The sequence below is a fragment of the Ensifer sp. ENS07 genome (genome assembly GCF_014852185.1).
Taxonomy (GTDB): domain Bacteria; phylum Pseudomonadota; class Alphaproteobacteria; order Rhizobiales; family Rhizobiaceae; genus Ensifer; species Ensifer adhaerens.
In genome coordinates this window covers 1-183,912 of record NZ_JACVBE010000016.1, presented here as the reverse complement: position 1 = coordinate 183,912, position 183,912 = coordinate 1, and the positions used below count along the sequence as shown (strand labels likewise).

The window sequence follows — 183,912 nt, the reverse complement described above, 5'->3', positions numbered from 1 at the left end:
CTGACATGGCAATCCACCTCGACCTTGCGGTCAACCTCCAGGCAAGCGATTTCATCGTTTAAAGCTGGCACTCGTTCTAACGAAAGCCCCGCTTCGGCGGGGTTTTCGTCGCGAACACACTTCCCGGGATGCGGCCCAAAGGTAATCCTCCCGGGCATTAACGGGGTTCAAAGTAGAATTTTCTCGGGCTTTATGATCGAGGAGATTTTGATGAAGACGAGCAGATTTAGCGAACCCCAAATCCTTGCAATCCTGCGCCAGGCGGAAGGCGGTGTACCGGTACCGGAGCTGTGCCGGGAACACGGCATGAGCACGGCGTCCTTTTACAAGTGGCGGGCCAAATATGGCGGTATGGATGCCTCGATGATTAGCCAAATGAAGGCTTTGGAAGAGGAGAACCGACGGCTCAAGAAGATGTATGCGGAAATGAGCATGCAGGCGGAACTGCTCAAAGAGGCTCTTGGAAAAAAGTGACGCGGCCATCTCAACGCCGGGAGATGGTCGGGAAAGCGGTGGCGTTGCGCGGGGTGAGCATTGCACTCGCCTGCCGCACCTTTGGTGTCAGCGAGACCTGCTATCGTCACAGCGCCAAGCTGAACGACGAGAACGAGCAGATCGCCGACCTGTTGATCGGGCTGACGCGGGCGAAGAAGACCTGGGGCTTCGGCTTGTGTTTCCTTTACCTGCGCAACGTTCAGGGACACCGCTGGAACCACAAGCGCGTCTACCGCATCTACCGCGAGCTGGAACTGAACCTCAGGATCAAGCCACGAAAGCGGTTGAAGCGGGACAAGCCGGATGCACTGGCCGTGCCTGAAACGCCGAACATGGTTTGGTCCATGGACTTTATGGCAGACCGTTTGGAGGATGGCAGGCAATTCCGGCTGTTGAACGTCTTGGACGACTTCAACCGCGAAGGGCTTGGCATCGAAGTCGACTTTTCGCTGCCGGCCGAACGCGTCATCCGAAGCCTAAGCCAGATCATCGAATGGCGCGGCAAACCCTTTGCCATTCGAGTCGACAACGGCCCGGAATATGTCAGCGGCAAACTGATGGAATGGGCCGAGAAGCAGGGCATTGCCCTGAGCTATATCCAGCCCGGAAAGCCGCGGCAGAATGCCTACGTCGAGCGCTACAACCGCACCGTTCGCCATGAATGGCTAGATCAATACATCATCGAAAGCATCGAGGAGGCACAGGAATTCGCCACGCAATGGTTATGGACCTATAACAACGAACGGCCCAATAGGGTATCGGCGGCATCACACCCGCACAGAAACTGAAAATGGCCGCGTGAATTCTACAATAGCGCCCCGTTAAAAACGGGAGGATTACCGTAACAACTGATCGGGGTCGCGAAATTTCGCTTGCATTTACGTATTCGGCGCCATTATATTAGGATTACCTAATTATTAAAGATTGAGCACTGGAGGGGTGCATGTTCCTCAAGATCGATCCGCGAAAATCTCTCATAAATTTTGACTTATTGAACTACGGCTTCTTAAAGGCCGACATCGTTGTGGTGGAATTGAGAGGGGATTTCCGAGCGTCAAATAATTCAAGCGACGTGTCTCAGAATACAGATTTTAATACAGGCTCTGGCTATTTTTCTGCGAATACGCCCGTGACTGCGCGCCTAGGAACGGGAACTTTGGTGGCCAGGAACAATGATTCGAGCCTTGCCGATAATTCTGACCCAGATAACGACTATGGCGTCGACGTAAAGCTGAGAGGCTTTACGGACGGGGCGGATGTCTTTGACTTCAGGGGGCGGGCCACGCTTCCTGAAGTATACGGTGGAAATACCATCTACAATGCTAAATCTGGAAATGATACTGTGCATTTCTCTGACGTAGATGTGAAGAATTTTGATGAGACAAAACTTTTCTTTGGGGGATACGGGAACGATACATTCGTTGCGTCGAAAATTGGGATGAATTTTGATTTGGGGCCAGGGAATGATACCCTGGTATTCAAGACAGATGTAACAGTTCCATTCTCGCTTTTAGAAAACAGAGACAATGATAGCGCGCTTACAATAAAGTATGCGTCGCAGTTTTACTCTGTTGATCATCTCGAGAGAATTCAACTTTCTAACGGGGACATCGTTCCAGCGGCAAAGTGCTTTGTCGAAGTCTTGCGCCGAGATGATGGCGAATGTTCGCTTAACTTTTTCATTAACGGCCAAAAGAAAATGAGCGTCGACGGCTTCTACGATGAGGCGACGCCAATAGAAGCGAAAAATTACGCAGCCTGCTTTCGGAACAATGGCTCGAAGGGGGAGCGGATAGAACTACTTAATGTTCCGGGAAGAGACAACATTCAAATACATATCGGTCAGGACGGGGGAAAGTCAGAGGGGTGTTTTGTGACGCTGGAACGAGCGGATTTCCTTGGCCCGCTGTTTGACCTCGTGAAACAGACATATGTTAAGGCCGGCGTCACCATGGACTGGGCAGTCGGAGAGACTTTCACTCCATTCGTTCCTTTCTCCGTCCATGTAAAAGATGTGGAGCCGGTAAGGCAGCCTTATATCAAGCCTGTCGATGTGGTCACTACAACTGCTGCACGCGCTGTCGACGTCAAATTCATGCTTGAGGATGATGGAGCAACGACAGGGCTTGACCATAAGGGGGTGCAGATATTCTTCACATTCGATGATCCTGATTTGGATCCCTGGGATTGGGGCACAACTGTCGTTGGTCGCAATGTCACAGACGCTCCCGTGGCGGGCGAAATTGCGCAATACAACAAACAGATTAACGGCAAGGATGTATACAGTATTTTTCTAGATCAGGATACCGACGTCGCGATCCTCCCTATCAAGCTTTTTGGGAACCCAGGGAGGATTGATTTCGAGATAATCGATGCGAGCCTCTGGAGGTGGGTCGGAACCAAGTGGGATCGCTTCGCGATATCGGAGCTCCCAAAAAGCCAGTTTCAGTTCTACGGGGCTGAAGAGCTCCTCATTCCTGACAAGCACGTTTCCGTAACGGTTGATGCTGTCAGCCCACTACAGGCCAATCAATCTAGCGATTTTTTTATGTGAAGCGATCTCGCCTCTCGTCCCTTACGAAGTGGGTGGCAGTGGAGTTGCTCTGGATCGGAAAGACGCCGTCTTATAACGTGGCGATAGCCAAACGTGGCTCTCACACAATAAAGAAGTCCGACAATGTCACGGCAAGGTTTACACCGATAGTTGCGAAATGAACCGAGCCGCCAGCGGCGCTGCCGTCGCTGTCGTAGAAGAGCTTGCCGGTATCCGTCTCGTATATGATCCGATCGCTCGTGTCGGCTGCCAGACCTGCTGTGTTTTTGACGAACTGGTCCGCGGTCAATTTCCCAGTCCCCGTGATCGCGGTGAAGATCGCATTCTCAAGCCGGATCGTGTCGGCGGCCACATCGAAGTCCGTGACCGTGTCAACGTTCGTGGTCGCGCTGAGCGCTGAGTTGAAGAAGAAGGTGTCGTTGCCGAGCCCGCCGGCTAGCTTATCTTTCCCCGCGGAACCATTCAGAATGTTGTTTCCGCTATTGCCGACCAAAATGTTTGCGAGACTGTTGCCGGTGGCGTTCGTATTTCCCGCCCCAAGCAGCGTCAGGTTCTCGACCGCTCCCGTAAGCTTGGCGCTGGCGACGAGGCTAAAGGAAATCGACGACTTGACCGTGTCAGTGCCGCTGCCGCTTTGTGAGACTTCATCAATGATGTCACCGATTTCATTGACAATGTAAGTGTCGTTTCCGCCGCCGCCATTCATCGTATCCGCCCCGAGACCACCGTCGATGTAATCGTTACCGGACTCGGCTCGGAGGAGGTTCTTTTCGCTGTTTCCGTAGAGAAGATCGTTGTAACGCGATCCGATAAGGTTTTCGACGGAAAGGTAGGTATCGCCCTTAGCGTCGTTGGTGTTCCTCGATGGCGTCAGGAGGCTCGCTGTTATCCCTACCGAGGCGCTGGAGTATGACGCGGTGTCGATCCCAACGCCTCCGTCGATACGATCGCCCCCCGCTTCTCCCAGGAGCGTGTCGCTGCCGTCTCCGCCAATAAGCGCATCATTGCCGGCGCCGCCGATGAGGACGTCATTGCCGGCCCTGCCGTCGAGAATGTTAGCGCCTGCGTTCCCCTTTATCTTCTGGGAAAAGCCATTGCCGGTCAGGTTAAGCGCTATCGCTCCTGCGGCGTTTGCCGTCTCAAAAAGCTCGATGCGCGCGGCGCTGGAGAGGGCGTATGAGGTGCTTGTGCGTACAATATCGGTGGGATTGACGATATTGTCATAGGGCGGAAACCAGTCTTCGATGATCTGATCCAGTGTATTATCAACCATATAGACGTCGGCGCCCGCGCCGCCGTCCATAACATCGACGCCAGTGCCCCCATCAAAAAAAACACCGCCATCGCCGCCGGTCAGATTGTCGTTTCCGGCGCCACCATAAATCTGGCTATCGGTATCGCTCCAACTGACCGTGATGGTGTCGTCGCCTTCTTCGCCGTGTAGCCGGTTTATCCTCGTACCGCCATCAATGATGTCGTTGCCACTGCCACCCCAAATGTAGTTGTCCGCGTGAAAGCCGCCGGTTAGGACGTCGTTGCCGCCGTAGCCATAAATGTAGTTCGTGACACCGAAGACATCACTATCGCCGATCAACTTATTGTTGCTGTTATTCCCTTTAATAGTTGGCAATTTAATCCCCCAACCCCGCCTTGTCCCGCTTACGTTGTATCCGAGACTCTTAGCCGGAATACGTCGGACTCGCAATGTACCAGCGCTTTCAACGTGGTCTTGATGTAGACACGTACACATCGTCGCAGCGTATGCGGCGTCTCCACCCATTGATTTTGCGTTGCAACGGTCAGGACTATCGCTTGCGGATGTCCCGTGAGCTCATCGAAGAGTCCCTGACGAGCTCACTATGAGGCGCTGGTCCGTTGCGCGTAGGCCCATGGCATGAGGGCGTCGATATCATTCGCGAGATGACCATTGGCCAGGCTGATGTGGAGATCTCGCAGGTAGGCGTAGGGTTCGACGCCATTCATTTTGCAGCTGCCGATCAGGCTGGCAAAGGGGGCTCGATTTCGGCCACCCTCGTCATGGCCTGCAAATAGCGCGTTGCGACGGTTCATGGCCGGGCTGCTATGGCGTTTTCGACCAGGTTTGAATCGATGTCGACGCAGCCGTCATGGAGGAACAGCCGGAAGCCCGTCTTGTCGTCTCAGCATATAGGCCATGGCCACGCCGAGGTCGGATTTGCGCGAGACGCGCGCGGCCTGCGCGGACAACCAGGTGAAGAACTCATCGACTAGCGGACGGGACAGGTTCTGGCGCACAGCCTGGCGGTGTCCGGGATAACGGCCTCGGATGCTGTCCTCGATTTTGTAGAGAGCGGCGGTACGCAGCAACGCCTCGTCGACGAGGGGCGACCCCTTCTTCGGCTTGACCTTGATCAGTTTTCTGCGGCCATGCGCCCAGCAGAAGGCCAGCTTCAACGATCGCCGCCCGTGCGGTCCGGTGTGGCGAGGCGCGAGTAGCCAGCATAGGCATCGACTGGGATCGTGCCGTTGAAGCCGTCGAGGATTTCTGCGGAATATTCGCCTTTACTCCCAGGCCGGTAGTGGAAGACCACACCAGTCGGCGCAGAGCCGTTCCAGCCGCGATCGTCGCGCAGAACCGCCCAGAGATAGCCAGTTTTGGTCTTGCCGCCTCCCGGATCCAACACCGGAGCCGTGGTCTCGTCGACATAGAGTCTTGAGCTGCCCTGTTTCAGGATCATGGCCATGTGGTCTACCACCGGCGCGATCGCAGCACCCGTCCTGCCCATCCAATCTGCCAGGACGGTGCGGTCGCTCGGCACTCCGTGCCGAGCCACGACTGTCGCCTGACGGTTGAGCGGCATATGTTCGGAATGCTTCGACACGGCGACCTGGGCCGACCGGGCTTCGGTCGGCCAGCTACCTTCCAGCAAATGCGCCGGCGCTCTGGCCTGAACCGCGCCCGTGCGGCCCTTGGGACAAGCGTATTTCGGGCGGGTCGTGACGATCACCTGGTAGCACGCCGGAATTTGATCGAGCCGTTCCGTCCGATCTTCGCCGATCCGAACCATTTTGCCGCAACCATAGGGGCAATGCTGTCGGGCTCGATCACCCGCTCGACCGACGGCAGCGCGCGCGTCTTATGCTGTTTGCGAGGGACGTCCTTGCCGATATCGGGTCCGCTCGCCGCGATCTTTTCCTCGACGACGGCGATCTTTGCCTGTGTTTCGGCAATGGCCGTCTCCAGGTCCTCCAGCGCCAGTTCCATCTGCGTCGGATCCAGCTTTTCCGATTTCGGCCCGAACTTCGTGCGGCGGTAGTCCTGAACCTGGCCCTCAAGCTTCTCGATCAGTTCCTTCAGCTCGGTGATGAAGGCGTCCTTTTCGGCCACCACCGCCTGCTGACGTGCCGCACGCTCCACCGACAGCTCGAACTGCACCGCCGCAAAGGCGTTCAATACCTCGGCGGGAAGGTCCGGGAACTGGCTGAGATCGATGGGCCGCGACATGCAGCTTCATAGCAAATCGAAGCAGAAAAGCCCAATAAAACAATGCCAAAACCGAACAGGTAAGCCATCCTGCCGCAGTCGGCGCTATCATCCGCTGCGCCATAACCCGTCGCCAATCGAGCCCTTCGAACAACGCTTCGTATTGAGCCCGCGAAAGGCGCATCGTTCCATCCTGCGCCTTCGGCCATGCAAAGCTTCCCTGTTCCAAGATTTTGTAGGTCAGCACCATTCCGCTGCCATCCCATGCCAGGATTTTCAAACGATCCCCGCGCTTCGACCGGAAGACCACGGTGACCCCGGAATGCGGATCAAGCTTCAATTCGGTCTGCACCATCAATGCCAGGGCCTGATGGCCACAGCGGAAGTCCACCGGCCGCGTCGCGATCAGGATCGGTAAGCGTTGGCCCGCGACGATCGTGCTGTCCCTCGCATCGCTCGCACCAAGGCCGCAACCCGATCAACCGGCACATCGCCGGGAACCCTCACCACCAGGTCGTCGCCTATTTCTACTATCATAATCCCTGAAGTGATCTCGACCAGCTCCGGAACCGGCGATGCACCGGCAGCCTCCTTCAGTTCCGTTGCGATCGCCAGCGGCACAAGGCAGCTTCGATAGACCCGTCCTCAATGGCTGGCATCAGTTCGGCAGGCAGCGCCAGAAGACCCTGACGTGCTTGTCGTCCCAGCAAGAAAGCTGATGCGCAACGAGAGCATGACGACGCGCAACGTCAGCGACCCGAACTCCAGGCTGAAGGCTCTCCGCAACAATCCGCGCTTTCACAGCATTGGGCCATCGCCGGTTTCCACGACGAGGCTCGAGAATTTCACAGCGCCCAACAAATCCCTCACCATCTGCCATGCCAAATCTCCAGCTCTTGCCAAAAACCTTGTGGCAGATGCCTCAATGCTCAGAAACACACACGGAATCAATGGGATGTAGGTGGCGCATACGTCGCAGTTGCGTATGCCGCGCCTGGCATTGGCCGGCTGCTGCTGGCCGCGCGACGGTCTAATCTACGTCGGCGGATGCGGTACCGTATGGAGCAACAAGGAATCATCCGGCAATCCCCCGCCGATTAACGGACTTCAAAAGTAGAATTTTCTCCGGCTTTATGATCGAGGAGATTTTGATGAAGACGAGCCGATTCAGCGAACAGAAAACGTTAAAGTTGGCGCAGCGAACCCTCAAATCGATCAGTTACCGCCTCAATTCAATGGAGCATTTTGAGCGAGTTGTGCGGCAAAACATAAAGACCGACCAAGGAACCGGAAGTCCAAAGCTCAAAGAAGACCATCGAGTCAGGCAAATCAGTTCGGTAGGCCCAGTTTGCTGAAGTCCACTCACGGGAATAGGCCGATCGTCACACGGACGACTGCGGTATTGGTACACCTTGCAGTTTTGCCGAAATTCTCCCGCAACCTAGCTCCTCAATTTTCTGCCGCGGAACCTGCTATATCGCTGACGGCAGCAGTTGAGGTCTTCCTGAAGCTTATCGCCGGTGCCTCGCCCTCAAAAGCCTCAACCCGCCGATCATAGTTCGGCGCGACCGTGCCCATCACGCGGTCCCAGAACGAGAAGTAGTTCGCGTAGTTGTACTTGAATTCGGCGTGGTGCTGGTCGTGATAGGTCGTGCAAAGCATTGGCGAAGGATACCGCGCTGTGCGTGAGGCGAAGTATTCGAAGCCGGCGTGGCCGAAGGTGCCGTTGATCTGATCGAACAGGCGGTGGGCCAGAAGGATGATCGGCGGGAACGGCACGAGAAACGTGATGACGGCGTAGTAGCCTTGGCTCATAGCGGTATCGACTAGGCCAATCGAGTCGTTGCTCCAGACCGTCGGCGCGACACTGCGGTGATGCAGGAGATGGTACTTATAGAAGAGCTTGGTGTGCAGCAGCCGGTGGGCGAAATAGAACCAAGCGTCGAAGAGCACCATGCAGAGCACAAAGAGCGGGACGGCCGTCCACCAGCTGAACGCCCAGGGCGAGAACAGGGTCCATCCCTTGTACTGGACGAAGAGGCCTATCGCGACCGACGTGCAGGTGACGAGGATCGAGGCCATGCTCTGGCGGATCTCGATGGCCTTGCGCTTCTCGCCGCGCCGTCCCTTCTGAATGCGGCGCTCGGGATTGCGGTCGTTGAGCCGGGTGATGCCGTAGCCCAGGATGAAGTACAGGGCCACCGTCGCTGCATAAATCGCTGCCAGCAAGCCGACAAAGGTGAGACTGTCCTGAAGAAGGGCGCTCAAATCGTGATCCGTCGCGGAAAGAAAAGTTGAATTGGCGCGTGGAATATACCAAGCCCCCTCTTCCGCGCAAGCCATCCGGGCTCTCTTATGTTCGTTTGCAAGCTCTTTAGTCATGACTCATCCTTTTCGGTTTTGACGACGAAAGCACATGCGTGAAGCTGTTGAATAAAGGAGGAGACAGGGCATTTAGACGACGGCTGGCATACTCTTATGCGCGGGTTTGGTACCGCATTTCCGTGTGTTCGTCTGGGGCTGCCTCTGTCTAGTCTCGGGCTTGGAATTTATCCGCCACATAGAGCCCGCGAGGGTTCCCCACCGGGAGCCCTGCCTCCATCTTTATCCAACAGCAGATGATTTCAATTTTTGGATTAGGGGGTCTCTGTCCAAGCTGGCCGTCGGCATTTAGCCTCTTGCCGTGGGAGCGACCTCCTGTCCAATCGCCCACAGGAATGCTGACATTTCTCGGGCAATGGCGGTGACAGCGACGACTTTCGGCTTGCCTGCCGCCATCAGTTTTCGATAGCGCGCGCAAAGTAGCACCTGGGCTTTCCAAGCAATCTCTCGAACTGTACCCGTTCGCCCGTTGAGCTTTCCGACGGCACGAGACCGAGATACGCCATCAACTGACGGGGATTATCAAAGCGCCTGATGTCGCCGATTTCGACGACAAAAGTGACCGCAGTCATGAATGCAACGCCGCGCATCGCTTGGTAGGCGGCCACAACCGGGGCCATCGACCAGGATGCCGCGGTTTCGTCTACCAGCTTGGTCAGCCGATCTAGGCGCACGCAGGCATCCTCGATGGCCTGGCAATATTCCGCCAGCAGGATTTGGTGGGCGGGATGATCGAAGGCCTGGCACGTCAGCCATCTTGTATGGGCACGCGTCCAGGGTTCGCGGCCGGTATAGATCCGGCCATGACGCAACAAGAAGGACTGAAGTTGCTGACGCGCCTGTTTCAGTGCATCGCTGGCAGCCTCGCGGGCCCGCACCAGGTCACGGATCGCCTCATGGCCTTCATCCGGAACCCAGACCGGGGTCAGTTCGCCCGCCCGGTGCAGGCGCGCCAGACTTAGGGCATCCCGGCGGTTTGTCTTCACCCGGTCGCCGGCACGCTTGGGTACCAGCGATGGCGCCACCACCACGCAGTCATGCCCCAGTTCGACAATCTGCCGGTAAAGACCGTACCCTGTGGGGCCGGCCTCATAGCAAAAGTGAAGCTTGGCTCCGCGCTTTGAAAGCTTATTGACCATCGATGCCACTGCTGCCGGCTCCGAGGAGATGTCGCCAAAAAACCGTACCTCGCCGTTGCGGCTTCCATCGGCAATGGCCACTGAAATCTTCAACTTCGACGTATCCATGCCGATGAAAATTACGCTATCGTCTTTCATGGTTCGCCCTCGCTAAGCATGGGGCAAGGCTCCGGACTATCCAGAGCAACCCCCGAATTCAGCTTACCGCGGGGGCGGGCCACCTTCACCCGACGAACATACGGTCTAGCCGCGCTCGAGTTCGGCCAGAAATGCGCGCAATTCCGCGCCGTCAATGCCGACGAGGTGTCTCTCTTGCGGGTAGCTGCCGGAGTGCACATCCGCGGCAAACTCCGAGAACGCGGCGATCCGTTCCCGCTGAAGCCGGTCGTATTCGGCGGCAAAGGTGCGATAGGTCTTGGCGTGGCGCGGTACGTGGCCGCGATTGCTGCCGAGCACGTCGGCGGCGAAAAGATATTGGGCGTCGCAGCCGGAACCCGCTCCCATCGAAAGCATCAGCATCGAGGTTCTGGCACTGATCGCCCCAGCGACATCTCCCGGAACGACCTCGATTTCTGCCGCGAAGGCGCCGGCTTCCTCAAGCGCCTTGACCTGTCGCCAGATCTCGAGCGCACTCGCCGCGCTCTTGCCGACGGCGCGAAAACCGCCGGTCCAGGTGGCCTTGGAGGGGATGAGACCCACATGGCCGCAGACGGGAATGCCCTCCTCGCGCATCCGCCGGACGGTGGAAAGTCCTGCAGCACAATAGACCGCGTCACCGCCGGCCTTCAACGCATTGAAGGCGGCACGCATGTACTCTTCCGCCGTGACGTAGTCGCCATATTCGAGGCCCGGAAAGGCAAAGCAGGTCGGCGCAACCTCGCGAAACTCCGGTCCCAAGAGCGTCGGGGGAACGGAAACGAGATCGATGCCGGCGGTTTCGGCCGCTTCGGCTTCATCCAGCGTTTCAACGCGCAGCATGGTGAGCTGGCGCTTGCCTTTCATCGACAAGAGATCGGCAACGGTCGGACGGTGGCTTTTCATGAGAAGGCTCCGGAGATCATGAAAGAAGGATGATTTGCCGCTCACTCTAGGCGGCGAGGAGTGCTTTGAGCTTGGTTTCGGGCGAGATGAGCGCCTGCGGATCCGGTCGTTTTCGGGCTGCAATCAGCATTTCTGCAAGCCGAATGTCGCGCGCGACCGCATTGCCCGGTCCGATGCCGGAAGCCGCAAGCAGCCGACCGGTATTGTCGAGATGAAAAAGAATGAAGGCGTCGTCGGTAAGTTCGCGCCGCACGGTCGTTGCAGCACCCTCGGCAAGCCCCGCGATCTGCAGTGTCAGATCATACTGGTCGGACCAGAACCACGGCACGCTGGTGATCGCCTCGCCCCCGCCGAGTAGATTGCCGGCAACGAGCGTCCCCTGATCCTGCGCATTGCGCCACGCCTCAAGACGTATCCGACGATCACCATAGTGACAGAGCGGGAACGAGCAGCAATCACCAGCGGCGTAGATATCCGGGTCGCTGGTTTGAAGCGTTGCGTCGACCGCAATGCCGTTCTCGATCGAAAGGCCGGCGACGGCTGCAAGCTCCGTGTTCGGGACCGCGCCGATGCCAACGACGACGAGATCGGCCTCAATTGTCTCGCGGCCGGCGAGAACGACGCGCGCACGGCCTTCGTCCGCGTCGATACGTTCGATCTTCGCGTTGCATCGTATGTCGACGCCTTCTGCACGATGCCGCGCGGCAACAATTGCGGCGATCTCCTCCGGCACGCCGCGCGAAAGGATGCGCGGCAACCCTTCGATAAGCGATACGGCAGCACCGAGCCGGCGCGCCGTAGCGGCGAGCTCCAGACCGATGAAGCCACCGCCGATGATCGCAAGCTTGCGACCGGGCGAAAGTGCGCGGCGGACCTCTTCAGAATCGGCATGGGTTCTAAGCGTGCGGATGCGGCGTGACACCTCATCTATACCGGCGATGGTTCGCGCCCGCGCACCGGTCGTCAACAACAGCCGGTCATAGGCGATGCTGCTTCCGTCTGCGAGCGTCACGCGCTTTTCGGCGCGATCGATGGCCATGACCGGGATATCCGTCAGCACTTCGATCCCTGCTGCCGCGTAGCGCTCGGCATCAGCGACATATTTCGGCGCTACCTCTGCCTTGAGCCCTTCCTTCGAAAGAGGCGGCCGCTCATAGGGAAGATGCGGTTCTGCGCCGATCAGTGTGATCTTGCCGTCGTATTGCTTTTCCCTGAGGGCAAAGGCGGCCCTTGCCCCGCATTCGCCGGCGCCCACGATGACGATAGAACCCATCTCAACCTCCCTGCCCACCGCGGCGAGCCCAATCCTATCGAGAGCGGCTTCAGCCGAGCGCGATGAACACGCTTCCGGCCTCGACCTTCACCGGATAGGTCTTCAGGTTGACGCAAACGGGCGCGCCCTTGGCCTGGCCGGTCTTGTAGTTGAAGCGGCCGTTGTGCTTCGGACATTCGATGATGTCGTCCATCACGAGGCCATCGGCGAGATGAATATGCTCGTGGGTGCAGAGCCCGTCGGTGGCAAAATACTCGTCGTCCGGGCTGCGGTAGACAGCAAAGGTGCGTCCGTCGTGATCGAAACGGATAACATCTTCTTCGTCGATTTCGTCCGCTGCGCAGACTTCAACCCAGTTTCCGTTCATGATTTCCTCCCATTTCCTGGCATCGGTTGGTTATTCGGCTGCGTGCACGATCGCATCGCTGTGAAATTCCTCCCGGTAGGGCCTTGCCGTCGCCGGCAGCTCGCGCTTCAGGAAGTAATCTTCGTTCCGCAACTGCCGCAGAAAGGCCGGGATCATTTCTCGGTAGCCTTGCAGCATCGACGGGTTCGGCTCCGGCAGATCATGCTTGATCATGGCGTGCAGCTTCGGCAGCGCGTGATAAGGCACCATCGGGAACATGTGGTGTTCCACATGGTAGTTCATGTTCCAATAGACGAAGCGGCTCACCGGATTCATGTAGACGGTGCGGCTGTTCAGCCGATGGTCGGTCACGTTGTCGGCAAGGCCGCCGTGCTGCAGCAGCCCGGTCAGCACGTGGTGCCAGGCGCCATAGAACCTGGGCAGACCGATCAGCATCAGCGGCAGGATCGAGCCGAGATAGAAACAGGCGGCGATGGTGGCCGCATAGATCGCAAACCAGATGCGTGCGACCAAGATCGCCTTCGGCTGCTCCATTTCAGGGATGAAAGTCGCTTCCTCGGCGCTGATGATGCCGAACGTGTTGCGCACCATGTCGATCATCGCGTGCCAAACGTCGAGCACACCGAAGAAATTGAGGACGAGGCGCAGGAGATCCGGCGGCCGCATGACCGCGATTTCGGGATCCCGGCCGACGATCACCGTATCCGTATGGTGACGCGTGTGGCTCCAGCGCCAAGTGACCGGATTGCGCATGATCATGAAGCAGGCGATCTGGTAGACGGCATCGTTCATCCACATCGTCTTGAACGCCGTGCCATGGCCGCATTCATGCCAGCGGCTATCGGAGGCGGAACCGTAGAGAACGCCATAGGCAAGGAAGAACGGAACGGCCCACCACGTGCCCCAGAGGGTGATGCCGAGTGCACCGAACAGAACGAGACAACCGAGCCAGATCGCAGTGTCGCGGATGGCCGGCCCATCCTCGCGCTTCATCAGTTCCTTCATCTGCTTGCGCGGAATGTCGGTGTGATACCACTCTGCGGCCGAGAGACCGTTGGCGACCGCCGCCTGGGCATCCCGGCCAAGCAGGCTGTAGTCTCGCTTCGTCGGCATCATCGTCATTTGCGCTCCTCCCCGCGGTCCGACCCGATCTGGCCGGAGACGTCTTATGTCGTGCAATGACGATAGGTTGACTTTTGCCAGGTCTCAATGCAGCAATGAAATATTCTTTCAAATGTTGTCATAACCCGCATTTCACGCGTGATACAAACCTATCAGGAGCCACGATGAGCAACCGTCCGACCATTGCCGACCTTGCGCGCACTGCCGGCGTCAGCGTCGCCACCGTCGACCGCGTACTCAACGGGCGCCATCCCGTGCGTGAGGAGACCGCGCGCCGGGTCTATGAGGCTGCTAAATCAATCGGCTATCACGCCGTGGGCTTGATCCGGCAGCGCGTCTTTGAGGACCTGCCGCAATACAGGCTTGGCTTTGTGCTGCAAAAGCCGGAGCAGGCCTTCTATCAAACGGTTGCGAAGGAAATCGAAAACGCGGCACTGTCGCTGTCGCATGCCCGCGTCTTCGCCCAGGTCGATTTCGTGGCAAATTCCACCCCATCGGCCATAACGGAAAAGCTTCGGGCCGCTGCGACGCGGAACCAAGCCATTGCGCTCGTCGCTCCCGACTACCCGGCCGTGACCACCGCGATAGAAGAACTCAAGGAACGCGGCATTCCGGTCTTCTCCCTGCTTTCGGATTTTGCCGCCGGCGTTCGCGAGGGCTATGTCGGCCTCAACAATCACAAGGTCGGCCGCACGGCCGCGTGGATGATCACCAAGGCGGCCAAACGCCCCGGCAAGGTCGCTGCCTTCGTCGGCAGCCATCGCTTTCTCGGCCACGAGCTTCGGGAAATTGGCTTTCGCTCCTATTTCCGTGAGCACGCGCCGGATTTCGAAGTGCTGGATACGATGGTTAACCTCGACACGGCCGAGATCACCCATGAAGCTACGCTCAATCTGCTGCAGCGCCACCCGGACCTGATCGGCTTTTATGTCTGCGGCGGCGGCATGGAAGGGGCGATCTCGGCGATCCGCGAGGAAAAGCTTGAGGGAAAACTGATCGCGGTCGTCAACGAGCTGACACCGGATTCCCGTGCGGCCCTTGGCGACGATGTCGTGACCCTGGCGATATCGACCCCGACGGCCGCCCTCGCGCGCGAAACGATCAACCTGATGATCCAGGCGATAGACAAGGGCCCGACCGGAGCGCCGGGGCAAACCTTCTTGCCGTTCGACCTCTTCACACCGGAAAATATCTAGGCAGATGGTGGTTCGTGAGAATGACGGCGCTACGCCTCGCGCCGCGTCTGTGCAATTTCTTTCACAAGGTAATCAATGGCCGCCAGTGTATCCAACTGCACCCATGTCTCAGGATGGCGATACACTGGATAGAGACTTAAAGCCGCAAAGGTGAGTTGATCGAGCGTTGGGCGCGCCGCCGACCTTCGACGCAAGGTGCTTTGCGAAGCCTTGCCCGATCGGTCGTCGGTAAGACCCCAGCCCGCATAAAAAGGCGTTGCATAGCAACGGACAGGCAATCCCCGCAAAAGCGCATCGAAGCCCATTTGGCTGGACACCGTCCAGACCTCATCTACGATTTCGAGGATTGAGGCGGCAGAGACCTTGTCCGCCATCAAGATGATCCCGGGCGTTTTGGCAGCCCGCTCTGTCGTGTAGCCGCGCCTATGGCCGGCGATCACATCTGGATGTGTCCGAACAACGCACTGAGCGCCGCTAGCGAGGGCATCATCCAACATCCGATGAAAGGACGCCGGCGATCCGAGCGCCTTTGCAACGGAAACATCCCCGTACACTTGATCCACGAGCAGCACCCTGCGCCGGTTAGTGCGTTCAATGCGCGGACTATGGTGGGGCAAGCTGTTGTATTTAGAAAGCTTGTTCGCCACCAGGGCCTCCCGGATGGCGGCACCCGTGTTTGTGAACTCCGTACGACCCGCTTCGGCGATCAACAACTCTAGACGCGAGGCACGACCCGCTTCGACCGGAAGCGCTTTGTCGTCGATAACAATCGAAATCGGCACACTGCCTTCCTTGCCCAGACCCACGGAGCGTAGAAAGCCATCTTCGAGGTGCCAATGCGGCAGACCTCTGAGGCGTGCAATACGGATAGCTGCCTTTGCCGGCAACCGACCGCCCCAAGAGACGATCCCGTCGAGTGAAGATGACAGCGTCGAATGAAGCGGCGCATCCCCGAAGTAGTTCCGCAGCCAGGGGAATGCCTGCTGCACGAAAAAGGATGCCCCTATTCTGGAACCCCATCTCGGGTGCCAGGGGCGCGTTGTTTCTGGCGATACTTCGTCCAGCTCGTTCATCCCTTTGTCTCAAGCCGCTAAAATTCTCAACTTCGTCCGGCCAAAAACCATCTCCCCTTCAGAAATGCAATTGCCAACTTGAACCAGGAGCGATCGGAGATCTCTTAACCACTGGGAAGCATGTCAGAGAGAATTTGGTACCCACGCAGGAATGAGAGAATTCCATCACTGACGAAAGACAATCTTGCAGCAATGCAAGGCCTTTTCGCGCTGTGCTCTTTGACTGCGCTCCGACAGTTGGCGAATTGTCCGCAAGGTTATAAATGGAATGAACGTTCCATTTATAACCCATAGCCACCCCACTGGAGGAGACATTCCCGTGACCGCCCTGCCCTTCGCCCTCAATCACATGACGACGCCGAATCTACCGCTTGGCGACTTTTTCCAACTCGCCAAATCGCTCGGCATGACCTCTGTCGAAATCCGCAACGATCTCACCGGTAACGCCATCCTGGACGGCACGCCGGCGAAGGATGTCGCCGCCCTCGCCGGCCGTCACGGCATCACGATCATCTCGATCAATGCCCTTCAACGTTTCAACGAATGGAACGAGACCCGTCAGGCCGAAGCCGAAGAACTGATCGCCTATGCGCGCGACTGCGGCGCCAAGGCCCTTGTCCTAGTTCCCGTCAACGATGGCACGGGCCAGGCCGATGGCGAGCGTCAGGCAAATCTTCGCAAAGCTCTTTCCGCACTGAAGCCGATGCTCGAAAAGGCCGAAATCATCGGCCTCGTCGAACCGCTCGGCTTCGAGATCTGCTCGTTGCGCTCGAAGACGGAGGCTGTTGAGGCCATCAAGGCCGTCGACGGTGAGAAGACCTTCCGCCTGGTGCACGACACGTTCCACCACCACCTCGCCGGCGAGCCTGCAATCTATCCTGAGATGACCGGCCTCATCCACATTTCCGGGGTCGCGGATGAACGTGTCGCGGTGGCGAACCTGCGTGATTCGCACCGCGTCCTCGTCGATCGGAGCGACCTGCTCGACAACGTCGGACAGATTCGGCGCCTGCGCGCGGCGGGCTATGCAGGGCCACTCTCCTTTGAGCCATTTGCCGCCGAAGTCCACGGATTGGCGGATCCCGCCGCCGCGGTGGGACAGAGCGTGGATTACATCCGAAGCCATATCTAAGCTCCCCCGGCGCGAGGCCGGCAAATCAACAGTGGGCGCCGCATCAGGCCTTGACGGCGCCCGTATAAAATGGAATACATATTCCGTAATCGCAATTTGCTGGTTCGTTTATTCCGTTTTATTCAAAAGCGCAGCGGGAGTGCCGCTTTTGAAATGAATGAGCGCAATCCGGCATTGCGTCCCCGGCAGGAGAAGGTGGCGCCGGGCACCATTGTGGAGGAGAAAGACGATGAAGAAATTCGTGCTCAGCACAGCGCTGGCTGTGATGATGTCGACGGCAGCCCATGCCGAGACCATCGGCGTATCCATGGCCCTTTTCGACGACAACTTCCTGACGGTCTTGCGCAACGGCATGTCCGACTACGCCAAGACGCTCGATGGCGTCGAACTGCAGATCGAAGACGCGCAGAACGACGTCTCCAAACAGCAGAGTCAGATCCAGAACTTCATCGCCGCCGGCGTGACCGCGATCATCGTCAACCCGGTCGATACGGATGCGACGGCTGCCATGTCGAAGATCGCTGCGGATGCCGGCATCCCGCTCGTCTACGTCAACCGCGAACCGGTCAATGTCGACACGCTGCCGGAAAAGCAGGCTTTCGTCGCGTCGAACGAACAGGAATCCGGCACGCTGCAGACGCAGGAAATCTGCAAGATGCTCGGCGGCAAGGGCAAGGCCGTCGTGATGATGGGCGAACTGTCAAACCAGGCGGCCCGCATGCGCACCAAGGACATCCACGACGTGCTTGCCACCGACCAGTGCAAGGGCATTGAGATCGTCGAGGAGCAGACCGCCAACTGGTCGCGCACGCAAGGCTCGGACCTCTTGACGAACTGGCTTTCGGCCGGGCTTGAGTTCGACGCCGTCATCTCCAACAACGACGAAATGGCGATCGGCGCGATCCAGGCGCTAAAGGCCGCCGGTCGTTCGATGGATAGCGTCGTCATCGGCGGTATCGACGCGACGCAGGACGCTCTGGCAGCCATGGCTGCAGGCGACCTCGACGTCACGGTGTTCCAGAATGCCGCCGGCCAGGGCAAGGGCTCTGTCGATGCCGCGCTGAAGCTTGCCAAGGGCGAAGCAGTCGACAAGAAGGTCTACATTCCCTTCGAGCTTGTGACGAAGGAAAACCTCGACAAGTACCAGGCGAAGAACTGATCGCCGCAATAGAGAGCGCGGGAAACCCCGCGCTCTCATTCGAAAAATGCAGGTCCGACCGCAAATCTCTGCGTCCAATGGATGCCGTACGCGGTAAAATGGGCTGGTCACCCGCCAGCGATGAGGACTTTCCGCGACAGCCGGAAACGACGGGGAGGCAAGGAACATGACGCTTAGTCCGACAACGATGGCAGCCGTGCGCGCCAGCGGCGCGGTACCGAAGGCCGAATATCTTCTTTCTGCGGAAGGGATCCGCAAGGAATTCCCCGGTGTCGTTGCGCTTGACGATGTCGAGTTCAAGCTGAAGCGCGGCACGGTCCACGCATTGATGGGCGAAAACGGCGCCGGCAAGTCTACCCTGATGAAGATCCTCGCCGGCATCTACACGCCCGATAAGGGCGACGTGAAGCTGAAGGGTGCCGAGATCCGGCTGAAGTCGCCGCTCGACGCCCTCGAAAACGGCATCGCCATGATCCATCAGGAACTGAACCTGATGCCGTTCATGACCGTGGCGGAGAATATCTGGATCCGCCGCGAACCGAAGAACCGCTTTGGCTTCGTCGATCACGGCGAGATGAAGCGCATCACCGCCCTCCTGTTCGATCGCCTGAAAATCAAGATCGATCCTGAAATCGAAGTGCGTCACCTGTCGGTGGCCAACCGGCAGATGGTCGAGATCGCCAAGGCGGTCTCCTACGAATCCGACGTGTTGATCATGGACGAGCCGACGTCTGCGCTGACCGAGCGCGAGGTCGCGCACCTTTTCGAAATTATCCGGGATCTGCGCGAACAGGGCATCGGCATCGTCTACATCACCCACAAGATGAACGAGCTGTTCGAGATCGCCGACGAATTCTCGGTTTTCCGCGACGGCAAGTTTATCGGCACCCACGCCTCAAGCGACGTTACCCGCGACGACATCATCCGCATGATGGTTGGTCGCGAGATCACCCAGATGTTTCCGAAGGAGGAGGTTCCGATCGGCGACGTCGTGCTGTCGGTGAAGAACCTGGCGCTTGACGGCGTCTTCCGCGACGTCTCCTTCGACGTCCGCGCCGGCGAAATCCTCGGCATTGCCGGTCTCGTCGGCTCCGGCCGCTCGAATGTCGCCGAAACACTCTTCGGTGTGACGCCGGCAAGCTCGGGCACGATTTCAATCGACGGCAAGACCCTTTCGATCGACAGTCCGAACACGGCGATCAGGAACCGCATGGCGTTTCTCACTGAAGATCGCAAGGACACCGGCTGTCTCCTGATCCTCGATATTCTCGAAAACATGCAGATTGCCGTGCTCCAGGATCGTTTCGTCAAGGGCGGCTTCGTCACCGAAAAACAGGTCACAGCGGCCTGCGAAGAAATGAGCCGCAAGCTGCGTGTCAAGACGCCGAACCTGCAGGAGCGCATCGAGAATCTCTCGGGCGGCAATCAGCAGAAGGTGTTGATCGGCCGCTGGCTGCTCACCAATCCGCGCATCCTGATCCTCGACGAGCCGACACGCGGCATCGATGTCGGCGCCAAGGCGGAAATTCACCGTCTCGTCACCGAACTCGCGCGCAACGGCGTCGCCGTCATCATGATCTCTTCGGAGATGCCCGAGGTGCTCGGTATGAGCGACCGCATCATGGTCATGCACGAGGGCCGCGTCACCGGCTTCCTCGACAGGGCCGAAGCAACCCAGATCAAGGTCATGGAGCTCGCCGCGAGCTGAGCGGGAAACGACCCCAAAGGGAGGAATGAAAATGGATACCAATGTCGCCGCACAGGGCGCGAGCGCACCGCTCTCAGCGACAAGGCGCCGCTTACCGCCTGAATTCAACATCTTCCTGGTCTTGATCGGCATCGCGCTGGTCTATGAGATCCTCGGCTGGATTTTCGTCGGCCAGAGCTTCCTCATGAACCCGCAGCGCCTGACGATCATGATCCTGCAGGTTTCGGTCATCGGCATCATCGCCGTCGGCGTCACCCAGGTCATCATAACGGGCGGCATCGACCTTTCCTCCGGCTCCGTCGTCGGCATGACGGCGATGATCTCGGCAAGCGTCGCCCAGGCCTCCACCTGGCCGCGCGCGCTCTATCCGTCGCTCACCGATATGCCGGCGATCGTCCCGATCGGGCTTGGCATCGGCATCGGGCTACTCGCCGGCTTTATCAACGGCCAGCTGATTGCCCGCACGAAGATCCCGCCCTTCATCGCCACACTCGGCATGATGGTTTCGGCACGCGGCATTTCCAAGTGGTACACCAAGGGCCAGCCGGTCTCGGGTCTCACCGATCAGTTCAACTTCATCGGAACTGGCATCTGGCCCGTCATCGTCTTCCTGGTCGTCGCGCTCATCTTCCACATCGCGCTGCGCTACACCCGCTACGGCAAGTTCACCTATGCGATCGGCGCCAATGTCCAGGCAGCCCGTGTCTCCGGCATCAATGTCGAGGCGCATTTGATCAAGGTTTATGCCATTGCCGGCATGCTGGCAGGCCTCGCCGGTGTCGTCACGGCTGCCCGTGCCCAGACAGCACAGGCCGGCATGGGCGTCATGTACGAACTCGACGCGATCGCCGCGACCGTTATCGGCGGAACCTCGCTGACGGGTGGTGTCGGCCGGGTCACCGGCACGGTCATCGGCACCATCATCCTTGGCGTCATGACCTCAGGCTTCACCTTCCTTCGGGTCGACGCCTACTACCAGGAAATCGTCAAGGGCCTGATCATCGTCGCGGCTGTCGTCATCGACGTCTATCGACAGAAGAACCGCAAGAAGGCCTGAGTCCCAAAAGCAATACTCTCCTCCCAGTGAAGCCAACTGGCCGGGACGACGAAAGTCATCCCGGCATTTTATTTTGTTCAGAAGGCTATATCGCCAGGCTCAAGCCGTTTTCCACATATGCTTGGCGCGCAGGGCTGCCCCGGCGCACGCGCTCTGGCAAAATCCTTGGCGATGCACTATAAGACAGGCGTTCAAAACTATTGGAGACTTCCCATGTTGTCGCAGCGCAAGCTTGCGAGCCAGTTTCAGCCGCGTTTCGTTCTTCAGCTTTGGAACGCTATGCTGCGGGTACAAACCCGCGAGACAGCTTCACTCTTCGGCCAGCGTGATCGCTAGACAGAACCTACGCTGGTCTGACGGCAGTCAGACAACCGATTGGGCGTAGCTAGAGCAGATCCTGCGATCGATGAATCGAATGTGAAGTGACGGCGCAGGCCGAAGCTGATTCAACATCCACTCTGGAGAGGTGGATGTTGGGACGAGCACTGAGCCATGATCTTCGATTGCGGGAATTGAAAATGTCGGCGAAAAGCGTTTCCGCGACAGGCCGGAGCCCGGTTCGAGATTGGAGTTTGGACAGCAATCCGCTGGATTGCGAGGGCCAGAGATGGCGAGCAGACTGCACGGCTACGAGGTTCAAGAAGATCATCGCGTTTGGTTGCACACTAGTGGTTTGATTCCAACACTTGGTGCCCACGTCTGACGGCTGCGATTATGTCGTCAGGGTCTGCTTTCCAGATGAACGGCTTCGGCTGTTCGTTGTGCTCTTTGATAAAGCGGTTGATGGCTGCCTGAAGATCAACGACGGAATGAAAGACACCATTCTTCAGTCTTCGTCGAGTGAGCTTTGCGAAGAAACCCTCGACGGCATTCAACCAGGAACAGGATGTCGGAACGAAGTGGAAGGTCCAGCGGAAGATGCAACCCACAAAGTGGATACTCTCGATTGCGCTGAGCTCAATACTCGGGGGCTGCCAAAGTGATCTCGCGCTCGTGGCCGACGCCGCTTTACGTGCAACCCCGCAATTTTCCGGAAGCGACAATGTGGATAAAAACGAGTCCAATGTTCCTTCCACTCAGCCCCCCGTTCCCGAAACGACACCAGTTGAGAATGTCGATCAGGCGCCTGCCTGTGCTTCGGACGTCCGAGGAAAGCTATTGGCTCCCGGTACGAACCCGATTTCGATTGGCTGCAGTGTTCAGCTATCTTCGGCCGACGTCGTCAACCACCCGCTAATTCTGGAAGGAAGCGGCGCATCCGGAACGGTACTCGACTGTGGCGGAGCAACAATAGACGCAAGTGCTGGCGCGGATAGAAAACAGAAAACGGCGATAGCCGTTCGCTCCAAAAAGACAACCTCGGGGCAATGGGAAGCCCCATCCAACATCACAATCCGAAACTGCAAGATCAACGGTTTCGTGCGAATATCCGGTCTTGGCGAGAACGCCGACGGCGCGTTGATGAAGGCCTCCTCGCGCAACCCCGACCATACCGCGTTTGCCCAGGCATCGGCTCCCAAGAACGTGCGCCTCGATAGCGTCACCCTCACTGCCCCGGATGGCATTCCGCTCTACGTTGGCCCAGGGGTGACCAATGCTGCACTGGTCAACTCGCGGATAAACGGCAAATCTACTTCCGTCGCCATCTACCTGGACGCAGAGTCTGCAAACAACACTATTAGCAACAATGTCTTCGGGATCACTACCGAAAAGCGGGAAATGATCGCTATCGACGGATCGGCCAACAACAGGATTACCGGCAACACCTTCCAGAACTCCGAGAACGGCGGCGTATTCCTGTACCGGAACTGTGGCGAGGCCGGCGTGATCCGCCATCAGAAGCCGCAATATAATCAGGTCACTGGCAACACGTTCCGCTACGCGTCCTCATTCCTCGCGCAGCCGGCAATCTGGCTGAATTCGCGCAACGGCAACCGCAGCTATTGCTTCAAGGATCCGGCTTACCCATTCGGTAGCAGCGCCAGCAACCTCGATTTCGCCCAGAACAACGTTGTGCGCAATAACCGGCTCGTGGGCGGCTCCGAAAGCCTGATCCGCAACGACGATCCTAGCAACAAGATTGACGGGAACATTGCGACTGGCGGCTAGTGCACAGCGCCGCCGCAGTAATCGGATGCGACAGCCCTCCGAAGATACCCGTCGGCATCGACTGGTCGATCTGGAATTGGCGCCTGAAAAACCAATCCTGGGAAGCGGAGCGCGCCTTGGATTTAGCGCTTTGTTAGGGAAAAGAAGGCACCATGCCAGCAGGGTGTGGCACGACCGATAGATCTTGAGCAGCTGCTGCTAGAGGTGAGAGTGCAAAGAGCTGCAATACCGAAGTACGATCGGGAACTGTTTTTTATCGTTCTTGCGACGCTGATAGCGCTTCTTGTCGTCGCAAGCTCGCTGCTCATTGCAGTCATCTAGACTAGCGCCCTAGAAATCTGAATCTGACGCTAAGACAACTCGTCCAGTCGCGACCTTGCCCGTCTGCGGGAAGCGTCGTGGTTCTGCATTGGACGCCCCTAACGTCCGTTCGAACTTCACCGTCAGCTTTCCGACAATTTTTGCGAAGCGATTGCAAAGGGATCGTCGATGTTGCTTTGTTGAATTGGTCCGCCCCTTTCGGCAAGGTACCGATTCATAATTGAAGGATTGTTGCCGGTGAAGACGAGCCTCGACCACTTGCCCGCGATCAAACGAGAACAGCCTCGTCGCGTGGTCGAGATCATCCATGAGGAATTCGATGACGCGTTGAAGGGCGCCTCGGCCGACTTCAAGAAACGGGGCCGCATCCTGAAAATAGTTCACTTCAGCTCAAACGGTCGCGGCACTTTTGTCGACGAGCCCTACACCAAGAAGGGATATCGCTCGGATTTCGACATTCTGGTCATCGTCAACAATAAGAAGCTTACCGATCCAACCTACTGGAACCGGGCAAATGATCGGTTGATGCGCGACCGGTCAGCGTGATCGTGCATGCCCTCCGGGAGGTGAAACTCCGCGAGGGCCGATATTTCTTCGTTGATATCGCTCGCGAGTGGATCGTGCTGTACGATCTCGACAATGAGCCTTTGGCACCTCCCGGACGTTTGAGCACCAAAGAAGCAGCGCGATTGCATCCGGAATTTCACGGACAGGCTTCCACGCTTTTGTGTAGACGAGGGAAACCTGAAAGCGGCGGCCTTGCTGCTTCATCAATCCATCGAGCAGGTGTACGCAACGGTCCTTCGCGTCCTGACAAACTACAGTCCGTCACCGCACCATCTTCGCTTCCTTCGAGGGCTTGCGGAGGACCGTGCTGAAGACTTGTTCGAGGTCTGGCCCGAGCAACCGCAGCGCTACGCAGTGTGGTTCAACGTTCTCAATGAGGCCTGCGTCAAAGCGCGTTATTCACTGCATTATGACATCTCCAGCCAAGCCCTGGACTGGCTAGCTCGCGCAACGCACGGAGATACTCTTCTCCAAGGTTGAGGACGCCTGCCTCACCCATCTCGAGCGGATCCCTCCGGCTTCAATATGATGCCCGACTACGTGGTCGCCGGGAACAGGATCGTGACCTTGAGGCCCCGTCCGTCGGCCCCCTCGCTGAGACGGGTCGTCGCACCGTAGAGTTCGGCAATCTCCTCGACGATGGGCAGTCCTAGCCCAGAGCCCGGCGCCTCACTTCCTCCGCGCTCGAAGCGGCGCAACACCTGCTCGCGCAACTCTGCTCGAATGCCGGGGCCATTGTCCTCGACGACAAGCGACACGGATCCAGTGTCTACAAGAACACGCGTCGTCACTTCGGCACCAGGGCCGGCATAAAGCAAAGCGTTGCCGATCAGATTCTTCAGCATCTCGGCCACGAGCAATGGCTCTGCGCGAATGAAGGCTTCGCCCGCACCATCGAAGCCAAGATCGATATCGGCCTCTCCCGCCGCCGGCACGTGTTCCGCGGTGACTCCCCGCACGAGTTCGACTAGTTCGACACGCTCGAGCATACGGGCCTCGTTCTTGCCGGCAGCATCGATCTTCGCCATCAAAAGCAGTTGCCGCAGAATGCGTTCGGCACTGGCAACCGCTTCGTCGGCCTTTTTCACCGCGCCATGCGTCTCCTCTATAGAACCGGCGCGCTGCGCCAAGGCGAGCTGTGTCCGGATGATGGCGAGTGGCGTGCGAAGCTGGTGACTGGCATTGCCGGTAAAATTGCGAAGCGCATCAAGCGCCGACTGCAAGCGCCCCATGAAGGAATTGACGGTATCGACGAGGCCCTGAACCTCGTTCGGCACCCTCTCGCCGATCGGATGCAGATCGTCGGGACTGCGCTCCGAAATCGCATCGCCCAATCGGTAGAGCGGCCGCAAGGAAAACGTAACCGCGATCCAGACGATCACCGCCGCACCGGCTATCATCATGCCGAGGCGGAGCGCCGACCGCACCAGGATCGTCTGCGCCAGATGTCGGCGCGCAATTGTCGTTTCGGCAACCGTGACCACGAAGGGCACGGAATTGATGCCGGTTGACGCGGAGCGGCGAAGGGCGGCAATGCGGATCGGTTCGCCGCGGAAGATCGAATCCGCAAATGTGGTCGATGCGCCGGGCTCCTCCGCCAGCGACGGCAGCGTCTGGTAGCCGGTGATGAACTGGCCGGGCGGGCCGTCGACCCGGTAGAACACCCGGTCCTGCGCGGCCGACGTCAGCATTTCCAGCGCGACATAGGGGATGTCGACTTCGAGCGACCCGTCTTCCGCCACGACCACGCGCTCGGCGATTGCCAGCGCCGAGCCGGCAAGCACCCGATCGGAAACGACGTTGGCGGTCGTCACGGCCTCCCGATAGGTATCCGTCAGCGCGATGACCCCGATCACTACCGTCGAGATCAACAGCCAGCCAAGCAGCCGCCGGCGGAGGGAATAGACCGTCGTCCTCATTCCGGCCCGGCCGCTTTGTCGAGATAGTAGCCGATGCCGCGGGCGGTGCGCACGGTCAGCCCATGCGGTGCGAGCCGCTTGCGCAGCCGGCTGACATATTGCTCGATCGCGTTGGAGCTCAAGTCGTCGTCGAACCCTGTCAGCGACTGCATGATCGCATCCTTGGCGACCACCTTGCCGGCACGCATGAACAGAAGCTCAAGAAGTCCGAGCTCGCGCGCCGGGATCTCGATCGGCGCGCCGCCGGACGAGAAGCTGCGGGTGTTGAGATCGAGTGACACATTGCCGTAACTGACGGTCGAGGCCCTGAGGCCCGCCTGACGGCGCAAGAGCACGCGCACGCGCGCTTCGAGCTCGCCGACGTCGAAAGGTTTGATCATGTAGTCGTCGGCGCCGAGGTCGAGCCCCTTGATCCGCTCTTCGGGCGCGCCCCTTGCCGTCAGGATCAAGACCGCGGCGCGGTTCTGGCGAGCACGCATCGCCCTCAGCACATCGAGGCCATCCATTTCCGGCAGATTGAGATCGAGAATGACAAGATCGAACGTTTCGGTGGCGGCCACCGCATGCGCCGACGCACCGTCACTGACGACGTCAACGGCATAGCCACTGCCGCGCAAGATCGCCGACAGGCCCTCGGCCAGGTCCTGGTTGTCCTCAACAAGCAAGATACGCAATTATCACCACTCCCCCGACCACCTTATCCGCCGACGCCTTGCTTGTGAACGGTACGACACTGAGGCATTGTGGATTCATGCGGTTCTTGATTTCTTTTCTTTTTTTTGCTCTTTGTCCTCAGCTGCTCCTTGCGGCCCCTATCATATTCCCGGCCCTTTCCGGCAAAGCGGACGTGCGCACGCTGGTCGTCTATTCATCACTCGACGAGCCGCTCGCAAAGCCGATGATCATCGGTTTCCAGCGGGCCAATCCGGACGTTGCCGTGCGCTATGAGGACATGCTAACCGGAGAAATCTACGACCGCATCATCAAGGAGACCGACGCCGGAATGAATACGGCGGACTTCGCCTTTTCTTCCGCCATGGACCTGCAAGTCAAGCTCAGCAACGACGGTTACGCCCAGCGCAGCGACCTGCCGATGAGCGACCGCTGGCCCGCCTGGGCCAACTGGCGCAACACGGCTTATGCGCTGACCTTCGAGCCTGCCGTCTTCGTCTATCACAAGCCGAGCTTCACCAAGGAGAAACCGCCGTCGACGCGCGCGGAATTCGTCGATTACCTGAAGCGCCAGGGCGCGGCCGTCTTCGGCAGGATCGGAACCTATGACATCGAGCGGTCCGGCGTCGGCTTCCTCTTCATGTCGCGCGACCAGGAACAGTTCGGCGATATCTGGGATGTCATCCAGGCGATGGGGGCGGCCGGCGTCAAACTCTACTCGACGAGCGAAGCAATCCTCGAGCGTGTCGCCGACGGCCGCTTCGTGCTCGGCTACAACATCCTCGGATCCTATGCGGCGGACTGGGCGGCACGGCATCCGGATGTCGGCATCGTTCTGCCGAAGGATTATACCGTGGTGATGTCGCGCATCGGCCTCGTCCCGCAAGCTGCCGCCTCCCCCGACCTCGGCCGGCGCTACCTTGAATTCTTCATGTCGAAGGAAGGCCAGACGATTATGGCCCGGGAGTTGCAAATCCCGGCCGTCAGCCCAGAGGTCGCGGGTGAAAATACCGCCAACACCATGCAGGAGATGCTTGGCGGCCAGTTGCGCCCCGTCCCGGTAAGCCCGGGACTGATGGTCTATCTCGATCAGGTAAAGCGCTCACGGCTGATTGCCAAATGGAACGAGGTTCTGAGGCTCCATTGAAGACGACGGACCGGAAGCGCGGCGCTCCCGGTCCGATCGCAAATCCCGCCAGCTTCAGGCTTAAGCCTTGTTCCGCGTACGCCCGGACCGTAGGGCCTGCGCGGAAAGGTTCAGTTCGACCGCAGCAAGCACCAACGCCTTCAACGCCTCTTCGTCGATCGCCTCGCCCTCGTGGATATCGATGGCGCGCCGGACATTGCCGTCAAGGCTGGAATTGAAAAGACCTGCCGGATCGTCGAGTGCTGCCCCCTTGGCGAAAGTCATTTTCACAACCGCTTTATAGGTCTCGCCGGTACAGATGATGCCGGCATGCTCCCAGACCGGGACGCCTCGCCATTTCCATTCCTCGACGACGTCAGGATCCGCTTCCTTGATCAGCTTGCGTATCTTCGCAAGCGTCGCACCGCGCCAGTCGCCAAGTTCCGCGATCCTCGCGTCAATCTGCCCGGAGGCAGAAGCGGCGGCTTCTGCCGCATCGTCGTTTTTCGCCTTGGTCGTCGCTTTTGCCATCGTATTTACTCTCCCATCATCCTTGCCGGAGCTCGCCTTCAGGCGGGGCCGGTGCAAACCGTCTTCGCCTTTGTCGGCGTTGCTCCTCATACCTAGGCTCGGGCCGACTGGCGGCAATATCCGAGCAACGATTCGTGGTCCCGTCGCGAAATCCGGTCGGGACCTGGCTCAATTTGAACGCCGGGAACCGGCAACATCGCCTGTCAGCGCATGCGAGAACCTAAAATTCCGTAAACCGTGCGACAGGATTTTCGCATTCGGGGCTTGATGTCAGCTAAATGTCAGCTTTCTATGGTGCCTTGAGGTCACTGGCACCCGTGGAGGCGGGCCGCCGGTTGCGTACTGGGAGGAAGCCACCAATCCGGTCAAGCGATAAGGGTCGAAAGAGCCCGTCGCCGTCTTCCCGTTCGCACACAGCAACAACGTGCGCGGTGAAAACGCGCCTCACGGAGGACTGACCTTGAAACATATTTTCCTCGCAACGATTCTCGCCGGTGCCATGTCGCTCCCGGCAGTTGCCGCTGATTACACGATCATTGCACCGGCAAACCCGGGCGGCGGCTGGGACCAGACGGCGCGTTCGCTGCAGACGGTCATGCAGCAGGAAGGCATCTCCGGCAACGTTCAGGTTCAAAACGTACCGGGCGCCGGCGGCACCATCGGTCTCGCCCAGTTCGCAAGCCAACAGAAGGGCAACCCGAACGCCCTGATCGTCGGCGGCTACGTCATGGTCGGTGCAATCCTCACCAACAAGTCCCCGGTCACCCTTAAGGACGTCACGCCGATCGCGCGTCTCACCGGCGAATACGAAGCGATAGTCGTTCCGGCCTCGTCCGAGATCAAGACCATGGGCGACCTCGTCGAAGCCCTGAAGAAGGATCCGGGTGCCGTGTCCTGGGCTGGCGGCTCGGCCGGCGGTACCGACCACATCGCTGTCGGCCTGATCGCCAAGGCCGCCGGCGTCGACCCGACCAAGATCAACTACATCGCCTATTCCGGCGGCGGTGAGGCGCTTGCCGCTATCCTCGGCAGCCAGGTTACCGCAGGCATCTCGGGCTACGGCGAGTTCGAATCGCAGGTCAAGGCCGGCACGCTCCGCCTGCTCGCCGTCTCCAGCGCCGAGCGCATTGCCGGCGTTGATGCTCCAACGCTGAAGGAATCGGGCGTTGACGTCGTCGTCGAGAACTGGCGCATGGTCGCAGCCGCTCCTGGCCTCTCGGACGAACAGAAGGCCGCCGTTTCGGCCGACATCGAGAAGCTTGCGAAGTCCGCGGGTTGGCAGGAGGTCCTGAAGGCCAAGGGCTGGCAGGACAGCTATCTCGCCGGTGATGCCTTCAACGCCCAGCTCGACAAGGACGTTGCGGCGACCGAAGGCGTTCTCAAGGACATTGGACTGGTGAAATGACCAAGGGGCATCACCCTTCAACTGCAACGCGTCGCCCGGATCGGGCGGCGCTCTTCATCGCGGTGGTTCTCGCCGCTATCGCTGGACTGATTTTCTGGGATGTGTCGCGCCTGACCGGCGCTGCCGGCTACTCCCAGGTCGGGCCGACCACGGTTCCCTATGCGATCGCCTGCTGTCTTTTTGGCCTTGCGATCTGGACCGCGATCGAAGCGTTTCGCGGCGATTTTCCGGAGCGCGAGCGCCAGGAAGTCGCTCCGGTTGTCTGGATCGTCGGTGGTCTTGCCGCCCAGATGCTGCTGTTGAACATAGCAGGCTTCTCGATCGCCACCGGCATTCTGTTCGCGTTGACCGCACGTGGTTTCGGCAAGCGCAAGCTTTGGTTCTCGCTCCCCGTCGGCATTGCGATCTGCTTTGTGGTGTGGGTAATCTTCGCCAAGCTCCTGCTCCTGTCGCTGCCCGCGGGGCCGCTTGAACACCTGTTCTTCTAAGAGGGCCGACGACCATGGCTACTTTTGAATTCCTGATGCAGGGATTGCTGGTTGCTGCGCAGCCGATGAACCTGCTCTACGCTCTGATCGGCGTGACACTCGGCACGGCGGTTGGCGTCCTACCCGGCATCGGCCCGGCCCTGACGGTGGCGCTCCTGCTACCGGTCACCTACCGTCTCGATCCCGGCGGCTCGCTGATCATGTTTGCCGGCATCTATTACGGCGGCATGTATGGCGGCTCGACCACGTCGATCCTGCTCAACACCCCCGGTGAAAGCGCCTCGATCGTGACTGCGCTCGAAGGCAACAAGATGGCGAGAGCGGGACGCGGCGGGCCAGCGCTAGCAACGGCGGCGATCGGCTCCTTCGTCGCCGGCCTGATTGCCACGCTCGGTCTTGCCTTCATCGCGCCTTACATCGTCAAGCTGGCCCTGGTTTTCGGTCCGCGCGAATATTTCGCGCTGATGGTTCTCGCCTTTGTCACCGTTTCCTCGGCCTTCGGCGACAGCACCCTTCGCGGTCTGACGTCGCTGTTTGTCGGCCTGGCGCTTTCCGTCATCGGCATCGACCAACTGACCGGCCAGGCGCGCCTTTCCTTCGGCGTTCCCGAACTGCTTGACGGCATTGAGGTGACGACGCTTGCCGTTGCCATGTTCGCCATCGGCGAGACGCTCTACATCGCCGCACAGGGCGACAAGGGGCCGGATAAGGTCGAGGCCGTCCGTGGCTCGGTGTGGATGAATGCGGCCGACTGGGCACGTTCCTGGAAGGCGTGGCTGCGCGGTACGCTCATCGGCTTCCCGATCGGCGCCATGCCGGCTGGCGGCGCCGAGATCGGCACGTTCCTGTCCTATGCCACAGAGAAGCGCCTGACGAAGCATCCGGAAGAATTCGGCAATGGCGCGATAGAAGGCGTCGCCGGCCCGGAAGCGGCCAACAACGCCTCGGCCGCTGGCACGCTCGTGCCGCTCCTGACGCTTGGCCTGCCGACCACGGCAACCGCGGCGATCATGCTTGCCGGCTTCCAGCAGTATGGCCTCCAGCCCGGACCGCTGCTGTTTGCGACCAATCCGCAGCTCGTCTGGGGCCTGATCGCCAGCCTTCTGATCGCCAACTTCATGTTGCTGGTTCTGAACCTGCCGCTCATCGGTCTTTGGGTGAAGCTGCTGACAGTTCCGAAGCCTTGGCTCTATGCCGGCATCCTGCTGTTTGCCACGCTCGGCACGATCGGGGCCAACCCTTCGGTCTACGAGCTCGGCATGTTGCTCGCCTTCGGCCTGCTCGGTTACGCGATGCGCATCTTTGGATATCCGATCGCGCCTGTCGTCGTCGGCCTGATCTTGGGCCCGCTCGCCGAACAGCAGCTGCGCCGCGCGCTCGCGATCAGCCAGGGGGACTACTCAGTCCTGTTCACCTCGCCGATTGCCGCAGGCCTCCTGATCATCGCAGCTGCAGCGCTGATCGTACCGCTCATCCTTCGGGCCCGTGGCCGCGGCGAAGTCCTTGCGCAGCTCGCCGCCAACGAAGACTAAGCCCCAAAACAATCGGGTCCGGAACCCCTTTCGGACCCGATCGACATAGCGCCTCCTCCCAAGGCCTATCCGCAGGTCCGTCCGGTTTGAAAACCGACCGGGCCTGCTCCCTTTGCATGGCTGGCCTGTCCGATTGTGCATTGCAATAAGACTGGCCAGACCCCATCTTTTGCTCATCAAAGAGAAAACGAAAGCGAGCAAGAAGATGGCTACCACAACTTATCACAAGGGTTTCATCGGTCGTGCATTCGCAGTTCTCGGCGCTGCTAGCGCTGCCGCCGCCGCTGTCGAAGGTCACCGCCGCCCGAAGGCAAGCGACCTGCGTACGCTGGGCATCGATCCGGCGAACTTCCCGGACACGCGCCGCGGCTAACATATTCCAGCGCCCCGAGGGGCGCCTTATCCTCCCAAGGATAGAACGGCTCGGGGTTGAGAGACCACCGAGCCGTTGTATTTTCCGGCAGCCGGCATCTTCAGCCCCCGCCACTTCATAGACCCGGCTCAAGAGGGCAGACGGTCCGACGCCCACTCGTCCCAAGTTGAAGCAGCGTGCTTCCGTTGCATGGCTGGGGTGCTTCATTGTGCATTGCAAAAAGACCGACCAGACCTCATCTTTATTTCATCGAAGAGAAAACGAAAGCGAGCAAGAAGATGACTACCACAACCTATCACAAGGGTTTCATCGGTCGTGCATTCGCAGTTCTCGGCGCTGCTAGCGCTGCCGCCGCCGCTGTCGAAGGTCACCGCCGCCCGAAGGCAAGCGACCTGCACACGCTGGGCATTGATCCGGCGAACTTCCCCGACACGCGCCGCGGCTAACAAATTCCAGCGCCCACGAGGGCGCCTTATCCTTCCAAGGATGATGAAGAACGGCTCGGGGTCGAGAGACCACCGGGCCGTTGCTATTATGGAAAAGCGCGTCCCTCCTCGTCGGGGTTCGTCGAACGCCGTCAACGCGTTGGCGGCGTATGTAGGACATCAACGAGGCGTCGCGCGACGTCGCCTCACTTCTTCGCGCGATAGATCAATACCGGTATCGTGGAGTGAGCCAGCACCTTGGCAGCGACGCTGCCGAGCATCAGGCTTCCGACGCCACTGCGACCATGGGACGCCATGATGATGAGATCGGCATCTTTGTATATCGCCTGGTCGCAGATTGCGCGGTAGACCTCGTGGCTGCGGACCTGCTCCGTCTGGCACTCCACGCCTTCCGCCGCAGCCTTGCGCGCTAAAGCCGCGAGCATTTCAGCGGCATGCTTGCTGGCCAGTGCCTCGTATTCGGTGCGCGTGCTCGACAACTGCTCGGGATCGACCGAATAGAGGTGGAATGGTTCGGTAACGGCAAGGATGTTCACTCGTGCGCGGACGTCCTTTGCAAAGGTTATGCCTGCATCGACAGCGATTGTTGCTAAGGGCGAGCCGTCGGTGGGTATGAGAATATTGCGAAACATGGGATCCTCCTCTTCCAAGCTCCAGAGGAAGCTTAGTGCGTGGAGCGGCCTATTCCTTTGATCCCGATCAACGTTCCGGATTTCAGCAGGGAGGCGAATACTTAGCGACCTTTGTCGAAGCGGAAAAAATGTCGCAGTCGCCGCCACAGGATGACGGACCAAGGCACCTCGGCATTGATCGCCTGGCAGCCAGCTTGTGTCAGCGAGAATTCAACGCGACCGTCATCTACCTCTCTTCGCGTGATGTATTGCATGTTCAGGGCGCGAAAGACCGGCGGGTGCAGTTCCGGTGGCCAGTAGATTTCATCTCCCGGCACCCGATAGGCGCCCGCGTTATAGAGCTCCTCAAGCACGTTCCTTAAATCACTGGCCAGCATTAGATGTTTATCCCGCACAGCGTGTGGTGTGGTAATGTGCGACACGACGACCTAACGAAATAGGTCGTCGCTCCAGCACCGTTCCTAAACATCTATTCGTCAATAGGCCCTGAAATAGACTTCCGTTACGCGAAACTGCCCATCGATGCGCTTGCATTGTACGATGACGTCAATGGCGATTTTCAAGAGTTCGCGAATGTCGGTGCGCTGCAGGTATTGTCCGCCCTCCGATTCCTTTACCAGAAGGGTCAACTGTTCAAACGCCAGTTTCGCGGAGTCAGCGTGCACCGTTGTGATTGAGCCGGGATGCCCAGAGTTCACGTTGCGGATGTAATAGAAAGCCGTCCCATCGCGCAGTTCCTGCAGTAGGATTCGATCGGGCCGCATGCGCAGACAGGATTCCAGGAGCTCCTTCACGCCGACTTTGGCGAGCCCCTGACCTCCCTTGGAATAGAATAACCGCGCGTGGTTCGGCTGATGAATCACGAGTTCCGGCGTGTCTTCGATAGAGATGACCCGCTCATCATCCGGAATATGACGAATGAGTGCCTTGGAGAGCGTTGTCTTCCCCGACCCCGTCGCTCCTGAGATGACGATATTCTTCCGGGCCAGCACCGCCTGGCGAAGGAACTCGGCCCACGCGCCCGTCTGATGCAGATCGATGAGTTTCCGGTCCGTCGCACCGGCCATGTGACTGCCGGACGCCATGTCAGTGAACAAGCCACCCTTCTCAAGGTCGCCAAGACTTAATGCGGCCGACGAGGGCTTTCGGATGGTGATGCTGACCGTGTTCCGAGTGGTCGCAGGCGGGATGACGATCTGGATTCGCTCATTCCCCGGCAGTGTTGCCGACAGGATCGGCCGCGTTTCATCGATGGATTGATGGGAAAGACTAGCCACGGCCCTGGCAAGGCGCATCAGCTTTTCAAAGGATAGTTCCGGCAGATTATGGGTCCGCCATCCACCAGAGCCTTCTGTCAGCACCTGCCCTGGCCTATTGACGATCACTTCGTAGAGCGAGGGGTCGTCAAGGTACGGCATGAACGGAGACAGCAGTTCACGAACGACCGTCGCATCAGGACCTTCGGTCATCGCCCGCACCCTACTTCGTCACGCGCGTCGACCGCGGGCGGACATCTCCCAGCACCGCGCGGTCAAGGAGTTTGTTTTTCGGCCCGATCACGCGCAATCCGTAAACACCGGAAAAGTCGAGATCACGTGCGACGAAGATCGAGACAAGCTCGCCTTGGTTCTTATTGAGCGTTGGCGGAATGTTGATCGATTGCTCGACAGCGATGGCTGCCGCCTGCTGGCCTGCGTTTGTGGTGTTCTCAGCGTCGACGTCGCTGTTACGCAGGCGACTGTTGGCGTAGCTCGTGGCATCGCCGACGATGGACAGGAGAAGCGCACTCCCGAACCGCTCCCACCAGTGAGTGTCGACGTAGCCGTTCACGCCCGCCCGGCCGAGCGCATCCGTTGCCGGCGAGGCCAAGGTGACGATGACGCCGTTCGGGGTTTTCGCGCGGTTCCAGAGCACGAAGAGACGCTTCTGTCCTCGCTGGAGGCCGCCCCGATATTCGCCAACAACTTGCGTGCCTTTCTCCATTAGCACAACCCGGCCATTGTCCGATAGAACATCCCGGTTGATTACGCAGCTGGTGAAGCCGGGCTGATCGGATGACATGGCAGTTTCCAATACGCACGGAATTGACGATCCCATTGCAACTACGAAGTTACGATTGCCGAGCGTGCCGGCGCGCGAGCCTTCAAGCCTGGTCGGCCGTAGCAGCCCGTTGAACCGCTGTTCGTCGGCGTTGGCGGAGTTCTGACCCACCATGCTTCCATCAAGCGGCACGAAATGGCTGTCCGCGGACACCGCCGGATCCGCGATCTCGCGGTGCGATGTTGTGTTCTTCTGTCCACCGCTGAAGGCGATGACCGGCGACCGGCGCGCCGAGTCAAGCAGCGGATCTTCGTCCTCCACTTCCTCTGCGGCGAGCGGGGTCGGCAGCTTCACTTCCGGCACGGCTTGGACCGGCTCCATCTTCTCCTTGACCGGCTCGAAATTCGCCGTTTGCCGGATGACAACCCGCTCGGGTCTGGTTCTGTCCGTCGGAGTGTGCTCGCCGCTCATCGACCACAGGGCGAAAGCGACAAAGGTAACAACAGCCAGCGCAACCGCGCCGCGCTTCAAGACAGGATTGCTGTCGATCCTCCCCCCGGGAACCGTTTCGCCGCGCTCCCCCGGTATCCGGTTTTCATCTTCCTCAAGCATGACTGTCTCCTATTGCGCCGCGCCGGCTTCAGTCCGAACGACCCGCTCGACCGACGGCGAGGTCGTGTTGGTGTCCGGGTTGATACCGACGCGGTCATAGGCCTCGTTGAAGACGCAGAGCACGTCCCGTCCCCTCCGCAGGATGAACTTCCGGCCAATCGCGTGGGCCAGGACAAGATTGCCGTCTACGGATTTCGGCACCAGGCTTTCACTACCGTCTGAGTTCTCGATGTAGATCGCGGGTATTTCCTGATTGCCGTCGAAGGCAAATGTCGTAACCTTGCCATTGTCGTAGACCGAGTGCGGCTCCAGCGCCTGGGAGCCCTGCGCCGAATAACGCCAATTCCGAGCACCATAGCCCTCATGAATGGCCAGGACATTGTCGGCCTCCTTCGACTGAGCAGCGATCTCTCGCGCCGCCGCAGCTTGGCGGCGCCGCTGCGCTTCATCGGCCGGGTAGCGGTACTTGACGTAGAAGTAGGTGTTATGTCCCACCTCCACTTTTCCGTCCCGCACCATCAGTTCCATTTGGTAGCTTCGGGTCGAGCCGTCGCGCCGAGTGGAGACGACAGAGAGATTGGTGACCGGCTGATTTTCCCGCGGTTTGAGAAACAGGATGTTTCCTGCCGGCGCCACCTCCCAAGCTACACTGTTGCCCAGCGCAACATGGGCGATCTCCTCGTCGGCCGCGAACTCCACCTGCACCGAAGAACGCAAGGAGCCTATGATGCGAGTGATGTTGTAGGGCTGGTAATCGACAAAGCGGACACGACTGTCCTGCGCCGCGCCGCGCGGAATATCGAGTGCAGATGCCGTGCTGGCGGACGTCGTAAGGAGGAGAGTAGCAATGAAAATAGTCCGCATCAGTTGATGGCCTCCGGATCGGCTCGGTATTCGCTGACGGCAAAACCGAGAGGATTCACCAGCCGATCCGTCGACGACATCGGCGCGTTTGCATAGGAGAACGTCAGCGTTGCAACCCAATGGGTTGTCCGGACTTCTTCCCCGCGGGTGATGGTGCGCATGTAACGGACGGATACGACATGCGAATTTATCAGCGAGATCGAGGCGATGCTGATGCGTGCGGTGGCGCCGCGCCCATAGGTGTTCTGCGGCGACTCCGGATTGCTGCCGCGATAGAGGGCCGAAAACCGAGCCTGCTCCCGCTGCGTCGAGAGAAGCGCGACTGAGCGGAAGTTCTCCTCTGCCTCGCTCCAGACGTAGCCTTCGCGAGCGCGGACGTATTTCGCGGCGAAGTATTTCGTCACGGCCTCGTCATAGGTGCCGGGCGTCGACGTCAGCGCCGAGACGACATCAACGATACCTGTCGAATTGTCGACCCGCACGACAAACGGCTCGACCGATTTCAACGGCGTGAGGCCGGAAATGGCAAGGATCGAAGCGCCGGCGAGAATGCTTGCCGCGACGGCAATGGACCAGGCAACGCGTGAATTGCGCTCGACCTGGAGCATGCGTTCCTGGTCGAAGCGCCGCGCCTTCTCAAAGTATGTCTTGAGTTCGTCGCCGGAGACCATCGCGTCAGCCCCCGCATGTACGATAGGAGGCGTCAACGTCGGACTGAGCAAAGGCGGAAGGTCCCCTGCCCTCTTCGACATAAGCGGTGGCGACGGACTGAGAGGTCGCCGGTCCCGCATAGGACTGTTTCTGTTTGACGTTGCTATTGTCTTCCCACTGCCACATCGAGCGATTGAGGGCGCGGCGCGAATAGCCATCGCAATTCGGGACCGGATAGGTCAGCGATGCGCAGCCGCTTAAGGCAGCCGCCATGCAGAGCAGCGGAAATGTTCTGATCATTCCTGAAGAGCCTTTTTCTTGTTCGTGCGAAAAGCGTCACAATCCCGAGCCCTTCGGGCTCAGGGTTCGACCAATGGCCCGGACACCGCGTCCGGCCGCACGGGCGGTATGGGACGCCGCCCAAGCGAGCGTGCTTTCGTGGGCGTCGCGTGCAGCGCCGTAGCCGTAGGTCAACGACGCGCCGCCGGCGGCAAGCGCCGAAGCAATGTTCGGAAGCTGATAGAAGACATAGAGGGCAGCGAGGCAGATGGCGCAGAGCGCGGTTGGACGCATCAGCACGTCGGTATATCCTTGAATTGCCGTGAAGGTCGTATCGATGCAGGTGATCAGCAGTGAGCCGACGGCGACGACGAGCACCTGGAGGATCACGAAGTTCGCAAGCTGTCCCAGCCACGCCTCGGTGAAGCGCCGCGTCGCCTGAAACATCGCCAGGGCCACGAAGATCGGACCGATGGCGAGCACGATGGCGAGCGCCAGCCGGGCATAGAGCGATACGATATAGCCAATCGCCGCGACGATGAAGCTCGCGCCAATGGCCATCATGCCGCCGATGCCTGTCACGAAATCGACCGGCCAAGAGGAGCGGGCCCAGATCTCCTTGGCACACGCGTGCCCCTTATCGAGCAGGCTGTCGAAGGTTGAGGCACTTGGTGCTGCGCCGGTGTTCAACGCCTGCGAAATCTCACGCGGCAATCCCTCGAAGAAGATGTCGGTGACGTAGGTCTGGTATTCGTCGGCGTCCCTCACCAGCATCACGATGATGGCGAGCTTGATCGTCCGAAATGCGAAGTCGAGGATCGGTTCCTGGACCGAGCCGCGGAGCACGAGATAGCCGTAAAGCACGACATAGAGCGTGACCGCTGCCGTCAGGGGGCCCGAAATCCACTCTGAGATGTTCGAGGTCCCGTCGGAGACGAAGGTCTCCAGCGGAGCCTTGAACTGCTCGTCGACGAAGGCAAAGACCTGATACATGCCCTCAACCTCCAGGTCCCTTTCACATCCGCTTAAGACGGGCCTTGAAGTCTGCGGCCGCGGCGTTTTGGCAATTCGGGGTATTGCCTAATTCACCAGGGTTGTTGCCACACGTCGCGATGATTTCGGACAGCAGGGCCTCGTCGGCGATGAGTTCGTCGACAGTGTAGGTGCGCTCGGCCTGCTCGGAGCAGCTAACCAATAGGACAGCGAGAAGAACGACATGCCTCTTCATTGCAGTGCCGCCCCCATCGCGTCGAGGCGCCGGCGCCAGTCTTCCGCCTTGCGCTGCTCGTCAATTTGGGCCTGTGCCTGCTGGACCATTCGGAGGGCCTCCATGCGCAGTACATCGGTCTGGAGGAAAGCTGTTTCCGCCTGAAGTCGCGCCTGAAGGTCGGCTATGTCCTTGGCGTCAGCCGCGGTCGAAATCTTCTCGCGGAGTTGGTCAATGCCATCGACGCGCTTGGCCGCGGCATCGAAGATATGCTGCGCTAGGCTCATCTGCCCGGCATTCTTGTTCTGAATGCGGGAAAGCTCCTGCGCGTAGAAGTCCTCTGCGCTGGTCCGATAGGTCGAATTACCCTCAAGGAATTTCGTGGCCGTATCGCCGAACACGCCCGTTCCGCTTCCCTTGAACAGTCCATCGATGACGTTAAAGTCCCCAGGCAGCGCCTTGCGGACGGCAGGATCGTTCAAGACGCCGGCAACATCCGCCATGTCGGTGATCTTGTTGAGCGAGCCGTAAAGCTGCTGCGCCTGCTCTATCTGCTGATTGAGCGCATCAAGCTGGGCTTTCAGTTGAGCGATACTCTCGAGGTGCTTGGCGATCGCGGTTCGGTCGATCACCGGGATCCCCTGCCCGGCTGCCGTGCCGGCGCAGAGAATGAGCGCCGCGGCTATTGCCGCGCCGTGAATTCGATTAGAAGCCATTAGCTCAAACTCCTTCTTTGCTGAAAAATCGGAAGCCAATCCGCGAGCCGGTCGCCGACTTCTGTGCGGATTGCATCGGCGAGTTCGACATTCGCGGTGCGGCCGGAGAGGATGGCAAGTTCGTCGTCAAAACCGCCTAGGTTCAGTTCGGCGACAACGCTATTGTGTCCTTGCTTCAATATGAATCGGCGGCTCTCGACGGAGAGCTCGCGTGCAATGAGTTCATACTCCCGCTCGGTGAGCTTGAAGCCGTCGACATAGTCGGCGTAGTTACTGCGGGAATTCGGTAGGAAGATCTGCGTCGGGCATTGCTCGATGATCGTATGAGCGATCGGCGATACGATCGCATCGCGCGGGCTCTGCGTAGCAAAGAGCATAAGCCCGTTCTGCTTGCGGATCGTCTTGAGCTTGTTCTGTGCGAGATCGCGAAACCCTTCATCCTGGAGCGCCTTCCAGAACTCATCGATAACGATGATGATGCGCCTGCCATCGATCAGTTGCTCGACGCGATGAAAGAGGTAGGCCATCAGCGGCGTGCGGATTTCCTCGTTGTCGAGGAAATCGGTCATGTCATAGCCGACGAATTTGCCGTCGAAGCCGATGTCCTCAATGATGTTATCGAACACCCAACCGAGCGGCCCCCCTCTCTCCCACCGCCGCAGACGCGCGGCAATGCCTTCGGGATCGGCGTTGTTGAGGAAGGTCCTGAGCGCGCCGATCGTCCGGCGCTCCACCGGCAAGTCGGCAAGGCCGTCGATGGCGACGGCGATATCGCGGAGTTCGGTCACCGTCAGTTCCCGTGTTGCCGAGCCGACAAGCCTGCCGACCCAGCGCGTGAGAAACACCTTGTTGTCCGGCGTCGGTTCCAGTGCCTTCAGGGGAGCGCACCCGGTCGGGGCACCATTCTTCAGCGGCAGATAGGTGCCGCCGGCGGCGCGCACGTAGAGATCAGATCCCCTGTCCTTATCGAAAAACACAACATGCGGGTCATGTTTCTCCAGCTGCGACAGCATGAAGTTCAAAAGCACGGTCTTGCCGGCACCGGACGGTCCGCATACGAAAGTGTTGCCGAGATCGCCATAATGGAAATTGAAGTAGTACGGTGACCCCGACGCCGTCTTGAGAAGAGCGACGGCAGGTCCCCATTCATTGCCGTGCTTCCGACCGATCGGGTAGGAGTGGAAAGGTGCGAGCGCCGCGAAGTTGCGCGACGTGATCGCGCCGGACCGGGCGCGATAGCGGAAGTTTCCTGGTAGTTGCGCCCACCAGGCCGCCTCGAGGCCGAGATCCTCGCGCGCGACGACGGCGGCTCCACCGGTCAGGCTGGCGCGCGCCTTGGCGAGATTGTCGGTCAATTCCTTCACCGATGGGGCAAAGACGGAAAGCGTCAGATGGTGCTCGCCTAGCACGAACCGATTGGACTCCAGATCGTCCATCGCCCCATCAAGTTCCTCGATCTGTGAGGCCGCCTTGTCCCCACTGCTGACCATCTGGTTTTGCTTGCGGCCCATGATCACGCGGGCGTCCGCCTTCGAGACGAAGGAGAAGGATTGCGTCAGGATCAGTTCGAAGGGACTAGTGAGCACACCGTCGAGCATGCCGGTCCGAGTTCTGGCCGGATATTCCTTAAAACTCAGCATGCCGGCAAAGCGGCTTTCGGCCTCGTGCCGGATCTCGACTGTCTCGCGGCCGACAATGACACGATCCGAGTAGATCGCCGAGGCGATACGCCCCTCCGTCAGCGGGACCGGCTCCCGACGGCCGCCGACGAACTGATGCAGCACTTCGCTCGGCTCCGAGAACAACAGGCCGTCACGTTCGTAGAGGCACAGCACGCGCGGTTCGAAGCGTTTCAACGCCGCTGTGACATCGATGACCTTGTCGCGGAGCTGCTTGAGGGCTTCCTCGTCGAGTTCGGCCCCGGCCTGACGTGCCCGACGCAAGCGCGCCAGCAGCCTTGCCGCCTTGTCGGACGGATCGCGGGCCGGAGACCACAGGATCGTCAGATAGAGGTCGTTGCGAAACAGGTCCTCCCCAACCATGCGCGCGCGATACTTGTCATTGAGCGCCGCCGAGAAAGGTGTAGTGAACGTGCCTTCCGGACAGCTGTTGTCGCGACGGCGGATGAGATGAGTCCACAAGGCAAGCCGCTCGTCGGCGATGTTCCGATAGAGCGTGTTGAGGTCCCTATGGAGAGCATTCAGGTCGAGAACATCCGCGGTCTCGAAAGAGACGCCTTCAAGCGCGATCATTACCATCAGCGCCCGGGAATCGAGCGCGATCGTCGACACGTCGACATGGCGGACATAGGGGATGAAGGTCTCCGGACCGAGTTCGCGAGATCTGAGTGTGGTCAGGCTAGGCAAATCCGAGGTCCCTTTCATCGTATTTCCGGGCGAGCTTCAGGGGACTAAGCGTCGCTCCGCCCCAAAAGGCGCTGTTGCGCGACCGGCCGCGTGTGTCCACCCAAGCCAGCAAGATGCGGAACATGTTGTGGTCGTGTTTGACGAGCGCGCGGAAAATGAGGTGAAAGACGACGCCAACAGCCAAGTAGGCGATCGAGCCGGCGACGATGTAAAGAATGGTCGTCAGCATGATGTTCATGCCCATGGCTTCCATCGTCACGCCAGCGATCATCGCCGGCCGGGTGCAAGCGATGAACAGCGTGTCTTCCTCAAGGATTGGCCGAAAACTCGCCATGGCGTCAGCTTCCGACGATGGTGTTCACGAGTTCGGTAGCGCCGAAGATGCCGCCAATGCCGATGATCCAGAACCCTGCGCGCCTCAGATCCATGTAGCCGAACATCCAGGCTATGCAGATCACGATGATCGCGATGACGGCCAGAAGCTTGGCGATGTTGCCTGTCAGCATTTCGACGATGTTCTGCAGCACGGTCTCGATGCCGGCCGCCTGCGCGAAGGCAGGTTCGACCATGGATGCCAGGATGGCCATTGCCATTACGGCGGATGCGGCGATCGGGCGGATACGGGCGCTGAAAGTCATTCACTCTCCTCCATATGACTGTTCTGAAACACGAGGACGGAGGACCTCCGTCTCGATCTGAAAACGTCCCAGGACGGCACCGACGCCGTTTGATCGGCAAGGGCCTCGTCCTTGCGTGCATCGCCGATCGCCTCGACAAGAGGCGCTTCGTTGAGCTCCCTCTCCCGTCCATCATCTTCGATCATGAGCGTCGTGATGGTGCTGGCGAGCCGGCTTTCTTCCTGGCGGACCTGCTCATCGTACCTGACCATCGCGCCGACGGATGGATCGTTCCGTCCGTAGTAGGAGTGCAGCATCACCTGTTCGGCCCGGCTCGGGTCCGCTCCCGCTTTCACGGCCAGCCGGTAGTATCCGTCGAGAATGGTCGCCGTGGCCCGAAGGTTGCGGCATGGGTCGAAGGCATCTGAAATCGAAAGGTTGAGCTTGCGGAGTTCTTCCATGCCGATGCCGCCGAGACCGAGCTGTATGTCGTGCCGCTCGGCTGCCAATGACGTGGCGATTGCGATCGCCTTCACCTTGGTCGTGGGCTGCACCGAGAGTGTTGCGCCGCTGTTGACCCGGATGGCGAAGGGTTCGAACCGGCTTTCAAGGCTGACGATGGCGGCGAGCGTCTCGGTTGCAATTGTGGGTGCGCAGGTTTGCGCCAAATCGAGGAAAGTAACAGGCATGCTCAGTACCACACTCGTTGCTTGCCAACCCCGTCGATGATCACGTCGACGTAATGGGGTTGCGGGCGGATGTTCGGTCGCGTCGTCAAATAGCGCTGACACTGCGTACGGCCGTCTCTCCGCCGCCATGCTGCCGATGAGTTCATCCGATCATCGTTGGAGTAGCATTCAGCGTTCGAGACGGTCTGTGGCGTAGTCGAGATACAACTCGCTTCGAGCCCATGGTCTCCATACCGCGTTGTCAGGCGATAACCGTCATTGCAATAATAGGGGTCGTATCGAGGACGCGAGGCCTGAAACCCAACGCTGCCGCAAGTGGGAAAGGAGCGCCCTCTTGCAAGCGCACGCCAGAGCCTGTGGATTGGCGCCCGGCACTCCGCGTATTGCGTAGGACCGCTCGGATTGGAAAGGCACAGGATAACCTGGCACCCCCATTCAGCCGCTCGCGCTTTACTCTCGAAAACAAGACAGAATGGCGCTAGACTGGCTGCAGCGACAAATGCCCGTGCAAGAGACTTATTCATGACCACCACCTTCACTGAAGCGATTGTGCGCAATCCTAACAGCGGCGCGATTTGGCGACGCGTTTTACCATCATATATATGACAGTATAAAAAATGACAAGCGCACTCAATGCCCATTGGCAGAGCCAGCTGTTTTCGGCTTACGCTCTGCAGGAAGTTTTCGACAAACCGGTTGAGGGAGAGACGCCGCAATCGCGTTTGAAGCAGGTCGGAATGATGACGGTGCTCTACATGATGCACCAAAACCATGAAAAGCTAACACTCTCGAATATAAGCCAAATTACCGGTTTGACGCGCAATGCTGTGGCGGAATCGATCGATCCTCTGATCGCGCGGGGGATATTGACCGAAACGATTGTGAAGAACTCGATGGGACGAGGAACTGCGAGGCAGTTTGAGTTCTGCCCGGACGTTTTCGATCGCCTAAGGTTAAGTCCAGAGCAGCAGAAATCTGGAGCTTAGTGATTTTTATACGACACTAACAGCATCACGCGACGGCGGCGTTGAACCAGCGCGCGCAGCATCGTGACCTTTCAGAAGGCGTAGGTTTGGGGCCGAAAAATTCAACTCGGCCATCCAGGTCTGCTTTTCGGCGGCCGTCAGGCGAATGCCTGCATCGCGATATCCCAAGAGGTACTTTATTCACTTGGCCGTGCGCCGCAGCTCTTCCAGTAGCGGTCGCAGCTTGCGCTTGCACCGTTGCTGCTCGATAAGCCCATCAAGGTGCGCAAGCCACTGGGCGGACCGCCCGCAAGCCTTATGCGCGCGGGCGGCAATCCCGAGCCACAATGCGGCCGTCTCATAGCGGCTTGATCTTCCTTCAGACATAATCGTATCGGCCATGCGGCATGCAAGGACAATCACCCAATCGGGGTGATCCGCCAATGCCCGTTCAGCAAGTCGACCCAGCGTAGGGTCACGTGGACTGAAGAAACGCGTTTCCTGCAGGTCGATGGAAGCAACGGCGTCCGCGACCAAATCCTCGTCGAGCAGGATTTCGATCCGCTCATAGGCGTAAGGTGCCGCCGTCAGCGCCGCAAGCAGCAATTCGCGCAACTTCGGCCAATCCGACGGAGCAACGAGTTTCTTGGCCACGCGGAAATCTTCCCGTGTAAAGCTTTCTTCGAAGGCTACTTGCGTTGCCTTGAACATCATATCCCGATTGCCTACCGCATGCGCCTTTTCGCGCAGCCAGCGTGCCAGCATTGCCCTGCCTGTTCTGTGATGCCAGTTTTCTTCGCCTTCGCCGCACCCGTCTCGCGACAGTCCCCAGGCCGCAACGTCGATCGCGGCTTCCACCCGACCGACAGCCGCGACGGCCTCCGCAAGCCGCAGGAGATCACCATGTGTGGTCAGGCGCAGATGGGCGAGCGCGACCGCCTCATCGACACGCCCCGTCTGCGCCAGCTTCACCGCATGGTCGCAATGAAACCCCGCCGCACGGGAAAGGTTGAGGAAATCCTCACCGCGCCCCATGGCTTCGAGCGCGGCAAGTCGGACCCGTGTCAGATCGTCATCGAGCGGATCGCTACTTCCCCCAGGCGGCCAGCTCTGCCCAAGCCCTGCGAGCGTCGCCTGAAGGCCTGGCTCGTCCCAGCCTTGCATGCAAGCTGCAATGGCAGTAGCAAAGGCATCGTCGGCGCCAAATTTTGCGAGTTCTCCCTGCCAGTCGGCCAGTTCGCCGGCGAGGTCATCGCGCGCCTCCTGCGAGACACCATTCATGAGGGCGGCTTGCGCGATCAATTGATCAAGCCGCGGAAAGAACTCATTCAGGGTTTCATCCCAATCGGCGTTTTCCGGCCAACATGCGGCCAGCCCCGCGGCCACGGATTTCAAGATCGTCAATGCATGGTCGCCGCGCCCTACGGCAAGAAAAGGTTCAGCCTCGTCAATCAGTTGTTCGAGCGCCGCTTGATCGATACCCCCAGCCCGCTCGCCCCAGCTGTGCCGATGCCGCCCCGAACCGGTCGAAGCGAAAAGCGCTTCGGCGCGACGACGAAACGGCACAGGATCGAGCAGCGCGCTTGCCTCGTCAGCCACCAAAACCGCAAATCTGGCATCGAGCCAAAGGGCAAAACCCTCGTCTCTCTCGGTGCGTTCGAGCACAAGTGCCTCAAGCCGTTCACGCGAAAGCGTCCGTAGAAGATCCGGAAGCTTGTTCACCACTTGTTCCATCTGTACTCCTCAAAACTTCGACTTCAGATGCTTGGCAGCGATGCGCCTGGCTTCAAATCAGCTTTAGCTTCGTCGCAAGAGCCGTCGCCTGCGGAAGCGAGTAGGCATTTAGCTTCCTGCGCGCATTATTCATGTGGAAGTTGACGTTCCAGTAGCTCATGTTCTCGATGTCGGCGATTGCTCTCATGGATTTGCCCTCGGACGCCCACTTGAGCATAAGCGCCTGTCTAGTGGTCAAAGCGATGCTCGGTTTTGCGGTAGGCTCAATGTTCGTTTGCTCGATCCGCACATGAAGCTGGGCGACCGCCATGGCGGCCGCTACCGGATCGACATCACCTTTCAGCGAGAGGGAAGGCTTGTGTGAGGCCATGGTCAGCATTGCTATACGTCTGAACGCAGTCGCGACTGGAATGGTGATCCCCGACCGAATACCGAAACCGGCGGCATCCAGATAAAACTGCCGAACGCGCCTCGATCTAACAGTCCTTGAATTTTCGGAAGACCAAGTGAACGCCTTCATCGTCGCCCTTGCAATCTGGATCACAGGATCGATCTCGTTGAAGCTTCTGGCGAAGTACCAATCCTGCCATTCGGGATGATAATTCGAAACGGCGAATGTTCCGATTGGTTGAAGATTAAGGTAGGCGTAATACTCGAAGCCGAGCTCTTGCGCGAGCTCGGTGAGCGCTTCATTGAACATCTCCTTGGTGCGCGCCACGGTGGAAACATCGGTTAGCTTCTGAAACCAGCCCTTCACCTTCTCCTCCTTTTTGCCCTCTCGTCTTACTCAATCAATACTCGGCCCAGCGACATTCTGGACCTTTTGGAGTGCCGCCGGCAAGTTGTGCTCCTGCCAAGGACCGCCATCGCCAACCTCTGACGGCTTACGTTGCCACTTTCCTACCTACTCGCCATGGGCCGGAAGACCGCGCTTGGTGTTGTTTCTTCCGGTATCGTCACCCACAGCTTTGAGCGATCTCGATGCCGCGGCCAGCGTGCGGGCAACTTCTACGATCTCTTCACGGTTCGCGGTCGGGTCCTCTTTGTTCCACGCAAGCCCCATGCCGATCGTAAAATCCACCCCCTCCACTTCCCGAAGCCGGAACGACTGGTGGGGCAAATCTCTGGTCCATTCCGGCACGAAACCTACGCCCATCCCGGCCGCGACCAGCGAAACCAAGGAGAGCGTGTCGTCGCAACTACAGGCAACCTGATCAAGAAGGCCAAATTTTTTGAACTGCTCGAAGAAGTACTTTTCCGTGTAAGATAGATTTGAGCGGGAAAAGGAGATGATCCGCTCCCGTTTCAGATCGCTCATTGTGACGGTCTCCGCCGTCTCAAGCCGGCTGCCAAGTGGCACCGCCAGAAGATATCGTTCGTTGGCGATGCTCTGCCAACGGAGCGATCCAATGTTTTCGACCGGTCGGATGAAGCCAAGGTTGATACGCCCCTTCTCCAGGTCGCGGATGATTGCATCCGTGGAACCGCTGCTCACGTGTATCTGAATATCGGGAAATCGCTTGCCGAGCTTGTTCAGAAAAAGCGGCAAGACACCGAAGGTCGCGGGATATATGGTTCCGATGGTGATCCGATCGACATTCTTGCCGGCAACAGCCCGGACGATAGCGGAACTGTTTTCGATCTCCCGCAGAACATTGATGCACCGCTCGTAAAAAACTTCGCCGGCTTTTGTCAGTTGAACACGACGCGTAGAGCGGATGAGAAGCTGAACGCCGAGCTCCTTTTCCAGCGTTTGTATCTGCACGCTAAGGGCTGGCTGCGCCATGGAGAGCGTCGCCGCAGCGCGGCCGAAATGCAATTCCTCCGCCAGGGTTGCAAAACATCTCATTTGACGGAATTCCATTCGCCTGCCCTCTGCATCCGTGCAAGTCATTCTACAAGGAGATAGATCATCTATTAATCGTCCATATAGATCAATCTGATATTTTTTAATAATGCGAAACCCATTAATTCCTGCAGTAGACGACGAATCGTCTTTATCCTATCGGTTGAGTATGAAAACGAGCCTGGAACATCTTCCCGAGAAGAAGCAGCGCGAACTTGCGCGCGTCGTGGAGATCATCCACGAGGAGTTTGCCGATGCGCTCCAAGGCGGCTCGGCCGATTTCAAGAAGCGCGGTCGGATCCTGAAGATCATCCTCTTCGGTTCCTACGCCCGCGGCACCTTTGTCGACGAGCCGCATACGATGAAGGGCTATCGCTCCGATTACGATATCCTTGTCATCGTCAATTCGAAGAAGCTCGCAGAACCGGAATACTGGGACAAGGCGACCGACCGGTTGATGTGGGACAAGAGAGTCTCGACGCCGGTTGGGCTGATCGTCCATGGCGCCCGGGAGGTGAACAACTTCCTTGCGGACGGACAGTATTTCTTCGTCGATATTCTGCGCGAAGGCATCGTGCTCTACGAACTCGACGACCGGGCTCTGGCGGAGCCGAAACGACTCTCGCCTGCCGATGCGCTCAGGGTCACGAAGGACCACTTTGCGAATCGATTTACGGAAGCCCAGTTGATGCTTCGGACGGGACAGTGGCAAGCTGGCCAGGTTGGTGATGCCCCCGAGTGGAACCGTCTTGCTGCGTTTAGCTTACACCAGGCCAATGAGCAGGCTTACGCCTGTCTGCTCCTCACCCTCACCAACTACAGCCCACCTTCGCACAACCTCAAGTTTCTCCGCGGTCTCGCCGAGGATCGGGATCAGCGGCTGATCGACGCCTGGCCGCGCGACCAGCATCGTTTTACCGCCTGGTACAACATTCTCAACGAAGCCTATGTGAAGGCCCGCTACTCGAAGCACTTTGAGATTACCGAAGAAGGGCTCGGTTGGCTTCTAGAGCGGACGGAGCATCTTCTTCGACTCGTTGAGCTGGTATGTCAGGAGCGACTGGCGGAATTGGGCTCAGCCTAGCTTCCACATTCCTACAACTCCGTACGGCCTGCGTTGAAACGAATTCAGGGCGCGATCAAGCTCGGGATCCTACCACCCCAAAGGTGCCCCAGACCATGCCCGAGCCACCTTCGACATCGCCGATGAAATCGGATGCGCGCCGTCTCCGCAGCGTCCTTAGCGCCGCGCTTCAGGGGTCAGTGAGCGACGAGTTCGTGAAGACGTACTATTTGCGGGATGCATCAATTAGCCACTCGTCTGGTGCACTGGTTGTCCCGCTTGATGCAGGCGATCTCGGCCGTCGAGCATTCGGCAACACGGTTGACGACAACGCAGTGCGAGCACTGATCGGTGAATTCCAGGCAATCCGGATTGGCCTTGATGAAGTCTTGCAGGCTGGCATTCTCGGTCTGCTGCGGCTCAGGAACGGGATCGGCGCCGGGCGTGTCCGCCGCGCGAGCTGTCACTATGCCTGCAATGGCAAGCGCCAGGCAAAGCGCGACACGAAAGCTGCACTGCCTCATCCCCTGCTCCTTCCAGACTAACCCCGAAACGACGCGAAACAGGCCATCGGCCGGAGCTGTACAATTTCAAAGAGTGCCGTCACAACGGCCGCCGTGCAAGCGACCGTCCGGCGCCCTCACCCCAGTTCGTTACGGATCGCCCGCATGAACACCTTGGCGCCGATACCGATCAGGCCATCGGGAAAATCATAATCAGGATTGTGCAGCCGCGCGTGGTTTTCGCCAGCGCCGAGAAAGAACATCGCCGAAGGCGCCACGCGCCCGAAAAGGCCGAAATCCTCCGAACCCTTCATCGGCAGCACGCCCTCGCCGCGATCGTGGCTGACGCCCTCCTCGTCCATAGCGCGCTCCAGCGCGCTTACGGCGGCGTCCGCGTTGCTGCACTGGTGGAACACGTCCTCGTAGCTGATCGCCACCTTCAAGCCGGCAGCACCGGCCTCTTTCGCAACCAGCGCCTCGGCACGGGCCACAAGATCGGCCATGCGCTCGTCGGTCAGTGTGCGCAGCGTCGCCCAAATCTCGGCATAGCCGGGGCTGATGCCGAAGGCCGCCTCGCCAAGCCGCGCATGTGTCACGGTGACAAGCGTATAGTCCTCGTCGAGCGGCCCGTTGTTGCCAAGCGCCGTCAGCCCGGAAAGCAACGCGGCCATCGCAAAGGTCGGCGCAATGCCGTCCTCCGGCGTCGAGGCATGCGCGGTCTTGCCGGAAAGCGAAATCGCATGCCGCGCGAGGCGCAATTGACCGGTCCTGAGCGCAGCGCCGCATGGCCAAAGCGTAATCCCGGAAAATTGTGCAGCGAGAAGGCCAGATCCGGCTTGATGTCAGCAAATTTCGGATCGGCAAGCGCGGCCGCGGCACCGGCGCCGTTCTCCTCCGCCGGCTGGAACATCAGGATCGCGCGGCCTCTCGCCGGGCGCTCGCGTCCAAGCCCTTTGGCCAGCGCCATCAGGATTGTCATATGTCCGTCATGGCCGCAGAGATGCCCCTTGCCCTTAATCTCCGAGCGATGGCCGATTTCCGAAATCTCCTCGATCGGCAGCCCGTCGAGCTCGGCCCGCACCATGACGGTCGGACCCGGCTCGCGTCCTTCATAGATTGCCGCCACCCCGTGCCCGCCAAGGCCGGTCATCACCGCGTCCGGCTTCGTCTCAGCCAACGACGCCACGATCGTTTCCGCCGTTTCCCGCTCCTCGCCCGAGACTTCCGGCCGCCGGTGCAGGTCGCGCCGAAAAACGGTGAGCGCCTCAAGTTCACGGTCGATCAGAAACATTCACGCGCCTCCGCTTCTTTATCAGGATAGAAGCTCCAGTTTCCGGCTCCACTGCTCATGCCCCTGGACAACGCATGATCCTGGTGACCTGGCCCCTTCAAAAGTCTCCCAGCCACGACCTTAGACCATCTTCGCTATTGAAAGAGAAGCGCGAAAGACGTCGTTGGACACAGCTGCAGTGGATCGACTTCAGCCCGATCTCACACTTGCTTTGCCGGTCGCACTGGAACTTGTTCGCCCAGGTCGCAACCAAGAAACCGGTTTCTCGAAACTGCGCCCAAAGTACGCACGGCTCTCGGTCTTCAAGTGAGGCCTCCAACTTGAATGATCGGTTAGCGGCTTCAGACGCGACACGTCTTTGTTCAGACTGCACAGAGCTTGTCGCGCAAGCTGCGTCATATCCGGTTGAATGGCGTATCACACCCCAATTGCTGCAAACTCCAACTTCCCCTACATTGACCAAGTGGTAAAAAAGACGCGCGCCAAACGCGCAATCAATCAGAGGGGAACTTAATGCAAAGCGATTCCTTCAATTTTGCCATTTCCAGAAGAACCCTGATCAAAGCTGCTGGCGCTTCCGCCGTGGTGGCGGCGACGGGTCTGCCGGGCCGTCTGCTCGCTGCGGATCCGATAAAGGTGGCGGCCATCTACACCGTTCCGGTCGAGCAGCAGTGGGTCAGTCGTATCCACAAGGCAGCGAATGCAGCCAAGGAGCGCGGCGACATCGAATATGTCTATTCGGAAAACACCGCGAACAACGATTACGAGCGCGTCATGCGTGAGTATTGCGAGGCGGGTCACAAGTTGATCCTTGGCGAGGTCTTCGGCGTCGAGGATGCGGCCCGCACGGTTGCCAAAGACTACCCGGATGTCGCCTTTCTGATGGGCTCGAGCTTCAAGCCCGACGCCGCTATTCCGAACTTCTCAGTTTTCGACAACTATATCCAGGACGCATCCTATCTGTCCGGCCTTGTCGCCGGCGCAATGACGAAGTCCAAGAACATCGGCATGGTGGGAGGCTATCCGATCCCAGAGGTTAACCGGCTGATGAATGCATTCATGGCCGGCGTGAAGGAAGTGGCCCCGGACACCAAATTCCAAGTCGCCTTCATCGGCTCATGGTTCGATCCGCCAAAGGCCAAAGAGACCGCTTTCGCCCAGATCGATGGGGGTGCGGACTTGCTATATGCCGAACGTTTTGGTGTGTCCGACGCCGCCAAGGAGAAGAAGGTCTTGGCCATCGGCAATGTCATCGATACCCAGGCGGACTATCCGGACACCGTTGTCGCATCCGCACTGTGGCATTTCGAACCGACGCTAGACAAGGCGATCAGCGAAGTGAAGGCCGGCGCGTTCAAGGCTGACGACTATGGCATCTATTCCTTCATGAAAAACGGCGGCTGTTCACTGGCGCCTTTCGGCACCTTTGAGAGCAAGGTTCCGGACGCCATCAAGGGCAAGGTCGCGGAAAAGGAAAAGATGATCAAGGACGGTTCGTTCGCCGTCGAGATCAACGACGCCGAGCCGAAGTCGACCTAGTCTTCCTTCCTCGCGTTCATGGGAGAAGTGGTCGGCTGTGGCGGACCAGGAATTACACTTCGCCAACAGCGACCATTCTCTCCTTGGACGGGAAAGGAAGTCCCCACAACTCCTCTTCCGGTCGCCGACGTGTCTAGCAAAACCGCCCTTCGTCTTTCCCGCATCAGCAAGCGCTTCGGCCCACTCAGGGCTAACGACGCCATTTCGTTTGAACTCAAGCAGGGCGAAGTCATAGCACTTCTCGGGGAGAACGGCGCCGGCAAGACGACTCTGATGAACATTCTGTTCGGCCACTACGTCGCCGACGAAGGAACCGTCGAGGCTTTTGGCAAGCCGCTGCCGCCGGGAGATCCGCGCGCTGCCATAGATGCCGGCGTCGGCATGGTTCACCAGCACTTCACCCTCGCTGACAACATGACGGTGCAGGAAAACATTGCGCTTGGCACGCAGAGCATTTGGCGCCTGCGGCTCGACCGGGCCGCCGCGCGACGGCGCATCGAGCGATTGTCCGCCGATTTCGGCCTCGCCGTCGACCCCACAGCTACCGTCTCCAGCCTTTCAGTCGGCGAGCGACAGCGCGTCGAGATTCTAAAGGCTCTTTATCGCGAAGCCCGAATCCTAATCATGGACGAGCCGACGGCTGTCTTAACCCCCGCCGAGACTGAGGCACTGTTCCGGACGCTGAAGCTGCTCGTCGCCAAAGGCCTGTCGATCATCTTTATCTCTCATAAATTACACGAAGTGATGGCTGTGAGCGATCGTGTGCTGGTTCTGCGTTCCGGCCAGCTCGTAGGTGAGCGCGAAACAGGTTCGACCGATCGCAAAGAACTGGCAGCGCTCATGGTTGGAAAAGAGGTCAAGCCAGCCAACGTCAGTCCGCTGAAGCTCGGAGCACCGCTGCTGGCACTCGAACAGGTCTCCGCAACGGCCTACAACGGGGCGGGCCTCGACAAAGTATCGCTCACCCTCACAGCCGGTGAAATCACCGGAATTGCCGGCGTCGCCGGTAATGGTCAGGCTGTCCTTGCTGCCCTTATCGCCGGCATCCGGCGTCCCACCAGCGGCAGCATTTCCATCGCTGGACGGGACGTCGCCGACTGGTCGCCGCGCGCCGCGCTCGCACATGGCGTGGCCCGCATTCCGGAAGACCGCCACGCTATCGGCAGCATCGGCGACATGAGCGTGACGGAAAATGTCATCGCCGAACGCTACCGAAGCCCTCGGTTCAGCCGCATGGGCTTCCTGAATTGGAAAGCCGCCGGGCGTTTCGCAGAGAAACTCATTGCCGACTACGACGTCAAATGCCCTTCGCCCGAAGCACGCATACGCCTACTCTCAGGCGGCAACATGCAGAAGCTCATTCTCGGCCGGGCCCTTGATGCCGACCCCGCGGTCATTCTGGCAAGTCAGCCGACACGCGGCCTCGATGTCGGCGCCGTCGCCTATGTTCATCGCATGCTGCTCTTAGCGCGAGATCGGGGCGCCGCGATATTGCTCATTTCGGAAGATCTCGAAGAAGTCCTGGCATTGTCCGACCGCATCTTCGTTATGTTCAAGGGGCGCCTTTCCACACCCTCTGCAAGGGGCGAACGCAGCATTCGGGAACTGGGGGAACTGATGGCGGGCCACAGCGGGGAGCGCGGCGATCATGCGGCTTGAACCGAAACCCGCGCTGTCCCTGGCGATCACCTTGCTGTTTCCGCTGGCTGCCATAGGCACCACACTGGTGCTGACGTCGGTACTGGTTCTCGCCGCCGGCGCTTCCCCACTGTCCGTCTTCTATCTTGTGGCGAAGGGGGCGGCCGGCTCACAGTTCGCATTCCTAGAGACCTTGACCCGGGCGACGCCACTGATCTTCACGGGTTTGGCGATCGCCGTCGCCTTTCGGGCAAAGCTCTGGAACATCGGCGCAGAAGCCCAACTCTACATCGGTGGCGTCGTCACCGTGGCGCTGGGAACGGGCGCACTGCCCCTGCCTTCGGTTGTTCTAATCCCGGTAATTATGGTCGCCGTCATGGCCGCAGGCGCGTTGCTTCTGTTCGGCCCAGCCGTGCTGAAGACGCGTTTCGGCGTCGACGAGGTGGTCACAACGTTGCTGCTTAACTTCATCGTCCTGCTGTTCGTGTCGATGCTGCTCGAAGGTGTGCTCAAGGATCCGATGGGGCTCGGCTGGCCGCAATCGCAGAAGGTCATTGCCGAAGCACAACTGCCGCGCCTTATCCAGGGCAAGCGCCTGCACTATGGCTTCATCATCGCCCTTGCTTCGGCCGTCCTCATCTGGATCGTCATGAAAAAGACGGTTCTCGGTTACGAAATGCGCGCCGTCGGCATCAATCCCGAGGGCGCACGTTTTGTCGGAATTCTGGTCGACCGCACTCTGATGAAGACGGCGTTGCTTTCGGGAGGACTGGCCGCTCTCGCGGGTTTTTCCGAAGTCTCCGGGCTCAAAGGCAACCTGACGCTCGACCTGTCGCCAGGCTACGGCTACGCGGGCATCGTCGTCGCTATGCTGGCCATGCTGAATCCGCTCGGCGTCATCGCCTCTGCCATCTTCGTCGCCGGCATCTTCGTCGGCGCAGATGCCATGAGCCGAGTGGCCAAGGTACCGAGTTACATAGCCGACGTCATGGTCGCCACCTCGTTACTGACGATGGTTGTCGCGATCCTTCTGACGCGATTCCGAATCAGGTGGAGGTGACATGGACGCGCTCGAAATCCTCTTCACCGCTTCTTTCTGGGTTGCCGCAATCCGCATAGCATCTCCGCTGATTTTCGCGACGATGGGCGAGTTGATCTGCGAGCGCGCGGGCGTTCTTAACCTCGGCATCGAGGGGATCATGACGGTAGGCGCTTTCGCCGGCTGGTTTACCGTATACTCCGGCGGCGATCTTTGGGCCGGCTTGCTGGTCGCTGCCCTTTTCGGTGCTATGTTCGGCCTGCTGCATGCGACGCTTACGGTACCACTCGGACTGTCGCAGCACGTCGTCGGCATCGGTGTTACGCTACTTGCCACAAGCCTTACCTATTTCATCTATCGCCTTGCGCTGCCCGAAGTGACGTCGCCGCCCAAAATCGAGCCGTTCCAGCCCCTGCCGATCCCGGGCTTATCCAGCATCCCGGTCGTTGGCGAGGCGCTGTTTACCCAGACGCCATTGACCTATCTCGCATTCATCTCGGTTGCAGCCGTTGCCTGGATCCTCTATCGCACGCCCATCGGTCTCGCCGTTCGTGCTGCCGGCGAAAATCCGTCAGCGGTCGAAGCGCAGGGCATTTCGGTCACGGGTATCCGCATGGGCGCCGTTGTCGTCGGTAGCGCGTTGATGGCGGTCGGCGGCGCCTTTCTCACCACCTCGGCTTTCAACTCGTTCTTCTTCCAGATGATCAATGGACGCGGGTGGATTTGCATCGCACTCATCGTCTTTGGCTCATGGCGGCCAGGAAAGGCGCTGATCGGCGCCGTCCTCTTCGCCGCCTTCGATGCCTATCAGGTTCGTCTGCAGCAAATTTCGGGCGGCATCGTGCCCTATCAGGTTTTCCTGATGATGCCCTATGCGCTGTCGATCCTGGCGCTGATCCTGGTCGCACGTCGTGCCGCATACCCTAAAGCTTTGATGATCCCGTACCAGAAAGGCGAAAGATGAGTTTTGACCTGATCGTAAAAGGTGGCACGCTACCCGATGGCAACGTCGCCGACATCGGCATCAAGGGCGATAGGATCGCCGCGATCGAGCCACGCATCGATGCCGAGGCTGGTCGTGTCGTCGATGCCTCGGGCGACCTCGTCAGTCAGCCCTTTGTCGATCCGCATTTCCATATGGACGCAACGTTGTCCTACGGCCTGCCACGTATCAATGCCTCAGGTACGCTGCTCGAAGGCATCGCGCTGTGGGGCGAACTCAAGCCGCTCCTGACCCACGAGGCCGTCAAGCAGCGGGCGCTAGCTTATTGCGACTGGGCTGTCTCGATGGGTCTCCTCGCCATCCGCACCCATGTCGATACATGCGACGACCGCCTTCTTGTGGTGGAAGCACTGCTAGAGGTTAAGAAGGAGATCGCCCCCTATATCGACCTCCAGCTTGTCGCCTTCCCGCAGGACGGGTTCTATCGCTCCCCGAATGCTCGCGAAAACACCATCCGCGCCCTCGACATGGGCGTCGACATCGTCGGTGGCATTCCGCATTTTGAGCGGACCATGTCCGACGGCACGCGTTCCGTTACCGAACTATGCGAGATCGCGGTAAAGCGCGGCGTGATGGTCGACCTGCATTGTGACGAGACGGACGACCCGTTATCACGCCATATCGAGCAGCTTGCCTATGAGACCCAGAGGCTCGGCCTGCAAGGCAGGGTAGCTGCCTCGCACCTTACATCGATGCATTCGATGGATAACTACTACGTCTCGAAGCTACTGCCGCTGATTGCGGAAGCCGACATCTCAGTGATCCCCAATCCACTCATAAACATCATGCTTCAGGGGCGCCACGACACCTACCCTAAGCGCCGTGGCCTGACGCGAGTGCCCGAGATGCTGAAGGCCGGCATCCGCACCGGCTGGGGTCAGGATTGCGTGCTCGATCCCTGGTATTCCCTCGGTACAGCCGATATGCTCGACGTCGCCTTCATGGGAATGCACGTCGCCCAGATGTCCTCGCCCACAGACATGCGCACCTGCTTCGACATGGTCACCAAGATCAATGCCGAGATTATGGGCCTCGATCATCTCGGTCTAGCCGTGGGCAAATCCGCAAGCCTCGTCGTACTCCATGCGGGCAACCCCATCGAGGCGGTGCGCCTGCGTGCCGAGCGGCTCTGTGTCGTCGCAAAGGGCAAGGTCGTGGCAGAACGCGAAAAGCGCGATACGACTCTGTCCATTAAGGGCCGTCCCGCGACCATCAACCGCCGTCACATTGTGCCACTGCAAGCGTTTTAATATGCGCACGCACCCGCGCACCGAAGCGCTAACATCTTTGACTTCCCCTAAACATTGGAGGCCTGCGCCTCCAGATAGGGCAGATCACCATGCCAACACCACGACGTTCGGCCTGGTTGGCAATGTCGCCGAGCGTGGCTTTGCGCTGCAGCAGTGCTTTCCGAAATCCCTCGATCGCGACCGGAAGACCGATCTGTTCCCGCACCAGAACGCAACAACACTTTGCCACCTTGCCCCGGTCGCATGAGATCGAGTTTGGCTGCTATCACGGCCTCGATCCTGTTTGGAGGAAACCTTCCTTTCACCGAGCAAGTCAAGCTCTCACTTGAAATCTCGCTTGTCAGTGTGTATATGCAAATGTATATGCAGAGGAGAGTTTTATGCCGCAGATTAGACACAACGAACCTCCTGCGAGGGAAGCTAAGCTCTTCCGGAATAACAAGAGCCAGGCTGTTCGCATCCCGGCTGACTTTGAGCTTCCCGGCGATCGAGTGATGATCCATCGCGACGGGGATCGGCTTATAATAGAGCCGCTGCGTCGCAAGAACCTGCTGGAAGTCTTGGCAGGTCTGGATCCTCTTGGGCTTGAAGATCAGTTCCCAGATATTGACGAGACTTTGTTGCCCGCCAAGGAAATCGACCTGTGAGCAACCTTTTCATGCTGGACACAAATATCGTGTCCGAATTGGCTCGGAACCCGAGAGGGCAGGTCGCTGAACGTATTGCGGCGGTCGGGTCGGAGGCAATCTGCGTCAGCATCATAACGGCGGCAGAATTGCGTTATGGATGCGCCAAGAAGGGTTCCCCAAAGCTGCTGGCCCAAATCGAAGCCCTTCTAGAAAGCATTCTGGTGCTCGCGCTCGACGTGCCCGCCGACGCCAAGTACGGCAACATCCGCACTGAGTTGGAAGCTGCAGGCAAACCAATCGGCCCAAATGACCTATTGATCGCTGCTCATGCCTGTGCCGCAGGCGCAGTCCTCGTCACAGCCAATGCCCGTGAGTTCACGCGCATTCCCAACCTTCGGGTTGAAAACTGGCTGGACGCGACCTCAAAGCAACTTAGGGGTGCATCCAACTGAGAAATGATCAAGTTAGGCAAGGCTCCAGCATCCGCAATGCCGGCGCCGCTTAACAGCTTGCACAGGAGCCAGATCATCTCGGGCGTCAGCCCGAAAACTTCAAAGAAGCTCGACCAAAGATTTCAGCGCAGAGTTTTGGACTTCTCCCAGGGCGGGAAGTAAGCTAAGATTCAACCTGTTCGATATGAGCGGCACCGTGTGCTTCCGGACGACGCGATCTTCGCTGTGAGACCGTCCGGCCACATTTCCTCGCCGGACTCTCACAGGAGAGTCGCCATGTCGAAGCCTTTGAAGAATGTACTGGAACCGTCAAACGAGGCGGGTGCGCAACATGACGTCGCGGTGGCGGCGGCTGTGGAACTTGCGATGGAGTTTTACGGCTGCGACGCCGTGACCGCTGCGGCCAAGCGCGCATTCGAGGCCAGGGATCTCAATCGCGAAAGCCATTACCGGTTCTGGCTTCATATCTTCAAATCCCTGAAAGCCAATCCACGCCTAATCAACGAAATCTGCCAGCCGGGGTGACAGAGCGGCTGCCTGTGGCAACGCGCATAAACCCAAGCGCGGATTCATAGAGCTTGAGGCCCTCAAGACCGAATCCGCTTTGAGCCGTCGGCCAGTTCAGCGAATGCAACACGATTGATATGATTTCAGTATCAATACCGGGAAATCGATATTGGAGATCGCAAGACTGGCTGGCGCAATGTCACCGTACCGACAACACCAACAAAGGGGATCGTCATGAAGTACACTGCGCTGTGCGCGCCCGCGATCGTATCAATGGTTTTGGCTGCGAACGGCCACGCCGAAACGCTCATCGTCAACAGCTATGGCGGGCCGTACGAAACTATCATTCGGGAGCGGATCATTGAGCCTTTCGAGGCCAGGTTCGGGATAAAGGTAATCTACGACGCCGTCGGTTCGGCCTCCCAGGATTACGCCAAGATCAAGGCGACGAATGGCCGCCCTGGCTTCGACGTCGTCGTAATGACCGCTTCCCAATCGCTCGAAGGGTGTAAGGAGGGCCTGCTTGAGGAGTTTTCACCAGAGGAGGTTCCTAATCTTGAGCGTCTGTCGTCGGTGATTGCCGGCGTTGCTGGTCCCTGCGGCGCGGTTCACGAAGTACAGTATCTCTCGCTTCTTTACCGGACGGACAAGCTGGCAGAGCGTCCAAATTCCTGGGACGCGCTCTTGGATGATGGCCTCAAGGGCAAAATCATCCTGCCGACATTCCAAAACGTGATGGCCGCCTACCTGATGGAGATCTTCTCGGTCGCCCATGGTGGAGATCTGCTCGAGAACGTCGATCCCGGCTTTGCCGCCATGGCCAAGCTCGCCGGACAGTCGATCGGCTTTGAGCAGTCATCCTCAGTCATGGAAACGTACCTCAAAGGGGGCGACGTCTGGGCGATGCCATTCTGGAACGGGCGCGCGCAGCTGCTCGTCGATAGCGGTTTGCCGGTCGACTATGTTCTGCCGAAGGAAGGCTCTATCCCCTTGGTCGCAACCCTGAACGTGCCGAAGCACGCGGCGAACCGAGACGCAGCTCTCAAGTTCGTGAACTTCTTTCTCGAAAAGACCAGCCAGGAGGCATGGGTCACCGGCTACAAGGTCGGCAGCGGCAGGATCGACATCGAGGTGCCCGCCGATATCCGCGCCAAGCAGATCACCACCGAGGCCGATCTAAAGGCCCTTCTGTTGCCCGATCTCGCGGCGGTCGCAACACGGCTTTCCGCCTGGGGCGAACGATGGGAACGTGATGTCGTCGCGGCGGCCAAGTGAGGTAGATCATGGCCGTCATTGTTTGCTCCACTCCGACAAAGCCCCCGCCCGCCGGAGCCCCTGTCAAGGGACTTCTGCCGCTGATCGCGCCGTCACTCGTCCTGGTGCTCTTCTTCGCGATACCGATGGGGATGATGATCGGGATCAGCTTTCAAAGTCAAACGGAGGGCGGCCCGACACTTGCGAGCTACAGCCGCTTCTTCAGCAACGACCTTGTCCTTGCTGGCCTGGCCCGCACCGTCGTGATGTCCAGCCTCGTTGCGGTCTGCGTGACCGTCTTAGCCTATCCCCTCGCCTACTATCTGGCTCGCGCCACGTCGCGCTGGCGAACGGTCATCTTCGCGCTTGCCATTGCGCCCGAATTGGCGGGGGTCGTGCTTCGCACCTATGGCTGGCTCATCATTCTTGAAGATCGCGGGTTTATCAATTCCGCGCTGATGTGGACCGGATTGATCACGGAACCCTTGCCTTTGTCGAAAAACCTTTTCGGCGTCGTGGTTGGGCTTACTCACGTCATCCTGCCATTTGGCGTGCTGTCGCTTCTGACGAGCCTCCAGGGTATCAACCCCAGTCTGGAAAAATCTGCGCAAATTCTTGGCGCGTCACGTCTTGCTGTAATCCGGCACATCATCCTGCCGCTCTCCGTGCCAGGAATCGTAAGCTCCTTCTTGATTGGCTTCACCATGGCCGCAAGCGCCTATGCGACCCCTGCCCTCCTTGGCGGCGCTGGTTTCAAAGTCATGGCCACAATGGTCTACGAGCAGGTGCTGTTCTATCTCGATTGGCCCTTCGCGGCGGTCATGGCGAACGTTCTTCTCATCCTGATGCTGGCCGCCGGCTTCGTCGGATCCAAGCTGGAGTCGCGCCTCCACCAAAAACTTCACCTTTAATTTCGGGAGGCTCCGATGAACCGACTGCTCACATATCTGTTCAGGATGGCGCTTGTCGCCATCCTTGCCTTTATCACTCTTCCGCTGGTGGTCGTCGTTGCGGCCTCTTTCAGTCCAACTTCGGCTGTGACGTTCATCCCAAGCGAATGGACCTTTCAATGGTACGCGGCACTATGGACTAGCCGCTGGCTCGATCCGTTTCTACTCAGCGTCGAACTTGCCGTCATCGTATCGCTCGCTAGCGCACTGCTCGGCGTCCTTGGAGCTTACAGCGTCGCCTACGCAAAATGTCCGGGGCATACCGCCATCATGGCGTTCCTCTTGTCACCCATGTCGGTCCCGCAAATCGTCAAGGGCGTGGCCGTCGTCCTGTTCCTGTCCTCGGTTGGACTTTACGACCTGCTAGGGACACCCGGCCTTGTCATGGCTCACGTCATTCTGACGTTGCCCTACGTCGTGCGCATGGCGGCCACCGCGATGTTTGGTTTCGACAAGCGGCTGGACCGCGCGGCACGCGTATTGGGCGCTAGCGTCACGCAGAGGATCCGATACGTGCTGTTACCGCTGATCCGCTCCGGCCTCTTTTCGGGGATGACCTTCGCCTTCATCATTTCCTTCAACAACATCCCGCTCTCCGTCTTCCTGGTCAGACCCGGTCAGACGACACTTCCGATTACCGTCATCAATCATCTCGAATACAGCCTGGATCCGGTGCTTGCGGCCGTGAATGTCGCATCACTCTTCTTCATCCTTGGCGTAATCATCCTTTTCGAAAAGATCGGCGGCTTCTCCGCCCAATTCCACGGGGGTAGCAAATGACCACCATCGATATTGAACTCCTTTCCGTCAGCAAGCAGTTCGGTGCAAACCGCATCGTCGACGATATCAGCCTTGCCATCCCTAAGGGAAAATTCGTCAGCATTCTTGGTCCGTCCGGATGTGGTAAGACGACGACCCTCAATATGATCGCCGGATTTGAAGCGCCCTCGAGCGGACAAATCCGAATTCGCGGCCGCGATCAGCAAGGCGTCCCGCCGGAAGCCCGGAAAATCGGACTGGTCTTCCAGAACTACGCACTCTTCCCGCATATGACGGTCGCCCAGAATGTCGGCTTTGGCCTAAGGATGCAGGGCCGGCCCCGCGAGCAAATCGCCGACGGTGTCTCACGAGCCTTGAAAAGTGTCCATCTTGAGGGCTTTGAGGATCGCTATCCGAAGGAACTTTCAGGGGGGCAACAGCAACGGGTCGCAGTCGCCCGGGCGATTGCGCCCTCGCCGTCGGTGCTGCTTCTCGATGAGCCGCTCTCAAACCTTGACCTTAAACTCCGGGAAGCGATGCGCGTCGAGCTGAAAGAGATCCAGGAAGATCTCGGCATGACCTTCATCTATGTCACACACGACCAGGAAGAGGCGATGGCCATGTCCGATCGGATCATAGTCATGCATGGCGGAGTGGTCGCGCAGGAAGGAGCGCCCGCGGATATCTACGGCCGCCCGAGAACCTCCTTCGTGGCAGATTTCATAGGCAAGTCCAATATCCTCCCGGCATCCGCAGAGACCGGGGCCGATCGGAAGCTGAAGGTTTCCCTCGGCGCGGGAAAGGCGGTGCTCACCGCCGAGCCGGCAGAGGACGTTGATCCTGACGATGTGCGCTTCTGCTGTATCAGACCGGAGGCCGTTAGGCTCGCAGATGCGGCAGGGGCCCTCGACGAACCGGCAAACCGCCTGACGGGAACCGTCCAAAAGGTCGTCAATTTGGGCGCCTATCTCGAGGCCTGGATGCTCGTCGATGGCGGGATCACCTTGAAGTCCATGATCCGCTCGACCCGTCTCGAGAAGCTCTCGGCCGGCTGCCGCGTAGACCTCGCCATCGCCCATTCCGCTGTCCAACTGCTGCAGCAATAGTGACATTCATTGTATTCCAATATTAATGCAAACGAATTGATATTGGAATTCCGACTTATCACTCCGCTAAGCTCTATGTGATCCCGAGCCCGGGATCTTCCCACACAGAGGCGAAGACACACATGAAAACAAGAGTTTCGGCAATCCAGAATGACAGCAACGTCTGCGCAGATATCGTCGGGTTCGATTTCTCCGACTACAACGACGCGGACATTGCGGCAGTTCGATCCTACTGGCTGCAATACGGCGTCATTCGCTTTCGGGCGACCGATATCACAGACCAGCAGCAGGTCGACTTCTCCCGTCACTTCGGAGATTTCGTCATCCATCCCAAGCAATTGCAGGAAGGCGGACACCCGATCCATCGCGAAATCCTGGTGATCAGCAATGTGATGAAGGACGGCAAGCCGAGCGGCGCGCTCGGCAACAGCGAGGCGACGTGGCACACGGACACATGGTTCTACGAACGCCCGCCCGCCGGCGCCATCCTCAGGGCTATCGAGGTTCCCGCTGCCGGGGGAGACACGTATTTCCTGTCGACCTACCAGGCTTTTGAAACGCTCCCCGAGGAGCTACGCAGTGCTGTTGAGGGGCGGCAGATCTTCTTCCAGAACGTCTACGACAAAACGGGGAAATTGCGCCTCGGGAAAGGCGAACCGACGAGCGCGGATTTTCGCGAGTGGAGCGGCGTCGTTCATCCGCTGGTCAGAAGTCACGGCGAGACGGGCCGCAAAGCGCTTTATCTTGGCGGGACGTCGGAAGGGGCGTGGATCGTCGGCTTGCCGCTCGATGAAAGCAACGACCTGATCTCAAGGCTTTGGGAGCACACCACCAACACGCCGGAAGTCTTCGTCCAAAAATGGAGCGTCGGCGACATCGTGATGTGGGACAACCGTTGCACGATGCACCGTCGCGATTCATTCGACCCGAACACGATTCGGATTATGCATCGGACGACGACATCCGGCGAGCGCCCGATCTGATTTGTGAACAACAGGGCAGATCGGAGATCATCGATGTCCCAGCCTTACAAGATTGAAAAACAGCCGGAAGCAATACCGGACGCACTGCGAACCCTGCTTGAGGGAGTCGAAACCGCAACCATCGGCCACTTCGAATATCTTGGATTTGTTGGGGCAGGAATTGCGCCGGTCTTTCCGGCCAAGGCAATTGGAACGGCAGTCACGGTCGCCGCGCCCGGCCGCGATGGAGCCGTCATCTATACGGCAATCGATCTGCTCCGCCCGGGGGATGTTCTCGTCATCTCCCGGGTCGACCGGGACGACGTTGCCTGCGTCGGCGGCGGTGTCGTTGCTGCTGCCCGAGCGCGTGGCGCCGTCGCCATTATCGTCGATGGTCCTTGCACCGACATCGAGGAGATCGGCGCCAGCCGGTTCCCAATCTGGTGTCGCGGAGTCTCGTCCAAGACGACCAGCCGCCGGCACCAGATCGGTGGCGCGATCAATGTCCCGATCGCCTGCGGCGGGGCGGCCGTGCTGCCCGGGTATGCGGTCTTAGCAGATACGGAGGGTGTCTTCGTTGCCGATCCCTCCGAAATGCGCTGCATCGCGGACGTCGCCCTCGAGCGCCAACAGCGTTCCCTTAAGCTCCGGCCCTACCTTGAGGCCGGCCATTCCATCTTCGAACTGGATCGGATCGTATAATGAAGATTTCCCTCGTCCAGATGAACTCCCAACCCGACCGCGACATTAATTTACGCGCGGCCGAGAGCCTGATGCTGCAGGCAATCGCACGCGATACACCAGATCTCATCGTTCTCCCGGAACATTTCGACTGGTCCGGCGGCACGATGGCGGAGAAACTGGCGGCGGCTGATCATATGCCGGGCGGCGACGCCTATCGCATGTTGCAGACGTTCGCCGCCCGGCAAAAGGTCTGGATCCACGGCGGCAGCTTGCTCGAAAGGGTCGATGGAAGTTCGAAGATCTACAACACAACGGTCGTCTTTGACCCAGAAGGTAACGAGGTCGGCCGCTACCGCAAAGTTCACCTGTTCGACATCGAGGCGCCAGATGGCAAGATGTATCGAGAATCCGCCACCGTTGCGCCTGGAGAAAGCCTGTTCGTTTACGAATCCGGCGGTTTCAGGATCGGCTGTGCGATCTGCTACGACCTTCGCTTCCCCCGGCTCTTTGATGCGCTTGCAGACGCCGGCGTCGATGTGGTCATTCTGCCCGCGGCCTTCACGTTACAGACGGGAAAGGACCACTGGGAAGTGCTCTGCCGTGCACGCGCGATCGAGCACCAGGTCTATTTCGTCGCCTGTGGTCAGTGGGGAGGCTACACTGCAGCGGACGGAGATCGCCGTTTCACCTACGGCAACTCTCTCGTCTGCGACCCCTGGGGACAGGTTGTAGCCCGCGCCGTCGATCAGGTCGGTGTGGTTTCCGCACACCTCGATCTCGAGCGTGTGGCGGTAGTCCGCAAGCTCATTCCCGCCGCGTCGCACAAGGTTTCGTTTGTCGATCAAGCACGCGTCGACCGAGGTTGCAGGCGCAGTGATCGTTGCAATTCCTCTTGCAGCTCGTCTGCGCAGACCTTCGGGGCACCAATTTCTTATAGTAGCACGTAGACAACGCGCACCTGAAAATGGACCGCCAATCGCCATCGTCGGGTAATCGGACACCGATATGACCGCTTTCATCACGCAAACGCTCGGCAGCTATATCGCCGAGGAAGCACTCACTCGTGTTCCGAGCGACGTTTTCGACAAGAGCAAGCTTTGCCTTCTGGACTCCCTTGGCTGCTTGTTCGGTGGGCGCCAGCTGCCCACGGCTGGAATGCTGAGAAACCTACGGGTGGACAGCCAGGTCGCACCCTCCTCCGGCGGACCTGTCAGTGGCTGTGCCGAACCGGCGGCTGCCGCCTTCGTCAAGGCAACTTTGATCAATGCGCTCGACTTCGACGACATCTACGAGAAGGGCCATCCCGGAGCCACCGTGATTGCGGCAGCCTTATCGGTCGCTGAGCACACGAAGTCTTCAGGCACAGAATTCCTCGAGGCCGTGATCATCGGCTATGAGGTGAGTTGCCGCGTTGGCATCTCACTGGCTCACGTTCAGCCCAGAAAGGCGATTCACGGCCATGGGACTTGGCAGATATTCGGTGCAGCAGCAGCGGCCGCGAGACTCATGCGTCTCGACGCCGGACGAGCGGCGCATGCCATCGCGATCGCTGCTGCGAATGCGCCAGTAGCGTCCGTCATGAAGACCGTCTACGGAGACGCGCCTTCGATGGCGAAGAACAACTTCGGCATGGCCGCGCAAATGGGAGTCTTGGCCGCACGCCTTGCCGCTGCCGGCTACGAGGGGCCTTTGGATGTCTTCGAGGGTGAGACAGGTTTCTGGCGGATGGCGGGCGCCGACGAGTGCCGTTTCGATAAACTGACCAAAGGTTTGGGGGCCGCCTACGAAATTCTTCGGGTTGGCTTCAAGCCATTCAGTTGCTGCCGACTTATCCTAAGCAGTGTCCAGGCCAGCCGCGACGTCATCCGTATGGCCGGCATTGATCCTGCCGACGGATTGCATGCCAAGCTGATCGTGACCGCGCCTCCGATCGTGTGCGAACCGCCATTTAGCAAAGTGCGTCCACGGGACATGTGGGCAGCACAGTTCAGCGCACCGCACGCCATAGCCATGGCCGTATTCGGCGTCGAGCCCGGCCCCGACTGGTTCGTGGAGGATTGGCTTCATGACGAGATCGCCGGGCGGTTTCAAGACAGTATCGAGCTCAGGCCACATACCAGCCACGCCTCGCCTCGAGGCGCTCACGCCGCAAGCGCTTGGTTACAGTTGCGCGACGGGCAAAGCTTCGAAAGGCACGTGGACGTTGCGGAGGGAGAGGCAAGTAACCCCATGCCGAAATCAGCTCTCGAGGGTAAGTTCTTGCGACTTGCGAGTCCGGTCGTGGGAGACAGCGGAGCTTGCGAAGCCATTGATAACGTGTACGCGCTGGATAAGGCGGGATCGCTCCGGACGCTCCTTCGCGTATTGGTCAGCTGATACCGGCATATACCGACATGACACATTTTGTTCGCAAGCTAAGTCTGCAACCGCAGATCAACACCTTGGGGACGGGCGTCCCCACGGTCCTTCCCCCTGGCCTGCATAGCGACCTCAGCGAAGACGTGCGGGCAGCCAAATTCTCTAGTCATTCGCTGCGCGCCGCTTGCCCTCCACGGCCGACGTCGACGAGCCCCACGTGCAGAACCGCAGCTACCACCTCCGACGCGACCGATTTAGGGTCAATCTGAGGAGGGCCTCGGGGCTGTAAGAATCTTAACCCGCCAGCATACGTGCGAGCATATTTCTGATGTGGTCCTAGGCGCCGTAGAAAATTGCCGCGACAACGATTGCGCAGCTATGTTCCACCGGTAGAAACCGGATCCCGGGATGAATAACGGGGCGCAACCCGTAGGGCTTATCGACGAGACGATCGACCTCGACGTGCACTTTGCGGATCCGTTTAGCAGTGCGCTCCACCGCCTGTCAGGCGCATCCCCAAGTTCGACATAGGCGTCGAACAGATGATCGAAGACCAACTCGAAATCGCGTTCGGCATCCTCAGAATATTCAAGAGTCCACACGAACAACCCGTCGCTTCCGCTCGATCATTGCCGCGACGCCGCTTTCTATTTCCGTCGCAGAAATCATTGGCCCGTTCAATCGCTGCTGGACCAATTCGCGGAGCGCTGCGGTTTCGACGGCCTCAGATTTGGTCTTTTGGCCTAGCAGTTCCAGGCCATGTTGAAGAACAGAACTCATGCTGGAATACCGACCGCTCTCCGCCAGCGAACGGGCAAACGAATCCTGCTGCTCGGTCAACGAGATCGACGATTTCACACTCATCGGCTTATCTTCTTTGAGCCTAAGTTGCTACTCAGTAGCGCCTCAGCGGCGGAAGTCGTTCATTTAAAGACGACAAAAATGTATCCGAACCTTTCCTTTAATCCCTCCGTTCCAGATGTGAAATTGCTCCCGGTCGCATGACGTCGACAATTCCACGGAGAACGGTGATGGAGAGCACACCCAGATACATTTCACTTGCGGAAATGAAGCGCCTCGGCGTCCGTCTCGAGGCCTCCGCGCTCCACGATGCCGCCAGGGCAGCTTGGTCCGACATCCGCTTGGGCCAAGCCCATGGTCTCAAATCTGTTTTGTCCTTTCCCGAAGCCGCCTTATGGAACCAACCCCAGTTTGAAGCTTACCGCGATAGGTTGCAAGGCGAGCGATTGGGCTGGAAGCTCTCGGCGCTTTCCAGCGTCGGGGCCAGATATGCGGCCGTGAAGGTGGTCGGTGCCAATGCGATAAACCGTCGACTGGGTCAGCCGCGTTCGACGTCGACGATCCTGCTGCTAGACAGCTTCACGCTGCGCCCGCTTTGCGTGATGGACGGAACCGATATCTCTGCCGCAAGAACGGCAACCTATGCCTCGATGGCGCTTGAACTTTTCTTCCCCAAAACAGAAGAACTCTCTGTTTTCCTCTTTGGAGCAGGCCCCATTGCCGAGCAGATTATTAGAGTGCTCGATCATTTCGGAGCCGGCATCGTCTCGAAGATATTCGTGCGCAGCCGCTCAGGCGCTTCCGCGCGCCAACTCGTTAAAAGACACAGACAGTCACCTCGAATTCGGCTTGAGGCTGTCGCGGATAATAAAAGGCTGCGTGATTGCCGGTTTGTCATCACCGCTACCAATGCCAGCGCACCGGTGTTTGAGAGCGAAGAGGTTTGCCCAAACGCCGTTGTTCTGCATCTTGGGGGAGACGAGGCTCCATCCGGCCATATCCAAAAAGTTCTTCGGTCGGGACTGACGCTCTGTGATGACGTTTCGATGGTGTCGCGGCGAAACTCGCAAAGCCTGGCGCTCTACTTCTCACGCAAGGGATCGACATTGGAGCAGCTTGGCCCAGCGCTCGGTGTCATGAACTTAAAGGATTTCTGTGACGCGGGCGGCGGATCGGAATTACCGATCCTCATCACGTGCGTCGGGTTACCCATGCTGGATCTGTACGTCGCCGCTCATGTTTACGAAACCTGGTTCTCGCCAGATGGGGGCGCGGCTTCATCCGTCCACTCATCTAGCACGAACTGACGCCAGGCAGCCTAAGCTTTACGGAGAGGGCTGATGTATGTCACCGAGATCCTTGCAGATTATCTGGCGAATTATCCTTCCGACGCTCTGCCGCCCGATCTGAGGCTAAGTGCCACTTGCTGTATTGTGGATGCAGTCACCGCTTACGTCGTCGGCTGCGATGTTCCGAGTGCCCGCGCAATGCGCGCGGTCGCCCGGCAAGACTTTGGAAGCGGCCAGGCTTCAGTCTGGTTTACGGGTGAATGTCTCGGGGTCACTGCTGCGGCAGTCTGTAACGCTGCCTCAGCCTCCGCACTCGATTTCGATGACGGCCATCGCGCCGCGCGCGGTCATCCCGGTGCGGCTGTGATACCCGTAGCACTCTCCGTGGCATCTACGAATGGTTCATCCGCCGATGATCTCCTGACCGCAATCGCTCTCGGATACGAGACCGGAATTCGCATCGCGGTGGCGCAGAACCCGCAAGCTATCAAAAGCCGACAATCGGGACGTTGGACCGGCTATGCTGCCGCGGCCACGGCCGGCCGCCTCTACAGAACCGATCCCCCGGCACTCGCACACGCACTCGCTGTAGCCGGGGTCCTCGCGCCAAACCAGGAGGCAAACGGCAGCTCCGGCTATGCCAATCTCACCGGGAACGACGTCAAGGAGGGTATTCCCTGGAGTGTCCTGACGGGCCTGACCGCCTTGCGTCTTGCGGAGCGGGGATTTACCGGGCCGCAGGATCTGCTCGATCATGCGTCGCACTTCGACCGGCCGAGCATCATAGCGGACTTGGGTGATCCAACTGAGATCTCGAGGGTCTATTTCAAACCCTATTCCTGCTGCCGCTACATCCATCCCGCTCTTGATGCCTTCGCGGCGCTTTCGTCAGGTGCTGACATCAGGACCGAACAAATCGCATCAATCGAAGTGCAGACCTTTCAATGGGCTCTCCGACTTTCAAACACCGTGTCTCCCAATACATTGACGGAGATCCAATACAGTCTGCCTTATTGCATAGCGATTGCTGTTGTCGATGGAACTGCGGCGCTGGCGCCGGTCGGTGGTGCGCAGCTGGGCAGGCCGGACCTCATCGAATTCGCCCGCAAGGTTCGTCTCTCGGTTAATCCTGAGATCGACGCCCGTTTTCCGGGTGAGACCCTTGCGCAGATATGCCTGCGAATGACCGATGGCAAATCGATCACATCCAAGGTGACCTCGCCACGCGGGGACAAGGCGCGTCCCTTAGACTGGGAGGATCTCATCAATAAGTTCTCGGCAGCGACGCGGGGCAAGCTTTCTCCCAGGGCGCAAAATACTGTCCTGGAGGCTTTTGAGACGCTTAAAAATGGAGATGCGGCCCCCCTCCTCCAGCGCCTAAGGATGCGATTGATCGACTGACCTCGACCACTACTGCACTTTGTGTCAATCGGATCGTATCCGGCGCCGAAATCTCGCAACTGCAGCCGCGGTCAGATAAGCCGGCCATTCCTGACGACTATACGGCCTGCGATCACGACATGCCTGACCCGGCTCAGATTAACGTGGTCGACAACGATCAGGTCTGCGCGCTTGCCTTTTTCAATCAGTCCGCGGTCACCGGCCATTTGAGTGAAGACACGCGCGACATTCCCGGTCGCAAGGGCCACCGCTTCGGCCGCAGACAATTGCTTCTTTCTGACCATTCGCTGGATCGCTTCAAGAATTCCATCCCAATGCCCGCCGGCAAAATCGGTCGAAATCGTATCGACACAGCCCGCATCGATCAGTGCGTCAAGGTTGGATGGATCGTTGCGCCAGCGCGTCCCTATACAATCCAGTGTCGAAACATCGATGATGGCCCCTTTCCCTCTCAGGTTCTGGGCGTTCGAGACTGCCTCCTCCGGGAGAAAGCTCGGGTGATTGCTATGACCGGCGACGAGACGTGCTTTCGGGTGCTTCTCGACCGCGGCAATCAGACGCTTCGCAGATGGTGCCGCATTGTGGAAGATCGCGGGATATCCTAACCGCTCGGCTTCGCGTGCGATTTCATCGAATCCGGCCAACGAGAGGGCAACCGAAGGCATCACCGATCGCGTAATGATATCGCGAACGCGATCCGCATCGGCGAGCCCGGAAAGACCGCAACACTCCAACTCGTTAGTCAGTTTTAAATTCGACAGGCCTTCCGCCGGATCGAGATAGCGGCCAAGAACCGCGTTCTTCAAGCGCCTCGCGGCTGCGGGTGTCACTTCGACCCCGAACTCTTGCAGAAAGGCTTGCGGGATGAACCTGTATTCTTGCGCGCCGCCACCCAGTGTCTGCCCACCACCTGCCTCGCCAAGGGCGACCGCGCCGCAGGCCAACAGGTCATCTGTCGTCGCGCTCAGGTGTCGTGCTGAAAGTCCCTTGCCGTCGACCACAAGCGCCGCCTCGATGTTTTTCGGAGTGTGAGCCGTGGAAACGCGGATATCCATGGCATGACGTTCTACGTTGTCGACATCTATTTCGTCGGCCATGGCCAGACCGCAGACGTTCAAAAGGGTGGTTGTTCCCTGAAGAAGATGACGGTTCCGGAAATAGGCAACATCATCGCCTGCAAATGGCTTCGAGCCGCTCGGCATGGAAGGCCCCCGAATACAGCCGTGCGCATGTGCATTGATGAGACCTGGCATAACGATGCCGCCGGCCGCATCGATGGTTTCTCGCGCCGCGATTTCAGCGCCTGCGGCGGCGTCGACACCTATGATCCGTCCCTTCCGGACATATACGGCAGCCCGCTTGTGAAACGTCTTGCCGTCGCCAGTGATGAGACCTCCATTTCGGATTACCAGATCCATGACAGCTGTTCCTTTCGTCAACCGGGGGGCTGTCCTAGTCGCCAGTCCCTTCGCCCGGCCGAGCCGGGTTGTACTGCGATCGTTCCTGACTGGAACCATCGAGCATGTAGCCGGACGATCGAACCGTGCGGATGAGATCAGGGCCGCAGGTCACGCTCAGCGCCTTGCGCAGTCGACCGATATGAACATTCACCGTCTTGACGTCGACGAAACGGCGCTCCGGCCAACCAGCTTCAATGAGTTGTGCGCGACTGCACGCCTGCTCGTGGTTCTCCATCAGAAACTGCAGCAGCCGGAATTCGATCGGTCCCAAGTGGACGTTGATGCCGAGACGCCTGACGCTGTGCCTGTTGGTATTCAGTTCAATCCCTGCATAGACGAGGATATGACCGTCGTTCGCCATCGGATCCGACACTTGCGGAAGGAGGATACGGTCGCGCAGGAAGCTGAGCAGCTTAGAGGGAGTGATCGGTCTTACGAAATTCTCGTCAATCCCGGCTTTCAGCAGATCGATAAACCGACTTTCCGCACCGGGGCCAATCAACCCGACCGTCGTAATCCCGAATGTCCGCGGCTCCTGCTTCAGCTTTACACAGGCTGCGGGAGCCCAATTTTCTCCCGATCGACAATCAAGAAGAATGGCTGCGACATCGTACTCGCCTGCAAAATGGACGATCTCCTCGACCCCGGAACCAAGAATGACCTGATATCCCTCGGATTCCAGGATGTGGACGAGTAGCAGATAGTAATCCGCATCGGTCGAACCGATCAGGATCTGCGGTCGCGCGGAATTCAAAGACCTCTCCTCTATTGCGCAGCGTCAGTTGTGATCTGATCCCTCGTGAGGACCTGCATCGTCCTCTGTGGGTGTGGCCGCTTGCGCTAAATCGGCAGAAGGCGCCGTTCCACGCCGTGCCACCTCAAGCAGCGAAGTTGTGGTGCACATGTGTTCCTGGCGACAGGCAGCAGCGCGAATCCGATTAAGGCTCGCGGCGTCGGCAGGAAGCACGCCTGCTACGGCCATCGTGCTGCCGATGGGACACGGCTGACCAAGACGTTGCATCGGCCAGCCGGCGCGTTTCAAAATGCGCTCGAACCGCAGGTCCGTTGCCGTGACGATTTCATAATAGCCGTTCGCCATCGACCACTCGATGATGCCGGCGAACATCTCAAGCGTCATCCCATGGAGAACTCCCCCTGTCCTGCCCTCGTCGAGCACCGTGTCAACGCAAAAGCGCGAGCTTTCGACCATGCCTGCATGGGCGTCGAGCCGTCGCGATGAGAGGAGCTGCGGAAACGTATTGGCGAGCATCGTCGGCCCGGTAGCGGGGAGAAGCCTCGCGCAGCCCGCCACTGCACCTGTGGTAGAAACGGCCAAGATATAGGTGGGATTGAGTTGATCGTAAGCATCGGCCTCACGATCGTCCCTTATGTCTACATCCCAGTCCAGTCTGTCGCCAAAGACTCGCGCACGCAGCCGATGCATCGAGTCGATCAAGTCAGCAAATTCTCCGCGCGCTGCAGCCGGCACAGCTAGTATCTCCATCTCCATTCTCCGAAGAAAACCTGCTTCAGACCACTGGACACGAGTTTCCGCCCTTAGGCGACTAATAGAATTAGTAGTCGAGCGCTCGACCAAAGCGTGCATGAATATCACACGCATGAGTTGTCATACATCAGCGATCTGTATCGAAAACCGTGCCACGAGCGTGCAGGACCGAGGTGGCGAAGCAGCCGAGAGCCGAAATTGATAATTCAATGCACGCGAGGATTTGCAGCAAGGAGTGCCGATGTACAAGCATACCGCAGAAGCGTTCGTAGCAGTCCAGAATGCGGAACAGGGCGTAAGCGAGGTCTTCGCCCGCTACCGCGAATACTGGAGCCCGATCGGCGCCACGGGGGTCGATCGGTCGCTGGACTTTGGTGACGCACGCGTGACGCTGAGGCCGACGGACGAGGGCTTGCATTTTCGGATAGACGCGCAGGACACCCTCGCCTTTTACGGTATCTGGACGCTTTTGCAGGTAGCCTTGGCCGCGCTACCGGAATTTACAGGTAAAGACGTTGGGTGGCACCCGGCCGACCGGTTCCCGTGTCTGTCAAAGGTTTTTTTTCGTAGAATTCTATCACCTGATTGATAAACCGGAGCGTGTACTTGCACCGAATTGATGCCAAAGGAGAAACGTCATCGGATTCCAACCCCGTTCTTCGGTTCGGTCTGCGGAGCAACTCGCTGCCGCGCCGTGCAGCAAGGACCGGCTGCCGAGACACCTGAGTGAATGAAGCTCTTTGAATTGCCTCTACCGCTCGACACCAGGACCCCGATTGACCGCCTGTCGTTGGCGCTCGGAAACGATCTTCTGGCCGCTATCTGCCCGCACGATCTGCTGAAGAAGCTTCAACTTCTCCTGCATTGCCTCGAATGCATTCCGTTGCGCTGTCGACACAAAGTTGAAAACGTCCCTGTTCCCACGCAGGAACGCGTTGCGGCCGAAGCGCTCGTCGAGCGCCCGGCTGACGGCGACGAATTCTTGGGCGACGTTCGGATCGGTCAAACCCGCAGCAACGTCGAGCCCGCCACTCTTCTTCTTCATTCTTGCCGTCAACTGCCGCAGCGTATCCTCAGCCTTCCGCGATAGGCCGGGAATGGCGACCCCCATACGCCGGCGCTCTGCGGCGATAGCCTTGGTCTCGGCCTCAAACGCCGCGGCATAAGACGCTCCGAGAGAACGGACACAGCTTGCTGCTTCCGACACGCCCTGAAGCGCAGCCTTCCGCTCCCGGCCGGGAGCAAGCAACTTGTCCATTAGGCGACCGGAGCCGCGCAGCCCCCCAAAGGCGGCCGGATCGTTGGTGACCGCTGCGGCAATCCGCTCGCCGGCAAAACCCTTTGCGACAAGCTCCTCGATCTTGGCGACCGCGCCGGCCGGATCGCGCCAAATGCGTGTCGCTGCATCCATGACCGCGGCTCGATGATGATTGTAATAGGGAGCGGCAAGCGCCCTTTCCCGTGATTCATCGGCGACGGATGTCTTGAACTCCGTGACGGCGGCAAGCATGGGCAACACGTGCACTGCTTCCTTTCCGAACTCGATACTTGCGCCGGCAACGATTTTCGAGCGATCCTGCTTTTCTACGCGATGCTGCTCGTCGCTAAAACGCCTGATCACCTCGAACAGGCGCACCAGTTTTTCACGGTGCTCAGTGGCGAGATTTTCCGGCATCCGCTCTTCAACATTTCGCTCGGCGATCGGATCGGCCCTGGCGGTGAATGCAGACCAGCCAAAGCGTGAGGTCAACGCCTCGTTGACCGCCTTGACCTCCTGCACCAGAAAACGGTCCTCAGCGGCGTAGGCGAAGGCCGTCTTGTAGGCATCGACCCCGCCCCGCTCCCGGACCGCCTCGACTTCGACGAGACGCGCCATCGCCATTTTCGAAAGCGCGGGAATGGACAATGCCATATGAGCGCGCCGCTGCTGCTCGCGGCTGGCGAAGCGCTCCGCCTGCCTGCGGAACTCGGTTGCATGCGCGCGCGCCAAAGTCAGCAGCTCCGATAAGGTGGCCATGGCTGCGTTGCGCTCGTTTCGAGCGGCGCGGCCATCGGCCATGCGGTCAGAGCCGCGTAATCGGCCAAGGCGTTCGGGTGCAAGGCCAAGATCTTCGGCAATCTTGCGCGGCTCGACGTCTCCGCCCGATACCAGAGCGTTGAGCGCCGACAGCGCGCCACCCGGGTCGCGATAGATTTTCTGCAGCACCGGCCGGAGTATTTCCTCCCGCTCCTTCCACTGTTGCGAGGCGAGCTGCGCGAGACGCGCATCCTCTTCAACGCTGCGGGGGAACTCGGTGGCGGGTGGAAGCAAATAGTTTCCGGCTAACGGGATGCCGGCAACCAAGGATACTCTGCGCTCCTCGTTGTACGAGACGCTCCGTTCCCGGTCGATTGCAAAATCGAGCGCTATGCTCGCTCGCTCCCAGAGCTTCGCCAACCGCGACCGCTTCTCCGTAAGCCACGCCAGCCGCCGCGCCGCACCCTCCTCCAGTTCCGCAGCGGCCCGGGCGAGCGTGTCGATGCCACGCCGCTGGGCAAAATCAAGGACATGCTCCCGATAGCCTTCCTTACTTTCGAAATCGAGCGTCGTCGTCTTGGCGCCGGATCGTCCGAGGCGCTCAGCAAGCTTTCTGAACACAAGCGGCCGACGGCTTTCCCGCTCGATCCTCGCCTTGCGCGCATCGACAGTTTCGATTTGGGTTGCAGTCCAGACGTTGCGCTCGACCTGACGTTCCTCGAGACGCTTCTTGCCGGTCTTTTCATCAGTGACGGGCACCCTTACCGTGACCGTTTCGACGCCATCCTTGCGGAGCATCACAGTATCACCGGTCCTGATTCCGCCCTCCTCGAGTGCCTTCGGCAGGCTCACGCCCCAAAGTCGATGAACGCTTCCGTCGTCCGTCCTCACATCGGCGTAGGGGCTTTCCTTGGCATCTTCATCTTGCGGCCGGAACTTGGCCGACCCGGTATCCATCATTTCACCGGTGACGCCGGCTGCATGGTCGACACGTGCGCTACGCGCCCACTGCGGCTTCGGTTCGAAGTTCTCGCGCGCCACGTAGAGATCGGCGCGGTTACGATGCCTGGTCATCGCCACATAGGTCAGATGCTGGTCCATCATTCCGGTGGCGAGCACGAAGGTCCGGTCGATGGTCGAGCCTTGAGATTTGTGGATGGTCGCGGCGTAGCCGTGATCGACATTGCTGTAGCTATCCTCGCTGATCACGACGTCCCGGCCATTGTCGAGATGTACAGTCAACAGTGCGTCAGCGCGTTCGTCGCCGGATGAAACGACCGTGCCAAGCATGCCGTTCTTGACATATTGGGGACCAAGCCGCTTTGCCCGTGGTTCGAGGACGCGGGCGTTTTCGAGGAAGATCACCCGGTCGCCCGCGGCAAACTCACGAAGCCCACGTGCCGTCCGGAATTGGCGCGCACCTGTCAGCGCGCCCTCGTCGATCATGACCTTGCGCAAGGCCTCATTCAGCTTTCTGACGTCATCGTTGGTGTGAGCAAGCACAAGCAGTTCGTCGCCGCGAAGACGTCCCGGATGCTCGCCCACGGCAGATTTCTGAAGCAGGTCCCGGCGGGCGTCGGCCCAATCGGCAACGAGGCGGTCTATGATCTCGGCCCTGGTTTCGGTCTCGACAATGCAGCCCCTCTGCGCGTAGGCATCAAGGCCCTCTTCGACCTTGCCGCGCGCAAGGAGACGGGAAGCATCGCGCGCCCAGACATCACGCTGCCGCCGCACGCCGGCAAGTTCCGCGAAGCCGATCCGTTCGGTGATTGCCCGGAACGCCGCACCCGCCTGGATCGGCTGCAGTTGCATCGCGTCGCCGACCAGCACGGCTTTTGCGCCTGCGTCCTCCACAGCCCTGAGGATACGCGCCATCTGCTGCGATGACACCATGCCGGCCTCATCGATGACGAGCACATCGCCGCGCTCCATTGTTTCGCGCCCCCCGGCCCAGGCAAGCTCCCAGGACGCCAGCGTGCGCGACCGGATCCCGGAACTGTCCTCCAGCCCTTCCGCAGCCTTGCCGGCTAGGGCCGCGCCGATCACCCGTCGGCCGTCGCTTTCCCATGCGACGCGGGCCGCCGAAAGCAGTGTCGACTTACCGGCGCCGGCAAACCCCACGACCGCCGCAATGGCATTATCGCGCGTGACATGACGTACCGCATCGACCTGTTCCGCATCGAGCCTGAAGGATTTTTTCGGATCGGCCGTTTCGACGCTTCGGACGGCGGCGGCGGCCTTGGCACCGGAGACGCCGAAGCCCTTTCGCATCGACAGAACCTCGGCTGACTGCGCCATGTCATATTCGATGCGCAGGATCCCCCGCGTTGTGAACACCGCCGGCTCTGTCACCTTGCCCGTTTGGGTGTCGATCTGCTGCGCCTTCAGCAGCACGAGGTCGTCCGAAGCCATGAGCCGCGCGCGGATATTGGCGAAGTCCACTGGATCATCGACATAGCGGTGCAGCGTCTTGGCGATTTCGCGCTCGTCAAAGGTGGAACGTTCGTTGCCGAGCTGCTTGAGGAGAAGCGCAGGATCCGCGAGTAGCCGGTCGGCCATCGCCTGCCGCCGCGCTAGATCGGCGGGCGCGAAATACATCTCGACACCCTTGCGCGCGAGCGCCGCCTTCTCCGGGCCGAGGTGTTTCTGCGCGATCCCATTGAGGCCCTGCTCAGCATAGGAGCGGCCGTCGAGACGGAGCTCATGGCCGGCCAGCGCCAGGTGGCGGTTGACCGTTTCCGCCCACGCGACCTTCCATGCCTTCATGGTTTCTTTGTCGCCGGCCCAGAGCTTGTAAACGATTTTGCCGTTCGGCCTGTTCGGCGTAACGACACGCAACGGCTCTCCGTCATCGCCCAGGACTGGGACCTTCTTCGGCCCAAACCCCTCCTCCGTAATAGGCCTGAGCGTCGTCATCAGGTGGATATGCGGATTGCCGTCCTTGTCGTGATAGACCCAGTCAGCGACCATGCCCTTCGACGTCAAATTGTCTCGGACGAACTCGCGCACCAGCGCGATATTCTCCGCCCGCGTCAGCTCCTCGGGCAGCGCGATGATCAACTCCCGCGCAAGCTGCGCGTCCAACCGCGTCTCGAACGCATCTACCGCATTCCAGAACACCTCGCTGGCCTCCGCGACGGTCTTGTCGTCGACTGTTCTCTTCAGCCAGAGAGGTATCTGGTCCGGCAGCGCCAGCTCCTCATGCACCAGCTCCGACGCGCCGCCACGGTAGCTGAAGGACGTCCCGGCCTGCTCGTCCGTCATCCGGGCGCGGTGGCGGTAGGCGGCGGCCGAGACGATGCTGCGCCCCCCTCCCCTGCTGATCACCTGCGCTCTAACGAACATGATCGCCACGAGTGTCTCCGAAGCTTTCAAGCACGTCGCGCCAGCGACGTATATTGCGCCCTCAAACCGATCGGACCGGAGGGCCGATGCCGCTCTTCCGTAAAGACGGCCGATGCCGAAATTCCGGCTGCGGCTTTTTCGGGGTGATGCAACCTATCCTATTTTACTATCACTAAATAGATAGTATAACTATCGCCGTGAGATTGCTCCGACACGAGGGACGCTGGAATGGCCGTAAAATCATCGCTCTCTGATATCGATGCCCAGATCGAGAAGCTGCGCGAGCGCAGACGAACGCTAATCGTAAAATCCGCCGAGCGGTTTGCGCGCGCCGCGACAAAAACGGGATTGGCGGAAATGGAGATCACGGAGGAAGAACTCGACGCGATCTTCGAACAGATTGCCGCGCGATTTCGCAAAGAGGAGAAGAAGGGGACTGCTGGCGCAACAGCTTCGTCGCGGCGACAGCCAGGTGGCGGGTCTGGAACGACGGCGGAGGTTTCTCATGACGAATGATCGCAAACGAGAGGCCCGCGAGAAATTCCTGGTCGGTGGCATCGTCGTCAGAGCGGGTCTCGCGGGGGCCGACCGAGCGTTTCTGCTTGGCGGCCTAACGGAACTGGCAAGCGTCGTGCCCGGCACCGACGAGCATCGGCGGCTGCGCGATATCGGTGAGCAAGCCTTCAAGGCGACTTCGCATGATAGAGGATCATCTCACCTCGAGGAGGCGGCGAAGTGGCACTAAAGGAAAGACTGCATCCCAGCCTGCTGCTCGTTCTGGTGCCAATTGCTGTCACCGCCTTTGCCGTCTACATCGTCGGCTGGCACTGGCCGAAGCTTGCCGGCGAGCTATCTGGAAAAACATCATACTGGTTCCTACGAGCCTCGCCCCTGCCCGCGTTGTTGCTTGGGCCGGTCGTCGGATTATTGACCGTTTGTGCGTTGCCGCTGCACCGGCGAAGGTCGATCGCGATAGTGAACCTTGTCTGCTTTCTGTTCGTGGCCGGCTTCTACGTCCTGCGCGAGTTCGATCGGCTCGCGCCGTACGTGGCGAGCGGTGCGGTCTCGTGGGACCGGGCACTCTCCTATCTCGACATCGTCGCCGTCATTGGCTTGGTGGCCGGCTTCCTGGCGGTGGCGGTGGGCGCGCGCATCTCCACGGTTGTTCCAGAACCGGTGAAGCGAGCCAAGCGCGGGATCTTCGGGGACGCGAACTGGCTGTCGATGGCCGCGGCGGGAAAGCTGTTTCCGCCAGATGGCGAGATCGTCGTTGGCGAGCGTTACCGGGTCGACAAGGAAGTCGTTCATCAATTACCTTTCGATCCGAACGATCCAGCAACATGGGGCCAGGGCGGCAAGGCATCATTGCTGACCTACAAACAGGATTTCGATTCAACGCACGTGCTCTTCTTTGCCGGGTCAGGTGGATACAAGACCACCAGCAACGTCGTGCCCACGGCGCTGCGTTACACCGGGCCGCTGATTTGCCTCGATCCATCGACCGAGGTCGCGCCAATGGTGGTCGAGCATAGAACCCGCGCGCTCGGCCGCGAGGTGATGGTGCTCGATCCGACGAGCCCGATCATGGGCTTCAACGTACTCGACGGCATCGAGAAATCGAAGCACAAGGAAGAGGACATCGTCGGCATTGCTCACATGCTTTTGTCGGAGAGCGTGCGCTTTGAAAGTTCGACTGGCTCCTACTTTCAGAACCAGGCACACAATCTGCTGACCGGTCTGCTCGCCCATGTCATGCTGTCGCCCGAATATGATGGGCGACGGAACTTACGCAGTCTCCGGCAGATCGTATCCGAGCCAGAACCCTCTGTGCTCGCCATGCTGCGCGACATCCAGGACCATTCGGGATCGGCCTTCATCCGCGAAACGCTGGGCGTCTTTACCAACATGACCGAGCAGACCTTCAGCGGCGTCTATTCCACGGCCTCTAAGGACACGCAATGGCTGTCGCTCGACAGCTACGCGGCGCTTGTCTGCGGGAACGCGTTCAGGTCGAGCGACATCGTAGCGGGCAAGAATGACGTGTTCATCAATATTCCGGCATCGATCCTGCGCTCCTATCCGGGTATCGCCCGCGTGATCATCGGCTCGCTGATCAACGCAATGGTGCAGGCCGATGGCACCTTCAAGCGCCGTGCGCTGTTCATGCTCGATGAGGTCGATCTGCTCGGCTACATGCGGGTGCTGGAAGAGGCGCGTGATCGCGGCCGAAAGTACGGAATCTCCATGATGCTTATGTACCAATCGGTCGGACAACTGGAGCGGCATTTCGGGAGGGATGGCGCGACGTCGTGGATCGACGGCTGCGCCTTTGCCAGCTATGCCGCGATTAAAGCGCTCGACACGGCCCGCAGCGTCTCGGCCCAATGCGGCGAGATGACGGTCGAGGTGAAGAGAGGCTCACGCGTCATTGGCTGGAGCCCAAAAAACGCAGGATCGCGCCTATCCGAAAGCGTCAATCCCCAGCGCCGACCGCTGATCATGCCGCACGAGATCACGCAGTCGATGCGCAAAGACGAGCAGATCATTATCGTGCAAGGTCATAGCCCAATCCGCTGCGGGCGCGCGATATATTTTCGGCGGAAGGACATGGATCAGGCAGCCAAGGCAAACCGCTTTGTCCGGATTTAACCTTCCACGCCAAGCCAACCATTACCCGTGCTTATTGCCCCGTCCGACATCCGGCTTGAGTGACGTCAGCACCGCCGATACGAGCCGAAGTTGTCTTCCTGACGCGAGCGGTAGTGTCCTTGCCGACCCCGCGCCCTTGGCAAGGATCTTAAGGTCGACGCACAAGTTCCCCATCTGGCAATGGTCCAAATCGGGTTCGAGCGCGGTCGAAAAATCGAGCGGGATCTAGCTTAAAGCAATCGCAGTGAGGTGTGTGCTGCGCTTGAACGCGCTTGCTCTACCCGATGCTCTCGAAGCCGTTCACCAACCCGGAACGTCCGATCTTTCGGCAACTGGTGTTGCGGACCTGTTTGGCCTTCAACTTCAGGATCTCGCAGCGATCGCGGCGGAGCATCGTAACACGGTACACGGTCAGGATCCATCCGAGTTCCACCAAGCTACAGGCCGCGCTGCGCGACTTGATGCGCGTTCTGTTCGCGGCATCCGTAGTGCAGCCGACAAGGAGCGCGCACTGTTATCGAGAATGCTCCAGTCCCGGCGTTTCGCTACAAGACGCAACTCGTTACAGAAGGCAGGACAAAGGATGCGATCGACTACCTGGAATTCCATCAGTTCGGGATATCTTGGGTGATCCTCGAACACCTTCCCGCGGGCGCGTTGCTCTATCGGGCGCATATGCCAGAATGGGCGAGCTTGCCAAGGAGCAGGGCGGGCACGGCGCTCAAGGGCGGCCGGTTCAATCGAGAGGGCGTCGAAGCTCTACCTGGCGTTGGACGAGGTCCGCCCTCCGGGAGTACCAGCAGACCTCGCCGTTTCTGCCGCCCTGCACCGTTTGCTCGTATACCGCGACATTGATGAACCTCGTCGACCTTGCGCAACTGAGCTGCGGCGACCCGTGGGACGACCCTTGGCATAGCTGGCGAGAGGACTGGCGCCACCTCAAATTCGACCGAGCCGCCGACATGGGTACTGGGCGGCCTCCCGTGCTCGGCGCCGGCCTTACGGGCAATTTTTTCCCAGCATAGCGAATACAAGTGGCATCTATGTTGCTATCTTCAGCGAACGGCTCGAAGGCGAGAACCGGATCGAAGTCAATGATCCCGAGGCTAGACTCCCGCGTAATCAATCGAGTTGGGAGAATACGTGGAAATCCGTGGTCCCCTTATGCCACTGAGTCAGCGGAACACTTTGTCTTCAATACACGCCACGTGGCACGATGTTTGTTCTGTCAATGAGAACTGTCGCCGAAACCGGCATTTGGTGCATGCGGTTTGATAACAGACGGACCGTCGGGATAGTAACGTGTGGCACTTCCTTGCACCAGCGAAGCTCGCTAATGGCAAACTAAGCCGAATCTCAGCGCGTAACCCACGTCCTGCCGCTTCCTGAAGAGCGAACCATCGGCAAGGTTGCGTTATTTGCCTGCGTCGAATTATTCAGGCAAGCGCTCGTCCTCGACCATAAAGACGTCGACGGCACTTACGAAGTCCGCAAAGAGGCTGTTGGAAATGGTTTCGATGGTTCCGACCAAGCGCGCTTCGGACGCGCATCAGGGCTCATATTCGTTAATGTTGAGGAGGACCAAGCGCGGCTTGTCGCCCTGGGTTGATCGTTACTGACCGGCACAGGGGGCGATGATGTCCCCGGATTTCCGGGAAAGATTGCTCGTCGCATAGGAACCCGAGTGGGGGTTGGCGATCTCCTATATTCTTGGATTTGCCGTAAATGCGAGCCTGGCGAAAGCCTCCCTAGAAGGGAGGCTCGCTGCTGACGCGGCCCTCGAGCTCGGCTACGATGACCTCAAGCTCCGCATAGGCCTGTTCCAGTTCGGTCTGGATCTGGGCGCGTTCGGCCGGGTCGCAGCAGTTCAGCTCGCGGCGCAATTCCTCGATGTGGGCTTCCAGTGCAACCGTCATTTTCGTCATCTCCTTGGCTGTTGGGAAAGATGACGCCGCCGGCCGCGAGAATTGGGCCGGGTCAAGGATCGCGAATGCGACCGGCCGAGCCGGCGAGTGGGGGAGCCGGAATGCGGAGCATTTCGGGGGGACCGCTCGTCCTTTAGGCGGCACGATTCCTCGCGGCAGACTTGGCGATCTGAGCAGATAGTTTTTCATCTCGTGTGGCAGGGTAAAAGAACAGGTGCGGGCTCGATGCCCGTCCTGTTTCTGGGTACAAACGTGGGCATCCCGCTCGGGATCGGTCGCATTCAGAACGAGCGGGTGCCGGTCCCGATTGATCGGGACCGGCGCTGGTGGCTCAGTTTGGGTTATTCCAGATGATCACCTTGCGGTTCGGATCGCCGCCGGGAGCCTGTGCGAGGTTGCCGAAGATCACGCCGATCTCTGGAGCCTCCAGTTTCACGGAGAGGTACTCTTCTCCGGTCTGGCGGGCGATACGGTTCCACGCCGCGCCGATTTCGAACCCGGTCTTTCGGTGGATGACGCGATAGTCAGGGGCCTCTTCGCTCGTTTTGTTGGCGTTGGGGACGATAGCGATCGGCGCGTTCACTCGGATGGTGGCGAAAACGCCTTCGAGAGTGCCATCGGTCTTCTGCGTGAGAGCTGCGATCGTGGTGGCCATGGTATTGTCTCCTTCGGTTGCTCGGGACCATTCCCGATAGCGCGCGAGGAGACGGCCGATCTGCTGCGGTCATCTCGCACAAATATTCTTCTAAATTCCATGTTCTGCTCAAAAAAACGCGTGCGCGTTTGTCATGCTTGCTGGAGGAAAGCATCCGGTGCCCAGCAGTGATCCAAAAATGGAATTTTGCAGAATATTTGGGTGAGACGTACCCCTTCAGGGGTTGACCGGAAAGGCAGGCGGTCGGCTAAAGGGCGATGTAGAAGAGGGAATGATCTAGTGCAACCGACGCCGGCGACAGACCGTTCCGGCCACCCGCCGGCACCTCATAAGACCGCGGCACATTTCAACTGGGCACGCCGCCCTACGATACGCGCGTCCCGGTCTCTGCCATTGCAAGCAGCGAGCAGCATGGACTGCCGCCAGATCTCTCGGATGCACATTGCGCGGTCGCGGTGACCACAACGCCCGCAAACTGGATTGCAAGTCCCCGCCCCGGCCATCGCCGAGATCGACAAACGAACTTCAACGATGCTGCCCCTAGCTGCGTTGCCGCGTCAGACGCGCGCCAATTGCCATCCATCGTCCTGAGCGACCGACGTCGTACCGCGCGGCCAGGAGTTACGGCTCGAGGTCACGCCCCTCGCGTTCGCCAGGCAGCCGATCGCTCCGGCGAAAAATTTCTCCTTGTTCTTTTGACACGTGAGGAAACCATCTTTGCGTCGAGGTTGCTCATCGACCCATGTTCGCTCGCAACCTCGAAATCAGCACGAAGCGGGATAGCCCACATCGACTGAGCCAGATGGATTCGCTGCCGGCCGCGGTGACATCGCCGATTGCCCATTTCTGTGGTTGCTTCCCCGATTATGTCCCGGAGCTGGAGCGACTTCGGCCCGGCCCAATCTCATCGATTCGCAAAGGTCGCTATGCGCTCCGGTTGCAGCGCGTTTGAAGAGCGTTACCGCGATCTAGCAAGCACGGGCCCTCGGCGACCCGGCAAGTCGCCGAACCTCCGATAGCGCTAGAAACCGTTGTGTTTTCAGTAGCGACGAAAGCTTTCCTTACAATTATCATGCTCCAGGGAATGGGATGAAAGCCAACGCCACGTGAAGGTGGATCGACGTCGCATCCATGAAGACGCTTGCCAATGCTGCGGCGAGAAATTTACTTTTGGCACCGCCTTCATCTCCGTGGCGACAGCATGTGGCGCCATCCCATCCATTGTATACTATCGTTTTTAATATAGTATAACCGAAAAATCCATGCTACATCGTCATTGACCCTTAGGGCCCATTGAATGGGAAGCGGAGGCTCAATGTGCGGCGGTTTCTGATCGGCGACAGGCTATTCGAGGAGGAATCGAGCGAATTCCGGGCAATTCTTGCACCTGCTTATGAACAGGGGCTTCGGCCATATTGCCAGTGCAACGAACCGCCGGTTGCGATGTACATCGCGCGGCTCGATGAGCAACACCTCGTCAAACGCATGCCGCTTACCGGGCGCAATCATGACCCGGCTTGCCCATCCTTTGAACCTCCCTATGATTTATCCGGCCTCGGGCCTTTGATCGGCAATGCAATCCAGGTCGATGCGAACGGGCGAGCAAGCTTGAAGATCGATTTTTCGCTGACGAAGAAAGGTCCACGAGCGGCCGCATCTCGATCGGCGGGTCCGCAAGAGTCCGCCATTCGCAATGAGCCAGAGAAGCTCTCGTTGCGCGCAACGCTGCACTATCTGTGGGAAGTGGGAGAATTGACCGAATGGCATACCTCCTGGGCTGGAAAGCGCGGCTGGGGTCGGGTTCGCACGAGCCTCATGAATGCCGCGTCGCAGATGACGACCCGCGGCGGACAGCTCAGCGATGTGCTGTTTGTGCCGGAGACGTTCCATCAGGAGGACAAGGAAGCAATTGCCGCACGCCGAGCAACCGCGCTTCGCGGTGCGCAAGCGTCCGGGACAGGACCGCGCAAACTGATGATCGCTGTTGCGGAAGTAAAGGAGTTCATCCCCGCACGCGTCGGACACCGGATCGCGGTTCGGCATCTGCCCTTTCCCTTCATGCTTGAAGACCAAGCATGGAAGCGGTTGAACGCCAGATACGACACGGAACTTGAATTGTGGCGTTCGAACGATGAATTGCACCTCGTCATGATCGCGACGTTTGGGATTTCGGCATCCGGGGTTGCAGCCGTCGAAGAAGTCGCGATGATGGTGGTGAACGAGAACTGGATTCCACTCGAAAACGTCCATGAGCGCCATCTTCTGAACAGACTGGCAGGGCTGCGACGCAAGTTCGTCAAAGGCTTACGCTTCAACCTCTCACACGAGCAACCAATCGTGTCGGTCACCCTGCCGGAACAGCGACCCTGCCCGGTTGCGATGTTTATCGTGTTGGCCGGTGCAGGTGGGAACTACCAGCGGGCATTGACGGAAATGATCGAGGCACGACCGGAGATGACGCCTTGGATTTGGTACATTGCCGAGGGAGACATGCCGCAGTTGCCGTGATCGTCAGAATGCCGGCTGCGTTGCCTTTGCTCGGACAAAGGTGGCAAGCTTTTAGATGATGAAGGAAGGCGCAAAGGGAAACGGACGGTTCGCAGAGTTCACGAACAAATCCAGATTCTGCGGACAGCGTAAGCGCACTTCGCCATGGGCCACAGCTCCCTCTGTTGTCGGCAACTTTTTATTCGGTAGAGCGTGCTAAGCGACAGAGATGCCGTCATGCGGCGAGCCAGCATAACTTCATTTGCCGACGCCCTTTCTTCAGAAAATTCAAGGGACCGATTGCCGCGGCGTCGGCAACCGGCCATTCCAAACATCGCGCCCTGCCACCGCCTTCGGCGCACCCATTCATCACCTCGCATTTTCACTTGCGAGGTGATGATCCATGGCATTTTCTCTTGAAAGGGACGCCTAGTCGGCGCCCCTTGCCTCAATTTGCTTGGCCTGTTGTGCATGCATCCAGTCGGCAATCTCCTGCGCTTTGCTGGCAGCAGTGAAGATGGCGCGCTTGTCGGAATGCATCACGTCGACCCAGGACCGAATGTAGCGAGCATGGTCCGGACGCGGCTCGACACTGAGGCCTAGGTCGGCGCAAATCATAGCACTCAGAAGCTCGACCGTGCATTCCTCCATCGCATAGGCGGCCGAGCCGAAGCGTCCAGAGAGATCGCGGCCGAGACGGTGGCTGGCGCCAGAAGCGTGGCCGCATTCGTGGAGCAGCACCGCATAGTAGGCGACCGCATCGCGGAAACACGCGAACCTTGGGATCTGCACCTGGTCCATAGCCGGGCGGTAATAGGCTTGCGAGCCGCCGTGGCAGATGTCAATCCCTAGAGCTGCGCAAAACCGTTCGGCCCGATCGATCCGCTTCGCCTCCGGCAACACCGGGCTCTCGGGCGGTGTGTAGCCGTCAACCTGGGCGCAGTTAAAAACCGAGTAGCCACGAGCAAACATGGACCGGGCGGGTTCGTCACGATTTGCGTCGTCGGCTTGGTCCTCCGTTTTGTCGCGATCGTGGGTCTTCCAGAACACGACAAGGTGACCGTGCTCGCCCTTACGAACCTGAGCGCCGAGCGCTTGCCATTGGTGGTAAGTGCCCCAGATCCCGGTGGGATAGCCGGCCGCGTGGGCCGCAGCCCAGAGTGAGAGGATGTTGACGCCGCGATAAGTCCTGCTTGAGGCGATGTTGACGGGCGTGGTGATGGCCGATCCGTCGTGATGCCAGGGCATCCGGTAATCACCGGCGCCGGCCTCGATGGCGGCGATAATCTGGTTAGTGACGCGCTCGTAGATATCGACTTGTGTTTGGCGTCTGCGATCTTTGGTCATTGGTGCCTCCTTTAGCTCGCCCCCTCCGTCGAGGGCGAGGCGGCAGGGGCAGGCGCGGGAGGCCGGCCCGTCACACCCTGTTCTCGGTGCTTGTGCGGAACAGGGTTGATGGGCTGGCAGCGTCTGCCACAACCGAGCCATGTCTCGACGGGCGTGCTGAAGGAGAGGCCGATCATGATTGACGCCCGAAAAGTCCGGGCTCTTGCGCCACATCAACTGGCCTCGTCTGGCGGAGAGTGCTTGAGGAGACACCCCTGGCGACAAGATCGGGTCGGGCCTGTCGAAAGTCCTCGATGACGATAGTCCCCTACGCGACCTCCAACGTCAGCACATGGATGTGTTTACAAGCGTGCGGTGATGCCGCATTTTCGAACGCCTTGGCACCGTGCAGGGGCGGCTTTGGTTCGGCTTCTAAGGCACGGATTCACTCTCTACGGGTTCTCCGAAAGGACCGTCGCTGACGAGCTAAGACAGCCTGGAAACGTGGCATTCCCCCTCACCGGACCGTTCGACGTCACCCGGTGGGCACCGACCTCGCTGCATGAGCGCCGGTTCGTTTTGAGGGTACTCGAGGGGCGCGACGGCCACGCGCAACGCCGTGTCGCTCTCCGGCTAGAGCGCGCTCATCACGCCGTCAGCGGTACTGATGAACCGGTGTACGCGCCGCTTGTCGCGCACAATGGCTTCGCCCATTCAAGGGCGTGGGTCGATCGAACACGGGCCTTCATCCTCGGCGACTGGGATACACCTCAGTTCGCAGGGCGGTTTTTCTGGCTATCGGTGGGCGGTTAGGACTTGTGATCTCGGAAGCGGGAATGAGCACACTTGATGATCCCGCCTCTGGGTTTTAGACGGCGCTTACCGTTGCCGGCGCCCTCGCCAACGGAAGAGACATCGGCGGCAGCCAAAGGTAGTCGGCGTGGGAAATAAGCCGCCGCAAGGCTGACCTTGGAAGGACACAGCACGCTTTGTACGGGCTCGATCCGGCAGATTGATCTACGGTGCTTTTATTTAACCTTGGGCCGGCCAGGCGTAGAACCCGCGCACCGCTTCAGATGGCCTTCGTGGGGAGACGGCAGGATTAGGCGGCATCACTGGGACGGCGATCAGGATTTCCGATTTGCTTAAATTGCGATCGACGGCTGAATTGAGAGCACAGGTACCCTTTGCCGTTGACCACGGATGTACTGGCATCGGCATGGTGCGATCACGAAAGGTCGGGTTTAACCCGGCCTTTTTGTTGGATGACGCTTTTCTTGGTCCTGTGCCAGCCGTCATTTTGCCATTTCAAAGCAAAACCACCGATCCCCCTCGAGAAGTTGCTCTCGATAAAGAAGGCCCGGCGGACATGCCCGCCGGGCTCATTATCAAGTCAAGAGATCCGATCAGGCTCGCAGTTGCTCCTGCGAATCCCGCGTTTGCACCTCTTCCATTTCGCGTTCGCGCCTATTGTGGCGAATGGACGACCAGAGCGAGATACCGATGAGCGCGGCACCTCCAAGGCCGGTGATGACTTCCGGAATGTGGACCAGCGTCTGAAAGTACATGACCACCGAGAGGACCAGGATCGCGTAGAACGCGCCGTGCTCCAGGTAGCGATACTCGTTGAGCGTTCCCTTCTCAACCAGCATGATCGTCATCGAGCGCACATACATGGCGCCGATGCCGAGGCCAATCGCAATGACGAAGAGGTTCTGCGTCAACGCAAAGGCGCCGATGACGCCGTCAAACGAGAAGCTGGCATCGAGAACTTCGAGGTAGAGGAAGGCGCCGAAACCGCCCTTTGCCGCCGCATTCATGGTCTGCTGCGAGGCATCAAGCAGACCGCCGACCACCTCAACCACGAGGAACGTCAAGAGGCCGTAGATCGCCGAATACACGAATGTGTGGACCTCTGCCGGTTCGAGCAGCGTCGAAAAGCTGAGAATGAGGGCGAGAACGAACGCAATCTCGATACCCTTGATGGTCGCAAAGCGCGCCATCTTGGTTTCGATCCACTTGATCCAGTGCACGTCCTTTTCATGGTCGAAGAAGTAGGTCAGGCCCACCATCATCAGGAAGGTGCCGCCGAAGGCCGCTATCGGCAGATGCGCGTCGTTCATGATGCGCGCATATTCCTCAGGCTTGCTTGCCGCCAGAACGATCGCTTCGATCGGGCCGATCTTCGCCGCGATGACGACGATCAGGAGCGGAAAGACAATACGCATGCCGAAGACGGCGATGATGATGCCCCAGGTCAAAAAGCGATGCTGCCACTCGGGCGTCATGTCCTTGAGCTTGTTGGCATTGACGATGGCGTTATCGAACGACAGCGAGATTTCAAGCACCGCAAGCACGGTGCAGATGAAGAAGACGGAGGCCATGCCACCGATGGTGCCGGTCGACTGCCAGCCCAGCCAGGCGCCGAGCACAAGGCCGACCACCGTGACGATGAAGGCCCAGGTGAAATAGCCGAGCGCGCTCGAATGCGATTGAGGCTGGTTCATCGACGTGCCTCCTTCGCGCGGACGACGCCGGATTCGGTGAAAAGATGGGGTTTCAAAACAGAAATGCGCACGGCCAAAGGGGCACATGCGTGAGGCATGAGATCAGTTTTCATGAGAGCTAATCCGCCGGCTAATTTGCTGGCGGTACCGACATCACGAGAGCGCCGTAAAAACTCTCGCCAGAGGGGCCCGGCACCAGTGTTCGACCCGCGATCCGATGTCTGGACGGCGGGCACGCTTGACTAATTAGCAGTGTCGGGCGGAACGTCAAGGGGGCCGCCAATCGCTTTGCTGGTGGATCGCCAAACGGTTGTTACCAAGCCCTGTCTTGGTTCGGCTGCCGCACCAAGCGTCGCCACCGATTCATTCGCAAAACTTATGGTTCCATATGCACTCGGCAATGGATCGGCCGCGCTGAATGTGGCATGGCGTGCGCAACTTATTAAAGGCCCTGACATGACCGTGATCTCCGCCCCCATAACCGCCCCGAACGCCGCCCGTACCGGCGTGCTCATCATGCTCTTGGGGATGCTGATGTTTTCGCTGAACGACGTCATGGGCAAATGGCTGGTCGCGACCTACTCCGTCAGCCAGCTGATGGTGATCCGAAGCGTTGCGGCACTTCTGTTCCTGTCGCCCTTCATTTTCAGGCGCGGCCTGCGCTCTATGTTCCAGGTCGAGCGCCCTGGCCTCCAGGCCCTTCGCTCGCTGCTCTTTGCCATCGACGCTTCCGCCTTTTATTTCGCGGTCGCCTACATGCCGCTCGCCGATACCATGACCTACTGGCTGGCGGCGCCGATCTATGTGGCGGCGGCCTCGCCGTTCCTGCTTGGCGAAAAGGTTGGCTGGCGGCGCTGGACGGCGATCCTCATCGGCTTTGCCGGCGTCTTGATCGCGCTCGAGCCCTCCAAGGAAAGCCTCGGCCTTCCGGCCTTGATTGCGCTTGCCGGCAGCACCGCCTTCGCATTTGCCCTCATGCTCGGTCGCACGCTCCGCTCCACACCTGACACGACGCTGGTCTTCTGGCAGATCGTTGGCGCGCTCATCTTCTCGCTCGTCGGCGTTGCCGCCAATCCCTCCGGCTGGGCGCCGGTCGATGGCGAAGCGCTATTGCAGCTCGGCGCGCTCGGCATCGTCGCGATGCTTGCGCATATCCTCGTCAATCGGTCGCTGAAGCTCGCCGATGCCGCCACCGTCGTCCCGCTGCAATACACGCTGCTCTTCTGGGCCGTCGTCTTCGGCTGGTTCTTCTTCGGCGACACACCGCGCCCGACCGTGCTCGTCGGCGCGGCATTGATCGTCGCCTCGGGCCTCTTCATCTTCTTCCGCGAACAGCAGCTGAAGAAGCGGAGCGCAAAAGCCTAATCTCCACCAACTCGGCGGGGTTCCATCATCGGCGACACTCTGCTACGCCGCCGAGGTCCAAGCTTGAAGGAGATGCCCATGGCCAAAGCGATCCATTCGATGATCCGTGTTCTCGACGAGAAGCGATCGATCGATTTCTATCGTGTGGCCTTTGGGCTAGAAATCGCCGAACGGTTGGAGTTCGAAACCTTCAGTCTGGTCTATCTCAGCAACGAGGAAAGCGAATTCGAGCTTGAGCTGACGGTCAACAAAGATCGGACCGAGCCCTATGCGCTCGGTGACGGCTATGGTCATCTGGCGGTGTCGGTCGACGACCTCAGCGCCGAGCACCAGCGCCTGACGGACGCTGGTCTCAATCCGGGCAAGATCGTCGACTTCACCCGCGATGGCGCGCTGCTTGCCCGGTTTTTCTTCGTGGTTGATCCCGACGGTTACAAGGTCGAAGTGCTCCAGCGCCACGGTCGCTACAAGTAGGACCTGGCTGCCAGGCAGATCAACCAAAACAATACCGATTATCGCGCCTATCTATTTCGCTTATAGACGAGCGCGACTTAGTCTTCCCCGGAAGCATCAAGAATGGTGCACAACAAGGGGAACGCGAATGAAGAAGCGGATTGCAGCAGCAGTGCTCGCCATCATGGCGGCAACGGCCGTTTCGGCCCAGGCCGCCGAAAAGATCAAGATCGGCACGGAGGGCGCCTATCCGCCCTTCAACTTCATCGATCCGGCCGGCAAGATCGGCGGCTTCGACGTCGACATCGGATTAGCACTTTGCGAGCGCATGAAGGTCGAATGCGAAGTCGTCGCCCAGGACTGGGACGGCATCATTCCCGGTTTGGTTGCCAAGAAGTACGACCTGATCATCGCGTCGATGTTCATCACCGAGGAACGCAAGAAGCAGGTCGCCTTCACCAATCCCTACTACCTCGCAGCCATGACGCATGCGGCCCCGAAGGGTGCAGGCTTTACCGAGTTCACCAATGAGGCGCTCAAGGGCAAGGTGATCGGCGCACAGTCAGGCACCACCCAGGCCGAATACATCACCGCCACATACCCCGACGCGGAGATCAAGCTCTATCCGACGCAGGATGAGGCGAACCTCGACATGGTCAACGGTCGCCTCGACCTTCAGGTGGGCGACATGCTGCCGCTGCTCGACTGGGTGACGAAAAACGCCGATGGAAAGGCGTGCTGCGAACTGATCGGCGAGCCGATCACCGACAAGAAATTCGTCGGCGAAGGTGTCGGCATTGCCGTGCGCCAGGAGGACAACGACCTGCGCGAACGGCTGAACAAGGCGCTGGACGAAATCCGCGCCGACGGCACTTACAAGAAGATTAACGACAAGTACTTCACCATCGACGTCTATACGATGAAGTGACGCGTGAAGACGGGCGGAACAACCCAATTTAAGATCCGGCCGCGTCCTACGGGCACGGCCGGATCTTATTTTTATTCCTCTTCTCTTATCGCGCGCGGCCGTGCCACGATCGCCTTGAATTCGGGATCGTCGACGAGCGATTGCACGGCCCAGTAGCCTTCGAGCCACTCGGCCTCGCCATCCCAACCGCCATCGACAAGCTGGCGGAGATTGGCAATCGCCCGAGTGCGGTCGCCGGCAAGCATCCAGGCTCCGGTTGCGTGGAAGCGATACCAGTTGATGTGATCGCTTGCCTGCTCCAGATGAAGGCCCCATTCCCGGCAGGTGTCGAGATCGAGATCGCCGACGTTCTCCGCCGGCAGGTTACCGCTATAGGCAACGTGCCGATCGCGTTCGATGAGGCCGATGCCCTGGCAATCGCGATCGATCCCTTGTTCGAGGCGTGCGTATGCCACTCGATATCGGTGCGTCCGCGCTTGATGCACTCGGTAATCGTCGCAGCCGCTGCCGCTTTGCCAAGCCGATAGGCAGGTTCGGTCCCGACGCCCACTTCGCAACGGGTACCGCTTACGCTGTCGGTTGCGCAATAGCTGACGATGGATCCGTCGTGAAGTACGCAGAAGCCGATGGTGTTTTCCAGGAAGAGTTCGGGATCAGCCCACCCTTCCATGAGATCGGTTACCGTGTCGATATTGCCGGGTTCCAGATCGAGCGGGCGCTGGTCGATCTGCACGAGACGGAAGCCGTCAGGCAACACCGTTGTCGCGAGACCAAAACTTGCTCCCGGCAAACCTATCCTGACGCGTGGATGCGGCCGTGCGAAGCCGTTGGACCAAATATCGCCAAGACGATCGTACCAGCGGTCTTCGATGAAGAAATAGGCCCAGTCAGGGATCAGTTCCTTCAGGTCGGCAAAGCTATCGCCCGCCTCGACGGGCAGGCCCGCGAGATAGTAGGCGTCGCCATTTGCGAGCAGCGCGAGGCGCGGTTCGACCGGACGATCGACCCAGACTTCACCGTCTATGATGCCGTCGAGTACGGCAGCGATGGAGACGTGCGTGGGGGAAAAGTCCTTCAGAAGGGACCGAGCAGCCGGTTAGGGCACTTGCTAGAGTAGAAACATGGAAATGCGATCCTGTTGCGGCGGGATATCCCATCCCTGCCGCCAGAAGAAAGAGCTGAGACGAGAAGGTCGTCCCGTTTCAGACCGGCTTCAGCCGACCGGCGCACGGCGTTAGATACTGTCATCTTGCACCCTCTCTTCCTGTGCGCCTCGGATCGGGCGCCATTTGCATTCGACGGACTAGACAGCCGGGCCGGACTGAACAAGCGCTTCACGGTAACCGCTTCAGGGCGACCTTGCGGCCTGTGCGCTTGCGCCATTGGCGGCCGCAACGACAGGCGCTAATGCTCTTCTGCCGGGATTTGGTAGCGTCAGCCCGGAATCGGCGGAAAGCATCGGAGACCGACATGTTCGACCTCAGCGGAATGACGGCATTGGTAACGGGTGGCGGCCGTGGTCTCGGCTTTGAAATGGCAAAGGCGCTCGCACGGGCAGGAGCAGCCGTCGCGATCAACGGCCGCGGTTCCGCCGCACTCGAAACGGCCCGTACCCAGGCTGCCTCGGAAGGCACCGCACTCGACATCGTTCCCGGCGACGTTTCGACGGACGCGGAAGAGATCGTCGCTGCAGCCGCCGGCAAGACCGGCCAGCTCGACATCCTCATTCACGCCGTTGGCGAGCGCGACCGGCGTGGCACCGACGACATGGAACCTGCCGCCTTTGCCACCCTCGTCAATACGGATCTGACGGCGGCCTATGCGATGGCGCGGGCAGCGCTTCCCTATTTCCGCCGCTCCTCATCCGCTCGGCTGATCTTCGTCACCTCGATCGCCGCCTCTGTGGCGCGGCCCGGCGATCCCGCCTACACCGCGGCAAAGGGCGGCCTTGATGCCCTCACCCGTTCACTGGCGGTGGAACTTGGATCGGCGACGCTGACGGTCAACGCGATTGCGCCCGGCTGGTTTGCAACCGAGACCAATGCCGCACTCGCCTCTGATCCGGCACTGCAGGCCTTCGTCGATATCCGAATTCCCTTGAAACGCTGGGGCCGACCGGAGGAGATCGCGCCGGCCGCCGTGTTCCTGGCCTCGCCTGCCGCCAGCTTCGTCAATGGCATAACCTTGACGGTGGACGGTGGCATGACCGCGCAGATGTGAGCGTCATCGTAGACCTTTTCCCGTGCAGCGGCTGCTTTCGGAATTCGCTGGGCGCTGTGTGCTTGGATCCGGAATGCCCGTAGATCGGCGCGGCAGCGCCGCAGTCTTTCCGGGTGATCGTCTTCACCACCGCTCGATACCGGCCGCCAAGCCTTCGGCAAGCAGTGTAGCGAGGTTCGACGCAGGCTTGTCGGCTTTTGCCTTCAGCCGCAAGCTGAATTCCGCATTCGGCAATGCCGGGAGCGAAAGTGCCTGGGGTGCGACCGCGATCCCTTCTCCGAGGAAGCGTGCCGTGCGCGCGGTAACGGCAATCCCGCTTCGCACCGCCGCCCGCAGGCCGGAAAGGCTGGGGCTTGTCGCCGCGATGCGGTAGCGACGACCGGTCTCATCGAGGGCTGCCGTCGCGGCCGCACGAAAGCCGCAGGGTGGATCCAGCACCGCGATCGGCAACTCGCTGTCAGCCGTGCACGGAGCATCCGATGACGATAGCCACAGCATCGGTTCGCGCAGAATGGCAAGTTCGTCGGGCGTCGGCCCCTCCCGCATGACGATCAGCACTTCGATCAGCCCCTGATCGTAGGCCGACGTCAGTTCGCGGGATCGGCCGACCCTCAAGTCCAGCCGCACGCGGGGGTGGGTGCGCCCGAAGCGGCGCAGGAGATCCGGCAAGTTGCTGTCGGCGAAATCCTGGGTGCAGCCGAGCGCCAGACGGCCATCGGTACTGGCCCCCTTTAGGCTTAGCCATGCATCACGGTGTACCTCGAGAATGCGGCGTGCATGAACAACCAATTCCTCTCCGGCCGGCGTCAAAACCCGCCCTCGACCTGAGGGCGCGAGCAGCGGCTCGCCGATCATCATTTCCAGGCGCTGCATCTGGGCAGTCACCGCCGACGGAGTCCGCCCAACGGTCGTGGCCGCATTCGCAAGGGAGCCACTCTCGGCGAAAGAAAGAAAGGTACGGAGGAGATCGGGATCAAAAGCCTGCATAACTTCAACATAATCGAAGTTATCATGCGAAACAATTCGATTTTCTAGAACATATTGAAGTGGCAAATTGGGCTCACAAAGAAACAGGAAACCCGAAAGGAACCACCCAATGCCCATCATCAACGTCACCGTCAGCGGCAAGCCGGACACCGCACTCTCGTCACGGATCGCCGCTTCTGTCAGCGAATTGACGGCAGCGCACCTGCGCAAGGATCCGACGATCACAGCAATCGTCGTCACTTATGCGGATCCGGAACACTGGTTCGCTGGCGGAAAGTCGCTTGCCGAGCAGGATACCAACAGCTTCTGGCTCGACATCAAGGTCGTCGACGGGACCAACACCAAGCAGGAAATGGCTGCTTATCTCGAAGCCATCTTCGGGCGCTTTGAACAATTGCTCGGACGGGTACACCACGAGAGTTACGTTCTCGTCCACGAAGTTTCGGCTGCCGCCTATGGCTATGGCGGAGAGACGCAGGAATTCCGCTACATCAGCGGTAGGCTGAAGTCCGGCGATTGAAACCCTTTGTCACCACAAGGGCAAAGCGCATGATAGCAAGCGCATCTCCCACGCAGTAATCGAAGAAACGGCAGCGGGTGTGGCGAGTGTCCCTGTCGATTGCCAAGTGAAAACGACGCAACTCACCTCCACCGATGCATCTTATAGTGCGACAACCCGTGGCCAGGCAGCCAAACGCCCGGGGGCTCGCCCTCGACCGCTGGCGCCACTTTGACTTCAGGCCTTGCCGCCTCGCCGGGAGGTGAGCGCGACGAGCGCCTCACGCATATCCGGTCAAGTCTTCGGAACCACGTCACATCGAGGTCGAGGCGCTGATCCACTTGGAACTGCAGGACGTTATCGGCGCGCTTGCCTTGAAGGACGAGCGAGATCCGAGCCAACTGATCGAAGCGGTCGGGCAGGCGCCTCTTTCCGCCGGTTAATCTTCTTCGTGAAAGTCTCTGCATCGCCCTCGGCGGCCCACCGGTTGAAACCCGAGCGGTCCGACAGAATGACTCGTCGGCGCCGATGCCAACTTGAGGCACCAGCCAGACGGCATGGACCGCCTGTATGGCGAAGACGACAGGGCCGCCGACCGCAGCGGCAGCGGCCAAAGAAAGACGGCTGGGTATGAAGCTATCCCCTCGACCTGCTTCGCCAAAACTTCAGGTCGGCGTTCTTCCGGCAGAAGAGGAAGCCTTGCGAGGCCCACGGGTCCGATGATGATGATGATTAGCAGGTTCTGCCAAGGGATGCCTCCGATCGCCGTCAGGATCGAAGCACCGCCGCTGATGACCGGGACACTAACCTCTTTCGACTTCCACCACGGTGCATCGAGACTGAAAGGCATCACAGGAACGGGGCATCTCCTCGGCAACCGGTACCACCTTGACCTCTCGTCCTGCAGCCTCGCAGGCGTGAGCGCGACGAGAGCTTTGTGAATGTTGGATCGCGTCTTCGGGCCGAGGTCACCGTCGACGTCCAGTCGTTGGTCAGCCTGGCACTGTCGGATGCTGTCGGCGTTATAGCCGCGAGAACGAGCGAGATCGGCGTCCGGCGTCGAAGCGGTCGGCAGGGCCATTCTTGCCGCCATTGCTCTCCTTCGTGATGGTCTCGCCGTCGACCTCATCGGCCCAGCGGTTCAGCCCGCGGGTGGCCCAATAGAACAACGGAAGAGGCCTTCCCAAAGGTCAGTGTTGACCCCATCCAAATCTGTGACGAAGTCGGGGCAGGCGGCGCGACACCAAACCGCGGAACTGGCGATAGTTGTCCTTGCCCGTCAACTGCGTGCCGGTGCGGCCACGATAGAGGTAGTCGTCGCCGTCCTTCTCCTCGTGTTGCCAAATTCGGTTCGCGTATCGTAGCGCTGCTACGCCGGGGTCCGGCACCAGATCTCGCAATCGTACCTGAAGTCGCCGCTTTCGTGCATCAACCTGCGCACCGAGTTGGCCTGTTCATCTCCGGTTTTGGTTGTCGTGATACAATTCACGAGTCGGATCCATCCAAGAGGAGTGAATCATGAGCCGAAATACCGTCCTCGGAATAATTCTCGCCGTGGTGGTGATCATCCTGGTCGTCGTCCTAATGCCAAAGAAGGAAGCGCCTACGGAAACTGCAACGCCGCCAGCAACGACGACTGAGCCGACGACATCTCAACCGTCGACGACCACGCCATCGACAACTGAGCCGGCAACAACCCAGCCATCAACAACGACCCCGTCGACGACAGCACCGGCAACCGCTGAGCCGTCAACGACCCAACCTTCGACGACCACTCCGTCCACTACGGAGCCGTCAACAACGACACCGTCAACTACTCAGCCGTCTACGACGCAACCTTCAACTACGACGCCGGCTCAATAAGGCCTGGTAGCGACCACCCTACGCTTAGACAGCGGTTAGCGGTGGTCGCGCTTGCCCAACCGGATTCCTGTGTTCGCGTAATCATTCTAACCGCAACCAACAAACGTGTCTGCGAGGACGAAATACCCCGAACGCCGCAATGACGAACCGCTCGAACGCTGAGAAGGTCCATCGTCCCTGGGGCACGATCGCCGTCGACAATGTGGCAAGCACAAAAATGCTCACCTTGAAGAATAAGGCGCGTCGCAGTTCGGGATACGGTACATCCGTCAGCCGAGGCACGCAGTCGGGTTCAAGCCACAGATAAGCATGGAGGCTGTTCGGCCTGACACCACGCCTTTGTTTTTCAGAATGCCGGCCAAGACCGATATGGCTGCCAAGATGCCTAAAAGCATCCAGACAATGCTCTCAATCGTGGCTTTCGCGCTGTTGCGTTCCCTTATCTCGGCTCGGCTTGTCGCCGCCATCGCCGTTTCGCGGTCCTGGGTCACGGGGGGTTTCAGGCCGAGGTCCGGGATCGCTGGGCTTCTCTGGCCGTGGGCCCGGATCGCCAGGCTTTTCTTCCCTTGGTGGCTTTTCCTCACGCGGTTTTTCCTCGCGAGGCTTTTCCTGGACGGCGGGGGCCGATCGCACAGGGTTGGAGCGGTCGGTGTCATCGAACTTGGCCGCCCTTAATCCGCAGCCGCCCCCGGCCCAACCCAGCGCACCAGATAATCTCTGACCTCCGGAGAGGAACGGCAGCGCCTGGGCATTGCCCAGGGATTTCAACGTCGTGCGGCTGACCCGTTTCGGTTCGGTGGCTCGGCGGCCGGGCTTGGCGACGACGCAATCGCAGCGCTGCGTCAGCTGCCGGCAGCCGCCTGGACCGCAGAAATCCGCCGCGCCGCTGAGCAGCACCACCGCGGTGGTGCCATCCGGGCCGACAAAGAAGTCGAAGGCGGTGCCCCGCACCCCGATGGTGCCGGCCGGCGTGACGATTTCATAGGCGGAATTGCCGGATTTGCCGCTGATCCAGCGGAACGTGCCCTTGGCGGCCATGATGGTCAGCTTCTTCACTGACTTCTTGTCGTCATAGACGAACTTGTCGATGACGACGGAAGACCCCCAGCCGACGGCAAGCTTGGTGCCATCCTCGAAGACAAACTGCCCGAGCCCGGACTTCGATGTCGATATCCGTTCGTTCTTGTAGACAGGGTCTCTGACCGCAATCGCACCCCGCGCACCGTTGACCGCTGTCCGGATCTCCACTGCCTTGCCGACCGGTTCGGCGGCAAACAGGGACATCGGACCAAGGACCACGGCACAAAGCCCAAGCGCGGCACCACGCAAGCAGAACATGGTACGCCTCCAACGCGTTATTGTTATCATATTTCAAAGATTTACGTCTTCTAGCGAAATTGAGGTAAGAGACACCATCGCGTAACCCTATGGGGTGTAGCCGACGATCACTCGCAGCAGACGTAACCAACGCCGACAGCGAATTCGGTGCGTCCTTTTCTGACTTTCTAGGTGCTGTAACAGCAGGCACCAGCTTGGAAAATGCGCGCGCCATGGCTGAGGAAGCCTTGGCGCTGCATATCAACGGCCTAGTCGCTGATGAGGAGGCTACTCCCGAACCTTCATCTTTAGATGCCGTGATGGCCGATCCCGGAAATATAGAGGGAGTTGCGATACTAGTTGTGCATAAGGCTGAGGCGAAAAAAATTGGTCCGCGTAAAGGGCATATCGACCCCTTCGCTGAGGCTCACGGACTGACCCGATCTTGGTTCCCGGCAAAAGCCGCCAAACGAAAAATGGAACTGGCGGCGGCGTGAGGTCATAAAACTCGAGGCGCCCCTCGCGTTCTTCTTTGCCAACCTCAAGCCATATCGACCCAATTCGGGTAGAGCCATATCTGCCAAGCGGCTTTGAGGCCACGCGAAAGAATTCCCAAACCATGTGATGATCCTTTTTGTTTAGAATAGAAGACCCCGCTCAATTGCGGGCCAAGATCAATGCAGCGTGAGGCGAGAGGCATCGCTCTGCGACGAGCGGCAGGGCCGTGGCATTTGGCCACAGCCTCTCGAAACCCCCGATGTGATCGCGTATCTCAAACGCCCTGGCCACAACCGCCAGCGAGCGTGAGATTTTTCATGAAGCAGCGCGATACACGGAAATACGACCAGCAACTTGGATTGATCGTTTTGGCAGCCTTCCTGGCCGTCCTCCTCATTCAGGGCGCCATGCTGTTCCTATCGATTTGGCTTGGTGCGTAGCAGCAGCGCGTGCATCCCGCTCAAATTTACCTCTTCGCTAGGAAAAACGAGCCACTACCCCGGCATGGCATGATGCCGGCTAGGGGAACGTGATGGGCTACGTCTGGAGTGGCGGGCGCGGGCGCCGCATGGAGATTGCGCGATATGGAACGCCCCTCGTGCTGGTGATCAATCGAGGTGAATCACGGGTCCCCACGAAATAGCAAGAGAGGCATGTAGCCTTGCAACTCGTCACCTCGCGCGGGGGGAACGCCATCCGACCATGATGATTGGCCAGGCTATTTCCCTGGACCGCCAACGCTGTTCGAAAGTCGAATTTTGTTGCGAAAGCAGCGAAGTAGTTAGTGCGATCCGGGCGCGTAAGAGGAGAAAAGGCCCCGGATTCCCACAAGGTAATCCGCGGCCTTCTGCCCGAGCATTCAATTTCTGCAGACGTCTAAAATCAGCGCCATTCCCTCGCAGAACGCAACCAAATCGATTGCAATTGCGCGCCAGACGAGGGCCGCTTGGACTGTTAGTTGCCGAGATCCGCGGCACGGTGCATGGCGATTGCGCCGGTATTCGCCACTCGCAGCGGCTGACCGACGATACCAAAGAACTTTGAGATGTCCGTCGTCAAGTGGCGCGACACATAGATGATGTCGCGGTTGTTGACCGGGAACGTTTGTCCGACCAACAGGCTGTCTGGACGGCTCATGTCTAAGCGGTAGACAAGCGGCACTCTCCCATGGCTGTCGGGCCGCATTCCCTTCTTAAGCATCGCTTCATATCGAGATCTACCGAGCAAGGATGCTGCTATCTCTGCTTCTTCATATCTGAATACGAAGACCCCTTCGGCGTCTGTCGCGAGATCGTTACCGCCCCTGCTCATGCCGAGCGCCTCAATGAGACTGAGATCTCGAGAGCCAAAGGCCTGCCGCTTGTTGGATTTAACAGCGCCCAGAACCGTAAACTGCCGAGGGTCGCGAACCAGGGTTATCTCGTCACCGGATTGAACCCAGATGTTTTCTGTAGGATTGTCGATGAGCGCGCTCATCAAGACGGTGCCAGATTTGTTCCCTCGGGTTACAGTGACAAATGTGTCATAGGTCTCACCGCGTACACCTCCCGCTTTCGTGATTACGTCAGTGAGCTTCTCGCCTGCCAGGCTGAGCGGAACGACAGAAGCAGCGTTGACCGCGCCGGTGACCGTGACGTTGCGCGATGCGGTGTCCAGCGAAGTGACAATGACGTCAGGCTCGACGGCCTTGCCTTTGAGCGCCTCAACGATCGCTCGTCTCGCTTGTTCAAGGGTCAGTCCCGCAAACCTGACCTCGCCGACGTAGGGGATTGCGGCTTTCCCATCCGGTTGAACGACCACAGGTATCTTAGCGGCCTTCGACTTAGAGGTTGAGAACAGGCCTTCGGCCCCAGCTTCAAATATGGAGACCAAGAGGCGGTCGCCTATCCCGACAGTCGCGCTTTCCGGTCTTCCACCCATACCTAGGCGCCTTGAGAGCGTCGTCTTTGAATAGGCTGAAATTAGGCTGGCCGATCGATTATCGACGTCAACGACCTCATAGACCGTCGCGTCATTGCGGTGGAGCTCTTCAGGTGACTTGCCGGCGTCTGAAAGGATAGCATCAGTTAGCGGCCCCGCTCCAGGAACCACGTCCTGACAGGATGTAAGTGCTGAAACGAGAAACAGGGCAACAAGAATGCACTTCAAGCTAACTTTCCCTTTAGAAGGCGGGGCTTCCCGGTTGAGCGTTCGACTTCGCAGACGCGGCATTGATGCGCCAAAGACCGACGCGGTTTCAAGCATTTTCATTACTGATCTGGCAAATTGAGTGCACGCGGGCGCCGCATGATGACCGCGCGATATGGAACGGCCGTCGCGCTGGCGCCGTTCAGTGCTCGGTTGTTCTAGCTTCCAAGCGATCGAGGCGGCGGCGAACGCACGCCACCTGACGACGCTTCGGTAACGACCTACCGCCGGAACCCTCTGCTCTCCGCCGATCATCGCCTGCAAAGGCCGGGCGCTGAGAAGTGTCTCCCGGTCCATGCCGACTTTGCTGCCATACTTGTCCAGCTGTCGCCAACCTCCTGAGCGGTGACGACGCATCGGGTCTTCCTGGTTCATCCAGTGTTGAAGAAAAATTGAAGTGCAAGGGCCCTTTCGCCGTGCTCTAACCATTGCGATCGCCAATCGCCCGGAAAAACTGAGGACCTGCCGGTGGATTTCGAACGGATCGGACGCGCCCGCCTGATGATGCGGCTCCCTCATCATCGAAAGAAGCTCGCGGAGAGTGAATTCCTCGCCCTTACCAGCCTGATCGAAAACTACGGCGCGGCAGTGATTGAGAATAAAGAACACGATTGCCAGGCAATTGAAGAAAAGGTCGATCGACTTCTCGCGTCGCTTTTCTCCTGACTTTGCTTTGGGTATGCCGCTTTCCCGGTCGGGCAAAATACTTTATTTTAGTTTTATCTTATATTTTGATTGCAGGAGGGCATCCATGGGGCTTGGCGGGACAACGATCAGAGCCGAATTTCTGGGCAACTATTCTGTCGCTTCCCTCGATCCCCTTTTGGGGGTCTTCGAGCTATCAACTTCGACGGATACGACGATCGAGGTGCTGCTGGACCGGTACAACGCGGAGGCATTGCTGTCGGCCCTCGCGCAGCTCCTGGCGCAGGGAGAGGCATCGGAGTTTGATGATGGGATGTGAAGGGTTTGCTCGACAATGTGCGCTACTATCCAGACGAGGCGTGACGCCGGCTGGAGGATGGTGATGGGCTATGATTGGAATGGCGCTCGCGGGCGCCGAATGAAGATCGCGCGGTTTGGAACGGCCGTCGCGCTCGCGGCCCTACTGTTTTCGGTCGTGGCCCAAGTGGTGGGGCGAACGATATAGAGGGGGAAGTAGATGGATGCCCTGGGCGGTCGCGCTGATCGCAAGGCGCGATGGCCGAGTTGCTACGGGATATCAGAGAAAACGTTGCGCGAAGCATGCCGGGTCGGATTGGGTTGTGCCGGGCGTCGCTTCTGCCTGCTTCCCCAAAAGGACAAATCGAGCGCCTGATATTGTTGAAGCGTCAGCAATTCCATGCACGGATTCGCTCGACGAATCCCGTCTGCGGCTGCCATCAGCGCGAGCCCCGTTGCTCGCAGCCGGCCAATAGGACGAAAGCCGCCTCACCGCCAAGATTACTGCAGCAGTCGCGCGAGCCCGGCTCGAAGGTCGGTCACGCAGCGATAGTCGATTTTTGCGTGAAGCGCTTCGACGCACCCCCGCGAGCGCCTGACTTCACCCGAAAGGCCGTCGATATAGGTGATATCCGAGCGGCTGCCGGTTTCCTCGATCATGATCCGCGCAAGGTCGCTGATCGATGTCTCGACGCCGCTGCAAACATTGACGATGCGCGCGCCCGTCTCCCAGCGGCCAAGCGCCTGCAGTACAGCCTCCACAACGTCGTCCACATGGACGAAATCACGGGTCTGACGGCCATCCCCATGGATGGTGATGTTTTCACCGCGCTCCAGCCGTTCGGCGAACTTCGCGATCACGCCGGAATAAGGAGACGATGGATCCTGCCCCGGCCCGTACACGTTGAAGAAACGCAGTCCCAGGTTCGCTATGCCGTAGACCTCATAGGCAGACCGCGCGTGAAGTTCGCAGGAAAGCTTGTCCGCACCATAAGGCGACAACGGAATGCAACGTCCGGCTTCCGAAAGCGGCAATTCCTGGCTTGCCCCGTAAACCGCAGCCGATGAGGCATAGACAAGCGGAAAATGAGCCCCGGAGTGGGCAAGTTCCTCGATGATCGTGAGGAACCCCGTTATGTTGATTGCGTGCGATGACGTCAGTTGCCGCTTGCATCGCTCGACCGAGGAGATCGCCGCCAAATGGATGCAGGCGTCCACATTGGCGAGCGCACGGCGCACGGCGTCGCGGTCGAGCACCGACCCTTCGATGAAGGTGGCAGCCTGCGGGACGTTTTCTCGCTTTCCCGAACTCAGATCATCAAGGACGGTCACGTCATGGCCGGCCTTTACCAGCCGACGGGCGAGGTGCGCGCCAATGAAGCCGGCTCCACCGGTAACCAGTATCCTGTTCAAGCCGTTTTCCCTCGCGACACCTCATCGCGATCGGAGGCGCCTGGATCTTAAGTGTAGGTGGATTCCTGAGCCGCCGAGCCGACCGTGGAGCGCGACCGGCACTCGGCCAGTGCGTCCGTGACCGGACCTTCCGTCTGGGTTGCAATCTTCCTTGTCGCCCAGGCGGCGTCAAGGCTCCCGCAGCCAGGTTTACCGTTTCGCAGAGACTTGAGAAGGAACAAGGCTAAGGCTTGCCCTCGAGAAGACCTATAGGGAGAGCGTCAGGGCGCCGGACAGCCGAGGATCAGGTCTTCGACCTCCGATCCGGAACCGACGCGCATCAGCACCGTGAACGTGCCGTCGGCGCCCACTTCGAAAAGCGTGCCCCCGTTTTCACCCTTCTCGTTCGTCCGGGTCACAATCAGCAGGCTTCCGGCGCCGCTCAGATAGGATCGAATGTTGGACACTGCCGACCGGATCTGCGCGGCAGAGAAGTAACTCCTGTTGAGAATGTTCGCTGCTCTGACGAGATCGAAGCGGCCGGCGAAATCCGGTGAGCGCCGCATGATGTCATCCTCGACAAACGCGATGGAATCGTCACGCGATAACGACCGGGTGATCATCTGGACTGGCTCGCTCCTTCCGCTGCGGATCAGCGCGCGCAGGCGCGGCTGCAGCATGGATTTCGCCAGATGGCGCGGGATGAAGGCAAGGGAGACATAGTCGAGCCGTCGGATCCAGGGCCGGATCGCAAGACCGGCGACATCATATTGCAGCGGCCAGCCTTCCGGATCGGCAAGAACGCGTACCCCCGGCGCCAACTCAACGATGTGCGCGTCGATGAAGAGGTCGGTGGCTGTGATCTTCGGCTTCGCCCCGCAGGCCTCCAAATACCGCAACAGCTCGACCGTCGTCACGCCGGTGGAAACGCCGACATCGAGCACCTCCCGCAATTGTGGCGCCCGCTGCGAAAGCAAGGGCCTGAATGCAGTTTCCAGCTCGCGAAAGCGCGACGGCTGCGTGAGCTTGAAGGTGCCGTTTCGCATCTTCAGTCTTGCGAAGAACTCCGACTCCCGGACCCAGTCCGTCGAGCCGTCGTTTCCAGAATAAAATTGCCGGGCGCTCATCACCATGGTCGAACAACCTGTAAAAATTGCCTGCGGCTCTCGAACCCAGAGGGCATCTGGCAGCGACCGATTACTTTGCCGCCTGCCTTTCCAGACAGGGGCTCAGCGCCCGCTACAGTGATCCCGAGGGTAGATTGGCCGACATCGGCTCCCAAAACATGAAAACGACAACAGTTAATTTCAGTATACTCGAAAGCAATGCAGGGATAATACCAACTCCCCCGGAGATTCCAAGTTACATTTCAGCAGTTGCTTTTAAATGAGCCGCTACGTCATGCCTTGCCCCTGTTCGCCAGATCTTGCCGCCTTCTGTCTTCTCTGCTTCCCTCCGGCCGGACGCCACGACTGCTCAGCGCAGATCCTGTGAAGGGCGCGAGGAACGGCGGAGCCGAGGGGCGCCAGCATCTGCGCCGGCCGCCGTCAATGTCAGCGGACCGGACTTGATCAGATCGTAAAGGTCCTCGTAGCACGAGACGGTCCGGTCGATCGAAAACCCTTGCGCACGGCGGCGCGCATAGGCCGTCGCATTGCGATACTTCTCATCATCGCTGGTAAGTTCGCGAATGCGGTCGGCGAGTTGCCCGTGGTTCTTCGCCGGGAACCGGTAGTCGTCGTTGTCAACGACCACGGCCAGCCCGCCGACATCGCTGACCAGGACCGGCAGGTCCGACGCCATCGCCTCGACCACCGCCACCCCGAAGCCTTCCCAATGGGAGGATTGCACATAGAGATCAATGTGGCTGAGGAACGCCGGGATATCCCGGACCAGCCCGGAAAAGTGGACGCGCTCGCGCAGACCCAGAGCTCCGGCCAGTTCTTCCACGATCGGTCGGCGGTCCCCCACACCGGCAAAGACCGCATGGACCTTGTCCGGAAGCCGCTGCAGGGCCCGCACGATGGTTTCCTGGTCCTTCTTCTCCGTGAAGCTTCCGACCATGCCTATGTAAAAGAGGCCATCCTCTCTCGCCTTGCGGTCGCGCGCCGACGCAAACCGGTCCAGGCTGACACCGTTTTCGACGATGTGGATTTTCGCGGCCATGGGCGCCAGCCATTCGGAGAGGTGGTCACGGACAGGTGCGCTGATTGCCGCAACGCCGTCGTAACGGCCATAGACCCACCTTTCGATACCCCGCAGCCACCGCCTCGCCCTTCGGCGGTTCCAAGTGTTGTGTTCGGTGTAGATTTTCCGAAAAGGCAGGAGAGCGCAAAAATAGAGGGAGGGAAACAGGTGGACGTGCACGACGTCCGCGGCCCGCATCGCGCGCCATGCTCTGGCAATCGAACTGGGGCTCGTCAGCTTGACCGCGATGATCGTCACGGCAGCGAAAGCCTTGTCCTCCAGGAGCTCGTGATTTGCCCCCTTCCACACGATCACCGTTGCCGAAAACCGCGCCTGCCGCTGCGCCAGTTCCACGACCAGGCGCTCGGCGCCGCCGTTTCCGTTAAGGTCGTTGATGATGTGAACGACGCTGCCTGCCATCGTAAGAAAATCGCCTCAAAATATTCCGCAAAGGCGATTATGCATAGCAAAGATCAATTCAACAACAATTAGCAATGTATAGATGAAAAAATATGAATCTGTCATTGGCGTGTTTGAAACGCACGCACCCGGGAAGTTGCTGACAGAGCATCGTCGCGGATCTTTTTTTCTTGTCGAACACTCGCGACTATTTTTGAAATAGGTGAAATATTCCTGTCAGATCAACGCCATGCGCTCGAGAAGCAGCTTGTTCACGGCATGCACATCAAACTTTGATTGGGCCAGTTCACGGGACCTGAGCCCCATGTCTGTGATCAGCGAAGGCGCCCTGAGAAAACGGCACATGGCTTCGGCCAATTGCTTGGCGTTGCGCGGCTCAACCAGGTAACCATTGAGCCCGTCGACCACAGTCTCGTCGCAGCCCGGCAGATCGGTTGTGACGATCGCGCGCCCCGTCGACATCGCCTCAAGAATGCTGCGCGGTATGCCCTCGCGATAGTAGGACGGAAGGACGAAGACGCTGCAATCGCTGAGATGCGGGCGCACATCCGTGGTTTCGCCGAGATAGTTCAGGCTGCCGTCCTTGACCCATCCATCAATGGTTTCCGCGGCAATCGCGGCCGGACTGGGATCGAACTGCCCCAGAAGACGAAATTCGGCGTCCGGGAATTGCTGGCGGACGAGGCGCGCGGCCTCGGCATACTCGCCAATCCCTTTGTCCTTCAGCAGGCGGGCGATGAGCAGAAAAACCGGCCGCCCGCTGGGCGGGCTCGAAAAAGCATAGTGGTCGAGGTCGACGCCAGAGCCCGGCACGAGCGTCAAGTCGCGCTGATCGGAAATCAGCCTACAGCTCTCGATATCAGCCGAATCCGCGCGATTATAGGCAAAGACCCCGCCTGCCCCCTTGAGCGCCAGTCGGTAGAGCAACACGCTCAGTTGCTTGATGCGGCGCCCGACCCACCGCTTTCCTGCGGCTTCCGAATAGACGTGGCCAAGGCCGGTCACGAGAAAATACCGCCGCTTGACGCCGGCCAGGCGAGCGGCAATGCCGCCATAGACAATCGGCTTCATCGTATAAGGGATCACGACATCGATCTGCCGCGAACGAAACAGCCTCCAGTAAGACCAGAGCGTCGCAAGATCCGTCAGAGGATTGAGCCCAGTGCGCGCCATCGGCGAGCGGACGAACTCCACGCCGATTGCGGCAAGCTGCCGGACGACATCCTCGTCCTGCTCCGGCCCAACTGCCAAGACGGAATGGCCCGCCTCCACCAGGCGCCGCAGCAACTCCAGGCGAAAATTGGTGAGAGAGCGACTGTAGCTCGAAAGTACCGCGATCCGTTGTTTCGGAACCACGCCAGCAACCGCCGATCCCGCGGCGGCAGCCGCCCGCCGTGGCGGCAGGCTGGCCGGAGAATAGTCGCTCGCGTCAATCAACATCAGGGCGCTCTCCATACAAACGTTCGAAAGATCGCACAGATCATGTCGGCATCGGCGTCGAAGGCGGGCCCCGCCTAAAGTTCGCCAGCGCTGCTTGCAGGACATCGTCGGTGAGATGCGCGTCATCGGCGTCGGCAGCCATTTCCTCCCCGTCGTCCGACGAGGGCGCGCCAGCCGTGCCTTCAGCCGGATGTTTGTCGAAGCCGGGAATGAGACTGTTCATGATCGCAAAGACCATCGCCTGATCCCCGAGTTCAGCAAAGAGCTTCAGGCGCGCAAACATCTCCTTGAGCGTCGCCAGGGGCACGGCGTTCGGCATCGCGCCGAGCACACCGGGAATAGGTGAACTGATGCGTTGCTCGCCGCTGTCGAACAGCTCCTCATAGAGCTTTTCGCCGGGCCTGAGACCGATGATCTCGATATCGATGTCCTTGCCCGGCGTAAGGCCGGCAAGCCGGATCATCCGCTTGGCGATGTCGATGATCTTGATCGGCTCATTCATGTCCAGAACGAAAATCTCGCCTTTGCCGATTTCGCCTTCCAGACCATAGGCCGAAGCCTGCAGCGTCAGTTCGACGGCTTCGCGAATGGTCATGAAGAAGCGAGTCATGCGCGGATCGGTTACCGTCAGCGGGCCACCCTTGGCGATCTGCCGCTTAAACAGCGGGATCAGCGAGCCGCTCGATCCGAGCACGTTGCCGAAGCGAACCGTCATGAAGCGCGGGCCGGAACCCTTCTTCAGGCAATGAAGGTCAAGCGCCTGGCAATAGAGTTCGGCCAGCCGCTTGGTCCCGCCCATCACGCTGGTCGGGTTGACGACCTTGTCGGTCGACACCTGCACCATCGCCTGCACCTTGAAGCGGCGGGCGGCATTCGCCACGTTCATCGTGCCGATCACATTGGTCAGTACGCCCTCGCAAGGGTTAAGCTCCACCATCGGCACATGCTTGAGTGCGGCAGCATGGAAGACGAGTTCTGGCCGGTACTTGGCAAAGACATCGTTGACGCGATTGGCCCGGCGGACGTTGCAAAGGTTTGCCGTCCGCTTGACGGCCGGATAGCGCTCCCCGAGCTCCATGTCGATCGCATAGAGATTGTATTCGCAGTTCTCAACCAGGATGAGTTCGGCCGGTTCACGCGCCGCCACCTGCAAGGTGAGCTCGCTGCCGATCGAACCACCGGCGCCGGTGATCAGGACGCGCCGACCGCGGACGAGGCGAAGAATTGCCTCGTTGTCGAGGGCTGCCTGCGGGCGCTCCAGAAGATCCGTCAGCTCGATCGAGCGGAGTTCGAAACGGCTTTCCTGCTTGGCGCTCTTGAGTTCGGTGATCTGCGTCAGGCGCGATACGGTCATGCCACGCGCTTCGGCGCGCCGCATCACATCCTCAGCGGCTTCCCCGAATGCCGAAAGCGCTTCGGTAAAGACAACATGGCGCGGCAACTGTCCACTTTCTGCGAGCGCGCAAACCACAGTCTCGAAATCGGTGAGCGCGCCAAGGATCGGAATGCCGCGCAAGGTCATGTCCGTATGCTCCGGCGTCACTTCCAAACAGCCGACCGGCTTGTGGCTGCAATGCGGATCGCGGCGGAGCGCTCTCAGATAGAGATCTGCCGCATGGCCGCTGCCGACGAGCAAGGTCGGGATTTGGTCGGCATTGCCCTCGGCGACCGGCTGCCGTCGCGTTGGGCGCAGCGCCAGTTCGTCGAGCCGGAAGCTCAGCCGCGAAGCCGAAAGGAATGCGGTCAGAAGAAGCGCCTCGAGTGGCACAACGCTTCGCGGCATATCCTGGAGGCGGTTCGCAAAGAACGACATCAACACCAGCGCCGCTGAACTGATCAAGACGGCCTGAAGGATTGAGCGCAGGTCAGAGACGGAGCAGTAGCGCCAGTCGCGAGCGTACAATCCCGCGATCGGAAAGGCGATCGCACAGGCCAGAAGATATTGCGGCCCGGTGGCTAGCAGCGCCCAGATAAGCTCCGGTCGCGTCGACATGGCGTCGAAGCCATAGCGCAGGAAAAAGGCGGCCACGAGCGCCAGGGCTGCAGACGCTATGTCCATCGCGTAGAGCACGCGCGATCGACGAACCTGCTTGACCGACGATACGGCCGTTCTTGCTGCCAGGCGCAAAAGCGCACGGGCGACGGCGGCAAACCAGGTGAACAGATTAAGGAACCTTGCCCAGTATCTCGCCATAGACGGCGGAGACGGGGCGACGGCTTGCGTTGGCTGGGCAGCGGCCTCGTTGCGATGCATGCGACACCCTTCGATCCATAGAACGCCATTCAACCGCCGCGCCGAGAACGGACGGACGAATGATGCGCCTTGAGACGTCATGTCTCGTTGAATTTGTTTGGAATAAACTTCTGATACCGATCAGCTCATACAAATTTGCCTGAAATCTATTTTATCTATGCACTGATACAAACTTTGGTCTTCGCAATAAAATACGCCAACTTCGCCAAAACTCTCGCACGCCAAAACCTGTATGTAAATTATCTTTTCGTTCTATCGGAAGCAATTTACCTAATTATATTAGAACTAAATAGTATTACTACAATTTAATCCATAACCCTTTGGGGTTAGCAAGCGACCGCTACAGTTCCCAAGGGGCGGAATGGACCGCCCAAAAGAAATAAATAAAGATTCACTTCCGGAACATTGCCACACAATTTTATGTATAATTTGGAATATATTTGCATGTCCAAAATACATAACAGAGAAAAATGAAGCATACCTGCAGATACAAATCGACTAAATCTTAGCGCGACTGAAAAATGCGCCCCGATATCACGCATCCCGGAACTGCTCTCGGGTGAAGATCGAGGAACTTCGACAGGACCTCTCCGACCGCCGGAAAACGAACCAGCCGGCCGACCAGGCCAGCCTGCGACATCAGCGTACACCTCGGCCCAGTGCAATTCTGCGCGGGAAGGACCTTGTGGGCTCATTCCCCCGCGAAGGCGCGTCGATAGGAGTCGGAAATCGGCCGGATCAGATACTCAAGGAAGGTGCGGTCGCCGAGTTCGATAAAGGCGTCGATCGGCATCCCCGGATGCAGCTGCTCCATGCGCACGCCGGGCGGCAGCGGCGTATCCAGGCGCAACACGGCCCTGTAATAGGGCTCGCGCGTCGCCGGATCGGTGAGGCGGTCGGCCGAGACATGGGCAACCGTCGCAGAAACCTCTGGCGTCAAGCTGGTATTGAGCGCCGAGAGGCGGACCCTTGCCGGCTGACCGACATGGACGACGTCGATGTCCTGCGGATGAATACGCGCATCGACGACCAAGTCCCCTGTCGGCAGGATCTCCATGATCTTCTCGCCGGGACCGACGACACTGCCGACGGCATTGTAGACCGAGGCGACGACAACGCCGTCTACCGGCGCTTTGACGACGGTGCGCTCGAGTACACGGCGCGCGGCTTCGACTTGTTCTTCCACGTCGGCAAGCCCGGTCTTCACCTCGTTCATCGCGGTCACCGCCTGCTCGACGCGCTGGGTCTTCAGCCGTTCGATCTGCTCACGCGCTTCTGCGACTTGGGTGCGGCTCGATGAGGATTCTGCCTGCAGCATGCCGACCTGGCCGAGCAGGTCCGCTTCGACGCGAAGAAGCTGCGTGTACTCCGTGCGGTTCGTCAGCCCCTTTTCCAGGAGATTGAACTTTCGCTCGGCTTCACTGCGCACGATCTGCGTCTGCTTCTCGACGGCCGCCTTCTGCGCGGCCAAGCCATCGAGCGCATCGTTGATGCTTTCGACCCGTTGCTGCAGAATAACGGTCTCGGAGGTGAAGCGGGCAAGCCGGGTCTGAAACTCCTTCACCTGTTCTTCCGTCAGGTCGCGGCTTGCGGCCGACATCGTGGCCGGTGCGTTGCCGATCGCGATCGTCAGATCCCGCCGCCCGTCCCGTTCGGCGGCAAGGCGCGCCTCCCGCGCTTTTAGAGCCACCCATTGCTTGGCAAGGCGGTTGAGCTGGGTGCGGGCGACGGTGTCGTCGAGGACCACGAGCGTCTGCCCCCGTGCGACCGCATCGCCCTCGCGAACCGCGATTTCGCTGACGATCCCACCTTCCAGATGCTGCACGAGAACATTACGGCCCGTGGCCGTGATCGTGCCGGAAGCGACTGCGGCACCGGAGAGCGGCGCCGTTGCCGCCCAATAGCCGAAACCGGCAAGGATGAGGACAAGCGTTCCATAGCCGAGCCGGGCGACCAACCCGGTATCGGTCACAATCGTCTCCCGCCAGGAGCGCCGAGTACCCGTCGCCGTCATGGCCGATCCCCGGTTCTGCCAGGCAGGAAGGCGGAAATGTTTGTCGGCGGCGGGTTCGCCTGTCGCTTGACAGCCGCCGCTTTTGCCGCCCGGTCAGCCCTTTCGGACCGCGCCCGACGCGCCACCTCGTCCGTTGGACCGAAGTCATCAATCCTGCCATTCTTCATCACCAGGATCCGGTCGCAGGTGGTTGCGATCGAAATGCGGTGCGTGACCATGACGACCGTGACGCCGCGCGCTTTCGCGTCTCTGAGCGCCCGTCCGAGTGCCGCTTCCCCTTCGCTGTCGAGGTTGGCGTTCGGCTCGTCGAGAACAAGAAGACGCGGAGAGCCGTAGAAGGCGCGCGCAAGCCCGATGCGCTGCCGCTCGCCGCCGGAGAGATTGTTGGAACCGGGCCCAATCGGGGTCTGATAGCCTTTCGTCTGCGACAGGATGAGATCGTTGGCATGAGCCGCCCGCGCGGCCGCAACCACCGCCTCGTCGGCTGCATCCGGCTCGAATCGGGAGATATTGGCGGCGATCGTGCCCGGCAGCAGCTGCACGTCCTGTGCGAGATAGCCGATGAGGCTGCCGAGCTGCGTCACGTCCCAGGTTCTCAGGTCCGCACCATCAATGGTGATCGAGCCCGCTGTCGGGGCAACGGCGCCGGTTAGAAGTCGCGCGAGCGTCGACTTGCCCGCCCGGCTCGGGCCGACCACTGCAACGCTTTCGCCGGCAGCGATCGTGAAATTCAGCCGCTTCAGGATCGGCTCAGGGTCGGCTCCAGCGTCGGGCGAAACATAGAGCAAATCACGCACGGCGATATCGCCGGCGGGGTTCGGCAACAGAAGCTTGCGGCTATCGACACTGCCGGCCTCGATCACCTTTTCGAACCGCGACCAGGCGCTGCGCGCATCCATTGCCTGCTTCCAGATCCCCACCAGCTGATCGAGCGGTTGCAGCGCGCGGCCCGATAGGATCGACGACGCGAAAATCATGCCGGCAGTCATCTGCCCCTTTAAGACAAGGGTCGCGCCAACAGCAAGGATCGCCATCTGCAGGATCATTCTGATCGATCGCGATATGCCGCCGAAGATTGCGTTGACGACGAGGCTTCCGTCGGCTGCCGCGGTCGCGGCAGCAAACTGGCGGCCCCAGACCTCACCGACATTGTTCGTCATGCCCATCGCACGCACAGTCTCGGCATTGCGGCTGAACATCTGCGCCGTGAGATTAGCGCTGGTGATACGCTCCTGCGCGAACTGCGACGCCTTCTTGTTCATGTACTGATTGAGGAAAACCATAAGCAGGATCACGATCGCGCCGATCGTCGTCATCAGAAAGAGCAGCGGATGCAGGAGATAAAGGAGTGCGGCGAACACCGGCGAGAACGGCAGGTCAAAGAGGACCGGCGTGCCGCGTGAAGCGACGAAGCCTCTAACGGTCGCAAGATCGCGCAAAGGCTGGATATCGCCCGGTTCCCGGCCCGCTGCCGCGACCACGTTCGCAAAGGCGGCCGCCCCGAGCTCGCTGTCGAGCTTGGCCGCCATGCGCACCGCATAGATCGCCCTGATCACATCAAGCAGGCCGAGGAACGCGAAGGCAAGGAACGCGATAATCGTGAGATAGACGAGCGTTTCGATGCTCGAAGAGGGCAAAACCCGATCATAAACCTGGATCAGGAACAGCGGCGAGGTCAGCGCCAACACGTTGACGACCGTCGAGAACAAGCCGAGATCTATGACGCTGCGCCGGAACGCAGATCGTAAACTGCCGCTTGTGATTCTGTTGTCTACCATGCTGCAACGACACCGTTTCCAGGAATTTGAGTGGGGCCGTATCGATGGAAGTGTTCCCCGATGTCAACGTGCCGGAGGTTGAGTAGGTACTATACATCTGTTGTAGCGGTTGCTTATAGATGCTATTTTAGACCCCCACCATTTAACACGACAGATCACAGTTTTCACACGCTAAGGTCGCTTGCTGTCTTTGCGCGGCGGTCGGTAAAAGCAACGGCGCGTATTCTGCCACACTAATAAAGGATGGAAACATGATCGTTAAGGGAAGACCCGTAGCTGACACGCTTTATGGCACGAACGTAGCTGACACAATTTATGGATATGGCGGCGACGATAGCCTTTGGGGCTATGCCGGAGACGACTATCTCGACGGTGGCGACGGCAACGACCGGATGTACGGTGGCGACGGCAACGACTTCTTCAAGGCCGGTCCAGGCGACGATTATGCTGAAGGCGGCGTCGGCAACGACTCCTTCGATGGCGGCCTTGGCAACGACCACTTCGTCGGTGGCCTGGGCAACGACATCTTCGACGGCGAGGACGGCGACGACATCCTCGACGGCGGCGATGGCCACGACACCATGCTCGGCGGTGCCGGCAACGATACCTTCTACGGCGGCGCCGGCGAGGAATATATCGATGGTGGCGCTGGCAATGACATCATCTATGCCGGCGACGGTAATGACGGTTTCGTCAATCGCATCAATCCGGCGACCGGCAAGGTTACGACGCAGGCCGTCGGTGGCGGTGCCGGCGACGACTACATCTATGGCGAAGGCGGCAACGACGCGCTCAAGGGCCAGTCCGGCAATGACCACGTCTATGGCGGCATCGGCGATGACCGGGTCGATGGCGGCGACGGCGACAACTATCTCGACGGCGGCGACGGCAACGACATTCTCGATTCTGAGAACGGTCGTGATGAGGCCCATGGCGGTGCTGGCGTCGACAAGATCAGCGTCGGCGCAGGCGACGACCTCGTCTATGGTGATGGCGGCAACGACAGCATCAGCGGCGAAGACGGCAACGACACGCTGAATGGCGGCGATGGCGATGACCTGTTCTACGGCGGCTCGGGCAACGACACGATCCGCGGCGACGCTGGCAGGGACACCCTGATCGGCGAGACCGGCTCAGACTTTCTCTGGGGCGGCGCCGACGCCGACCGCTTCGTGCTCAAGGGCGCTGGCGCACTCAACGGCCAGGATACCATCATGGACTATCAGGATGGTCTCGATCGCATCGTCCTCGAAAAGCTCGGCATCACCCGCTATGCCAACACCGGCGGCCCCGGCACGGTTTATGCTTATGACGACCCGAGCGGCGACGTGATCCTGAAGGCGCAGGATTCGGCCGGCCACGCGTTCCAGATCGTCGTCGACGATCCGAACGGTACCCTGTCTGCGGCCAACTTCAGCGCGGCAGACTTCACCTTCGCGTAAAATACCGGCGGCCGCGGGTTTGAATACGCGCTCCGCGGCCGCCACTACCGCCCGTTCCTGCCTGTATTGGCAGTCCAGTTCGCGAAAAGCTCACCGAGAGACCGCTTCACCAGCGGCGAGTGATCGCAATGCCTCGTCCAGTTCGTCTAGATCGCTGATCCGCCTATCGGCTTGGTGTGCATCATCCGGCGCCGCCGTGCGGTGAACCCGCGCTTCGCGCGCGACCATCACCGTTTGCCATCCGCGCCGGCGCGGCGTGACGAAATCCTTCACCGGATTGTCGGCGATGTAGATGAGATTGTCCCGCTTGACGTCCGCCCAGGTCTCGATCGCCTCATAGGCCCGAGCATGCGGCTTCCAGAATTCTCTCCCCCAAAGATCAGTGAAGATCACCCGGTCCACCAAGGCTTCGAGCCCCAGCGCTTTGACCTTGGCCTGTTGCGTGGCCGCAGGCCCGTCGGTAATGATCGCTCTTCGGCCGACGCGCGCACGCTCCAGATAGCGGCGAGCATCGTCGGCGAGAGCTATTTCCGGCTGGTGTCCGCGGTAGACGGCAACCAACTGGCCGACCAACGCTTCGTCGACGGCAATGCCCATCGCTGCCAGCGCCGTATCGAAAACGCGTCCGCTGGGCCCGCTCGCAGCAGCTGCCTCGCAGTGCCCGGCAAAGCCTTCCGCGCCCAGATGGTTCGCCAGCCAGGCATCAACGGCCCTGAATCCGCTTAGGGCGAAATCCCGCTCCAGATAAAGTGTATCGTCGAGATCGAAGACAAGCACCTGCCCGCCCATCCGCTTATCCCCTGAAGACCGCCGCGTCGTATCGCAGCATCAACACACCTTCTCGCCAATCGTCATGCGCCGTTCTCGGCAAGCCCGCCACTTCCTCCAGCAGCCATCGGGCAAAGGTCGCGCCGGCATGATCCACAAGCGGATAGCCGCCGCCGAAACGGGCGTTGATTTCGATCACCCGAGCGCCCGTCAGGCGATCGTCCATGACCTGGAAACAGAACGCACCGCGCAAGTCGGGCAACGCCCGCAAGATACCCTCAGCCATCGCCCGATGCGCCTTATGGCGCTCGGTGACGCCCTTTTCGACTTCGCCTGCCCTTATGCGCAAGCGCCGATGCGAAATGACTGACTGCAATGTGCCACCGTCATCGACGAACGCATTGACCGTATGCTCCGGGCCGTCGAGATATTGCTGCAGGATCATCGGCTCTGCTGTCGTTTCAGGCAGATCGGCCATTGCGCGCACCATGCTGATCGAGCGGCTTGCGCTCCCGGCATTGGGCTTGAGGAACAGCGGCCAGTCCCAGCGGGAGAGTTCGCCGCGAACCTCCTCCAGCATGCCGGTTCGCGGGACCGGCACCCCGGCCGCGTCGAGCACGCGCATGGTTTCGAGCTTGTCGCGCACAACGTCGATGACCGGCGGAGTGCTCACATGCACGCGGCAATCGAAGCGGTCGAAATCCCTCGCCGCTGCCGCAAGCGGCACCAGTTCGGGATCGATCGTTGGTACGAGCAGGCGCACATCATGCGCCCGCGCGATCTCCGCCAGGCGGCCCGTGAACTCCGGGTGATTATAGGCGGGTACCGCGAAAGCCCGGTCGGCGACTGCACAGGCCGCGCTCAGGTCAGGATCAAGATCGCAGGCCAGAATTTGGAGATCGATGTCCAGCGCGCGCGCTGCCCGGCGAAAACACTCGATCAGGCCAACACGCCTTCCCGCGGAAGAGACAAGGATCTTGAACGATCGGTACGCCATACAAGCCTTCTCCTTGACTGTTAGGACGAGGGGCCAAGGCAATCACTGTGGCCCCGCCTGACTGAACCCGATGCAATGCCCGCGCGATTACGCTCCCAACTTGCTGTGCACCGGGGGGCGCCGGCCGTCGGCCGTGCGCCACGCGGTTACCTCGATGCACTGCCGGTCTCCGCACATGACGGTAAAGCCATCCGCCGTATGAGTCTGAACTTGCGCGGCAAGGCCGATGTAACGGAAGGAGTCCGCGAAGGGCCGCGCCGCATCGATATGGACGACCTTTCCGTCCGGGCGCGAAAAGGCGCCGGGATAGGGCTCGCCGACCGCCCTGATCAGTCGCAGCACCTCCGCTGCCGGGCGCTGCCAATCGATCAAGCCATCCTCGGCGACACGCTTTGCACAATAGTTTGCCAGGCTGTGGTCCTGCTCGACCCGCGGCGCCTTGCCGGCTGCGGCCAATTCAACGGCCTCCGGCACCATCTCCGCCAGATTGCGCACATGCTTACCGTAGAGACTACGCGCGGTCTCATCCGGCGCGACGGAAAACAGACGCTGCAGAATGATGGGGCCGGAATCCGTGCCCTCGTCGATCCAGAAGAGCGACGAACCCGTGGTCTTTTCGTCAAGCAGGATGGTCCAGGGGATAACACCCCTGCCTCTCAGACGCGGCAGCGCCGACGGGTGAAACCCGATCACGCCCAGCCGCGGGATGGCACGGAAGGCCTCGCGGCAGATCTGCGACCAGCCGAGGACCAGGACGAGGTCCGGGGCGCTCGCGCGGATGGCTGCGAGCGTGTCTTCGGCGTTCACATTGGTCGTATGGCAGACCGCGCTGCCTGCCGCGCGCGCCGGCGTCGTCAAGTCCGCGAAATCGGAATGGCGATCCGCAGCCTCCGGCGGCAGCGTAACCACCAGGGACGGCAGCATCCCCTTCGCCAACAGGGCATTGAGCGCGATTAAGGATCCTTCGACGGCACCAACCAGAGCAAAACGCATTTTGGTTCTCAAATGCACAATGTGTCAGAGCGCAATATACAACTCGGATCACAACCAAGGGAAGAAATAACCCATCCGGGCGATATTAATGTATTTCAAGTATGATATGACGGGATGCTATTTCAGAGCCGGGCTATACTGCAAGAGAATAATTGCATGACAGTGTCTGCCGTTGTATCTTGAAACCACTGCATTCTAGGGCGCGCCCTGGAAGGTCAATTTAGAGTACGAACCTATTTCAGAAATAATCGCGTCCGAAGTGTCCATAATCGAGGCAATAGGAAGTTGATGTCTTGGCGTGCACTGGGCGCGTCCAGGAATTTAATGCTTGTGCCCCCGCCGGGAAGCACCCAGGTGCGCCCTGTCGTCAGGCTCAGGGAATGCGGACGAAGGCCCAAACGGCGGCGCAAACTTCGGATCCACGGTATGATATTGCATTTGATCACCAATTTCAGCGCAAGCGCCGGAGCTGAGACGATGCTCGCGCGCCTGCTCAAGGCGTCATCTGACGAACGCGTCATGGTCGTATCGCTGCTCGATGTCTCGGCGCGAAACCGTGACCTCGCGGACAATCCGCGCGTCGAGTATGTGGCGCTCGGCGCACACTCGCTCCCGGCCATCCTGCACGGCACGATGCGGCTTGCCAACATCATCCGCCAGGAAAAGCCGAGTGTCATGCTGTGCTGGATGTACCACGCCATGGTGGTCGGCACGGTCGCTGCCAAGCTTGCGCGCCGCGCAACGCCGGTCATCTGGAATGTTCGCCAGTCGCTGGATGATGTCGCCTCGCTGTCGCGAAGCTCGCATATGGCGATCGCCGCCGCCCGCGTGCTCTCCGGCTCGGCCTCCGGCATCATTTACAATTCGTCACGCGCGCGCGAAATGCACCGCGCCTATGGCTACCGCAACCTGAATTCGGTCGTCATCCCGAACGGCTTTGAAATTCCGGCAGTGGCAGCAGGCCATGAAGCGCCGCCCCGGCGGATCGGGATCGTCGCGCGTTTCCACCCGCAGAAGGATCACGCCACCTTCTTTCGCGCCGCCGCCTCGGTGTTGCGCACCCATCCCGACACGCGCTTTCTCGCGGCCGGACGGGGACTAGCCTGGGACAATCCCGAAGTCGTCCAGCTGATTTCCGATGCCGGATTGCCAAGCGAGGCCATCGACCTCAGGGGCGAGGTCGCGGACATGGAGGATTTCTACCGCAGCATCGACATCCTCGCCCTGTCCTCCAGAACAGAAGGCTTTCCGAACGTCGTTGCCGAGGCGATGAGCTACGCAAAAATGGTGGTGGCAACGGACGTGGGAGACGCGGCAGAGGTTGCCGGCAATGCCGGGATCGTCGTGCCCGCCCGCAATCCCGAGGCCTTTGCCGACGCCATGCGCAAGGTGCTCGACCTATCGCCGGAGGAATATGGCCGGTACGCGCATCTCGCCCGCAATCGTATAGAAAGCGAATACACGCTGCACAACATCGAACGGCGTTACTCCAATTTCCTGAGGACTTTCTAGCAGCCACCGCACGGCTCAAGCTGCGGAAAAAATTCGGAGAGGGGGACCGACACATGAACGACAATAACAAAGAGGCGCGACCTAAGCGAATGTCGGGGGACTTGGCGCCGACAGTCAGGCGGGCAGCATGACGAAGCCGATACGCACAGTCATCATCGACGACCATCCGCTCGTCATCGTCGGCGCCCGCGCGACGATCGAGACGACCAACGATATCGTCTGCGTCGGCTCGGCCGGAACGGGTGCGGAGGCGCTGGCGCTGATCAAGGAAACAGAGCCGGACGTTTCGGTCATCGATATTGCCCTTCCCGACATGAGCGGCCTTACGCTCGCGGAGCAAATACTCAAGCAGCAGCTTTCGGCCTATGTGGTGGTGATGACGATTTACCCGGAGCGCTCCTACGCGCAGCAGGCGCTTCAGATCGGCGTCAAGGGCTTCCTCCAGAAATGCTCTGCGCCAGAACACCTGCTACTTGCCGTTCGCTCCGTCACGCATGGTGGGCTCTACCTCGATCCGCCAACTGCCCAGGAACTGACGCGCACGGCACCAAATCCCGGGTCGCGCGCGATGAAGACGGGGGGGGTGCCGGGGCTGACCCGTCGCGAGCAAGACGTTCTACGCCTCGTAGCCCTTGGGTATTCCAACAAGGAAATTGGCGCGCGCGCCAATGTCAGCGTCAAATCGATCGAAACATATAAGGCCCGCGCGACGGAGAAGCTGCAGCTCCACACGCGGGCGCAGATTGTCCATTTCGCCTTGACCCACGGCTGGATGAGCGCCGTATAAGCCGTGGTCGGGTCGGGGCGCAGGCGGGATGTCAGCTTGCCCCTAATCGAGACAGGAGCCGCCATTGCGAATTGTGTTTGTGCTTTCGGGGCTTGGTGCCGGCGGCGCTGAAAAGATCGTCAACATCCTTGCGCGCCATCGCTCGGCCCGCGGTGACCAAGTGCACGTGCTCGCGCTCAACGCAGAAACCCCGGAGACCTACTTTGCCTACGACAGGTCCGTCCGCGTGGAGGCGCTGGGCGGCGGCTCGTCGGTGCCTGTGTTCAGGACAGTCGAGCGTATCGCCCGATTGCGCGCGCGCCTGCGCGCCCTATCGCCGGACCTCGTCATCTCCTTTCTGACGAAGGTCAACATCATAGTCGTGCTTGCCAGCCGCGGCCTCGGCCTGCGGCTCGTCCTTTCCGAGCGAAACAACTTCAATACGCAAGACATGAACCCGCTATGGCGATTGGCGCGGCCGCTGGCGGCTCGCCTGGCGGAGCGGCTGGTGATGCAGACGACGGAAGCTGTGAATTCGCTGCCACCGCCCCTCAAAGCCAAGGCTGTGATCATCCCCAATCCGATCACGCTTCAGCATGTACGTGCCAAACAGTCAGGCACCAACACCCGCGTGCTAGCCGTCGGCCGCCTGGACAGGCAGAAGGGCTTCGATCTACTGATAGACGCCTTTGCCGATATCGCGGGGCGCGCGCCGAACATGACGCTGACCATCTTCGGCGAAGGCCCGGAAAGGCCGGCGCTTGAGGAACAGGTCCGACGCCTAGGCCTTTCGAGCCGCGTTCGTCTGCCGGGCACGACGAAATCACCGGTCGAGTGGATCAACGCCGGCGATATCTTCGTCCTCAGTTCGCGCTTCGAAGGCTTCCCAAATGTGCTGCTGGAGGCGATGTCCGCGGGCCTTGCCAGCATCGCCTTTGATTGTCCTTGGGGGCCGTCGGAAATCATCGACACGCCGGCGGTTGGCATGCTCGTCCCCAAGGAGGACACTCGCCGACTGGCAGACGCGATAGCCCGCCTGGCGGCCGACGCGACACTCCGGCACCAGATCGGCGCCATGGGCGCACGCGCGGTTGCCACGCGCTACGCTATCCAGTCGGTGCTAAAGCAGTGGGATGACGTCATCGCCGCTCCTGAAGAGACCCACGCGCTTTACCCGGCAGCGCGCGTATCGACCTGATACGGCACCGCCTCAGGAGGCGACGCCGCATCACCCGATCACGACCCGGGCGGCGTTGCTGGCTTCAGGTAGAGGGTCGGGATCCCATATCTGTCCTTGAAACCGAGAGACGCGGACTGCACGTAGCCGTGGCTTTCCGCATAGGCACGCATCGGCTTTTCCAGTTCGTCTTCAAAGCCAAGCAGAAACGCCGCCGGCGGGTCTTTCTCGAACAGCGCTTCGATCGTCGATGGTGACGTCATCTTGTAGTACTTCGCCAGCTCGGGGCTCGTCATGTCGGCGGTGCGGTAGGCAAACGGCCCTGTCGCCAGCTCGGCATAGACATCGAGGCCGCCTTCCAGCGGATAGATGGGCGCGAGCGTCGCAACCTTGCCGGTGACGCCGGCGGCCTGCATTCTCTCAGCAATCGTCACGCCTCCCTCATGCACGCGCATCGTCGTCCACTGCTGCGGATGGGTCGCCTTGCCGAGGTATTGACCAAGGCGCGGCGCGTTGACCGCAAGGACGACAAGTACGGCCGACAGCAGGATCGGCCGCACCGTGGGGAGTGCGCGCGGACCAAGTGCCTCGAGCAAAAGGCCAAACGCCAGCGGAAGGCAGACGAGCGGCGGCGCAAAATACTGGGGGAACCCGGGCGTCGGAACGAAGCTCAGCACAAAGCTGCAGACGAGCACGCCCGCAAGCACGAGCACCTCCCCCATGCGCAGCTGTGGTTCGACCGCCACGTTGTCGGTGCGCCGGGCAAGAACGATGAACGCGACGGCGATGATCGCCGCAAGCGCCACGGCCACGGCCGGCGCTAGCCATATATCCTGCGCCATGACCAGTTTCTGGGCGAGCGACATCGCCCCGCCCTCCCCGTCGCCGCTCATCAGCCGCCAGTATTGCGGATGCGGACCGGTATGGTAGCGCACCACATGCGCCAGGAAGAGCTGCGGATCCCTGACGAGATAAAAAAGGATCGGCGCGCCGCCGGCAAGACCGCCGACCAGCAGCGGCGCCGCGACCTTGGCAATACGATCCTTCAGCGCCAGCGATCGCGGCAGAAGGAATGCGGCCACGGCCACGGCCGGGATGAAGGCGATGGCGCTCAGCTTGAAACACACGGCCAAGGCCAGCAGAAACCCGGCCAGCGCCACCAAAAACGAACGGCGCTGTTCATTACGCAGGGCGAGAAGAAAAAGACTGAGGCCGAGAAAGGCGAAGGGCCACGGCAGGAAATTGTTGGTGGCGCCGACACCCGTCTGCGTCAGGAACAACTCGTTCACCAGCGACAGGATGCCGACACAGACAGTTGCCCAAGCCGAACGCGTCAACACATACACCACGCCGCCGACAGCGACTGCCATAAGGATCCAGGCCAGGAAGACACCGAGGCGACCGCTTAAGAGCAGGTCGCTGGACCCGGTCAGCTTGCTGATGCCGTAGAAGTACCACGCAGAGGCCGGCGGATGATTGTAGAAGAAATCGGCGTAGAGCGACTGGTCGTTCAAGAGCCTGGCCGGCGGCACATACAGCTGCTCGTCTCGCCGCATCTCGAAATTCATGATCCGAAGAAACAGAAAATAGAAAACGAACAGGAAGAACAGGGCCGCGGCGACTTGATAGAAAATCCCGACCGATTTTCCTTCAACAGTTTCCTGTCTTTCCGAAGAAACACTTGCTGGATAGGTCATGCAAAAACTCCGAACAAAAATAGACGAAGTATAAAATACAGGCTGGCGACGGGAACGATGCAGTCGCACACGGCTTCAAATAGATCACACAGGATCGTAATGCGCAGCGGCGCATGGCCTAGCGGGACAACCCCGACAAGCGTGCAGGGATAAACCTGACACGTAAAAAGGCTTGCGGCCAAGCAGAATATAAGGTATTTCTTGTATATTAGTTACTTAACATAACGGAAACCCTGGGACTTATCCAGACATATTCCGTAGCGCGCAGGTAACCACCTGCTTTTATTGACGTGCATTTTAATCAGTTATTGAAAACGCTCAAATCGCGCATTGGATCGCGATTGCTCATGAATAAAACCTGAGACGTCAACACTATCCCAAACATATCTTCTTGGAGACCGCTATGAAAGTCGTTCTCTTTGCGGGAGGGCTTGGCTCGCGCCTGGCCGAGGAAACCACGCGTATTCCCAAGCCGATGGTCGAGATTGGTGGCAAGCCCATCATTCTTCACGTCATGGACATTTACAGCCACTGGGGGCACCGCGACTTTGTCGTTGCCGGCGGCTATAAATGCATGTCGATCAAGAGCTTCTTCCATAACTTCCATCTGTCGACCGCAGACTTTACCGTTGCGCTCGGAAGCGGCTCGATGGTGCTGCACCCCAATCATCCGCTCGACTGGAATGTCTCTGTCGTGGACACCGGCCTGTCGACGATGACTGGAGGGCGGCTCCTGCGGCTGCGCGAATGGCTCGACAACGAGCCTTTCATGGTGACCTATTCGGACGGCGTCGGAAACATCGACATAGAGGCGCTGCTGGCGTTTCACCGCTCGCACGGGCGCCTTGCGACAGTTACCGCCGTGCAGCCACCGGCCCGTTTCGGCAACCTCGAGATCGAAGGTGACCAGGTCGTCGAGTTCACCGAGAAGGTGCAGAAGAAGGAAACCTGGATCAACGGCGGCTTCTTCGTCTTTGAACCCGGCGTCCTCGACTACATTCCGAGCCTTTCCGAACCGCTCGAAATGTCGCCGCTGACCAATCTCGCCAGGGCCGGTCAACTGTTTGCCTACAAGCATCACGGCTTCTGGCATCCGATGGATACGATCCGCGATCGCGATTACCTGAACGGGCTGTGCGAAAGCGAAGATCCGCCGTGGCTGCACTTCGAACGCGATCACCTGGCCGCCACGACAGCCGCACCCTCCACCCATCACGTACGGATGTAGGACATGGCTTTGATCACCAGCGAGGCCGACCTTGCCGAGGCGTTCCGTGGTCGCAAGATCCTGATCACGGGACACACCGGCTTCAAGGGAGGCTGGCTTTCGCTCTGGCTAAGACGACTGGGTGCATCGGTGGTCGGCCTCTCGCTGCCACCGTCGATACCGTCCTTCTACCTGGCGACCGGCCTCGGCGACGTTATCGACGGCCATCAAGGCGACATCCGGTCTGCCGCCGACGTGGCGAGGGCAATCGACGGACAGGATTTCGATCTCGTCATTCACATGGCCGCGCAGGCCGTGGTTCGCGCCTCCTTCGAGAACCCGGTCGATACCTATGCGACCAATGTCGTCGGCACCGCCATCGTGCTCGATGCCGCAAGGCGCATGAAGTCCCTGAAGGGCGTGATCGTCGTCACCAGCGACAAGTGCTACGAGAACCGTGAATGGGTCTGGGGCTATCGTGAAAACGACCCGATGGGCGGGCGCGATCCCTATAGCTCGTCGAAAGGCTGCGCCGAACTCGTCGCAGCGGCCTACCGATCCTCGTTCTTCAATGACCCCAACGGTCCGCAACTCGTCAGCGTGCGCGCCGGCAACGTCATCGGCGGCGGCGACTGGGGTGCCGACAGGCTCGTGCCCGATCTGGTCCGGTCGGTGGAAGGCGGCAGCCCCGCGCGGCTGCGCAATCCATCGAGCATCCGGCCATGGCAGCACGTCTTCGAACCGCTTCGCGGTTACATGATGCTGGCGGCGCACCTGCTTCATGGCAGAACGCGCTTTGCCGGCGGCTGGAATTTCGGCCCCGACCAGGAAGCGACCGTCAATGTCGGAACGCTTGCCGACATGGTCGTCGGCCAATGGGGCGACGCACCGCCAAAATACATTGTCGAGCCGCAGGTAAACGCGCCGGCGGAATCGACCATCCTGCGCCTCGATAGCACCAAGGCCCGCACGGAACTCGGCTGGAAGCCGGTGCTGCGCCTGCGCGACACCGTGGCCATGACTGTCGCCTGGTACCGCAAGTACCGGGAGGATCCGAGAAACATCCGGTCGTTCTCGGAGCATCAGATCGAGCAATACGCCGCCGCCTGGAAACAGGAAGTCGAACACGAAGCAAGACCATTGCCATTGCGCGACATCGGAGATTGGAAAGATGCGAGTTAATTACGGACAGTCCGTTTACGGTCAGGAAGAGATCGATGCCGTCGTGGCAGTCCTGCGCTCATCGACACAGATGGGCAAGGCCGTCAGGACGATGCAGGAACGTGTCGCGACCCTCTTTGCGAAACGGCATGGCATCATGGTGAACTCCGGTTCGTCCGCGAACCATCTCGCCATCGAAATCGCCGACCTTCCGAAGGGATCCGAGGTCATCACGCCCGCATTGACCTTTGCGACGACCGTCGCCCCGATCGTGCGCGCCGGTCTTATCCCAGCATTCGTCGACGTCGTCGAAGGCACCTACAATATCGACGTCGATGCGATCGAGCGGATGATTACCAGGAAGACGAAGGCGGTGATGATCCCGTCTCTGATCGGCAACCTGCCCGATTGGGATCGCATTCGCGAAATCGCCGACGCGCACAAGCTGTTGGTTATCGAAGACAGCGCCGACACGCTGGGCGCTACGATCAGGGACAGCAGCACCGGCGCGCGTTCCGATATCAGCACGACCAGCTTCTACGGCTCGCATGTCATTACCGCGGCGGGCAACGGCGGCATGGTCTGCGTCAACGACGACGAGCTTGCGCGCAAGGCGATGCTCTATCGCTCCTGGGGCCGCACATCCTCGCTCTTTGTCGAATCCGAGACCATCGAGAACCGCTTCAACATCGATCTCGACGGCTTCGACTATGACGCGAAGTTCGTGTTCGAAGTGCTGGGCTTCAACATTGAACCGTCCGAGATGGGCGCAGCGTTCGGACTTGTCCAGCTCGATCGGCTGCAGCAGAACATCGATGCGCGCGAGCGCAACTTCGCCAAGCAGCGCGCCTTCTTCGAGACCTACGAGGACTGGTTTGTGCTGCCGGAGCAATTGCCCCTTTCGCGAACCGGGTGGCTGGCCTACCCGATGACCGTGCGCGCCGATGCGCCGTTCACCCGCCGGGAGATGCAGATCTTCCTGGAACAGCGCGACATCCAGACCCGACCGGTGTTTACCGGAAACATCCTGCGCCAACCGGCGATGAGCGGCGTTCATAGCAAGGTCGAGCCGCGCGGCTATCCGGTCGCCGACGATGTGATGCGTGGCGGCATTCTGCTTGCCTGCCACCACGGCCTGACGCAGGCGCACCTGGACCATATCCACCAGTCGTTCAGCGATTTCGCCACGCAATTCGCGAGCTCGGGCGCCAGCAAGCGCCGCCAGCAGCAAACAGCCTCCTTTGAGCAACCTGGAGCTTGAAAATGACACGCCTTTTGAGATGCCGCGCCTGCCTTGCAGCCGACCCACTGACGTTTCTCTGCATGGGCGATCACCCACCGGCAAACAGCTTCGTGCGCCCGGAAGATGTGCCCGCGAACCAGCCCATGTATCCGCTAGACTCGCAGGCCTGCCTGACCTGTGGATTGATCCAGGTCTCCGACCAGGTTCCCGACGGATTCTTTGAGCACTATCTCTACGTCCCATCGAGCGCTACATCCATGCATGACCATTTTGCTGGACTGGCCGGAATTTTGAAGAAGGCCGCCGGCGACGGGCTCATCGTCGACATCGGCTGCAATGACGGCCTCCTGCTTTCGGCGTGCAACAAGGTGGGTGGAAAGACGCTCGGCGTCGACCCGGCGGCGAACCTGGCCGAGATCGCCCGCTCGCGCGGTGTCGACGTCGACGTCGGCTACTTTACCCATAGCGGCTCAGGCCGACTGATCAGTGAGTACGGTTCGGCAAAAGCGATCGTCACCACAAACACGTTCAACCACATCGGCGATCTTCATGACTTCATGGCTGGCGTCAAAGGCTGGCTGGCCGATGATGGTGTCTTCGTCATCGAAGTGCCCTGGGCGAAAAATCTTCTCGAAAACAACGAGTTCGACACGATCTATCACGAGCATGTATCCGAGTTCAGCCTACTATCGCTCGTCAAGCTCGGCGGGTACTTCGACCTTGACGTCGTCGATGTTCATCGTCTCGGCGTGCATGGAGGCTCGATGCGCGTTTTCCTCAAACACGCCGCCACAGCCACGCCCCCGACTGCGATCGTCAGCGAGATGCTTGCGGAAGAGCTCAAGGCAGGGATGCTCGAGGCGGATACCTATCTTGCCTTTGCCGAGCGCATCCGGAAGATCGGCGTCGATCTGATCGCCATGCTGGACCAGCTCAAGAAAGACGGCGTCACCGTCGCAGGTTACGGTGCACCTGCCAAGGGAAACACCTTGCTCAACTATTTTGGGATCGGCCCGGACAGGCTCGATTACCTGGTTGACCGGAATGCCTTGAAGCAGGGCCTATATTCGCCGGGCATGAAAATACCAATTCGCTCCCCGGACGTGTTGCGGGAGGATGCGCCCGGCGTGCTTCTGGTGCTCGCGTGGAATTTCTTCGATGAGATCCGCGCGCAGCAGGCGGACTTCGCCGCGCATGGCGGCCGCTTCCTCTTGCCGTTGCCGTACCCGGCCATGGTCAACTGAAAGCGACGGAGGTGAGGCGTTTCCACCCGTCGCGGTGGAAGCGCACTCGACCGGGGCTTCAATCCGACTGTCCTGCGCAAATAGGAATGGGCGATGTCGAGGGTTCTGATTACGGGCGCTGCTGGCTTCATTGGTTCGCATTTGACGCGAACCTGCCTTGATGTCGGCCACGAAGTCCATGTCGTGGTTCGGCCCGGCTCCGACGACAGCCGACTGGACGCGCTCGATCAGTCGATTGAACGACACAACTTCGACCTCCAGTCGGAAGACGCCATGAAGTGTTGCCTGTCGGAGATCTCACCTGAGTTCGTCTTCCATCTCGCCGCACGCCCGAGGAGACGCGAGGAAGCGGAATTGAGCGACGCCAAGGCAGGCATCAAAGAACACCTCGCCGCTTTGTTGAACCTTCTCGGCGCCGCAAGCAGCGTTCCCCATCCGCCCTTGAAAATCATCCGGACCGGATCGATTGCCGAATACGGCACCGCGCCCAGACCCTATGAGGAAGAGAGCCGGGAAATGCCCGCCACCGCCTATGGTGCCGAACTCGCTGCTGCCACCCACCTCATCGGCGGATTGCAGAGACGCTTGCCCTTCCCCGTGATCACCACCAGGCTGGCTCTGGTCTATGGCCCAACGCAGTCGACCGAATTCATGATCCCTCTGTTCATCGAACGTTGCCTTGCCGGTCAGCCCTGCGTTGTCCACCATTCCGGCGACCGTCGCGATCTGCTTCATGTGAGCGACGTTGTCGACGCACTGCTTCGCATCGCCGACGCGCCGGTCAGCACGCGGCTTGTCAATGTCGCAAGTGGCATCGCACCAACCATGCGGGAGGTCGCTGAACTCATCGTCGAGCGGACGGGCGCCGACCCTGATCTCATCGAATATCGTCTGGGAGGAATGTCGGCGGGCGCAAACGAGCTGCGCGCATCGACGGCGCGCGCCAAGGACCTCTTCGGTTGGAGTGCGCGCATCCCCTTGCGCGAGGGAATAACCCGCACGGTCGAGTGGCACCGGCAGGCCCCCGCGCTGCCCAGTTCGAACGCCGGCCGTTGGTCTCGAGAAACGGCGTGAAGATGGTGGTGGCGATGAAGCAGAGACCCAAAATCTCGATCCTGGTGCCGGCTTTCAACGAAGAGTCCAATGTTCGGCGCGCCCATGAGGCGATCGTTGACGTGTTTCGAAGCCTGCCTGGCTACGACCGCGAGATCATCTTCATGGACAACCATTCCACCGACCGCACATTCCCCATTCTGACCGAGATCTCCCGCGAGGATCCGACCGTCCGGGTGATCCGTTTCAGCCGCAACATCGGCTATCAACGCTCGCTTCTCGTCGCTTACAAGTCTGCCACGGGCGACTGCTCGGTCCAGATCGACTGCGACCTACAGGATCCGCCCCATCTCATTCCGGGGATGCTGGAGCTTTGGCACCACGGACACCAGGTGGTTTACGGCATCCGTCGCACGCTCAAGGACGGATGGCTGACGACGCGCATCCGCCGTGCCTTCTACTGGTGTATCAATGCGCTCAGCGAGGACGACCTGCCGCTCAACGCCGGCGAATTCCGCCTTGTCGACCGACGCATCCTCGACGAACTGCGGAAGGTCGACGACACCTCGCCCTATCTGCGCGGACTCATCAGTGCGATGGGTTTCTCGCAGGTTGGCTTCGAGTATGACCGTGAGGCCCGTGTCGCGGGTGAAAGCAAGTTCCCATTCAAGGCTATGCTGTCGCTTGCGGTCGATGGGATCCTCAACCATTCGTTGACACCCTTGCGACTGGCCTCGATGGCAAGCCTGGTGATGGGCACAGCAACGCTGCTGCTTCTGTTCGGCTACCTCGTCGGCAAGCTTCTGTTCGGCCAGGACTGGCCGGCGGGCTTTGCAACGACAACGATCATGCTTCTGATTTCGATCACCTTGAACGCGATTTTTCTCGGCATCATGGGTGAGTATGTGGGCCGTATCTTCATGCAGTCGAAACGCCGGCCCGCCCCGATTATCGAAGCGTCGCTCAACGACGACGAACACCGGCGGCCGGCTCCGGCGATGCCGGATTGGAGGCACGGCGATGTCGTTGCCGACAACAAAAGACGCTAGCTCCCGGCAGCGTGCCGGCGAAACGCTTGCACGGTTTGCGGCTGTGGGAGCCGTGACGACCCTGCTCGACATGGTGTTGTTTAACACGCTCTATTTCCTGGGGGCTCGGCCAACGCTGTCCAACCTCGTTTCCTATTCCTGCGGCATCGCGGTCAGCTACATGCTCAATCGCACCTGGACCTTCCGCGCTGCCCACAGCCATGTGCAGGCGGTGAAATTTGTCGCTGCCACCCTGACGGGTCTCTTGATATCGACGGGGATCGTCACCGGCCTTGCCCTAACGATCCCGGCACCGGTCGCCAAGGTGATCAGCGTCCCGATCGTCTTTGTCTGGAATTATCTGGCGTCGCGATTGTGGGTCTTTCGCGGCTCAGAGGCGCCAACTACGACCACAAGAACTAACGCCTAGAACAATAAGTATAGTTAAGATCTAAATTTAAAAAATACATACACTTCCAAACGGAACGCAATATATAATTGAGGTTTCAAGTTTTCTTGCAATATTGGAGCATTAGCACCGATGTCCTTAACTCATTTGCAGCGCCTGGAAGCCGAGGCGATCCACATATTCCGAGAGGTCGCCGCGACCTTTGCGAAACCGGTCATGCTCTATTCGGTGGGCAAGGACTCCTCCGTCATGCTGCATCTGGCGATGAAGGCATTTTATCCCGGCAAGCCGCCTTTCCCGTTCCTCCACGTCGACACCACCTGGAAATTCCGAGAAATGATCGAGTTTCGCGACCGGACTGCGGCCGAACTCGGCATCGACCTGCTTGTTCATATTAATCGCGACGGCCTCGAGCAGCAGATTAACCCCTTCACCCACGGCTCCAACGTGCATACGCATGTGATGAAGACGATTGCGCTGCGCCAGGCACTCGACAAATACGGCTTCGATGCGGCCTTCGGGGGGGCGCGGCGGGACGAGGAAAAGAGCAGGGCAAAAGAGCGCATCTTCTCCTTCCGCAACGCTCAGCACGCCTGGGATCCGAAGAACCAGCGGCCCGAGCTCTGGAAGAGCTACAACACGCGCGTCGGCCCATCCGAATCCATTCGTGTCTTTCCCCTGTCCAACTGGACGGAACTCGACATCTGGCAATATATCCTCAAGGAAAACATCCCGATCGTGCCACTTTACTTCGCCGCACGCCGTCCGGTCGTCGAGCGGGACGGCATGCTGATCATGGTGGATGACGAGCGCATGCCGCTCCATGCGGACGAGAAGGTTGAGCAGCGCCTGGTGCGGTTTCGCACGCTTGGCTGCTACCCGCTCACCGCTGCGATCGAATCCAACGCCACGACACTCCAGGACATCGTCCGCGAAATGCTGACCGCCCGCACGTCGGAAAGGCACGGCCGCCTGATCGACGCGGACGAAACCGCGTCGATGGAGAAGAAGAAGCGGGAGGGGTACTTCTGATGACCGCCAGCATTCCCGCAACACCGGGCAGCGTGCTCGAATATCTGGCCAAACAGGAGAAGAAATCGCTTCTGCGTTTCATGACCTGTGGTTCGGTCGACGACGGCAAGTCGACGCTGATTGGCCGCCTGCTGTACGATAGCAAGCTGCTCTTCGACGACCAGCTCGCAGCACTTAAGCGCGAGACCAAACGCACCAGCGCAAACAACGGCGACATCGACTTCGCACTCCTGATCGACGGCCTGGAGGCAGAAAGAGAACAGGGCATCACCATCGACGTTGCCTATCGCTTCTTTGCTACCTCGCGCCGCAAGTTCATCGTGGCCGACGCGCCGGGGCACGAGGAGTATACCCGCAACATGGTCACTGCGGCGTCCACGGCGGCCCTTGCAGTCGTGCTCGTCGACAGCCGCAAGGGTATTCTTCAGCAGACGCGGCGCCATTCCTTCATCGCGTCCTTGCTCGGGGTGCGCCATGTCGTACTTGCCGTCAACAAGATCGACCTCGTCGGTTTTGACCGCAGGGTCTTCGACACGATCGTCGCCGACTACAGGGCCTTTGCCGAGAACCTCGGCTTCTCGACGATCACGCCGATCCCGATTTCGGCGCGCTTTGGCGACAACATGACGAGCCGTTCGCCAAACATGCCCTGGTATGGCGGTCCAACATTGCTGGAGCATCTCGAGACGGTGCCGATCGAGGAAGAGGCAGCCGAAGCGGAATTCCGTTTCCCGGTGCAACTGGTCCTTCGCCCAAATCTCGACTTTCGCGGCTTTGCCGGCCAGGTGGCATCGGGCAGCATAGCTGTCGGCGATCCGCTCGCGGTGGCAAAATCCGGCCAGCTCACCCGGGTCAAGGAAATCGTCACCTATGACGGCAAGCTTGCGCGCGCGGTCGAGGGCCAGTCTGTCACGCTCGTGCTGGAGGACGAACTTGATATCTCACGCGGCAACATGCTCGTGCCGCCGGAAAATCGGCCGCATGTCGCCGATCAGTTTATGGCGCACGTGATCTGGCTTCATCCGGATGCGATGCTTCCCGGACGCAGCTACATCCTGCGCACGGAAGTCGACAGCGTCAGCGCGACGATTACCAGCCTCAAACACCAGATCGACGTCAACACCTTCGCCGAGGAAGCGGCAAAATCGCTGCGCATGAACGAGATCGGCGTTTGCAATCTCTCCACCCAGGCGCCGATCGTCTTCGACAGCTACAAGGACAACCGGACCACCGGCAACTTCGTGCTGATCGACCGCTTCACCAACGCCACGGTCGGCGCCGGCATGATCGACTTTCCGCTGCGTCGCGCGCTCAACGTGCATTGGCAGGCCCTCGACATCAACAAGAAGGCCCGCTCCGCGCTCAATCATCAGACGCCGCGCGTGCTGTGGTTCACCGGTTTCTCCGGCTCGGGCAAATCGACGATCGCCAACACTGTCGAGAAAATGCTGCACGCCCGGGGCAAGCACACGTTCCTGCTTGACGGCGACAATGTCCGTCACGGCCTCAACCGCGATCTCGGCTTCACCGAAGAAGACCGCGTCGAGAACATCAGACGCGTGGCCGAAGTCGCGAAACTCATGACCGAAGCGGGCCTAATCGTGCTCGTTTCGTTCATCTCGCCGTTCCGCTCGGAGCGCCGCATGGCCCGCGAATTGTTCGGCCCGGGCGAATTCATCGAGATTTTTGTCGACACCCCGATCGAGGAATGCGCGCGCCGCGATCCCAAGGGCCTCTACAAGAAGGCGCTCGCCGGCGAGATCAGCAACTTTACGGGCATTAGTTCGCCTTACGAGCGCCCGGAGAGGCCGGAAATCCACCTGCACACCGTGGGCCGCGAAGTCACGGCGCTTGCAGGCGAAATCGAGGCCTACCTGGACAATCAATAACGACCAGTCCGGCGCGGCAGACGACGCTCCCAGCGGCAGTACGGAGAAAGATAATGATCGATACGCTCACGGCCGCAGCGATAGAGGCTGGCAAGGCCATTCTAGACGTCTATGCGCGTGATATCACGGTCGATGAAAAAGCCGACCGTTCGCCGGTCACCGAAGCGGACCGGCGTGCCGAAGAGATCATCCTTGCCATTTTGGCTCGAGCATTCCCCGATATCCCGGTGGTCGCCGAGGAAGCCGTCGCGGCAGGCTCAGTGCCCGAGATCGAGGGCCGGCGCTTCTTCCTCGTCGACCCGCTCGACGGAACGAAGGAATTTATCAACCGGCGAAGTGACTTCACCGTCAACATCGCCTTGATCAGCGACGGCGAGCCGGTGGCTGGCGTCGTCTTTGCGCCCGCTCGGCTCGTTGGCTATGTCGCAGAAGGGGGACGGGCGAAGAAGTTTCAGGTGACCGCCGACTTTGCCATCACCGGGACCACGGAAATACGGTGTCGAGAACGGCCTGAAAATCTGACCGCGGTTGCCAGCCGTTCGCACAGCGATGCCGAGACGGCGGATTTTCTGGAGCAGAACGCAATCCGCGACTGCACGTCGGTGGGCTCCTCGCTCAAATTTTGCCTGCTGGCCGAGGGGCTCGCCGATGTCTATCCCCGTTTCGGTCGCACGATGGAATGGGATACGGCCGCCGGTGATGCCGTGCTGCGCGCTGCCGGCGGGCGCGTCACGACGCTTGACGGGCAACCGTTCCGCTACGGAAAGCGGCGTCAGGCAAATGATTGCGATTTCGCCAATCCAGGGTTCATCGGCTGGGGGCGTGATTGCGGGCCGGAGGCCTGCGAAAAGGAAGCAGACTAAAGGGAGAAAGTCTAGAATGCCTGAAGACGACGTTCGAGCGCACGGCCTTGTGTTGGTTGAAGGTGACGGCATGCCATGAACATGTTCAACCATACCCTTTCGGCCGGATTGGCTGCTCGCCGCGAAGCCGCTCGCCGCGACGCGCCAGGCATCGTGCTCACCAAAAAGATCGAGTTCCTTCTGCTGGTCGGCGCCGTCTTTTTTTGCTCGATGAACTATTTTCGCTACGGCGATACGAACTTTACGGTCGCCGATTTCCTCGCCTTTCTTTGCTTCTGCTTTGCGCTACTCAACCGCAATATCGATCTTCAGCTCTTCGGGCGTGTTAGCAGCGGATTGTGGTGGCTGGGGCTGACAATGCTGGTCTCCGGCCTGCTGGTAAGCAGCATCGCGGGCCCGGATCCGATGCGCGGCATCGTCGTCGTCACCCAATATCTCTACGCTTATCTCTTTGTAGTGCTATTGTTCAGCGGTCGTACGCTCGATCAGCTCGTGCTGCTCGCGAAGACCTATGTGTTCTCGATCCTCGTCCTTTGTTTCCAGGGCATCTATCTCATCCATATTGATGGCCGCACGAACACGAACTTCGTCAGCGGCAACGGCCGCTTCAGCGGCCTTATGGAGCGTGAAAACGAGTGCGCGGCGGTGATAGCGCTCGCGGTCCCGATCCTGCTTGTGTTGATCACGACGAAGCGGCTCAACCGAATCTATGCCGTCTTTGCCCTATTTATCCTGATCTACGGGATCGTGCTGACCGGCTCCAACACTGGCCTCATCGCCCTTGTCTTCGGCATGAGCGTATTTGCTATCATCGGCGTCAACTGGAAGCGGCTGATCATCAACGTCGTCCTTTTGGCCGGCATCGTTCTCGCAGTCTTCACATCCGCCCGCGACTATCTTCCGGCCGCATTCCAGAAACGCGTGCTCGGAGCGCTCGAAAGCGGCGACATCGGCCAGGCCGGCACGTTCGATCATCGCGTCGATCTGATCTATGAAGCGATGAACATGACCGACAGCACCTTGCTGCTCGGCGTCGGCGCGGACCAGTACCGGATCGCGAGCGCCATTCACCAGCCGGTTCATAATCTCTATCTGCTCCTGTGGACGGAAGGCGGGCTGATCTCGGCGGTGGGTCTTCTGGTGATGCTGCTTTCGGCCTTCGGTCCGGCGCTGGCCGTGGCGCGGCTTCCCGGCGGGCGACCGTTTGCAGGCTGCATCGTCGCCAACGTCTCCATGCTGCTGTTGGTCGCGAATGCCGTGCCGCACGCCTATAGCCGCTTCTGGCCCTTCCCGCTCGTCTTGCCCGTGGCCCTTGCCTGCGCCTACATCGCGCTCTCAGCTTCGGCAAAAGTGACGTCGGACGCCTTTGCCCAACCCGAACCGGCGCCACAACCCGAACTGCGGCAGAAGGATCTTATCGCTCAGGCACGCTCTGGCGTGCCGCGCTGAGCCGGCGTTCGCTGATCCGATCCCCGAGGATCATCACCAGAACAGTTTCGGCGATGATCTTGAGATCGACCCAGGCTGATCGGTTGGCAATGTACCAGAGATCAAGATCGAGCTTGTCGTCGTTCGAAAGAATGGCGTTGCCGCTGATCTGAGCCCAGCCGGTGAGCCCCGGCCGAACGCTGCAGCGACGAACCCCGCGCTCGCCCAGCGCGTCGATCGTCTCCGGAAGGATCGGCCGCGGGCCGATGAGGCTCATGTCGCCGATAAGGATGTTCCAGAACTCGGGCAACTCGTCTAGGCGCGTCCGGCGAAGCAGAAGCCCGAACCGTCCCGTGCGCTCGGCGTCGCTGAGGGGGCGGCCTTCGGCGTCTCGCGCATCCGACATCGACCGAAACTTCATCATGCGAAACGGACGCCGGTCGAGCCCCGCCCGGGTCTGGTAAAACAACACGGGCCGCCCAAGCCAGATGGCGACCGCAATCCCGACCACCAGCATGATCGGCAGGCTCAAGAGGCCCGCGACCAACGCAAAGACGATGTCAAAGCACCGCTTCATCTTCAACTCCCATGCACCGGTCGGCACATGGCCGGGCAACCGCGTCGCGGCTGCTCGACCGTTTCCGAAATCGCGGTTCTATGCCCGCGCTTCCATTTCAAGCACCGGCGCGCGTTGACCCAGAGCGGGAAGAGACGCTTCGGTGACGACGGCATGCAGGAAGCGGGCGGCCTTGGTCATCGCCTCTTCGCTCTGCGCCGGATCGACGAGAAGCGCGATACTGGTTTCGCCCAGCCTTCGTGCGACCGGGAGCCGCTCGGACGGCGAAAGCCCAAGATCGCTAAAGCACTTCTCCAGATAGACCTCCGAGCAGCTTCCGGAAAAACACGGCACACCTGCCGCGTTCATCGCCGCGACAATCCAGTCGCGATCGTGCCCGGGCTTCAATGCCTCCGGCCGAACGAAAGCGTAGTAGCGGTAGTACGCGTGGCGATATCCCTTCGGCAACGTCGGTACGCGCAACGCTGCAAGCTCTAGGGCCACCTCGTCGAGGATCGCAGCGTTGCGAGACCTTGTCGCGTGCCATGCCGGAAGGCGCTCCAATTGCCTCGAGCCGAGAACGGCCGACAGCGATGTCATGCGCCAGTTCGTGCCGATCGTTTCATGCAGCCATCGGAAACCCGGCGGATGCTCTCGCAGGAACGCCGCGTCATAGGATTTGCCGTGGTCCTTACGGCTCCAGGCCTTCTTCCACAGTGCCTCGTCGTCAAGAGCGATCAGCCCACCCTCGCCGCCGGTCGTGATGATCTTGTCCTGGCAAAAGGAGAACGCGGCGATATCGCCGAAACTTCCGACCGGCTTGCCGTCAATCTCCGCGCCGTGGGCCTGCGCGCAATCCTCGATCACCCAAAGTCCGGCCTGTCTGGCGAGGGCCATGATTTCCTGCATGTCGCAGGGAAAGCCTGCCAGGTGGACCGCGATGATGCCCTTTGTCCGGTTGGTGATCTTCGGTGCGATCGTTGCGGCGCTGATGTTCTGGCTGTTCTCGTCGACATCGGCAAAGACGGGAACGCCGCCGCAAAACGAAACGCACGACGCCGAGGCGACGAAACTGCGCGGCGTCACGATCACCTCGTCGCCGGGTTCGAGACCGAGCGCGAAAAGCGCCAGCTCCAGCGCAAGCGTACCGTTCGCAAGCGCGATGGCGTGCTTGCGCCCGAGTGCACGGGCATAGGCTTCCTCGAAGGCTGCAACGTGCGGCCCGGTCCAGGCATTCACCTTGCCCGACCTTAACACCGCGGCAACATCCGCAATCTGTTCCTCGTCATATACCGGCCACGTCGCCACAGCTTGCTCCCTCGCTCAACTGAAAACTCCGGAAATATCAGATGACCTGCCGCACCATCACGAAGGCCTCGGCGGCCGATTTCAGCACGGTTGCGCCGCGCAATGTGGCGAGCGCGTTCAAGGTCTCGAGGCTGCGCTCATGCGGCGCCGCCCGAACCTGGGACTTGAACGCCTTCATCGCCGCAAGCTTTCGATCGATATGGTCGCTGATGTCGACAAACACATTCGGTGCGAAGCCCGGCGTCACATAAGGCGCGTTCCAGTTTGTCTCCGACAACGTCTCGTAAGCCAGGATCACCTTGGGATAGCCGGGCTGATGCGGCCTTGCGGCCACCATCGACGACAGGAAGATCAACTGATGATCGACATGCATGTCGCCGACAAAGGGGATGATCAGCGTTTGCGGCGCGATGGAGCGCACCAGCTCGAACAGCGCGGCGTTAAGCGCCGAATGGGAGGTTTCGGAAAGGGCTGCGGCGGGGAAACCCAGCCAGCGCGTTTCCTTGACCCCGAGAATCCGATGCGCCTCATGGGCTTCGGCTTGAACGGCTTCCACCGAGGCGCGATCATAGGCCGGTGGTTTTCCCTCTGTGACAACAGCCACGAAGACGTCGCTTCCTTGCGCCGCCAGCCGCGCCATCGTTCCGCCGGCGCCCAGAACCTCGTCGTCGGGATGCGGTGCGATGACCAGCGTTCGTCCGAGCGTTTCCATCAGGCTCATCCTGCTGCCCTCGCCAACACCCCGATCGCCGCCGATCTCAGAACCGTTTCCCGACAATGACGGTCATCCTCGTCGTCAAAGCCCGACGTCAGCCCACATGCAAACTCGCCCCTCACGCAACTCTCCATCTATGCACGGCCGAAGCCCCTATTATTCCGAAGCTACAGGCCGGCGATCGATACGAAGATGACATCGCCAGGCAGCACAGCCGTAACTTTTGTGGCCTCGATGCTCTGCCGGGTCTTGGCCTCGCCGCGACCGGTCTCCCGATCGATCTTGTAGAGAAACGATACCTGTTCGTTCTTGCTCGAATCGACCTCGGCAGCAGCCATCAGGACCATCTGTTCCTTGGTTGACTGACGCTGCGTTTCGAGCTTCTTGAGCGTGGCCTCGCGCTCCTGGAGCAAGGTCAGGATCTCCTTCTCGCGGTTTGCCTTCAAGGTTTCGAGCTGTAGCTTCAGGTTCGCGAGCTCGCGGTTGGAGCGCCCGATCTCGGAGATAAGCTCCAGCAATCGCGATTTTTCGCTCGAAGTTGCCATTTTCACCCGTGAAAGCTCCGATTCCGTATTCAGCTCCCGCTTCCTGAGCGCGAGAGTCCTCGCCTCAACCTGTTCGTTGAGGGCGACGACCTCCTCCTGCTGCTCCTTGAGCTTGTCGAGGATCGTGAGGCTCGCCTCCGTCTGCATGATGCTCTGGTTGAGGATCTCCATCTGGTTCTTTGTCGACAGCAGGTCCGTCTTCAGGATCTTCTCCTCGATCGCGACCACGGGACCGACCGAAACTTCATCGACATACATCTTGACGCTTTCCGGAATATCCTTGAGGTCGACCTTCTCGGAACCGCGTAATTGCGCGTAAAGCCGGGCGGTGTAGACCGCCTCTCGCACGATCTCAACATCCGTTTCCTCGATCGTGCCGCGCAGCTTCGCCTGGGCGATGATGCGGTCGGCCGGATTGCTCATCGCCGTCTGTGGTCCACCGGCAAGGCCGACGGCCTGCTCGACCGTCAGTCCCGGATAATAGGCGAAGGAGCCAGGTGTGCGCACTTCGCCAAGGATCAGCACAGGGCGAACCGTTACGATAGAAAGCGACAGCTTCGGATCGGTCAGCAGCTGGCGGGACAGATATTCGCTGCGCAAGGCGTCAACCGCCTCAGGAATGGTTCGCCCCTCGATCTTGAACGCGCCGATCAAGGGAAATGCGGCCGCTCCATCGGTCGCAATCGTCAGCGACGTCGGCAACTCGGCATCATCCAATATGTCGAAGGACAGCACGTCCCCGACCGAAACCCGGTAGGCGGCGGGCGCCGCCTGGGTCGTGGGCACGGCGCTCGCTGTTGCAGCGCCCGATGCGGTGGCGCTGGGCGTACTGGCGGTCGATGCGCCGGCAGCGTGAAGGGGACCCGTCAGCAACAACGTCGCCGTCGCGACGAAAGCGATATGACTGACGATGCGAAAGATTGTCTGAGCCGGAAACTTCATGCTTCCCTCTAATGAATAAATCCGAACTTCACGGTGGTTCAACAGCACCAAAAGAAGCGGAAATTAAACTCCAGCAATGGATGAATTTATTTTACGAAACCTCTGTAATTTCTTTCGGTCACTATGATATGCTTCAAAAACAGGTTCCACTGCACAATTTTTAATTGCATATGGATAAGTAATTAAATTTTCCCAGAAACAGGGAAACAAATTTTCCTCGCAGTGCGAGAACACTAAAACACATATTAGCATTCTTCCATGAAACAGACGTAATTGCAACCTCGAAGCAGGATGTAATTTTGTGATATTATTGGAATCACTACTAAAAAAGACAAGAAAGTATCGTTTAGCCTGGCAAGCCGAGGCGGACCTCCACGGACGGCTCAAGAACATAGCGCACCTGCTGACCGGCAACTTCGCCAGCGCCTTCATCGGACTGGCCGGCTTTGCCCTGACGGCGCGTGCGCTCGGCCCTGCCGACTATGGGCTCCTGGCCCTGTCCTTCGCCTACACTCGCGGCATCGAGCGCTTCGTCAGCTTCCGTTCTTGGCAGCCGCTCATCAAATACGGGGCGAAGGCCCTTCAGGTCGGCGAGACCGACGACCTCAAGGCATTGTTCAAATTCGGCCTGCTGATCGATCTCGCCACCGCCCTTGCGGGATGGGGGCTGGCGGTGCTGATCGTGCTATTTGCCGGACCGCTTTTCGGCATTTCCGAAGAGATGAGCCGCTTCGTGCTGATCTACTGCGCGGTCCTGCCATTCCAGGTAACCGGCATGCCGACGGCGGTGATGCGGCTTTATGGCCGCTTCAAGATTGTCGCCTATGGGCAGGTCGCGGCCAGCATCCTCAGGGCCCTCCTGTGCCTTGCCGGCGTCTATCTCGGATGGGGGCTGTTCGAGTTCATGCTGCTGTGGATGGCGTCGCAGATCTGCAGCAGCCTGAACAGGACCGTCTGGGCTTTCCGCGAGTTGCGCAAGCAGGGGCTGACCGGCGTCATGTGGGTTCCGCTCGGCGATATCCGGACCCGCTTCCCCGGTTTCTGGAGCTTCTCGCTGTGGACCAACATGGCGCTTATCATCCAAGCCTGCGCCTTCGAATTCGACACGCTTCTTGTCGGTTACCTCGCTGATCCCGGGTCTGCCGGCCTCTACCATATCGCCAAGCGGGTGGCGAAAATCGCGCAGCAGGCGGGCGAGCAGGTTCAGGCCGTGCTCTATCCGGATCTTTCGCGCGTCTGGGCAACCGAGGGGATAGACGAATTTAGAAAGACCGTCAGCCAGACAGCATGGCTGCTCTTCGCCTTCGGCGTCTGCGCCCTCGTCGGCGCGTATCTGACCATTGAATGGGTGCTGCGCGTGACGGCCGGCCCGGGTTTCGAGGCGGCCGCCACTCTCGTCATGGTGCAGTTCGTCGCCGTCATCATGTTTCTTTGCGGCAGAACCCTTTATTCGGCCCTTCTCGCTATGGGACACGAAAAGATCCTGCTGCAAAGCGCGCTTCTTGGGGGCGTCCTCTTCCTCTTCACGGCAATCGCCCTCATCCCACGTGTCGGTGCCGTGGGCGCGAACGTTGCGCATATCGTGATGTCCGGCGTCTGGTTTGTGCAGATGGCGATCGCCTATCGCCGCAAGCTGGACACTAAGCGGTGACCTTGGGTAATCGGTTTTCCGTTTGCCGGGCTCAGCGTCAGTCAGCCTGACCCGCCCCCTATCGACGCGAGCGAACTCATGTGTCGCACTGACCTTCGACGAGTTTACGCCGACCCTAGGGAACAAGAACTTTGCCAAAGCGGCTGCACCGATCGTTCGGACGCAGACGTTAGCGACGATCACCGCACACCGAAAGCTGCTTCGACACGAAGCCAGGCCAACGCGCGCTCGAACGAGCCGGCAACGGATGCGACTGTCGAACATAATGACTTTCGCAATTTGACGATGGGCCGATTAAATGACCGACTTAGGCGGCTTTGGCCGTCGGCGCTCGCCAGTTGCGAGGGCCCTTCCCACCCGGCCTGACGGCGGCGCCTACTCCGACCGGTCGCAGTAGTTCATGACGCTGCCGAGAATAACCGCATGGTTCAGTGACAACCGTTGCTGAACATTGGCGAGCTGGCGATCCGTCGTGCCGCCCGAGCGGCAGACCAGAATGACCGAATCGACGTGCGACGCGAGCCAGATCACGCCTTCGTTTTCTTCGACGGCCGGCGCGTCGACGATGATGAGATCGTAGCTGTCGCGCAGTTCGGCACAAAGGACATCGAGGTTCATCAGGCCGGGCCGCACCGAAATGAACTCAAGGTGGGGATAGGCCGGCGACGTCGCGATCCGGCTCTTGATATCGACTTTGCCTTCTAGCGGCGCCGTGATGGCGGTATCCTTGGTGTTGGCACCGGCAATGTTCGGCGCGCTCTGCGCCGACATGTCAAGGTCGATGACGATCGGGCGCAGTCCGTCGACCTTTGCCATTGTCGCCATGCCGAGCGCAACCGTAGTCTTGCCGTCTCCAAGCGCCGGCGAGCACAACATCACCACCTTGCCGCCCGCCTCATGGTCGATCGTAAGCCAGGCCATGCATAGCGTGCGCATGGCGGTCGCCGCCGGCGACTCCGGATTGTTCAGCATGTAGTGATAAAAGGCCGACGCATTCCGCAAGCGCTTGCGCATATCGGGCACACTGGCAAGGTTCGGACGGTTGAGCAGTTGCTCGGCGTCGCGCGGCAGGTACAGCCTGCTCTCCAGGGAGTCCGAAATAATCACCCCCACGACCGCGAGCAGAACGGCCCCGATGCTGCCGGCGACGATCACTAGCGTGTTATTCGGGAACGTCGGTTTCGTCGGCACTTCCGCATAGGACGCGATCCGTGCGGTCGGCTTGTACTCGCCTCTTTCGGGGTTGAGCGCGCCCAGCCTGAGCACGATCTGGTCATAGATCGCCTGTTCCGACTGAAGGTCGCGGGCAAGTTCACGCCGACGGATTTCGGCAAGGTTGCGCCCCTGGACCTTGTCCTGCAGCGCGCTCAGTTCCGTCTGGAATTTTTGGGCGCGCACCGTTGCCACCTTGGCATTGTTTGCCAGTTCGTGCACGAGGCGCTGCGCCTCGTTGCCGATCATGGTGCGCACGGACTCAAGCTCGTTTGTGGCGTCGAGGACCAGCGGGTGGTTCTTGCCGAACTTGGCGCCGAGCTGCGCACGCGTGCGCTCGAGCCGCGCCTCTTCAGCACGCAACTGATCAAGCTGCGTCGAAATCAGCGCACCGCCGGCCAATTCCTTGCCGTCCGCAGACACCAACTGCTTGGCCTCGTTGTATTTCGCAACCGCGCCCGCTTCCTCGACGCGCAAGGTCACATATTGCTCGTTCAGCTGTAGCATGCGGGCTCTTAGAACATCATCCTGCGGATCGAAGGTCAGGTCGCTGTCGCGGGCAAAGGCGGCGATATCGCGCTCCATGCCAGCAATTCGGGTGGCGCTGTTGGCCATCTCGCCGCGCAAGTACGCAACCGTGTTGTTCGTGGCCTCTTCGGTCTTTTTCGCCGTCCAGGAGAGATATTGCTCGGCGAGCGCATCGGCGATCGTGGCCGCTTTCAAGGGGTTCGATTGCACCACGCGGATCGTCAGCGCGAGGCTTTCCCCGGTACGGGTGACGACATAGGAGTTCAGCAGCGTCGAGATGGCGCGGTTGCGCTGCACGTTTTCCGAGATCAGCCGCTCCTTCTGGGTACTTTCTTCCGGCGTGCCGAAAATGAGCTCGGAGATGTTGGCGAAGAACGACTGCAGGAACGTCTCATGATCGCTGCGGATTTCAGGCAGGTAAGTGTTGAAATCGGGATCGTTGACCAGGTTGAGCGCATCGACGACGACGCCCACGAAGACGCGCGAGCGGATCACGTCCAGCTCCGTTTCCATCACCGACCGGTCGCGTTCGAGCTTGCGCAATTCGACCTGCGCCTCGTAGGGGCGGACGTCGTTGCGGTCGAAAACGATGGCCGAAGCTGCGGTATAGGAGCGCGGCAGCAATGCGGCCGTTAACAGCGTCGCAAGCAACGCAGATCCCAGCAGCGAGAAGAAGACGACGCGATACCGGCGGAAAAGCTCGAACAGATCGCGGATGCCATATCCGCGCGGCGCAACGCGCGCCTCCCGATACTGAACCGCAGGCATTTGGCCTCGCCCTGGAGGCGCTTCGACTTTGCGATCGATGGTCAGCATGAGAGCCCTAACATATAAATTTGATAGAAATACCTGACGTGAAAGAAGTATAAGCACGCCCGCACATAAACCGCGCGGCAATCGACAACGCCACGCAGGTAAAATACTGACATAGAAATAACATTCAAATTTAGAAAACTATATTATACGACGTCCGGAAGAGCAATAGTTGGTTGCTATCGAACCACGGAACGATTTGACCTGCACGGTTGACAGACATTCTCGGGCACTTCCGGGCCGCCGCAGAAGAGAACCCGTGGGCCACCTCTACTTCGGGTAGCGACCGGCAATCCGCTCCTGCGACAACCATTCCATGAATTGATCGAAGCGCATGCTCCCATCGGCCGAGGCAGGCTCCCAGGCGTCATTCACGCCGACGACGCCGCCAAATTTTTCCTCCACGCTATCGGCCATTCCATCGAAGTCCTCGTCGCCATACGCATGTGCCTCTTTAATCGCGGGGATCTCGCCAGGCGCAACCACCATGCGCCCTGCTCCCCTCTCGCCTTGTGCACCCATATCCTTGATCCAGGCGACATCGAGATCGTCGCGGGGAAACGCACCGGACTGGCCACGAACCTCTTCATATGCCTCACCGGCTGCAAGGAGCGTATCAACCGCCAAGGGGCAAGGCGGACGGTTCACCACGAATTGGTCTGTTCCCGGCGAAAGCAATTGAAGCGACTTGGATGGCGGCGCCCACAACACATTGCCGCTCTCGTAGATCTGAGGCTGGCCGGCGCTTTCGACGTTCTGCCATTTGATTGCGTAGGTTTTCTCGACCGTGCTCGGACCTGCCTTGAAGTAGTTGCCGACATAAGAAATCGGCGTGCCGCCGGGATACTGCGAGAACACCTCTCCCCACTCGGAACGTGCATTGAAAAACACGTTGTTGACGATCTCGATGCAGGATTTTCCGTAGTGGTTGTTGTCGGGGTTCCGGTCATTGTTGGAGATGCAGGCATTTCGCCAGAAGGTAATGTTCTGCGGGACTCTCGGATCGGCGCCGAGAAGGGTGCACTTACTGTGCTTGTTCAGCCCCTCGGCAAAGATGGAATTCGCGATGGTGATGTCGGTCGTGTTGGAATAGGTGCTGACGTTCTCGTCGGTCGCCCAGGACATCGATGTATGGTCGAAATAGACGCGCTGGCTGTTTTCGATCACCGCCGCGTGGACGTTTTTGACGGAGTTCGGCAGCCGCGGCCGAATGCGCAGATGCCGGACGATCACGTCGTGCGTCTGTTTGGCAACAAGCGGGGTATGCCTTAGTTCGTCATTCGTCTGGTCGATGGTCAGCAAAATGCCACCGCCCGGCGCTGTCTGCCCGAGGATCGAGACCGAGTTGCCATCATCACCGATCACGAGCGAGGATTTGAGCCGGATGATGCCGGACACGCGAAACACGCAATTTCGAGCTCCAGTCGCCTCGATGCATTCGCGCAGCGTGCCCGGGCCGGAATCCTCAAGGCTCGTCACCTGGATGATGCGGCCGCCGCGGCCGCCCTGCGCCATCTTGCCGTGCCCTTCGGCACCGGGAAACGCGACCATCTGTGGCTCGCTGGCGGAAGCCGCGACACCCAAGAAGGCGGAAAGCAGGGCAAGCGTGCGCGCACCATGCTGAAAAGCCTTTGCGCGTCGAGTCTGTTGCTGGAAAGACCGAGAACCGAAATGGCCGGCCGGCTGCGGCGCACCTGGTGTGCGCGGCATGAAAATTTCAATCGGCATATAGTTACTCCCAAAGCCTTTTGGCGAGGCCCCGCTCCAGAAGCTTGAAAACGCTCGTGCAGGGCAATTCATTCCGCCCTATATCGTCAATCAAAAGAATATTTTTCGCGCAATTCGGGGCGAAGCTTTCCACTTTTGTTATAGTTCGTCAATTCGATTTATTTGCATCACCCGAATTAGGTATATAACTCGCGCTTTTGACCTCTCGAAGTAGCATTGAGACGGTGCTACAGTCTTGCGATATTTAGTTTACTTTCGGGACCTCGTTTCGTGTCTCAAAAAGCCATTACCGTCGGATTTCCATTTTCGGGTGACGATATCGGGGGGAGCCATATTTCCGCGCTCAACCTCATATCGTCGTTCGACAGGGACCGGATAACCCCCATCGTCTTCGTGCATCATCCGCGCAAGGCGCTTTCCAGATATATGGACGAAAACAAGATCGACTATGTCACGATCGAGGACATCGACATCCTCTCGCCGCAACGGGATCGTCCTTTCGCGACGCGATCCTTCTCGGCGCTGCGTTATCCGATCTCGATGGTGAAGATCATCAATCTCCTGAGACGGCACAACATCGACATCGTGCACACCAACGACGGCGCGATCCATACCACCTGGGCGCTTCCAACCTACTTGGCCGGCGCCAAACTTCTGTGGCACCACCGCGGCGACCCCCGCGCCCGGGCGGTCAACATGCTTGCGCCGCTTCTTGCCAAGCACGTGGTCACGGTTTCGCGATTTGCGCAGCCGGCAAAGCCGTTGCTCCCGCTTGAGGGGCGTATCTCGGTACTGCACAGCCCCTTCCGGCATCCGGATCAGGTCCCCGATCGGGAGGAAAGCAGGCTCGCGCTGGTGCGCGAACTCGGCCTGCCGGAGGAGACGCGGTTCGTCGGCTACTTCGGGCTTCTCAACGAGCGCAAGCGCCCTCTCCGTTTCGTCGAGGCGGTGCACGCCTTTCACCGCAGCAATCCGGATTTCCCGATAGCCGGCCTGCTTTTCGGCGCACCCGAACAGGCAGGGCCGCGGCTCGACCTTGAGACAGCAGAACGCGCGCGCGCTCTCGGGATCGCCGACAAGATCCACCTCATGGGATTTCGCCATCCGGTCGCGCCCTATATGTGCGCCGTCGACATTCTCCTCGTGCCGGCCATGAGCGAGCCGTTCGGCAGAACGCTCATCGAAGCCATGATGTACGGCACCCCGGTCGTCGCCACCAATCACGGAGGAAATCCCGAAGCGATCGAGAACGACGTGACCGGTTTTCTCGTCGAGCCGGAAAACCCAGAGGCTTTCGTCGCCCCGATGGAGCGCCTGCTGAAAGACCGTAACGAGTGGCAGCGCATCAGCGAAACGGCGCGCACCTCGACGCTTGCCGCCTATGGCATCAAGCCCCATGTCGACGGCATCGTCAGCATTTATCAGCGAATTCTCGGAAGACGGCCGTCCGACATCTCGGCACACGCCGCGCACTGAGCCCACCGACAGCGGAAAGAAAGAGAACGACATGCAGCTCTCGGATATCGATTTCCTGATCATCGGCGCCGCCAAGAGCGCGACCACCTGGCTACAGCAGTCGCTGCAGCAGAACCCTTCCGTCTATATGCCGGATCCCGAGCTCCACTTCTTCAGCCGCAACTTCGAAAAGGGCGACGGCTGGTATCTGGGGCAATTCGAGCCCAAACCTGAACAGACCATCGTCGGCGAGAAATCCAATTCCTACCTCGACGAGCCGGAAGCAGCTGCCCGCATCAAGAAGGCGCTGCCGCGCGCACGGCTGATCGCGCAGCTGCGCAATCCCGTCGACCGCGCCTATTCCGACTACTGCATGCTTTATCGCCGCGGGGAAGTCGGCACCGACATCACCCGGTATCTCGATCCACGCCAGGCAAAGGGAGGACGTTTCCTGGTCGGCGGTCTCTATTGCCGCCAGCTCGAAGCCTATCTCGATCTGTTTCCAGCCGAAAACCTGCAGGTTCTCCTCTATGAGCATATGCGCCAGAACCCGCAGGCGCATCTCGACGCGGTCAGAGACTTTCTGCAGCTGTCGTCGCCGCTTTATCCGGTCGTCAACAAAGTCAAGGACAAGACGGTGCCTGTCGTGCCGCCGAAGCTGCGTCGACTTCTTCAGCCGCTGAAGCCGATCGCGGCACCGTTTCGCAGCAACCCCATCGTGAAGGGCCTGCGCTCGATGGTCGCCCGCGAACTCGACTATGTGCCGCTGCCGACGGATCTGCGCAACCGGCTGGTCGAATTCTACGCGCCGGAGACCGAAAGGCTCGGCGCGCTTCTGAAGCAGGACCTTTCAGGCTGGCTGCAGGCGGCCGCCGGTAGCGCGCGACCAGCGGCCTGATGCAGGCGCCTAGCCCTCGGCGCGCCGCCCAAATCGCAGACTGAGAACGAGCGGTACGGCCACCAGATAGACGGCGACGACCGACAGCCAGATGGCGCCTGGCCATTCCTGCCTGAAGACGAAATAGAAGCTCGAGAATGCGAGCGGACTGACAATCGATGCCAGGCTTACCGCCGACGCCAGCACGCCCTGAAACTGGCCTTGCTGGGTCTCAGCGACCTGTCGGGTTGCAAGGGACTGCAAGGCCGGCGCGCCGATGCCGCCAAGAACGAATACCGGCATGATGGCGAAGATCATCCAGCCTTCCGTCGCAAATGCCATGACGACCAAGCCAACGCACGCGCCGGCAACACCTGTCAGGATCGTCGCGCGTTCGCCGAGCCTTCTCACCGCTGGCCCCGGGAGGAAAGCCTGGGCAAGGGCCTGGCAGACCCCAAAGGCACCGAGCGAAAGACCGATCCACAGCCCGTTCCAGTGAAAGGCATCGCTGCCCCACAGCGCCCAGCAGGTGCTGTAGGCCTCGCCGGTCGCACTGAAGGTGATGAACAGAACGACGATTGGCATCAAGCCCTTGGCGGAGAAGGCCCAGCGGAGCGGACGGATCGGATTGAGCGCGGCCAGGTCGATCTTCTGCCGGCCGGGAATGCGTGATTCCGGCAGGACGAAAAGCGCCAGCAGCAAATTGCAGGCGTTGAGAACGGCGGCTGCAATGAAGGGCAGCCGCAAGCCATGGTCGCCGAGGATACCGCCCAGCACCGGGCCGACGATAAAGCCGATGCCAAACATGGCGTTGAACAGGCCGAAACGGCGGGCGCGTTTCTCCTCCGGCGATATGTCGGTGATATAGGCGGTCGCCACCGCCAGGTTGGCGCTTGTGAGGCCGGCGATCGCGCGACCTGCGAAAAGCATCCAGAGGTTGGAGGCGAAAGCCAGAAACAGGTAGTTGATGGCGGCTCCTGCGAGAGAAAGCAGCAAGACGGGCCGCCGGCCGATGCGGTCGCTGAGCGCACCGAGCACCGGTGCAAACACGAACTGCATCACTGCATAGAGGGCCGTCATTGTGCCGATGAGCGGCGCGACGTCGTCCGTCTGCGTGAGCTCCTTAAGCAGCGACGGCAGAATGGGAAAGATCAGCCCGATGCCGACGGCATCGAGGATAATGGCAGCAAAAATGACGATAAGTGGCTTCTTCGTGGTGAGGGGTGTGGTCATGGCACGCTCCGGTAGACGCGAGCGTGCGGCACCGACAGGCGCCAATGGCTCGCGAGCAGGGGCTGACGAAATGTCAGATATCTGGTTTCTGGGAGACGCTGGCCGATCCGCGCCGAAATAGGCGGGGATGGCATGTACTCGACCGCCTGGACGCCAATTCGTCCACCTGTTTACTCCGCCACTGAGCGGATCAAGGGAAGCGGTCGCTTTTCGCGACGGGCAATATTTACGTCAGATAGCCGCACGCCGCAATCCCTACCTCCGCGCACGCCTATAACATGAAATTTACACTCCACTATTGCGCTTGGCTCTGTGGCCCGCTATCCCGGTGCCCAGCGCCGGGCACCGGCCGGCTCATCGCCCGTGGCCCGCCGAACCAAATCATGGAGAATTCGACGCTCGACCGATCGGGTCATCGTCTTCCCATGTTGATGGAAGGGCACCCCGGTCCTTTCGCTGATTTGGAGGCCAGGAGGCCGCACTTTTCCCGGCACGGCCGCCACCTAGGCAACCTGCGCGTCGGGCTCTGCGTCCGTGGCCAGCACGACCGTATTCCTACCCATGCGCTTGGCTTCATAAAGCGCGTCGTCTGCTTTCTGCAGCAGTCGCTCAAGCGTCGTATCCGCGGCGATCGCCGACGCTGTCCCGAGGCTCGCGGTCACGCAGCCATCGGTCAGGCCGCGATGCGGTATGCGCAGCCCTTCGATTGCAGACCTGATCCTCTCTGCCATCGCCAAAGCCTGCAGCGGCTCCCGTCCAGGCGCCAGCACCAGTATCTCCTCGCCGCCGAAACGGAAGACGAAAGCGGCCTCGTCGACGGCGGCGCGGATGCACTGCGAGACTGCGCGGATGCAAGCGTCGCCTTCAATGTGGCCATGAACGTCGTTGAACCGCTTGAAGTGATCGATATCGAGCAGGATCGCCGAAACTGCGGTCTCCCCCGGCGCTTCGTTCCACAGCATGCCGCCGATCCGCGCCAGCGACCGACGGTTCAATAGCCCCGTCAGTTCATCCCGTTCAGCGTTGCGTTCGAGTTGCTGGCAAAGGAGGCTGCCTCTCAACTGATTGAGAAAATTCTGCCGGTCCTTCTGTTCCAGAAAATAGGCACTCACCGCCAGGAATATCGACAGCGTCAGATAGAAGGTGATGATGCCGGAATAGGTTACGTCGTCGAAGGCGCCGGTCAGGTGCGTCGTGGTGAAGTGCGACGCGCACATCAGCGCAAGCCCCGAAAGAACGGCAAAGAAACGCGGCCGGAGCGCGATGACGAAGAACAGGAAGGCAGCGGAATTGCCGTTCTGGTAGACGAAAAGGTAAGGGCTGGCGCTCTGCGTGGCCACGGCCATCGGCAGGGTCACGCCCAGCACCGCGATCGCGACCGCCAGGACATCGTAAAGACGGGCATCCGGCCAGCGCCGCACCGCCAGGATGCAGGCGATAACGAAGGGCGTGAACACCAGGAAGCGAACGGTAAACAACCCGGTGAAGACATCCGGCAACATGGTGTGGTCGCCGAAATAGACGAGATCGTAGATAAAGATACCGATCACGCCCCAGATTGCGGCGAGCCGCACGCGCTCTGCCGCATAGTCCTTGCGGAAGAGCTCTTCTATTTCGGGCGAAAAATGCAGATAGCGAAAGCCTCGCGCGATCTGGCCTTCTACCTGGTCTAGCGTCACAACGCCCATCGCCTATTTCCCGAACTGCGGAAAGACTCGGCACAGACTAGCAGAGAAAGCTGTATATTCGTCTAAAGTTAGAACGGTTCACTGCCCCGGCGCGCGGGCCGGCCTGAAGCGACATCACGCCTCGGGAACCTTGATCAGCAACGTCCCTGCCGCATCGATCGGCCGGCCATCCTGCGTGCGGATATCGAGCTTAACCGGCAGGCCCGTTTCCTTCTCGACTAGCAACGAATGCTCCTCGCCGGGCTGGAACAAGTGCCTTTCGCCGAACTGCCGCAAGGCGACCATGACCGGAAAGAGGTCGCGGCCCTTCGCCGTCAACTGGTACTCGACCCTCGTTTTCGCCTCGCCTGCCGGAACCGTTTCGAGAATGCCGCGCTCGACAAGCGTTCTCAGGCGGTCCGTCAAGATGTTCTTGGCAATGCCAAGGCTCTTCTGAAAATCGCTGAAGCGGCGGACGTCATCGAACGCATCGCGCACGATCAGCAGCGACCACCAGTCACCGATCGCATCCAGTGATCGCGCGCTGGGGCAATAGTCTTCCTTCAGCCGTCTGCGGGCCACCATGCATGATCTCCATTTGGATTTTTGGTTGCATTATGAAACCAAAATGATATCCATTCCTTGGTTTCATTATTAAACCATAACAAGGAATACGTCCAATGGATGGTAAAATTGCTGCGGCGCCGGCCGGCGCTGCGAACGATGTCCCGTGCCCGGTCGCCAGCGCCCGCCCGGCATCGCGGCTGACGCGTCCGATGATGACGCTCTTTGCCTTCGCCGCCGGCCTCGCGGTCGCCAACGCCTATTTCGCCCACCCCTTGCTCGACGTGATGGCCGCCGACCTCGATCTGTCGGAAACACGCGCCGGCCTGATCGTCGGGGCGACCCAGCTCGGCTACGCGCTCGGCCTGATCCTGCTTGTCCCCCTCGGAGACCTTTTCGATCGCCGCAAGATCATCATCTTTCAGTCGCTGCTGTCGGTCGCAGCCCTTGGCTTCGTCGCCCTTTCAGCCACCGTCGAAATGCTCATGGTCTCCATCGCCGCAGTTGGCATGCTTGCGGTCCTCACGCAGGCGCTGGTGGCCTATGCGGCCAGCCTCTCTCATCAGGCGGAACGGGGTCGGGTGGTCGGATTTGTCACCAGCGGCATCGTCATCGGCATTCTTTCGGCTCGCGCCGTCGCCGGATTTCTGACCGATCTGGCCGGCTGGCGGGAGGTCTATATTGTATCCTCTGTGCTCACCTTTTTGATCGCTCTGTTGCTTTACAAGCTGCTGCCGGATCAGCAGCGGGAAACGAGCAAGCTCAGCTATCTCCGCCTCGTCGCCTCCACCTTCACGCTAATCGCCCAGGAGCCGGTTCTGCGCGTCCGTGGCATCATCGCCATGCTGATCTTCGCCAATGTGACGACGCTGCTCACCCCGCTTGTCCTGCCGCTGAGCGTGCCGCCGTTTTCACTATCGCATACCCAGGTCGGTCTCTTTGGGCTGGCAGGGATTGCCGGAGCACTTGCGGCCTCTCGCGCCGGACACTGGGCCGATCTCGGATTTGGTCAGCGCACGACCGGCATCTCGCTGGCGTTGATGCTCGCTGCGTGGTTGCCGATTTCGCTGCTGGACCAATCGCTCCTGTGGCTCGTTGCCGGCGTCCTCGTCCTCGACTTCGGCCTTCAGGCCGTGCACGTGACGAACCAGGCACTTATCTATCGCGTCCGTCCGGAAGCTCAGAACCGGCTCACAGCCGCCTACATGCTCTTTTATTCGCTCGGCAGTGCGCTCGGATCGTCCTTTTCTACCATCGCCTATGCCTATGGCGGATGGCATGGCGTCTGCCTGATGGGCGCGGCACTCAGCCTCATAACCCTACTGTTCTGGTTGATGACGGAACCCGCAGGTCCACAAGGCGGCGCGATGCTGAACGGCTAGTTCGCCACCACCCGCACTGCGCATGGCCGCCCTCGGCGGCAGGCGGTCATGCTCTTGGCCCGCCAGCCCTCCTCCGCTTCGCCAGACGTCTCGACATCACTCTCGCCGACCCTACGGAACCCTTCCCCAAACCGGGCGTTTAGGTTCTTGAGCGTCATCTATCGGGGATCAACGCAATGTCAGACGCCGAAAACACGTCCGACAGCGATGTAGTAGCCAAGGGAAATGTGTGGCCGGCATCTCACGACGAGATGCGGTCGTTGATCGACAACTTTGACTGGTCCCCGACCCCTCTCGGACCGATGGAGAATTGGTCGCCGACGCTGAAGATTATGATCCCCTTCCTCCTGCGCAACCGGTTTCCGCTCCTGCTGTGGTGGGGGCCACAGTATGTCTCGATCTACAACGAGGCCTATCGCCCTGTGCTCGGCGCCAAACACCCCTGGGCACTCGGCAAACCGGTCAGCCAATGCTGGAGCGAGATCTGGCATGTCTTGAAGCCGCTGATCGATACGCCCTTCCATGGCGGCCCTGCCACCTGGAACGATGACATCGAGCTCGAAATCAATAGACACGGCTTTCTGGAAGAAACCCATTTCACCATCGCCTACAGCCCCGTGCCGGACGAGACCGCAGAAAACGGGATCGGCGGCGTGCTCGCCACTGTGACCGAAATTACCCAGAAGGTGATCGGCGAGCGCCGTATCGTGGTCCTTCGGGATCTTGCTTCTCGCTCGGGCGATGCAAGATCGCCCGACGAGGCCTGCGCGATCGCAACGGAAACATTCAAGAAGCACGAACGAGACGTGCCCTTCGCCCTTCTCTACCTCGTGGAGCCTGGCCGCAAACGCGCAAGGCTTTCCGGATTGGCAGGCCTTAAACCGAATCACGCGCTGTGCCCGGAAAGGGTAGAGTTGGCGCAACTGGACAGCTCAGCGGGCTGGCATTTTGGTAACGACCTGAAACCCATTCTTGTCGATGATCTCGGACGCCGTTTCCCGCCCTCCGCGACTAGAAACGATCCGAACCTGCCGCATACGGCGGCCGTACTTCCATTGCCCGCGGCCAATGCCCGCGATGCGGCCGGTTTTCTCGTGGTCGGTATCAATCCTCGCCTGAAGCTCGACGAGCACTACCACGACTTCTTGCATCTTATGCGAGCGCAGGTCGCCAGCGCCATCGCCAATGCCCAGTCCTATGAGGACGAGCGTAAACGATCCGAGGCACTGGCCGAGATAGACCGGGCGAAAACCGTCTTCTTTTCCAATGTCAGCCATGAGTTCCGCACGCCGATCACGCTGATGCTCGGTCACATCGAGGACCTGCTGGCCCGTAGCGGAGAGCGTCCCGACGATCATGATCGTCTGCTCATTGCCCATCGCAACTCTCTTCGCCTGCTCAAGCTGGTGAACACGCTGCTTGAATTCTCGCGCATCGAAGCCGGGCGCCTGCAAGCACGCTTCGAGCCGACGAACCTTGCGACGACGACGGCAGAGCTTGCCAGCGCCTTTCGATCGGCGATGGAAATGGCCGGGCTGAACCTGACCGTCGATACGCCGCCGCGGCTAGAACCGGCCTATGTCGATCGCGAGATGTGGGAAAAAATCGTCCTTAACCTCCTCTCCAACGCCCTCAAATTCACGCTCAGGGGCGATGTCGTCGTCAAACTCGCGGACGATAGCGACAATTTCGTCCTGACGGTCCGCGATACCGGCATCGGCATTCCCGCCAACGAGATGCCCCGCCTTTTCGAGCGCTTCCATCGCGTCGAAGGCGCAAGGGGTCGCAGCCAGGAGGGCTCAGGCATCGGGCTGGCCCTCGTCCAGGAATTGGTGAAGCTTCATGGTGGAACGGTCTCGGCCGAAAGTCGCCTTGACGAAGGCACGACCATACGCGTGACAATCCCCAAAGGCAGCCGCGCTCCTGCGCAGCACCGCAACGGCAATGGCGAGGATCGCTCGTCGACGACCGTCGGCGCCGCGTCATTCGTGGAAGAGGCGCTGCGATGGCTGCCGGATCATACGTCTGCCGAAGGGGGTCTGCCTGAGATAGACCCGGCGCCGCATTCGCCGGAAAAACGAGACGGCGGTCGCCGAACCCTGCTGGTCGTCGATGACAACGCCGATATGCGCGACTATCTGCGCCGTCTTCTCGGCGCGCAATACGATCTCAAGATTGTCGGCAACGGCGAAGACGCGCTCGCCGCCGTCGGGTCGCAAAAGCCGGACCTGATCCTCACCGACATCATGATGCCAGGCTTCGATGGGATCGAACTGCTCAGGCGCCTGCGCACGGACGCGCGCACCAACACCGTGCCGGTCATCTTTCTGTCTGCGCGAGCCGGTGAGGAGAGCCGTATCGAGGGCATGCGGGCGGGCGCCGACGACTACTTGATCAAGCCCTTCAGCGCACGCGAGTTGTTGGCCCGGATCGAGGCGCACCTGAAGATTTCGCAGTATCGCGTGGAAGCCGCGGAGACCCTGCGCGCGAGCGAAGAGCGTTTCCGGGCTTTGGTGACCGCGAGTTCGGATATCGTATACCGGATGGGCCCCGACTGGCGCGAGATGCGGTTTCTGCAAGGCAAGGACTTCGTTGCCGACACGGACGAGCCGAGCGACAGCTGGCTCGAAACCTACATACCGGCCGAAGATCAGCCGCTGATGCTCGCGTGCATCGGCGATGCCATCGACAACAAGGCCACGTTCGAAATGGAACACCGGGTCATCCGCCGCGACGGCAGCCTCGGCTGGAGCCATTCGCGCGCCATACCGATGCTCGACGGCAACGGGGACATCGCAGAGTGGTTCGGTGCGGCGCGTGACATTACCGACCGCAAGCGAGCTGAAGAGACCCGGAAACGTCTGCTCAGCGAGCTCAGCCATCGGGTCAAGAACATGCTCGCGTCCGTCCAGGCGATCGCCCAGCATACCTTGCGTTCGGCCAAGAACCCCGCCGACTTTGCCGCGAGCTTCAGCGGACGCCTGCAGTCAATGTCGCGCATGCACTCGCTTCTGACCCGAACGGCTTGGGAAGGGGCTGACCTCGGCGACATCATTCGCGATCAGCTCTTTTGGGAGACTGCCGACGAGCGGCGAGTCACGACCTCTGGACCACCCGTACGCTTCGATGCGCAGACGGCAACGCATATGGCGATGGTCCTGCACGAACTTGGGACCAACGCAGTAAAACACGGTGCGCTTTCCTTAACCAATGGAACGGTGTCGATCGATTGGAGCGTGAGCGGCGATGCACTTTGTCTCAACTGGACAGAACGGGGCGGACCACCACTCAAGACGCCGATCAGTCCAGGCTTTGGCACGGGGCTGATCGAGAGGGTCGCGACGGGAGGCGGCGGAAGCGCCCACCTGACGACCGAGGCCGATTGTATGCGCTGGGAAGTGCGGCTTCCGCTCGAAGCCGATGTTCCGCCGATCACCGAGCCCCACGTGGAGGAGCCTGTGTCGAGAGGACCGGCAGCCGATACCCGGGCCGCGTCGACGAAGCTCAAGGGAAAGCGAATACTGGTGGTGGAGGATGAAGCGCTGATCGCCTTCGAAATTGCCGCGATTCTCGAGGAAGAGGATGCTGAGGTCGCCGGACCGGCTGCGACACCCGCCGATGCGCTACGTCTGATCGACGAGATGGCGCTCGATGCCGCGCTGCTCGACGCCAATCTGCGCGGCCAGCCGGTTGACGCGATCGCCGCTGCATTGGCCGACAAGAAAGTCCCCTTCGTCTTCGTATCCGGCTACGGTCGCGAGGCTCTGCCCCCGGGCTTTGCCGACACGGCTCTGCTGGCAAAGCCGTTCAACCCTCGACAATTGCTCGAGGCCGCGGCCGTGCTCGTCGCCGAGCCCAAGTCCACACTTCGTTTCCGGCACTGAGGGAGCGCGCTTGATCAAGTTTTCTTCCCTTCGGACACCGTTGCATTTTGGCTCGCTTGCGGTAGCTTTTCAGAGCGCCGCGCAAAGCAGCGGCGTTTCGCAACGTGTGGCCATCACCGATGCGGTTCCACTTCGGGTTCGTGGGAGCGGTCAATATGCTGGTCGACAATTGTAGCGCGAACACCTCCAAACAGCCCTATCGCGAGAGCGAGGCGCGGTTCCGCGAGATCTTCGAAAATGCCGGCGTCGCGGTGTGGGAGCAAGACTTCTCCGGAGTTTGCGATCTGCTGGATCAGCTTCGCTCGGAGGGCGTCGAGGATCTGCGCGCCCACCTGAAGGCTCACCCCAACCGCCTGAACGAAGCGATCGCGCAGGTGCGGATCGTCGACGTCAATCCTTTCACCGTTGAACTGTTCGAGGCCAAAGAGAAGGACGAGTTGCTGCGTTCGCTCTCGAACGTTTTTCTGCCGGAAACGGCGCCGATCTTCCTGGAAGAACTGATGGCGCTCTGGCAGGGCCAGAGGCGCTTCGGCAGTGAAGCCGTCGTACAAACGCTACGCGGGCGGCGGCTGGATGTGGTCTTCACCGTCACGTTTGAAGGCGCACGCTGCGAACGCACCTATGTCAGCATCCTCGATATTTCCCAGCGCAAAGCCGCCGAGCGTCGCTTGCGGGCGGTCGACCGGATAGCCAAGGCAATCGCCAGCAACCTCGATCTCGATCATATCGTTCAGACGGTGACTGATGCCGCCACTGAGCTGACGGGCGCAAAGTTCGGCGCATTCTTCTACAATTTCGCAGACCCGGACGGCGAGCGTTACACGCTTTATACCCTCTCAGGCGTACCGCGCGCGGCCTTCGAAAATTTCCAGTTGCCCCGCAACACCGCGGTATTCGAGCCTACCTTTCGCGGCCTCGGCATCGTACGCTCCGACGACATCCGAACCGACCCGCGCTACGGAAAATCCGCACCACATTTCGGCATGCCGGAGGGGCACTTGCCAGTGGCAAGCTACCTCGCGGTTCCCGTGGTTTCACGGTCCGGTGATGTTCACGGCGGGCTCTTCTTTGGCCATGATCTCCCTGGTGTCTTTACCGCCGAGACCGAGGCGACGGTTACCTCGATCGCCGCACATGCCGCGATCGCCATCGACAACGCCCATCTGCTCAAGGCAGCGGAACATGAGCTGGCGATCCGCCGCGCGACGGAACGCGCGGCCCAGCAACTGGCGGCGATCGTCGAATCCTCGGAAGATGCGATCCTGTCGATAGATCTGGACGGCATCATCACCAGTTGGAACATCGGCGCCGAGCGCCTTTACGGCTACACGGTAGAAGAAGCGGTCGGCAGCCCGGTCACGCTGTTGATCCCGGAGGAACGCCTCGGCGAAGAACTGGAGATCCTGTCAAAGGTTCGTGCCGGCCAGCGCGTCGACCACTTCGAAACCTTCAGGCAGCGCAAGGATGGCGGGCTTATCCCGATATCGCTGCGGATCTCGCCGATCCTCGACAATGCCGGCGAGGTCATCGGCGCGTCGAAGATTGCCCGCGACATCAGCGAGCGCCGGCAGGCCGAGCAGCAGAAGGACCTGCTGATCCAGGAGATGGCGCACCGGGTGAAGAACCTGTTCATGGTTTCGAGTAGCGTCGTGTCGCTGAGTGCCAAGGCCGCCGCATCCGCCGAAGAGCTGGCGTCTGCCGTCGTCGCGCGGTTAGGGTCGCTGGCGCGCGCACACGTGCTCACCTTGCCGACGCCCGATCGTGATGGCGCAAGCGAAGGCCGAGCGAACCTGCAGGCGCTGCTTTCGACATTGCTTTCGCCCTATGACGGCGAAACGCCACAGGGACTTCGCCGGGTCACGGCGCGAGGCTGCGATTTTGGCATCTCGCGCGCTGCGATTACCGGCTTTTCGCTGGTCGTGCACGAGTTCGCCACCAACGCCGCTAAGTACGGCGCCCTCTCGACCGCCACCGGTTCCCTCGACATCGAATGCATCGATCGCGGCGAGACCCTGGAACTCAAATGGACCGAACAGGGCGGGCCTCAGGTAACCCAGACCGAGACCGAGGGCTTCGGCACCAAGCTCGCCAAGCTGACGATCGAAAGGCAGTTCGGTGGCGAAATTCTCCGCCAGTGGCACTCGGAAGGCCTGATCATACGCCTGATCGTCCCCAAGGACCGCCTGCAGCCGCCGGAGTGAGGAGCGCCTTTCAGGCGGCAAGCGCCATCGACGGCCGTGTGCACGTCATGCCGGCTTGCGGCCACTACGTTCCACTGGAGCGGCCGTCGGCGCTGAATGCCATCCTTGCGGGCGTGACCGGCTCTTTTGCCCTTGCCTGATCTGCGTTATCTTTTCCTGGCGGATTAAACGCCAAAAAGCCCGCCGGATTTCTCCAGGCGGGCTTTTTTTGTGATTTGGTTGCGGGGCAGGATCTAATCTTCACTTGCTCCCGAGCAAGTGAAGCCGACGTCGATCATAACTTGCAATCGACGCCAGCAAAGATGGTGGCGGGAGGGCACAACCATCGTTACTGGCGATCGAGTGGTGGCGGACATTTGCGTGTCGACGTGGCACCACACGCGCAGGAAGCGGCACCCGAAGGATGCAGTTTTCTTTCAGGCTTATTCCGAGCAGCTGTGTAGGCCTTTATGATGAGCCTCGTCGTCAAATCCAATCACGCATGGCATGAACTGATTATTGGGTCCCTCACTTCTCACCGCCAAGTGGTCGTCGTTCGACACAAGGTAGGCCAACGGGCGCATCAGCTTGAACGGGAAATGCACGGGTGGCGATTGCAGACTGGCAATTACCAACGGCCGGCCTGCGTTCCGCGTGGCTGCCTCGATTAGCCACACCGTAAGTTCGTCGTTGTCCACACTGTCGGGAGCCAGACGAAGGACACGTTTGCCCTTTTCAATCCGCTCCACGGCCCCCCAGCTTGGATGACCAAATTGGTCATTCGACACGTGCCTTCGCGCTCGCCGTAGATTTCGCTCATGCGCCGGTGGACTTCTGCTGACGTGCAATCGCTTTGAAGGGCAGATAAGCGCCCGTTCCGTTCGGCAACCTTGCCGAAGAAGGGAATAAGTGGCAACGGCCATACCTGTTGGTTTTCACGCGGAACTGAGCCGGTTAGGCGCCTAATTTCCATTGAGGATTGAGCCATGTGAACCTTCCCTCAACGCGGAGAGCGACGAGGGCAACGGAGTCCACCAACCTCAGCTTCAGCGAATGGGCCACGGTCTTCGGTGACGCCAAGATAACCGCTTTGCTCGACCGCCTGACCACCGTCGCCATTGATTGATCCTTCGCGGTGAGATATTCCTCTTCTTGATTCATCGATATTCTATTCTGCTTGGCTCACGCCTCGGCCAGCGACGCCGCGACATCGGCAATCGAGCGGAAGAGGACAAGTGGATCGTCCTTCGACGGCAAGAAGCCACGCCGTTGCCAGAAACCGGCAGCTTCATCATCCACGGCATTGACCATCAGCGCTCGCCCGCCCACCAGACCGGCCGCCTGGACGCAACGCTGCAGCGCGTGTTTGACGAGACCCGTCCCAATCCCCTGCCCCGCCCATCCGGTATCGGTGGCAAGCTGGCCAAGAAGAAGGCACGGAACCGGATTGGGCGGCTGGCCTGTGCGAATCGAGCGCGGCATGACCGACGGCACCACGGCCGTCGGCGCCAGACCATAATAGCCGACGACGCGCCCCGCCTCATGGACGACCAAAATGGCGGTGAAGCCCTTCTGCTGATTGGAAAGCGCGCGCGTCTTCAGCCAGTGATCGAGCGTCGGCTTGCCGCAAGAGAATTCAGACACATCATGCGCGGCGGTAAGCGGTTCGGGAGTGGATAACGCCACGACTTACCGCTTCGGCTCGTAGCCGGCTTCCCATGGTGCGGGCCGTTTCGCCAACTCGACCATTTCGGGAGCAGGCGCTGCCGGGGCGGCGAGAACCTCCATGAACGCATCGAAGCCTTCCGGGCTCATACGGATCAGGCTTTGCTCCATCACGACCTCCTCGGCCGCGCGCACGGCGGCATCGCGCACGAAGTCGGTGCGCGAGCGGCCGCGCAGCGACGCCGCACGATCGATCATCGCGACATCCGCTTCCGGCAGTCGCATCGAGATGGGGTGTTCCTTGCGTTCCGCTGTGGTGGCCATGAGTCGTCTCCTTTGAAGGCAAGATAGGGGATTGTATTGTAATTAGCAATACAATAGTATCATCCCCAAGTAGATCACGAAACAGCGGCGTCGACACGACCGACCATCGGTTCGGGCGCGCGTAGGTTATTTCGCTATGCCCTCGCGCGCGGCTGTGATCAGTGATCATGGCACGGAGTTCACCTCGAACGCCATGCTGGCCTGGAGCGAAGAGAAAGGCGCCGCCTGGCACTTCATCGCTCCCGGCAAGCCCATGCAAACCGGCATCTGTGAAGCCTTTAATTCAAAGATGAGGGACGAACTCCTGAACGAGACACTGTTTTTCGGCCTCGATCACCGCACGGTCATCCGCACCGTCCTTATTGACGTCAATAAAGACAGTCAGTGCCACCGCAAGGGACGGCTATTGCGGCGGCCGCGTAAACAACTTCCGGAACAACGCTTCTGAATGCTCCAAACCTTCATCGGTGAGGATCAAAGACTTCGACTTGTTGACCGGGTCGCCGATCATGCCCTTCTTGTGAAGCCGATCCGTTGCTGCCCAGTCGAATCCCTTCCAGGCGCACCGCTCGTTATGCAGCGTCAGCCATAACAGCGCCAAAACGGCATCGTCGATCTTGTCCTCGTCGATCTCCATGAACCCACATTACCACGCGCGCCGGCCAAAATCCTGCGGCCCTGCTCGGATGGATACGATACGCTGCCCGTCCCGCCCATTGCAGCCGCAAACGGATGAGTGGCTGGGGTCACAGCAGGACAGCAGGTCGCCCCTGTGTGTGCGGATTAGACGCCAAAAGCCCGCTGGATTTCTCCAGGCGGGCTTTTTTTGATTTGGTTGCGGGGGCCTGATTGCACAGAGACTTGTACGACATGGCACCTCTTGAGCACGTAGTCCGCGCGCATTGCGGAAGACGCAACCTCTAGGAAGTACGACCTCCCCGCACACATCACAGCGTCAACGACGTAGTGTCGCTGGAAATCAACGCCTTCAGAATACCCTTTTGCGTATGCTCGCTGTGCTCCACCATGGCGGCTCGCGCAAGATCAGGATCGCGAAGACGTAGGACATCGACGATGTGTCGATGATCGGCGCTGGTTTCCGGATTGACGTCGCGACTGACGGCGCCGAGGTAGAAGAGACGCGTACACTCGTCGAGATGCGCTGCTACCAGCGCCAAGAGTCGGGGATTGTTCGCGCCCTCGGCGATTGCCAGATGGAAATCGCGGTTGGCCTTGACGAAGGACTGCACGCTCTCGCCCTGCTGCGGGTCATAGCGAGCATCCGCCAGAGCTTCGAGCCGGTCGAGGTCTGCGGCTGAAAGATTGAGAGCGGCCATTGCAGCGGCCGTGCCTTCGGTCATCGCACGGATCACAAAGAGATCGTTGATGTCCTTCACCGTCACGGGCGTTACCCGGTAGCCCCGCCTCGGAAAGGCTTCGATCAAACCTTCTGCAACCAATCGACCGAGCGCTTCCCGCACCGGCGTTTTGCTCATGGCAAGCTGTTCCGCAAGTTCGAGCTCCGAAAACTCGGCCCCCGGCCTCAAGGTGCCGGACAGGACCCGCGCACGCAGCGAAAGATAGGCTGTCTCCGTCAGAGATATCTTCTTCTGCCGGGCCGGCGAGGGACCACTTTCGACGCTGAGGCTCTGCAAGACGGAATTTCTCCAAGCTCGATTGGGGGGCTGTCTGCCAGCACCCGCTCGTGGATCACAAGGCTTCACGCGCCTTTATGTCTTCTCCTCCACTTTTTCCGACTCCGCAAGATTGCCAGCCTTTGACATGAGATATTTCGTAGTATACTACGATAAATATCACAGTTTGATGGCTTCGGAGAGCCATCTTGGAGGAACCGTGGCGCATATCTTGGTGATCAATCCGAACAGCTCGAAGGCCGTCACGCACTCGATGGAAGCGTGCCTGAGGCCCTTCACGGGCAACGGTCACGAGATCCTCTGCATTGAACTGGAAGGCGCGCCCGCTGGTATCGAGACAGATGCCCATGTGGCCGAAGTGGTGCCGCTGTTGGTTGAGGCTGTGCAGGCAGCAAAGGCAGACGTCGTGGTGATCGCTTGCTTTTCGGATCCCGGCATTTCGACCATACGCGCCGCCACGAATGTCCCGGTCATCGGCATTGCCGAAGCGGCCTATCTGACTGCACTCGGACTTGGCCGGGGTTTCGGGATCGTATCGATGGGGCCGTCTTCGATCGAGCGCCACAGGCGCTACCTTGAAGACCTTCAACTGGATGGCCGACTTGCAGGCGATCGGTCGATCAACATGACCGTTGCCGAACTCGTTGCCCAGGATGCGGTCGTGCCTGTCACACGTATTGCCTCGACGCTTCGCGATCAGGACGGCGCCGAGGCAGTCATCCTCGGTTGCGCCGGCCTTGGGATCTACCGGGAGGCTTTGCAAGCAGAGCTGGGCTTGCCCGTCATCGACCCGGTTCAGGCCGGTGTCGCCCTTGCCTGCATGCAGGCTGAACTCGGCTACCGCAGGAGGTCACTGTGAGCATCGATCTCGTCATTCGTGGGCGGATCGTTACGCCCCAGATGACCATTGCCAACGGCTGGGTCGCGGTCTCAGGCTCGATCATTCACGCAATCGGAGAAGGCCAGGCACCTGCGGCAGGCACCGTTCACGATGCTGGAGACGCTTTTGTCTTGCCGGGCATCGTCGACGGACAAACGCATGCGGGCAGCTATCTCGGCCTTCCCGGGATCGAGCCGACGACCCGATCCGCCATTGCGGGCGGGGTCACAACCATCGTCGATATGCCCTATGACAACCCGACCCCTCTGAGCACCAGAGAGCACCTGGACGCCAAGGTCGAAGCCGTCCAACGCTTCTCTCATTGCGATGTCGCGCTCTACGGCACGGTGATGCCCGGGCAATCCCTCGGCGACGTGCAATCGCTCGCCGATGGTGGCGTTGTCGCCTTCAAGATCTCCGCCTTCGAGAGCAGCCCCACCCGTTTTCCGAGGATCGATGCGGCACTCGCCCTCGACCTGCTGGAAGCGCTTGCGGTAACCGACCTGCCACTTGGATTGCACAATGAAGACCAGGAGATCGTCCGCTCACGGGTTTCGCGTGCAAGAACCGAAGGGCGAAACGGTATCAACGCGCATTCGCCAAGCCGGCCTGAAGTAGCAGAACTGGCATCGACCGTGCATTTTCTCGAACTTGCCGCCAGTGCGGGCGGCCATGCGCATATCGTGCACATCAGCACGCCGCGTGGGTTCACGCTGGTCGACATTTATGCGCAAGAGAGCTTCAGAGCGACCGGAGAACTGTGCGTCCACTATCTCTGGTTCGATCCCGAGCGCGACGGTGAAGAGCTCGGCGCGCGGATGAAGGTGAACCCACCCATTCGTCCTGGTCAAATCGACCGGCTCTGGCAGGAACTGGTCGAGGGCCGGATTGCCTTTGTCAGCTCCGATCATTCCAGCTGGCCGATCGACAACAAGTTCACCGACAGCATCTTCGATGCCGGTGCGGGCGTCCCCGGAATGGAGACGCTGCTGCCTGCCTTCTTTACCGTCGCAAAGGAGCGTGGCGTCGATGCAGCGCATTATTGTGCCGAATACCTCGCCGAACGCCCTGCCCGCTTCTTCGGCCTTTATCCGCGCAAGGGGGCTCTCGTCGCCGGTGCCGATGCCGACATCACGATCCTCGCCGAGGGCGACGATGTCTGGGACGCGAGCCGTGCCCACGATGGTCTCAACTGGAGCCCCTATGACGGACGGCGTTTCGCTGCACGGGTTGCCGCGACCTATCACGCAGGCAGGCTCGCCTATGACGGCCGCTCGGTCCTCAACACGCCCGGTAGCGGACGCTATCTGCGCCGCGGCGAAAGCACATGGTTTCCAAAGGATCTTATCACATGACTGAGGCACCCACGCGGCCCGACCACGGCATCGTCGAGAAGGCCATCACCTTCTTCTACTACGTCGACCTGCCCAAAGCGTTCGACTTCTACACAGAGGTGATGGGCTTCCCGCTCGAGATCGATCAGGGCTGGTCGAAGATCCTGAAGATTGCCGAGCATGCCTATGTCGGTCTCGTTGACGAGGCGCGTGGAATGCATCGCGCCAATCCCATCAAGCCCGTACAGCTTTGCATCCGCGTGCCGGATGTCGACGCTTGGCATCGCTATCTCTCGAGCCAGAACGCGATCGGGCTGACGGAACCAAAGGACAGCGTCTCTCTCGGAATTCGAGCGTTCGTGCTGGAAGACCCGGAAGGCTACCAGATCGAGGTGCAATCCGTACTTCGGTGAAAACGCGCATGCAAACGTGTCGGCATACCAAAAAAGGGGAACTAAAAATGCTGAATCTTCGCATGAAATCCGGACGTATCGCGGCCCTTGCCGCATTCGTCCTGTTGAGCTCGACGGCCCTCGGCGGCCTGGTCCATGCCAAGGAACTGACCGTCGGCCTGACGTCGGACGCCGTCAATCTCGACCCCCAGGCGGGCGAGGAGCTGTCCAGCAACATCCTCTTCTACCACATCTACGATCCTCTGGTGCGTCGCAATGCCGACCTGTCCTTCGGACCCGGCCTTGCAGAAAGCTGGGAGCTCAAGGACGACACGACCTGGGTGTTCAAGCTGCGCCACGGCGTCAAGTTCCACAACGGCGAAGAGCTCAAGGCGTCGGATGTTGTGTTCACTCTTGACCGTCTGAAGAAGTCGCTGATGGCCAATCTCGGCGCCAATATCGCTTCCTTCACTGCGGTCGATGACTACACGGTCGAGATCAAGACGCCCAAGCCCTACGCAGTCCTGCCAAACGATCTGGCGGCCGTCCTGATCCTCAGCGAGAAGTATGCCAAGGAGGTGGGCGACGAACAGCTGGACTTGAAGCCCGTTGGCACCGGCCCCTACAAGCTGGTCGAATGGATCAAGGAAGATCACATCACTCTTGCCGCCAATGCTGACTACTTCGCCGGCGCACCGAAGATCGAAGAGGTCACGTTCCGCCCGATCACCAACGGCGCCACCCGTACGGCAGCCCTGCTGACCGGCGAAGTCGATGTCATCCAGGATCTCAACGTCCGCGACGTCGACCGCGTCAAGGCGGATGACCGCTACAAGGTCATGACCAAGCCGAGCCTGCTCAACGTCGTGGTCTCGATCGACCATCGTGAGAAAAGTCCGACCATCGCGCTCGACAAGAACCCGATAATGGATCGTCGCGTCCGTGAAGCCATGGTCCGCGCGATCGACGTCAATGCGATCAACAAGATCATCATGAACGGCCTGTCGACACCGTCAGAGCAGTATGTCCCTACTTCCCACACGGGTTACGTCGACGGTGCAAGCTTCCGTGACATGTATCCCTTCGATCTCGAGAAGGCCGCAGCTCTGATGGCCGAGGCCGGCTATGCAGACGGCTTCACGGTGACCCTCGACACCACCAACAACCGCTATGTCAACGATCAGCAGATCGCTCAGGCGCTCGCTTCTATGCTCGGCAAGATCAAGATCGATCTCAAGCTCAACCTGATGCCGAAGTCCAACTTCTTCGGCTACATCCGGGTACCAAGCGACAAGTCCAGCATGATCATGAGTGGCTGGGACGTTCCATCCGGTGACGGCGGCTCGATGTACAGCGTGATGTTCTACTCGCGCGACAAGAAGGAAGGTTATGGCCAGGTCAACCGCGGATCCTATTCCAATCCGAAGGTGGACGAGCTGATCGACAAGGCCGATGCGACCTCCAAGCTCGAAGAGCGCGACGGCTATCTGCAGGAAGTCACCAAGATCCTGATGGAAGACATCCCGATGATTCCGATCCACTACGAGCAGGATCTCTATGCCGCAAAGACCAATGTCGAGATGACACCGCGCGCGGACAAGTTCCTCTGGGCCTACGAGATCGACGTCAAGGAATAAGCCTGCCCCGAACGAACGCGGGACTGTCGACCTTTAGGGAGACAGTCCCGAATTTCTCACTTCTTCATGACGGGACACTGCCTTGCTGGGTTACACGATCAAGCGGCTCCTGCAGATGGTGCTGGTACTCTTTTGCGTATCGGTCATCGTCTTCCTGATGATGAGCTTTACCGGCGATCCCGTCTTCATGGTGATCCCGATCGATTCCACCACCGCCGAGATCGAACAGGCCCGCCGTCTCCTGGGTCTCGATCGATCCCTGCTGAGCCAGTATTTCATCTTCCTCGGCAACATGCTGCAGGGCGATTTCGGGCGCTCCTATGTGTTCCGTCAGCCCGCCATGGACCTCATCCTGGAGCGTCTGCCGGCAACGATCGAGATGGTGCTCGTCGCAATCATGCTGGCGACCGTAATCGCCGTGCCGCTCGGCGTCTATGCCGGGGCAAATCCGAACAAGCCGGTGTCTCGCGGCATCATGGCAGGCTCGCTGCTCGGCATTTCCCTCCCCGGGTTCTGGGTGGGCATGATGCTGATCTTCTTCTTTTCCGTGCGCTACCAGCTTCTACCCTCCTCCGGACGCGGTGATACGGTGGAAATCCTAGGCCTGCGCATATCCATCTTCACGGCGGACGGATGGTCGCACATTATCCTGCCCTCCGTGACGCTGGCCCTTGCCACCCTTGCCATCATGCTGCGCATGACCCGTGCGGGCATGATGGAGGTGATGCGGCAGGACTACATGCGGTTTGCCCGTGCGAAGGGTGCGTCTCGTCAGAACATCCTGTTCAGGCATGGCCTAAAGAACGCTCTCATCCCGGTCGTTACGATCTTCGGCCTCCAGCTCGGCGATCTCATCGCCTTCGCAACGATCACCGAAACGATCTTCGCATGGCCAGGAACCGGCAAGCTGCTGATCGACTCCATTTACCGCGGCGACCGCCCCGTCATCGTCGTCTACCTGATGCTGACGGCGTTCATCTTCGTGGCCATCAATTTCATCGTCGACATCGTCTACACGCTGATCGACCCGCGCATTACCGTGAAGTGAGGATCGCATGACCGGGTTCTTCTCTTCGGAATTCTTCTTTCACTACCGCCGAAATCTACCGGCCGTCTTCGGAAGCGCACTGCTCGCCTTCTTCGCCCTGCTGGCGACATTGGGGCCGCTGCTTGTCGCCCAGGACCCTTACGATGTATCCCAGCTGGAACTGATGGACAGCTTCAAGCCGCCGGCATGGCTGGAGGGTGGTGACAGCAGGTATCTGCTCGGGACCGATGGCCAGGGCCGCGACGTGCTCGCATCCATCGTCTATGGCGCGCGGATTTCCGCCTTCATCGGCCTCGCCGCCATGATCTTCTCCTGCGTGATCGGGACGGCACTCGGGCTGATCTCCGGCTACTACGGCGGTATCGTCGACAGCATCATCATGCGCATCGCAGACATCCAGCTGTCATTTCCCTCGATGCTGATTGCGCTCTTCCTGATGTCGGCATTCGGGACAGGCATCGGCATGGTTCTGATCGCGCTCACCGCCGTCGGCTGGGTGGTTTACGCCCGCACTGTTCGCGGATCGACATTGAGCGAAATCCAGAAGGAATACATCCAGGCGGCCAAGGTGGCGGGGCTAGGAAACGGCGAGATCATCATACGTCACGTGCTGCCGAACGTCATGACGCCGCTCATCGTGGTTGGCACAATCCAGGTTGGCACCTTCATTCTGATCGAAGCTTCGCTGAGTTTCCTTGGTGTCGGCGTCCCCATCACCGAGCCCTCGCTGGGCCTGCTCGTCAAGGAGGGGTTCGATGTCCTGTTCTCGGGCATCTGGTGGACCTCTGCCTTTCCCGGGCTGTTCATCATGTTCCTCGTCTTCGGCATCAACCTGTTCGGTGACTTCCTGCGAGACGAACTCAATCCGCGGCTGAAATGACGAAGGAGACAGTGACCATGGGCGAAGCACTTCTCGAAGTCCGGGATCTGAAAACGCATTTCCATACATTCGGCGGCGTAGTTAGGGCCGTCGACGGCGTCAGCTTCGATGTCTGCCCGGGCGAGGTGGTCGGCCTCGTCGGCGAGTCCGGTGGCGGCAAATCTGTGATCGGCTTTTCCATTCTCGGCCTGATCGATCCCCCCGGTCGTATCGAGGCAGGCAGCATTGTTTTTGCCGGCGAAGACCTGACGCGCAAGAGCGAGGATCAAATGCGCGCGGTGCGCGGCGGCGAGATCGCCATGGTGTTTCAGGACCCCATGACGTCTCTCAATCCGGTCTACACGGTCGGGCGGCAGATGGACGAAATGCTGCGCCTGCATACCGATCTCGATCAGAATGCACGGCGTGCACGCTGCATCGAGATGCTCGAAGATGTCGGCATCTCGGAGGCCGCCAGCCGCCTAGACGCCTACCCGCACCAGTTCTCGGGCGGCATGCGCCAACGCGTCGTGATTGCCATCGCGCTCCTGGCCGGTTCCCGCCTGATCATCGCGGACGAACCGACCACGGCTCTCGATGTCACCGTCCAGGCCCAGATCCTCAAGCTCATGCGGCGCCAGATTGTCGAGCGCGGAGCGGCCATGATCCTCGTCACCCACGATCTCGCGGTTGTCTCCGAGATGGCAGACAGGGTGGTCGTGCTTTATTGCGGAAAGGTCGTAGAAAGGGGAGTCACGAGCGAGATCATCCGCTCCCCGGCCCATCCCTATACGCGCGGTCTCCTGGACAGCATCCCGAAGATCACCGATCGCCGGGAGCGCCTCAGCCAGATACCCGGCACGGTGCCAGACATCCGCACGCTCGGTGAGGGATGCAGTTTCAGGGACCGGTGTTTCAGGGCTCAGGCCATCTGCTCGGCAGAAACGCCGGCGCTCACCCCCGTGCGCGGCTCGCTCGATGCAGCCTGCCACTTCCCGCTGGAGGAGACGGCGCCATGACGACCCCCGTGCTCGATGTTAGAGGCTTGGTCAAAGCCTTCCCCGTGGGAGGTCTTTTCGATCGGCTGCAGTTCGGAAAGGGAGAACTTCTCGCTCCTCAGAAGCAGGTGCGGGCGGTCAACGGTATCGACCTGTCGATTGCACCCGGCGAGGTCATGGCCCTGGTGGGCGAATCCGGCTGCGGCAAGTCGACCGTGGCCAAGACCATCGCCCGGATCTACGAGCCGACCGCAGGCGAAATCCGGATCGACGGGGAAGACATTTCGCGGATGCAATTTCGCGAAATGCGCGCGATCCGCCGCAAACTACAAATGATCTTCCAGGACCCTTATGCCTCCCTCGACCCTCGGCAGCGGGTCAGGGACATCGTGATGGAGCCGAGACGCGCTCAGGCCGGGGGCAAGCTCAGCCGACGCGAACTCCATGACGAGGCGATCGCGCTGCTGGCAAAGGTCGGCCTCAATGCCGAACAGGCGGGACGCTACCCGCATCAGTTTTCCGGAGGTCAGCGGCAGCGGATCGGCATCGCACGCGCGTTGTCGGTCCGGCCAAAGATCATCATTGCCGACGAGCCTGTCTCAGCGCTCGACGTCTCGATCCAGGCGCAGATCCTCAACCTGATGATGGACCTGCGCGACGAGTTTGGCCTCTCCTATCTGTTCGTCTCGCATGACCTTTCGGTGGTTCACCACATCGCCGATCGCATCGGCGTCATGTATCTCGGCTTCATGGTGGAGACGGCCAGCCGCGACCAGTTGTTCAGCCAGCCGAAACATCCGTATACGCAGGTTCTGCTTTCGGCCGCGCCGACCATCGACAAGACGCTGGCGAAACCGAAGATCGAGATCGTCGGCGAAGTGCCAAGCGTACTGCGCCTGCCCTCCGGCTGCTGCTTCAGAACCCGCTGCCCCATTGCTTTCGATCGATGCGCGATCGAGCGTCCGGTTCTGACGCCCCAACCGGATGGCAGCGCCGTTGCATGCCACCTCCATGATCGCAATGATGCCGAAAGGAAAAGCCAGTGAGTTCACCCGTCGTCATTGTTCAACCGCGCCTTGCCCTCGAAGATCCGCATGACTGCACCGATGCGAATGACATGCTGGCCGTCTTCGACGCCCTGTTCGACGGACTAGTGCGCTATGGCAAGGATGATGGCTACGTGCCAGCACTGGCAAGCTCCTGGGATGTCACGCCGGATGCGCGAATTTGGACGTTCAGGCTGAGAAAAGGCTTGAGCTTTCACGATGGCACCCCCTGCGATGCGGCGGCCGTCTGCCAATCCCTGATACGCATGGCCCGTCCTGACAAAGGCTACACGCTCGGTGCGCTCGGGGTCTGGCACCAGTATCTTGGAGATGCGGAGATCGAGGCGGTCGATCCCCAAACAGTCGCCATCCGCCTGTCGAAGCCGATCGCCGATCTCCTCGATATCCTGGTTTATGGCTACGTGGTCGCTCCCTCAGCACTGGACCGCTACGAGGCGGGAGACACGTCGCAGCCGGTCGGTACAGGCCCCTATCGCCTGGTTTCCTGCGAACCCGGCCATGCCCTTCACCTCGAACGTTTCGGTGGCTGGCATGGCGAGCGACCAGCCAATGCCGAACTCATCTTTCGCCTGGAACCGAAAAGGGAGACGCGGCTGGGCATGCTGATCTCCGGCCAGGCGCAGGTGGCAAACAGCCTCGACTACGAAGCCTCCAAAGCGCTCGAAGAAACGGCCGAGCATACGCGGGTCACATCACTCGTGCCCGTCGCCGTCATCTATCTCTTCAATGCCTTTAGGGGACCCCTGACGGACAGCCGCGTTCGCCGCGCTCTCAATCTGGCGATTGACCGCCAGGCCCTGATTGATCGGGTGGTGAGCGGTGCAGCAAAGCCACTGACCGGCTTCGTCAGCCCCGTGCATTTCGGCAGCCTGCCATCAGAGGATCTGCGCCCTGATCTCGATCAGGCAAAAATGCTGCTTGCCGAGGCCGGCTTCAGCGAAGGCCTGACCATCGAGGTCGACTGCCCGACGCGCCTTCCCGATGAAGCCGAGGCACTGACGGCCGCTCTTGCCGAGCAGCTTGCCCCAATTGGTGTGACACTGAACGTACACCTCCACGCGGACCGCGAGGCCTACGCCCATGGTGTCCGCCTGAAGCAGGTGCGCGACATGTGCGTCTTCGATTCCAGCCCCTTGAGCACCTTCCGCATCCTCGCGGAAAAGATCGACCACAGAGCCCAAGGCTCCTGGTGGCTGGGCTTCCATAATGCCAAGGCCGAAGACATGCTCGACAAGGGCCGGGCAACGGTTGATCAGCATGAGCGTGCGGAGATCTTCGAGAATGCCTTCCACACGCTGCAAGTGGATCCTCCATGGCTCTATCTCTACAATCCGCTGAGGGTGACAGGCCTGTCCGGGTCCTGGCCGGACTGGCGCATGCGCCACGACTGCGTGCTCGACGTGACGCGGCTCCCTGACTTCCAGTCTGGGGAGAGAGCACCATGAGGCGCGTCGATCTGATCATTAGCGACGGAACCATCCTCACCATGGACGGCAGTCGCCGCGTCCTCGACAAGGGTGCGGTCGCTGTTCTTGCCGATCGCATCGTCGCGGTGGGGCACACGGACGAGATCGCCAGAGAATATCAGGCCGAGCGCCATATCGACGCCAGCGGCAAGGTGGTGATGCCCGGCATGATCGACGTCCATGCCCATGCCGGCCACGGTCTGATCAAGACCATGGGCATGGAGCAAGGCAATCACTGGGAAGAGATCTGCAACGCTGCCTATACCGTCGGCTCGACACCCGAATTCTGGTTTGCGGAGGCGCGGCTTGCCGCCCTCGAGCGCCTGCGCTTCGGCGTCACCACCGGCGTTTCGCTTCTTGGTGGCGGCGACACGATCATGCGGACGGATGACGTCGCCTATGGGAGCGCCCATTGCGAGGGCGTCGCGGCAGTCGGCACGCGCTCGGTCGTCGCCGTCGGACCGACACGCCCCCCGCATCCGCGAACCTATGCGTCCTGGCACGACGGCAAGGCGTCAGAACGACCGGTGACCTTCGAGGAACAGTTTGGCGTCAGTCGGAAACTGCTTGATCTGTGGCACGGGCGCGGACGCCTGAACATCGCCTTGCTCACCCCCGTCCTGCGTGACGAACACCAACGCGACATGTCAGCCGCAGACTACGAAGCCGCGGTCGCACAAACCAAGGCCGTGCGGGCGCTCTCACGCGAGGCGGGTGTGGTGTTCACGCAGGATGGTCATTGGAGGGGCTCCGTCTCCCGCGCCGAAAAGCTCGGCATCCTCGGACCGAACGCGCTTCTGTCCCACGCCATCGACATCACGCCAGAAGAGATCCGCATCATCGCCGATACCGGCACCCGCATCGCCCATAACCCCAGTGCCATCGCCTCCATCCTCGGCCGGTGCCCGGCGATCGAACTGATTGAGACTGGCGCTGTGGTCGCCATCGGCTCCGACGCAACCGCTCCCGACCGATCGGCGGACATGTTCCGGCACATGCAGCAATGCATGCACTATCACCGCGCCCATTTTCGCGATCCCTCGGTCCTGCCTCCAGGCAAGGCCCTTGAGATGGTGACGATCGATGCGGCGACCGCCCTGGGGCTAGACCGGGACCTCGGCTCCCTCGAAGTCGGCAAGAAGGCCGACATCGTGGTGGTCGATATGCAGCGCCCACACTTAGCGCCTTACCAGATGCCGATCTTCCGCCTGGCCTATTTCGCCAATGGGAACGACGTCGACACTGTCGTGATCGACGGGCAGATCCTGCTCGAAGGTGGCCGGCCTCTTCTGACGGACCTCGGTGAGGTCATCGCAGAAGCCGACAAGCAAGCCCGGTTGCTGATCGAGCGCATGGGCCTCGAAAAGATGATCGGCCAGCCCGAAGGCTTTTTTGGCCATGCAAGATATTCGAAACATCAAGGAGACAGCCAATGATGAGGCTGAATGAAGAGGCAAGAGGCGTCTACGTCATAGCACTCACCCCCTTCACGGAAACGGGTGATCTCGATCTGGAAAGCACGGACCGCATGGTGGATTTCTACCTCGAGCGCGGCGCGACGGGACTGACCGTGCTTGGGATGATGGGCGAAGCGCAAAAGCTGACCATCGAGGAATCGCAGACCTATGTCCGACGTATCCTACGCAGGGTCGATGGCCGCGTGCCGGTTGTGGCGGGCGTCTCTGCTGCAGGCTTTGCCCAGATGCAGGCTCTGACCTCGATGGTCATGGATGATGGCGCGGCTGGCGTGATGATCGCTCCCCCCTCGTCCCTGCGCAACGATCAGCAGATCGTCACCTACTACAAGCAGGCGGCGGAGTTCATCGGCGATACGCCTTTCGTGCTGCAGGATTTCCCTCTCGTCACGAGCGTCACCATCCCCGTCTCCGTGATCCAGACGATCATCGATCAGATCCCGACCTGTGTCTGCCTGAAACACGAGGACTGGCCCGGTCTTTCCAAGATTACCGCACTACGAACCGCTTCGGAGACTTCCGGCAAGAGGCGCATTTCGATCCTGTGCGGCAATGGCGGCATCTTCCTGCCCGAGGAGATGGCGCGCGGGGCAGACGGCGCCATGACAGGCTTTGCCTATCCGGAAATGATGCGCGACGTCGTCCACCATAACGAGCAGGGAAATCCGGAGCGCGCCCAGGACATCTTCGACGCCTATCTCCCGCTCGCCCGCTACGAACAGCAACCGGGCCTTGGCCTTTCCATCCGGAAATACATCATGGCGAAACGAGGTGCCATCGCCACGTCGGCACTGCGCAAACCGGGCGGAGCCCTCTCTCCCGCAGATATCAGCGAGATCGAGCGCCTCATAACGCGCCAGGACAGACGATTGAAGGAGCTCGGCTGATGGAACTCGGCTTGAAAAACAAAACCGCTCTCGTGCTGGGTGCAAGCCGCGGACTGGGTGCGGCGATCGCCCGCGGGCTCGCGGAAGAAGGGGTGACGGTCCATGCCGCCGCCCGCAACACCTCCGCCATCTGGGCTTGGGCTTCCGAACTCGCGCCAACGGCCGGTCCCGTCATCCCGCTGCAGCTTGATCTCTCCGACATCGACAGCGTGAATGGGGCAATTGCGTCTCTTGTTGCGGCAGGTGGTGTCGACATCCTCATCAACAATTCTGGCGGCCCGCCGCCGGCCGCAGCCATCGATGCGAAACGAACGGACTGGCTCAATCATTTCGAGACGATGGCCGCCAACATCTTTCATCTGACCACCAGTCTCCTTCCAAGCATGCGGGAAAAGCGCTGGGGTCGGATCATATCGATTGCCTCCTCAGGCGTAGAACAGCCGATCGCACGGCTGGCACTGTCGAACGGCATCCGCTCGGCCCTGATCGGCTGGTCGAAAACACTCGCTGCGGAAGTGGCAGCAGACGGCGTTACCGTGAACGTCCTTCTTCCGGGGCGCATTCACACACAAAGGGTGGACGAACTCGATGCAGCCGCAGCCAGCCGCTCAAGCAAGAGCGTCGAGGCGATCGCCGCCGAGTCCGCGGCCGGTATTCCGACAGGACGTTACGGTCGGCCGGAGGAATTCGCCGCCGTTGCCGTCTTCCTGGCCTCCGAGCCCGCGTCCTACGTAACGGGAAGCAAGATCCGGGTGGATGGCGGGGCGATAAGATCTGTGTGACGGTTTGCCAGGCAGACCCGGCTTACGGCTCCAGACCCGCGCAGCGCGCCGTATTGCGGATATGCGTTTCCATCTCGAGCTTCGCCCGTGCACCGTCATTGGCCCTGAGTGCCGCAATGATCTTGCGGTGTTCGCCGATCGATTCCCGCATGCGCTCCGGGTCGGTGATCGGGATCGGCTGACGTTGAGTCTCCGCCACCTGATCCCGCACCGTCTGGTACAGCGCCTTGAGCATGGCATTCGAGCAGGCGGAGACGATGGTGCCGTGAAACTCGAGATCCGCCTCGACATTGGCCAGAAGATCCTGGCTCGCCCAGCACTCTTCCATCGTCCGGGTCGCCTGCTCCATCTGGTCGAGCTGCAACTGGGTGAGACGCCCCGCGGCCAGCCGGGCGATCTCGCCTTCCAGCAGGATGCGCGTCTGGAAGACGTCGAACACCGAATGGCTGTCGGAATAGCGCCAGGGTGCCATGTGACCAGCTGCACCCGAGCTGGGCGCAGAAGGGCTCGCAACGAAGGTGCCCCGCCCAGCCTCGGTCTTCAAAAGCCCGAGCGTTTCCAATGTCAGCAACGCTTCCCGCAGAGAGGCCCGGCTGATACCGAATTTCTGGGAAAACTCCCGCTGGGATGGGATCTTCTCGCCCGGCTTCAGCTGTCCGGACTGGATCATACCCTGGATTTCGCGTGCCACGGACTGGGGAACGAGCGTCTTGTTGAACATGCAGTCCCTTTCCTGGCGGCGTGCTTCAACGCGCAATCTATTTTTTCCGCCATCCTCTTGCCAAGCACAAAGCAGCATGCTTGTTTGGCCTGACTGGTCTGACCAGTTAGACCAATGTAGATTGAGACATGTTCAAAAAACAAGGGGAACTCTCATGACACGTTCAACCGGACTTAAAGCATCCATCTTCGCGGGCCTGCTGGCCGCGTTCGGCACCTCCACTTATGCCGCCGACCTGACCGTCGGCGCCAATATCGGCAACGTACCTTGGGAATTCGAAGACGCCAGCGGCAAGGTGTCGGGCTTCGAGGTCGACCTCGTCAACGAGATTGCCAAGCGCCTCGGCAAGACAGTCGAGTTCGTCAACACGCCCTTCAACGGCCTTTTCCCGGCAGTCCAGTCCGGCCGCATCAACATGGCGATCTCCTCGATCACCATCACCGAAAAGCGCCTGGAATCGGTTACCTTCGCCCAGCCTTATTACGACAGCGACCAGTCGCTCACCGTGACGGCCGCCTCCGGCATCACGGGTCTGAAGGACATGGGCGACAAGGTCGTCGGCGTCGACACCGGGTCGACCGGCGACATGTGGGCCGACGCGCACAAGGCAGAATACAAGCTCGGTGAGATCCGCCGCTTCGAAGGCCTGCAGCCGGCCATGCTCGATCTCGTCGCTGGCCGCGTCGACGGCTACATTTCCGACATCCCTGCACTGCTCTACTACGTCAAGGACAAGCCGGAACTGAAGGTCGTCGAGCGCATCCCGACCGGCGAGAAATACTCGATCATGTTCAACAAGAACGATCCGCTCGCAACCGAAGTCAACGCCGTCATCAGCACACTGAAGCAGGAAGGCTTTATCGCCAAGCTGCACGAGACATGGTTCGGCGCCAAGGCCGAAGACACGACCTCGACGGTCGCCGTCCTCGACATGCCCAAGGGCAAGTAACGCTCGAAACGCGACCGGCGGGACAGTCTCGTTCCGCTGGCCTGCCATGGGAGCCGATGCGGCATGACACTCATCAATACCTTCTTCAACCTCGATGTCCTGGCTAACAGTCTTCCAGTCTTGCTGTGGGGGCTGCTGGTCACGCTCCAGATCGGCGTGACGAGCATTCTCGTCGGCCTTGCCGGCGGCCTTTTGCTCGCAGTTGCGCGCCTCTATGCACCGGCCTTCTTCAAGGTTCTGATCCGGATCTACATCGACATCTTCCGCTCGATCCCGCTTCTGGTGCTGCTGATCGTCGTCTACTACGCCCTGCCCTTCGTCGGCATTCGCCTCTCGCCTTTCCTTTCGGCGGTTACTGCCCTGTCTCTGGTGTCTGCTGCCTACACCGCCGAGATCTTCCGCGCCGGCATCGAGGCCATTCCGCACGGCCAGTTCGAGGCCTCCGCAGCGCTCGGTCTGTCGAACCGCCACACCATGATCGACGTGATCCTGCCCCAGGCGATCCGCATCGTCATTCCGCCGCTCACCAACAACTGCATTAACGTCATGAAGGATACGGCGCTCGCCTCCGTCGTCGCCATGCCGGATCTCCTCAAGCAGGCGACCCAGGCCCAGGCGCTCGCCGCCAATCCGACACCGCTGATCGGCGCGGCGCTCATCTATATCGCCCTGCTCTGGCCGATGGTCGCCGTCGTCTCGCGTCTCGAAAAACACTTCAGCCGGGGGAAGCGCTGATGACCGCAACGACCGCTCCTCTCATTTCTATCCGCGGGCTCACCAAGGCCTATGGCGCCTTCACCGTCCTGCACGGTATCGACCTCGACATCGCCGAAGGCGAAGTCGTCTGCGTCATCGGCCCGTCGGGCTCGGGCAAGTCCACGCTGATCCGCTGCATCAACCATCTCGAAGCTTTCGCGCCGGAAAGCCGGATCACCGTCGACGGCATCCGCGTCGAGCCCGGCCCGGCCCTCGCAAAGGTCCGCGCCGAAGTCGGCATGGTCTTCCAGTCCTTCAATCTCTTTCCGCACATGACCGTCTTGAAAAACGTCATGCTTGCTCCGATGCGGGTGCGCGGCACATCCGTGGCGGAAGCGGAACGTAAGGCCCGCGAACTGCTCGCCCGCGTCGGCATCTCCGAGCAAGCGGAGAAGTTCCCAGGTCAGCTCTCCGGCGGCCAGCAGCAGCGCGTGGCGATCGCCAGGGCGCTGGCCATGGAGCCGCGCGTCCTGCTCTTCGACGAGCCGACCTCGGCGCTTGATCCAGAAATGGTCGGCGAAGTGCTTGATGTCATGCGCAAGCTTGCCGGATCAGGCGTCACCATGGTCGTGGTCACCCATGAAATGGGCTTTGCCCGCCAGGTCGCTGACCGGGTGATCTTCATGGATGGCGGAAGGCTGATCGAAAGCGGCACCCCGGCAGACATCTTCGACGCCCCCAAGCATGAGCGGACGCGCGGTTTCCTCCGCGCAGTCCTCAACCATTAAACAAGAAAAAACATCGGAGGACACCCGCAATGGCAACACCTTCCACCAAGTCGCTCGATCTCGACTATGTGCGCAGCCAGTTCCCGGGCCTGGCCCGCGGCTGGACCTTCTTCGACAATGCGGGAGGCTCCCAGATCCTCAAAATTGCCGTCGAGCGGATCAACACCTTCCTCTATGAGAAGAACGTCCAGCTCGGCGGTTCCTACGAAGTCTCGCAGGCCGCGGCGGCAGCCCTCTACGAGGCGCGGACCGCCGCCATGCATCTCGTGCATGCACAGCGTCCGGAAGAGATCGTTTTCGGCAACTCGACCACCGCACTGCTGCAAAACCTCGCCCGCGCCATGCACAGCCAGCTGACGGCCGGCGACGAGATCATCATCACTGTATCGGATCACGAATCCAACATCGGTCCCTGGGACCGGTTGCAGGAACGCGGCGTCATCTTGAAGATCTGGCCGCTGAACAAGGAAACTTTGTCACTCGACCTCGCCGATCTCGCCCCCTTGATGAGCGAGCGCACGAAGCTCGTCTGTGTGACTCATTGCTCGAACATCCTCGGCTCCATCAATCCGATCCGCGAGATCGCCGATTTCGTCCATGCCCGTGGCGCCAAGATCTGCGTTGATGCCGTCGCCTATGCCCCGCACCGGGCGGTCGACGTGCAGGCCTTCGACGTCGACTATTACGTCTTCAGCCTCTACAAGACCTATGGTCCGCATTACGCGCTGATGTACGGCAAATACGACCTGCTGCTCGAGCTCGACACGCTCTACCACTACTTCTACGGCCGGGACAAAGTGCCGGGCAAACTGGAGCCGGGCAATCCCAATTACGAACTCGCCTATTCGACCTGTGGCATCGTCGACTATCTCGTTTCACTCGGCGAACAGGCCGGCGAAACCGGAACTGTCAGGCAGAAGATCGAAGCTGCCTATGGCGCGATCACCGCTCAGGAAGACGCGCTCACCGAGCGGCTTCTGACCTATCTTCGTTCGCGCAACGACTGCCGGATCATCGGGCAGTCGGCGAACCCCGACAGCCAACGTGTGCCCACCATTGCCTTCCGCTTCGATGGACGCGAGGCGGCAGACCTCTGCAAGGCCATGGACGCCGAGAAGATCGCCATGCGCTTTGGAGACTTCCACTCACGTCGGCTTGCTGAATATCTTGGACTGACCGACCATGGCGGCATGCTGCGTGTCTCGATGGTGCATTACAACACGATCGAGGAAGTCGATCGCTTCACCGCGGCCCTCGACACCATCCTCGCCGGTGAGGCGGGACTTGCCAAGGCAAGCTGAAAATCAACGAAAAGGACTGACTGATGCGCTTCGATACGGTGATCCGCAACGGAACGGTGGTAACGGCAAGCGACACATTTGTGAGCGATGTCGGCATCAGGGACGGCCGGATCGTGGCGCTGGCGGCAGAGCTGACGGAAGCCGATGAGGTCATCGACGCTTCCGGCCTCTTCGTGCTGCCCGGCGGCATCGACAGCCATGTGCATCTCGACCAGCCCTCGGGCGACGGGATCGTCATGGCGGATGACTTCGACAGCGGCACGCGGTCCGCGGCGATCGGGGGCAACAGCACGGTGCTCGCCTTCTGCATGCAGGAAAAGGGGCAGTCCCTGCGTGAAGCGTTGAAGATCTACCACGCCAAGGCCGACGGAAAATGCCATGTCGACGTTTCCTTCCACCTCGTGATCACTGATCCGATGGCGGAAGTGCTCGGCCAGGAACTGCCGGCTCTCGTCGAAGACGGCTACACCTCTCTCAAGGTCTTCATGACCTATGAGGGACTTCGCCTGCGGGACGACGAGATCCTGGCAACCCTCGATACCGCGCGTCGCACCGGCGCGCTGGTCATGGTCCATTGCGAAAACGAAGACGCCATCCGCTACCTGATCGGCCGGCATGAAGAAGAGGGGAAACTCGCGCCGAAATATCATGCCACGACCCGGCCGGTCGCGGCAGAACGCGAAGCAACGCATCGCGCCCTCTCGTTCGCCGAAATCGTCGATGTGCCGCTGGTTATCGTCCATGTCTCTAACCGCGAGGCGATGGAGGAAATCCGCCGCGCGCGCCAGCGTGGCCAGAAGATCGCCGGCGAGACCTGCCCGCAATATCTGATGCTGACGGCAGATGATCTCGACCTCGGAGGTCTGGATGGGGCGAAATATGTCTGCTCGCCGCCGCCGCGCGACAAGGCAAGCCAGGATGCGTGCTGGGAGGGGATCGAGCAGGGCGTCTTCGACCTCTTCTCCTCCGACCACTGCCCCTTCCGCTTCGACGATCCGGAAGGCAAGCTGAACGAGAAGGGCAAGCGCCATTTTCGCTGGATCCCGAACGGCATTCCGGGTGTGGCAACCCGCCTGCCGATCCTGTTTTCCGAAGGGGTGATGAAGGGCCGGATCGATATCAATCGCTTCGTCGCGGTTACATCGACCAACCACGCCAAGCTCTACGGGATGTATCCGCAGAAAGGTACAATCGCGATCGGCTCAGACGCCGACATCGCGCTCTGGGATCCGCAGGAGCGCGTGACCCTGACCAACCAGATCCTCCAACACGGCGCCGACTACACGCCCTATGAAGGACAGGAGATTCAGGGATGGCCGGTACGAGTGCTCGTCCGCGGCCAGACGATCATGGAGCGCGGCTCTGTCGTGGAGGCCAGCCAAGGACAGTATCAGAGCCGCAAGCGCTCGAACCTGATCGCGGACACCAAATCGGTCGCGTCAGTGAGGCCCTAGATTGACAGGCGGCGCCGCTCTCATGCCGCCCGCAAGAAAAACCTAAACCACGGCTTCCGCTTCAATCTCGACTTCATACTCGCCGACAAGCGCACCGGCCTCGATCAAGGTGTTCGCCGGCAAGGCCTCGGAGAAGAAGCGGCCATGGGCACGCGAGACAGGCTCCCACTGTGATGCATCCTTGAGATAGATGCGCGTGCGGACGACATCCTCCATCTTTCCGCCTAGCGCGGAGATGGATGCGGCGATCTTGTCGAGAATATAGGTCGCCTGCGCGCCCGGATCGCCGGGTGCCACACAACGGTTACTGCCGTGCGTCGCCGTCGTGCCCGATACCAGGATCCGGTCACCGACGCGCACGGCCCGGCTGTAACCGGCAAGCGGTTCCCAGATGCTGCCGGAGGAAACACGCAGGCGATCCTCGCGCCCCGGCACGGGAACTGCCTTGTAAACGGACGGGATCGCATCGAGGTGATGACTGAGGTCGCCGGATGCTGTCAGGAAGGGCGGCTTGCGATACTCATCGCCGCAATCGCCGGGAATGGGTGTGGCTTCGGCAAAGGCGTTGTCGAGCAGATCTCGATCACCCGCATCCAGTTCGAAGGTAAAGACCTTCAGGTTGTCGTCGCGATGCTCGTTTTCACCGAGCCGTGCCCCGATGATTGTCGCAGCAACGGCCGGATGTTCGAGAACCCAGCGGCTGGCCACGTTGGAGATCGAAACGCCATGCTTGCGGGCGATCGTGGATGCCGCCCGCAGTATACCCTGATAGACTCTCCATCCGCCGGCCGTATCGATGAAGCGTTTGTATTTTGAGCGGCTCCAGTCGGGGATCGATGCGGGCTCCGGCTGACCGAGCCACTTCTCCGACAGGAAGCCGCCGCAAAGCGTGCCATAGGCCAGAAGCTTAACGCCGCGCCCCCCTTACATCTGTCCGCTTAGCTTTGTTTGCGCTTGTTCCCTGCGGTTTAAACGCCAAAAAGCCCGCTGGATTTCTCCATGCGGGCTTTTTTTTTGATTTGGTTGCGGGGGCAGGATTTGAACCTGCGGCCTTCAGGTTATGAGCCTGACGAGCTACCGGGCTGCTCCACCCCGCGTCCAGCGCAAATCCCTGTGGGATTTGGCGCGGTAGCGTAAACCGCTTGGCGGTTTATGCTTTTTCCGGTCCGGGTTTTGCGAAGCAAAATCCCGTTGTGTGTTTCGATTTTACCTACGCAAAAAGGCCGCTTGGTGGCGGCCCTTGCGTTTCGGCTTGGCCGAGTTTTGTGTCGAGAAGATTTCCGGATTTTATCTTGCGCTTTGCAGACCTGGCAGCGACCTACTCTCCCGCGTCTTAAGACGAAGTACCATCGGCGCTGGGGCGTTTCACGGCCGTGTTCGGAATGGGAACGGGTGCAGCCACCCCGCCAGAACCACC

At 60.0% G+C, this 183,912-nt stretch carries 153 protein-coding genes, 1 tRNA gene, 1 rRNA gene and 15 pseudogenes; 91 read left to right on the top strand and 79 right to left on the bottom strand.

What is annotated here, in order from left to right; translation table 11 throughout:
• The first annotated feature begins 210 nt into the window (after window positions 1-210).
• Window positions 211-1,297, top strand: a pseudogene (locus tag IB277_RS32710) (IS3 family transposase).
• Between the two features lie 141 nt (window positions 1,298-1,438).
• Entirely contained in the window at window positions 1,439-3,049 is a 1,611-nt protein-coding gene (locus IB277_RS32705) for a hypothetical protein (RefSeq protein ID WP_192372750.1), read from the top strand.
• Between the two features lie 100 nt (window positions 3,050-3,149).
• On the opposite strand, the gene IB277_RS32700 is transcribed toward IB277_RS32705, so the two are convergent.
• The 10 genes and pseudogenes from IB277_RS32700 to IB277_RS32660 all read right to left on the bottom strand — a co-directional run bounded on the left by IB277_RS32700 (window position 3,150) and on the right by IB277_RS32660 (window position 13,836).
• Window positions 3,150-4,679, bottom strand: a complete 1,530-nt coding sequence (locus IB277_RS32700; RefSeq protein ID WP_192372748.1) for a calcium-binding protein — start codon at window positions 4,677-4,679, stop codon at window positions 3,150-3,152.
• A 227-nt stretch (window positions 4,680-4,906) separates the two neighbouring features.
• A pseudogene (locus IB277_RS38750) lies at window positions 4,907-6,533 on the bottom strand (IS66 family transposase).
• Window positions 6,534-6,696: 163 nt separating this feature from the next.
• Window positions 6,697-6,867, bottom strand: a pseudogene (tnpB, locus tag IB277_RS39025) (IS66 family insertion sequence element accessory protein TnpB); the annotation flags it as partial.
• A gap of 50 nt (window positions 6,868-6,917) precedes the next feature.
• A pseudogene (locus IB277_RS32690) lies at window positions 6,918-7,392 on the bottom strand (transposase).
• A gap of 569 nt (window positions 7,393-7,961) precedes the next feature.
• Entirely contained in the window at window positions 7,962-8,780 is an 819-nt protein-coding gene (locus IB277_RS32685; RefSeq protein ID WP_246812869.1) for a sterol desaturase family protein, read from the bottom strand.
• Between the two features lie 402 nt (window positions 8,781-9,182).
• Window positions 9,183-10,171: pseudogene (locus IB277_RS32680) on the bottom strand (IS110 family transposase).
• A 105-nt stretch (window positions 10,172-10,276) separates the two neighbouring features.
• Window positions 10,277-11,074 carry a 3-methyl-2-oxobutanoate hydroxymethyltransferase gene (locus tag IB277_RS32675; protein ID WP_192372744.1) on the bottom strand — a complete coding sequence of 266 codons (798 nt, stop codon included), beginning with the start codon at window positions 11,072-11,074 and terminating at the stop codon, window positions 10,277-10,279.
• Window positions 11,075-11,120: 46 nt separating this feature from the next.
• A complete protein-coding gene (locus IB277_RS32670) occupies window positions 11,121-12,347 on the bottom strand; it encodes an NAD(P)/FAD-dependent oxidoreductase (RefSeq protein WP_159415895.1) in 1,227 nt (408 codons plus the stop codon).
• A 49-nt stretch (window positions 12,348-12,396) separates the two neighbouring features.
• Entirely contained in the window at window positions 12,397-12,714 is a 318-nt protein-coding gene (locus tag IB277_RS32665) for a MocE family 2Fe-2S type ferredoxin (protein WP_127890676.1), read from the bottom strand.
• A 30-nt stretch (window positions 12,715-12,744) separates the two neighbouring features.
• Window positions 12,745-13,836, bottom strand: a complete 1,092-nt coding sequence (locus IB277_RS32660) for a fatty acid desaturase family protein (protein WP_159415894.1) — start codon at window positions 13,834-13,836, stop codon at window positions 12,745-12,747.
• A 164-nt stretch (window positions 13,837-14,000) separates the two neighbouring features.
• Here IB277_RS32660 and IB277_RS32655 point away from each other — a divergent pair, with 164 nt between their 5' ends.
• The gene (locus IB277_RS32655; protein ID WP_060529654.1) at window positions 14,001-15,032 is read left to right on the top strand and encodes a LacI family DNA-binding transcriptional regulator; all 1,032 of its coding nucleotides are present in this window, start codon (window positions 14,001-14,003) and stop codon (window positions 15,030-15,032) included.
• A gap of 29 nt (window positions 15,033-15,061) precedes the next feature.
• Here the strand turns inward: IB277_RS32655 and IB277_RS32650 are convergent, their stop codons facing one another.
• Window positions 15,062-16,105, bottom strand: coding sequence for a capsular biosynthesis protein (locus tag IB277_RS32650; protein WP_192372742.1), 1,044 nt, complete (start codon window positions 16,103-16,105; stop codon window positions 15,062-15,064).
• Window positions 16,106-16,424: 319 nt separating this feature from the next.
• Here IB277_RS32650 and IB277_RS32645 point away from each other — a divergent pair, with 319 nt between their 5' ends.
• The 5 genes and pseudogenes from IB277_RS32645 to IB277_RS38370 all read left to right on the top strand — a co-directional run.
• Window positions 16,425-17,237: a TIM barrel protein gene (locus tag IB277_RS32645; protein WP_060529656.1), complete on the top strand. Its 813-nt coding sequence runs from the start codon at window positions 16,425-16,427 to the stop codon at window positions 17,235-17,237.
• A gap of 229 nt (window positions 17,238-17,466) precedes the next feature.
• Window positions 17,467-18,396 carry a sugar ABC transporter substrate-binding protein gene (locus IB277_RS32640; protein ID WP_159415892.1) on the top strand — a complete coding sequence of 310 codons (930 nt, stop codon included), beginning with the start codon at window positions 17,467-17,469 and terminating at the stop codon, window positions 18,394-18,396.
• 166 nt (window positions 18,397-18,562) lie between these two features.
• Entirely contained in the window at window positions 18,563-20,104 is a 1,542-nt protein-coding gene (locus tag IB277_RS32635; protein ID WP_159415891.1) for a sugar ABC transporter ATP-binding protein, read from the top strand.
• Window positions 20,105-20,135: 31 nt separating this feature from the next.
• On the top strand, window positions 20,136-21,161 hold the full coding sequence (locus tag IB277_RS32630) for an ABC transporter permease (RefSeq protein WP_112984665.1): 1,026 nt from the start codon (window positions 20,136-20,138) through the stop codon (window positions 21,159-21,161).
• 473 nt (window positions 21,162-21,634) lie between these two features.
• Window positions 21,635-21,827 (top strand): annotated as a pseudogene (locus IB277_RS38370) (IS630 family transposase); the annotation flags it as partial.
• Here the strand turns inward: IB277_RS38370 and IB277_RS32625 are convergent.
• Window positions 21,827-22,075, bottom strand: a pseudogene (locus IB277_RS32625) (IS630 family transposase); the annotation flags it as partial. The pseudogenes IB277_RS38370 and IB277_RS32625 sit on opposite strands and share 1 nt — an antisense overlap.
• A gap of 4 nt (window positions 22,076-22,079) precedes the next feature.
• Here IB277_RS32625 and IB277_RS32620 point away from each other — a divergent pair.
• Window positions 22,080-23,270: a NosD domain-containing protein gene (locus IB277_RS32620; RefSeq protein WP_159415889.1), complete on the top strand. Its 1,191-nt coding sequence runs from the start codon at window positions 22,080-22,082 to the stop codon at window positions 23,268-23,270.
• A 558-nt stretch (window positions 23,271-23,828) separates the two neighbouring features.
• Window positions 23,829-24,687 (top strand): annotated as a pseudogene (locus IB277_RS32615) (nucleotidyltransferase).
• 7 nt (window positions 24,688-24,694) lie between these two features.
• Here IB277_RS32615 and IB277_RS32610 read toward each other — a convergent pair.
• Both IB277_RS32610 and IB277_RS32605 read right to left on the bottom strand, forming a co-directional pair.
• A complete protein-coding gene (locus IB277_RS32610; RefSeq protein ID WP_159415888.1) occupies window positions 24,695-26,077 on the bottom strand; it encodes a sensor histidine kinase in 1,383 nt (460 codons plus the stop codon).
• The gene (locus IB277_RS32605) at window positions 26,074-26,751 is read right to left on the bottom strand and encodes a response regulator transcription factor (RefSeq protein ID WP_034800583.1); all 678 of its coding nucleotides are present in this window, start codon (window positions 26,749-26,751) and stop codon (window positions 26,074-26,076) included. Before IB277_RS32605 ends, IB277_RS32610 begins: the two co-directional genes overlap by 4 nt.
• A gap of 77 nt (window positions 26,752-26,828) precedes the next feature.
• On the opposite strand from IB277_RS32605, the gene IB277_RS32600 reads away from it, so the two are divergent.
• Window positions 26,829-27,896 (top strand): ABC transporter substrate-binding protein, encoded by a 1,068-nt coding sequence (locus IB277_RS32600; protein ID WP_060529660.1) that lies wholly within the window; start codon window positions 26,829-26,831, stop codon window positions 27,894-27,896.
• Between the two features lie 60 nt (window positions 27,897-27,956).
• Here IB277_RS32600 and IB277_RS32595 read toward each other — a convergent pair whose 3' ends face one another.
• The gene (locus tag IB277_RS32595) at window positions 27,957-28,406 is read right to left on the bottom strand and encodes a DUF1801 domain-containing protein (RefSeq protein ID WP_034800579.1); all 450 of its coding nucleotides are present in this window, start codon (window positions 28,404-28,406) and stop codon (window positions 27,957-27,959) included.
• Between the two features lie 460 nt (window positions 28,407-28,866).
• Here IB277_RS32595 and IB277_RS32590 point away from each other — a divergent pair, with 460 nt between their 5' ends.
• The 5 genes from IB277_RS32590 to IB277_RS32570 all read left to right on the top strand — a co-directional run bounded on the left by IB277_RS32590 (window position 28,867) and on the right by IB277_RS32570 (window position 32,650).
• The gene (locus IB277_RS32590) at window positions 28,867-29,811 is read left to right on the top strand and encodes a tripartite tricarboxylate transporter substrate binding protein (RefSeq protein WP_192372740.1); all 945 of its coding nucleotides are present in this window, start codon (window positions 28,867-28,869) and stop codon (window positions 29,809-29,811) included.
• A complete protein-coding gene (locus IB277_RS32585; protein ID WP_192372738.1) occupies window positions 29,808-30,299 on the top strand; it encodes a tripartite tricarboxylate transporter TctB family protein in 492 nt (163 codons plus the stop codon). Before IB277_RS32590 ends, IB277_RS32585 begins: the two co-directional genes overlap by 4 nt.
• Before the next feature lie 14 nt (window positions 30,300-30,313).
• Window positions 30,314-31,831: a tripartite tricarboxylate transporter permease gene (locus tag IB277_RS32580; protein ID WP_090427460.1), complete on the top strand. Its 1,518-nt coding sequence runs from the start codon at window positions 30,314-30,316 to the stop codon at window positions 31,829-31,831.
• 205 nt (window positions 31,832-32,036) lie between these two features.
• Complete coding sequence (locus IB277_RS32575) at window positions 32,037-32,204, top strand: hypothetical protein (protein WP_089045897.1); 168 nt, start codon at window positions 32,037-32,039, stop codon at window positions 32,202-32,204.
• Window positions 32,205-32,482: 278 nt separating this feature from the next.
• Window positions 32,483-32,650 carry a hypothetical protein gene (locus IB277_RS32570; protein ID WP_089045876.1) on the top strand — a complete coding sequence of 56 codons (168 nt, stop codon included), beginning with the start codon at window positions 32,483-32,485 and terminating at the stop codon, window positions 32,648-32,650.
• A gap of 185 nt (window positions 32,651-32,835) precedes the next feature.
• Here IB277_RS32570 and IB277_RS32565 read toward each other — a convergent pair whose 3' ends face one another.
• The 15 genes from IB277_RS32565 to IB277_RS38365 all read right to left on the bottom strand — a co-directional run bounded on the left by IB277_RS32565 (window position 32,836) and on the right by IB277_RS38365 (window position 43,847).
• Window positions 32,836-33,282 carry a universal stress protein gene (locus IB277_RS32565; protein WP_192372736.1) on the bottom strand — a complete coding sequence of 149 codons (447 nt, stop codon included), beginning with the start codon at window positions 33,280-33,282 and terminating at the stop codon, window positions 32,836-32,838.
• 101 nt (window positions 33,283-33,383) lie between these two features.
• Complete coding sequence (locus IB277_RS32560) at window positions 33,384-33,659, bottom strand: hypothetical protein (RefSeq protein ID WP_192372734.1); 276 nt, start codon at window positions 33,657-33,659, stop codon at window positions 33,384-33,386.
• A 99-nt stretch (window positions 33,660-33,758) separates the two neighbouring features.
• Complete coding sequence (gene virB11 / locus IB277_RS32555; protein WP_192372732.1) at window positions 33,759-34,751, bottom strand: P-type DNA transfer ATPase VirB11; 993 nt, start codon at window positions 34,749-34,751, stop codon at window positions 33,759-33,761.
• A 10-nt stretch (window positions 34,752-34,761) separates the two neighbouring features.
• Complete coding sequence (gene virB10 / locus IB277_RS32550; protein ID WP_192372730.1) at window positions 34,762-35,934, bottom strand: type IV secretion system protein VirB10; 1,173 nt, start codon at window positions 35,932-35,934, stop codon at window positions 34,762-34,764.
• 9 nt (window positions 35,935-35,943) lie between these two features.
• The gene (gene virB9, locus IB277_RS32545) at window positions 35,944-36,798 is read right to left on the bottom strand and encodes a P-type conjugative transfer protein VirB9 (protein WP_192372729.1); all 855 of its coding nucleotides are present in this window, start codon (window positions 36,796-36,798) and stop codon (window positions 35,944-35,946) included.
• Window positions 36,798-37,469, bottom strand: a complete 672-nt coding sequence (locus tag IB277_RS32540; RefSeq protein ID WP_192372727.1) for a virB8 family protein — start codon at window positions 37,467-37,469, stop codon at window positions 36,798-36,800. The genes virB9 and IB277_RS32540 overlap by 1 nt, the downstream gene beginning before the upstream one ends.
• A 4-nt stretch (window positions 37,470-37,473) precedes the next feature.
• Window positions 37,474-37,749, bottom strand: coding sequence for a hypothetical protein (locus IB277_RS32535; protein WP_192372725.1), 276 nt, complete (start codon window positions 37,747-37,749; stop codon window positions 37,474-37,476).
• Between the two features lie 36 nt (window positions 37,750-37,785).
• Window positions 37,786-38,721, bottom strand: coding sequence for a type IV secretion system protein (locus IB277_RS32530; protein ID WP_192372723.1), 936 nt, complete (start codon window positions 38,719-38,721; stop codon window positions 37,786-37,788).
• A gap of 22 nt (window positions 38,722-38,743) precedes the next feature.
• Window positions 38,744-38,956 (bottom strand): EexN family lipoprotein, encoded by a 213-nt coding sequence (locus tag IB277_RS32525; protein WP_192372721.1) that lies wholly within the window; start codon window positions 38,954-38,956, stop codon window positions 38,744-38,746.
• Window positions 38,953-39,651 (bottom strand): P-type DNA transfer protein VirB5, encoded by a 699-nt coding sequence (gene virB5 / locus IB277_RS32520; protein WP_192372758.1) that lies wholly within the window; start codon window positions 39,649-39,651, stop codon window positions 38,953-38,955. Before virB5 ends, IB277_RS32525 begins: the two co-directional genes overlap by 4 nt.
• The gene (locus IB277_RS32515) at window positions 39,651-42,035 is read right to left on the bottom strand and encodes a VirB4 family type IV secretion/conjugal transfer ATPase (protein ID WP_192372719.1); all 2,385 of its coding nucleotides are present in this window, start codon (window positions 42,033-42,035) and stop codon (window positions 39,651-39,653) included. Before IB277_RS32515 ends, virB5 begins: the two co-directional genes overlap by 1 nt.
• Window positions 42,010-42,351 (bottom strand): type IV secretion system protein VirB3, encoded by a 342-nt coding sequence (locus IB277_RS32510; RefSeq protein ID WP_060529680.1) that lies wholly within the window; start codon window positions 42,349-42,351, stop codon window positions 42,010-42,012. Before IB277_RS32510 ends, IB277_RS32515 begins: the two co-directional genes overlap by 26 nt.
• Window positions 42,352-42,355: 4 nt before the next feature.
• Complete coding sequence (locus IB277_RS32505; RefSeq protein WP_060643736.1) at window positions 42,356-42,655, bottom strand: TrbC/VirB2 family protein; 300 nt, start codon at window positions 42,653-42,655, stop codon at window positions 42,356-42,358.
• Window positions 42,652-43,323: a lytic transglycosylase domain-containing protein gene (locus IB277_RS32500; RefSeq protein ID WP_112975799.1), complete on the bottom strand. Its 672-nt coding sequence runs from the start codon at window positions 43,321-43,323 to the stop codon at window positions 42,652-42,654. Before IB277_RS32500 ends, IB277_RS32505 begins: the two co-directional genes overlap by 4 nt.
• 2 nt (window positions 43,324-43,325) lie before the next feature.
• Complete coding sequence (locus IB277_RS38365; RefSeq protein WP_112975798.1) at window positions 43,326-43,847, bottom strand: hypothetical protein; 522 nt, start codon at window positions 43,845-43,847, stop codon at window positions 43,326-43,328.
• Window positions 43,848-43,940: 93 nt separating this feature from the next.
• Between IB277_RS38365 and IB277_RS32495 the strand changes: the two genes are divergently transcribed.
• Window positions 43,941-44,309 carry a MarR family transcriptional regulator gene (locus tag IB277_RS32495; RefSeq protein WP_112975797.1) on the top strand — a complete coding sequence of 123 codons (369 nt, stop codon included), beginning with the start codon at window positions 43,941-43,943 and terminating at the stop codon, window positions 44,307-44,309.
• A gap of 180 nt (window positions 44,310-44,489) precedes the next feature.
• Here IB277_RS32495 and IB277_RS32490 read toward each other — a convergent pair whose 3' ends face one another.
• Window positions 44,490-45,053, bottom strand: a complete 564-nt coding sequence (locus IB277_RS32490) for a hypothetical protein (protein WP_210339703.1) — start codon at window positions 45,051-45,053, stop codon at window positions 44,490-44,492.
• Here IB277_RS32490 and IB277_RS32485 point away from each other — a divergent pair.
• Window positions 45,021-45,989, top strand: a complete 969-nt coding sequence (locus IB277_RS32485) for a hypothetical protein (RefSeq protein ID WP_210339702.1) — start codon at window positions 45,021-45,023, stop codon at window positions 45,987-45,989. The two genes, IB277_RS32490 and IB277_RS32485, sit on opposite strands and share 33 nt — an antisense overlap.
• 85 nt (window positions 45,990-46,074) lie before the next feature.
• On the opposite strand, the gene IB277_RS32480 is transcribed toward IB277_RS32485, so the two are convergent.
• Together IB277_RS32480 and IB277_RS32475 are read right to left on the bottom strand one after the other, a co-directional pair.
• Window positions 46,075-46,779 carry an autoinducer binding domain-containing protein gene (locus IB277_RS32480; protein ID WP_371813735.1) on the bottom strand — a complete coding sequence of 235 codons (705 nt, stop codon included), beginning with the start codon at window positions 46,777-46,779 and terminating at the stop codon, window positions 46,075-46,077.
• Window positions 46,780-46,926: 147 nt separating this feature from the next.
• On the bottom strand, window positions 46,927-47,886 hold the full coding sequence (locus IB277_RS32475) for a LysR family transcriptional regulator (protein ID WP_192372713.1): 960 nt from the start codon (window positions 47,884-47,886) through the stop codon (window positions 46,927-46,929).
• A gap of 151 nt (window positions 47,887-48,037) precedes the next feature.
• Between IB277_RS32475 and IB277_RS32470 the strand changes: the two genes are divergently transcribed.
• On the top strand, window positions 48,038-48,952 hold the full coding sequence (locus tag IB277_RS32470) for a nucleotidyltransferase and HEPN domain-containing protein (RefSeq protein WP_192372756.1): 915 nt from the start codon (window positions 48,038-48,040) through the stop codon (window positions 48,950-48,952).
• Between the two features lie 221 nt (window positions 48,953-49,173).
• On the opposite strand, the gene IB277_RS32465 is transcribed toward IB277_RS32470, so the two are convergent.
• The gene (locus IB277_RS32465; protein WP_112975793.1) at window positions 49,174-49,455 is read right to left on the bottom strand and encodes a hypothetical protein; all 282 of its coding nucleotides are present in this window, start codon (window positions 49,453-49,455) and stop codon (window positions 49,174-49,176) included.
• 116 nt (window positions 49,456-49,571) lie between these two features.
• Window positions 49,572-50,725 (bottom strand): annotated as a pseudogene (locus IB277_RS32460) (amidohydrolase).
• A gap of 513 nt (window positions 50,726-51,238) precedes the next feature.
• Between IB277_RS32460 and IB277_RS32455 the strand changes: the two are divergent.
• The 16 genes from IB277_RS32455 (at window position 51,239) to IB277_RS32380 (ending at window position 66,873) form a co-directional block, all read left to right on the top strand.
• Window positions 51,239-52,264 (top strand): BMP family protein, encoded by a 1,026-nt coding sequence (locus IB277_RS32455; RefSeq protein WP_192372711.1) that lies wholly within the window; start codon window positions 51,239-51,241, stop codon window positions 52,262-52,264.
• An 18-nt stretch (window positions 52,265-52,282) separates the two neighbouring features.
• Window positions 52,283-53,923 (top strand): ABC transporter ATP-binding protein, encoded by a 1,641-nt coding sequence (locus IB277_RS32450; protein ID WP_210339701.1) that lies wholly within the window; start codon window positions 52,283-52,285, stop codon window positions 53,921-53,923.
• Entirely contained in the window at window positions 53,913-54,962 is a 1,050-nt protein-coding gene (locus IB277_RS32445) for an ABC transporter permease (protein ID WP_192372710.1), read from the top strand. The genes IB277_RS32450 and IB277_RS32445 overlap by 11 nt, the downstream gene beginning before the upstream one ends.
• A 1-nt stretch (window position 54,963) precedes the next feature.
• Window positions 54,964-55,905: an ABC transporter permease gene (locus IB277_RS32440; protein ID WP_192372708.1), complete on the top strand. Its 942-nt coding sequence runs from the start codon at window positions 54,964-54,966 to the stop codon at window positions 55,903-55,905.
• Window positions 55,902-57,194: an amidohydrolase family protein gene (locus IB277_RS32435; RefSeq protein ID WP_192372706.1), complete on the top strand. Its 1,293-nt coding sequence runs from the start codon at window positions 55,902-55,904 to the stop codon at window positions 57,192-57,194. Before IB277_RS32440 ends, IB277_RS32435 begins: the two co-directional genes overlap by 4 nt.
• Before the next feature lie 380 nt (window positions 57,195-57,574).
• Window positions 57,575-57,841 (top strand): antitoxin, encoded by a 267-nt coding sequence (locus IB277_RS32430; RefSeq protein ID WP_192372704.1) that lies wholly within the window; start codon window positions 57,575-57,577, stop codon window positions 57,839-57,841.
• Complete coding sequence (locus IB277_RS32425) at window positions 57,838-58,275, top strand: type II toxin-antitoxin system VapC family toxin (protein ID WP_034800191.1); 438 nt, start codon at window positions 57,838-57,840, stop codon at window positions 58,273-58,275. Before IB277_RS32430 ends, IB277_RS32425 begins: the two co-directional genes overlap by 4 nt.
• A 276-nt stretch (window positions 58,276-58,551) precedes the next feature.
• A complete protein-coding gene (locus tag IB277_RS32420; protein WP_034800193.1) occupies window positions 58,552-58,800 on the top strand; it encodes a hypothetical protein in 249 nt (82 codons plus the stop codon).
• A gap of 216 nt (window positions 58,801-59,016) precedes the next feature.
• Window positions 59,017-60,057 carry an ABC transporter substrate-binding protein gene (locus IB277_RS32415; RefSeq protein ID WP_192372702.1) on the top strand — a complete coding sequence of 347 codons (1,041 nt, stop codon included), beginning with the start codon at window positions 59,017-59,019 and terminating at the stop codon, window positions 60,055-60,057.
• Between the two features lie 8 nt (window positions 60,058-60,065).
• A complete protein-coding gene (locus tag IB277_RS32410) occupies window positions 60,066-60,947 on the top strand; it encodes an ABC transporter permease (RefSeq protein ID WP_371813733.1) in 882 nt (293 codons plus the stop codon).
• A 15-nt stretch (window positions 60,948-60,962) separates the two neighbouring features.
• Window positions 60,963-61,766 carry an ABC transporter permease gene (locus IB277_RS32405; RefSeq protein WP_192372700.1) on the top strand — a complete coding sequence of 268 codons (804 nt, stop codon included), beginning with the start codon at window positions 60,963-60,965 and terminating at the stop codon, window positions 61,764-61,766.
• Entirely contained in the window at window positions 61,763-62,851 is a 1,089-nt protein-coding gene (locus IB277_RS32400) for an ABC transporter ATP-binding protein (protein WP_192372698.1), read from the top strand. Before IB277_RS32405 ends, IB277_RS32400 begins: the two co-directional genes overlap by 4 nt.
• A 122-nt stretch (window positions 62,852-62,973) precedes the next feature.
• A complete protein-coding gene (locus tag IB277_RS32395) occupies window positions 62,974-63,834 on the top strand; it encodes a TauD/TfdA family dioxygenase (RefSeq protein ID WP_112975786.1) in 861 nt (286 codons plus the stop codon).
• A gap of 33 nt (window positions 63,835-63,867) precedes the next feature.
• Window positions 63,868-64,515, top strand: a complete 648-nt coding sequence (locus IB277_RS32390) for an RraA family protein (RefSeq protein WP_112772566.1) — start codon at window positions 63,868-63,870, stop codon at window positions 64,513-64,515.
• The gene (locus IB277_RS32385) at window positions 64,515-65,444 is read left to right on the top strand and encodes a carbon-nitrogen hydrolase family protein (RefSeq protein ID WP_192372696.1); all 930 of its coding nucleotides are present in this window, start codon (window positions 64,515-64,517) and stop codon (window positions 65,442-65,444) included. The genes IB277_RS32390 and IB277_RS32385 overlap by 1 nt, the downstream gene beginning before the upstream one ends.
• 58 nt (window positions 65,445-65,502) lie before the next feature.
• Window positions 65,503-66,873 (top strand): MmgE/PrpD family protein, encoded by a 1,371-nt coding sequence (locus tag IB277_RS32380; RefSeq protein ID WP_192372694.1) that lies wholly within the window; start codon window positions 65,503-65,505, stop codon window positions 66,871-66,873.
• A gap of 318 nt (window positions 66,874-67,191) precedes the next feature.
• Here the strand turns inward: IB277_RS32380 and IB277_RS38350 are convergent.
• Both IB277_RS38350 and IB277_RS32375 read right to left on the bottom strand, forming a co-directional pair.
• Window positions 67,192-67,463: pseudogene (locus IB277_RS38350) on the bottom strand (type II toxin-antitoxin system RelE/ParE family toxin).
• A complete protein-coding gene (locus IB277_RS32375) occupies window positions 67,444-67,719 on the bottom strand; it encodes a type II toxin-antitoxin system ParD family antitoxin (RefSeq protein ID WP_192372692.1) in 276 nt (91 codons plus the stop codon). The pseudogene IB277_RS38350 and the gene IB277_RS32375 overlap by 20 nt, the downstream one beginning before the upstream one ends.
• Before the next feature lie 167 nt (window positions 67,720-67,886).
• Here IB277_RS32375 and IB277_RS32370 point away from each other — a divergent pair, with 167 nt between their 5' ends.
• Complete coding sequence (locus IB277_RS32370) at window positions 67,887-68,963, top strand: ornithine cyclodeaminase (RefSeq protein ID WP_181529597.1); 1,077 nt, start codon at window positions 67,887-67,889, stop codon at window positions 68,961-68,963.
• A gap of 33 nt (window positions 68,964-68,996) precedes the next feature.
• Window positions 68,997-70,346: an MmgE/PrpD family protein gene (locus tag IB277_RS32365; protein WP_192372690.1), complete on the top strand. Its 1,350-nt coding sequence runs from the start codon at window positions 68,997-68,999 to the stop codon at window positions 70,344-70,346.
• A gap of 71 nt (window positions 70,347-70,417) precedes the next feature.
• On the opposite strand, the gene IB277_RS32360 is transcribed toward IB277_RS32365, so the two are convergent.
• From IB277_RS32360 to traI, 3 genes and pseudogenes are all read right to left on the bottom strand, one after another.
• Window positions 70,418-71,764, bottom strand: a complete 1,347-nt coding sequence (locus tag IB277_RS32360) for an amidohydrolase family protein (protein WP_089045662.1) — start codon at window positions 71,762-71,764, stop codon at window positions 70,418-70,420.
• 34 nt (window positions 71,765-71,798) lie between these two features.
• Window positions 71,799-72,560 (bottom strand): response regulator transcription factor, encoded by a 762-nt coding sequence (locus IB277_RS32355; protein ID WP_177235740.1) that lies wholly within the window; start codon window positions 72,558-72,560, stop codon window positions 71,799-71,801.
• 159 nt (window positions 72,561-72,719) lie between these two features.
• Window positions 72,720-73,310: pseudogene (gene traI / locus IB277_RS32350) on the bottom strand (acyl-homoserine-lactone synthase TraI); the annotation flags it as partial.
• Between the two features lie 244 nt (window positions 73,311-73,554).
• On the opposite strand from traI, the gene IB277_RS32345 reads away from it, so the two are divergent.
• On the top strand, window positions 73,555-73,902 hold the full coding sequence (locus tag IB277_RS32345) for a hypothetical protein (protein WP_060529699.1): 348 nt from the start codon (window positions 73,555-73,557) through the stop codon (window positions 73,900-73,902).
• A 162-nt stretch (window positions 73,903-74,064) separates the two neighbouring features.
• On the opposite strand, the gene traA is transcribed toward IB277_RS32345, so the two are convergent.
• Window positions 74,065-78,684, bottom strand: coding sequence for a Ti-type conjugative transfer relaxase TraA (gene traA, locus IB277_RS32340; RefSeq protein WP_192372688.1), 4,620 nt, complete (start codon window positions 78,682-78,684; stop codon window positions 74,065-74,067).
• A 219-nt stretch (window positions 78,685-78,903) separates the two neighbouring features.
• Between traA and IB277_RS32335 the strand changes: the two genes are divergently transcribed.
• Genes IB277_RS32335 through traG form a run of 3 tightly spaced genes read left to right on the top strand, consistent with a single transcriptional unit; the run spans window position 78,904 to window position 81,324 of the window.
• Window positions 78,904-79,191: a TraC family protein gene (locus tag IB277_RS32335; RefSeq protein WP_060529389.1), complete on the top strand. Its 288-nt coding sequence runs from the start codon at window positions 78,904-78,906 to the stop codon at window positions 79,189-79,191.
• Window positions 79,181-79,420, top strand: coding sequence for a conjugal transfer protein TraD (locus IB277_RS32330; RefSeq protein WP_192372686.1), 240 nt, complete (start codon window positions 79,181-79,183; stop codon window positions 79,418-79,420). Before IB277_RS32335 ends, IB277_RS32330 begins: the two co-directional genes overlap by 11 nt.
• Window positions 79,411-81,324: a Ti-type conjugative transfer system protein TraG gene (gene traG / locus IB277_RS32325; RefSeq protein ID WP_192372684.1), complete on the top strand. Its 1,914-nt coding sequence runs from the start codon at window positions 79,411-79,413 to the stop codon at window positions 81,322-81,324. Before IB277_RS32330 ends, traG begins: the two co-directional genes overlap by 10 nt.
• A gap of 1,748 nt (window positions 81,325-83,072) precedes the next feature.
• Here traG and IB277_RS32315 read toward each other — a convergent pair.
• Window positions 83,073-83,240, bottom strand: coding sequence for a hypothetical protein (locus IB277_RS32315; protein ID WP_192372760.1), 168 nt, complete (start codon window positions 83,238-83,240; stop codon window positions 83,073-83,075).
• A gap of 340 nt (window positions 83,241-83,580) precedes the next feature.
• The gene (locus IB277_RS32310; protein ID WP_034800240.1) at window positions 83,581-83,904 is read right to left on the bottom strand and encodes a DUF736 family protein; all 324 of its coding nucleotides are present in this window, start codon (window positions 83,902-83,904) and stop codon (window positions 83,581-83,583) included.
• 1,317 nt (window positions 83,905-85,221) lie between these two features.
• Between IB277_RS32310 and IB277_RS32305 the strand changes: the two genes are divergently transcribed.
• Window positions 85,222-86,412, top strand: a complete 1,191-nt coding sequence (locus IB277_RS32305; protein ID WP_112772579.1) for a DUF1173 domain-containing protein — start codon at window positions 85,222-85,224, stop codon at window positions 86,410-86,412.
• 408 nt (window positions 86,413-86,820) lie between these two features.
• Here the strand turns inward: IB277_RS32305 and IB277_RS32300 are convergent, their stop codons facing one another.
• Both IB277_RS32300 and IB277_RS32295 read right to left on the bottom strand, forming a co-directional pair.
• Window positions 86,821-87,738 carry an ArdC family protein gene (locus tag IB277_RS32300; RefSeq protein WP_112772580.1) on the bottom strand — a complete coding sequence of 306 codons (918 nt, stop codon included), beginning with the start codon at window positions 87,736-87,738 and terminating at the stop codon, window positions 86,821-86,823.
• Window positions 87,739-89,123: 1,385 nt separating this feature from the next.
• Window positions 89,124-90,224: a DUF475 domain-containing protein gene (locus tag IB277_RS32295; protein ID WP_034800249.1), complete on the bottom strand. Its 1,101-nt coding sequence runs from the start codon at window positions 90,222-90,224 to the stop codon at window positions 89,124-89,126.
• Window positions 90,225-90,680: 456 nt separating this feature from the next.
• Between IB277_RS32295 and IB277_RS32290 the strand changes: the two genes are divergently transcribed.
• The 3 genes from IB277_RS32290 (at window position 90,681) to IB277_RS32280 (ending at window position 92,970) form a co-directional block, all read left to right on the top strand.
• Entirely contained in the window at window positions 90,681-91,589 is a 909-nt protein-coding gene (locus IB277_RS32290; protein ID WP_060529440.1) for a DMT family transporter, read from the top strand.
• A 78-nt stretch (window positions 91,590-91,667) separates the two neighbouring features.
• The gene (locus IB277_RS32285; RefSeq protein ID WP_113079461.1) at window positions 91,668-92,063 is read left to right on the top strand and encodes a VOC family protein; all 396 of its coding nucleotides are present in this window, start codon (window positions 91,668-91,670) and stop codon (window positions 92,061-92,063) included.
• Between the two features lie 127 nt (window positions 92,064-92,190).
• Window positions 92,191-92,970, top strand: a complete 780-nt coding sequence (locus tag IB277_RS32280) for an ABC transporter substrate-binding protein (protein WP_060521016.1) — start codon at window positions 92,191-92,193, stop codon at window positions 92,968-92,970.
• Between the two features lie 71 nt (window positions 92,971-93,041).
• On the opposite strand, the gene IB277_RS38345 is transcribed toward IB277_RS32280, so the two are convergent.
• Window positions 93,042-93,425: a hypothetical protein gene (locus IB277_RS38345; RefSeq protein ID WP_246812868.1), complete on the bottom strand. Its 384-nt coding sequence runs from the start codon at window positions 93,423-93,425 to the stop codon at window positions 93,042-93,044.
• 14 nt (window positions 93,426-93,439) lie between these two features.
• Window positions 93,440-93,994 (bottom strand): annotated as a pseudogene (locus IB277_RS39020) (GNAT family N-acetyltransferase); the annotation flags it as partial.
• 446 nt (window positions 93,995-94,440) lie between these two features.
• Between IB277_RS39020 and IB277_RS32270 the strand changes: the two are divergent.
• A complete protein-coding gene (locus IB277_RS32270) occupies window positions 94,441-95,190 on the top strand; it encodes an SDR family oxidoreductase (protein WP_113079464.1) in 750 nt (249 codons plus the stop codon).
• 123 nt (window positions 95,191-95,313) lie between these two features.
• On the opposite strand, the gene IB277_RS32265 is transcribed toward IB277_RS32270, so the two are convergent.
• Window positions 95,314-96,177, bottom strand: a complete 864-nt coding sequence (locus IB277_RS32265) for a LysR substrate-binding domain-containing protein (RefSeq protein ID WP_192372754.1) — start codon at window positions 96,175-96,177, stop codon at window positions 95,314-95,316.
• Between the two features lie 109 nt (window positions 96,178-96,286).
• Here IB277_RS32265 and IB277_RS32260 point away from each other — a divergent pair, with 109 nt between their 5' ends.
• A complete protein-coding gene (locus tag IB277_RS32260) occupies window positions 96,287-96,697 on the top strand; it encodes a 4-oxalocrotonate tautomerase family protein (protein ID WP_113079466.1) in 411 nt (136 codons plus the stop codon).
• A gap of 1,631 nt (window positions 96,698-98,328) precedes the next feature.
• Here IB277_RS32260 and IB277_RS38745 read toward each other — a convergent pair.
• Together IB277_RS38745 and IB277_RS32255 are read right to left on the bottom strand one after the other, a co-directional pair.
• Window positions 98,329-98,451, bottom strand: a complete 123-nt coding sequence (locus IB277_RS38745) for a hypothetical protein (RefSeq protein WP_255381103.1) — start codon at window positions 98,449-98,451, stop codon at window positions 98,329-98,331.
• A gap of 496 nt (window positions 98,452-98,947) precedes the next feature.
• On the bottom strand, window positions 98,948-99,877 hold the full coding sequence (locus IB277_RS32255; protein WP_090427390.1) for a FecR domain-containing protein: 930 nt from the start codon (window positions 99,875-99,877) through the stop codon (window positions 98,948-98,950).
• Between the two features lie 89 nt (window positions 99,878-99,966).
• Here IB277_RS32255 and IB277_RS32250 point away from each other — a divergent pair, with 89 nt between their 5' ends.
• Window positions 99,967-100,353 (top strand): type II toxin-antitoxin system HicB family antitoxin, encoded by a 387-nt coding sequence (locus IB277_RS32250; protein ID WP_192372682.1) that lies wholly within the window; start codon window positions 99,967-99,969, stop codon window positions 100,351-100,353.
• Window positions 100,354-100,671: 318 nt separating this feature from the next.
• The gene (locus IB277_RS38740; protein ID WP_255381107.1) at window positions 100,672-100,794 is read left to right on the top strand and encodes a hypothetical protein; all 123 of its coding nucleotides are present in this window, start codon (window positions 100,672-100,674) and stop codon (window positions 100,792-100,794) included.
• A 514-nt stretch (window positions 100,795-101,308) separates the two neighbouring features.
• Here the strand turns inward: IB277_RS38740 and IB277_RS32245 are convergent.
• Window positions 101,309-102,493: a polysaccharide biosynthesis/export family protein gene (locus IB277_RS32245; RefSeq protein WP_371813736.1), complete on the bottom strand. Its 1,185-nt coding sequence runs from the start codon at window positions 102,491-102,493 to the stop codon at window positions 101,309-101,311.
• Window positions 102,494-103,292: 799 nt separating this feature from the next.
• Between IB277_RS32245 and IB277_RS32240 the strand changes: the two genes are divergently transcribed.
• Entirely contained in the window at window positions 103,293-103,505 is a 213-nt protein-coding gene (locus IB277_RS32240; RefSeq protein ID WP_034798257.1) for a hypothetical protein, read from the top strand.
• 479 nt (window positions 103,506-103,984) lie between these two features.
• Here the strand turns inward: IB277_RS32240 and IB277_RS32235 are convergent, their stop codons facing one another.
• The 7 genes from IB277_RS32235 to IB277_RS32205 form a co-directional block, all read right to left on the bottom strand.
• Window positions 103,985-104,896: an NAD-dependent epimerase/dehydratase family protein gene (locus IB277_RS32235; RefSeq protein WP_192372680.1), complete on the bottom strand. Its 912-nt coding sequence runs from the start codon at window positions 104,894-104,896 to the stop codon at window positions 103,985-103,987.
• A gap of 260 nt (window positions 104,897-105,156) precedes the next feature.
• Window positions 105,157-106,008 (bottom strand): ATP-binding protein, encoded by an 852-nt coding sequence (locus IB277_RS32230; protein ID WP_192372678.1) that lies wholly within the window; start codon window positions 106,006-106,008, stop codon window positions 105,157-105,159.
• A gap of 343 nt (window positions 106,009-106,351) precedes the next feature.
• Window positions 106,352-107,482 (bottom strand): glycosyltransferase, encoded by a 1,131-nt coding sequence (locus IB277_RS32225; protein WP_192372676.1) that lies wholly within the window; start codon window positions 107,480-107,482, stop codon window positions 106,352-106,354.
• A gap of 216 nt (window positions 107,483-107,698) precedes the next feature.
• A complete protein-coding gene (locus tag IB277_RS32220) occupies window positions 107,699-108,922 on the bottom strand; it encodes a glycosyltransferase family 4 protein (RefSeq protein ID WP_112772846.1) in 1,224 nt (407 codons plus the stop codon).
• 40 nt (window positions 108,923-108,962) lie between these two features.
• The gene (locus IB277_RS32215) at window positions 108,963-111,116 is read right to left on the bottom strand and encodes a nucleoside-diphosphate sugar epimerase/dehydratase (protein ID WP_112772868.1); all 2,154 of its coding nucleotides are present in this window, start codon (window positions 111,114-111,116) and stop codon (window positions 108,963-108,965) included.
• A 751-nt stretch (window positions 111,117-111,867) separates the two neighbouring features.
• Window positions 111,868-113,148 carry an HlyD family type I secretion periplasmic adaptor subunit gene (locus IB277_RS32210; protein ID WP_226020765.1) on the bottom strand — a complete coding sequence of 427 codons (1,281 nt, stop codon included), beginning with the start codon at window positions 113,146-113,148 and terminating at the stop codon, window positions 111,868-111,870.
• A gap of 38 nt (window positions 113,149-113,186) precedes the next feature.
• Window positions 113,187-114,968: a type I secretion system permease/ATPase gene (locus IB277_RS32205; protein ID WP_192372674.1), complete on the bottom strand. Its 1,782-nt coding sequence runs from the start codon at window positions 114,966-114,968 to the stop codon at window positions 113,187-113,189.
• Between the two features lie 251 nt (window positions 114,969-115,219).
• Here IB277_RS32205 and IB277_RS32200 point away from each other — a divergent pair, with 251 nt between their 5' ends.
• Window positions 115,220-116,410: a calcium-binding protein gene (locus IB277_RS32200; protein ID WP_192372672.1), complete on the top strand. Its 1,191-nt coding sequence runs from the start codon at window positions 115,220-115,222 to the stop codon at window positions 116,408-116,410.
• 90 nt (window positions 116,411-116,500) lie between these two features.
• On the opposite strand, the gene IB277_RS32195 is transcribed toward IB277_RS32200, so the two are convergent.
• From IB277_RS32195 to IB277_RS32185, 3 genes are all read right to left on the bottom strand, one after another.
• The gene (locus IB277_RS32195; protein WP_162731904.1) at window positions 116,501-117,187 is read right to left on the bottom strand and encodes an HAD family hydrolase; all 687 of its coding nucleotides are present in this window, start codon (window positions 117,185-117,187) and stop codon (window positions 116,501-116,503) included.
• Window positions 117,188-117,203: 16 nt separating this feature from the next.
• A complete protein-coding gene (locus IB277_RS32190) occupies window positions 117,204-118,175 on the bottom strand; it encodes an ATP-grasp domain-containing protein (RefSeq protein ID WP_112976849.1) in 972 nt (323 codons plus the stop codon).
• Window positions 118,176-118,262: 87 nt separating this feature from the next.
• Window positions 118,263-119,168, bottom strand: a complete 906-nt coding sequence (locus IB277_RS32185; RefSeq protein ID WP_112976848.1) for a methionyl-tRNA formyltransferase — start codon at window positions 119,166-119,168, stop codon at window positions 118,263-118,265.
• A gap of 426 nt (window positions 119,169-119,594) precedes the next feature.
• On the opposite strand from IB277_RS32185, the gene IB277_RS32180 reads away from it, so the two are divergent.
• From IB277_RS32180 to IB277_RS32170, 3 genes are all read left to right on the top strand, one after another.
• A complete protein-coding gene (locus IB277_RS32180; RefSeq protein ID WP_112976847.1) occupies window positions 119,595-120,680 on the top strand; it encodes a glycosyltransferase in 1,086 nt (361 codons plus the stop codon).
• 127 nt (window positions 120,681-120,807) lie between these two features.
• Window positions 120,808-121,467: a response regulator transcription factor gene (locus IB277_RS32175; RefSeq protein WP_112772853.1), complete on the top strand. Its 660-nt coding sequence runs from the start codon at window positions 120,808-120,810 to the stop codon at window positions 121,465-121,467.
• Window positions 121,468-121,540: 73 nt separating this feature from the next.
• A complete protein-coding gene (locus IB277_RS32170; protein ID WP_348646642.1) occupies window positions 121,541-122,644 on the top strand; it encodes a glycosyltransferase family 4 protein in 1,104 nt (367 codons plus the stop codon).
• 38 nt (window positions 122,645-122,682) lie between these two features.
• Here the strand turns inward: IB277_RS32170 and IB277_RS32165 are convergent, their stop codons facing one another.
• Window positions 122,683-124,320 (bottom strand): glycosyltransferase family 39 protein, encoded by a 1,638-nt coding sequence (locus IB277_RS32165; RefSeq protein ID WP_112976845.1) that lies wholly within the window; start codon window positions 124,318-124,320, stop codon window positions 122,683-122,685.
• 403 nt (window positions 124,321-124,723) lie between these two features.
• On the opposite strand from IB277_RS32165, the gene rfbF reads away from it, so the two are divergent.
• From rfbF to IB277_RS32110, 11 genes are all read left to right on the top strand, one after another.
• Window positions 124,724-125,548: a glucose-1-phosphate cytidylyltransferase gene (gene rfbF / locus IB277_RS32160; RefSeq protein WP_192372670.1), complete on the top strand. Its 825-nt coding sequence runs from the start codon at window positions 124,724-124,726 to the stop codon at window positions 125,546-125,548.
• A 3-nt stretch (window positions 125,549-125,551) separates the two neighbouring features.
• Window positions 125,552-126,709 carry a CDP-glucose 4,6-dehydratase gene (gene rfbG / locus IB277_RS32155; RefSeq protein WP_192372668.1) on the top strand — a complete coding sequence of 386 codons (1,158 nt, stop codon included), beginning with the start codon at window positions 125,552-125,554 and terminating at the stop codon, window positions 126,707-126,709.
• A complete protein-coding gene (locus tag IB277_RS32150) occupies window positions 126,699-127,949 on the top strand; it encodes a DegT/DnrJ/EryC1/StrS aminotransferase family protein (protein ID WP_192372666.1) in 1,251 nt (416 codons plus the stop codon). The genes rfbG and IB277_RS32150 overlap by 11 nt, the downstream gene beginning before the upstream one ends.
• 2 nt (window positions 127,950-127,951) lie before the next feature.
• Window positions 127,952-129,175: a class I SAM-dependent methyltransferase gene (locus IB277_RS32145; protein WP_112976842.1), complete on the top strand. Its 1,224-nt coding sequence runs from the start codon at window positions 127,952-127,954 to the stop codon at window positions 129,173-129,175.
• 93 nt (window positions 129,176-129,268) lie between these two features.
• Entirely contained in the window at window positions 129,269-130,249 is a 981-nt protein-coding gene (locus tag IB277_RS32140) for an NAD(P)-dependent oxidoreductase (RefSeq protein ID WP_090427309.1), read from the top strand.
• 14 nt (window positions 130,250-130,263) lie between these two features.
• Complete coding sequence (locus tag IB277_RS32135; protein ID WP_192372664.1) at window positions 130,264-131,277, top strand: glycosyltransferase family 2 protein; 1,014 nt, start codon at window positions 130,264-130,266, stop codon at window positions 131,275-131,277.
• A complete protein-coding gene (locus IB277_RS32130) occupies window positions 131,249-131,686 on the top strand; it encodes a GtrA family protein (protein WP_162731905.1) in 438 nt (145 codons plus the stop codon). Before IB277_RS32135 ends, IB277_RS32130 begins: the two co-directional genes overlap by 29 nt.
• A 111-nt stretch (window positions 131,687-131,797) precedes the next feature.
• A complete protein-coding gene (gene cysD, locus IB277_RS32125) occupies window positions 131,798-132,697 on the top strand; it encodes a sulfate adenylyltransferase subunit CysD (protein WP_112772859.1) in 900 nt (299 codons plus the stop codon).
• Window positions 132,697-134,586 carry a sulfate adenylyltransferase subunit CysN gene (gene cysN, locus IB277_RS32120; protein ID WP_112772860.1) on the top strand — a complete coding sequence of 630 codons (1,890 nt, stop codon included), beginning with the start codon at window positions 132,697-132,699 and terminating at the stop codon, window positions 134,584-134,586. The genes cysD and cysN overlap by 1 nt, the downstream gene beginning before the upstream one ends.
• 53 nt (window positions 134,587-134,639) lie before the next feature.
• Window positions 134,640-135,449 carry a 3'(2'),5'-bisphosphate nucleotidase CysQ gene (gene cysQ, locus IB277_RS32115; RefSeq protein WP_112976840.1) on the top strand — a complete coding sequence of 270 codons (810 nt, stop codon included), beginning with the start codon at window positions 134,640-134,642 and terminating at the stop codon, window positions 135,447-135,449.
• 75 nt (window positions 135,450-135,524) lie between these two features.
• Window positions 135,525-136,898: an O-antigen ligase gene (locus IB277_RS32110; protein WP_192372662.1), complete on the top strand. Its 1,374-nt coding sequence runs from the start codon at window positions 135,525-135,527 to the stop codon at window positions 136,896-136,898.
• Here IB277_RS32110 and IB277_RS32105 read toward each other — a convergent pair.
• The 4 genes from IB277_RS32105 to IB277_RS32090 all read right to left on the bottom strand — a co-directional run bounded on the left by IB277_RS32105 (window position 136,864) and on the right by IB277_RS32090 (window position 140,943).
• Window positions 136,864-137,454, bottom strand: a complete 591-nt coding sequence (locus IB277_RS32105) for a sugar transferase (protein WP_060520987.1) — start codon at window positions 137,452-137,454, stop codon at window positions 136,864-136,866. The two genes, IB277_RS32110 and IB277_RS32105, sit on opposite strands and share 35 nt — an antisense overlap.
• A 78-nt stretch (window positions 137,455-137,532) precedes the next feature.
• Window positions 137,533-138,741, bottom strand: coding sequence for a DegT/DnrJ/EryC1/StrS aminotransferase family protein (locus IB277_RS32100; protein ID WP_192372660.1), 1,209 nt, complete (start codon window positions 138,739-138,741; stop codon window positions 137,533-137,535).
• A gap of 37 nt (window positions 138,742-138,778) precedes the next feature.
• Complete coding sequence (locus IB277_RS32095; protein ID WP_371273607.1) at window positions 138,779-139,453, bottom strand: PIG-L deacetylase family protein; 675 nt, start codon at window positions 139,451-139,453, stop codon at window positions 138,779-138,781.
• 170 nt (window positions 139,454-139,623) lie between these two features.
• Window positions 139,624-140,943 carry a polysaccharide biosynthesis/export family protein gene (locus IB277_RS32090; RefSeq protein ID WP_090427291.1) on the bottom strand — a complete coding sequence of 440 codons (1,320 nt, stop codon included), beginning with the start codon at window positions 140,941-140,943 and terminating at the stop codon, window positions 139,624-139,626.
• Between the two features lie 301 nt (window positions 140,944-141,244).
• Here IB277_RS32090 and IB277_RS32085 point away from each other — a divergent pair, with 301 nt between their 5' ends.
• Window positions 141,245-142,594 (top strand): lipopolysaccharide biosynthesis protein, encoded by a 1,350-nt coding sequence (locus tag IB277_RS32085; protein ID WP_234824584.1) that lies wholly within the window; start codon window positions 141,245-141,247, stop codon window positions 142,592-142,594.
• 375 nt (window positions 142,595-142,969) lie between these two features.
• On the opposite strand, the gene IB277_RS32080 is transcribed toward IB277_RS32085, so the two are convergent.
• Both IB277_RS32080 and IB277_RS32075 read right to left on the bottom strand, forming a co-directional pair.
• Window positions 142,970-145,102, bottom strand: coding sequence for an exopolysaccharide transport family protein (locus IB277_RS32080; RefSeq protein WP_192372658.1), 2,133 nt, complete (start codon window positions 145,100-145,102; stop codon window positions 142,970-142,972).
• A gap of 315 nt (window positions 145,103-145,417) precedes the next feature.
• Window positions 145,418-146,545, bottom strand: coding sequence for a pectate lyase (locus IB277_RS32075; protein WP_162731907.1), 1,128 nt, complete (start codon window positions 146,543-146,545; stop codon window positions 145,418-145,420).
• 600 nt (window positions 146,546-147,145) lie between these two features.
• Here IB277_RS32075 and IB277_RS32070 point away from each other — a divergent pair.
• Entirely contained in the window at window positions 147,146-148,351 is a 1,206-nt protein-coding gene (locus tag IB277_RS32070; protein ID WP_143106254.1) for a glycosyltransferase family 4 protein, read from the top strand.
• 31 nt (window positions 148,352-148,382) lie between these two features.
• Entirely contained in the window at window positions 148,383-149,228 is an 846-nt protein-coding gene (locus IB277_RS32065) for a sulfotransferase (protein ID WP_060520981.1), read from the top strand.
• Between the two features lie 9 nt (window positions 149,229-149,237).
• Here IB277_RS32065 and IB277_RS32060 read toward each other — a convergent pair whose 3' ends face one another.
• The 3 genes from IB277_RS32060 to IB277_RS32050 all read right to left on the bottom strand — a co-directional run bounded on the left by IB277_RS32060 (window position 149,238) and on the right by IB277_RS32050 (window position 152,692).
• Window positions 149,238-150,440: a TCR/Tet family MFS transporter gene (locus IB277_RS32060; protein WP_113080394.1), complete on the bottom strand. Its 1,203-nt coding sequence runs from the start codon at window positions 150,438-150,440 to the stop codon at window positions 149,238-149,240.
• A 503-nt stretch (window positions 150,441-150,943) separates the two neighbouring features.
• Complete coding sequence (locus tag IB277_RS32055; protein WP_089045711.1) at window positions 150,944-152,128, bottom strand: GGDEF domain-containing protein; 1,185 nt, start codon at window positions 152,126-152,128, stop codon at window positions 150,944-150,946.
• 114 nt (window positions 152,129-152,242) lie between these two features.
• The gene (locus IB277_RS32050) at window positions 152,243-152,692 is read right to left on the bottom strand and encodes a helix-turn-helix domain-containing protein (protein ID WP_113080388.1); all 450 of its coding nucleotides are present in this window, start codon (window positions 152,690-152,692) and stop codon (window positions 152,243-152,245) included.
• Window positions 152,693-152,787: 95 nt separating this feature from the next.
• On the opposite strand from IB277_RS32050, the gene IB277_RS32045 reads away from it, so the two are divergent.
• The 5 genes and pseudogenes from IB277_RS32045 to IB277_RS37900 form a co-directional block, all read left to right on the top strand.
• Window positions 152,788-154,053, top strand: a complete 1,266-nt coding sequence (locus IB277_RS32045; protein ID WP_192372656.1) for an MFS transporter — start codon at window positions 152,788-152,790, stop codon at window positions 154,051-154,053.
• 260 nt (window positions 154,054-154,313) lie between these two features.
• Window positions 154,314-157,937 carry a response regulator gene (locus tag IB277_RS32040; RefSeq protein WP_192372654.1) on the top strand — a complete coding sequence of 1,208 codons (3,624 nt, stop codon included), beginning with the start codon at window positions 154,314-154,316 and terminating at the stop codon, window positions 157,935-157,937.
• A gap of 155 nt (window positions 157,938-158,092) precedes the next feature.
• Entirely contained in the window at window positions 158,093-160,138 is a 2,046-nt protein-coding gene (locus IB277_RS32035; RefSeq protein ID WP_162731909.1) for a PAS domain S-box protein, read from the top strand.
• Window positions 160,135-160,278: a hypothetical protein gene (locus IB277_RS32030; RefSeq protein WP_162731910.1), complete on the top strand. Its 144-nt coding sequence runs from the start codon at window positions 160,135-160,137 to the stop codon at window positions 160,276-160,278. The genes IB277_RS32035 and IB277_RS32030 overlap by 4 nt, the downstream gene beginning before the upstream one ends.
• An 869-nt stretch (window positions 160,279-161,147) precedes the next feature.
• Window positions 161,148-161,225 (top strand): annotated as a pseudogene (locus IB277_RS37900) (ATP-binding protein); the annotation flags it as partial.
• Between the two features lie 74 nt (window positions 161,226-161,299).
• Here the strand turns inward: IB277_RS37900 and IB277_RS32025 are convergent.
• Both IB277_RS32025 and IB277_RS32020 read right to left on the bottom strand, forming a co-directional pair.
• Window positions 161,300-161,803 (bottom strand): GNAT family N-acetyltransferase, encoded by a 504-nt coding sequence (locus IB277_RS32025; protein WP_034798314.1) that lies wholly within the window; start codon window positions 161,801-161,803, stop codon window positions 161,300-161,302.
• A gap of 3 nt (window positions 161,804-161,806) precedes the next feature.
• On the bottom strand, window positions 161,807-162,106 hold the full coding sequence (locus IB277_RS32020) for a DUF1778 domain-containing protein (protein WP_034798315.1): 300 nt from the start codon (window positions 162,104-162,106) through the stop codon (window positions 161,807-161,809).
• Window positions 162,107-162,260: 154 nt separating this feature from the next.
• Between IB277_RS32020 and IB277_RS32015 the strand changes: the two are divergent.
• Window positions 162,261-162,443, top strand: a pseudogene (locus tag IB277_RS32015) (transposase); the annotation flags it as partial.
• Between the two features lie 66 nt (window positions 162,444-162,509).
• Here the strand turns inward: IB277_RS32015 and IB277_RS32010 are convergent.
• Both IB277_RS32010 and IB277_RS32005 read right to left on the bottom strand, forming a co-directional pair.
• On the bottom strand, window positions 162,510-162,743 hold the full coding sequence (locus tag IB277_RS32010; protein WP_034798317.1) for a DUF6429 family protein: 234 nt from the start codon (window positions 162,741-162,743) through the stop codon (window positions 162,510-162,512).
• 310 nt (window positions 162,744-163,053) lie between these two features.
• Window positions 163,054-163,761, bottom strand: a complete 708-nt coding sequence (locus tag IB277_RS32005; protein ID WP_112976832.1) for a GntR family transcriptional regulator — start codon at window positions 163,759-163,761, stop codon at window positions 163,054-163,056.
• Between the two features lie 199 nt (window positions 163,762-163,960).
• On the opposite strand from IB277_RS32005, the gene IB277_RS32000 reads away from it, so the two are divergent.
• The 12 genes from IB277_RS32000 (at window position 163,961) to IB277_RS31945 (ending at window position 176,586) form a co-directional block, all read left to right on the top strand.
• Complete coding sequence (locus IB277_RS32000; protein WP_112976866.1) at window positions 163,961-164,620, top strand: aspartate/glutamate racemase family protein; 660 nt, start codon at window positions 163,961-163,963, stop codon at window positions 164,618-164,620.
• A complete protein-coding gene (locus tag IB277_RS31995) occupies window positions 164,617-165,996 on the top strand; it encodes a dihydroorotase family protein (protein ID WP_192372652.1) in 1,380 nt (459 codons plus the stop codon). The genes IB277_RS32000 and IB277_RS31995 overlap by 4 nt, the downstream gene beginning before the upstream one ends.
• Complete coding sequence (locus tag IB277_RS31990) at window positions 165,993-166,388, top strand: VOC family protein (protein ID WP_112976830.1); 396 nt, start codon at window positions 165,993-165,995, stop codon at window positions 166,386-166,388. The genes IB277_RS31995 and IB277_RS31990 overlap by 4 nt, the downstream gene beginning before the upstream one ends.
• Before the next feature lie 47 nt (window positions 166,389-166,435).
• The gene (locus tag IB277_RS31985) at window positions 166,436-168,004 is read left to right on the top strand and encodes an ABC transporter substrate-binding protein (RefSeq protein ID WP_192372650.1); all 1,569 of its coding nucleotides are present in this window, start codon (window positions 166,436-166,438) and stop codon (window positions 168,002-168,004) included.
• Between the two features lie 82 nt (window positions 168,005-168,086).
• Window positions 168,087-169,052: an ABC transporter permease gene (locus IB277_RS31980; RefSeq protein WP_102018850.1), complete on the top strand. Its 966-nt coding sequence runs from the start codon at window positions 168,087-168,089 to the stop codon at window positions 169,050-169,052.
• A gap of 7 nt (window positions 169,053-169,059) precedes the next feature.
• Window positions 169,060-169,932 (top strand): ABC transporter permease, encoded by an 873-nt coding sequence (locus IB277_RS31975; protein WP_112976828.1) that lies wholly within the window; start codon window positions 169,060-169,062, stop codon window positions 169,930-169,932.
• A gap of 17 nt (window positions 169,933-169,949) precedes the next feature.
• Window positions 169,950-170,930 carry an ABC transporter ATP-binding protein gene (locus tag IB277_RS31970; protein WP_192372648.1) on the top strand — a complete coding sequence of 327 codons (981 nt, stop codon included), beginning with the start codon at window positions 169,950-169,952 and terminating at the stop codon, window positions 170,928-170,930.
• Window positions 170,927-171,955 (top strand): ABC transporter ATP-binding protein, encoded by a 1,029-nt coding sequence (locus IB277_RS31965; RefSeq protein WP_192372646.1) that lies wholly within the window; start codon window positions 170,927-170,929, stop codon window positions 171,953-171,955. Before IB277_RS31970 ends, IB277_RS31965 begins: the two co-directional genes overlap by 4 nt.
• Complete coding sequence (locus IB277_RS31960) at window positions 171,952-173,421, top strand: ABC transporter substrate-binding protein (RefSeq protein ID WP_192372644.1); 1,470 nt, start codon at window positions 171,952-171,954, stop codon at window positions 173,419-173,421. Before IB277_RS31965 ends, IB277_RS31960 begins: the two co-directional genes overlap by 4 nt.
• Entirely contained in the window at window positions 173,418-174,878 is a 1,461-nt protein-coding gene (locus tag IB277_RS31955; protein ID WP_192372642.1) for an amidohydrolase family protein, read from the top strand. The genes IB277_RS31960 and IB277_RS31955 overlap by 4 nt, the downstream gene beginning before the upstream one ends.
• Entirely contained in the window at window positions 174,875-175,804 is a 930-nt protein-coding gene (locus IB277_RS31950) for a dihydrodipicolinate synthase family protein (protein WP_192357879.1), read from the top strand. Before IB277_RS31955 ends, IB277_RS31950 begins: the two co-directional genes overlap by 4 nt.
• On the top strand, window positions 175,804-176,586 hold the full coding sequence (locus tag IB277_RS31945; protein WP_192357876.1) for an SDR family oxidoreductase: 783 nt from the start codon (window positions 175,804-175,806) through the stop codon (window positions 176,584-176,586). The genes IB277_RS31950 and IB277_RS31945 overlap by 1 nt, the downstream gene beginning before the upstream one ends.
• Before the next feature lie 22 nt (window positions 176,587-176,608).
• Here IB277_RS31945 and IB277_RS31940 read toward each other — a convergent pair whose 3' ends face one another.
• Window positions 176,609-177,307, bottom strand: coding sequence for a FadR/GntR family transcriptional regulator (locus tag IB277_RS31940; RefSeq protein WP_192357875.1), 699 nt, complete (start codon window positions 177,305-177,307; stop codon window positions 176,609-176,611).
• 154 nt (window positions 177,308-177,461) lie between these two features.
• On the opposite strand from IB277_RS31940, the gene IB277_RS31935 reads away from it, so the two are divergent.
• The 5 genes from IB277_RS31935 (at window position 177,462) to hydA (ending at window position 182,495) form a co-directional block, all read left to right on the top strand.
• Window positions 177,462-178,256, top strand: coding sequence for an ABC transporter substrate-binding protein (locus IB277_RS31935; protein ID WP_113136137.1), 795 nt, complete (start codon window positions 177,462-177,464; stop codon window positions 178,254-178,256).
• Window positions 178,257-178,319: 63 nt separating this feature from the next.
• A complete protein-coding gene (locus IB277_RS31930; RefSeq protein WP_112977375.1) occupies window positions 178,320-178,991 on the top strand; it encodes an amino acid ABC transporter permease in 672 nt (223 codons plus the stop codon).
• Window positions 178,991-179,740: an amino acid ABC transporter ATP-binding protein gene (locus IB277_RS31925; RefSeq protein ID WP_192372640.1), complete on the top strand. Its 750-nt coding sequence runs from the start codon at window positions 178,991-178,993 to the stop codon at window positions 179,738-179,740. Before IB277_RS31930 ends, IB277_RS31925 begins: the two co-directional genes overlap by 1 nt.
• Before the next feature lie 29 nt (window positions 179,741-179,769).
• Window positions 179,770-181,041 carry a cysteine desulfurase-like protein gene (locus IB277_RS31920; protein WP_192357873.1) on the top strand — a complete coding sequence of 424 codons (1,272 nt, stop codon included), beginning with the start codon at window positions 179,770-179,772 and terminating at the stop codon, window positions 181,039-181,041.
• 23 nt (window positions 181,042-181,064) lie between these two features.
• Window positions 181,065-182,495: a dihydropyrimidinase gene (gene hydA, locus IB277_RS31915; RefSeq protein WP_192357871.1), complete on the top strand. Its 1,431-nt coding sequence runs from the start codon at window positions 181,065-181,067 to the stop codon at window positions 182,493-182,495.
• 42 nt (window positions 182,496-182,537) lie between these two features.
• Here hydA and IB277_RS31910 read toward each other — a convergent pair.
• From IB277_RS31910 to rrf, 3 genes and pseudogenes are all read right to left on the bottom strand, one after another.
• A pseudogene (locus IB277_RS31910) lies at window positions 182,538-183,413 on the bottom strand (aldo/keto reductase); the annotation flags it as partial.
• Window positions 183,414-183,515: 102 nt separating this feature from the next.
• Window positions 183,516-183,592, bottom strand: a tRNA-Met gene (locus IB277_RS31905).
• Window positions 183,593-183,800: 208 nt separating this feature from the next.
• Window positions 183,801-183,912, bottom strand: a 5S ribosomal RNA gene (rrf, locus tag IB277_RS31900); the annotation flags it as partial.

Excerpts from the sequence above, each read along its gene's own strand:
- IB277_RS32575 (WP_089045897.1), top strand. The coding sequence starts at position 32,037 with ATGGCTACCACAACTTATCACAAGGGTTTCATCGGTCGTGCATTCGCA.
- IB277_RS32525 (WP_192372721.1), bottom strand. The coding sequence starts at position 38,956 with ATGAAGAGGCATGTCGTTCTTCTCGCTGTCCTATTGGTTAGCTGCTCC.
- IB277_RS32600 (WP_060529660.1), top strand. The coding sequence starts at position 26,829 with ATGCGGTTCTTGATTTCTTTTCTTTTTTTTGCTCTTTGTCCTCAGCTG.
- virB9 (WP_192372729.1), bottom strand. The coding sequence starts at position 36,798 with ATGCGGACTATTTTCATTGCTACTCTCCTCCTTACGACGTCCGCCAGC.
- IB277_RS32535 (WP_192372725.1), bottom strand. The coding sequence starts at position 37,749 with ATGATCAGAACATTTCCGCTGCTCTGCATGGCGGCTGCCTTAAGCGGC.
- IB277_RS31990 (WP_112976830.1), top strand. The coding sequence starts at position 165,993 with ATGACTGAGGCACCCACGCGGCCCGACCACGGCATCGTCGAGAAGGCC.
- cysQ (WP_112976840.1), top strand. The coding sequence starts at position 134,640 with ATGATCGATACGCTCACGGCCGCAGCGATAGAGGCTGGCAAGGCCATT.
- IB277_RS32415 (WP_192372702.1), top strand. The coding sequence starts at position 59,017 with ATGAAGTACACTGCGCTGTGCGCGCCCGCGATCGTATCAATGGTTTTG.
- IB277_RS32145 (WP_112976842.1), top strand. The coding sequence starts at position 127,952 with ATGACACGCCTTTTGAGATGCCGCGCCTGCCTTGCAGCCGACCCACTG.
- IB277_RS31975 (WP_112976828.1), top strand. The coding sequence starts at position 169,060 with ATGACCGGGTTCTTCTCTTCGGAATTCTTCTTTCACTACCGCCGAAAT.
- IB277_RS32465 (WP_112975793.1), bottom strand. The coding sequence starts at position 49,455 with ATGAGGCAGTGCAGCTTTCGTGTCGCGCTTTGCCTGGCGCTTGCCATT.
- IB277_RS32130 (WP_162731905.1), top strand. The coding sequence starts at position 131,249 with ATGTCGTTGCCGACAACAAAAGACGCTAGCTCCCGGCAGCGTGCCGGC.
- IB277_RS32020 (WP_034798315.1), bottom strand. The coding sequence starts at position 162,106 with ATGGCCACCACAGCGGAACGCAAGGAACACCCCATCTCGATGCGACTG.
- IB277_RS32660 (WP_159415894.1), bottom strand. The coding sequence starts at position 13,836 with ATGACGATGATGCCGACGAAGCGAGACTACAGCCTGCTTGGCCGGGAT.
- IB277_RS32175 (WP_112772853.1), top strand. The coding sequence starts at position 120,808 with ATGACGAAGCCGATACGCACAGTCATCATCGACGACCATCCGCTCGTC.
- IB277_RS32215 (WP_112772868.1), bottom strand. The coding sequence starts at position 111,116 with ATGGCGAGATACTGGGCAAGGTTCCTTAATCTGTTCACCTGGTTTGCC.
- IB277_RS32675 (WP_192372744.1), bottom strand. The coding sequence starts at position 11,074 with ATGAAAAGCCACCGTCCGACCGTTGCCGATCTCTTGTCGATGAAAGGC.
- IB277_RS31945 (WP_192357876.1), top strand. The coding sequence starts at position 175,804 with ATGGAACTCGGCTTGAAAAACAAAACCGCTCTCGTGCTGGGTGCAAGC.
- IB277_RS32610 (WP_159415888.1), bottom strand. The coding sequence starts at position 26,077 with ATGAGGACGACGGTCTATTCCCTCCGCCGGCGGCTGCTTGGCTGGCTG.
- IB277_RS32385 (WP_192372696.1), top strand. The coding sequence starts at position 64,515 with ATGAAGATTTCCCTCGTCCAGATGAACTCCCAACCCGACCGCGACATT.
- IB277_RS32140 (WP_090427309.1), top strand. The coding sequence starts at position 129,269 with ATGTCGAGGGTTCTGATTACGGGCGCTGCTGGCTTCATTGGTTCGCAT.
- IB277_RS31970 (WP_192372648.1), top strand. The coding sequence starts at position 169,950 with ATGGGCGAAGCACTTCTCGAAGTCCGGGATCTGAAAACGCATTTCCAT.
- IB277_RS32240 (WP_034798257.1), top strand. The coding sequence starts at position 103,293 with ATGGGGCTTGGCGGGACAACGATCAGAGCCGAATTTCTGGGCAACTAT.
- IB277_RS31930 (WP_112977375.1), top strand. The coding sequence starts at position 178,320 with ATGACACTCATCAATACCTTCTTCAACCTCGATGTCCTGGCTAACAGT.
- IB277_RS32230 (WP_192372678.1), bottom strand. The coding sequence starts at position 106,008 with ATGGTGATGAGCGCCCGGCAATTTTATTCTGGAAACGACGGCTCGACG.
- IB277_RS32490 (WP_210339703.1), bottom strand. The coding sequence starts at position 45,053 with ATGCTGGCACGCTGGCTGCGCGAAAAGGCGCATGCGGTAGGCAATCGG.
- IB277_RS31985 (WP_192372650.1), top strand. The coding sequence starts at position 166,436 with ATGCTGAATCTTCGCATGAAATCCGGACGTATCGCGGCCCTTGCCGCA.
- virB5 (WP_192372758.1), bottom strand. The coding sequence starts at position 39,651 with ATGGCTTCTAATCGAATTCACGGCGCGGCAATAGCCGCGGCGCTCATT.
- IB277_RS32485 (WP_210339702.1), top strand. The coding sequence starts at position 45,021 with ATGCGCCTTTTCGCGCAGCCAGCGTGCCAGCATTGCCCTGCCTGTTCT.
- IB277_RS31935 (WP_113136137.1), top strand. The coding sequence starts at position 177,462 with ATGACACGTTCAACCGGACTTAAAGCATCCATCTTCGCGGGCCTGCTG.
- IB277_RS38365 (WP_112975798.1), bottom strand. The coding sequence starts at position 43,847 with ATGAATAAGTCTCTTGCACGGGCATTTGTCGCTGCAGCCAGTCTAGCG.
- IB277_RS32585 (WP_192372738.1), top strand. The coding sequence starts at position 29,808 with ATGACCAAGGGGCATCACCCTTCAACTGCAACGCGTCGCCCGGATCGG.
- IB277_RS32290 (WP_060529440.1), top strand. The coding sequence starts at position 90,681 with ATGACCGTGATCTCCGCCCCCATAACCGCCCCGAACGCCGCCCGTACC.
- IB277_RS32090 (WP_090427291.1), bottom strand. The coding sequence starts at position 140,943 with ATGAAGTTTCCGGCTCAGACAATCTTTCGCATCGTCAGTCATATCGCT.
- cysN (WP_112772860.1), top strand. The coding sequence starts at position 132,697 with ATGACCGCCAGCATTCCCGCAACACCGGGCAGCGTGCTCGAATATCTG.
- IB277_RS32335 (WP_060529389.1), top strand. The coding sequence starts at position 78,904 with ATGGCCGTAAAATCATCGCTCTCTGATATCGATGCCCAGATCGAGAAG.
- IB277_RS32500 (WP_112975799.1), bottom strand. The coding sequence starts at position 43,323 with ATGCCTGTTACTTTCCTCGATTTGGCGCAAACCTGCGCACCCACAATT.
- IB277_RS32505 (WP_060643736.1), bottom strand. The coding sequence starts at position 42,655 with ATGACTTTCAGCGCCCGTATCCGCCCGATCGCCGCATCCGCCGTAATG.
- IB277_RS32045 (WP_192372656.1), top strand. The coding sequence starts at position 152,788 with ATGGATGGTAAAATTGCTGCGGCGCCGGCCGGCGCTGCGAACGATGTC.
- IB277_RS32065 (WP_060520981.1), top strand. The coding sequence starts at position 148,383 with ATGCAGCTCTCGGATATCGATTTCCTGATCATCGGCGCCGCCAAGAGC.
- IB277_RS32375 (WP_192372692.1), bottom strand. The coding sequence starts at position 67,719 with ATGAGTGTGAAATCGTCGATCTCGTTGACCGAGCAGCAGGATTCGTTT.
- IB277_RS32150 (WP_192372666.1), top strand. The coding sequence starts at position 126,699 with ATGCGAGTTAATTACGGACAGTCCGTTTACGGTCAGGAAGAGATCGAT.
- IB277_RS32410 (WP_371813733.1), top strand. The coding sequence starts at position 60,066 with ATGGCCGTCATTGTTTGCTCCACTCCGACAAAGCCCCCGCCCGCCGGA.
- IB277_RS32010 (WP_034798317.1), bottom strand. The coding sequence starts at position 162,743 with ATGGAGATCGACGAGGACAAGATCGACGATGCCGTTTTGGCGCTGTTA.
- IB277_RS32050 (WP_113080388.1), bottom strand. The coding sequence starts at position 152,692 with ATGGTGGCCCGCAGACGGCTGAAGGAAGACTATTGCCCCAGCGCGCGA.
- IB277_RS32270 (WP_113079464.1), top strand. The coding sequence starts at position 94,441 with ATGTTCGACCTCAGCGGAATGACGGCATTGGTAACGGGTGGCGGCCGT.
- IB277_RS32360 (WP_089045662.1), bottom strand. The coding sequence starts at position 71,764 with ATGGATCTGGTAATCCGAAATGGAGGTCTCATCACTGGCGACGGCAAG.
- IB277_RS38740 (WP_255381107.1), top strand. The coding sequence starts at position 100,672 with ATGAAGCAGCGCGATACACGGAAATACGACCAGCAACTTGGATTGATC.
- IB277_RS32665 (WP_127890676.1), bottom strand. The coding sequence starts at position 12,714 with ATGAACGGAAACTGGGTTGAAGTCTGCGCAGCGGACGAAATCGACGAA.
- IB277_RS32540 (WP_192372727.1), bottom strand. The coding sequence starts at position 37,469 with ATGGTCTCCGGCGACGAACTCAAGACATACTTTGAGAAGGCGCGGCGC.
- rfbG (WP_192372668.1), top strand. The coding sequence starts at position 125,552 with ATGGCTTTGATCACCAGCGAGGCCGACCTTGCCGAGGCGTTCCGTGGT.
- IB277_RS32455 (WP_192372711.1), top strand. The coding sequence starts at position 51,239 with ATGCAAAGCGATTCCTTCAATTTTGCCATTTCCAGAAGAACCCTGATC.
- hydA (WP_192357871.1), top strand. The coding sequence starts at position 181,065 with ATGCGCTTCGATACGGTGATCCGCAACGGAACGGTGGTAACGGCAAGC.
- IB277_RS32055 (WP_089045711.1), bottom strand. The coding sequence starts at position 152,128 with ATGGGCGTTGTGACGCTAGACCAGGTAGAAGGCCAGATCGCGCGAGGC.
- IB277_RS32395 (WP_112975786.1), top strand. The coding sequence starts at position 62,974 with ATGAAAACAAGAGTTTCGGCAATCCAGAATGACAGCAACGTCTGCGCA.
- rfbF (WP_192372670.1), top strand. The coding sequence starts at position 124,724 with ATGAAAGTCGTTCTCTTTGCGGGAGGGCTTGGCTCGCGCCTGGCCGAG.
- IB277_RS32435 (WP_192372706.1), top strand. The coding sequence starts at position 55,902 with ATGAGTTTTGACCTGATCGTAAAAGGTGGCACGCTACCCGATGGCAAC.
- IB277_RS32035 (WP_162731909.1), top strand. The coding sequence starts at position 158,093 with ATGCTGGTCGACAATTGTAGCGCGAACACCTCCAAACAGCCCTATCGC.
- IB277_RS32475 (WP_192372713.1), bottom strand. The coding sequence starts at position 47,886 with ATGGAATTCCGTCAAATGAGATGTTTTGCAACCCTGGCGGAGGAATTG.
- IB277_RS32640 (WP_159415892.1), top strand. The coding sequence starts at position 17,467 with ATGAAGAAATTCGTGCTCAGCACAGCGCTGGCTGTGATGATGTCGACG.
- virB11 (WP_192372732.1), bottom strand. The coding sequence starts at position 34,751 with ATGACCGAAGGTCCTGATGCGACGGTCGTTCGTGAACTGCTGTCTCCG.
- IB277_RS32080 (WP_192372658.1), bottom strand. The coding sequence starts at position 145,102 with ATGCCTGCGGTTCAGTATCGGGAGGCGCGCGTTGCGCCGCGCGGATAT.
- IB277_RS32650 (WP_192372742.1), bottom strand. The coding sequence starts at position 16,105 with ATGAACGAGCTGGACGAAGTATCGCCAGAAACAACGCGCCCCTGGCAC.
- IB277_RS31965 (WP_192372646.1), top strand. The coding sequence starts at position 170,927 with ATGACGACCCCCGTGCTCGATGTTAGAGGCTTGGTCAAAGCCTTCCCC.
- IB277_RS32095 (WP_371273607.1), bottom strand. The coding sequence starts at position 139,453 with ATGGAAACGCTCGGACGAACGCTGGTCATCGCACCGCATCCCGACGAC.
- IB277_RS32620 (WP_159415889.1), top strand. The coding sequence starts at position 22,080 with ATGCAACCCACAAAGTGGATACTCTCGATTGCGCTGAGCTCAATACTC.
- IB277_RS31920 (WP_192357873.1), top strand. The coding sequence starts at position 179,770 with ATGGCAACACCTTCCACCAAGTCGCTCGATCTCGACTATGTGCGCAGC.
- IB277_RS32345 (WP_060529699.1), top strand. The coding sequence starts at position 73,555 with ATGTACAAGCATACCGCAGAAGCGTTCGTAGCAGTCCAGAATGCGGAA.
- IB277_RS32400 (WP_192372698.1), top strand. The coding sequence starts at position 61,763 with ATGACCACCATCGATATTGAACTCCTTTCCGTCAGCAAGCAGTTCGGT.
- IB277_RS32285 (WP_113079461.1), top strand. The coding sequence starts at position 91,668 with ATGGCCAAAGCGATCCATTCGATGATCCGTGTTCTCGACGAGAAGCGA.
- IB277_RS32450 (WP_210339701.1), top strand. The coding sequence starts at position 52,283 with ATGGGAGAAGTGGTCGGCTGTGGCGGACCAGGAATTACACTTCGCCAA.
- IB277_RS32220 (WP_112772846.1), bottom strand. The coding sequence starts at position 108,922 with ATGTTGATTGACGCGAGCGACTATTCTCCGGCCAGCCTGCCGCCACGG.
- IB277_RS32560 (WP_192372734.1), bottom strand. The coding sequence starts at position 33,659 with ATGCTGGCCAGTGATTTAAGGAACGTGCTTGAGGAGCTCTATAACGCG.
- IB277_RS32580 (WP_090427460.1), top strand. The coding sequence starts at position 30,314 with ATGGCTACTTTTGAATTCCTGATGCAGGGATTGCTGGTTGCTGCGCAG.
- IB277_RS32185 (WP_112976848.1), bottom strand. The coding sequence starts at position 119,168 with ATGCGTTTTGCTCTGGTTGGTGCCGTCGAAGGATCCTTAATCGCGCTC.
- IB277_RS32380 (WP_192372694.1), top strand. The coding sequence starts at position 65,503 with ATGACCGCTTTCATCACGCAAACGCTCGGCAGCTATATCGCCGAGGAA.
- IB277_RS32405 (WP_192372700.1), top strand. The coding sequence starts at position 60,963 with ATGAACCGACTGCTCACATATCTGTTCAGGATGGCGCTTGTCGCCATC.
- IB277_RS32180 (WP_112976847.1), top strand. The coding sequence starts at position 119,595 with ATGATATTGCATTTGATCACCAATTTCAGCGCAAGCGCCGGAGCTGAG.
- IB277_RS32420 (WP_034800193.1), top strand. The coding sequence starts at position 58,552 with ATGTCGAAGCCTTTGAAGAATGTACTGGAACCGTCAAACGAGGCGGGT.
- IB277_RS32565 (WP_192372736.1), bottom strand. The coding sequence starts at position 33,282 with ATGTTTCGCAATATTCTCATACCCACCGACGGCTCGCCCTTAGCAACA.
- IB277_RS32260 (WP_113079466.1), top strand. The coding sequence starts at position 96,287 with ATGCCCATCATCAACGTCACCGTCAGCGGCAAGCCGGACACCGCACTC.
- IB277_RS32470 (WP_192372756.1), top strand. The coding sequence starts at position 48,038 with ATGAAAACGAGCCTGGAACATCTTCCCGAGAAGAAGCAGCGCGAACTT.
- IB277_RS32205 (WP_192372674.1), bottom strand. The coding sequence starts at position 114,968 with ATGGTAGACAACAGAATCACAAGCGGCAGTTTACGATCTGCGTTCCGG.
- IB277_RS32060 (WP_113080394.1), bottom strand. The coding sequence starts at position 150,440 with ATGACCACACCCCTCACCACGAAGAAGCCACTTATCGTCATTTTTGCT.
- IB277_RS32315 (WP_192372760.1), bottom strand. The coding sequence starts at position 83,240 with ATGACGGTTGCACTGGAAGCCCACATCGAGGAATTGCGCCGCGAGCTG.
- IB277_RS32530 (WP_192372723.1), bottom strand. The coding sequence starts at position 38,721 with ATGTATCAGGTCTTTGCCTTCGTCGACGAGCAGTTCAAGGCTCCGCTG.
- IB277_RS32445 (WP_192372710.1), top strand. The coding sequence starts at position 53,913 with ATGCGGCTTGAACCGAAACCCGCGCTGTCCCTGGCGATCACCTTGCTG.
- cysD (WP_112772859.1), top strand. The coding sequence starts at position 131,798 with ATGTCCTTAACTCATTTGCAGCGCCTGGAAGCCGAGGCGATCCACATA.
- IB277_RS32655 (WP_060529654.1), top strand. The coding sequence starts at position 14,001 with ATGAGCAACCGTCCGACCATTGCCGACCTTGCGCGCACTGCCGGCGTC.
- IB277_RS32110 (WP_192372662.1), top strand. The coding sequence starts at position 135,525 with ATGAACATGTTCAACCATACCCTTTCGGCCGGATTGGCTGCTCGCCGC.
- IB277_RS32165 (WP_112976845.1), bottom strand. The coding sequence starts at position 124,320 with ATGACCTATCCAGCAAGTGTTTCTTCGGAAAGACAGGAAACTGTTGAA.
- IB277_RS32250 (WP_192372682.1), top strand. The coding sequence starts at position 99,967 with ATGGGGTGTAGCCGACGATCACTCGCAGCAGACGTAACCAACGCCGAC.
- IB277_RS32190 (WP_112976849.1), bottom strand. The coding sequence starts at position 118,175 with ATGGCGTACCGATCGTTCAAGATCCTTGTCTCTTCCGCGGGAAGGCGT.
- IB277_RS31940 (WP_192357875.1), bottom strand. The coding sequence starts at position 177,307 with ATGTTCAACAAGACGCTCGTTCCCCAGTCCGTGGCACGCGAAATCCAG.
- IB277_RS32280 (WP_060521016.1), top strand. The coding sequence starts at position 92,191 with ATGAAGAAGCGGATTGCAGCAGCAGTGCTCGCCATCATGGCGGCAACG.
- IB277_RS32300 (WP_112772580.1), bottom strand. The coding sequence starts at position 87,738 with ATGACCAAAGATCGCAGACGCCAAACACAAGTCGATATCTACGAGCGC.
- IB277_RS32630 (WP_112984665.1), top strand. The coding sequence starts at position 20,136 with ATGGATACCAATGTCGCCGCACAGGGCGCGAGCGCACCGCTCTCAGCG.
- IB277_RS32330 (WP_192372686.1), top strand. The coding sequence starts at position 79,181 with ATGACGAATGATCGCAAACGAGAGGCCCGCGAGAAATTCCTGGTCGGT.
- IB277_RS32440 (WP_192372708.1), top strand. The coding sequence starts at position 54,964 with ATGGACGCGCTCGAAATCCTCTTCACCGCTTCTTTCTGGGTTGCCGCA.
- IB277_RS32105 (WP_060520987.1), bottom strand. The coding sequence starts at position 137,454 with ATGAAGCGGTGCTTTGACATCGTCTTTGCGTTGGTCGCGGGCCTCTTG.
- IB277_RS32705 (WP_192372750.1), top strand. The coding sequence starts at position 1,439 with ATGTTCCTCAAGATCGATCCGCGAAAATCTCTCATAAATTTTGACTTA.
- IB277_RS32135 (WP_192372664.1), top strand. The coding sequence starts at position 130,264 with ATGAAGCAGAGACCCAAAATCTCGATCCTGGTGCCGGCTTTCAACGAA.
- IB277_RS32430 (WP_192372704.1), top strand. The coding sequence starts at position 57,575 with ATGCCGCAGATTAGACACAACGAACCTCCTGCGAGGGAAGCTAAGCTC.
- IB277_RS32515 (WP_192372719.1), bottom strand. The coding sequence starts at position 42,035 with ATGAAAGGGACCTCGGATTTGCCTAGCCTGACCACACTCAGATCTCGC.
- IB277_RS32495 (WP_112975797.1), top strand. The coding sequence starts at position 43,941 with ATGACAAGCGCACTCAATGCCCATTGGCAGAGCCAGCTGTTTTCGGCT.
- IB277_RS32670 (WP_159415895.1), bottom strand. The coding sequence starts at position 12,347 with ATGGGTTCTATCGTCATCGTGGGCGCCGGCGAATGCGGGGCAAGGGCC.
- IB277_RS32390 (WP_112772566.1), top strand. The coding sequence starts at position 63,868 with ATGTCCCAGCCTTACAAGATTGAAAAACAGCCGGAAGCAATACCGGAC.
- virB10 (WP_192372730.1), bottom strand. The coding sequence starts at position 35,934 with ATGCTTGAGGAAGATGAAAACCGGATACCGGGGGAGCGCGGCGAAACG.
- IB277_RS32595 (WP_034800579.1), bottom strand. The coding sequence starts at position 28,406 with ATGGCAAAAGCGACGACCAAGGCGAAAAACGACGATGCGGCAGAAGCC.
- IB277_RS32295 (WP_034800249.1), bottom strand. The coding sequence starts at position 90,224 with ATGAACCAGCCTCAATCGCATTCGAGCGCGCTCGGCTATTTCACCTGG.
- IB277_RS32365 (WP_192372690.1), top strand. The coding sequence starts at position 68,997 with ATGTATGTCACCGAGATCCTTGCAGATTATCTGGCGAATTATCCTTCC.
- IB277_RS32370 (WP_181529597.1), top strand. The coding sequence starts at position 67,887 with ATGGAGAGCACACCCAGATACATTTCACTTGCGGAAATGAAGCGCCTC.
- IB277_RS31925 (WP_192372640.1), top strand. The coding sequence starts at position 178,991 with ATGACCGCAACGACCGCTCCTCTCATTTCTATCCGCGGGCTCACCAAG.
- IB277_RS32255 (WP_090427390.1), bottom strand. The coding sequence starts at position 99,877 with ATGTTCTGCTTGCGTGGTGCCGCGCTTGGGCTTTGTGCCGTGGTCCTT.
- IB277_RS32265 (WP_192372754.1), bottom strand. The coding sequence starts at position 96,177 with ATGCAGGCTTTTGATCCCGATCTCCTCCGTACCTTTCTTTCTTTCGCC.
- IB277_RS31955 (WP_192372642.1), top strand. The coding sequence starts at position 173,418 with ATGAGGCGCGTCGATCTGATCATTAGCGACGGAACCATCCTCACCATG.
- IB277_RS32635 (WP_159415891.1), top strand. The coding sequence starts at position 18,563 with ATGACGCTTAGTCCGACAACGATGGCAGCCGTGCGCGCCAGCGGCGCG.
- IB277_RS32310 (WP_034800240.1), bottom strand. The coding sequence starts at position 83,904 with ATGGCCACCACGATCGCAGCTCTCACGCAGAAGACCGATGGCACTCTC.
- IB277_RS32225 (WP_192372676.1), bottom strand. The coding sequence starts at position 107,482 with ATGGCAGGCAGCGTCGTTCACATCATCAACGACCTTAACGGAAACGGC.
- IB277_RS32510 (WP_060529680.1), bottom strand. The coding sequence starts at position 42,351 with ATGGCGAGTTTTCGGCCAATCCTTGAGGAAGACACGCTGTTCATCGCT.
- IB277_RS32570 (WP_089045876.1), top strand. The coding sequence starts at position 32,483 with ATGACTACCACAACCTATCACAAGGGTTTCATCGGTCGTGCATTCGCA.
- IB277_RS32200 (WP_192372672.1), top strand. The coding sequence starts at position 115,220 with ATGATCGTTAAGGGAAGACCCGTAGCTGACACGCTTTATGGCACGAAC.
- IB277_RS31950 (WP_192357879.1), top strand. The coding sequence starts at position 174,875 with ATGATGAGGCTGAATGAAGAGGCAAGAGGCGTCTACGTCATAGCACTC.